The organism is Micromonospora sp. NPDC005237 (assembly GCF_040607775.1).
Lineage (GTDB): Bacteria > Actinomycetota > Actinomycetes > Mycobacteriales > Micromonosporaceae > Micromonospora.
Genome location: NZ_JBEXHJ010000003.1, coordinates 566,971 through 757,224, shown reverse-complemented (window position 1 = coordinate 757,224; position 190,254 = coordinate 566,971). Strand labels below are relative to the sequence as shown.

At 72.0% G+C, this 190,254-nt stretch carries 173 protein-coding genes, 2 tRNA genes, 2 rRNA genes, 1 pseudogene and 1 riboswitch (1 of these 179 only partly in view); of the genes and pseudogenes, 124 read left to right on the top strand and 54 right to left on the bottom strand.

What is annotated here, in order from left to right; genetic code table 11:
• Together ABZT87_RS12370 and rrf are read left to right on the top strand one after the other, a co-directional pair.
• A 23S ribosomal RNA gene (locus ABZT87_RS12370) occupies nt 1-218 on the top strand; the annotation flags it as partial.
• Nucleotides 219-304: 86 nt separating this feature from the next.
• A 5S ribosomal RNA gene (gene rrf, locus ABZT87_RS12365) occupies nt 305-421 on the top strand.
• Nucleotides 422-589: 168 nt separating this feature from the next.
• Here the strand turns inward: rrf and ABZT87_RS12360 are convergent.
• Entirely contained in the window at nt 590-1,276 is a 687-nt protein-coding gene (locus ABZT87_RS12360) for a hypothetical protein (RefSeq protein ID WP_355135370.1), read from the bottom strand.
• Nucleotides 1,277-1,345: 69 nt separating this feature from the next.
• Here ABZT87_RS12360 and ABZT87_RS12355 point away from each other — a divergent pair, with 69 nt between their 5' ends.
• From ABZT87_RS12355 to ABZT87_RS12345, 3 genes are read left to right on the top strand one after another with little or no spacing between them, the layout of a single operon-like run.
• The gene (locus ABZT87_RS12355; RefSeq protein WP_355067031.1) at nt 1,346-3,964 is read left to right on the top strand and encodes a valine--tRNA ligase; all 2,619 of its coding nucleotides are present in this window, start codon (nt 1,346-1,348) and stop codon (nt 3,962-3,964) included.
• On the top strand, nt 3,961-5,295 hold the full coding sequence (locus tag ABZT87_RS12350) for a folylpolyglutamate synthase/dihydrofolate synthase family protein (protein ID WP_355135368.1): 1,335 nt from the start codon (nt 3,961-3,963) through the stop codon (nt 5,293-5,295). The genes ABZT87_RS12355 and ABZT87_RS12350 overlap by 4 nt, the downstream gene beginning before the upstream one ends.
• Nucleotides 5,292-5,780: a DUF4233 domain-containing protein gene (locus ABZT87_RS12345; protein ID WP_355135366.1), complete on the top strand. Its 489-nt coding sequence runs from the start codon at nt 5,292-5,294 to the stop codon at nt 5,778-5,780. Before ABZT87_RS12350 ends, ABZT87_RS12345 begins: the two co-directional genes overlap by 4 nt.
• Before the next feature lie 42 nt (nt 5,781-5,822).
• On the opposite strand, the gene ABZT87_RS12340 is transcribed toward ABZT87_RS12345, so the two are convergent.
• The gene (locus ABZT87_RS12340) at nt 5,823-7,415 is read right to left on the bottom strand and encodes a VOC family protein (RefSeq protein WP_355135364.1); all 1,593 of its coding nucleotides are present in this window, start codon (nt 7,413-7,415) and stop codon (nt 5,823-5,825) included.
• Between the two features lie 142 nt (nt 7,416-7,557).
• On the opposite strand from ABZT87_RS12340, the gene ndk reads away from it, so the two are divergent.
• Nucleotides 7,558-7,983 (top strand): nucleoside-diphosphate kinase, encoded by a 426-nt coding sequence (ndk, locus tag ABZT87_RS12335; protein WP_354862410.1) that lies wholly within the window; start codon nt 7,558-7,560, stop codon nt 7,981-7,983.
• Nucleotides 7,984-7,996: 13 nt separating this feature from the next.
• Here ndk and sigJ read toward each other — a convergent pair whose 3' ends face one another.
• The 3 genes from sigJ to ABZT87_RS12320 form a co-directional block, all read right to left on the bottom strand.
• On the bottom strand, nt 7,997-8,872 hold the full coding sequence (gene sigJ, locus ABZT87_RS12330) for an RNA polymerase sigma factor SigJ (protein ID WP_355135362.1): 876 nt from the start codon (nt 8,870-8,872) through the stop codon (nt 7,997-7,999).
• Nucleotides 8,869-9,312 (bottom strand): carboxymuconolactone decarboxylase family protein, encoded by a 444-nt coding sequence (locus tag ABZT87_RS12325; protein WP_354862407.1) that lies wholly within the window; start codon nt 9,310-9,312, stop codon nt 8,869-8,871. The genes sigJ and ABZT87_RS12325 overlap by 4 nt, the downstream gene beginning before the upstream one ends.
• Nucleotides 9,313-9,391: 79 nt before the next feature.
• A complete protein-coding gene (locus ABZT87_RS12320) occupies nt 9,392-10,561 on the bottom strand; it encodes an acyltransferase (RefSeq protein WP_355135360.1) in 1,170 nt (389 codons plus the stop codon).
• A gap of 174 nt (nt 10,562-10,735) precedes the next feature.
• On the opposite strand from ABZT87_RS12320, the gene ABZT87_RS12315 reads away from it, so the two are divergent.
• The 3 genes from ABZT87_RS12315 (at nt 10,736) to ABZT87_RS12305 (ending at nt 16,623) form a co-directional block, all read left to right on the top strand.
• The gene (locus ABZT87_RS12315) at nt 10,736-12,286 is read left to right on the top strand and encodes an alkaline phosphatase D family protein (RefSeq protein ID WP_355067035.1); all 1,551 of its coding nucleotides are present in this window, start codon (nt 10,736-10,738) and stop codon (nt 12,284-12,286) included.
• A gap of 402 nt (nt 12,287-12,688) precedes the next feature.
• Nucleotides 12,689-15,835: an isoleucine--tRNA ligase gene (gene ileS, locus ABZT87_RS12310; protein ID WP_355135358.1), complete on the top strand. Its 3,147-nt coding sequence runs from the start codon at nt 12,689-12,691 to the stop codon at nt 15,833-15,835.
• A 98-nt stretch (nt 15,836-15,933) separates the two neighbouring features.
• The gene (locus tag ABZT87_RS12305; RefSeq protein ID WP_354857892.1) at nt 15,934-16,623 is read left to right on the top strand and encodes a lysophospholipid acyltransferase family protein; all 690 of its coding nucleotides are present in this window, start codon (nt 15,934-15,936) and stop codon (nt 16,621-16,623) included.
• Nucleotides 16,624-17,039: 416 nt separating this feature from the next.
• Here the strand turns inward: ABZT87_RS12305 and ABZT87_RS12300 are convergent, their stop codons facing one another.
• Nucleotides 17,040-18,434 (bottom strand): hypothetical protein, encoded by a 1,395-nt coding sequence (locus tag ABZT87_RS12300; protein WP_355135356.1) that lies wholly within the window; start codon nt 18,432-18,434, stop codon nt 17,040-17,042.
• A gap of 155 nt (nt 18,435-18,589) precedes the next feature.
• On the opposite strand from ABZT87_RS12300, the gene ABZT87_RS12295 reads away from it, so the two are divergent.
• The 8 genes from ABZT87_RS12295 to ABZT87_RS12260 all read left to right on the top strand — a co-directional run bounded on the left by ABZT87_RS12295 (nt 18,590) and on the right by ABZT87_RS12260 (nt 28,117).
• Nucleotides 18,590-20,566: a TIGR03960 family B12-binding radical SAM protein gene (locus ABZT87_RS12295; RefSeq protein WP_354857897.1), complete on the top strand. Its 1,977-nt coding sequence runs from the start codon at nt 18,590-18,592 to the stop codon at nt 20,564-20,566.
• A gap of 178 nt (nt 20,567-20,744) precedes the next feature.
• Nucleotides 20,745-21,464 (top strand): TIGR03936 family radical SAM-associated protein, encoded by a 720-nt coding sequence (locus tag ABZT87_RS12290; RefSeq protein WP_355135414.1) that lies wholly within the window; start codon nt 20,745-20,747, stop codon nt 21,462-21,464.
• Between the two features lie 131 nt (nt 21,465-21,595).
• Nucleotides 21,596-24,649, top strand: a complete 3,054-nt coding sequence (locus ABZT87_RS12285; protein WP_355135354.1) for an Rne/Rng family ribonuclease — start codon at nt 21,596-21,598, stop codon at nt 24,647-24,649.
• 117 nt (nt 24,650-24,766) lie between these two features.
• Entirely contained in the window at nt 24,767-25,279 is a 513-nt protein-coding gene (locus ABZT87_RS12280) for a hypothetical protein (protein ID WP_355135352.1), read from the top strand.
• A gap of 166 nt (nt 25,280-25,445) precedes the next feature.
• Nucleotides 25,446-25,760 (top strand): 50S ribosomal protein L21, encoded by a 315-nt coding sequence (gene rplU, locus ABZT87_RS12275; RefSeq protein WP_007464063.1) that lies wholly within the window; start codon nt 25,446-25,448, stop codon nt 25,758-25,760.
• 11 nt (nt 25,761-25,771) lie between these two features.
• Complete coding sequence (gene rpmA / locus ABZT87_RS12270; RefSeq protein ID WP_074313740.1) at nt 25,772-26,026, top strand: 50S ribosomal protein L27; 255 nt, start codon at nt 25,772-25,774, stop codon at nt 26,024-26,026.
• Nucleotides 26,027-26,121: 95 nt separating this feature from the next.
• A complete protein-coding gene (gene obgE, locus ABZT87_RS12265) occupies nt 26,122-27,597 on the top strand; it encodes a GTPase ObgE (RefSeq protein WP_354857905.1) in 1,476 nt (491 codons plus the stop codon).
• Between the two features lie 70 nt (nt 27,598-27,667).
• Nucleotides 27,668-28,117, top strand: a complete 450-nt coding sequence (locus tag ABZT87_RS12260) for a GNAT family N-acetyltransferase (protein WP_354857907.1) — start codon at nt 27,668-27,670, stop codon at nt 28,115-28,117.
• Between the two features lie 52 nt (nt 28,118-28,169).
• On the opposite strand, the gene ABZT87_RS12255 is transcribed toward ABZT87_RS12260, so the two are convergent.
• Nucleotides 28,170-28,661, bottom strand: a complete 492-nt coding sequence (locus tag ABZT87_RS12255; RefSeq protein WP_354857909.1) for a DUF4383 domain-containing protein — start codon at nt 28,659-28,661, stop codon at nt 28,170-28,172.
• A gap of 232 nt (nt 28,662-28,893) precedes the next feature.
• On the opposite strand from ABZT87_RS12255, the gene ABZT87_RS12250 reads away from it, so the two are divergent.
• Genes ABZT87_RS12250 through ABZT87_RS12240 form a run of 3 tightly spaced genes read left to right on the top strand, consistent with a single transcriptional unit; the run spans nt 28,894 to nt 30,864 of the window.
• Nucleotides 28,894-29,718 (top strand): hypothetical protein, encoded by an 825-nt coding sequence (locus ABZT87_RS12250; RefSeq protein ID WP_354857912.1) that lies wholly within the window; start codon nt 28,894-28,896, stop codon nt 29,716-29,718.
• Between the two features lie 31 nt (nt 29,719-29,749).
• Nucleotides 29,750-30,217, top strand: a complete 468-nt coding sequence (locus tag ABZT87_RS12245) for a phage holin family protein (RefSeq protein WP_354857914.1) — start codon at nt 29,750-29,752, stop codon at nt 30,215-30,217.
• Nucleotides 30,214-30,864: a DUF3618 domain-containing protein gene (locus ABZT87_RS12240; protein WP_355067042.1), complete on the top strand. Its 651-nt coding sequence runs from the start codon at nt 30,214-30,216 to the stop codon at nt 30,862-30,864. The genes ABZT87_RS12245 and ABZT87_RS12240 overlap by 4 nt, the downstream gene beginning before the upstream one ends.
• Nucleotides 30,865-30,972: 108 nt before the next feature.
• Here ABZT87_RS12240 and ABZT87_RS12235 read toward each other — a convergent pair whose 3' ends face one another.
• Together ABZT87_RS12235 and ABZT87_RS12230 are read right to left on the bottom strand one after the other, a co-directional pair.
• Nucleotides 30,973-32,007, bottom strand: coding sequence for a glycosyltransferase (locus ABZT87_RS12235; RefSeq protein WP_355135350.1), 1,035 nt, complete (start codon nt 32,005-32,007; stop codon nt 30,973-30,975).
• Nucleotides 32,008-32,099: 92 nt separating this feature from the next.
• Entirely contained in the window at nt 32,100-33,344 is a 1,245-nt protein-coding gene (locus tag ABZT87_RS12230; protein WP_355135348.1) for a cytochrome P450, read from the bottom strand.
• Between the two features lie 218 nt (nt 33,345-33,562).
• On the opposite strand from ABZT87_RS12230, the gene ABZT87_RS12225 reads away from it, so the two are divergent.
• Nucleotides 33,563-33,952 (top strand): hypothetical protein, encoded by a 390-nt coding sequence (locus ABZT87_RS12225; protein WP_354857924.1) that lies wholly within the window; start codon nt 33,563-33,565, stop codon nt 33,950-33,952.
• Nucleotides 33,953-34,003: 51 nt separating this feature from the next.
• On the opposite strand, the gene ABZT87_RS12220 is transcribed toward ABZT87_RS12225, so the two are convergent.
• Nucleotides 34,004-34,222: a DUF397 domain-containing protein gene (locus ABZT87_RS12220; protein ID WP_007464035.1), complete on the bottom strand. Its 219-nt coding sequence runs from the start codon at nt 34,220-34,222 to the stop codon at nt 34,004-34,006.
• Nucleotides 34,223-34,290: 68 nt separating this feature from the next.
• Between ABZT87_RS12220 and pepN the strand changes: the two genes are divergently transcribed.
• Complete coding sequence (gene pepN, locus ABZT87_RS12215; RefSeq protein WP_355135346.1) at nt 34,291-36,807, top strand: aminopeptidase N; 2,517 nt, start codon at nt 34,291-34,293, stop codon at nt 36,805-36,807.
• A gap of 92 nt (nt 36,808-36,899) precedes the next feature.
• Here pepN and ABZT87_RS12210 read toward each other — a convergent pair whose 3' ends face one another.
• Both ABZT87_RS12210 and ABZT87_RS12205 read right to left on the bottom strand, forming a co-directional pair.
• The gene (locus ABZT87_RS12210; RefSeq protein ID WP_355135344.1) at nt 36,900-38,114 is read right to left on the bottom strand and encodes an FAD-dependent monooxygenase; all 1,215 of its coding nucleotides are present in this window, start codon (nt 38,112-38,114) and stop codon (nt 36,900-36,902) included.
• Nucleotides 38,115-38,273: 159 nt separating this feature from the next.
• Complete coding sequence (locus ABZT87_RS12205; protein WP_355135342.1) at nt 38,274-38,933, bottom strand: PadR family transcriptional regulator; 660 nt, start codon at nt 38,931-38,933, stop codon at nt 38,274-38,276.
• A 129-nt stretch (nt 38,934-39,062) separates the two neighbouring features.
• Here ABZT87_RS12205 and nadD point away from each other — a divergent pair, with 129 nt between their 5' ends.
• From nadD to ABZT87_RS12180, 5 genes are all read left to right on the top strand, one after another.
• Nucleotides 39,063-39,659: a nicotinate-nucleotide adenylyltransferase gene (gene nadD, locus ABZT87_RS12200; protein WP_203178711.1), complete on the top strand. Its 597-nt coding sequence runs from the start codon at nt 39,063-39,065 to the stop codon at nt 39,657-39,659.
• A 110-nt stretch (nt 39,660-39,769) separates the two neighbouring features.
• Nucleotides 39,770-40,177, top strand: a complete 408-nt coding sequence (gene rsfS, locus ABZT87_RS12195) for a ribosome silencing factor (RefSeq protein WP_354857937.1) — start codon at nt 39,770-39,772, stop codon at nt 40,175-40,177.
• Nucleotides 40,174-40,803: a histidine phosphatase family protein gene (locus ABZT87_RS12190; RefSeq protein WP_354857940.1), complete on the top strand. Its 630-nt coding sequence runs from the start codon at nt 40,174-40,176 to the stop codon at nt 40,801-40,803. The genes rsfS and ABZT87_RS12190 overlap by 4 nt, the downstream gene beginning before the upstream one ends.
• A 72-nt stretch (nt 40,804-40,875) precedes the next feature.
• On the top strand, nt 40,876-41,730 hold the full coding sequence (locus tag ABZT87_RS12185; RefSeq protein ID WP_354857943.1) for a DegV family protein: 855 nt from the start codon (nt 40,876-40,878) through the stop codon (nt 41,728-41,730).
• A 4-nt stretch (nt 41,731-41,734) separates the two neighbouring features.
• Nucleotides 41,735-42,508: an SDR family oxidoreductase gene (locus ABZT87_RS12180; protein ID WP_355135340.1), complete on the top strand. Its 774-nt coding sequence runs from the start codon at nt 41,735-41,737 to the stop codon at nt 42,506-42,508.
• A 66-nt stretch (nt 42,509-42,574) separates the two neighbouring features.
• On the opposite strand, the gene ABZT87_RS12175 is transcribed toward ABZT87_RS12180, so the two are convergent.
• A complete protein-coding gene (locus tag ABZT87_RS12175) occupies nt 42,575-44,053 on the bottom strand; it encodes an arabinofuranosidase catalytic domain-containing protein (RefSeq protein WP_354857949.1) in 1,479 nt (492 codons plus the stop codon).
• A 391-nt stretch (nt 44,054-44,444) separates the two neighbouring features.
• On the opposite strand from ABZT87_RS12175, the gene ABZT87_RS12170 reads away from it, so the two are divergent.
• The 4 genes from ABZT87_RS12170 (at nt 44,445) to ABZT87_RS12155 (ending at nt 49,296) form a co-directional block, all read left to right on the top strand.
• Nucleotides 44,445-45,299: a helix-hairpin-helix domain-containing protein gene (locus ABZT87_RS12170; RefSeq protein WP_355135338.1), complete on the top strand. Its 855-nt coding sequence runs from the start codon at nt 44,445-44,447 to the stop codon at nt 45,297-45,299.
• A gap of 86 nt (nt 45,300-45,385) precedes the next feature.
• Nucleotides 45,386-47,704 carry a ComEC/Rec2 family competence protein gene (locus tag ABZT87_RS12165; protein WP_355135412.1) on the top strand — a complete coding sequence of 773 codons (2,319 nt, stop codon included), beginning with the start codon at nt 45,386-45,388 and terminating at the stop codon, nt 47,702-47,704.
• A gap of 201 nt (nt 47,705-47,905) precedes the next feature.
• Complete coding sequence (gene holA / locus ABZT87_RS12160; RefSeq protein WP_355135410.1) at nt 47,906-48,886, top strand: DNA polymerase III subunit delta; 981 nt, start codon at nt 47,906-47,908, stop codon at nt 48,884-48,886.
• Nucleotides 48,883-49,296, top strand: a complete 414-nt coding sequence (locus tag ABZT87_RS12155) for a hypothetical protein (RefSeq protein WP_355067051.1) — start codon at nt 48,883-48,885, stop codon at nt 49,294-49,296. Before holA ends, ABZT87_RS12155 begins: the two co-directional genes overlap by 4 nt.
• A gap of 133 nt (nt 49,297-49,429) precedes the next feature.
• On the opposite strand, the gene rpsT is transcribed toward ABZT87_RS12155, so the two are convergent.
• Both rpsT and ABZT87_RS12145 read right to left on the bottom strand, forming a co-directional pair.
• On the bottom strand, nt 49,430-49,696 hold the full coding sequence (gene rpsT / locus ABZT87_RS12150; protein WP_007464006.1) for a 30S ribosomal protein S20: 267 nt from the start codon (nt 49,694-49,696) through the stop codon (nt 49,430-49,432).
• A gap of 206 nt (nt 49,697-49,902) precedes the next feature.
• Nucleotides 49,903-50,889, bottom strand: a complete 987-nt coding sequence (locus tag ABZT87_RS12145; protein WP_355135336.1) for a phosphotransferase — start codon at nt 50,887-50,889, stop codon at nt 49,903-49,905.
• A 61-nt stretch (nt 50,890-50,950) separates the two neighbouring features.
• Here ABZT87_RS12145 and ABZT87_RS12140 point away from each other — a divergent pair, with 61 nt between their 5' ends.
• The 8 genes from ABZT87_RS12140 to ABZT87_RS12105 all read left to right on the top strand — a co-directional run bounded on the left by ABZT87_RS12140 (nt 50,951) and on the right by ABZT87_RS12105 (nt 58,862).
• On the top strand, nt 50,951-51,487 hold the full coding sequence (locus tag ABZT87_RS12140) for a DUF4240 domain-containing protein (protein ID WP_354857963.1): 537 nt from the start codon (nt 50,951-50,953) through the stop codon (nt 51,485-51,487).
• A 117-nt stretch (nt 51,488-51,604) separates the two neighbouring features.
• Nucleotides 51,605-53,479 (top strand): translation elongation factor 4, encoded by a 1,875-nt coding sequence (gene lepA, locus ABZT87_RS12135; RefSeq protein ID WP_355067053.1) that lies wholly within the window; start codon nt 51,605-51,607, stop codon nt 53,477-53,479.
• 377 nt (nt 53,480-53,856) lie between these two features.
• Nucleotides 53,857-54,141 carry a transglycosylase gene (locus tag ABZT87_RS12130; protein WP_007463997.1) on the top strand — a complete coding sequence of 95 codons (285 nt, stop codon included), beginning with the start codon at nt 53,857-53,859 and terminating at the stop codon, nt 54,139-54,141.
• A gap of 382 nt (nt 54,142-54,523) precedes the next feature.
• Nucleotides 54,524-54,808, top strand: coding sequence for a GlsB/YeaQ/YmgE family stress response membrane protein (locus tag ABZT87_RS12125; protein WP_344360793.1), 285 nt, complete (start codon nt 54,524-54,526; stop codon nt 54,806-54,808).
• Nucleotides 54,809-55,032: 224 nt separating this feature from the next.
• A complete protein-coding gene (locus ABZT87_RS12120) occupies nt 55,033-56,319 on the top strand; it encodes a sugar ABC transporter substrate-binding protein (RefSeq protein ID WP_354857971.1) in 1,287 nt (428 codons plus the stop codon).
• Nucleotides 56,316-57,302, top strand: coding sequence for a sugar ABC transporter permease (locus ABZT87_RS12115; protein WP_355067055.1), 987 nt, complete (start codon nt 56,316-56,318; stop codon nt 57,300-57,302). Before ABZT87_RS12120 ends, ABZT87_RS12115 begins: the two co-directional genes overlap by 4 nt.
• Nucleotides 57,299-58,129, top strand: coding sequence for a carbohydrate ABC transporter permease (locus tag ABZT87_RS12110; RefSeq protein WP_355135333.1), 831 nt, complete (start codon nt 57,299-57,301; stop codon nt 58,127-58,129). Before ABZT87_RS12115 ends, ABZT87_RS12110 begins: the two co-directional genes overlap by 4 nt.
• A gap of 91 nt (nt 58,130-58,220) precedes the next feature.
• The gene (locus tag ABZT87_RS12105; protein WP_355135332.1) at nt 58,221-58,862 is read left to right on the top strand and encodes an MOSC domain-containing protein; all 642 of its coding nucleotides are present in this window, start codon (nt 58,221-58,223) and stop codon (nt 58,860-58,862) included.
• Nucleotides 58,863-59,030: 168 nt separating this feature from the next.
• Here ABZT87_RS12105 and ABZT87_RS12100 read toward each other — a convergent pair whose 3' ends face one another.
• From ABZT87_RS12100 to ABZT87_RS12090, 3 genes are all read right to left on the bottom strand, one after another.
• Nucleotides 59,031-59,933, bottom strand: coding sequence for a phytanoyl-CoA dioxygenase family protein (locus ABZT87_RS12100; protein ID WP_354857982.1), 903 nt, complete (start codon nt 59,931-59,933; stop codon nt 59,031-59,033).
• 220 nt (nt 59,934-60,153) lie between these two features.
• The gene (locus tag ABZT87_RS12095; protein ID WP_355135330.1) at nt 60,154-61,014 is read right to left on the bottom strand and encodes a hypothetical protein; all 861 of its coding nucleotides are present in this window, start codon (nt 61,012-61,014) and stop codon (nt 60,154-60,156) included.
• Nucleotides 61,015-61,273: 259 nt separating this feature from the next.
• The gene (locus ABZT87_RS12090; protein WP_355135328.1) at nt 61,274-62,083 is read right to left on the bottom strand and encodes an enoyl-CoA hydratase-related protein; all 810 of its coding nucleotides are present in this window, start codon (nt 62,081-62,083) and stop codon (nt 61,274-61,276) included.
• Between the two features lie 19 nt (nt 62,084-62,102).
• Here ABZT87_RS12090 and hemW point away from each other — a divergent pair, with 19 nt between their 5' ends.
• Nucleotides 62,103-63,326 (top strand): radical SAM family heme chaperone HemW, encoded by a 1,224-nt coding sequence (gene hemW, locus ABZT87_RS12085; RefSeq protein WP_355135408.1) that lies wholly within the window; start codon nt 62,103-62,105, stop codon nt 63,324-63,326.
• A gap of 112 nt (nt 63,327-63,438) precedes the next feature.
• Here hemW and ABZT87_RS12080 read toward each other — a convergent pair whose 3' ends face one another.
• Nucleotides 63,439-64,077 (bottom strand): DUF4870 domain-containing protein, encoded by a 639-nt coding sequence (locus tag ABZT87_RS12080; RefSeq protein ID WP_355135326.1) that lies wholly within the window; start codon nt 64,075-64,077, stop codon nt 63,439-63,441.
• Between the two features lie 226 nt (nt 64,078-64,303).
• Between ABZT87_RS12080 and hrcA the strand changes: the two genes are divergently transcribed.
• From hrcA to ABZT87_RS12065, 3 genes are all read left to right on the top strand, one after another.
• A complete protein-coding gene (gene hrcA, locus ABZT87_RS12075) occupies nt 64,304-65,326 on the top strand; it encodes a heat-inducible transcriptional repressor HrcA (RefSeq protein WP_354862040.1) in 1,023 nt (340 codons plus the stop codon).
• Nucleotides 65,327-65,399: 73 nt separating this feature from the next.
• Entirely contained in the window at nt 65,400-66,545 is a 1,146-nt protein-coding gene (gene dnaJ / locus ABZT87_RS12070; protein WP_172899204.1) for a molecular chaperone DnaJ, read from the top strand.
• Between the two features lies 1 nt (nt 66,546).
• Nucleotides 66,547-67,281 carry a 16S rRNA (uracil(1498)-N(3))-methyltransferase gene (locus tag ABZT87_RS12065; RefSeq protein WP_355067061.1) on the top strand — a complete coding sequence of 245 codons (735 nt, stop codon included), beginning with the start codon at nt 66,547-66,549 and terminating at the stop codon, nt 67,279-67,281.
• A gap of 183 nt (nt 67,282-67,464) precedes the next feature.
• Here ABZT87_RS12065 and ABZT87_RS12060 read toward each other — a convergent pair whose 3' ends face one another.
• Nucleotides 67,465-68,226: an SDR family oxidoreductase gene (locus ABZT87_RS12060; RefSeq protein WP_355135324.1), complete on the bottom strand. Its 762-nt coding sequence runs from the start codon at nt 68,224-68,226 to the stop codon at nt 67,465-67,467.
• Between the two features lie 47 nt (nt 68,227-68,273).
• Between ABZT87_RS12060 and ABZT87_RS12055 the strand changes: the two genes are divergently transcribed.
• The 8 genes from ABZT87_RS12055 (at nt 68,274) to ABZT87_RS12020 (ending at nt 75,675) form a co-directional block, all read left to right on the top strand.
• The gene (locus tag ABZT87_RS12055) at nt 68,274-68,633 is read left to right on the top strand and encodes a histidine triad nucleotide-binding protein (protein ID WP_355135322.1); all 360 of its coding nucleotides are present in this window, start codon (nt 68,274-68,276) and stop codon (nt 68,631-68,633) included.
• Nucleotides 68,630-70,015 carry a serine hydrolase domain-containing protein gene (locus ABZT87_RS12050; RefSeq protein ID WP_355135320.1) on the top strand — a complete coding sequence of 462 codons (1,386 nt, stop codon included), beginning with the start codon at nt 68,630-68,632 and terminating at the stop codon, nt 70,013-70,015. The genes ABZT87_RS12055 and ABZT87_RS12050 overlap by 4 nt, the downstream gene beginning before the upstream one ends.
• A 131-nt stretch (nt 70,016-70,146) precedes the next feature.
• Complete coding sequence (locus tag ABZT87_RS12045; protein ID WP_354862027.1) at nt 70,147-71,205, top strand: PhoH family protein; 1,059 nt, start codon at nt 70,147-70,149, stop codon at nt 71,203-71,205.
• A 15-nt stretch (nt 71,206-71,220) separates the two neighbouring features.
• Nucleotides 71,221-71,694: an rRNA maturation RNase YbeY gene (ybeY, locus tag ABZT87_RS12040; RefSeq protein ID WP_007463954.1), complete on the top strand. Its 474-nt coding sequence runs from the start codon at nt 71,221-71,223 to the stop codon at nt 71,692-71,694.
• Nucleotides 71,670-73,094 (top strand): hemolysin family protein, encoded by a 1,425-nt coding sequence (locus ABZT87_RS12035; RefSeq protein ID WP_354862038.1) that lies wholly within the window; start codon nt 71,670-71,672, stop codon nt 73,092-73,094. The genes ybeY and ABZT87_RS12035 overlap by 25 nt, the downstream gene beginning before the upstream one ends.
• On the top strand, nt 73,087-73,473 hold the full coding sequence (locus tag ABZT87_RS12030) for a cytidine deaminase (protein ID WP_234587216.1): 387 nt from the start codon (nt 73,087-73,089) through the stop codon (nt 73,471-73,473). Before ABZT87_RS12035 ends, ABZT87_RS12030 begins: the two co-directional genes overlap by 8 nt.
• Nucleotides 73,470-74,375, top strand: a complete 906-nt coding sequence (era, locus tag ABZT87_RS12025) for a GTPase Era (RefSeq protein ID WP_354862025.1) — start codon at nt 73,470-73,472, stop codon at nt 74,373-74,375. Before ABZT87_RS12030 ends, era begins: the two co-directional genes overlap by 4 nt.
• Nucleotides 74,376-74,538: 163 nt before the next feature.
• Nucleotides 74,539-75,675, top strand: coding sequence for an acyltransferase (locus tag ABZT87_RS12020; RefSeq protein WP_355135318.1), 1,137 nt, complete (start codon nt 74,539-74,541; stop codon nt 75,673-75,675).
• Here the strand turns inward: ABZT87_RS12020 and ABZT87_RS12015 are convergent.
• Nucleotides 75,662-76,468, bottom strand: coding sequence for a DUF4097 family beta strand repeat-containing protein (locus tag ABZT87_RS12015; RefSeq protein WP_355135316.1), 807 nt, complete (start codon nt 76,466-76,468; stop codon nt 75,662-75,664). The genes ABZT87_RS12020 and ABZT87_RS12015 overlap by 14 nt on opposite strands.
• A 102-nt stretch (nt 76,469-76,570) precedes the next feature.
• Here ABZT87_RS12015 and recO point away from each other — a divergent pair, with 102 nt between their 5' ends.
• From recO to ABZT87_RS11990, 5 genes are all read left to right on the top strand, one after another.
• On the top strand, nt 76,571-77,446 hold the full coding sequence (recO, locus tag ABZT87_RS12010; protein WP_355067065.1) for a DNA repair protein RecO: 876 nt from the start codon (nt 76,571-76,573) through the stop codon (nt 77,444-77,446).
• Nucleotides 77,447-77,454: 8 nt separating this feature from the next.
• Nucleotides 77,455-78,255 (top strand): isoprenyl transferase, encoded by an 801-nt coding sequence (locus ABZT87_RS12005; RefSeq protein WP_354862036.1) that lies wholly within the window; start codon nt 77,455-77,457, stop codon nt 78,253-78,255.
• 68 nt (nt 78,256-78,323) lie between these two features.
• Nucleotides 78,324-78,509, top strand: a complete 186-nt coding sequence (locus ABZT87_RS12000; RefSeq protein ID WP_121655421.1) for a hypothetical protein — start codon at nt 78,324-78,326, stop codon at nt 78,507-78,509.
• Between the two features lie 275 nt (nt 78,510-78,784).
• Nucleotides 78,785-78,985 carry a thioredoxin reductase gene (locus ABZT87_RS11995; protein WP_354854685.1) on the top strand — a complete coding sequence of 67 codons (201 nt, stop codon included), beginning with the start codon at nt 78,785-78,787 and terminating at the stop codon, nt 78,983-78,985.
• Complete coding sequence (locus ABZT87_RS11990) at nt 78,982-79,743, top strand: pirin family protein (RefSeq protein WP_355135314.1); 762 nt, start codon at nt 78,982-78,984, stop codon at nt 79,741-79,743. The genes ABZT87_RS11995 and ABZT87_RS11990 overlap by 4 nt, the downstream gene beginning before the upstream one ends.
• Before the next feature lie 137 nt (nt 79,744-79,880).
• On the opposite strand, the gene gndA is transcribed toward ABZT87_RS11990, so the two are convergent.
• Together gndA and ABZT87_RS11980 are read right to left on the bottom strand one after the other, a co-directional pair.
• Nucleotides 79,881-81,323 (bottom strand): NADP-dependent phosphogluconate dehydrogenase, encoded by a 1,443-nt coding sequence (gene gndA, locus ABZT87_RS11985; RefSeq protein WP_355067067.1) that lies wholly within the window; start codon nt 81,321-81,323, stop codon nt 79,881-79,883.
• 145 nt (nt 81,324-81,468) lie between these two features.
• A complete protein-coding gene (locus ABZT87_RS11980) occupies nt 81,469-81,765 on the bottom strand; it encodes an MTH1187 family thiamine-binding protein (protein ID WP_354854679.1) in 297 nt (98 codons plus the stop codon).
• A gap of 290 nt (nt 81,766-82,055) precedes the next feature.
• Between ABZT87_RS11980 and ABZT87_RS11975 the strand changes: the two genes are divergently transcribed.
• On the top strand, nt 82,056-82,436 hold the full coding sequence (locus ABZT87_RS11975; protein ID WP_355067068.1) for a hypothetical protein: 381 nt from the start codon (nt 82,056-82,058) through the stop codon (nt 82,434-82,436).
• Between the two features lie 118 nt (nt 82,437-82,554).
• Here the strand turns inward: ABZT87_RS11975 and ABZT87_RS11970 are convergent, their stop codons facing one another.
• The 3 genes from ABZT87_RS11970 to ABZT87_RS11960 form a co-directional block, all read right to left on the bottom strand.
• On the bottom strand, nt 82,555-83,355 hold the full coding sequence (locus tag ABZT87_RS11970) for an energy-coupling factor transporter transmembrane component T (RefSeq protein ID WP_355067069.1): 801 nt from the start codon (nt 83,353-83,355) through the stop codon (nt 82,555-82,557).
• Nucleotides 83,352-84,782, bottom strand: a complete 1,431-nt coding sequence (locus ABZT87_RS11965) for an ABC transporter ATP-binding protein (protein ID WP_355135312.1) — start codon at nt 84,780-84,782, stop codon at nt 83,352-83,354. Before ABZT87_RS11965 ends, ABZT87_RS11970 begins: the two co-directional genes overlap by 4 nt.
• Nucleotides 84,783-84,931: 149 nt before the next feature.
• Complete coding sequence (locus tag ABZT87_RS11960) at nt 84,932-85,519, bottom strand: ECF transporter S component (protein WP_355067070.1); 588 nt, start codon at nt 85,517-85,519, stop codon at nt 84,932-84,934.
• A gap of 77 nt (nt 85,520-85,596) precedes the next feature.
• A riboswitch (TPP riboswitch) is annotated at nt 85,597-85,701 on the bottom strand.
• A 107-nt stretch (nt 85,702-85,808) separates the two neighbouring features.
• On the opposite strand from ABZT87_RS11960, the gene ABZT87_RS11955 reads away from it, so the two are divergent.
• The 5 genes from ABZT87_RS11955 (at nt 85,809) to ABZT87_RS11935 (ending at nt 90,609) form a co-directional block, all read left to right on the top strand.
• Nucleotides 85,809-86,639, top strand: coding sequence for an alpha/beta fold hydrolase (locus ABZT87_RS11955; protein ID WP_355067071.1), 831 nt, complete (start codon nt 85,809-85,811; stop codon nt 86,637-86,639).
• Nucleotides 86,640-86,709: 70 nt separating this feature from the next.
• Entirely contained in the window at nt 86,710-86,979 is a 270-nt protein-coding gene (locus ABZT87_RS11950) for an AAC(3) family N-acetyltransferase (RefSeq protein WP_355135310.1), read from the top strand.
• The gene (locus tag ABZT87_RS11945; RefSeq protein WP_355135308.1) at nt 86,976-87,725 is read left to right on the top strand and encodes an SIS domain-containing protein; all 750 of its coding nucleotides are present in this window, start codon (nt 86,976-86,978) and stop codon (nt 87,723-87,725) included. Before ABZT87_RS11950 ends, ABZT87_RS11945 begins: the two co-directional genes overlap by 4 nt.
• Nucleotides 87,726-87,977: 252 nt before the next feature.
• Nucleotides 87,978-88,481, top strand: coding sequence for a DUF6328 family protein (locus ABZT87_RS11940; protein ID WP_354854666.1), 504 nt, complete (start codon nt 87,978-87,980; stop codon nt 88,479-88,481).
• A 121-nt stretch (nt 88,482-88,602) separates the two neighbouring features.
• Nucleotides 88,603-90,609, top strand: coding sequence for an acyl-CoA dehydrogenase family protein (locus ABZT87_RS11935; RefSeq protein WP_355135306.1), 2,007 nt, complete (start codon nt 88,603-88,605; stop codon nt 90,607-90,609).
• 173 nt (nt 90,610-90,782) lie between these two features.
• Here the strand turns inward: ABZT87_RS11935 and ABZT87_RS11930 are convergent, their stop codons facing one another.
• The 8 genes from ABZT87_RS11930 to ABZT87_RS11895 all read right to left on the bottom strand — a co-directional run bounded on the left by ABZT87_RS11930 (nt 90,783) and on the right by ABZT87_RS11895 (nt 95,548).
• A complete protein-coding gene (locus tag ABZT87_RS11930; protein WP_234587259.1) occupies nt 90,783-90,950 on the bottom strand; it encodes a hypothetical protein in 168 nt (55 codons plus the stop codon).
• A gap of 159 nt (nt 90,951-91,109) precedes the next feature.
• Nucleotides 91,110-91,718 (bottom strand): hypothetical protein, encoded by a 609-nt coding sequence (locus ABZT87_RS11925; RefSeq protein ID WP_355135304.1) that lies wholly within the window; start codon nt 91,716-91,718, stop codon nt 91,110-91,112.
• A 203-nt stretch (nt 91,719-91,921) separates the two neighbouring features.
• Nucleotides 91,922-92,320, bottom strand: coding sequence for a Fur family transcriptional regulator (locus tag ABZT87_RS11920; protein ID WP_203150761.1), 399 nt, complete (start codon nt 92,318-92,320; stop codon nt 91,922-91,924).
• Nucleotides 92,317-92,616: a metalloregulator ArsR/SmtB family transcription factor gene (locus tag ABZT87_RS11915; protein ID WP_354854660.1), complete on the bottom strand. Its 300-nt coding sequence runs from the start codon at nt 92,614-92,616 to the stop codon at nt 92,317-92,319. Before ABZT87_RS11915 ends, ABZT87_RS11920 begins: the two co-directional genes overlap by 4 nt.
• Nucleotides 92,617-92,658: 42 nt before the next feature.
• Nucleotides 92,659-93,525 carry a metal ABC transporter permease gene (locus ABZT87_RS11910; protein ID WP_354854658.1) on the bottom strand — a complete coding sequence of 289 codons (867 nt, stop codon included), beginning with the start codon at nt 93,523-93,525 and terminating at the stop codon, nt 92,659-92,661.
• Between the two features lie 2 nt (nt 93,526-93,527).
• Nucleotides 93,528-94,289 (bottom strand): metal ABC transporter ATP-binding protein, encoded by a 762-nt coding sequence (locus ABZT87_RS11905; protein ID WP_355135302.1) that lies wholly within the window; start codon nt 94,287-94,289, stop codon nt 93,528-93,530.
• Nucleotides 94,286-95,236 (bottom strand): metal ABC transporter substrate-binding protein, encoded by a 951-nt coding sequence (locus ABZT87_RS11900; protein WP_355135300.1) that lies wholly within the window; start codon nt 95,234-95,236, stop codon nt 94,286-94,288. The genes ABZT87_RS11905 and ABZT87_RS11900 overlap by 4 nt, the downstream gene beginning before the upstream one ends.
• 54 nt (nt 95,237-95,290) lie before the next feature.
• Entirely contained in the window at nt 95,291-95,548 is a 258-nt protein-coding gene (locus ABZT87_RS11895) for a hypothetical protein (RefSeq protein WP_354854653.1), read from the bottom strand.
• A gap of 29 nt (nt 95,549-95,577) precedes the next feature.
• Here ABZT87_RS11895 and ABZT87_RS11890 point away from each other — a divergent pair, with 29 nt between their 5' ends.
• From ABZT87_RS11890 to dusB, 4 genes are all read left to right on the top strand, one after another.
• Nucleotides 95,578-95,919 carry an antibiotic biosynthesis monooxygenase gene (locus ABZT87_RS11890; protein ID WP_354854652.1) on the top strand — a complete coding sequence of 114 codons (342 nt, stop codon included), beginning with the start codon at nt 95,578-95,580 and terminating at the stop codon, nt 95,917-95,919.
• Between the two features lie 24 nt (nt 95,920-95,943).
• Entirely contained in the window at nt 95,944-96,423 is a 480-nt protein-coding gene (locus ABZT87_RS11885; protein WP_355135298.1) for a hypothetical protein, read from the top strand.
• Nucleotides 96,424-96,538: 115 nt separating this feature from the next.
• Complete coding sequence (locus ABZT87_RS11880; protein WP_354854648.1) at nt 96,539-97,918, top strand: glycine--tRNA ligase; 1,380 nt, start codon at nt 96,539-96,541, stop codon at nt 97,916-97,918.
• Between the two features lie 64 nt (nt 97,919-97,982).
• Entirely contained in the window at nt 97,983-99,155 is a 1,173-nt protein-coding gene (gene dusB / locus ABZT87_RS11875) for a tRNA dihydrouridine synthase DusB (RefSeq protein WP_355067077.1), read from the top strand.
• A gap of 517 nt (nt 99,156-99,672) precedes the next feature.
• Here the strand turns inward: dusB and ABZT87_RS11870 are convergent.
• Nucleotides 99,673-100,332: a C39 family peptidase gene (locus tag ABZT87_RS11870; protein ID WP_355135296.1), complete on the bottom strand. Its 660-nt coding sequence runs from the start codon at nt 100,330-100,332 to the stop codon at nt 99,673-99,675.
• 881 nt (nt 100,333-101,213) lie between these two features.
• Nucleotides 101,214-102,941, bottom strand: a complete 1,728-nt coding sequence (locus ABZT87_RS11865) for a beta-N-acetylhexosaminidase (RefSeq protein ID WP_355135294.1) — start codon at nt 102,939-102,941, stop codon at nt 101,214-101,216.
• Between the two features lie 257 nt (nt 102,942-103,198).
• Between ABZT87_RS11865 and ppdK the strand changes: the two genes are divergently transcribed.
• Nucleotides 103,199-105,907: a pyruvate, phosphate dikinase gene (gene ppdK / locus ABZT87_RS11860; protein WP_355135292.1), complete on the top strand. Its 2,709-nt coding sequence runs from the start codon at nt 103,199-103,201 to the stop codon at nt 105,905-105,907.
• 81 nt (nt 105,908-105,988) lie between these two features.
• Here the strand turns inward: ppdK and ABZT87_RS11855 are convergent, their stop codons facing one another.
• Nucleotides 105,989-106,489 carry a roadblock/LC7 domain-containing protein gene (locus tag ABZT87_RS11855; RefSeq protein ID WP_355135290.1) on the bottom strand — a complete coding sequence of 167 codons (501 nt, stop codon included), beginning with the start codon at nt 106,487-106,489 and terminating at the stop codon, nt 105,989-105,991.
• A gap of 247 nt (nt 106,490-106,736) precedes the next feature.
• Between ABZT87_RS11855 and ABZT87_RS11850 the strand changes: the two genes are divergently transcribed.
• From ABZT87_RS11850 to ABZT87_RS11840, 3 genes are read left to right on the top strand one after another with little or no spacing between them, the layout of a single operon-like run.
• Nucleotides 106,737-107,084 (top strand): VOC family protein, encoded by a 348-nt coding sequence (locus tag ABZT87_RS11850; RefSeq protein WP_354854637.1) that lies wholly within the window; start codon nt 106,737-106,739, stop codon nt 107,082-107,084.
• Nucleotides 107,081-108,334: a deoxyguanosinetriphosphate triphosphohydrolase gene (locus ABZT87_RS11845; protein WP_355135288.1), complete on the top strand. Its 1,254-nt coding sequence runs from the start codon at nt 107,081-107,083 to the stop codon at nt 108,332-108,334. The genes ABZT87_RS11850 and ABZT87_RS11845 overlap by 4 nt, the downstream gene beginning before the upstream one ends.
• Before the next feature lie 14 nt (nt 108,335-108,348).
• The gene (locus ABZT87_RS11840) at nt 108,349-109,179 is read left to right on the top strand and encodes a siderophore-interacting protein (RefSeq protein ID WP_355064066.1); all 831 of its coding nucleotides are present in this window, start codon (nt 108,349-108,351) and stop codon (nt 109,177-109,179) included.
• A gap of 3 nt (nt 109,180-109,182) precedes the next feature.
• Here ABZT87_RS11840 and ABZT87_RS11835 read toward each other — a convergent pair whose 3' ends face one another.
• The gene (locus ABZT87_RS11835) at nt 109,183-110,385 is read right to left on the bottom strand and encodes a low temperature requirement protein A (protein ID WP_355135286.1); all 1,203 of its coding nucleotides are present in this window, start codon (nt 110,383-110,385) and stop codon (nt 109,183-109,185) included.
• Nucleotides 110,386-110,499: 114 nt separating this feature from the next.
• Here ABZT87_RS11835 and dnaG point away from each other — a divergent pair.
• Both dnaG and ABZT87_RS11825 read left to right on the top strand, forming a co-directional pair.
• Nucleotides 110,500-112,402, top strand: a pseudogene (gene dnaG / locus ABZT87_RS11830) (DNA primase).
• Nucleotides 112,403-112,939 (top strand): hypothetical protein, encoded by a 537-nt coding sequence (locus tag ABZT87_RS11825; protein ID WP_355135284.1) that lies wholly within the window; start codon nt 112,403-112,405, stop codon nt 112,937-112,939.
• 7 nt (nt 112,940-112,946) lie between these two features.
• Here ABZT87_RS11825 and ABZT87_RS11820 read toward each other — a convergent pair whose 3' ends face one another.
• The gene (locus ABZT87_RS11820; RefSeq protein ID WP_355135282.1) at nt 112,947-113,960 is read right to left on the bottom strand and encodes a TAXI family TRAP transporter solute-binding subunit; all 1,014 of its coding nucleotides are present in this window, start codon (nt 113,958-113,960) and stop codon (nt 112,947-112,949) included.
• On the bottom strand, nt 113,924-115,948 hold the full coding sequence (locus ABZT87_RS11815; protein WP_355135280.1) for a TRAP transporter fused permease subunit: 2,025 nt from the start codon (nt 115,946-115,948) through the stop codon (nt 113,924-113,926). The genes ABZT87_RS11820 and ABZT87_RS11815 overlap by 37 nt, the downstream gene beginning before the upstream one ends.
• A gap of 413 nt (nt 115,949-116,361) precedes the next feature.
• Between ABZT87_RS11815 and ABZT87_RS11810 the strand changes: the two genes are divergently transcribed.
• Nucleotides 116,362-117,294 carry an ABC transporter ATP-binding protein gene (locus ABZT87_RS11810; RefSeq protein WP_354854623.1) on the top strand — a complete coding sequence of 311 codons (933 nt, stop codon included), beginning with the start codon at nt 116,362-116,364 and terminating at the stop codon, nt 117,292-117,294.
• A gap of 86 nt (nt 117,295-117,380) precedes the next feature.
• Here ABZT87_RS11810 and ABZT87_RS11805 read toward each other — a convergent pair whose 3' ends face one another.
• The gene (locus ABZT87_RS11805; RefSeq protein ID WP_354854621.1) at nt 117,381-117,608 is read right to left on the bottom strand and encodes a flavin reductase; all 228 of its coding nucleotides are present in this window, start codon (nt 117,606-117,608) and stop codon (nt 117,381-117,383) included.
• Between the two features lie 226 nt (nt 117,609-117,834).
• Between ABZT87_RS11805 and ABZT87_RS11800 the strand changes: the two genes are divergently transcribed.
• The 6 genes from ABZT87_RS11800 to ABZT87_RS11775 all read left to right on the top strand — a co-directional run bounded on the left by ABZT87_RS11800 (nt 117,835) and on the right by ABZT87_RS11775 (nt 122,117).
• On the top strand, nt 117,835-118,638 hold the full coding sequence (locus tag ABZT87_RS11800; RefSeq protein WP_354854620.1) for a helix-turn-helix transcriptional regulator: 804 nt from the start codon (nt 117,835-117,837) through the stop codon (nt 118,636-118,638).
• Nucleotides 118,629-118,820, top strand: a complete 192-nt coding sequence (locus tag ABZT87_RS11795) for a DUF397 domain-containing protein (protein ID WP_354854618.1) — start codon at nt 118,629-118,631, stop codon at nt 118,818-118,820. The genes ABZT87_RS11800 and ABZT87_RS11795 overlap by 10 nt, the downstream gene beginning before the upstream one ends.
• Nucleotides 118,821-119,020: 200 nt before the next feature.
• The gene (locus ABZT87_RS11790; RefSeq protein ID WP_354854616.1) at nt 119,021-119,215 is read left to right on the top strand and encodes a DUF397 domain-containing protein; all 195 of its coding nucleotides are present in this window, start codon (nt 119,021-119,023) and stop codon (nt 119,213-119,215) included.
• A gap of 215 nt (nt 119,216-119,430) precedes the next feature.
• Nucleotides 119,431-120,222 carry an ABC transporter permease gene (locus ABZT87_RS11785; RefSeq protein ID WP_355135406.1) on the top strand — a complete coding sequence of 264 codons (792 nt, stop codon included), beginning with the start codon at nt 119,431-119,433 and terminating at the stop codon, nt 120,220-120,222.
• 9 nt (nt 120,223-120,231) lie between these two features.
• A complete protein-coding gene (locus ABZT87_RS11780; RefSeq protein WP_355135278.1) occupies nt 120,232-121,041 on the top strand; it encodes an ABC transporter permease in 810 nt (269 codons plus the stop codon).
• 65 nt (nt 121,042-121,106) lie between these two features.
• Nucleotides 121,107-122,117: a YihY/virulence factor BrkB family protein gene (locus ABZT87_RS11775; protein ID WP_354854612.1), complete on the top strand. Its 1,011-nt coding sequence runs from the start codon at nt 121,107-121,109 to the stop codon at nt 122,115-122,117.
• On the opposite strand, the gene ABZT87_RS11770 is transcribed toward ABZT87_RS11775, so the two are convergent.
• On the bottom strand, nt 122,083-122,238 hold the full coding sequence (locus ABZT87_RS11770) for a hypothetical protein (protein ID WP_355135276.1): 156 nt from the start codon (nt 122,236-122,238) through the stop codon (nt 122,083-122,085). The genes ABZT87_RS11775 and ABZT87_RS11770 overlap by 35 nt on opposite strands.
• A 220-nt stretch (nt 122,239-122,458) precedes the next feature.
• Here ABZT87_RS11770 and ABZT87_RS11765 point away from each other — a divergent pair, with 220 nt between their 5' ends.
• The 17 genes from ABZT87_RS11765 (at nt 122,459) to ABZT87_RS11685 (ending at nt 145,021) form a co-directional block, all read left to right on the top strand.
• Nucleotides 122,459-123,637: an ROK family protein gene (locus ABZT87_RS11765; protein WP_354854610.1), complete on the top strand. Its 1,179-nt coding sequence runs from the start codon at nt 122,459-122,461 to the stop codon at nt 123,635-123,637.
• Nucleotides 123,634-125,250: a sugar ABC transporter ATP-binding protein gene (locus tag ABZT87_RS11760; RefSeq protein WP_354854608.1), complete on the top strand. Its 1,617-nt coding sequence runs from the start codon at nt 123,634-123,636 to the stop codon at nt 125,248-125,250. Before ABZT87_RS11765 ends, ABZT87_RS11760 begins: the two co-directional genes overlap by 4 nt.
• Nucleotides 125,247-126,374 (top strand): ABC transporter permease, encoded by a 1,128-nt coding sequence (locus tag ABZT87_RS11755; protein WP_354854606.1) that lies wholly within the window; start codon nt 125,247-125,249, stop codon nt 126,372-126,374. Before ABZT87_RS11760 ends, ABZT87_RS11755 begins: the two co-directional genes overlap by 4 nt.
• A 95-nt stretch (nt 126,375-126,469) precedes the next feature.
• Nucleotides 126,470-127,522, top strand: coding sequence for a substrate-binding domain-containing protein (locus tag ABZT87_RS11750; RefSeq protein WP_354854604.1), 1,053 nt, complete (start codon nt 126,470-126,472; stop codon nt 127,520-127,522).
• A 21-nt stretch (nt 127,523-127,543) separates the two neighbouring features.
• Complete coding sequence (locus tag ABZT87_RS11745) at nt 127,544-128,770, top strand: Gfo/Idh/MocA family oxidoreductase (RefSeq protein WP_355135274.1); 1,227 nt, start codon at nt 127,544-127,546, stop codon at nt 128,768-128,770.
• Nucleotides 128,771-129,275: 505 nt separating this feature from the next.
• The gene (locus ABZT87_RS11740; protein ID WP_355135272.1) at nt 129,276-130,442 is read left to right on the top strand and encodes an inositol-3-phosphate synthase; all 1,167 of its coding nucleotides are present in this window, start codon (nt 129,276-129,278) and stop codon (nt 130,440-130,442) included.
• Entirely contained in the window at nt 130,426-131,433 is a 1,008-nt protein-coding gene (locus ABZT87_RS11735) for an SCO3242 family prenyltransferase (protein WP_355135270.1), read from the top strand. The genes ABZT87_RS11740 and ABZT87_RS11735 overlap by 17 nt, the downstream gene beginning before the upstream one ends.
• Nucleotides 131,434-131,537: 104 nt before the next feature.
• Nucleotides 131,538-132,491, top strand: coding sequence for a sugar phosphate isomerase/epimerase family protein (locus tag ABZT87_RS11730; RefSeq protein ID WP_355135268.1), 954 nt, complete (start codon nt 131,538-131,540; stop codon nt 132,489-132,491).
• Nucleotides 132,492-132,556: 65 nt separating this feature from the next.
• Nucleotides 132,557-133,165, top strand: a complete 609-nt coding sequence (locus ABZT87_RS11725) for an EboA domain-containing protein (RefSeq protein WP_355135266.1) — start codon at nt 132,557-132,559, stop codon at nt 133,163-133,165.
• A complete protein-coding gene (locus ABZT87_RS11720) occupies nt 133,166-134,020 on the top strand; it encodes a TatD family hydrolase (RefSeq protein ID WP_355064081.1) in 855 nt (284 codons plus the stop codon).
• Nucleotides 134,020-135,219: a metabolite traffic protein EboE gene (eboE, locus tag ABZT87_RS11715; protein ID WP_355135264.1), complete on the top strand. Its 1,200-nt coding sequence runs from the start codon at nt 134,020-134,022 to the stop codon at nt 135,217-135,219. The genes ABZT87_RS11720 and eboE overlap by 1 nt, the downstream gene beginning before the upstream one ends.
• Complete coding sequence (locus ABZT87_RS11710; RefSeq protein ID WP_354854590.1) at nt 135,216-136,631, top strand: nucleotide pyrophosphatase/phosphodiesterase family protein; 1,416 nt, start codon at nt 135,216-135,218, stop codon at nt 136,629-136,631. Before eboE ends, ABZT87_RS11710 begins: the two co-directional genes overlap by 4 nt.
• Nucleotides 136,628-137,695 (top strand): polyprenyl synthetase family protein, encoded by a 1,068-nt coding sequence (locus ABZT87_RS11705; protein ID WP_354854588.1) that lies wholly within the window; start codon nt 136,628-136,630, stop codon nt 137,693-137,695. The genes ABZT87_RS11710 and ABZT87_RS11705 overlap by 4 nt, the downstream gene beginning before the upstream one ends.
• A gap of 280 nt (nt 137,696-137,975) precedes the next feature.
• Nucleotides 137,976-140,831 (top strand): PQQ-dependent sugar dehydrogenase, encoded by a 2,856-nt coding sequence (locus ABZT87_RS11700; RefSeq protein ID WP_355135262.1) that lies wholly within the window; start codon nt 137,976-137,978, stop codon nt 140,829-140,831.
• Nucleotides 140,832-140,891: 60 nt separating this feature from the next.
• Nucleotides 140,892-143,006, top strand: coding sequence for a ThuA domain-containing protein (locus tag ABZT87_RS11695; protein WP_355135260.1), 2,115 nt, complete (start codon nt 140,892-140,894; stop codon nt 143,004-143,006).
• Nucleotides 143,007-143,296: 290 nt separating this feature from the next.
• Nucleotides 143,297-143,800, top strand: coding sequence for an ATP-binding protein (locus ABZT87_RS11690; protein ID WP_355135258.1), 504 nt, complete (start codon nt 143,297-143,299; stop codon nt 143,798-143,800).
• Nucleotides 143,801-144,013: 213 nt separating this feature from the next.
• On the top strand, nt 144,014-145,021 hold the full coding sequence (locus ABZT87_RS11685; RefSeq protein ID WP_354854580.1) for a sugar phosphate isomerase/epimerase family protein: 1,008 nt from the start codon (nt 144,014-144,016) through the stop codon (nt 145,019-145,021).
• A gap of 65 nt (nt 145,022-145,086) precedes the next feature.
• Here the strand turns inward: ABZT87_RS11685 and ABZT87_RS11680 are convergent, their stop codons facing one another.
• Nucleotides 145,087-145,500, bottom strand: a complete 414-nt coding sequence (locus ABZT87_RS11680) for a hypothetical protein (protein WP_355135256.1) — start codon at nt 145,498-145,500, stop codon at nt 145,087-145,089.
• A gap of 293 nt (nt 145,501-145,793) precedes the next feature.
• Here ABZT87_RS11680 and ABZT87_RS11675 point away from each other — a divergent pair.
• The 12 genes from ABZT87_RS11675 (at nt 145,794) to ABZT87_RS11620 (ending at nt 160,734) form a co-directional block, all read left to right on the top strand.
• A tRNA-Asn gene (locus tag ABZT87_RS11675) sits at nt 145,794-145,866 on the top strand.
• A gap of 329 nt (nt 145,867-146,195) precedes the next feature.
• Nucleotides 146,196-148,319 (top strand): MMPL family transporter, encoded by a 2,124-nt coding sequence (locus tag ABZT87_RS11670; RefSeq protein WP_355135254.1) that lies wholly within the window; start codon nt 146,196-146,198, stop codon nt 148,317-148,319.
• Complete coding sequence (locus ABZT87_RS11665) at nt 148,309-149,547, top strand: FAD-dependent oxidoreductase (protein ID WP_355135252.1); 1,239 nt, start codon at nt 148,309-148,311, stop codon at nt 149,545-149,547. Before ABZT87_RS11670 ends, ABZT87_RS11665 begins: the two co-directional genes overlap by 11 nt.
• Nucleotides 149,548-149,601: 54 nt before the next feature.
• Nucleotides 149,602-150,549: a hypothetical protein gene (locus ABZT87_RS11660; protein ID WP_355135250.1), complete on the top strand. Its 948-nt coding sequence runs from the start codon at nt 149,602-149,604 to the stop codon at nt 150,547-150,549.
• On the top strand, nt 150,546-152,234 hold the full coding sequence (locus tag ABZT87_RS11655; protein ID WP_355135248.1) for an insulinase family protein: 1,689 nt from the start codon (nt 150,546-150,548) through the stop codon (nt 152,232-152,234). The genes ABZT87_RS11660 and ABZT87_RS11655 overlap by 4 nt, the downstream gene beginning before the upstream one ends.
• Nucleotides 152,235-152,295: 61 nt before the next feature.
• A tRNA-Ile gene (locus tag ABZT87_RS11650) sits at nt 152,296-152,372 on the top strand.
• A 255-nt stretch (nt 152,373-152,627) separates the two neighbouring features.
• Nucleotides 152,628-152,924, top strand: a complete 297-nt coding sequence (locus tag ABZT87_RS11645; protein WP_355135246.1) for a hypothetical protein — start codon at nt 152,628-152,630, stop codon at nt 152,922-152,924.
• Nucleotides 152,925-153,141: 217 nt separating this feature from the next.
• Nucleotides 153,142-157,326, top strand: a complete 4,185-nt coding sequence (locus ABZT87_RS11640; RefSeq protein ID WP_355135244.1) for an AAA domain-containing protein — start codon at nt 153,142-153,144, stop codon at nt 157,324-157,326.
• Nucleotides 157,323-158,159 carry a hypothetical protein gene (locus ABZT87_RS11635; protein WP_355135242.1) on the top strand — a complete coding sequence of 279 codons (837 nt, stop codon included), beginning with the start codon at nt 157,323-157,325 and terminating at the stop codon, nt 158,157-158,159. Before ABZT87_RS11640 ends, ABZT87_RS11635 begins: the two co-directional genes overlap by 4 nt.
• A 222-nt stretch (nt 158,160-158,381) precedes the next feature.
• The gene (locus ABZT87_RS11630) at nt 158,382-160,208 is read left to right on the top strand and encodes a hypothetical protein (RefSeq protein ID WP_355135240.1); all 1,827 of its coding nucleotides are present in this window, start codon (nt 158,382-158,384) and stop codon (nt 160,206-160,208) included.
• A gap of 212 nt (nt 160,209-160,420) precedes the next feature.
• Nucleotides 160,421-160,585 carry a hypothetical protein gene (locus ABZT87_RS11625; protein ID WP_355135238.1) on the top strand — a complete coding sequence of 55 codons (165 nt, stop codon included), beginning with the start codon at nt 160,421-160,423 and terminating at the stop codon, nt 160,583-160,585.
• Nucleotides 160,573-160,734 (top strand): helix-turn-helix transcriptional regulator, encoded by a 162-nt coding sequence (locus tag ABZT87_RS11620; RefSeq protein WP_355135236.1) that lies wholly within the window; start codon nt 160,573-160,575, stop codon nt 160,732-160,734. Before ABZT87_RS11625 ends, ABZT87_RS11620 begins: the two co-directional genes overlap by 13 nt.
• A 233-nt stretch (nt 160,735-160,967) precedes the next feature.
• On the opposite strand, the gene ABZT87_RS11615 is transcribed toward ABZT87_RS11620, so the two are convergent.
• From ABZT87_RS11615 to ABZT87_RS11605, 3 genes are read right to left on the bottom strand one after another with little or no spacing between them, the layout of a single operon-like run.
• Nucleotides 160,968-161,279: a hypothetical protein gene (locus tag ABZT87_RS11615; RefSeq protein WP_354856312.1), complete on the bottom strand. Its 312-nt coding sequence runs from the start codon at nt 161,277-161,279 to the stop codon at nt 160,968-160,970.
• A 32-nt stretch (nt 161,280-161,311) separates the two neighbouring features.
• Nucleotides 161,312-161,644: an SUKH-3 domain-containing protein gene (locus ABZT87_RS11610; RefSeq protein ID WP_355064100.1), complete on the bottom strand. Its 333-nt coding sequence runs from the start codon at nt 161,642-161,644 to the stop codon at nt 161,312-161,314.
• On the bottom strand, nt 161,644-162,516 hold the full coding sequence (locus tag ABZT87_RS11605; protein ID WP_355135234.1) for a PhzF family phenazine biosynthesis isomerase: 873 nt from the start codon (nt 162,514-162,516) through the stop codon (nt 161,644-161,646). The genes ABZT87_RS11610 and ABZT87_RS11605 overlap by 1 nt, the downstream gene beginning before the upstream one ends.
• Before the next feature lie 253 nt (nt 162,517-162,769).
• On the opposite strand from ABZT87_RS11605, the gene ABZT87_RS11600 reads away from it, so the two are divergent.
• From ABZT87_RS11600 to ABZT87_RS11575, 6 genes are all read left to right on the top strand, one after another.
• On the top strand, nt 162,770-163,144 hold the full coding sequence (locus ABZT87_RS11600) for a YciI family protein (protein ID WP_355135232.1): 375 nt from the start codon (nt 162,770-162,772) through the stop codon (nt 163,142-163,144).
• Between the two features lie 160 nt (nt 163,145-163,304).
• Nucleotides 163,305-166,085: a BTAD domain-containing putative transcriptional regulator gene (locus ABZT87_RS11595; protein WP_355135404.1), complete on the top strand. Its 2,781-nt coding sequence runs from the start codon at nt 163,305-163,307 to the stop codon at nt 166,083-166,085.
• A 92-nt stretch (nt 166,086-166,177) separates the two neighbouring features.
• Nucleotides 166,178-166,900, top strand: a complete 723-nt coding sequence (locus tag ABZT87_RS11590) for a hypothetical protein (RefSeq protein ID WP_355135230.1) — start codon at nt 166,178-166,180, stop codon at nt 166,898-166,900.
• 43 nt (nt 166,901-166,943) lie between these two features.
• Complete coding sequence (locus ABZT87_RS11585) at nt 166,944-167,825, top strand: hypothetical protein (RefSeq protein ID WP_355135228.1); 882 nt, start codon at nt 166,944-166,946, stop codon at nt 167,823-167,825.
• A gap of 214 nt (nt 167,826-168,039) precedes the next feature.
• Nucleotides 168,040-168,564: an orotate phosphoribosyltransferase gene (gene pyrE / locus ABZT87_RS11580; protein WP_355135226.1), complete on the top strand. Its 525-nt coding sequence runs from the start codon at nt 168,040-168,042 to the stop codon at nt 168,562-168,564.
• Between the two features lie 127 nt (nt 168,565-168,691).
• Nucleotides 168,692-169,882, top strand: a complete 1,191-nt coding sequence (locus tag ABZT87_RS11575; protein WP_355135224.1) for a serine hydrolase domain-containing protein — start codon at nt 168,692-168,694, stop codon at nt 169,880-169,882.
• Nucleotides 169,883-170,077: 195 nt separating this feature from the next.
• Here ABZT87_RS11575 and ABZT87_RS11570 read toward each other — a convergent pair whose 3' ends face one another.
• From ABZT87_RS11570 to ABZT87_RS11555, 4 genes are all read right to left on the bottom strand, one after another.
• Nucleotides 170,078-170,554, bottom strand: a complete 477-nt coding sequence (locus tag ABZT87_RS11570) for a hypothetical protein (RefSeq protein WP_355135222.1) — start codon at nt 170,552-170,554, stop codon at nt 170,078-170,080.
• 102 nt (nt 170,555-170,656) lie between these two features.
• Nucleotides 170,657-171,844 (bottom strand): FAD-dependent oxidoreductase, encoded by a 1,188-nt coding sequence (locus tag ABZT87_RS11565; protein ID WP_354856300.1) that lies wholly within the window; start codon nt 171,842-171,844, stop codon nt 170,657-170,659.
• Nucleotides 171,845-171,926: 82 nt separating this feature from the next.
• Complete coding sequence (locus ABZT87_RS11560; RefSeq protein ID WP_355135220.1) at nt 171,927-172,871, bottom strand: RNA polymerase sigma-70 factor; 945 nt, start codon at nt 172,869-172,871, stop codon at nt 171,927-171,929.
• An 88-nt stretch (nt 172,872-172,959) separates the two neighbouring features.
• The gene (locus tag ABZT87_RS11555; protein WP_355135218.1) at nt 172,960-173,622 is read right to left on the bottom strand and encodes a hypothetical protein; all 663 of its coding nucleotides are present in this window, start codon (nt 173,620-173,622) and stop codon (nt 172,960-172,962) included.
• A 74-nt stretch (nt 173,623-173,696) separates the two neighbouring features.
• Here ABZT87_RS11555 and ABZT87_RS11550 point away from each other — a divergent pair, with 74 nt between their 5' ends.
• The 3 genes from ABZT87_RS11550 to ABZT87_RS11540 all read left to right on the top strand — a co-directional run bounded on the left by ABZT87_RS11550 (nt 173,697) and on the right by ABZT87_RS11540 (nt 176,328).
• The gene (locus ABZT87_RS11550; RefSeq protein WP_355135216.1) at nt 173,697-174,488 is read left to right on the top strand and encodes a methyltransferase domain-containing protein; all 792 of its coding nucleotides are present in this window, start codon (nt 173,697-173,699) and stop codon (nt 174,486-174,488) included.
• Nucleotides 174,489-175,021: 533 nt separating this feature from the next.
• Nucleotides 175,022-175,291: a hypothetical protein gene (locus tag ABZT87_RS11545; RefSeq protein WP_354856293.1), complete on the top strand. Its 270-nt coding sequence runs from the start codon at nt 175,022-175,024 to the stop codon at nt 175,289-175,291.
• A complete protein-coding gene (locus ABZT87_RS11540) occupies nt 175,291-176,328 on the top strand; it encodes a hypothetical protein (RefSeq protein ID WP_355135214.1) in 1,038 nt (345 codons plus the stop codon). The genes ABZT87_RS11545 and ABZT87_RS11540 overlap by 1 nt, the downstream gene beginning before the upstream one ends.
• A gap of 13 nt (nt 176,329-176,341) precedes the next feature.
• Here ABZT87_RS11540 and ABZT87_RS11535 read toward each other — a convergent pair whose 3' ends face one another.
• Entirely contained in the window at nt 176,342-176,872 is a 531-nt protein-coding gene (locus tag ABZT87_RS11535) for an SRPBCC family protein (RefSeq protein ID WP_355135212.1), read from the bottom strand.
• Nucleotides 176,873-177,184: a metalloregulator ArsR/SmtB family transcription factor gene (locus tag ABZT87_RS11530; RefSeq protein ID WP_355135210.1), complete on the bottom strand. Its 312-nt coding sequence runs from the start codon at nt 177,182-177,184 to the stop codon at nt 176,873-176,875. It abuts the gene before it with no gap.
• An 87-nt stretch (nt 177,185-177,271) separates the two neighbouring features.
• Between ABZT87_RS11530 and ABZT87_RS11525 the strand changes: the two genes are divergently transcribed.
• Nucleotides 177,272-178,201, top strand: a complete 930-nt coding sequence (locus ABZT87_RS11525) for an LLM class F420-dependent oxidoreductase (RefSeq protein ID WP_355135208.1) — start codon at nt 177,272-177,274, stop codon at nt 178,199-178,201.
• Nucleotides 178,202-178,205: 4 nt separating this feature from the next.
• On the opposite strand, the gene ABZT87_RS11520 is transcribed toward ABZT87_RS11525, so the two are convergent.
• Entirely contained in the window at nt 178,206-178,628 is a 423-nt protein-coding gene (locus tag ABZT87_RS11520; protein WP_355135206.1) for a hypothetical protein, read from the bottom strand.
• Nucleotides 178,629-178,729: 101 nt separating this feature from the next.
• Between ABZT87_RS11520 and ABZT87_RS11515 the strand changes: the two genes are divergently transcribed.
• Nucleotides 178,730-179,500, top strand: a complete 771-nt coding sequence (locus tag ABZT87_RS11515) for a hypothetical protein (protein WP_355135204.1) — start codon at nt 178,730-178,732, stop codon at nt 179,498-179,500.
• Nucleotides 179,497-180,774: an FAD-binding protein gene (locus ABZT87_RS11510; protein ID WP_355135202.1), complete on the top strand. Its 1,278-nt coding sequence runs from the start codon at nt 179,497-179,499 to the stop codon at nt 180,772-180,774. Before ABZT87_RS11515 ends, ABZT87_RS11510 begins: the two co-directional genes overlap by 4 nt.
• 75 nt (nt 180,775-180,849) lie before the next feature.
• Here ABZT87_RS11510 and ABZT87_RS11505 read toward each other — a convergent pair whose 3' ends face one another.
• Nucleotides 180,850-181,989 carry a site-2 protease family protein gene (locus ABZT87_RS11505; protein WP_355135200.1) on the bottom strand — a complete coding sequence of 380 codons (1,140 nt, stop codon included), beginning with the start codon at nt 181,987-181,989 and terminating at the stop codon, nt 180,850-180,852.
• A 252-nt stretch (nt 181,990-182,241) separates the two neighbouring features.
• Here ABZT87_RS11505 and pglW point away from each other — a divergent pair, with 252 nt between their 5' ends.
• From pglW to ABZT87_RS11485, 4 genes are all read left to right on the top strand, one after another.
• Nucleotides 182,242-186,372, top strand: coding sequence for a BREX system serine/threonine kinase PglW (gene pglW, locus ABZT87_RS11500; protein WP_355135198.1), 4,131 nt, complete (start codon nt 182,242-182,244; stop codon nt 186,370-186,372).
• A gap of 93 nt (nt 186,373-186,465) precedes the next feature.
• Entirely contained in the window at nt 186,466-189,738 is a 3,273-nt protein-coding gene (locus tag ABZT87_RS11495; protein ID WP_354856276.1) for a DEAD/DEAH box helicase, read from the top strand.
• Between the two features lie 64 nt (nt 189,739-189,802).
• Complete coding sequence (locus ABZT87_RS11490; RefSeq protein ID WP_354856274.1) at nt 189,803-190,084, top strand: hypothetical protein; 282 nt, start codon at nt 189,803-189,805, stop codon at nt 190,082-190,084.
• Nucleotides 190,081-190,254: the 5' portion of a hypothetical protein gene (locus ABZT87_RS11485; protein ID WP_354856273.1), read on the top strand. The gene runs 237 nt beyond the window's last position; only the first 174 of its 411 coding nucleotides appear in the window; it begins with the start codon at nt 190,081-190,083; its stop codon lies off the right edge, out of view. The genes ABZT87_RS11490 and ABZT87_RS11485 overlap by 4 nt, the downstream gene beginning before the upstream one ends.

Genomic DNA, 190,254 nt, shown 5'->3' with positions numbered 1-190,254 from the left:
GGTGTGCCAGTTGTCCCGCCAGGGGCACGGCTGGTTAGCTACGTTCGGAAGGGATAACCGCTGAAAGCATCTAAGCGGGAAGCCTGCTTCAAGATGAGGTATCCCACCCACCTTGGTGGGGTAAGGCCCCCAGCTAGACGACTGGGTTGATAGGCCGGAAATGTAAGCCCGGTAACGGGTTCAGTTGACCGGTACTAATAGGCCGAGGACTTGACTACTAAGCTGCTACGCGTCCACTGTGCAACTCTGAACAAGCGAACACCCGTGACGATGGTGCCGGGGTTGTTTGATATGTTCATAGAGTTACGGCGGTCATGGCGGAGGGGAAACGCCCGGTCACATTCCGAACCCGGAAGCTAAGCCCTCCAGCGCCGATGGTACTGCACTCGTGAGGGTGTGGGAGAGTAGGACACCGCCGGACAATCTTCCAGAAAAGGCCACCCCCAACCGGGGTGGCCTTTTCTGCGTCTCCGCCTCTGCGTTTTCCCGACTCCGCGCCGCTGATATCGGGCGCTTCCGCGGTCGTGGGCACCCCGATATCCGGGAAGGCGCGCCGCTCAACGAGGTCACACCGCCGGACGGGCCCGGATCAGTCGCGGGTCTGCATGTCCCCGCGAAGGTCGCGGAACAGGGCGCCGGCGTCGGTCACCGACCTACCGGGGAACATCGCCATCACGACGCTGCCGTGGTCCGCCCAGCCGCACACCGCGAAGTCGCCGCCGTCGCCACTGGTGCTGCCGCACTTCATCACGCCACCCAGGTCGCCCGCGGGCACCTCGCGCAGGCCGGTCACCGCGCCGGTCTCGTCGGACATGAGGCCGAAGAGGCTGTCCAGGTCGCGCTCGGGCTGCCACAGCAGCGTGGTGCCGCCGAAGATCAGCACCGAGCGCTTGTCGTCGGCGGGGTCGCGGTAGACGGTGCCGAAACTGCGGTCCAGCTCGATGTCGGCGGCCAGGCCGCTGCGCAGATAGTCCGCCGTGCTCTTGGCCCGCTCGCTGTCGTCCCGGGTCAACCCCGCCACCTGATCGGGTGAATTCAGCCGGGTGTCCTTCTGCTGCGCCACGCGCCACCCGCCGACCCCCAGCACGCCCGCTCCCGCGAGACCCACGGCCAGCGCTACCGCCCAACCGATCTTGCGGCGCCGGGACCAGCCGCCGGAGCGCTCGTCGGGGTCGCCCCCGGTGTCCCGGGTGCTCAGCTGGATGGGCTCCTCGGTCAGTTCGACCGGCTCGCGACTGTCGTCGAGCGAACGTTCGGTGAGATGTGCGTCGGACATAGCCGACACCGTACGCGAACGGCAGGTGGCGCACGTCAGGTCCGCGGAAGCCCTCCGTAGACTTGTCAGGTGACCGAGAGACTGGATGCCCGACGCCCCGACGCCCCGACCCTCGCCGGCCAGTACCAGCCCGGCGAGGTAGAGCAGCGACGGTACGAGCAGTGGGTAGCCGCTGGGCACTTCCGGGCCTCCGCCGACAGCGACAAGCCCCCCTTCACCATCGTCATCCCGCCGCCGAACGTCACCGGCTCGCTGCACATGGGCCACGCGTTCGAGCACACGCTCATGGACGCGTTGACCCGGCGGAAGCGGATGCAGGGCTTCGAGGCGCTGTGGCTGCCCGGCATGGACCATGCCGGCATCGCCACCCAGAACCTGGTCGAGCGTCAGCTCGCCGCCGAGGGCCTTTCCCGACACGACCTCGGCCGGGAGAAGTTCGTCGAGCGGGTCTGGCAGTGGAAGGCCGAGTCCGGCGGCGCCATCCTCGGCCAGATGCGCCGCCTCGGCGACTCAGTGGACTGGGACCGTGAGCGCTTCACCATGGACGCGGGGCTGAGCCGCGCCGTCCAGACGATCTTCAAGAAGCTCTTCGACGACGGCCTCATCTACCGAGCCAACCGGATCATCAACTGGTGCCCGCGCTGTCTCACCGCGCTCTCCGACATCGAGGTCGAGCACACCGACGACGACGGTGAGCTGATCTCGATCCGCTACAGCGACGAGGTCGTGGTGGCCACCACCCGGGCCGAGACGATGCTCGGCGACACCGCCGTCGCGGTGCACCCCGACGACGAGCGCTACCAGCACCTGATCGGCACCGAGGTCGAGCTGCCGCTCACCGGCCGGCGGATCCCGATCGTCGCCGACGCGCACGTCGACCCGAGCTTCGGCACCGGCATGGTGAAGGTGACGCCCGCGCACGACCCGAACGACTTCGAGATCGGCCAGCGCCACGACCTGCCCGCGCTGACCGTGATGGACGAGCGCGGTGTGATCACCGTGCCCGGCCCGTTCGAGGGGCTGGACCGGTTCGAGGCGCGGCCGGCGATCGTGGCCGCGCTGCGGGAGCAGGGCCGGATCGTCGCCGAGAAGCGGCCGTACGTGCACGCGGTCGGGCACTGCTCGCGCTGCAAGACGACTGTCGAGCCGCGGCTGTCGCTGCAGTGGTTCGTCAACACCGCCCCGCTCGCGCAGGCCGCCGGCGACGCGGTCCGCGACGGCCGGGTGCGCATCGAGCCGGCCGAGCTGGCCAAGCGCTACTTCGCCTGGGTCGACAACATGCACGACTGGTGCATCTCCCGCCAGCTGTGGTGGGGGCACCGCATCCCGGTCTGGTACGGCCCGGCGGGTGAGATCGTCTGCGTCGGCCCCGACGAGGAGGCCCCGACCGGCGAGGGCTGGCACCAGGACGAGGACGTCCTGGACACCTGGTTCTCCAGCGGCCTGTGGCCGTTCTCCACCCTGGGCTGGCCCGAAGAGACCCCGGACCTGGCGAAGTTCTACCCGACAAGCGTGCTGGTCACCGGGTACGACATCCTGTTCTTCTGGGTGGCCCGGATGATGATGTTCGGCCTGTACGCGATGGACGGCCGGCCGCCCTTCGACGTGGTCGCGCTGCACGGCATGGTGCGTGACCAGTTCGGCAAGAAGATGTCGAAGTCGTTCGGCAACGTGGTCGACCCGCTGGACTGGATCGACAGGTACGGTGCCGACGCCACCCGGTTCACCCTGGCGCGGGGTGCGAACCCCGGCCAGGACGTCCCGGTCAGCGAAGAGTGGTGCCAGGGCTCGCGCAACTTCTGCAACAAGCTCTGGAACGCCACCCGGTTCGCCCTGATGAACGGCGCACACACCACGGGCGACCTGCCGCCGGTCGAGCAGCTCTCCACCGTCGACAGGTGGATCCTGTCCCGGCTGGCGCACGTCACCGCCGAGGTCGACGAGCAGTTCGAGGCGTACGAGTTCGCCAAGGTGTGCGACCTGCTCTACCACTTCGCCTGGGACGACGTCTGCGACTGGTACGTCGAGCTGAGCAAGCCGGTGCTCGCCGAGGGCGGCGAGCGGGCCGATGCCACCCGGCGGGTGCTCGGGCACGTGCTCGACCAGCTGCTGCGGCTGCTGCACCCGGTCATCCCGTTCGTCACCGAGGAGCTGTGGCTCGCGCTGACCGGCGGCGAGACGGTGCAGGCCGCCGCCTGGCCGGTGGCCGACCGGTCGCTTGTCGACGACGCCGCCGAGGCCGAGCTGGCCGCCGTGCAGCGGGTGGTCACCGAGATCCGCCGGTTCCGTTCCGACCAGGGGCTGCGCCCGACGCAGCGGGTGGCCGCCCGCCTGGACGGGCTGGCCGGGGCCGGCATCGCGGCCCACGAGCCGCTGATCAGGTCGCTGGTCCGGCTGGACGCGGCCGGTGACGACTTCCAGGCCAGCGCGACGCTGGCCATGCCCGGCGCGGTCGGTGTCGCGTTGGACACCCGGGGGTCGATCGACGTGGCCGCCGAGCGGGCCCGGCTGACCAAGGACCGCGCGGCCGCCGAGAAGGAGGTCGCGCAGGCCCGAGCGAAGCTCGACAACCCTGCCTTCATCGGCAAGGCCCCCGAGCCGGTCGTCGCGAAGATCCGCGACCGGCTCGCCACCGCCGAGGCCGACCTGGTCCGGATCGACGCTGCTCTGGAGACACTGCCCTCGTGACCGACCGTACCGATTTCGCCGCCGCCGAGGCCGAGCTGAACGCCCGCGGCTTCACCCGCATGGTCTTCGAGCTGGACCGCATCGAGTCGCTGCTCGACCTGCTCGGCAGCCCGCAGCGGGCGTACCCGGCGATCCACCTGACCGGCACCAACGGCAAGACCTCCACCGCGCGGATGATCGACTCGCTGCTGCGGGCGTTCGGGCTGCACACCGGGCGGTACACGAGCCCGCACCTGGAGACCGTGCGGGAGCGGATCAGCCTGGACGGCGAGCCGGTCAGCGAGGAGCGGTTCGCGGCGGTGTACCGGGAGATCAAGCCGCTGGCGGAGCTGGTAGACGCGCGGTCGGACGAGCCGCTGACGTACTTCGACATGACCACCGCGCTGGCGTTCGCCACGTTCGCCGACGCGCCGGTCGACATCGCCGTGGTCGAGGTGGGGCTCGGCGGCGCCGAGGACGCCACGAACGTCATCCAGGCCGGGGTGTGCGTGATCACCCCGATCGGCCTGGACCACACCGAGTGGCTCGGCGACACCCTCCAGGACATCGCGCTGGCGAAGGCCGGCATCATCCACCCGGGCGCCACAGTGATCGCGGCGGCGCAGGAGGAGGAGGCCGCGCGGCCACTCCTCGACCGCTGTGCCGAGGTGGGCGCCACCATCGCCCGGGAGGGCGCCGAGTTCGGCGTGCTGGGCCGGGCTGTCGCGGTCGGCGGGCAGGTGCTCAGCCTCCAAGGCCTGGGCGGCATCTACGACGACATCTTCATTCCGCTGCACGGCGCGCACCAGGCGCAGAACGCCGCGGTGGCGCTCGCCGCCGTGGAGGCGTTCCTGGGCGCCGGGAGCCGACGGCAGTTGGACGTCGACGCGGTCCGGGAGGGCTTCGCCTCGACCAGTTCCCCCGGGCGGCTGGAGCGGGTACGCAACGCGCCGACCATCCTGCTGGACGGCGCGCACAATCCGCACGGCATGGCCGCCACCGTGACCGCACTCCAGGAGGAGTTCGCGTTCAGCAAGCTGGTGGCGGTGGTCGGCGTACTCGCCGACAAGGACGCGGAAGCCCTGTTGGAGTTGCTGGAGCCGGTGGTCGACCAGGTGGTGGTCACCCGTAACAGCTCGCCGCGGGCGATGCCGACGGCGGAGCTCGCCGCGCTGGCCGAGGAGGTCTTCGGCGAGGAGCGGGTGGAGTCGGCCGAGGAGATGCCGGACGCGATCGAGCTGGCGGTCGCGCTGGCCGAGGAGGACGTCCCCGGAGAGCTCAGCGGCGTCGGGGTCCTGGTGACCGGCTCGGTGGTCACGGTGGCCGACGCCCGCCGGCTGTTGAAGCGATGACCGGCCCCGAGCGCGGCCCACGCGCCACCGACGACCCGACCGGCCCGTCGGGCGGCCAGGCGGGCTCGTCGCGCGGCGAGGCGGGCTCGTCCACCGAGCAGGGCGCGGCCGGATCGTCAGTGGGGGAGCCGGAGGCCGGGCAGCCGCGGCGGTCCGGGCTGCGCAACCCGGAGCGGGCGGTACGCGGCCTGGGCGCTGGGACGCTCAGCCTGGAGGCGCTGGTGCTGCTGCTGGCCATCCAGCCGATCCGGGTGGTCGGTGGCGACCTCGGCGGGGCCGCGATCGCGGCGGTGGTGGCCCTGGCGGTTGCCGCCGTCCTGCTCGCCGGCATGATGCGCCGCCCCTGGGCCTGGCACGCCGGCACCGTGCTGCAGGGCCTGCTGATGCTGGCCGGTCTGCTGCACTGGTCGCTGTTCGTGCTGGGCATCATCTTCGCCCTGGTCTGGGCGTACGCGCTGCACGTCCGCCGGGTCATCCTCGGCTGACACGCCGACTCGTCCGGCGATGCTCCGGGAGGACCGGCCGGGTCAGGCGTCGGCGCGTTCGCGCCACTGGGTGAGGGCGATGCCGTGGCCGTCCGGGTCCCGGAAGGCAGCCGCCCACACCTCCAGCCTGCTGCCCCGGTTGACCACCCGGGGCGCGTACGTGAAGCGGACCCCGGAATCGCGCAGCCGGCCGTACGCCGCCTCGATGTCGTCCACCTCGAGGTTGACGTGCACCAGTCGGCGGCTGATCGGCGCCGCCCCGGTCACCTCGCGCAGCACCAGCCGGGTCGTGCCGAAGGCGAGCACGGCGTTGCCGGCGCCCTGGTCGACCTCGCTGAAGCCGAGCATGTCGCGGTAGAAGCCGAGCGACCGGGACAGGTCGGTGACCAGCAGGGTCAGGCCGACACCGCTGATCGGGCCGGCCGGATCAGTCGTGGACGCGCCGTCGTACCCGAAGATCGCCTCGTCCAGGTCCTCGGCGGTGACGGTCTCGCGGGCCTTTCCGGTCGGGGCCGGATCGTCCAGCGGCGGGTCCAGCGGGTCCAGCGGATCCATGGCGACCGGGCCGGTGCGCTGCGCCGGAGGTGGATCGACGCGCGGCGCGGCGGGCGGGTCGAGGCGGGCCTCGGCGGTCGCGGGCCGGTCGTCGGGCGCCGGGTCGACGCGGTCGTCGGGTTGGTCGACGCGGTCGTCGATCGGGGCGAGCGGGTCCGCGCCGGGCTGGTCGAAGTGCTCCTCCGCCGGTGGGCGCGGTGCGGGGGTGGCCCGTCGGGGCAGCCCTGCGCCGGGCTGCGGCTCGACGACGACGCCTTCGAGCACCACCGGGCCGCCCGGGCTCTGGCTCATCACCACCGGCTCGCGCTCGGCGGGCGCGACCGCCGGGTCGTCGCGCAGCGGGTCGGGGCCGCGCGGGTCACGGAACACCTCGGGGCCGCGTGGGTCACGGAACGGGTCACCGTCGCGGGCGTCGCGGAAGGGGTCACCGTCGCGGGCGTCACGGAACGGGTCACCGTCGCGGGCGTCGCGGAACGGGTCGCCGTCGCGGCCACGCGGGTCGAGGAACCCCTCGCTGTCGCGCGCGTCCCGGAAGTCGTCGTCCGTCGCGCGGTCGGCCCACGGCGGGGCGTCCTGCTGGATGAGCACGTCGTCCACGGCGTCGATGTCGCCGAACTCCGGTGGGAGGTCGGCGACGGCCGCCGCGGTCTCGGCGTGGGTGGGCACCTCGTCCCAGAGAACCTTGACGTGCCGCTGGTCGTCCAACGCGACCCGGATCGGCAGGGTCTGACCCAGCGACGGCCACTTCGAGACCGGCACCCGCGGCTCGATGATCTTCTTGGATCGGGGCGGCAGACCGGGCGCGTCGATGACCAGTTGCAGCTCGCACCGGCCGAACGCGTACTGGGTGGGTGGTTCGGAGGCGCTGTGCACGTGCGCCACGCCGACCACCCAGGTGCGCCCGCCGCCGCGTACGGTAGCCAGCGCGATCGCCAGCACCAGCAGGGCGACCCCGAGGGCCACGATGGCCCAGCTGGTCATGCCCAGCCCGAAGAGGACGACGAAGGTGGCCACGGTGCCGAGCACCGTGCCGATGAGCTTGCGTACCGGCGCGATGGGCCGGTTCCCGCCATTCGCCACAGTGGACCTCCCGGGGGTCAGGGCCAGGCTAGGCCGGATCGGCCACCGGGGGAAAGACCGGCCGCCGCGCCGGCGCCGGGACCGGGTCGCTAGGCTGACCGTACCGATCCCAAGCGTTCCGCGCGTACAGGAGGAACCCAGCGTGTCCAGCAACAGCCCGGATGAGCGCAGCCTCGTGCTGATCAAGCCCGACGCGGTCCGCCGCGGCCTGGTCGGCGAGGTCCTCTCCCGCTTCGAGCGCAAGGGGCTGCGGATCGACGCGATGGTGCACCGGACGATGGACGCCGCGCTGGCCGACGCGCACTACGCCGAGCACGTCGACAAGGCGTTCTACCCGCCGCTGAAGGACTTCATGACCGGTGGCCCGCTGGTCGCCCTGGTGCTCTCCGGCGACCAGGTCATCGACGTGGTCCGTGGGCTGGTCGGCGCGACCGACGGCCGCAGGGCCGCCGCCGGCACGATCCGGGGCGACCTGTCGCTGTCCAACCGGGAGAACCTGGTACACGCCTCCGACTCGACGGACAGCGCCAAGCGCGAGATCGGGCTCTGGTTTCCCGAGCTGAGCTGACGGCGCCGGGGGTTCAGCCGACCGGCGGCAGCTTCTCCGGGTTGCCCACGACGTAGATCCCGGTGATCCGGCCGGCTGCGGCGGTGACGGTCAGCGTGTACCGGCCGCCGTCGGAGCGGGTGAGCAGGATGGCGGGTTCGCCGTTCAACTCCAGCCGACGCGCCGCCCACTCGCGGCGTGGGCCGTAGATCCCGGCGTAGAACCGGGCGACCCGGTCCGCGCCCCGCAGCGGGTTGCGGGCGGAACGCACCCGGCCGCCGCCGTCGTTCCACGCCGTGACGTCCGCGGCCACCAGACTGGTGAGCGTCGCCAGGTCCCCGTTTCGGGCGGCGGCGAGGAACGCCTCCAGCAGCCGCTCACGCTCCGAGCGGCTGGCGGTGAAGCGGCGGCGCTCCTGGCGTACCCGCGTGGCCGCCCGGTGGTGCAGCTGTCGACAGTCCTCGGGGGTCCGGTCCAGGATCTCCGCGATCTCGGCGTACGGCAGGTCGAAGGCGGTGTGCAGGACGTACACCGCGCGCTCCGGCGGGGTGAGCCGCTCCAGCACGTGCAGCAGGGCGGTGGACAGCGAGTCGCGCAGCTCCGCGCGGTCCAGCGGGCCGAACGGCGAGGGCTCGGTCGGCACCGGCTCGGGCAGCCACGGCCCGACGTAGGTCTCGCGGGCCGCCTGCCGGGCCCGGAGCCGGTCCATCGCCAGCCGGGTGACCACCCGGGACAGGTAGCGGCGCGGTTCGGCCACGGTGGCGCGGTCCACGCCCAGCCACCGCAGGTACGCCTCCTGGAGCACGTCCTCCGCGTCGTGCCGGCTGCCGAGCAGGCGGTAGGCGAGCCCGAGCAGCATCGGCCGGTGCGCCTGGAGCGCACCGGCCGCCTCTGCCGCCTCGGTCGTCACACCTGCGCCGGGGGCTCCGTGTGCGTGGTCACGGCGATACGATTCCACACGTTGATTGTGGCGATCGCGAGGACCAGATCGGCCAGTTCCTTCTCCGGCCAGACCTTCGCTGCGGCGTCCCACACCTCGTCCGACACCCCGTGCTCGCCGAGCCGGGTCACCGCGTCGGTGAGCGCCAGCGCGGTCTGCTCCCGCTCGTCGAAGAACGACAGCGCCTCCCGCCAGGCGGCCACCGCGAACAGCCGCCGGCTCGACTCGCCGGCGGCGAGGGCGTCGCGGCTGTGCATGTCCACGCAGAACGCACAGCCGTTCAGCATCGACGCCCGCAGCTTGACCAGCTCCAGCACGGTGTGGTCGACGTTCGCCTGGACGTACTTCTCCAGGCCCGACACGGCCTGGTATCCCTGCGGCGCGACCTCGAAGAGCCTCATTCGTTGCATGACCAACTCCCTGTTCGATCCGACACCGCAACGACGGTTCGACCGGGGCGTGCCGTGACAACCGCGGTGGTGACCCCGGTCACGCGTGGCGGTGGGCCCGGCCGGAGGCCGTCGGAACGGTGTCGGCCAGCACCTCGCGCGGGCGGGGGATCCGGGGGCTGTCATCGACGGTGTCCACCGGTCGGTCGTCGTCGCGCGACGCGGGCCGCGCGACGCGGGCGGCGAGCCGCCGCCCCACCCCGATCGCGGGTAGCTCGACCCACCGGTAGAGCACGTCCGCGAGGATCAGCCCCACCACCACGGCGCCCACGAAGATGACGGTGCCGTGGCGCCCCCTCGTGGGCAGCAACCCGATCGCCACCCCCGCCGCGATGGACTGGACCAGGTACATCGAGTACGACCGTTCGCCGACGAAGACCAGTGGACGAAGCGCCAGTACGCGCGCGAGGAGGCTGCGCGACAGCAGGGCCGGCAGCAGCAGGGCGGCCGCCGCGGCGTAGCTGCCGATCAGCGCCTCCGGGCCGAGCCGGGCCGGCCAGTACCGCACGGCCACCTGGACCGCGACGAAGGCCATGATCACCGCGCTGGCCGTGATCGGGTGGGTCAGCGGCCGGAGCAGGGCGAAGCCCCGGGGGTGCTGCATGATCACGGCGATGAGGCAGCCGAGCAGGATCGCCACGTAGTGGATCGGCCAGCTCAGCCACGCGATCTCCGGCGGGATCAACGCGACGAGGAGCACGAGCAGGCCGAGAGTGACGGCCAGTCGGCGGCGGAAGACGGTGGTCACCAGCACGAACGCGATGGCCGGCCAGAACAGGTAGAACTTCTGCTCGATCCCGATCGTCCAGGAGTGCAGGTACGGGGCGCCGGCCGGCAGGAAGTCGTTGAGCAGGAGCAGGTAGTACGCCAGCGAGCGTTCCACCGCGTCGGCCGTGCCGCTGAGCCGGGCCAGTGCCCAGGTCAGGAAGAGCACCAGCAGGTACACCGGCATGATCCGGAAGAACCGCCGCAGGTAGAACGCGCGCAGTGAGACCCGCCCGTACCGGTGCTCCTCCCGCAGCAGCAGCGTGGTGATCAGGAAACCGGAGAGCACGAAGAACAGGTGGACGCCGATCCAGCCCGTCAGCCAGGCCCAGGACGGGCCACCGAAGTGGAAGGCGAAGACCATGACGGCCGCCACGGCCCGCAGGCCGTCCAGGGCGGGAAAGCGTCGCATGGCCTGGAACTCGTCGTAATCGAGCGGACGCACCGGCGAAGTTTGCGCGAGCCCGCCAACGGGGTCAAGCGGCGACCGTCGTCCAGAGCGGAGCGTGCGGCCGTTCCGGCCGGACAACCGGCGTTCGGACCCCGGTCATCCGGGCCGCCGATCGCGGTCATCTCCGCCCGGTAGACCGACGGGGTCAACCCATGACCGGGAGGAAGCATGACCGAGCTTGATCGACGTACCCTGCTGCGGGCCGGCTTGGTGGCCGGGGCCGGAGTCGCCGGCGGCGCGCTGCTGGGCGGCGCTGGCGCGAACGCCGCCCCGGCCTGGCGCCCGGCGGGACGCCCCGTGCTCACCCACGGCGTGCAGAGCGGCGACGTGACCGCCGACTCGGCGCTGGTCTGGGCGCGGGCCGACCGCCCGGGCCGGATGCTGGTCGAGGTGAGCCGGCGGCCCGACTTCCGGGGCGCGCGGCAGTTGCGTGGCCCGGTGCTCGGCCCGAGCGGAGACTTCACCGGCAAGGTGCGGCTGCGCGGCCTGCCGGACGCCGAGCGGCTGCACTACCGGGTCCGGGTGGAGAGTCTGGAGCGGCACGGGGTGGTCAGCGAGCCGCTGACCGGGTCGCTGACCACCGCGCCGGGCCGGCACCGGCGGCGCGACGTGACGTTCGTCTGGACCGGGGACATCGTCGGGCAGGGCTGGGGGATCGACCCCAACTACGGCGGACTGTCGATCTTCCGCGCGATGCGGGAGGCCCGTCCGGACTTCTACCTGTGCAGCGGCGACACCGTGTACGCCGACGGCCCGCTGGTCGAGTCGGTGACGCTGCCCGACGGGCGGATCTGGCGCAACCTGGTGACCCCCGAGAAGAGCAAGGTCGCCGAGACGCTTACCGAGTACCGGGGACAGTTCGCCTACAACCTGCTCGACGCGCACCTGCGGGAGTTCGCCGCGGCGGTGCCGCAGATCAACCAGTGGGACGACCACGAGGTCCTCAACAACTGGTACCCGGGGGAGATCCTGGACGACCCGCGCTACACCGAGCAGCGGGTCGACGTGCTCGCCGCGCGGGCCAGTCAGGCGTTCCACGAGTGGCTGCCCGTGCCGGACGACGGGCCGCTGTACCGGCGGATCTCGTACGGGCCGCTGCTGGACGTGTTCGTGCTCGACATGCGTACCCACAAGGACCCCAACGACGGCAACACGTACGCCGACCCGAAGCGCGGTCTGCTCGGCCGCGAGCAGCGGGAGTGGCTGATCCGGGAGCTGAAGCGCTCCACGGCGACCTGGAAGGTGATCGCCAACGACCTGCCGATCGGGGTCGTGGTGCCGGACGGTCCGGGCGCGCAGGAGGGCGTCGCACAGGGCGACCCCGGTGCGCCGCTCGGTCGTGAGCTGGAGTTCGCCGAGGTGCTGCGGGCCACCCACCGGGCTCAGGTGACCGGCATGGTCTTCCTCACCGCCGACGTGCACTACTCCGCCGCGCACCACTACGACCCGTCCCGGGCGGCGGTCGGTGACTTCACGCCGTTCTGGGAGTTCGTCTCCGGTCCGGCGCACGCCGGCGCGTTCGGCCCGAACGCCCTGGACGGCACGTTCGGCCCGCAGGCGGTCTTCGTGCACGCCCCGCCGCGCGCCAACACCTCGCCGGCCGAGGGCTTCCAGCACTTCGGCGAGGTGTCGATCGACGGCGAGTCCGCGGCCCTGACAGTTCACCTGCGCGACCGCGACGGCGCCTCCCTCTGGAACACCACCCTCCCCGCCCCCTAACCCCGCCCTCCCACCCTCCCCACCATCCCCTGTTGATCAAGAGGTTTGCGTCAGGATTTGGCGCGACGTTGACGCAAACCTCTTGATCAACGGAAGCATCCGCCGGGGTGGGGTGCACGCGGGATTACTCGGCGGCGGAGTGATGGGTGGGTCTTGTATCGTTGAGCACCGTAAGGCGATGACCCGGCCATCACCGGTGAGCCTCCGGAAGAACAGCCGGGCAACCGGCCCAGTAGAACCGGACGGGTGCGGCCCGTCACAGCCGGCAAATGAGCGGGCGGTCGATCCTGACCGCCAAGCGGGGTGGTACCGCGGGCCACCCGGGAGCGCCGTCGTCGGCGTACCCGGAAGGTTCGTCCTCGCAGACCCACGTTGAGTGAGCTGCGAGGAGAGCGACAGGCGATGGCCTATCCGTTGCACGACCCGACCGCCGCCGGTGTGCCGGCGAGCCCGGACCTGCCCGCGGTCGAGCGCCGGGTGCTGGAGCACTGGACGGCCGACAAGACCTTCGAGGCGTCGGTCGAGGCCCGCCCCGCCGGCACCGACGGCAAGAACGAGTACGTCTTCTACGACGGCCCGCCGTTCGCCAACGGCCTGCCGCACTACGGCCACCTCTTCACCGGCTACGTCAAGGACGTGGTGCCGCGCTACCAGACCATGCGCGGTCGGCACGTCGAGCGGCGCTTCGGCTGGGACTGCCACGGCCTGCCCGCCGAGGTGGTGGCCGAGAAGCAGCTCGGCATCACCAGCAAGGCGGAGATCATCGACCTGGGCGTGGCCCGGTTCAACGAGGCCTGCCGCACCTCGGTGCTGGAGTTCACCCAGGACTGGGAGCGGTACATCAACCGGCAGGCCCGGTGGGTCGACTTCGCCAACGACTACAAGACCCTCGACCTGGACTACATGGAAAGCGTCATGTGGGCCTTCAAGACCCTGCACGACAAGGGTCTGATCTACGAGGGTTTCCGGGTGCTGGCGTACTGCTGGCGCTGCGAGACGCCGCTGTCGAACACCGAGACCCGGATGGACGACGTCTACCGGGACCGGCACGACCCCACCCTGTCGGTGTGGTTCGGGCTGACCGCCGACGAGTCCGCCCCGGAGCTGGTGCGCGGGCCCGTCAAGCTGGGCGTCTGGACCACCACGCCGTGGACCCTGCCGTCGAACCTGGCGCTCGCCGTCGGCCCCGACATCGAGTACGCGGTGCTGGAACGCGACGGCGAGCGGTTCGTGGTGGGTGCCGCGCGGCTCGGGGCGTACGCCAAGGAGCTGGAGGGGTACGAGCAGGTCGGCACGGTGTACGGCCGGGACCTGGTCGGGCGCCGCTACACACCGCTGTTCGACTTCCTCGTCGAGCAGGCGGGCGAGAACGCCTACCAGGTGCTCGGCGCGGAGTTCGTCACCACCGAGGACGGCACCGGGATCGTGCACCTCGCCCCGGCGTTCGGCGAGGACGACCAGAACGTCTGCAACGCCGCCGGCATCCCCACCATCGTCACGGTGGACGACCACACCCGGTTCACCGCGCTCGTTCCGCCGTACCAGGGTGAGCAGGTCTTCGACGTCAACAAGCCGGTGATCCGCGAGCTGAAGGACCGGGGGGTGGTGCTCAAGCAGGACACCTACACCCACTCGTACCCGCACTGCTGGCGCTGCGACACCCCGCTGGTCTACAAGGCGGTGTCGTCCTGGTTCGTCGCGGTGACGCAGTTCCGGGACCGGATGGTCGAGCTGAACCAGGAGATCAACTGGACGCCCGGCCACATCAAGGACGGCTCGTTCGGCAAGTGGCTGGCCAACGCACGGGACTGGTCGATCAGCCGGAACCGGTTCTGGGGCTCCCCGATCCCGGTGTGGAAGTCCGACGACCCGAACTACCCGCGCCTGGACGTCTACGGCTCCCTCGCGGACATCGAGCGGGACTTCGGCGTACGCCTGAGCGACCTGCACCGGCCGGCGGTGGACGACCTGGTCCGCCCCAACCCGGACGACCCGACCGGTCAGTCGATGATGCGTCGGGTGCCGGAGGTGCTGGACTGCTGGTTCGAGTCCGGGTCGATGCCGTTCGCCCAGGTGCACTACCCGTTCGAGAACGCGGACTGGTTCGAGCACCACTACCCGGGTGACTTCATCGTCGAGTACATCGGGCAGACCCGCGGCTGGTTCTACACCATGCACGTGCTGGCCACCGCGCTGTTCGACCGGCCGGCGTTCCGCAACTGCCTGAGCCACGGCATCCTGCTCGGCTCGGACGGGCGCAAGATGTCCAAGAGCCTGCGCAACTACCCGGACGTCTACCACGTGTTCGACTCGTACGGCTCGGACGCGATGCGCTGGATGCTGATGTCATCGCCGGTGCTGCGCGGCGGGGACATGGCAGTCACCGAGGCGGGCATCCGCGACGCCGTCCGGCAGGTGCTGCTGCCGTTGTGGAACGTCTGGTACTTCTTCTCGCTCTACGCCAACGCGGACGGGTACCAGGCGCGGCGGCGCACCGACTCGACGCACCTGCTCGACAGGTACGTGCTGGCGAAGACCAACGAGCTGGTGTCGACGGTCAGCGCGCAGATGGACGCGTACGACATCTCCGGCGCCTGCGCCACCGTGCGGTCCTACCTGGACGCGCTGACCAACTGGTACGTGCGCCGCTCGCGGGACCGGTTCTGGTCCGGCGACGCCAACGCGTTCGACACCCTGTCGACCGTGCTGGAGACGCTCTGCCGGGTGGTGGCGCCGCTGGCGCCGCTGACCGCGGAGGAGATCTGGCGCGGGCTGACCGGGGAGCGCTCGGTGCACCTGACCGACTGGCCGGAGGCGAGCGAGTTCCCGGCCGACCACGACCTGGTCGCCGCCATGGACAACGTGCGGGCCGTGGCCTCGGCGGCGCTGTCCCTGCGCAAGGCCAAGGGTCTGCGGGTACGGCTGCCGCTGTCGAAGCTGACCGTGGCCTCGCCGGCGGCGGAGCAGCTGCGACCGTTCGCCGACCTGATCGCCGACGAGGTCAACGTGAAGGCGGTGGAGTTCAGCGCCGAGCTGGCCGCGTACTGCGAGCAGGTGTTGACCGTGGTGCCCCGGGCGCTCGGCCCGCGCGTCGGCAAGCAGGTCCAGCAGGTGATCAAGGCGGTCAAGGCGGGCGAGTGGGAGCTGGTCGACGGCGCCCCGATGGCCGCCGGCATCACCCTGGCCGAGGGCGAGTACGAGCTGCGCCTGGTCGCCGCCGACGCCGAGCACTCCGCGCCGCTGCCCGGCGGCGAGGGCGTGGTCGTGCTGGACACCGAGGTCACCCCGGAGCTGGCCGCCGAGGGCCTGGCCCGCGACGTGGTGCGGGTGGTGCAGCAGGCCCGCCGCGACGCCGACCTGGACGTCTCCGACCGGATCGTGGTGTCGGTGTCGGCGTCCGAGGAGGTGCGCGCGGCGGTGAGCGCGTACGTCGATTTCGTCGCAGGTGAGGTGCTGGCCGACTCGATCGACTTCGCCGAGGGCCTCGACGGTTTCGCCGGCGAGGTGGGCGAGGGCGAGCGGGTTACGGTCATCGTCCGCCGGGTGTAACGCGCGGGTAGCGGACGCCTCCCCACCTCCGTCCGGGAGGTGTGGAGGCGTCCGCTACCGTGACACCGCCTGCTCGCACCTCATCTGCCGGAGGACCAGTGCCCCTGCTCTACACCATCGGCAAGCTCACCGTGGCGCCCACGCTGCGGTTGGCGTTCCGCCCGACCGTGGAGGGTCTGGAACACGTGCCGGAGACCGGCGGCGCGATCTTCGCCGGCAACCATCTCTCGGTGGCCGACGAGCTGTTCCTCGGCACGGTGGTGCCCCGGCACCTGGCGTTCTGGGCCAAGTCGGAGTACTTCAAGGGCACCGGCGTGAAGGGCGCGTTCTCGAAGTTCGTCCTCACAGGTCTGGGCGCGATCCCGGTCGAGCGGGCCGGTGGGCGGGCCGCGCTGTCCGCGTTCGACGCCGCCATCCCGGCGTTGCAGGGCGGAGACCTGGTGGTGGTCTACCCGGAGGGCACCCGCTCCCCGGACGGCAAGCTCTACCGGGGGCGGACCGGGGCGGCCCGGCTGGCCATCTCCGCCGGTGTGCCGATCATCCCGGTCGGCACGATCGGCACGGACAAGGCCCAGCCGATCGGCGCCCGGGTGCCCCGCCCCGGCAGCGCCAAGATCACCGTCCGGTTCGGCAAGCCGCTGGACTTCACCGGTCGCCCGGACGACCGCGCCTCGCTGCGCCAGATGACCGACGAGCTGATGAGCGAGATCCAGAAGCTCACCGGCCAGGAGTACGTCCCGCGCTACGCCCCGCCGCGCGCCCACCCGGACCCGACCGGCGACGTCTGACCGGCGACGCCTGATCCGCGGGCCGGGGTCGTGTTGCCCCGGGATCTGCGGCGCTTGGCCCGCGCTGACCACGCGATGTGTGGCGCGGCGCCGGGACTGCGGCGTCTGAACCGCGCCGGGCCGGGGCCTCGGTTCCTTCCCGCGCGTCTGGCCGCCCACGGCGGACCCTTCGTCCGGGGCACTCGCTCCTCGAAGCGGCATTCCTGTGAGTCATAAAGATGACTCACAGGAATGCCGGTCTCCGGCCCGCTTCGTCCGCGTGACGTCACGGGGCGTAACGGGGCCGCCGGTGGTCGCGGTTCCGCTGACCCACTCGGGTCCGCGATCCGCCGCCCGGCCCGGCCCCGCGATCCGCCGGCGGCCCGGCCCGCCCCGCCGTCGACGGTGCGGCGTCGCTCCTGTGGCCGGGGCGCGGCTCAGCCCCGCTCGGGCTGAACGATCTGGCCGCGCAAGGTTTTCAGCAGGTCGGCGCTGTCGACGACGGAGAGTCGGGTGAACACTCCGGTGGCGATGCTGCCGTGGTCGACCGAGGTGCACACCACCACGTCGCCGTCGGCCGGCCGGCCGATCGCGCAACGCTCGTGCCGACCCCGTACGCCGGTCTGCACCGTCTCGGGCGACTCCAGCGCGTAGCGCTCCTTGAGCCGCGTGATTTCCGCGTTCGCGTCCGCCTCCGGGTTCAGCCGGAAGCCGGTCCCGCCGAAGACCGTCACCCGCTTGCCGTCCGCCGTGGCGTACACGCCGGCGAAGGTGTCCTCGGCCAGCCAGTTCTCCTGGCGTACCTCGTTCTCCAGCTGTCGGGCCGCCGCGGCGCTGCCGTCGTCCTGACGCAGGCTCAGATCGGCGACCTGCTCGGGCAGCGCGGCGCGGGCCGGGTACTGCGACGAGATCGGCAGGCCGTAGTAGGCGGGACATCCGCAGCAGCAGGCCAGGGTGAGCAGCAGAAGCCACGGCCAGCGACGCCGACGGCGGACCGGGACCGGCACGTACCCCTTCGGGGCCTCCCAGCCCGGCGGTGGCGTCACCGGCGGTGGCGTGGCCGAGCGCCGGCCCCGCCGCTGCTTCGGCACCCGAGCGGGCGGCACCGGCCGCACCGGCGCGGCGGGTCGGCCCGTGCCGGGCTGCGCCGGCAGGGCGGGCCGGGCTGGCGGCGCCGGGTGGGCTGGCGGCGCCGGGTAGGTGGGTCGCGCCGGGTAGGCGGGCGACGTCGGGTGGGCGGGTGACGGCGACACCGGGTGCATCCCCACCGGCGGTGCGGGCGGCCCGGACCACTGCCGGGTCGACGGGGGCGCCGGGTAGTCCAACGTCGGGGGCAGCGGGGGCAGTTCGGCGGAGGGCAGGTCCCAGTCGCCGGTGTCCACCCCGGCCCACGGGTCGACCGGGGTGCGGTGCTCGGGTGGCTGCTCGGGCAGGGGCGGCGGCGGGGTCGGCTCGGCCGACTCACCCCAGGCACGCCTGCGCGGCAGCGGAGGAGGGACCGGCGCGGACCCACTCCACCGCGGCGCGGGGGAGTCCGCGGACGCGGCCGGCTGGGCCGCGGGCTCCTGGGCCGTCGGCTCCGGCTGGGCCGTGGGCTCCTGGGCCGTTGGCTCCGGCTGGGCCGCGGGCTCCTGGGCCGTCGGTTCCGGCTGGGCCGCGGCTTCCTGGGCCGCGGGCTCCTGGGCCGTGGGTTCCGGCTGATCGGGGGCGGCGGGGTGGTCCGGCGGTACGGGTGGGGAGGTCGACTCGTCGGCGACCGCCAGAGCGTCGTCCGGCTCCGGGCCCGGGGTGCGCCCGTCGGCCGGCCGTGCTCCCGGCTGGGGCTCCGGCATCGCGGCAATCTCCTCTCGCGCCGGTCCGAGGTTAGTACCGCGTCGCCACCGCCGCCGCCCGGGCATCCAGGCGGAGTGCGTGCACAGGTGGTTGGTCGGGCGGCATCGTGGCGTGCGCGCGGTCACCGGCGGGCGGGCGCGTACCCTTGGGCATCATGAGTGCCCCGTCCACGACGCCGCGCGCGGCCGCGACCAATTCCGTCTGGCCCCGGCTCGAGCCGCTGCTCCCTCAGGTCTCCAAGCCCATCCAGTACGTCGGCGGTGAGCTGGGCGCGGTGGTCAAGGACTGGGACGCCGCGACGGTGCGCTGGGCGCTCATGTATCCCGACGCGTACGAGGTGGGCCTGCCCAACCAGGGTGTGCAGATCCTCTACGAGGTGCTCAACGAGCTGCCCGACACCCTCGCCGAGCGGACGTACGCGGTCTGGCCCGACCTGGAGAACCTGATGCGCACGCACGGCGTGCCGCAGTTCACCGTCGACGCGCACCGGCCGGTGCGCGATTTCGACGTCTTCGGCATCTCCTTCTCCACCGAGCTGGGCTACACCAACATGCTCACCGCGATCGACCTGGCCGGCATCCCGATGCTGGCCGCCGACCGCACCGACGCCGACCCGGTGATCGTGGCCGGTGGGCACGCCGCCTTCAACCCGGAGCCGATCGCCGACTTCATCGACGCCGCCGTTCTCGGCGACGGCGAGGAGGCGGTCCTGGAGATCACCGCGATCGTCCGGGAGTGGAAGGCCGAGGGCTCCCCGGGTGGCCGCGACGAGCTGCTGCTGCGGCTGGCCCGCACCGAGAGCGTGTACGTCCCGCGTTTCTACGACGTGGACTACCTCCCGGACGGGCGGATCCAGCGGGTCGTGCCGAACCGGGCAGACGTGCCGTTCCGGGTGCACAAGCGCACGACGATGGACCTGGACGCGTGGCCGTACCCGAAGAAGCCCCTCGTCCCGCTCGCCGAGACGGTGCACGAGCGGTACGCGGTGGAGATCTTCCGGGGCTGCACCCGGGGCTGCCGGTTCTGCCAGGCGGGCATGATCACCCGTCCGGTGCGGGAGCGGTCGATCACCACCGTCGGGCAGATGGTGCGCGAGGGCCTGGAGTTCTCCGGCTTCTCCGAGGTGGGCCTGCTGTCGCTCTCCTCGGCCGACCACTCCGAGATCGGCGACATGTGCTCCGGCCTGGCCGAGCAGTACGCGGGCACCAACGTGTCGCTGTCGCTGCCGTCGACCCGGGTCGACGCGTTCAACATCGACCTCGCGCAGGAGTTGTCCCGCAACGGGCGGCGTACCGGCCTGACCTTCGCCCCGGAGGGCGGGTCGGAGCGGATCCGCAAGGTCATCAACAAGATGGTGTCGAAGGAAGACCTGATCCGGACGGTCGTCACCGCGTACAGCAACGGTTGGCGGCAGGTGAAGCTCTACTTCATGTGCGGCCTGCCCACCGAGACCGATGAGGACGTCCTCGAGATCGCCGACATGGCCCACGAGGTGATCAAGGCCGGTCGGGCCGCGACCGGCTCGAAGGACATCCGCTGCACGGTCTCCATCGGCGGGTTCGTGCCCAAGCCGCACACCCCGTTCCAGTGGGCCGCCATGGAGCGCCCGGAGGTCATCGACCACCGGCTCAAGATCCTCAAGCAGGCCATCAACTCGGACCGCTCGCTGGGCCGGGCCATCGGCTACCGCTACCACGACGGCGAGCCGTCGCTGATCGAGGGCCTGCTCTCCCGGGGTGACCGCCGGGTCGGCTCGGTGATCCGCAAGGTGTGGGAGGACGGCGGCCGGTTCGACGGGTGGAGCGAGCACTTCTCCTACCAGCGCTGGGTGGACGCGGCGGCCGAGACGCTGCCGGCGTTCGGGGTGGATCTCGACTGGTACACCACCCGCCAGCGCGACGAGCTGGAGGTCCTTCCCTGGGACCACCTGGACTCGGGCCTGGACAAGGACTGGCTCTGGCAGGACTGGCAGGATTCGCTGAGCGAGTTCGAGCAGGACGACTGCCGGTGGACCCCGTGCTTCGACTGCGGTGTCTGTCCCTCGATGGACACCGAGATCCAGATCGGCCCCACCGGCAAGAAGCTCCTGCCCCTGACGCCGATCAAGGGCCTGAAAACCCCCACGCCCTGACCCCCGGCCCTCCCGGCCCCGCCCGTCGCCCGCGTCGATCATGAAGTTGTTGCCCGGAACACCGCGTGTCACCGACAATAACTTCATGATCAACCGGTGCTGAGTTCCGAGGAGCGAGACGATCAGTAAGAAAAACCAGCCGGAGGGTGGGCAGGCGCCGGTCGTTCAGCGCGCCCGCATCCGGTACGCCAAGCGCGGGCCGCTGCGGTTCACCTCGCACCGGGACTTCGCCCGGGCGTTCGAGCGTGCGCTGCGCCGTGCCGCCGTACCGATCGCGTTTTCCCAGGGCTTCACCCCGCACCCGAAGATCTCCTACGCCAGCGCCGCGCCCACCGGGGTGGCGAGCGAGGCGGAGTACCTGGAGATCGGCCTTCAGGCGCCGGTCGAGCCGGAGGCGCTGCGCACCGCGCTCGACGCCGCGCTCTCACCCGGGCTGGACGTGCTGGAGGTGGTGATCGCCGAGGGCGGCAGCCTGGCGGACCGCATCGAGGCGTCGCACTGGCACATCGAGCTGCCCGAGGTCGACACGGAGACGCTGCGCGCCGCCGTGGACGCCTTCACCGCTGCCGACGAGGTGCTGGTCGAGCGGATGACCAAGCAGGGGCGACGCACCTTCGATGCCCGTGCGGCGGTTATGTCGATCGATGTCCCCTCCCCGACGCAGACGCCTTCCGGGGCGCCGGCCGTACCGTGTGCGATACTCGAACTGGTCGTGCGGCAGGTCACCCCGTCCGTACGGCCCGATGACGTCCTTTCCGGCCTCCGCGTGGTGGCCGACCTGGAGCCGCCGGTCTCGCCGAGGGTGACCCGGCTGGCTCAGGGCACGCTGACCGCGCAGGGTGCGATCGTGGATCCGTTGGATGCGGATCGCGGCGGGGCAGCCATCGTTGGGCACTGACCGACGGTCAGCGCTCTTGCAGGCAGACTTCGGCGGTCGCGCACCACGCGCGCCCGGCGGAAACACTTTTGCGGCGACCCTGCGTGGCAGCGCTCACCCGCGCCCGGGGCAGCCAGAACTGGAGAACGTCCATGCTCGAGAACGAGCCCGAGGGCGGCGAACGGACCGGTTCACAGCCGGCCGGCGACACCGCTGACCAGAGCACCACCACCGACGGCGCCGCCGGTGCGCAGCAGGCGGGCGCGGAGAGCGCCGAGGCTGCCGCACCGCCACGGCGGGCGCGGGCCACCCGGCGTCGGGCCGCTCCGCTCAACCAGCCGGAGCAGGCCGAGGCGCCCGTCGAGGCGTCCGCCGGCGGGTCCGGCGCCGTCGAGTCGCCGCAGGCGGAGGTCTTCGCCCCGGTCTCCGGTGACCTGGACGTCGCCCCGAAGACCCCCCGACGCCGGCGCAAGGCGGCCCCCGTCGAGACGACCGCCGAGGAGCCGCTGGTCGCCGCCAGCGCGGAGCTGGCCTCCCCCGAGGTCGTTCCTCCGGTCAAGGTGACCCGCACCCGGCGCAAGAAGGCAACGCCCGCCGTCGAGGAGCCGCCGGCCGTCGTGGAGCCCGCCGCCGCCGAGGAGCCCGCCGTCGAGGAGCCCGCCGCAGAGGAGCCCTCCGCCGAGGGGGACGCCGCTGAGACGTCGGCGGAGTCCGACCTGCGTCAGGCGGAAGCCGAGCTGAACGAGGCGCAGACCCCGCCGGACGGAACCGGCGCCGAGCAGGCGTTCGGTGACGCGCGGGAGCGCTCCGGCGAGGTGGCGCCCGGTGTCGCCGTGGCGAACGTGGCCGATGAGCCGATCGAGCCTGCCGAGGTCGTCGAGGCCGAGCAGCCGCGCACCCGCCGTCGGCGGGCCGCGCTCTCCGCACCCACAGTGCTGTTCATGGCACCCCAGCCGGACGCCGTGCCGGTGACCCGGCCGGCGGAGCCCGCTCCGGTGGCCGAGGAACCGGCCGTCGAGGCCGAGCCGTCCCGTCGACGGCGGCGCGGTCGCCGCGACGTCGAGCCGGTGGAGCCGGTCGAGGCCGAGGAAGAGCCGACCGAGGAGGCCGACGAGGCCGCCGAGGTGGACGAGGACGACGAGGACAGCGCCGCCGCGCGTCGCCGCCGTCGGCGTGGCCGCCGGGGTCGGGGCCGGGGCAAGGGCGGTGCCGACGACGCCGAGGACGAGGAGTCCGACGAGGCGGCGCAGGCCGACGAGGAGGAGACCGCCGAGGCCGAGGCCGAGGGGGACGAGGACGAGGAGACCGAGGGCGGAGACGGGTTGACCCGTCGTCGCCGTCGTCGCCGCCGTCGCGGCGCCGGTGACACCGAGGGAGCCGCCGACGACGGCGTGCCCACCGTGGTCAAGATCCGCGAGCCGCGTCGCACGGTCGACGAGGTCCAGGGCGTGTCCGGCTCGACCCGGCTGGAGGCCAAGCGCCAGCGTCGCCGGGACGGCCGGGAGCAGCGGCGTACGCGGCCGCCGATCCTCAGCGAGTCGGAGTTCCTGGCCCGCCGGGAGGCGGTCGACCGGGTCATGGCGGTCCGGCAGCGTGGTGACCGCACCCAGATCGCCGTCCTGGAGGACGGTGTGCTGGTCGAGCACTACGTCACCCGTAACTCCTCGGGCACCATGGCCGGCAACGTCTACCTGGGCAAGGTGCAGAACGTGCTGCCCAGCATGGAGGCGGCGTTCGTCGACGTCGGCCGGGGCCGCAACGCGGTGCTGTACGCCGGCGAGGTCAACTGGGACACCTCCGGCCTGGAGGGGCGTGCCCGCTCGATCGAGCAGGCGCTGCGCTCCGGCGACTCGGTGCTGGTCCAGGTCACCAAGGACCCGATCGGGCACAAGGGCGCCCGGCTGACCAGCCACATCGCCCTCTCCGGCCGGCACCTGGTCTACGTGCCCAACGGCAACGCGTCCGGGATCAGCCGCAAGCTGCCGGACACCGAGCGCAAGCGGCTGCGCGACGTGCTCAAGAAGCTGGTCCCGGACGGCGCGGGCGTGATCGTCCGCACCGCCGCCGAGGGCGCCAGCGAGGACGAGCTGGCCCGCGACGTCAAGCGGCTCCAGGCGCAGTGGGAGGACATCCAGGCCAAGGCCGCCGAGGGTGGCGCCCCGGCGCTGCTCTACGGGGAGCCCGACCTGGTCATCCGCGTGGTCCGGGACCTGTTCAACGAGGACTTCCGCGAGCTGGTGATCGAGGGCGAGCAGTCGTACGACATCGTCGAGTCGTACCTGTCGCACGTCTCTCCGGACCTGGTCGACCGGGTGCGCCGGCACGTCGGGACGAGCGACGTCTTCGCCGAGTACCGGATCGACGAGCAGATCATCAAGGGCCTGGACCGCAAGGTCTTCCTGCCCTCCGGCGGCTCGCTGGTGATCGACAAGACCGAGGCCATGACGGTCGTCGACGTCAACACCGGTAAGTACACCGGCTCCGGGGGCAACCTGGAGGAGACCGTCACCCGCAACAACCTGGAGGCGGCGGAGGAGATCGTCCGCCAGCTCCGGTTGCGCGACATCGGCGGCATCGTGGTGATCGACTTCATCGACATGGTGCTGGAGTCGAACCGGGAGCTGGTGCTGCGCCGACTCACCGAGTGCCTGGGCCGGGACCGGACCAAGCACCAGGTCACCGAGATCACCTCGCTCGGTCTGGTGCAGATGACCCGTAAGCGGATCGGCGCGGGCCTGCTGGAGGCGTTCAGCGAGACCTGCGAGTGCTGCAAGGGCCGGGGCGTCATCATCCACACCGAGCCGGTGCCGGAGAAGCCGCATACCGGTGGGGCCGCGGAGAAGGTCAAGGCGGTCGCCTCGTCGGCGCCGGCCGCTCCGGCCGTCGAGGCCGGCACCGCGTCGTCCCGCCGCCGGGCGCGCAAGAGCGCCCCGGCCGAGCGCGCGGTGGTCGAGGTCGTCGACACCGACACCAGCGTCGAACCGGACGCCGACTACCAGGACACCATGGGGTACGACCTGTCCCGCTACGAGGCGGAGACCGAGGCGGCGCCGGCGGTGTCCGACAGCCTGCAGGGCGAGTCGGCCCGGCTGGCCGCGGCGGACGACCCGGACGCGCTCGCCGACGGCGACACCGACGAGGAGGCCGGTGGCGCGGGGCGTCGCCGCTCCCGCCGCGGTGGCGCTCGTCGGCGGACCCGCCCCTGACGGCCTGACCGGCCCGGTGTTTGACGAGGTCCCTTTCCCGGCAATGTGACGGGGAGGGACCTCGCCGTTCCGGTCACCCCGGGCCGGGAGCGGTCGCCCCCCGGTCAGGAGAAGAAGATGCCTCGCCTGCTCGCCGTCACCGTGCTGGGGGCCGTGCTCGCCGTCGGAGCCGGCTGCTCCGCCGACCGGTCGGTCGATGCGGGCCCGACCGGCGCGACCGCCGGGGCTTCCGGCCCGGCCGCCGGGTCCGGGGGCGCTCCCGGCGGGTCGACCGGTACGCCGGTGGGTGGCGGTGTCGCGGGCGACAATCGGCAGGTGTGCGCCGAGGCGCAGCAGGCCGGCGCCACCGCCGTCCGGGAGTACGTGGCGGAGCTGGGCCGGATGGTCGCGGCGGTGGGTGCGGGGGACACCGCCACCGCCGATGCGGCCCGCACGAGGGCGCAGACGGCGCTGGCCGGGTGGCGGGCCGCGCTGCGGAAGCAGTCGGCGCGGTCCACCGATCCGCAGCTCAAGACGCTGCTCAGTGACCTCGGCACGGAGGTCGCCGCACTCGGCGCGGACGTCGAGTCGATCGACGAGACCGAGCTGGACCGGCTCCAGCAGCGCCTCGACCAGCTCTGCGCCCGCTGACCAGGGCGGGCCGGTTTGGGGTCCGGGCCGGCAATGGCGTACTCTTGCCTGCGGCCCACCTTTGGTGTGCCGAGTTCCCGTGTGCCCGCGCCGCCGTGCACTGCTACCCGGCGAGCCGCCGCGGGGACGACCGCCAGCAGCCTCAACGACAGGGAGTCCGCCTCCGATGTACGCGATCGTCAAGACCGGCGGCAAGCAGTACAAGGTCGCCGAGGGCGACGTGATCGAGGTCGAGAAGCTCACCGGTGCCCCCGGTGACGCGGTGAAGCTCACCGCGGTGCTCCTCGTCGACGGTGACGACCTGGTGACCGACGCGGCGAAGCTTGCCGAGGTCGCGGTGTCCGGCGAGATCGCCGCGCACACCAAGGGCCCGAAGATCCGGATCCACAAGTTCAAGAACAAGACCGGCTACCACAAGCGCCAGGGTCACCGCCAGCCGTTGACCCAGGTCAAGGTGACCGGCATCTCCAGCGGGAAGTAGGTCGTCCTCCAATGGCTCACAAAAAGGGTGCGTCCAGCTCGCGTAACGGTCGTGACTCCGCGGCCCAGCGACTCGGCGTGAAGCGCTTCGGTGGTCAGGTCGTCAGCGCCGGTGAGATCCTCATCCGGCAGCGTGGCACCAAGTTCCACCCCGGTGACCTGGTCGGCCGTGGCGGCGACGACACGCTGTTCGCGCTGTCCGCCGGTGCGGTCCTGTTCGGCACCAAGCGCGGTCGCAAGACCGTCAGCATCGTTCCGCAGCAGTAGCTCTCGGGCTTAAGCGGGCCGCGGACCTCCGGGTCCCGGCCCGCTTAGCCTTTTTCACGAAGTGCGAGGTGGACCTCGCTGGAAGGATTGACGCCGTGGCGACGTTCGTTGACCGGGTCGTCCTGCATCTGCAGGCCGGCGATGGTGGGCACGGTTGTGTCTCGATCCACCGCGAGAAGTTCAAGCCCTTCGGCGGGCCGGACGGCGGCAACGGCGGGCACGGCGGCAGCGTGTCGCTGGTGGTCGACCCGCAGGTGACCACGCTGCTCGACTTCCACTTCCACCCGCACGTCAAGGCCGACAACGGCAAGGGCGGCGCCGGGTCGAACCGGGACGGGGCCAACGGCCACAACCTGGTGCTGAAGGTGCCCAACGGCACGGTGGTCCAGACCACCGACGGCACCGTGCTGGCCGACATGGTCGGCGCCGGCACCACCTTCGAGGTGGCCCGGGGCGGGCGCGGCGGGCGCGGCAACGCCTCGTTGGCCAACGCCAAGCGCAAGGCTCCGGGCTTCGCCGAGCTGGGCGAGCCCGGCGACCAGCTGGACATCGTGCTGGAGCTGAAGAGCGTCGCCGACGTGGGCCTGGTGGGCTTCCCGTCGGCCGGTAAGTCGTCGCTGATCTCGGTGATCTCCGCCGCGAAGCCGAAGATCGCCGACTACCCGTTCACCACCCTCGTGCCCAACCTCGGTGTGGTCCGGATGGACAACCACACCTTCACCGTCGCCGACGTGCCGGGCCTGATCCCGGGCGCGGCCACCGGCAAGGGCCTGGGCCTGGAGTTCCTGCGGCACATCGAGCGCTGCGCGGTGCTGGTGCACGTCATCGACTCGGCGACCCTGGAGCCCGGCCGCGACCCGGTCGCCGACATCGACGCCATCGAGGCCGAGCTGAGCCAGTACGGCGGGCTGACCGACCGCCCACGGCTGGTGGCCGTGAACAAGGTCGACGTGCCGGACGGCCGGGACCTCGCCGAGATCGTCCGCCCGGATCTGGAGGAGCGCGGCTACCGCGTGTTCGAGGTCTCCGCGGCCACCCGGGAGGGGCTCAAGGAGCTGACGTACGCGATGGCCGAGCTGGTCGAGGCGGAGCGCAAGGCGGCGCCGCCGGCCGAGCCGACCCGGATCGTGATCCGGCCGATGGCCGTGGACGACGCCGGCTTCACCATCACGGCCGAGGCCGACGGCTCGTTCACCGTCCGCGGCGTACGCCCGGAGCGGTGGGTCAAGCAGACCAACTTCGACAACGACGAGGCGGTCGGCTACCTCGCCGACCGGCTGGCCCGGCTCGGCGTGGAGGACAAGCTCGCCAAGGCCGGCGCCCAGCCCGGTGACCTGGTCCGGATCGGTGAGCGCGAGTTCGACTGGCAGCCGACGCTGTACGCGGGTGTGGAGTTCGCGCCCGGCAACCGGGGCACCGACGTCCGCCTGGAGGAGAAGTCGAACCGGGCCTCGGCGGCGGAGCGGCTCGCCGCCCGCAAGGCCCGCCGGGTGCGCTCGGCGGACGAGGTGGGCGCGGACTCGTCCGACGACGACGTCGAGGACATCGAGGACGAGGACGACGCCGAGTAGCCCGTTGCTCTCCGTGATCGGGACGACTGCCGGAAACCTCCGCGAAATCCACCCCGCCTAGCGTGGGGTGATGCTGATCGAGTCGCGGCCCGCCACCGATCCCGAGATCGCCGCCCTGGTCGTCGCCCAGCAGCGTGAGCTGCGCGAGGCCGACGGCGGGCTGGACGGGCAGGTCACCGTCGCCCACGACGACATCCGCTACCTGGCGGTGGTGGTGCACGGCCGGGCGGTCGCCTGCGGCGGGCTCCAGTCGCTCGACGCCGTCACCGGCGAGGTCAAGCGGATGTACGTCCGGCCCGCGTACCGGGGCCGGGGCATCGCCCGCCAACTGCTCGCCGCGTTGGAGGAGTGCGCGTTCCGGCAGGGGCACACGGTGGTCTGCCTGGAGACCGGCACGTACCTGCCGGCGGCCATCGGGCTGTACACCTCGTGCGGCTACGAGCCGGTCCCGGTGTACGGGGAGTACGTCGGCAACCCGTACAGCGTCTGTTTCGCCAAGCGGCTCCCGGTCGCGGCCTGACGGCGACGGGTCGCTCGCCCGCGGTGGCGGTCAGGCGCCGTGAATCGGCAGGTCAAGGCCGGTCGATCGGGGTGTCCAGGCGCCCACCGGTGCCCACCTGGTTGGACAGCAGCAGCCCGAGCGCGAGCATGCCGAAGCCGAGGGCGAGGTGCAGCCAGTTGTCGGCGTCGTTGACCGGCAGGATGTTCGCTCCGGCCTCGGGGTCGACCGCCTCGATCCCCAGGCCGTACAGCCAGAGGGCCAGGTAGATCGCGCCGCCGCCGGCCAGGAAGAGCCGGGCGCCGGCGACGCTGCGGGCCAGCACCAGGCCCACCAGCCCGAACAGCAGGTGCACCGCGTTGTGCAGGATCGACACCTGGAACAGCCCGAGCAGCTTGGCGTCCGAGTGGTGCCCGGCGAAGGTCAGCTCGCCGTAGTCGGTGGTGATGCCGGGGATGTAGCCGAGGATTCCGATCAGCAGGAAGACCCCGGCCACGACAAGCGCGACCACCTGCACCCGGGGTCGGGAGGCTGCAGGTCGGCCACCTCGCGCGTCTCGTGCCATCCCTGCCCCCTTTTCGTGGATCTGCCGGTCCCGCGAACCTCGCTGTCCGCAGCGGCGACGTGACGCAGCCCGACGATCCTCCATTTTGAAGTCGATCCCACCGGCCGCGCAGAGAAATGCACGAACAGGTATGGAAGCCGAAACGGAGGGTAGGTGAGTTGTCAGCGGCCACTGCGTCACGGCCGCATCCCCCCAGCACAACCGCGACGACTTTCCGAGCGGAAGGGAAATCATGACTTACGAAGTGTCACCCACGTCTTCCACGTACGGGCACGAGTCCACCAACGGCGGCGGCGTCCGCGAGCAGGCCCGCCACGTCGGGTCCGAGGCGGCGCACGCCGGTGGGGCGGTCGCCCAGACCGCGAAGGAGCAGGGCACCGAGGTCGGCCGCGAGGCCGCCCGGCAGGCCCGCAACCTCTACGGCGAGGCCCGCACTCAGCTCGCCAGCCAGACCGGTGAGCAGCAGCGCCGGGCCGCCGGCGGACTGCGGTCGATCGCCGACGAGATGCGCACCATGGCCGAGCAGGGTGGCCAGGCCGGCCCGGTGAGCGAGCTGGCCCGCCAGGCCGCCGACCGGGTGCACGGTGTGGCCGGCTGGCTGGAGGAGCGCCAGCCCGGCGACCTGATCAACGAGGTACGCGACTACGCGCGGCGCAACCCGGGCACCTTCCTGGTCGGCGCGGCGGTGCTCGGCGTGCTGGCCGGCCGCCTGACCCGCGGCATCTCCGACTCCGGCGACCACTCCGGCAACGGCTCCGCGGGCTACCGCGGCAACGGGGCGTACGACCCGGAGCAGACCGCGGTGATCCCCACGCCGCCGCCGGCACCCCGCACGACCGCGGACACCACCCCGGCGGGCGGCTACCTCGACCCGACCCCCGGGACGTACACCGAGCCGACCTCCGGCGGCTACAGCGACCCGACGCCCGGCGGCTACAGCGACCCGACCCGTCCGGACGGCTACACCGAGCCGGCCAGCACCGGTCAGCCGCTGCCGCCGGTGACCCAGACCGACCCGCTGCCGGGCGTGCCGTCCAGCGGCAGCCCCCGCCCGTGAGGCGCCGAGTCATCCGAAGGGAGGCGACGGCATGACCATGCCGACGCAGGGGTCCGGCCTGGACTCCGGTTACCACCCCGACGCGGGTGCCCCGCACACCGCGGCGGAGGTGAAGGGCAGCTCGCTCGGTGACCTGATGCGTCAGGTCACCACCGACCTGTCGACGCTGATGCGCCAGGAGGTCGAGCTGGCCAAGGCCGAGATCCGCCAGGAGGGCAAGAAGGCCGGCAAGGCCGCGGGCCTCTTCGGCGGCGCTGGCTTCGGCGGCTACATGGTGGCGTTGTTCGTCTCCATCGCCGTGTGGCAGTTCCTGGACAACGTCATGGACTCCGGCCTGGCCGCGCTGATCGTGGCCGTCATCTGGGCCGTGGTCGCCGCCGTCCTCTACTCGATGGCCAAGAAGAACGCCCAGCACGTACGCGGGCTCAAGCAGACCAACGACAGCGTGCAGCGGATCCCCGACGCGCTCAAGCCCCACCCGGAGGGAGTCACCCGATGAGCACCGATCCCGACCAGATCCGCCGGGAGATCGAAGCCACCCGCAACAGCCTCAGCTCCGATGTGGACGCGCTGGCGTACAAGGTCAGCCCGAGCCGCATCGTCGACGACCGCAAGCAGCGGGCCCGTTCCGCGCTGCAGAATGTGAGGGACAAGGTCATGGGAACCGCGTCTGACCTCGGCCACGGCACCGGCCACGCCGCCCACTCGGTGGGTGACCGTGCCTCCTCGGCGGCCTCCAGCGTCAGCGACGCCGCGCACTCGGCGGCCTCCTCGGTCAGCGACGCCGCCCACAGCGCGCCCCGGGTCATCCGGCAGAAGTCGCAGGGCAACCCGCTGGCCGCCGGCCTGATCGCCTTCGGGGTCGGCTGGCTGGCCTCCTCGCTGATCCCGGCCTCCCGCCGGGAGCAGCAGGCCGCCGCTCAGGTCAAGGACAAGGTCAGCGAGCACAGCGGCGCCGTGAAGGAGAAGCTGGGCGAGGTGGCCAGCGAGCTCAAGAACGAGCTGCGCGAGCCGGCCCAGCACGCCGCCGAGTCGGTGAAGTCCACCGCCCAGGACGCCGTGCACGCGGTCAAGGACGACGGCCGGTCGGCCGCCCAGGACGTGAAGGACCAGGCCCAGCAGGCCCGCCAGCAGGTCAGTTCCTGAGCCCACCGCAGTCGGCGACAGCTCGCGGTCACCCCGGTGGCCGCGAGCTGTCGCATGTCCACCCGCGCCCCGACGCGGTCACGGTGCAGCGGTGGTGCGGACGCCTGATCAGCGCCCGCGTCGGCCGGGTCGGCGAGCGGCCTGGCGGATACGGGCGTTGCCGTAGCGGACTCCGCCGAGCAGGAGGCGCTGGGCGACCGCCAGCCAGCTGCAGATGCCACGTTCGAGCAGCCAGAGTGGGGCGGCCAGCGAGGTGCTCGGTGGGAAGACGGTCCCGCCGTCGGCGCGGCGGCGGCCCACCTCGGCCACGGCGACGACAGTTGCCGCCGTGCCGAGCAGCAGCCGGGGCCGCCGCGCCGCGACCGCCGCGGCCAGCGCCGGCAGGACCGCGAGCGCGGTCAGCAGGCGGGCCGGCTGGGCCAGATCGTCGTACGCCTGGCGGACCCGCTGGCCCCGGAAGTGCGTCGCGTCCGGCGGCAGCCGGCGTACGTACAGCCAGGGCGGCGCGACCTCGACACCGCCGTACGCGCGCACGGTGCGGATCAGCTCCAGGTTCTCGAAGAGCACGTCCGGGTCGTACCCGCCCATGGCGAGGAACGTGCTGCGGCGCACCGCGAGGGTGCCGGGATAGTCGTCTCCGAGCGCCCGGTTGAGCAGCGTCCGCCCGGTGTCCCACCAGGCGTGCCAGGGCAGTGGGTCGAAGTAGTTCTGCGGCCGGACCAGGTCGACCCGGCCCAGCAGCCGGTGCACGGCGCGCAGCCCGGCCTCGTCGTACCGGACGTCGTCGTCGGCGATGACCACGTGTTCGTGGTGTGCCGCGTCGACGCCGGTGTGCACCCCGACCACCTTGCCGTTGTGCCCTCGCCCGGCGGGATCGGGCGGCAGGTGCCGGACCAGCCCCTGCCAGGCCACCGCGTGCCGGGCGAAGAGCTCCGGCGGTGACCCGTCGACGACGAGCACCTCGACGAGGCCGCTCAGCCGGCGCAGGTAGCCGGTCAGCTCGTCCAGACCGCTGTCGGTGTGCCAGCGCAGCGGCAGCACGTACGCCATCGGCAGGACGGTCGGCGGCAGGGTGGTCGGCGGTGTGCCGGTGTTGTCGTGCCCGGCTCGCCGGGCGGCGTCACCGGCGGCCGGGAAGGGCATCGGCGCCTCCTGGGCAGGCGGTCCGCGGCCGGCGGTGGGCGGGCCGCCCGCTGCACGTGCCCGCCCTGCCTCGATCCAAACCGGCGACGGGGTCAGGCGCGGCGGATGTTGGTGAGGGTCAGGCCGCTGGGCGGCAGCGCGGGCATGCGCCGCAGGTCCAGGGTCAGGTCCTGCGGCGGGACCTCGTAGCGCATGCCGCCGGTCAGGTTCGTGACCGCCCGCTTCATCAGGTCGATGGTGATCCACTCGCCGGCGCAGCGGTGCCCGGTGGTGTGGTCGCCGCCGCCCTGCGGGACCAGCTCGAACGGGTCCACACGGCGGCCGGCGAACCGCTCGGGACGGAACAGCTCCGGTTCGGGCCAGAGCGCCGGGTGGTGGTTGGTGCCGTAGAGGTCGAGCAGCACACGCCGTCCTCGGGGGAAGTGGTGGCCCTCCCAGTCGAACGAGCGCCGGACCCGGGCGGCGGCCATCGGGAAGAACGGGTAGTAGCGACGTACCTCCTGGACGAACTGCTCGGTGGCCTCGTCGTCACCGTGGACCCTCTCCCGCCAGCCGGGATGGTCGCGCAGGGCGAGCGCGGCGAAGACGATGTACCGGTCCACGGCGACCACCGGGCGCAGCAGGTTGAGCAGTTCGACGGCGGCGGCCCGGCGGGGGAGCAGCGCCCCGCGCGCGTCGCGGTGCTCGGCCACGATCTCAAGCGGGCTGCCGGCCGGCGGCTGGTGGATGCCGGTCCGGGCCCGTTCGACGAGGTCGCCGAGCCAGCGTTCGGCGCGACGGCGGGCGAGCAGGCCCCGCCAGTGCCGTGGGCCGACGACCGCCGGGCCCTCGATCATGGCGTGCAGTTCGACGGCGCGGCGGGTGACCTGCGACGTGGCCAGCGGCACCCCGGCCCAGGCGCAGACCGCCCGGGTCAGCAGGCGGCCCAGCTCGTCGTAGAGCGGCACCGGCCCGGCCGCCTCCCAGGCGGGGATCCGCGCCCGCCACTCGTCGTCGAAGAGCTGCCCGAGGCGCTGGATGGCCGTCGGCGTCATGATCGACATGAGCATGGCCTTGCGGTCGGAGTGCTCCGATCCGTCCAGCCCCTGCACGCCACCCCGGCCGGTGAGCGTCCGCTGCACCCGCAGGTGCATCGCGCTTTCGCGCTGGAAACGCTCGTTGTCGTAGAAGAGCATCGCGGCCGGCCGGCCCCGCAGGCAGATGGTCGGTGCGAGCAGGATGCGGGCCTGGAAGACGTCGCTGCCGTACCGCTCGCAGCGCTCACCGATGAACCGGTAGCCGGCGCGGAGCAGCGCGAGGGTGCTGTCCGGCGTGCGGTCGGCCGGCATGGTCGCCATCGGGTCTCCTCGGGTGCGAGCGGTGGCCGGCGTCGCCGTCGCGCTGCGTCTACCCGTGTTGCCGCCGCTGAATCCCCGCGGCGACAGCGCGTCGGCTGGCCCCTCCCACGGGCGGCGGAACCTGGTTTGCTCAGCTGGTGGGGCCACCGTGAGCCGGCAGCACCGGTCGGCCGGTGCGGCCCTCGGTGGGCCGATGGCCACGACCACGGGGAGGGCGAATGCACGACAACAGGTCGCCGCACTGGCGGCAACGGCGGGCGGTCGCGGCGACGGGCGCGGGTCGTGCTCTGCGCCCACTGATCGGCCCGCCCGGTCGGCCGTTGCGGCCGCGCCGGTTCTTCACCGTGCACCTGGGCTTCACCGCGCCGGGCGCGGCCGACGCCCGCGAGCAGGCGGTGGCGTACGCGGAGGCGCTGAGCCTGCTTCGCCCGGAGGTGGCCCTCGGTGCGGCGGCCCTGTCACCGGCCGACGCGTGGCACCGGGCCGAGCGGCTGTTCTGTGGCGCGGTCGGCCCGGACGGGGAGCGTTGCGTCGATGTCGCCGAGCATCCCGGCTTCCACCACGCGCCGGGTCCCGGCGGTCTCGGCTGGGGCGACGGTGATGCCTGACCTGGCGTCGCGGGTGGCGGTCGTTCCTCGCCACCCGCGACCGCCGGGCGATCAGTCCAGGTCGAACTCGCCGTCCTGCGCGCCCGCGACGAACGCGTCCCACTCGGCCTGGGTGAAGACGAGCACGGGGCCCTCCGGCTCGGCGGAGTTGCGCATCCCGATCAGATCGTCGACGAACGCGACCTCGACGGCGCTCTCCGAGGTGTCCCCCTCGGCCCGTTGCCAGACGGCCCGGGAGAGGTCGAAATCGCCCTTGGGGTGCTGCGCCATGGTTCTTTCCTCCAGTGCGGGGGCCGTCTGGGGACCGCGTGCCGATCCCCATCGGGCAGGATAAGCGGATGCCGAGCCTGACCCGTGTAGAGGCGACCGCGCGTGGCGCGGCGATTACTGTCGAGTCCTATCAGGTGGACCTCGACCTGACCGGCGACGGAGACCTGTTCCGTTCCCGCGTCGAGATCCGGTTCCGGGCGACCCCCGGCACCGCGACCTTCGCCGAGGTCAAGCCCGCCAACCTCCTCGCGGTACGCCTCAACGACCGCGACGTCAACCCCGGCACGTTGATCGACAACCGGCTGCCGCTGGCCGACCTCGACACGACGAACACCCTGTTCGTCGAGGCGGAGATGGCGTACTCCAACGCCGGGGAGGGGCTGCACCGCTTCGTCGATCCGGCCGACGGCGAGACCTATCTCTACGCGATGTCGTTCCTCGACAACGCCCAGCGCATCTTCGCCGCGTTCGACCAGCCCGACCTCAAGGCCCCGTTCACCCTCACGGTCACCGCGCCGCCGCAGTGGACCGTCTCCGGCAACGCCGAGGTGGTCGCCACCCCGGCCCCGGGGCGCTGGGAGTTCGCCCCGACCGCGCCGCTGGCGACGTACTTCTTCTCGCTGATCGCCGGGCCGTACCACGTCCGGCGGGCCGAGCACGACGGTGTGCCGCTGGGCCTCTACTGTCGACGGTCGCTCGCCGAGCACCTCGACGCCGACGCCGAGGAGATCTTCACCGTCACCGGGCAGTGCCTGGACCGGTTCCACCAGCTCTTCACCGAGCGCTACCCGTTCGGCAAGTACGACCAGGCGTTCGTCCCCGAGTTCAACGCCGGGGCGATGGAAAATCCGGGCATCGTCACCTTCCGCGACGACTACGTGTTCCGCTCGGCGGTCACCGACACCCAGCGCGAGCTGCGGGCCACCACCATCGCCCACGAGATGGCGCACATGTGGTTCGGTGACCTGGTCACCATGCGCTGGTGGGACGACCTGTGGCTCAACGAGTCGTTCGCCGAGTACCTGGGCACCCGGGTCACCGCCGAGGCGACCCGCTTCGACCAGTCGTGGACCACGTTCGCCATGCGCCGCAAGGCCTGGGGGTACGCGGCGGACCAGCGCCCCTCCACCCACCCGGTCGCCCCGCCGGAGGTGGCCGACGCCGACGAGGCCCTGCTCAACTTCGACGGCATCTCGTACGCCAAGGGCGCCTCCGTGCTGCGGCAGCTCGTGGCGTGGCTCGGCGACGAGGCGTTCCTCGCCGGCCTGAACGCGCACTTCGCCGCGCACCGCTTCGGCAACGCCACCCTCGCCGACCTGCTGGCCAGCCTGGGCACGGCCAGCGGCCGGGACCTGTCCGGATGGGCCGAGCTGTGGCTGCGCCAGCCGCAGGTCAACACGCTGCGCGCCGAGGTCGCCGTCGACGCCGACGGCCGCTACACCGAGGTCGCCGTGGTGCAGACCGCGCCCGAGTCGCATCCGGTGCTGCGTCCGCACCGCATCGGCGTGGGCCGGTACGCGGCGGACGGCACGGTGCGGCGCGACGAGGTGGATCTCGACCCGGCCGTCGACGGTGGTCGGACCGTGCTCGGCGCGTTGACCGGCGAGCCGGCGGCCCGGGTGCTGCTGCTCAACGACGGTGACCTCACCTTCGCCAAGGTGCGCCTCGACCCGGCGTCGGCGGACGCCGTCGCGCTGGTCCTGCCGGGCCTGGCCGACCCGCTCACCCGGGCGGTGCTCTGGAGCGAGGCACTGGACGCGGTGACCGACGGTGAACGGCCGGTCAGCGGCCTCGTCGACCTGATGGTCGCGGCGCTGCCGGCCGAGACCGAGGTGATCATCGCGGAGGACGTGCTGACCCTCAGCCGGTCCCTGGTGGACCGCTACCTCGACCCGCTGGCCCGTTCGGCGGCGCTGGCCCGGGTCGCCCTGGCCTGCCAACAGCTGCTGGACGGCGCCACGGCGGGGGAGTCGTTGCAGCTCGCCGCCGCGCGCGGCTGGATCGCCGCGACCACCGACACGGACCTGCTCGTCGGTTGGCTCGCCGGCCGGGACGTACCGCCGGGGCTGAAGGTCGACGCCGAGCTGCGGTGGGCGGTGCTGCGCCGGCTCGTGGTGCTGGGCGCGGCCGGGGAGGCGGAGATCGCCGCCGAGGCGGCCGCCGACGTCAGCTCCACCGGCGCGGAACGGGCCGCCCGCTGCCGGGCCGCTCTGCCCGACCCGGCCGCCAAGCAGGCGGCATGGGAGATCATCGTGCGCGACACCGAGCTGTCCAACCGGCTGCTGGAGGCGACGGCCGAGGGGTTCTGGCAGCCCGAGCAGGCCGACCTGACCGCCGCGTACGTCGAGCGGTACTTCACGGAGATGCCGGCCGCCGCGCGTCGGCGTACCGCGTGGACGGCCGACCGGGTGGCGAAGCTGGCGTTTCCCCACTACGCCGTGGCGCAGCCGACCCGGGAGGCGGCCGCGGCGCTGCTGGCCCGCGACGACCTGACCCCGGGCCTGCGCCGGGTGGTCACCGACACGGACGACGACCTGCGGCGCGCGCTCGTCGCCCGGACGGCGGTGGCCGCCGCCGCAGCCTAAGGCGGGGTCACGGCGGCAGCCTGAGGCCGGGCCGCCGAGACGATTCGGTGCCGGCAGGGCGCGGGGCGGCCCGGCCACCCCGCGCCCTGCGGTCAGCGCAGCGCGGGCTCCGCCGTCACCGGGGCGTCGAAGTCGATGACGTGGCGCTGCTCGTGGGCGATGGTCCGTTCCGGGTCCATCGCCGTGCGCACGAGCAGCGGCATCAGCAGCGGCATCAGCGTCCGCGCGACCGGCCCCGGGGCCTTGGTGTGGTTGATCCGCGCCGCGCGGGCGGCGACCTTCTCGACCCGGGTACGGCGCAGCCGCACGTACGCGTCGAACGCCGACGCCACGTCGGGCAGGTCCCGCAGGCAGCGGGCGAGCTGCACCCCGCTCTCGATGGCGAGCGAGGCGCCCTGCCCGGAGCTGTTCGACGGCGCGTGCGCCGCGTCGCCGACCAGCACCATCCGGCCCCGGTGCCAGTGCGGCACGGGCGGCATGATCTGCAACGACCCGACGACCTGGAGTTCGTCGGCGTTGCTGGTGGCCATCAGCTCCCCGCCCGGGTCGTCGTCGCCGTAGGTGGTGCGCAGCGTGTCCAGCCACTGCTCCGCCGGCACCGTGCGGGCCTCGACGAGGCTCATCGGCCGCTGCTGCGGCAGGTTGGCCCCCCAGCGGGTGCCGCCGCCGGGCTCCGGCCAGTACAGGTAGTAGCCGCGTCGCCCGAACGCGAACGTCATCGTGCCCGCCTCGGCGCTCACCTCGTGCCGGGCGACCGCCTCGAAGCCGAGCAGCCCGGTGAACCGGGGGCCGGGCGCGGCCGGGTCGATGAGGCCACGGACCGTGGACCGGATGCCGTCCGCGCCGACCAGGACGTCGGCGGTGGCCGTGCTGCCGTCCTCGAAGCGCGCGGTCACGCCGCTGTCGGTCTGCTCGACGGCGACCAGCCGCCGGCCGTACGCGAAGGCGACGCCCTCGGCGACCGCCCGGTCGTGCAGAACCCGGTGCAGCTCGGCCCGGTGCACCACGCGCAGCGGCGGCACTCCGGCCAAGGTGGGCAGGTCGATGCGCCGACGGCCGACGGCCATGACGGTGCGGTCGATCGGGGTGGCGATCGCCGTCACCGCCTCGTCCGCGCCGACCGCCCGCAGGGCGGCCACGCCGTTGGGCGCGAGCGCGAGGGTGCCGCCGATGCCGCCCACCCCGGCGGCGGTCGCCGGGTACGCCTCGTGAACGGTGGCGGTGATGCCGGCGCGGTGTAGCGCGAGCGCCGTCACCGGGCCGGCGATGCCGCCGCCGATGACGATCGCGGTTCGTGCCGTGGTCATGCTCTCTCCCTGGGTGTCGTCGGGTGCGTGCGTGCGAACCGACCTGGGAGGGAACCCGGTTATCCTCATGGTTGCCGCTTCGGGCCGGGTGCCTGCTCAGGTGTCGGTTCGAGGTAGGGCTCCGGCGGGGTGTTGGCGCACCCCGCCGGAGCTGTCTTCTCAGTCGGCGTTGTCGGGGTCGCTGCTGGTCCTCTCGGCCAGCTCGATCAGCTCGGCCGGCATCTCGCCGGTCTCGTGGAAGGCCCGCCACGTGTCCAGCCCCGGGTAACTGCCCGAGGTCAGCTCGGCGAGCAGGGCCCGCAGCCAGGTCGCCTCCGCGGCTCGTATGGCCAGGTCGTACTCCGACTCCACCAGGAACAGCCGGGGGATCTCCCGCAGGTGGGCGTCGAGCGTCTCGCGGTCCCGGCGGAGCGCGTCGTCCAGCCGGTCGAGTCGCTGCCGGAGCAGGTCGGTGGCCTCGTCGGGATGCAGGGCGGCGAGGACGGACAGGCCGGCCCGGAAGCGGGGATGCTCCGGCATCGGCGTGGCGACCAGCTCGCGCGCCCAGTCGACCAGCTCGGCCCGCCCCGCGTCGGTGATCCGGTAGACGGTGCGTTCCGGGCGTCGGCCCTCGCGGACGCTCTCCACCGCGGCGATCAACTGGTGTTTGTCCAGGTTGCGGATGACCGTGTAGAAGGAGCCCCACTTGATCTCCATGTCCTGGTCCTTGCCCCAGGCGCGCAGGGTGCTTGCCATCTCGTAGGGGTGCATGGGCCGCTGGACGAGGGCGGAGAGCACGGCCAGTGCCAGCAGGTTGCCGACCTTGCGCCGCTTCGGCATGACGTCCCCTTACTCGCCGACAATTACTCGTAGGCGAGTATATGCGCGGGATCGGTCGCCTGGCGACCCCCTCGCGCGCCGGCACCGGGCCGGAGCGGCCGGCCACGATGCCCGGCCTACGATCACGGGGTGGAGGAAGATATCCGGCGGATCGGGATCATGGGCGGCACCTTCGACCCGATCCACCACGGGCACCTCGTCGCGGCCAGTGAGGTGGCGGACCGGTTCGGCCTGGACGAGGTGGTGTTCGTCCCGACCGGGCAGCCATGGCAGAAGGCTGACGAACCGGTCAGCCCCGCCGAGGACCGGTACCTCATGACGGTCATCGCCACCGCCTCCAACCCCCGGTTCCAGGTCAGTCGGGTCGACATCGACCGCAGCGGGCCGACCTACACCGTCGACACCCTGCGCGACCTTCAGGCCGAGTACGGTCCCAAGGTGCAGCTGTTCTTCATCACCGGCGCGGACGCGCTGCAACGCATCCTGTCCTGGAAGGACCTGGACGAGATCTTCGAGCTGGCCCACTTCATCGGGGTGACCCGCCCCGGCTTCCCGCTTACCGACGAGCACCTTCCGGCGGACACGGTCAGCCTGATCCAGGTGCCCGCGATGTCCATCTCGTCGACCGACTGCCGCGCCCGGGTCGCCCGGGGCGAACCGGTCTGGTATCTGGTGCCCGACGGTGTGGTGCAGTACATCGCCAAGCGACGCCTCTATCAGCCCTGATCACGTCCGGTATGCACCGTTCCGTACGTCTAATCGACCAGAACTGACGGGTCGTGACCTCGCCGGGTGTGAGACGCTTGGTGGATCGCACGCCTGATCGAAGGAGAACGGTGACAGTTTCCGAACGCGCGCACGAGCTGGCAATGGCAGCCGCCCAGGCCGCCGCCGACAAGAAGGCGCAGGACATCGCGATCATCGACGTCGGCGACCAGCTCGCCATCACCGACGCGTTCCTGCTCGCCGCCGCCCCCAACGAGCGTCAGGTGCTCGCCATCGTCGACGCCATCGAGGAGCGCCTGCTGGAGCTTCCGGAGAAGGCCAAGCCGATCCGGCGCGAGGGTGAGCGGGGCGGCCGCTGGGTGCTGCTCGACTACGTCGACATCGTGGTGCACGTCCAGCACACCGAGGAGCGCGAGTTCTACGGGCTCGACCGCCTCTGGAAGGACTGCCCCACCATCCCGTTCGTCGACCGCGACCTGGTCGAGGCCGACGCCGGCGGGACCGCCGCAGCCGAATGACCCGGCTGATCGTCTGGCGGCACGGCAACACCGACTGGAACGCCGCCAACCGCGTCCAGGGGCAGACCGACGTACCCCTCAACGAGCTGGGCCGCGACCAGGCCCGCGTCGCCGCCCCGCTGCTCGCGTCGCTGCGTCCCGACGCCATCGTGTCCAGCGACCTGAGCCGCGCCGCGGAGACCGCGGCGGCCTTGGCCGCGCTGACCGGGCTGCCGGTCCGCACCGACGCCCGGTTGCGCGAGCGGCACTTCGGCCAGTGGCAGGGCCTGCACCTCACCGAGGTCGCCGAGCGTTTCCCCGCCGAGTACGCCCGCTGGCGGGCTGGCGACCCCGCCCCGGGGGCGGACCTGGAGCCGCTGGACGCCCTCGGCGAGCGGGTCGCCGCGGCGTTCCTGGCGGCGGCCGACGTGGCCCCCGGCGGGACCGTGGTCATCGCGACCCACGGCGGTGGCTCCCGCCAGGGCGTCGGCCACCTGCTCGGCTGGCCCTCCGGCGTGCTGCGCACCATCGGCTCGCTGGCCAACTGCCACTGGTCCGAGCTGCGGCACGACGACGTTCGAGGCTGGCAGCTACGGGGGCACAACGTCGGCCTGGTCACCGCCCCGGCCGTCGTCGACGCGGTCTGAGCGCCGTTCCCGCCCGCGGCCGGCGCGCTCGCGCCTCGGCGTATCCCGTCGTGATCGGCTAGCGTGCCGGGCATGCCCGTCGCGGTCGTCACCGACTCCACCGCCTACCTTCCGCCCGAGCTGGTGCGGCGGCACCGGCTGACCGTCGTTCCGCTGACCGTCGTGCTCAACGGCGCGGAGGGTCTGGAGGGGGTGGAGACCCAGCCCGCCGACGCCACCAGGGCGCTGCGCGAGCGACGGGTCTCGGCCAGCACCTCCCGCCCGGCCCCCGAGCAGTTCGCACGGACGTACCGCCGCCTCTTGGACGACGGCGCCGACGGCGTCGTCTCGGTACACCTGTCCGCCGGCCTGTCCGGCACCGTCGAGGCGGCCCGGCTGGCCGCCGCCGACTTCGACGGTCGGGTCGAGGTCGTCGACAGCCGATCCGCCGGCATGGGGCTCGGCTTCCCGGCCATCGCGGCCGCCGCGGCCGCCGAGGCCGGGGCAGACCTCGCCGGTGTACGCGACGCGGCGCTCGCCTCCGTCGCCCGGACCACCGTCTGGTTCTACGTCGACACGTTGGAGTTCCTCCGCCGGGGTGGCCGGATCAACGCGGCCGAAGCGCTGTTCGGCACCGCCCTGTCGGTCAAGCCGATCATGCACATGCCGGACGGGGCGATCGTGCTGCGCGAGAAGGTGCGTACCGCCAGCCGGGGAGTGGCCCGTCTCGTCGACCTGGCCGTCGAGGCGGCCGGCGACGACGACGTGGACCTCGGCGTACACCACCTGGCCGCGCCGGAACGTGCCGAGGCGCTGCTCGCAGCGCTCACCGAGCGACTCGGTGCACGGCTGCACGACACGTACGTCTCCGAGGCGGGCGCGGTGGTCGCCGCGCACGCCGGGCCGGGGCTGGCGTGCGTGGTCGTGCACCGCCGATCGGACGGCTGAGCCGGTGGCCACCACGTGCGTGGTGACCGGTGGCGGCCGTGGCGTCGGCCGGGCCGTGGTGCAACGGCTGGTGACGACCGGCGTCACCGTCGTCGTCGTGGAGCGCGACGCCGAGGCGGTGGACTGGCTGGCCGGGCACCCGGCCGCCGACCACCTGCTGCCGGTGGTCGGCGACGCCGGCGACGAGCGGGTGGCCGAGCACGCCGCCGAGGTGGCGGAGCGCGCCGGCCGTCTCACCGGCTGGGTGAACAACGCGGCGGTGTTCCGGGACGCGGCGCTGCACTCGGCGTCGGCCGACACCGTCCTGGACCTGATCGGGCTGAACCTGCGCCCGGCCGTGGTGGGCGCGGCGGTGGCGGTCCGCCGGTTCCTGGCCGCCGGCACGGGCGGGGCCATCGTGAACGTCTCGTCGCACCAGGCCCGCCGGCCGGTGTCGGGCGCCCTGCCGTACGCCACGGCGAAGGCCGCCGTGGAGGGGCTGACCCGGGCGCTGGCCGTCGAGTACGGGCGGCACGGTATCCGCGCCAACGCCGTCGCGCTCGGCTCGATCGCCACCGAGCGGCACGCCGAGTTCCTCGCCGCGCAGGAGCCGTCCCAGGCCGAGTGGATCGACGCCGAGCTGACCCGGCTGCATCCGGTGGGCCGGATCGGGCGCGCGGACGAGGTGGCGGAGGCGGTCGCGTACCTGCTGTCGCCGGCGGCGAGCTTCGTCAACGGGGTGACGCTGCCGGTCGACGGCGGACGAGCCGTACTCGGCCTCGACCCGGAGGCCCGCTGACCCGGCGCGAGCGTGCCGCCTCCGGGTCGTGGTGACGACCCGGAGACGGCCCGACAGGCGGCCTGATCAGCTACGCAGGGCCCACTGCTGGTTCTGCTGCCCGTTGCAGGCCCAGAGGATGACCTTCGTGCCGTTGGCGGTGGCGGCGCCGTTGGCGTCGAGGCAGAGCCCGGACTGGACGCCGGTGATGGAACCGTTCGCGTTGACGTTCCACTGCTGGTTGGCGCCGCCGTGGCAGTCCCAGATGATGACCTGGGTGCCGTTGGTGGTGCCCTGGCCGTTGGCGTCGAGGCACTTGTTGCCGTACACCTGGATCTGCTTTGCGGCGGTGTAGGTCCAGCGTTGGGCGGTGCTGTTGCTGATGCAGTCCCACAGTTGCACCTGGGTGCCGTTGGTGGTCGTGCCGTTCGGTACGTCGACGCAGCGGCCGGACTGCGCGCCCACGACCTGGACGTTCTGCTGCGGGTTGCCGCCGGTGGCGGGGGTGTAGGCGGCAGCGGCGATGTTGGCCTGCACGGCGTCCTCGGTGGCGGCCGACGGGTAGCCGGACGTCAACACACCCTCGAAGAAGGTGCCCCGGCCGGTGATGCTGTTGTCGCCGCCGATACCGAGCAGGATGGCCCCCTCCTTCTTCATGGGGTTGTAGCCGTTGGGGCGTCGACCGTCGAAGTAGGTGGTCAGGCCGCCCGACTGCGCGTTCCCACCCCGGATCGCCCAGTGGTTCGGCTCGCCCTTGACCATGGCGGTGACGAAGCGGTGGTTGATGGACGCGATGTTGTTGTAGCCCGCGTTCACCCCGGAGAAGAGCCCCCACTCCAGGTCGGCCATGATCCAGGGGCCCGCCCCTGCTCCGTAGCCCCACTGCTTGTTGGCGCCGAAGTAGACGGTCTCCATGATGGCGCGTTCGTCGGCCTGGACGTTGGTCTGCGCGTTGCCGTAGTCGAAACAGCACCACTGGTTGTAGTGCGTGCCGTCGACGACCGCGTAGATGCCCTCGGGCTGGTCGCCGGTCGCGACGCCGTTGGTGTTGTTGTTGCGGTAGCCGGTGCCGGGGGCGATGTAGACGCCGTACGCCTTCTGACCGCCGATGGTGACCGGTGCCGCCTTCGCGTCGGCGAGGTTGTCGTACCCGCCGGCGGCGGGGCCGGTGAAGCCGCCCGGAGGCGCCTGGGTGAGGCGGTTGTTGCGGCCGGACTGGTCGTAGATGACCGTGATGACGCAGTTCGTGTTGGCGCAGAACGTGTCCTGCGTGGCGGCGTTGGCGACGCCGCCGGCAGTGAGCACGCCGACGTCGCGGGTGGTGTTGTCCGACGAGCGGCGGACCTGGTAGAGCGGGCCGTTGTACGCCCCGTACAGGGCTCGGGTGGTGCTGTGCGCGGCCACGCACGGCGTGCCGCCGGAGGCGTAGATGTCGCACGGGCCGGTCCCGGCGGCCCGGGCGACGCCGGGCGTCTCGGAGACCACGTAGACGCCGGCCCCAGCGACGAGGACCAGCAGGGTCCCCGCGGCGGCCAGCGAACGGCTCAGCCTTCTCTTCACGTCCATGGATTCCTCTTCGGTGGTGGGTGATGGGGATGGGTGGCGGTCAGGGATCCCACGGACGTCGACGGAGGGCGGGTGTCCGTCGTGTGGGCGCACTTCAGCGGGACGGGACGTGCCGCGTGGCCCGTCCTCGGTGGACCGACGCGGTGCGGGATCGGTCCGCCGGGCGCTGGCCCATCGTGACGTCACACGTCATACCTGTAACATTAATGGTCGTCCATGCGTGCGCGCTACCTCCCGTGCCCGGCCGCCGGTGCGCCGCGACGGCTCGTCGCCCTGAGCGGCCAGTAGCAGATCGGGACATGATCAGGGCGTTGTCCACAGTGGCGCCGGTTGTCCACAGGTCGACGCCGGAGCGCCCCGGCCTGCCGCCCGTCGGCCCTAGCGTCGCGGTGTGTCGCAGGACGAGGAGACAGAGGTACGCCAGCGTCTGCGCCGGTTGACGGCCCCGACGGGTGGCGGCGTGCCGCCCGCGGAGGCGCTCCCGTTCGGCGTGCCGCCACCCCGAGCTGGCGTGCCGCTCGCGGGGGCGCTTCCGTTCGGCGTGCCGCTGCCCCGGGTCGGTGCGCCGTCGACCGACCCGGCGGCGCACGTGTCCCCCGATTCCGACGGCGGCGCCGCACGGCTGCCCGGCCCGGGGGCGTTCGATCCGGGGCGGCGCGGCGTGCGGGCGTTGGCGGTGGTCGCCCTCGTGGTGGTGCTGGCCGCCGCTGGTTGGGCCTGGCGGTCCCGGCCGCACGCGGAACCGGTCGACCCGTCGACCGGCGCGGCGGCCCCGGCCGTCTCGGCCGAGCAGGGGAGCGCGTCGCCGGCCGGCGAGCTGGTGGTGGCGGTCGCGGGCAAGGTGCGCCGGCCCGGGTTGGTGCGCCTGCCGGCCGGGGCTCGGCTCGCCGACGCCGTGCAGGCGGCCGGCGGTCCGCTGCCCGGGGTCGACGTGGCGCTGCTCAACCCCGCTCGCAAGGTCACCGACGGCGAGTTGATCGTGGTCGGGGTGACGCCACCACCGGTGCCGGGGGGTGGGGCCGACCCGGCGGCCGGCGGGGCACCGGCCGCCGGCGGGCCGCTGAACCTCAACACCGCGACGCTGGCCCAGCTCGACGCGCTGCCCGGGGTGGGGCCGGTGCTCGCCCAGCGGATCCTCGCCTACCGGGATCAGCACGGCGGGTTCAAGGGCGTCGGTGACCTGCGCCAGGTCGACGGGATCGGTGACGCGCGCTACGAACAGCTCAAGGATCTGGTGACGGTGTGAGGGGCGCTCATCCCGCGTCGTCGAGCCACCCGGACCTCGCCCAACCCCGGACCCCGCCGCCGGATCTCCGGCTCGCCGGGCTGGCCATGGCCGCGTGGCTCACCGCGCTCACCGGCCTGCACGTCGGCGTCCGCCCGCTCCTGCTGGTGGGCGGGACAGCGGCCGTGCTGTCGGCGTTCAGCGCCCTGCACCTGCTCGGCCGACTCGGCCACCCCCGGGCTCCCGCCCGTCGGCACGGCTGGATCGCCGTCGCGGTCGGCCTCGGCGTGCTCTGTGGCGCGGCGGCAACCGCCGGCCGCCTGGCTGTCCGGGACGCGCCGCCGATCCACGTCCTGGCCGAGCAACGCGCTCCGGTCACCGCCGAGCTTGTCGTCCGGGACGATCCGCGCCCGATCCGATCCGCCGGCCGTCCCGGCATGCTGCTGGTGTCGAGCGAGCTGATCCGGCTGACCGGTCCGAACGGCCAGCGGGTTCGGGCGTCGGCGCGGCTGCTGGTCCTGGCCACCGACCCGGGCTGGCGAGGTCTGCTGCCCGGTCAGCGCGTGACCGCCGAGGGTCGCCTCGGCCTTCCGCGCGGCGGCGACCTCACCGCGGCGGTGCTCGGCGCCACCGGGCCCCCCGAGCGTCATGGTGCGCCGTCCTGGGCGCAGCGCGCCGCCGGCACGCTGCGTGCCGGCCTGCAACGGGCCTGTGTGCCCCTCCCCGACGATCCGGGTGGCCTGCTGCCGGGGCTGGTGGTGGGGGACACGAGCCGCCTGCCGCCCGCCGTGGAGGAAGACTTCCGGGCGACCGGAATGACACACCTCAATGCTGTCTCGGGCAGCAACGTCGCGATCGTGTTGGGCGCGGTGCTGCTGTTGGCCCGCTGGGCGCGCGCCGGCCCGTGGCTCGCCGGCCTGCTCTGCGGGGTGGCGCTGGTGGGGTTCGTCATCCTGGTCCGCCCGTCGCCGAGCGTCGTCCGGGCCGCCACGATGGGGGCGATCGGGCTCGTCGCGCTGGCCGCCGGTCGACCGCGGGCCGCGCTGCCCGCACTGGCCGCCGCCGTCACGGTGCTGGTGCTGGTCGACCCCGAGCTGGCCGGTGACGCCGGGTTCGCGCTGTCCGTGCTGGCCACCGGGGGTCTGCTGCTGCTCGCGCCGCGCTGGCGGGACGGGCTGCGCCGCAGGGGTGTCCCGGCCGGACTGGCCGAGGCGTTGGCGGTGCCGGCGGCCGCCCAGGTGGCCTGCGGGCCGGTCGTCGCCGGCATCTCCGGCACGGTCAGCCTGGTGGCCGTGCCGGCCAACCTGCTGGCGGTGCCGGCCATCGCCCCCGCGACGGTGCTGGGCGTGACGGCCGCCGTGCTGTCGCCGGTCTGGCCCGCCGGGGCCGGGTTCGTCGCGTGGCTGGCGAGCTGGCCGGCCTGGTGGCTGGTCGTCATCGCCCGCCAGGGCGCCCGCCTCCCGGCCGGCACCCTGCCCTGGCCCGGCGGCGCGTGGGGCGCCCTGCTGCTGGCCGGGCTGACCGTCGCGCTGCTGGTCGCCGCGCGTCGACCGCTGGTGCGTCGAGTGGTGGCGGTCGTCGCCGTCGCCGCGCTGCTCGGCGCCCTCGGAGTCCGGCTGATCGCCACCGGCTGGCCGCCGCCCGGTTGGGTGGTGGTGGCCTGTGCGGTGGGGCAGGGTGACGCCCTGGTGCTGCCCGTCGCCCCCGGCCGGGCGGTGGTGGTCGACGCCGGCCCGGACCCGGGCGCGGTGGACGCCTGCCTGCGACGGCTCGGCATCCGGGAGGTGCCGCTGTTCGTGGTCAGCCACTTCCACGCCGACCACGTGGGCGGGGTGGCCGGCGTGTTCCGGGGCCGGCGGGTGAGCGCCGTGCTGACCCCGCCATCGACGGATCCGGCGAGCGGCCGGGACGCGGTCCGCGCGGCGGCGACGAGCGGACGGGCCACGCTGCTCGGCACCACCGCCGGGGCGCTGCATCGGGTCGGCGGTGTCGACCTGCTCGTGCTCGGTCCGCCGTACCCGCTGGCCGGCACCAGATCCGACCCGAACAACAATTCGTTGATGCTGCGCGCCACGGTCGCCGGCATGCAGATCCTGCTGCCCGGCGACGCCGAGACCGAGGAGCAGCACGCCGTGCTGACCCGGACGGCGTCGGGACAGCTGAGGGCGGACGTGCTGAAGGTCGCCCACCACGGCTCGGCGTATCAGGACGACGGCTTCCTGGCCGCCGTACGGCCGGCCATCGCGTTGGTGCCGGTCGGCGCGGGCAACACCTACGGGCACCCGAGCCCGGCGCTTCTGGCCCGGCTCAGCAGGGGCGGCGCCCGGGTCCTGCGGACCGACACCGATGGTGACCTGGCAGCGATCCGGACCGGCCACGGACTGGCGGTGGCCCGCCGAGGGGTGCAACCCGGACGGCCACCGTGAGAGTCGACCGCGGGGCGGCCCGGCTCTGCCGTCGCGGGAAAGGCGGCTCTGCCGTGGAAATTGCAGCGTTATGGAGGAAATGGTGACCGTCTTGCGGATTAGATGACGAACCGAGATAAATGTCTGGATTTGCGCTTAGTGCGGGCTGCACCGACCGGGCGGCGAATGAGCAGGCCCGTACCCGCCATGGGCCGTGCGAATATGGGCGACGTGACCCCCGCCAGCCTCGCCCCCATTCTGCTCGTCCTCGGCGACGAGGAGCTGCTCGCCACGCGCGCCGTGACCGAAGCTGTCGAGCGGGTCCGCAGCGTCGAGACCGAGGTGGACGTTCGCGAGTACCAGGCAGGTGCGCTCACCGTCGGTGAGATCGCCGAGATGCTCAGCCCATCGCTGTTCGGTGGGCGGCGGCTGCTCATCCTGCGCTCCGGTCAGGACGCCCGCAAGGACCTGGTCGCCGCGCTGCTGGCGTACGCGAAGAATCCCGACCCGGACGTCCAGTTGCTGGTGCTGCACCTGGGCGGGGCCAAGGGCAAGGCGTTCGCCGACGGGCTGCGGTCGGCAGGCGCGACGGTGATCTCGGCGGCCAAGCTCAAGGGGCACCGCGAGCGGGTCGCCTTCGTCCGCGACGAGATCCGCCGGGCCGGCGGCAGGTGCACCGACGACGCCGCCGAGGCGCTGATCGCGGCGGTCGGCAACGACCTGCGCGAGCTGGCGGCCGCCTGCTCCCAGCTCATCGCCGACACCGACGGGCGGATCAGCGCCGAGACGGTGGCCCGCTACTACCGGGGCCGGGTCGAGGTGACCGGCTTCACGGTGGCGGATGCCACAATGGTCGGCGACGTGCCGGCCGCCCTGGAGGCGCTGCGCTGGGCCCTGCACGTCGGTGTCGACCCGGTGCCCATCGCCGACGCCCTGGCCGACGGGGTGCGTACGGTGGCCCGGGTGGCGTCGGCCGGGCGGGGCAACCCGTACCAGCTCGCCAGCAGCCTCGGAATGCCGGCCTGGAAGATCGAGCGGGCGCAGCGGCAGGGGCGCGGCTGGACGCCGGAGGGGCTGGTCCGGGCCATGCAGGTCGCCGCCGAGTGCAACGCGGCCGTCAAGGGCGGCTCGGACGACCGGGCGTACGCCCTGGAGCGCGCGGTCTTCTCGGTGGCGGCCGCCCGGCAGGGCAGCGGCCGGTGACGGGGCCGAACCGTACGGCGTGGGCCACCATGCCCGCCGACGAGGAGCGGTACCGGCCGCTCTACGCCCGGCTCCTCGGCCTGCGGTTCGTCAACCCCGGCGGGGTGCTCTGCTTCCTCTTCTTCGAAGGCGCCATCGCCCTGGCGGTGCTGCTCGCCCTCGCGGAGCTGGTGACCTGGTGGGCGGTGCTGGTGCTGCCCGTGGTGGTGGCGGCGATGGTCAAGCTCAACGACATGGTGGCCGCCGTGGTGGTCCGTTCCGCCGCGCTCGTGCCGGAGCAGGAGCGGGACCGTTTCCGTCGGCAGATGGAGCCGGTCGTCGGCCGGGCCCGGGTCTCGAACGTCGTGACCGCGGTGGTGGTCACGACCGACCCGGTGCGGCCGACCCGCCGCACCGACCCGTCGGACTGACCGCCGCCGAGGCCACGACACGGGCACGCCGATCGGCCTGCCCGACGCCATGCCAGCACGTCGACCCGTCCGTGGACACACGGAAGCCCCGGACCGGGGGTCCGGGGCTTTCCGAATCAGTCTGACGGAGTCGTCAGGCGGAGAGTGCCACCACGCGCTTCGCGATCGCGGACTTGCGGTTCGCGGCCTGGTTGGAGTGGATCACGCCCTTGCTGACGGCCTTGTCCAGCTTGCGAGAGGCGTCCAGCATGAGGGCGGTGGCCTTCTCGACGTCACCGGCCTCGGCAGCCTCGTTGAACTTCCGGACGGCGGTCTTCAGCGACGACTTGACCGACTTGTTGCGCAGCCGGGCCTTCTCGTTCTGCCGGTTGCGCTTGATCTGGGACTTGATGTTCGCCACGCGACAGCCTCGTCTTGATAGCTCGGGTTGGTCAGCTTATGCGCGTGATGACGAACATGCGTCATCGCTGCGCGAAGAGCCAGGTTACCAGGTCGCCCGGGACGAGCCAAAACGGCTCGGTCAACGTGCGGCCCATCCCGGCCCGACGACCACCAGACTACGCCCCCGGCAGACCGGCCCCGCCTCCCCGGCAGGCCGGGGCCGTGTCACCGCCAGCCCTGTCGGCGGGCGAGCCAGTCGAGGGCCTGTTCGCCGCTCCACCGCTGGTGCGCCGACCGGTGCGGTGAGGCCGTCGCCGGTGTCGCGTCCGCCCCGGTGAGGTAGTAGCCGGCCAGCGCGGCCAGGGTGGCGTCCAGCGCGTCCGGGGGAGCGCCCGCCGACGCCGGGTGTCCGGCGAAGAGTCGGTCGGTGTCCAGGCCGCTGGCGTACGCGGTGAGCAGCAGGCTCACGAGGTCGAACCAGGCCGGCCCGGAACAGGCCCAGGTCCAGTCGCAGAACCAGGCCCGACCGTCACCGCCGATGAGCACGTTGTCCACCCGCAGGTCGCCGTGGATCATGCCGGTCGCGCCGTCCGCGTACCGGGGGAGGCGGGACTCCAGCGCCACCAGCTCGGGCAGTCGGCCCCGGGCGGCGGCGGGCAGCGCCGGGAGCGGCTCCCGGCCGGCGGCGACCTCCTCCCACCACAGGATGTCCGAGCGGGCCAGCTCGGCGAGATGTGGCAGGCCGAGCGCGGTCAGCCCGGCCGGCGGGGCGGCCAGGGCGGCGGCGACCTCGGCGTACGCGGCGAGCGTGGCGTCCAGCTCGGTCCGCGTCCAGGGCAGGCGCGGGGTGTGGCCGTCGACCGCGTCGGTGCAGAGCGCGAACCAGCCGGCCTCGTCCAGCGTCCACCGCAGGCGGGGCGCCGGCAGGCCGGCCGGCAGCCGGTCGAGGATCGCGGCCTCCCGCGCGTACCCCTGCACGAGGCGCGGTTGCTCGACGGCGGGTGCCGCCTTGACGAAGGCCCGACCACCGTCGGCGGTGTCGAGCACGGCGGCGAACCCCCGGGTGAAGCCGGCGGCGGCGACCCGGGCGGTGACCACCGGCGCGCCGAGGCGCCCGGCGATGGCGGCCCGCAGCGCCGCCGGCAGGGCCGGCCACGGCGGGCGCAGCGCACCCGCGTGGTACGGCACCGGGGGCAGCGGCGGGGAGGACACCCCACCATGCTGCCCCGGGGTACGTGCGCGGCGCGCGGCGACACTGCCAGACTGCCAAGCCATGAGGACCGAGGACTTCTGGCAGCTGATCGACCAGGCCCGCGCCGGGGGCGGAGGAGAGCCCGGGCCGGTCGCCGCGCGGGCCGTCGCCCTGCTCGCCGAGCGCGACCCGGAGGACATCGTCGGGTACGCCCACCACCAGCGCAGGGTGCTGGCGGCCTCGCACAAGGCGGACCTGTGGGGCGCGGCGTACCTGATCAACGGCGGAGCCTCCGCGGACGGCTTCGAGCACTTCCGGGGCTGGCTGATGACCCAGGGGCGGGCGGTCTTCGCCCGCGCGGTCAGCGACCCCGACTCGCTGGCCGAACTGCCCCAGGTGCGGGCCGCCTCGCTCAGCGGAGAGGAGTTCTCCGCCGAGCAGATGCTCACGGTGCCCTGGGACGCGTACCGCAAGGCCACCGCGTCGGAGCTGCCGGAGGACCGCGAGCCGGTGCGTACGCCCGACCTCAACGACTTCTGGGACTTCGACGACGAGGAGGAGGCCCGCCGCCGCCTGCCCCGGCTGGCCGCGCTGTTCGTCGAGCCGCCCATGGAGTGAGAGGTCGCCGGGGCCGATCCGTCGCCCGCGCAGCGGGCGTACCCCGGCGGCGTGGGAACATGGAGGGGGTCGGCGGCGCGCCGGCCTGTTCACGTCAGCCGACCAGAACGGACCGCTGTGCCACCGAAGCTCGATCCCGGCGCGAACGCCCCTGGTGCCACCGACCCCGGTCGCATCCGGAACTTCGGCATCATCGCCCACATCGACCACGGGAAGTCGACCCTGGCCGACCGGATGTTGCAGCTCACCGGCGTGGTCGACCCCCGGCAGATGCGCGCGCAGTACCTGGACCGGATGGACATCGAGCGCGAGCGCGGCATCACCATCAAGAGCCAGGCCGTCCGGATGCCGTGGACCATCCGCGACGGCGAGCGGGCCGGTGAGCACGCGGTGCTCAACATGATCGACACCCCGGGGCACGTCGACTTCACCTACGAGGTGTCCCGGTCGCTGGCCGCCTGCGAGGGCGCCGTGCTGCTGGTCGACGCCGCGCAGGGCATCGAGGCGCAGACCCTGGCCAACCTCTACCTGGCGCTCGAGAACGACCTGCGCATCATTCCGGTGCTCAACAAGATCGACCTGCCGGCCGCCCAGCCGGAGAAGTACGCCGAGGAGTTGGCCCACCTCATCGGCGGGGACCCCGCCGACTGCATCCGGGTCTCCGGCAAGACCGGCGAGGGCGTGCCGTACCTGCTCGACGAGATCGTCCGGCAGTTCATCCCGCCGGTCGGCGACGCCGAGGCGCCCGCCCGGGCGATGATCTTCGACTCGGTGTACGACGTCTACCGCGGCGTCGTCACGTACGTCCGGGTCATCGACGGCCGGATCAGCGCCCGCGACCGGATCAAGATGATGTCCACCGGGGCGGTGCACGAGCTGCTGGAGATCGGCGTCATCTCACCGGAGATGGTGAAGGCCGAGGCGCTCGGCGTCGGCGAGGTCGGCTACCTGATCACCGGTGTGAAGGACGTCCGGCAGTCCCGGGTCGGTGACACGGTCACCATCAACGCCCGGCCGGCGGCCGAGGCGCTGGGTGGCTACAAGGACCCGAAGCCGATGGTCTACTCCGGCCTCTACCCGATCGACGGGTCCGACTACCCGAACCTGCGTGAGGCCCTGGACAAGCTCAAGCTCAACGACGCCGCCCTGGACTACGAGCCGGAGACCTCCGGCGCGCTCGGGTTCGGCTTCCGCTGCGGCTTCCTCGGCCTGCTCCACCTGGAGATCATCCGAGAGCGGCTGGAGCGCGAGTACAACCTCGACCTGATCTCCACCGCGCCCAACGTGGTGTACCGGGCGATCACCGACGACGGCGCCGAGATCGTCGTCACCAACCCCAGCGAGTACCCCACCGGCAAGATCGCCGAGGTGTACGAGCCGGTGGTGCGGGCCACCGTGCTGACGCCCAACGACTACGTGGGCGCGGTGATGGAGCTCTGCCAGGGCCGGCGCGGCAGCCTGCTCGGAATGGACTACCTCTCCGCCGACCGGGTGGAGCTGCGCTACACCCTGCCCCTCGCCGAGATCATCTACGACTTCTTCGACCAGTTGAAGAGCCGGACCAAGGGCTACGCCTCACTCGACTACGAGCCGTCCGGCGAGCAGGCGTCCGACCTGGTGAAGGTGGACATCCTGCTGCACGGCGAGCCGGTGGACGCGTTCAGCGCCATCGTGCACAAGGACAAGGCGTACAACTACGGCGTCACGATCGCCGCCAAGCTGCGCACCCTCATCCCGCGCCAGCAGTTCGAGGTGCCGATCCAGGCGGCCATCGGCAGCCGGGTCATCGCCCGGGAGACCATCCGCGCGATCCGCAAGGACGTCCTCGCCAAGTGCTACGGCGGTGACATCAGCCGTAAGCGCAAGCTGCTGGAGAAGCAGAAGGAAGGCAAGAAGCGGATGAAGATGGTCGGCCGCGTCGAGGTGCCGCAGGAAGCCTTCATCGCCGCCCTGTCCTCCGACTCCGGCGACAGCAAGGCCCCCAAAAAGTAACCCCCACCCCCACCCCTGGCCCCCGGTCCCGCCTCCCACGCCCCGGTGATCAAGAGGTTTGCGTCAGCCGCAGCCCGGATTCTGACGCAAACCTCTTGATCACCGGGGCCGGGTGGGGGCGCAAGCCCGCCCGGGTGGGTGGGTGGGAGGTGGTTGGGGGAGGAATTTTTGGGGGCGTGGATGGGGTCGTCGCCCTGGGCAACATGTTGCCTGACCTGTGTGGACGCGCTCCCACCTCAATCGACGCAGCCGTTCCGCATCGACGCCGGCAACTTCTCTGCGGTTGAGTCGGTTTGGTTTTTCGGTGGGTCGGGAACTTAGTCGTCACGACAGGAAGCACACATTGTGTGTCAGACATTCTTAGAAGGAGGGCGACCGTGGAGCTCACCGTGTGGGGCATCATCACTGCCATCGTTGTTGGTCTCATCGTCGGGGCGCTCGGCCGCCTGGTTGTTCCGGGCCGGCAGAACATGCCGATGTGGCTGCACCTGCTGATCGGTGTTGGTGCGGCTCTGCTGGGTACGGTGCTGGCGCGGGCGATGGGTATCGCGACCGAGACGGCCGGTATCGACTGGACGGAGCTGCTGGTGCAGGTCGTGGTGGCCGCGATCGCGGTCGCGCTGGTGGCCGGCGTGGGTGGCCGCCGCCGCGTCACCCGATAACACCAGCACACCCGTAACACCGAACCACTTCCGAGGGGCGCCCGGCCGACAGGCCGGGCGCCCCTCGGCGTTCGCCGGGCCGGTGGGTGGGGCCGCTCTCCACTGCGGCGACGTGGCCGGCATTCGGTTCGCCAGACACCGCCACATCGGGGCACTGGAGTCGATCATGCCCGTGCGCAGCCAGCGCACCTCCCGGCCAGGCTCAGTCGATCGCGGTGTCCCGGTCCGCGCCGCCCGGGGGCCCGGTGGAACGTGCCGCTGTTGACCAAATCGTGATCCTCTGAGCCGCGAAGTCGGTTTGGTTTTTCGGTGGGTCGGGAACTTAGTCGTCACGACAGGAAGCACACATTGTGTGTCAGACATTCTTAGAAGGAGGGCGACCGTGGAGCTCACCGTGTGGGGCATCATCACTGCCATCGTTGTTGGTCTCATCGTCGGGGCGCTCGGCCGCCTGGTTGTTCCGGGTCGGCAGAACATGCCGATGTGGCTGCACCTGCTGATCGGTGTTGGTGCGGCTCTGCTGGGTACGGTGCTGGCGCGGGCGATGGGTATCGCGACCGAGACGGCCGGTATCGACTGGACGGAGCTGCTGGTGCAGGTCGTGGTGGCCGCGATCGCGGTCGCGCTGGTGGCCGGCGTGGGTCGCCGCCGCAGCGTCACCCGGTAACAACCTGGCATCACCGCACCACGGAAAAGAGCGCCCGACCACTGGTCGGGCGCTCTTTCGTGGTGAAGTGCCCGGATTCGGCCCGATGCCACGGGCCCGTCGGGTCGGTTCCCTGCGGTACGGTCGCGACGCTTCGGCCTGCCCGCCCACTGTCGTAAAGGATTTCTTCGTACTAAGGTGCGGCGGAGAAGGTAAGTTCCAGGCGGCGCGAGGGGAGAAGTGGCGTGAACAGGTGGAAGCGGCTGGCCCCGGTCACCGCCGTGGTGGCCTCGGCCGCGATGGTGCTGACCGGCTGCGGAGGCTCCGACGACAAGGCGGGCGACGACAGCAAGCTCACGGTCTGGATGATGGGCGAGGGCGGCGACGCGCAGAACAAGTTCCTCGACGGCGTCGAGGCGGAGTTCCGCCAGAAGCACCCCGACACCGATGTGGTCGTGCAGTACATCCCCTGGCTGGAGGCGCCCAAGAAGTTCCAGGCCGCGCTCGCCGGTGGTGAGGGACCGGACATCACCGAGCTGGGCAACACCGAGACCCAGGGCTGGGCCGCGCAGGAGGCGCTCGCCGACGTCAGCGGCCGGATGGGCGGCTGGGCCGACGGCAAGGACCTGCTGCCCGACCTGGTCCGCAACGCGCAGCTCGACGGCAAGCAGTACGGCGTCCCCTGGTACGCGGGCGTGCGGGCGATCTACTACCGCACCGACTGGTTCGCCGAGGCGGGCGTCCAGCCGCCGAAGACCTGGGACGACCTGGTCACGGTGGCCAAGACCGTGCAGGCGAAGAAGCCGGGCACCTACGGCATCGCGCTGCCGGGCAACTCCGAGCTGCCCTTCTACTCCTTCCTCTGGGGCGCTGGCGCGGAGATCGCGACCAACCAGGGCGGCGCCTGGAAGTCCGGCTACACGACGCCGGAGGCGCAGCGGGCCGTCAAGTACTGGACCGACCTCGTGACCGTCCACAAGGTGGCCCCGCCGGCCGCCGCCGGGTGGAACGAGATCGACGCGCGCACCCAGTTCGCCACCGGCAAGGCCGCCATGGCGTTCGCCGGTAGCTGGCAGCAGGCCGCCATCAAGAAGGACAACCCCGAGATCGAAAAGGTCTGGGGTACGTTCCCGATCCCCGGCCCGGACGGCAAGGCCGCGCCCGGCTTCGCGGGCGGTTCGGACGTGGCGATCTGGAAGGACAGCGAGCGCCAGGATCTGGCCTGGGACTACCTGACGGTGCTGCTGAACAAGAAGAACTCGCAGAGCTTCGCGAGCAGCCTCGGCTTCTTCCCGGTCTACCAGGATCTGGTCGCCGGTGACACGTACGCCAACGACAAGGTGATGGCGGCCTTCGCCACCACCATGCAGAACACCAAGCTCACGCCGCTCACCCCGAAGTGGGTGGAGGTCAGCCGGACGAAGACGGTGACCCAGGCGATGAACAGCTCGGTCATGAAGGGTCAGAAGACGGTCGAGAAGGCCACCGCCGACGCGGCCGCCGAGATGGAAGGCATCTTGAACAGCAAGTGAGCTCACTGACCAAGAGCGCCGAGACGTCCGCCGCGCGGGAGACCCCCGCGCGGCGGCGTCGCCCGGTGGACCGCCTGCCGTACCTGCTTCTCCTGCCCGCGCTCGTCATCATCGGGGTGCTGCTGCTCTGGCCGCTCGGCCAGGTGGTGGCGATGTCCTTCTACCGGCTCAACAGCGTCCGGCAGTTGCGCGGCGACCGGGAGTGGCCGTGGGTGGGGCTCGGCAACTACACCGACATCCTCTCCGACCCGTTCTTCCTGACGGTGCTGCGCAACACGGTGCTGTTCGCCGCGGCGAACGTGCTGCTCACGATGGTGCTCGGCACCCTGGTCGGGCTGCTGCTCAACCGGCTCGGCCGCAAGATGGCCACCTTCGTCGCCAGTTGCGTGATGCTCGCCTGGGCCACCCCGGCGCTCACCGGCACGATCGTCTGGAAGTGGATCTTCGACGACACCAGCGGCCTGGTCACCTGGCTGTTCAACGCGCTGCCGGACGGGTTCTCCCACGCCCTGTTCGGCCGCAGCGACTGGACCGGCTACGGCTGGTTCAACTCGCCGCTGCTCTTCTTCGCCATCCTCACCCTGGTGGTCGTGTGGCACTCGTTCCCGTTCATCGCGGTGAGCGTGCTCGCCGGCCTGAAGAGCGTGCCGAGTGAGTTGCACGAGGCGGCCCGGGTGGACGGTGCCAGCCCGTGGCGGGTCTTCTGGAAGATCACGTTCCCGCTGCTGCGCCCGGTCTTCGGGATCCTGATCGTGCTCTCCACCATCTGGGACTTCAAGGTCTTCACCCAGCAGTTCGTCCTGGCCGGCGGCACCCAGGACCGGCCGACGTTCATGCTCTCCATCTACTCGTACGCCGAAGCCTTCTCTCCGCCACCGAAGTACGGCCTCGGCGCGGCCATCGCGGTGATCCTCACGCTGATCCTGCTCGTGGTGACCGGCTTCTACGTACGGATGGTGCTCAGGCAGGAGGACGAGTCGTGAAGAAGGTGGCCCTCAACGCCGCCGGGCTGCTGGTCGCGCTCTTCGCGGCGTTCCCGGTCTACTGGATGATCTCGACCTCGTTGAAGCCGAGCAGCGAGATCTTCTCGTCCACCCCGCAGCCGGTGCCGGCCCACCCGACGCTGGCGCACTACCGGGAGATCCTGACCGGCAACCTGATCCCCGGCGTCAGTTTTCTGGACTTCTTCCTCAACAGCGCGATCGTCGCCGTCTCCACGGTGGTGCTCAGCGGCCTGGTCGCCCTGCTCGCCGCGACGGCGGTGGCCCGGTTCCGCTTCAAGCTGCGGACCAGCTTCCTGATCATGCTGCTCGTGGTGCAGATGATCCCGCTGGAGGCGTTGGTCATCCCGCTGTTCCTGATGATCCAGCGGCTCGGGCTCTACAACACCCTGCCCAGCCTGATCCTCACGTACCTCGGCTTCTCGCTGCCGTTCGCGGTCTGGATGCTGCGCGGTTTCGTCGCCGCAGTGCCCAAGGAGCTGGAGGAGGCGGCGGCCATCGACGGCGCGAGTCGGGCCCAGACGTTCCGTCGGGTGCTGTTCCCGCTCGTCGCGCCCGGCCTGGTCGCCACCAGCATCTTCTCCTTCATCACCGCGTGGAACGAGCTGATCTTCGCGTTGACGTTCATCAACGACCAGGGTCGCTACACGCTGCCGGTGGCGATGACGTTCTTCTTCGGCCGCGACGACACCAACTGGGGGCCGGTCATGGCCGCCTCCACCCTGTTCACCCTGCCGGTCATCATCTTCTTCCTGCTGGTGCAGCGGCGGATGGTCTCCGGCCTGGTGGCCGGCGCCGTCAAGGGCTGACCGGTCGGACCCGACCCCCGGCGGTCAGTCGGGGGGGTTGACGCAGCGTCAAGGTCAAGCCCGTACCGCGGATTCACCTAGGCTGTCCGTCATGACGGGCAGGGTGGCAGCGGTGAACCTCGGCATCGTGACCGAGGCGGCGTGGGCGGGCGACGCGAGCGGTCGTAGCGGCATCGACAAGCGACCGGTCGACGGGCCCGTGGCGGTGCTCACCGGTGGCCTGGCCGGTGACTTCATCGGCGAGCGGGCCGTGCACGGCGGGCCGGACAAGGCCGTCTACGCGTACGCCGAGGAGGACGCCGCGTGGTGGTCGGCCGAGATCGGCCGGTCGGTCCGCTCGGGCGGCTTCGGGGAGAACCTGACCACCTACGCCGTCGACGTGACCGGCGCGGTCATCGGCGAACAGTGGGCGGTGGGCACAGCGGTGCTCCAGGTGACGATGCCGCGTACTCCCTGCACGACGTTCGCGGGCTTCTGGGGTGTGCCCGACCTGATCCGGCGCTTCACCGTGCGGGCCTCCCCGGGGGCGTACCTGCGGGTGCTGCGCGAGGGCAAGGTGGGTGCCGGCGACCCGGTCGAGGTGGTGGAGCGGCCCGCGCACGGGGTGACCATCGGCGAGGTGTTCCGGGCGACCAGCCTGGAGCCGGAGCTGCTGCCCCGCCTGCTCGACGCGGACGACCTGCCGGAGCCGATCCGGGAGAAGGCCCGCCGCCGCCTGGCCTCGCGCGGCTGACCGCGCCGCCGCGAGGAACGCACGGCTGAGCGCGGTGCCGAGACGACACGCCAGCGTTGGGTAGCCGGCCGTCACGCTACCGACAGCGCGGCACCGGGTGGCCCGGAAGCGGATACGAGAACGGCCCCCCGCCGACGGTGGCGGGGGGCCGTTCGCAGACGCAGGTGATCAGCGCAGCCAGGGAATGTTGCGGTCGAGCAGGCCGCGCTCCTTGAGCTCCTTGCGCAGCGGGATCTCGTCGTCGACGTACCCGTCCCAGTTGATGCCCCAGTAGTTGGCGGTGTGGGTGCCCTCACCGATCAGCTGGCGCTGCACGGGGGTGCGGTTGCGGTACCACTCGCCGTTCAGGTCCGGGTGCAGCTCGTCGAGCGGCCGGATCCAGCGGTAGGTGTAGCCGACGAAGAGCATCTTGCGGGTGATGGTCGACAGGTTCGTCGAGCGGGAGTGCCACTGCCGACGGTCGAAGATGAACGCGTCGCCCGGGTTCGCGGTGATCTCCACCGTGCCCTCCGGGTCCGGGTTGTGCACGCTGAGGTCCTTGGGCCGGTCCAGCGAGTTCCACAGGTGGCTGCCCGGGATGACCTTGGTGGCGCCACGGCCGGTCTGCGACAGGTCGGACAGCACGTACGCGACCTTCAGCGAGAACATCGGCCGGGGCAGGTTCGGGTCCATCGTCTCCGGGTCGGAGTTCTGCCGGTACCCGTCCTGGTGCCAGCCCCAGTACGGCTTCTCCGGCTCGGCGGCCGGCGGGGTGACGTCCAGGTGGTTGTGGTGGGTGTAGATGTTCCAGCCGGCCAGCCCCCACATGTACGGGAAGGCGATCGGGTGGGTGAGCAGCTCGCCGAAGAGCTCGTCACGCTCCAGGAAGCCCAGCAGGTGCAGCGTGCCGTCCTTCTTGGTGTTGCCCTTGGCCTGCTCCTCCGCGTAGACGCGGTCGACAGCCGCCTCCAGCGCCGCCCGGTGGTCCTCCGTCAGGACGTTGCGCAGCAGGAGGAAGCCCTGCTCGTGGAACTCCTTGCGGTCAGTGTCGCTGATCGGTTCGTAGCCGGTCCGGTCGCCGTAATCGAACACCGCGTCGTACCCCTCCCCATGAGGTGAAACCATTTCTGGCACAGGCCGCCGATCGTAACGCGACTGTCCAGACATCGGGGAGGGCGTGCGGCGCGGGCGGACCCGGACCAGACCATGTGCAGCGGTACTGCTGCGGACAGTGAGATTTCTGTGGTCAATTGGGCATCATGTGGTGCGGTGCCCGATTGTGCGGTGACTGCCGGTTAAGAGATCCGGGTCGTCAGCCCTCGGCGAAGACCTCGGCCACCACCTGACCCGCGGGGCCCTGCTCGCCGGTGACCCGGCCCCAGGTGCCGTTGCGGGCGGTCCACTCCAGGTCGCCGAAGCGGACCCGCTTCACCCCGTGGTCCTGGGCGTGCGAGACCAGCCAGTGCGCGTACCGCCAACCGTCGCGCTGGTCGTCCGCCGTCACCGCCAGCCCGGTCTGGCTGGCCGGGCCGGCGCTCGACACGCCCCAGTCCAGCACCAGGTTGCGGGTCAGTTGGGCGGTCGCCGCCGCGCCGTGCATCACCGGGGTACGCCCCACCGTGCAGGCCACCGCGCCGGTGACGTCGCCGAGCAGGGCCTTGCTGAGCACCTCGGAGTCGTCGGCCCACTTCTCGTACGCCTCGGGGAACGCCGAGCGCTGCACCCGCTGGGCGGCATCGGTGACCCGCATCTTCTCCCAGCCGCGCACCTTCTTCAGCGCCGCGTAGAACCTGTTCGCCGCGTAGCGGGAGTCGCGGATCTGCGCCGACGTGCCCCAGCCCTGACTCGGGCGCTGCTGGAACAGGCCGACCGAGTCCCGGTCGCCGTCGGCGAGGTTGCGCAGCCCCGACTCCTGGTAGGCGGTGGCCAGCGCGATCACCACGGCCCGCTCCGGCATTCCGCGCTGGGCGCCGATCGCCGCGATGGTCGCCGCGTTGGCCATCTGCTCGACGTCCAGCGCGACCCGGCCGTCGGCCTGGACCGTGCAGGTGCGTCCCGCCCGCGGCAGTCGCAGTTGATCCCCGACCTGCCGGACGACGAGCCAGATCGCGATCACAGCGACGAGGATGAGCACCACTCCACCCGCCACGGCTGCCCGAGTTCGCACCCACACCCCCTGATCGACAGTTCGACAAGCGTACGTCCCCGGTGGCGTCGTCCGGGTCGTCCGACCGGTTCGGGGTCCGCGCTGCCGCCGCGTACCGATCGGGACGTTCCCGCTCCGGCGCCGAACTCACCTGCCGCGCCGACCGGGCTCCGGGTTGTCTGCCACGTCACCCGACCTGGACGCCGGGAAGCGATTGACCGGTCAAGGACTTGACCGATTGACACGTCCCGGCCCTACCCGGCACGTTCAGCGGCGCGTCCCGCCCCTACCCGGCATGATCAGCGGAACCACCGTCCAGAGCGGCCACCCATCGACTTAATCTCTTCTCCCGGAAGGCCAGGACCCCCTCGCGCCCCTCGTCGGAGAGGAAGTAACCGGTCGAGAGGGCGGACAGCCGCGCCAGGTCAGCCCGCAGCTCGGTGGTGCCCGGTCGGCGCAGCAGCTCCTTCGCGCCGGCCAGCGCGCCGGGCGCGCCGCGCACCAGCGAGTCGCAGTAGCGCCGTACCGCGTCGTCCAGCCCGTCCGCCGGCACGGCGGCCGTGACCAGGCCGATCTCGGCCGCCCGTCGGCCGTCGAAGGTGTCGCCGGTCAGGTACAGCTCGGCGGCGGCACGCGGGTGCAGGCGGGGCAGCACGGTTGCCGAGATCACCGCCGGGATCACCCCGATCCGCACCTCGGTGAAGGCGAACGTCGCCTCGTCGGCGCAGACCGCCAGGTCGGCGGCCGCGATCAGGCCCAGCCCGCCGGCCCGAGCCGGCCCGGCGACCCGCGCGAGCACCGGCTTCGGGCAGTCCCAGAGCGCCGCCAGCACGTCCCCCAGCATCCCGGCCGGCACCGTGCCGCTGGCGTACGCCGCAGCGGTCTCCTTCAGGTCCGCGCCCGCGCAGAAGACCGGGCCCGTGTGGTCCAGCACGATCACCCGGACCGCGTCGTCGGCCACCGCGTCGGCCAGTCCGGCCAGCAACTGGGTCATCAGGGCGGTGGAGAGCGCATTGCGGTTGTGTGGGCTGTCCAGGGTGAGGGTGGTCACCCCACGGGCCGTGGCGACCCGCACGAGGACGTCGGGAGAGGTCATGCCGGGCACACTAGTGGCCATGCCCGGCGTCCTTCCAGATGGTGAGACCGTCCCCGTCGACGGATCGCTGCCCGCCACCGCCACCTCGGCGGTCGGCGCGCGCGGCTTCGGCGTGTACGTCCACGTGCCGTTCTGCGCCAGTCGCTGCGGCTACTGCGACTTCAACACCTACACGGCCGCCGAGCTGGGCGGGGGCGCCAGCCGCGAGGCGTACGCCGACACCGTGCTGGCCGAGCTGTCGCTCGCCGCCCGGGTGCTCGGCGACAGCCCGCCGCCCCGGGTCGACACGGTCTTCGTCGGCGGCGGCACCCCGACCCTGCTCCCCGCCGACGACCTGGCCCGCATCCTCGACGGCATCGACCGCACCTGGGGGCTCGCCGCCGACGTCGAGGTGACCACCGAGGCCAACCCGGAGTCGGTGACCCCGGAGTCGTTGCGGCGGCTGCGGGCAGCCGGCTACACCCGGATCTCGCTGGGCATGCAGTCCGCCTCCCCGGGGGTGCTGGCGATCCTGGACCGCAAACACAGCGCCGGTCGGGCCACCGCCGCCGCCCTGGAGGCACGCGACGCCGGGTTCGAGCACGTCAACCTGGACCTGATCTACGGCACGCCGGGGGAGCGGGCCGAGGACTTCGCCGCAACCCTGGAGCAGGTCGTCGCCGCCGGGGTCGATCACGTCAGCGCGTACGCCCTCATCGTCGAGGACGGCACCCGGCTCGCCGCCCGGATGCGGCGCGGCGAGCTGGCGTACCCCAGCGACGACGTCGCCGCGGACCGCTACCTGGCCGCGGAGGCCGCCCTCGACGCGGCCGGCCTGTCCTGGTACGAGGTGTCCAACTGGGCGCGCACCGACGCGGCCCGGTGCCGGCACAACCTGCTCTACTGGACCGGCGCGGACTGGTGGGGGCTCGGCCCGGGGGCGCACAGCCACGTCGGCGGGGTGCGCTGGTGGAACGTCAAGCACCCCACGACGTACGCCCAGCGGCTGGCCTCCGGCGCGTCACCCGGCCTGGCCCGCGAGGTGCTCACCGTCGACGAGGCCCACATGGAGGACGTGATGCTCCGGCTGCGGCTCGCCAGCGGGCTGCCGCTGGCGGTGCTCGACGCGGCCGGCCGGGCCGGCGCCGAGCGGGCCCTCGCCGACGGCCTGCTGGCCGCCGGGGACTACGCCGTCGGCCGAGCGGTGCTCACGCTGCGCGGCCGGCTGCTCGCCGACGCGGTCGTCCGCGACCTGCTGCCCTGACCCGGACGCGCCGCCCGGCCGGCAGGTGCGACCGACCGTCGCCGGTCAGCCCGCGCCCCGGCCGGCGGTGCGGGCGGTGCGCCGGACCGGCCGGGGGAGCGGCCGGCCCGGATCACTTGACGAGGTTGGCCGAGAGGGGGTAGCGGTAGAGGCTGCCCTCGTTGGCCTTGATGCCGGCGAGGATGCCGAACACGGCACCGAGGATGATGGCCGCCCCGACGCCGATGAAGCCGATCAGGATGCACGAGAGCACCCAGCCGACCAGGCCGACGATCGACCAGATGAGCTGGAAGTTGAGCGCGGCGACGGCGTGCGCCCGGACCGTCGGGGACTGGTTGCCCCGGGCCAGCATCGCCACCAGCGGGGCGACCCAGCCGAGCACGCCCCCACTGATGATCATGCCGGCCGCGCCGCCGAAGTGCGCGACCAGCGCCCAGGTCTTGTCCTCGTTGTTGGCGTAGCCGCCGCCGGGGCCGCCGAAGGCGCCGCCGGTCGGATAGCCGCCAGTCGGGCCGCCCGGGGGGTAACCGCCCGGCGGGGGGTAACCACCTGGCGGAGGGTAGCCGCCCGACGGCGGTTGGTCACCGGTGGGCGGCGGATAGCCACCGGCCGGGGGATAGCCGGCCGGGCCGGGTGCCCCGGACAGTGGTGCGGTGGGCGGCTCGGCCGCGGAGGGCGAGCCCGGGAGAGTCGGCTCCGGCGGGTAACTGCCGGGGTCTCCCGCGCCGGGAGGGCGAGGTGGTTCAGTCATGACTGTCACGGTAGGTGTCGGCGGCAACGTCGCACCAGAGCGATACCGCCCGGCCGCGCGGGCCGATCGGCCCGCGCAAGGTGGCGCGGGCCGCACCCACGGCCTGTCGTTGATCATCGCGTCGGCGGGGGTGCCGACGTAGACTGGCACTCGTTACAGTCGAGTGCCAGGACGGCCGTCGGCCCCGGGTGGGCCGCCGGCCGACGTGCGACAGGAGGTGCGGAGGATGGGTCTGGACGACCGCAAGCTCGCCGTGCTCCGCGCCATCGTCGAGGACTACGTCTCCACCCAGGAGCCGGTCGGCAGCAAGGCGCTGGTCGAGCGCCACCAGCTCGGGGTCTCCCCGGCGACGGTCCGCAACGACATGGCCGTGCTGGAGGAGGAGGGCTACATCCGGCAGCCGCACACCAGTGCCGGCCGGGTGCCCACCGACCGCGGCTACCGCCTCTTCGTCGACCGGCTGTCCCGGGTCAAGCCGCTCAGTCCGGCCGAACGTCGGGCCATCGAGCGCTTCCTCGTCGGCGCGGTCGATCTCGACGACGTGGTGCACCGCACCGTACGCCTGCTCGCCCAGCTCACCCGGCAGGTGGCCGTCGTGCAGTACCCGAGCCTGGCCCGCTCCTCGGTGCGGCACCTGGAGCTGGTGCCGATCTCCACCACCCGGCTGATGCTCGTCATGATCGCCGACACCGGGCGGGTCGAGCAGCGGCTGGTGGAGCTGCCCGGCCCGGTCCCCGCCGACGACGTCACCGACCTGCGCCGGCTCGTCAACGAGAAGCTCGCCGGCGCCCGGCTGTCCGAGACCCCGCCGCTGGTGCAGGCGCTGGTCGAGGAGGCGCCGGCCGAGCTGCGTCCGGCGATGACCACCCTCTCCACCGTCCTGCTGGAGACGCTTGTCGAGCGGCACGAGGAACGCATCGCCCTGGCCGGCACCGCCAACCTCACCCGGGGCGGCCTACTCGACTTCCAGGGCTCGCTGCGACCCATCCTGGAGGCGCTGGAGGAGGAGGTCGTGCTGCTCAAGCTCATCGGCGAGACCGAGCCCAGCACGACCCGGGTCCTGATCGGCGACGAGAACGAGTTCGACAACCTGCGCGCCGCCTCGGTGGTCAGCACCGGGTACGGCCCGGGGGCCACCATCGTGGGCGGCCTCGGCGTGTTGGGGCCCACCCGCATGGACTACCCCGGCACCATCGCCACGGTGCGCGCCGTGGCACGCTACGTGGGCGAGCTGCTGGCCCAGAACTGACCAGTCAGGGCCGACGGCCGGCTGCGGCCGCCGGTCGGCGTAACGCGAGACGAACATGAGGACACGGAACGCAGTGGCCAGGGACTACTACGGCATCCTCGGTGTCAGCCGGGAAGCCTCCGATGACGAGATCAAGCGCGCCTACCGCAAGCTGGCACGCCAGTTCCACCCGGACGTCAATCCGGACCCGGAGGCCCAGGAGAAGTTCAAGGACATCAACGCCGCGTACGAGGTCCTCTCGGACGACCGCAAGCGGCAGATCGTCGACCTGGGTGGCGACCCGCTCGCCCCGGGAGGCGGCGGCGCGGGCGGCCCGGGTGGTCCGGGCGGAGCCGGCCCGTTCGTCGGCTTCCAGGACATCATGGACGCGTTCTTCGGCGGCGCGGCAGGTGGCGCCCGTGGCCCACGGCCGCGGACCAGGCCGGGCGCCGACGCGATCCTGCGGCTCGAACTCGACCTGCACGAGACGGCGTTCGGCGTCGAGGCCCCGATCACCGTCGACACCGCGGTGCTCTGCACCACCTGCTCGGGCGCCGGCACGGCAGCCGGCACCCACCTGGCCACCTGCGAGGCGTGCGGCGGTCGGGGCGAGGTGCAGTCGGTGCAGCGCACCTTCCTCGGCCAGGTGGTCTCCGCCCGGCCGTGCACCGTCTGCCAGGGCTACGGCACGACCATCCCGCACCCCTGCCCCACCTGTGCCGGCGACGGCCGGGTGCGCACCCGCCGTTCGCTCACCGTCAAGATCCCGGCCGGTGTCGAGGACGGCATGCGGATCCGGCTGGCCCAGCAGGGCGAGGTCGGCCCGGGCGGCGGCACCGCCGGTGACCTCTACGTGGAGATCCACGAGAGGCCGCACGACGTCTACTCCCGCAAGGGCGACGACCTGCACTGCCGGGTCACCGTGCCGATGACCGCCGCCGCGCTGGGCACCCGGCTCACCATCAAGACGCTGGACAGCGAGGAGACCGTCGACGTCAAGGCCGGCACCCAGCCGGCCAGCACGCTGCGGCTGCGCGCCCGGGGTGTGCCGCACCTGCGCGGCACCGGCCGGGGCGACCTCTACGTGCACCTCGACGTCCGGACGCCCACCAAGCTCGACCCCGACCAGGAGAAGATGCTGCGCGACTTCGCCAAGACCCGGGGTGAGGAGGTCGCCGAGCTGACCAAGCAGGGCGGCTTCTTCTCCCGGATGCGCGACGCGTTCAACGGCCACGCCTGACGTGTCCGCGCCGCTCTTCCTGGTCGACGCGCTGCCCACCGGCGACGCGCTGACCCTCGACGGGCCCGAGGGGCACCACGCCGCCACCGTGCAGCGGCTGCGCGTCGGCGAGGAGCTGCTGCTCGCCGACGGGCGGGGCGGCACGGCCGCCGCCGTGGTCACCGCCGTCGGCCGGGGCAGCCTGGAGGTCGCCGTCACCTCCCGGGGGTACGCGGACGCGCCCGTACCCCGGATCGTCACCGTGCAGGGCATCGCCAAGGGTGACCGGGGCGAGCTGGCCGTGCAGGCGATGACCGAGGTCGGGGTGGACGAGATCGTGCCCTGGGCGGCGTCGCGCTCGGTGGCCCAGTGGCGCGGCGACCGGGGCGTACGGGCCCGCGAGAAGTGGGTCGCCACCGCCCGCGAGGCGGCGAAGCAGGCCCGCCGGCCCTGGCTGCCGGTGGTGGCCGGCGCGCCGGACGAGTCCACCGCGACGGTCGCCCGCCGCATCGCCGGCGCCGCCGCCGGGTTCGTCCTGCACGAGGAGGCCGAGGAGCGGCTCACCACCGCCGACCTGCCCTCCATCGGCGAGATCGTCCTGGTCGTCGGCCCCGAGGGCGGCATCGCCCCGGCCGAGTTGACCGCCTTCCGCGAGGCCGGCGGCCGGCCGGTACGCCTCGGGCCGGAGGTGCTGCGGACCTCCACGGCCGGCGTGGCCGCGCTCAGCGTGCTCGCCACCCGCCTCGGCCGCTGGTAGTCCCACCGCTAGCTGTGGTGACTCGTGCCCCGACCCAGGCATCCCACCTTGTCGGCGTCCTTTGCTCTGCTTCAACTGACGCAACAGTTTCGGCCGTTGAGTGTTGCGGTGGTTGAAGCAGAGCAAAGGACGTGATGAGCAGGCGGGAGGCCCTGGCCGGTGGCGGCGCGGGCTGGCGGGTGGTCAGGTGCGCAGGTAGGAGGCGCCGTTGAGGTCGACGATCGTGCCGGAGGCCCACTCGGCCTCGGGGGACGCCAGCCAGTGCACCGCGGCGGCGATCTCCTCCGGCCGGGCCACCCGGTCGAACGGGCTCTGCGCCCGGATCGCCGCGCCCTCCGCACCGCTCAGGTACTCGGTGACCATGTCGGTCGCCACGAAGCCCGGCGCGACGGTGGCCACCGTGATGCCGTACGGCGCGAGGGCCACGGCGAGGGACTGGCCCAGCGCGTTGAGCCCCGCCTTGCTGGCCCCGTACGCCGGCTGGTGCGGCTCGCCGCGGAACGCGCCCCGGGACGACACGTTGACGATCCGGCCGCCACGCTCGCGCAGGTGCTGGGCGGCGCACCAGATGACGTTGCCGGCCCCGGTCAGGTTGGTCTCCAGCACCTGCCGCCAGCGCCGCTGCCACTGCTCGTAGGAGGCGCCGAAGATCGGGTGCGGGTCGTCCCGGTCGCCGTACGTCCCGGCGTTGTTGACCAGCACGTCCAGCCCGCCGAGCAGTTCGGCGGCCCGGTCGACCATGGCCCGGACCGCGTCCGGGTCGGTGAGGTCGGCGCGGACCACCACGTGCCCCAAGCCGGGCAGGCCCGCGCGCAGCTCCTCGGCCGCGTCGCCGGAGTCGCGGTGGTGGATGGCCACCCGGTCGCCGCTGGCGGCGAACGCCTCCACCACCGCGCGGCCGATGCCGCGCGAGGAACCGGTCACCAGTACCGCCCGATCCGTCATGCCGGCCATCCTGCCTCAGCCGTGCCCCGCGTCCTTACACTGCCCCGATGGGATCCGACTGCCTGTTCTGCCGCATCGTCGCCGGGGAGATTCCGGCCACCGTGGTCCGGGAGACCGCCACCACGCTCGCCTTCCGCGACATCGACCCGAAGGCCCCGGTGCACGTCCTGGTCATTCCGAAGGAGCACTACGCCGACGTCGCCACGCTCGCCGAGGGTGACCCGGCGCTGGCCGGTGCGGTGCTCGCCACGGCCGCCGCGGTGGCCGATGACGAGGGGCTGCTCGGCGACGGGTTCCGGCTGATGTTCAACACCGGGGTGTACGGCGGGCAGGAGGTGTTCCACGCGCACGCACACCTGCTCGGTGGCACGCCGCTCGGCCCGATGCTCGCCCGGGACCTGGCGTGACGGCCGGCCCGTACGCGCACGACCGGTTGGGCCGGCTGGTCCGCCGGGTGCAGGCCGACGCCCGGGTGCCGGCGGTGTCGGCGGCGCTGCACCGGGCCGACCGACCGCTGTGGAGCTGCACTGTCGGGGGCACCGGCACCGACAGCCCCTTGGGTCCGGGCACCCAGTTCCGGATCGGCTCGGTCACCAAGACCTTCACGGCGGTGCTCACCCTCGGGTGCCGCGACGACGGGCTGCTGGACCTGGACGACCCGGTGGGCCGGCACCTGGACCTTCCCGCACACGGCGAGCTGACCGTGCGCCGGCTGCTGTCGCACACCGGCGGCCTGCAACGCGAGCCGTTCGGTGACGTCTGGGACACCCTGAACGCGCCGGACGCCGAGCAGTTGGTGGCCGGGCTGGACCGCGCCGAGCGGGTGTTGCCCACCGGCCGGCGTTTCCACTACTCCAACCTGGGCCTCGCCGTGCTCGGCCTGCTGGTCGGTCGGCTGCGCGGGGGCAGCTGGGCGGAGGTGCTCGCCGAGCGGGTGCTGACGCCGCTGGGGCTGACCGACACGACCGTGACCCCTCGGCCCTCGGCGGCCACCGGCTACCTGGTCGACGCGTACTCCGACGAGGCGCACCCGGAGCCGCCGACCGACTTCGGCGCGGTGGGCCCGGCCGCCCAGCTCTGGAGCACCGCGACCGACATGGCCCGCTGGGCGGCGTTCCTCGCCGACCCGGCGGCGCTCGACCCGGCCGGCGCGGTGCTCGCCCCGGGCACCCTGGACGAGATGCGCTGGCCGTTGACCACGACCGACGAGACGCTCTGGGGCGCCGGCTTCGGGCTCGGCCTGATCCTCGTCCCGCAGGGCGAGCGGGTGGTGCACGTGGGGCACGACGGGGCGATGCCCGGCTTCCTGGCCGGCGTGTACGGCCGGCGGGGTGGCGACGGCACGGCCGGCGCGATGGGCGCCGCGGTGCTCGGCTCGTCCGGCACGGCGGCCGAGTTGCTCGAACTGCCGCACCGGCTGCTCACCGAGGCGGTCGAGCACGATCCCGCCGACATCGAGCCGTGGACGCCCGGCGCACCCGCTCCGGCGGCCCTGCGGGGGGTGCTCGGCCGCTGGTGGGGCGAGGGTTTCGAGTACGTCTTCTCCTGGCACGACGGCGCCCTGCGGGCGCGCGGGGCCGGGGATGCGGCCGGCCGCCCCCCGGCGGTCTTCGCACCGCTGCCGGACCGGCCGGACGTGTTCCGGACCGTCTCCGGCCGGGAGGTCGGCGAGCTGCTGCGGCTGACCCGGGACGAGGCTCGGACGGTGGTCCGGATGCACTGGGCGACCTACCGGTTCACCCGCCACCAGGAGACCTTCGACCGGTACGACTTCCGGGCCGGGAGTTGATCGCGGCCAGCGGAAATGGGCGCGATGCGGCCCGCGTTGACCCGATACGATGGGTGTAACGTCCGCACGCCGTGCCAGCAGGGCCGGCGCCGAGATCGAGAGCAGGTGCGCAGGGCCCTTCGGCCCGACCTATGACCGGCACCCCACCTCCCGGCCCGCCCCGGGTGCAGACCAGGATCACCGTGCCCGACTCCAAGATCATGGTCAATCTGCTCGGCGCGGGCGACGAGATCCTGCGACTCGTCGAACGCTCGGTCGCCAGTGACGTGCACGTCCGGGGCAACGAGATCACGATCACCGGCGCCCCCGCGGACAACGCCCTCGCCGAGCGGGTCTTCAGTGAGCTGCTCGAACTCATCGAGAAAGGCGAGACCCTGACCACTGACGCCGTCCGGCGTACCGTCGGCATGCTCGAGCAGGGCAGCGCCGAGCGGCCCGCCGAGGTCCTGACCCTCGACATCCTCTCCCGTCGCGGGCGCACCATCCGCCCCAAGACGCTCGGGCAGAAGCGGTACGTCGACGCGATCGACTCGAACACCATCGTCTTCGGCATCGGCCCGGCCGGCACCGGCAAGACCTACCTGGCGATGGCGAAGGCCGTCCAGGCGCTCCAGGCCAAGCAGGTCAACCGCATCATCCTGACCCGACCGGCAGTCGAGGCGGGGGAGCGGCTGGGCTTCCTGCCCGGCACGCTCAACGAGAAGATCGACCCGTACCTGCGCCCGCTCTACGACGCGCTGCACGACATGCTCGACCCGGAGTCGATCCCGAAGCTGATGGCCGCCGGGACGATCGAGGTCGCGCCCCTGGCGTACATGCGGGGCAGGACGTTGAATGACGCGTTCATCATCCTGGACGAGGCGCAGAACACGACGCCCGAGCAGATGAAGATGTTCCTCACGCGACTCGGCTTCAACTCCAAGATCGTCGTGACGGGTGACATCACCCAGGTGGACCTTCCCGGCGGGACGAGCAGCGGCCTGCGGGTGGTCCGGGAGATCCTGGAGAACGTCGACGACGTGCACTTCTCCCAGTTGTCCAGCTCCGACGTGGTTCGCCACCGGCTGGTCGGGGAAATCGTCGACGCGTACGCCCGCTGGGACGCCGAGCGGGAGACCCAGCAGGCGCAGGGCGTCCACGCCGTTCCCGGGCGACCCGCCCAGGGCGGCCGGTCCGGCCGCCGCCGCTAAAGCAGAGGAAAGCAGTTGTCCATCGAGATCGCCAACGAGTCCGGTGTCGAGGTCGACACCGACGCCGTGCTCGCCGTCGCCCGGCACGCCCTCGACGAGATGGGGGTCAACCCCCTCGCCGAGCTCTCCGTGCTGCTGGTCGACATCGACTACATGACCGAGCTGAACCACCGCTGGATGGGTGGGGACGGCCCGACCGACGTGCTCGCCTTCCCGATGGACGAGGGAAGCGTCGACCACGGTCCGGGCGAGAGCGCCCCCGCCGGCGGCGAGCCGGCCCTGCTCGGTGACATCGTGCTCTGCCCCGAGGTCGCGGCCAAGCAGGCGGCGACCGCCGGGCACGCCTCAGCCGACGAGCTGCACCTGCTCACCGTTCACGGGGTGCTGCACCTGCTCGGCTACGACCACGCCGAGCCGGAGGAGGAGCGCGAGATGTTCGCTCTGCAGGCTCGACTGCTGGCGAGCTGGCGGTCGACCCGCACCCAGTGATGTCCACTCCTTCGTTACTCGCGGTCGGCCCCACGGCCGGCCTTCCCGACCTGCAACTGATCGTCTTCGCGGCGGGCCTGGTGGTGCTGGGCGGTGTGATCGCCATGACCGAGGCGGCGCTCGCCGCGGTCTCGCCGGCCCGGGCCGCCGAGCTGGCCCGGGACGGTGTGCGCGGCGCCCGGACCCTCCAGGTCGTGGCCTCGGACGTCGTCCGGCACCTCAATCTGCTGCTGTTGCTGCGGCTGCTCGCCGAGCTGACCGCCACCACGCTGGTGGCGTTGGTCGCGGTGGACAGCTTCGGCGCCGGCTGGCGTGCCGCGCTGGTCACCGCCGGCGCGATGACCGTGGTCAGCTTCGTGGTGGTCGGTGTCGCGCCGCGCACCATCGGCCGGCAGCACGCGTACGCGGTGGGCCGGGCGGTCGCGCCGCTGGTCCGCTGGCTGGGCCGCGCGCTCAACCCCCTCGCGTCGCTGCTCATCCTGATCGGCAACGCGGTCACCCCGGGGCGCGGCTTCCGGGAGGGGCCGTTCGCCAGCCAGGTGGAGCTGCGTGAGCTGGTGGACCTGGCCGAGCAGCGCGGCGTCGTGGAGCACGGCGAGCGTCAGATGATCCATTCGGTCTTCGCGCTCGGCGACACCATCGCCCGCGAGGTGATGGTCCCGCGTACCGAGATGGTGTGGATCGAGGAGGGCAAGACCCTCGCCCAGGCGTTGGTGCTCTTCCTGCGGTCGGGTTTCTCCCGCATTCCGGTGATCGGGGAGAGCGTCGACGACGTGCTCGGGGTGCTCTACCTCAAGGACCTGATCCGGCGGTCGCGGGGCGGCGACCCGGACGCCGAGCAGTTGCCAGTGGCCGAGCTGATGCGCCCGGCCACCTTCGTCCCGGAGTCCAAGCCGGTCGACGATCTGCTGTCGGAGATGCAGGCGGCCCGCAACCACCTGGTCATCGTGGTCGACGAGTACGGCGGCACCGGTGGTCTGGTCACCATCGAGGACATCCTGGAGGAAATCGTCGGTGAGATCACCGACGAGTACGATGTCGAACGCCCGCCGGTCGAACGCCTCGCGGACTCCTCGGTGCGGGTGACCGCCCGCCTGCCGGTGGAGAACCTGGGCGAGATGTTCGGCGCCGATCTGCCCACCGACGAGGTGGAGACGGTCGGTGGCCTGCTCGCCCAGTCGCTGGGACGGGTGCCGATCCCCGGAGCGCAGGCCGAGGTGGCCGGCCTCCGGCTGGTCGCCGAGGGCACCACGGGCCGGCGCAACCGGATCGACACCGTCCTGGTCAGCAGGGTGGAGTCGGGCGACGAGCAGGACAGCACCGGGCGCGGCGACCATGCCGGCCCCGGGGACGACCCGGATCATTACCGAGACGAGGAGAGGCAAGCCGCCGATGCCTGAGACACCCGCCGCGCCCGCCGCCCGGCCCACCCCCACCGCACCGGGACCGCTGAGCGCCGAGGACGGCAAGCTCGTCGTCCTGGCCCGGGGCGCCCGCGGGCGGGTCGGTGCCGTGGAGGGGGCCGCGGTCCGGGACTCCGACGGCCGGACGTACGCGGCGGCCAGCGTCGCGCTGCCCTCGCTGACTCTCACGGCCCTGCAGTTGGCGGTGGCCTCTGCCGTGGCCGCCGGTGCGGGCCGGTTGGAGGCGGCGGTGGTGGTGACCGAGGCGTCGACGCTTGACGGCGCCGGGCACGCCGCGGTACGCGACCTCGCCGTGGACGCGCCGATCCACGTGGCCGCCCCGGACGGCACCGTGCTCGGCACGGTGACCCAGTGAGCCCCGTCCGGGATCCGGAGCCGCGTCCGTACCGGGCCGGGTTCGGCTGCTTCGTGGGCCGGCCCAACGCCGGCAAGTCCACCCTGACGAACGCCATCGTCGGCACCAAGATCGCGATCACCTCGAACAAGCCGCAGACCACCCGGCACGTCATCCGGGCGGTGCTGCACCGTCCGGAGTCGCAGCTGGTTCTGGTGGACACGCCGGGTCTGCACCGCCCCCGTACGCTGCTCGGTGAGCGCCTCAACGACCTGGTCCGCTCGACCTGGACCGAGGTCGACGTGATCGGCCTGTGCATCCCGGCGGACGAGCCGGTGGGGCGCGGCGACCGGTTCATCACCGGCGAGCTGGCCGAGCTGAAGGCGACCGTGCTGGCGGTGGTCACCAAGACCGACCTGGTGGACAAGCGCCGGCTAGCCGAGCAGTTGCTCGCGGTCAGCGAGCTGGGCGAGTTCGCCGAGATCGTGCCGGTGAGCGCCGTCTCCGGGCACCAGGTGGACACGCTCGTCGACGTGATGACCAAATACCTGCCGCCGTCGCCCCAGCTCTACCCGGACGACATGCTGACCGACGACCCGGAGCAGGTGATGGTCGCCGAGCTGATCCGGGAGGCGGCCCTGGAGGGCGTCCGCGACGAGCTGCCACACTCCATCGCCGTGGTGGTCGAGGAGATGATCCCCGAGGGTCAGGTCATGAAGATCTACGCCGACCTGTACGTGGAACGGCCCAGCCAGAAGGCCATCGTCCTCGGTCACAAGGCGAGCCGGCTCAAGGAGGTCGGCACGAACGCCCGCCGGCAGATCGAGGAGCTGCTGGGCAGCCGGGTCTATCTCGACCTGCACGTGCGGGTCGCGAAGGACTGGCAGCGCGACCCGAGGCAGTTGCGCAAGCTGGGCTTCTGAGCGTCATCCGGCGGCCCTGCTGAGGGGCGGGTGCCGGTCGGCCTGATCGTTTCCGGTTAGCCCCATGGGCAGCCTCACGATCGGCCGGGGTCGGCGTCGTTTGGCGCGCGGGCCGCGAAGGGTAGGGGAGAAAGCACCGCGTCCCCGATCCAGATGCAGGCTGATGCGCAACAGATACCTCGATCTGCTCCGTTTCCTCGCCATCGTCCGGGTGGTCGTCTACCACGTCACCGGCTGGGCGACCCTCACCCTCGTCTTCCCCGCCATGTCGGTGATGTTCGCGCTGGCCGGCTCGTTGATGGCCGCCTCGCTCGCGCGGTCCGGCCCGGTGGCGGTCGGCCGCCGGTTGCGCCGGCTGTTGCCGTCGCTGTGGGTGCTGGCGGCGGTCTTCGTGCCGGCCATGCTGCTCACCGGGCTGGCGCTGTCGCCCCGGGTGCTGCTGTGGCTGTTCCCGATCACCGACCCGCCGGCGAACAACTGGGGCGCCCTGGCGCTGAGCATCATCTGGTACCTGCGGGACTACCTGTGGTTCGTGCTCGCCTCGCCGGTCGCGCTCTGGCTGTTCCGGCGGGCCCCGTTGCCCACCCTGCTCGCCCCGTACGTGGTGCTGGTGACGATCGAGGTGGGGATCTACCCGGCGCCGCCGGTGGTGCGCGAGTTCGGCCTGTACTTCGGCGCGTGGCTGCTCGGCTTCGCCCACCACGCCGGGATGCTGCGTCGACTCACCGGCCGGGTGCTGTACCCGCTGTCGCTGGGCCTCGCGGTCGTCGGCGGGGCCTGGATCGTCACGCATCCCGGCCCGCGCGGGTACGACCTCAACGACAACCACCTCGGCAACGCGCTCTGGTCGGCCGCGTTCATCCTGGTCGTGCTGGGTCGGGCGCCGGCCGGGGTGGCCTGGCTGGAGCGCAGCCGGCTGGCCGAACGGGTGGTGACCGTGTTCAACCGGCGGGCGCTCACCATCTATCTCTGGCACATGCCGTTCGTGGTGGCGCTCACCCCGCTGGTCGACGTGGTCGGTTGGTCGCACCAGGACCCGGTGGGGCTGGCTGTCCGGGTGCTGCTGGTCTTCGCGCTTGTCGGTCTGGTCACCCTGGCCGTCGGCTGGGTCGAGGACGTCGCCGCCCGTCGCCGCCCGGAGCTGATTCCCGCCGGCTCGTCGCGCCCGACCGGCCCGCCGGCCCCCTCCGACAGTGGTCCGGCGGGTCGTCTCGGAGTCGGCGAGACCGTCGGACGGGCGGCGGTACCGGCGCAGCGGGTGTCCGGAGCGGCGGCGACCGTCGAGATCAACGCTGGCTGATCGACACGTCGCCGCTGCCGGCCGAGCCGTCGAGCACCAGGGAGGCGGCCGGGTCGTCGGTGACGGTGATCCGGGCGTCGCCGGAGCCGGTGTTGGAGCGGACCCGGTAACTGCCGGCCGGCACCACCAGCGAGACGTCCCCGCTGGAGGCGTGCAGACGCGCCGAGGCGGCGGTCTCCAGCTCGACGACGACGTTGCCGGAGCCGGCCTCGGCGTCCGTCGTTCCGCCCACGCGGCGAGCCGTGATGTCGCCGGAGCCGGCGCGCAGTCGTACGGCCGAACGGGCCTCGCTCAGCTCGATGTTGCCGGAGCCGGTCTCCACGTCGATCGCACCGGCGACGTCGCTGATCCGCACGTCGCCCGAGCCCAGCCGCAGCTTCACCGCGCCGACCCTGGTCAGCTCGACGTCACCCGAGCCGCTCTCGCCCTGCACGGTCACGCCCCCGGGGACGGTCACCTCGTACGAGACGCTGCACCGGTCGCCGCAGTCGGTGTCCAGCACCAGCTCGCTGTCCTTGATCTCGTACCGGGCCTTGGGTTCGCCGCCCTGATAGCGCACGACCCGCTTGATCCGTGCCTCGCCCGCCGCGCCGCCGCCTCGGACGATCACGTCTCCGGAGCCCCCCTGCACCCGGATGGTGCTGATCTTCACCGCCTCGGTGTTGTCGTAGTCGAGCCGGCGGAAGGACAGGTTGTCGCACCCGGCGAGCAGGATGAGGGCGGTGGCCAGCCCCAACGCGACGGGCGCGGTGGCGTGGCGACGACGGGCGGCGGTGGTCTCGTGCAGTGCCATGACGAGCACGCTACGGCCGGTGACGAGCCGGGCGCATCGGGGTTCGTCCGCGCGTCCACCCCGAACCAACCCTGATTTCACACCCCGAGGGAGAATGGTCCGATGGCCGGGTACCGCCGACAGCTCTACCGCGACGACGCGGTGGTGCTGCGCGTTCAGAAGCTCGGCGAGTCCGACCGGATCATCACGCTGCTCACCCGCCGGCACGGCCGGCTGCGGGCGGTCGCCCGGGGGGTCCGGCGCACGATGAGCAAGTTCGGCGCCCGGCTGGAGCCGTTCGGTCACGTCGACCTCCAACTCGCCGGTGACCCCAAGGGCAACCACGGCAGCTCGCTGCACACGGTCAGCCAGGTCGAGGGCATCGAGCTGTACGGCAAGCGGTTCCTCGGCGACTATCCCCGCTACACGGCGGCCAGCGCGATCGCCGAGACCGCCGAGCGGCTGACGCCGGTCGAGCGGGAGCCGTCGCTGCGGCTGTTCCAGCTCACCGTGGGGGCGTTGAAGGCGCTGTCCCGGGGCGAACACGCGACCACGCTGGTGCTCGACGCGTACCTGCTGCGCGGGATGGCTCTCGCGGGCTGGGCTCCGGCGCTGATCGCCTGCGCGGTCTGCGGCACCCCCGGGCGGCACCGCGCGTTCTCCGTGCCGGCCGGCGGCGCGGTCTGCCCGGACTGCCGGCCGCCCGGCGCGGCCCATCCCGCGCCGGCCACCATCGACCTGATGTCCGCGCTGACCACCGGCGACTGGGTGGTCGCCGACGCCACCGAGACCGGTGTACGTCGGGAGTGCAGCGGGCTGGTCGCGGCGCACCTCCAGTGGCATCTGGAACGCGCGCTACGCTCGCTGCCGCTGGTCGACCGGGGGCCCTCGGTCGCCGGCACGGTCCCGCCGCCGGGCGGCGGTGGGGCTGCGATGCTCCGGCCGCGCGGTGACGTCGAGGCCGGTGCGGACGGCACGAGCAGGGAGAGAGCCGAGTGATCCGATCGATGAGGTCCGGCCGGCGGGAGCCGACGCCACCGACGCCGCACCCGTCCGGTGCCCGGCCGCCGGCGCTGCCGAGCGAGGCGGTGCCGAAGCACGTGGCCGTCGTGATGGACGGCAACGGCCGGTGGGCCAAGGAGCGCGGGTTGCCCCGCACCAAGGGCCACGAGGCGGGGGAGCACAGCCTCTTCGACACCATCGAGGGCGCGATCGAGATGGGCATCCCCTACCTGTCGGCGTACGCGTTCTCCACCGAGAACTGGCGGCGCTCGCCCGACGAGGTCCGGTTCCTGATGGGGTTCAACCGGGACGTGATCCGTCGACGCCGCGACCAGCTGGTCGACCTCGGCGTCCGGGTGGTCTGGTCGGGGCGGCCGGGGCGGTTGTGGAAGAGCGTCATCTCCGAGTTGCAGACCGCCGAGGAGATGTCCCGGGGCAACTCGACGCTGACCCTGCAGTTCTGTGTGAACTACGGCGGGCAGGCCGAGATCGGCGACGCCGCCGCGGCGATCGCCCGGGACGTGGCGGCCGGTCGACTGGACCCGTCGAAGGTCACCGAGAAGACCGTCGCGAAATACCTGTACCACCCGGAGATCCCGGAGGTGGACCTGTTCCTGCGGCCCTCCGGCGAGGAGCGGATCTCCAACTTCCTGCTCTGGCAGACCGCGTACGCCGAGTTGGTCTTCCTGGACACCCTCTGGCCGGACTTCGACCGCCGCCACCTCTGGTACGCGTGCGAGCTGTACGCCCAGCGGGACCGGCGGTTCGGCGGCGCGCTGCCCAACCCGGTGGCTCCGACGGTCTGAGCGAGGCTTATCCACCCGTCACGCTGGGTATCAGGAACGTCAGAAGCCACTGACGGAGGTGAACCCACATGATCCAGAAGCGCATTGCCCAGTGGGCGGTGATGGCGATCGCGGTGCCGCTGGCCGCGGCCGGCGCCCGCCGGCTCAGCCACACCCTGGAGGCCCGGCGTGGTCCCTCCGGGGCGACCCGGCTGCTGACCAGGGGCGCGGATCTGATCCGCCCGCAGAAGGCCAAGCGCCGCCGGTTCTGGTAACGCGAGACCACCCTCCCGGCGCCGCCCCGCACACGACGTGCGGGGCGGCGCCGGCGTCTCACCCTGTCGATCATGGATTTGTGGTGGCCGGTTCGGCCGCATTCACGACTTTCGTTCACCGCCACAACTCCATGATCGACGCGGCCGGGGTGGGGGCCTGGGTTGGTTGTTTCGGGGTTCGGGGAGGTGGGGGCAGGTAGGGTCCGGAGGTGGCGGGACTCGGCGGGAATCGGCGGCTGGGGGTGGATATGCGGGATCTCCGGTACAAAATGATCATGGCGTTGAACGCGGCGGATCTGGGCGACCCGATCTGCGAACAGGTCGCCGAGATCTGCGCCGAGATCGCCGAGCAGCACTGCGCGGAGTTCGGTCACACGCCGCAACTGCGCACCGGTGAGATCGCCGAGCTGGTCACCGGTGAACCGGCCCTGACCTGGGCGCCGTCGACTCCCGACGCCGGGCAGCGTGCCTGGTGACCGCACCCGCGCCGTCGGTCGACCTGCGTCGGGCCGAGGACCGGTTCGCCACCCGGATCTCCTGGTTGGACTCCAAGCACTCCTTCTCGTTCTCCCGGCACTACGACCCGGCCAACACCCACCACGGGTTGCTGCTGGTGAACAACGACGACGTGGTCCGGCCCGGCGCCGGCTTCGAGACCCACCCGCACGAGGACATGGAGATCGTCACCTGGGTGCTGCGCGGCTCACTCGTGCACCAGGACTCCACAGGCCACTCCGGGGTGATCTACCCCGGCCTGGCGCAGCGGATGAGCGCCGGCACCGGCATCCTGCACTCGGAGAAGAACGACGCCTGGCGGCTCAACAACCAGGCGCCGCACAGCGACCCCGTGCACTTCGTGCAGATGTGGGTGCTCCCCGATGAACAGGGCGTCGACCCCGGCTACGAGCAGCTGGAGATCGAGGACGAGTTGCTGCGCGGCGGCCTGGTGCCGATCGCGTCCGGGATGGACCGCTACGACGGCGCGTCCGCGATCCGGATCCGCAACCGGTACGCGACCCTGCACGCCGCCCGACTCGGCCCCGGCGACGAGGTCACCCTCCCGGACGCGCCCTTCGTGCACCTGTACGTGCCGAACGGCACGGTGACCCTGGAGGACAGCGGCCCGCTCGGCACCGGCGACGCCGCCCGGCTCACCATGACCGGCGGCCGGCGGGTGACCGCCCACGAGCCGGCCGAGATCCTCGTCTGGGAGATGCACGCCACGGTCGCCTGACGGGTGCCCACGCGTACCTGCCGTCGGGTCCCATGATCACGCTCGAACATGGATGTAGTGGCCTCCCGTTGTCGGAAGGCCACCACATCATGGATCGAGCACGATCTTGCGGGGCGCGGCGCGCGGGGCGATTCCGGCTACGCCGGGGACTCGGTCTTCTCGCCGGCCCAGGTGGTGTGGAACGAGCCCTCGCGGTCGACGCGCTGGTAGGTGTGCGCGCCGAAGTTGTCCCGCAGGCCCTGGATCAGCGCGGCGGGCAGCCGCTCGGCGCGCAGCCCGTCGAAGTACGCCAGCGACGACGAGAACGCCGGCGTCGGCACCCCCGCCCGGGCCGCGTCGGCCACGACCCGCCGCCAGCTCGGCACGCCGGCCGCGACCGCCTCGGCGAAGTACGGCGCCACGAGCAGCGTCGGCAGGTCGGGCTGCTCGTCGTACGCCTCGCGGATGCGGTTCAGGAAGCGGGCGCGGATGATGCAGCCGCCCCGCCAGATGGTCGCCGTGCCGCCGAGGTCGATGTCCCAGTCGTATTCCTGGCTGCCGGCCCGGATGTGGTCGAAGCCCTGCGCGTACGCGACGATCTTGGAAGCGAGCAGCGCCCGGCGCACGTCCTCCACGAACGCGTCCCGGTCGGCGACCTGCCACTTCTCACCGGCGTCCGGGAACGCCCGCCGGGCCGCCTCGCGCTGGTCGACGTGCCCGGACAGCGAGCGGGCGAACGTCGCCTCGGCGATCCCGGTGATCGGGATGCCCAGGTCGAGGGCGCTCTGCACCGTCCACCGGCCGGTGCCCTTCTGCTCGGCCCGGTCCTGCACGACGTCGACGAACGCGCGGCCGGTCGCCGCGTCGGTGTGCGCGAGCACGTCGGCGGTGATCTCGATGAGGAAGGACTCCAGCTCGCCGTTGTTCCAGTCGCGGAAGATCTCCGCGATCTCCGCCGGCTTCGCGCCCAGGCCGGACCGGAGCAGGTCGTACGCCTCGGCGATGAGCTGCATGTCGGCGTACTCGATGCCGTTGTGCACCATCTTGACGAAGTGCCCGGCGCCGTCCGGCCCGACGTGCATGCAGCACGGCACGCCGTCCACGTGGGCGGCGATCTTCTCGAACATCGGCCCGAGCTTGGCGTACGACTCGGCGGAACCGCCCGGCATGATGCTCGGCCCGAGCAGCGCGCCCTCCTCACCACCGGAGACGCCGGTGCCGCTGAAGTGCAGCCCCTGCGCGCGCAGCGACTCCTCCCGGCGACGGGTGTCGGCGAAGTGGGCGTTGCCGCAGTCGACGATGATGTCGCCCTCCTCCAGCAGCGGCACCAGCTCGTCGATCACGGCGTCGGTGGGCGCACCGGCCTTGACCATCACGATCACCGCGCGGGGCCGTTCCAGCGACGCCACGAAGTCGGCCATCGACTCACCGGGCACGAAGGAGCCCTCGTCACCGTGCTCGGCGACGAGGCTGCGGGTGCGCTCCGGCGACCGGTTGTGCACCGCCACGGTAAAGCCGTTGCGGGCCAGGTTGCGGGCCAGGTTTCGGCCCATCACCGCCAGCCCGGTCACGCCGATCTGCGCCGTCGCCTGCTCAGCCATTCGTGCCGCCACCTCTCGCCGTCGAACTATCCTGCTGCGACCGTATCGCGGCGCGCGGCATCGTGGGCGGGTCGTCCCACGGCGGGTCACCGCCTGGTCGCGGCCCGTTCGCCCGGCGCGTCCACACCTCGACCGGCAGCCACGCTCACCCCTGGGCCAGTCGATCCTCCACACGCGCCACCTTCGCGGTGAGCGCATCGGTGACCCCGGGCCGAACGTCGGCCTTCAGGACGACGCTCACCCGGGGCGCCTGCGCGGCCACCACGTCGACCGCCCGCTTCACCACCGCCATCACCTCGTCCCACTCGCCCTCGACGGTGGTGAACATGGCATCGGTCCGGTTGGGCAACCCGGACTCGCGGACCACCCGTACCGCCTCGGCAACCAGGTCACCCACGGAGTCGCCGGCACCGAGCGGAGTGATCGAGAACGCGATCAGCATGCGCCGATCGTGCCAGGAAATCGGGTGCGCGTCTCATCGGGCGGTGGTTAGGGTTCGGGCATGCGTAACTGACGCCCCACTTCCCGAGCCGGCCCGCCGCCCCGCGATCGCGGTCCGTGCGCTCCCGGGCGTCGCGCGTCTCCGTCCACCGTTCGGCGGTGTTGACCCAGCCCGATCCCCGGTGAGCAGTCCCTTCCCATTCGACCGTCGCGTTGCCACGGTCACCAGCCGATCCGACCGACCGCGGGAGCGCGGGACCGCCGGGAAGGTCGGCACCGAAGGAGGCCCGGATGCCCGCCAGGCGCAATCCGAAGAAGACCCGTACGCCCGCGCCGACGCCGCTGGGCACCGACCCGGCGGCCGGCCACGGCCCGCTCCCACCCACCCGCCCCGACCTCCCGGTCGAACCGATCGAGCCGGCGCTGCCAGCCGTGCTGACCGAGCCGGCGGCGCCGGTGGAGCCCGCGTTGCCTGCGGCGCTGGTCGAGCCGGCGCTGGCCGTCGACGTGCCGGCGGCGGTCGACGCGCCGACGGTGGACGATCTGCCGAAGACCGCCGGGCGACCGACGGCACCGACGGCCGGGCCACCGCAGGCCGGCGGTAACCGCTCGGGCGGTGGCCGCAGCCAACGGGCCGGCCAGCCCCGCCGGTACGCCTTCCGCCGGAGCTGACCGACCCGACCCGTCGGGGCGGTGGCACCAATGTCGGTGATGTGGTGGCCTGCGCAGTGCAGGAGACCACCGCATCACCGAGGTGGTGCGGATCGTCTCGACTGGCTGAGCGGCCCGCTCAGCCGATCAGCGGGCGGAAGGTGCCGAGGAGCACGCTTGTGGTCAGGGCTGCTCCGGCCAGCGCGGCCGCCCCGGCGATCAGCAGCGCGTCGGCGAGGCCGAAGCGCTGGCGTCGGGCGACGGTACGGGGTGTGTCGCCGTCGAAGCCGCGCGCGTCCATGGCGACGGCCAGCCGGGTGCCCCGGCGGATCGCCCCGACCAGCAGCGCGAACGCCGTGGACGCGAACAGCCGCAGCTTCGCCACCGGGTTGCGTCCGGCGTCGACGCCGCGTGCCCGCCGGGCCATGCTGATCATCTGCCATTCCTGACCGAGCAGCGGCACCAGCCGGAACGCGGCCAGCGACCCGACGGCGAACCGCGCCGGCGCCTTCGCGTTCTGGATCAGCGCGTCCGCCAGGTCGGTCGGGTCGGTGGTGGCGAAGACGATCACGCCGGGCAGGGCCACCGCGAAGACCCGCAGCACCAGGCCGAGAGCGGTGCGCAGCACGCCGGTGCTCACCAGCACCGGCCCGGCGTCCAGCAGGATCCGGCCGGACTGGTCGGCGGCGAAGAGCACCAGGGTGACCAGGATGCCGGCGGCGCTGAGCAGCAGGGGCAGGGCCCGCCGGGCCAGCATCCGGTAGCGGACGCCGAACAGCGGCAGGACGGCCAGTTCGACCGCGATGGCGATCGCCGGCGCCACCGGGTCGAGCGTCGCCAGCAGGGTGAACGAGAAGACCAGCGCGGCGGCCACCTTCGCCACCGGGTTGCGCCGGGCCAGCGGGGCGCCGGGCGCGGCGATCGGCTCGATGCTGATCACCGGGCGCCGTCCGGTGCCCGCTGGAGGGTGACCGTGCGATCGGCGAGCGCGGCGACGAAGTCGAGGTCGTGGGTGACCGTGACCACGCCGTGCCCGGCGTCCCGCAGGTCGGCGAAGAGGTCGACCAGCTCCCGCCAGGTCCGCCGGTCCTGCCCGAAGGTCGGTTCGTCGCAGATCAGCAGGCGGGGCGCCGTGGCCAGGGCCGTCGCCACGCTCAGTCGCCGCGCCTCCCCACCGGAGAGGGTGTACGGGTTGGCGGCCGCGAGTCGGGTCAGCCGCAGCCGGTCCAGCAGCCCCGCGGCGGTCTCCCGGACGGCAGCCTCGGGTTGACCCGTCCGGCGTGGCCCGAGCGCCAGCTCGTCGAAGACGGTGCCGGTGACGAACTGGTGCTCCGGGTCCTGGAAGACCGACCCGATCCGTCGGGCCAGCGCGGGCGCTCGCCAGCGGTGCGGGGGAGCGCGGTGGTCGGCGCCGGCCAACTCGGCCGAGGCGGTGACGCGGCCGGCGCCCGGTTTGAGCAGGCCGCCGAGCAGCAGCGCCAGGGTGGACTTGCCGGCGCCGTTGGGTCCGCGTACGGCGAGTGCCTCTCCGGCGCGTACCGCCAGGTCGGTGGGGCCCAGCCGGGGCGGCAGGCCGAGCCGGTCGGCGGTGAGCAGCAGGTCGCCAGGGGCGGCGGTGGCCGTGCGGGGTGCGATGGGGTGACCGGGCACCCAGACGCCCTCGGCGGCGAGGGCAGCGCCGTGCGCGGCGAAGACCGCCTCGGGCGTCCCGTCCGCGCGGACCCCGCCGCCAGGCTCCAGGACGACCACCCGGTCGACCAGTGGCAGCGCCTCGGCGACCCGGTGTTCGACCAGGATCAGTGTGGTGTCGGCGTCCAGCGCGCCCGCCACCGCGCCCCGGACCAGGTCGGCCCCGTCCGGGTCGAGGTTGGCGGTCGGCTCGTCGAGCAGCAGCAGGCCGGGCCGCAGGGCAAGCGCGCCGGCCAGGGCCAGGCGTTGCTGCTCGCCGCCGGAGAGCGCGGCAGTGCTGCGGTCGCGGGGGTACGGGAAGCCGACCCGCCGCAGCGCTTCGTCGACCCGGGGCCAGATCTCGTCCGTCGGCACGCCCCGGTTCTCCAGCCCGAACGCGACGTCGTCGCCGCTGCGCGCCATCACCAGCTGGGTCTGCGGGTCCTGGAAGACGATGCCGACCCGTTCCCGCGCCTTGCGGGGGTCGAGCCCGTCGATCTCGACGGTGCCCTCCTGCTCACCGGAATCCTCGGGCAGCAGCCCGGCCAGCGCGGTGAGCAGGGTGCTCTTACCGGCCCCGGAGGGCCCGAGCAGCAGCACCCGTTCTCCGGCCTCGACCCGCAGATCCACCCCGCGCACGGCCCAGGCCCGCCGCCCGGCATGCCGCCACCCGAACCCCCGCAGCAGTACCCCGCCCACCCAACACCCCCTCCCGGCCGTCTCCCGGCCGTCTCCCGGCCGTCCTCCCGCCGTCTTCCCGCCGTCTCCCCGCCGGTGATCAAGAGGTTTGCGTCAGAATTCCGGCTTCCGTTGACGCAAACCTCTTGATCACCGGGACAGTTGCGCCCTCAGATGAGGGCGCGGTTTCGGCCTACCGGGAAGCGGTCCAGCGCGCCGGTGTTGGCCAGGGCGCGGGTGAGCAGCCAGCCGCCCACGCCAGCGATGATCGTGGCGCTGACGATGGTGAGCAGGGCGTACGGGATGCGGTAGTCGCCCAGCGCGTAGTCGACGTTCCAGACGAAGAAGTCGAACAGCGCCGCGCTGAGACCGGTCAGCGCGCCGGCCAGCACGGCGGTCGGCAGCCGGTACGACCGGTACCGGAAAGCGGCGAACGCCAGCTCGGCCCCGATGCCCTGCACGATGCCCTGGGGGATCACCGTGCCGGCCCACTGGCTGCCCAGCAGCGCGGAGACGACCGCGGCCACCGTTTCGCAGTAGAGCGCGGCGCCGGGCTTGCGGATGACCAGGCCGCCGACGACGGCCGGCAGCAGCCAGACGCCGTAGATCAGCGTCTGCGCGGGCGGGAAGAAGGCGAACGCGCCCTCGGTGGCGCTCCAGACCAGGCCCCAGGCCCAGAAGATGACGCCGAAGGCGACCGCGATCACCGAGGCGACCACGATGTCGATGGTGCGCCAACGGCTGGTGGTGTTGTCCATGCTGTGCTCCCAGTTCAGTGGAACGAACCAGGAGAAGACGCACGCCGCGCGCCCGGTGGCACCGGACTCACGGCGCGGCTGGAGGTCGACCGAACTCCCTGCGCTGGCATTACCCAGATCAGGTTCGAGGGTCTGCGGGCGTGCCCGCACTCTCAGCGCTGTGCGCTCCCCTGTCGGATGTGAAGTTGTCTCGGTGACGCTAGCACCGACCAGGGGTAACGGCCCAGCAGGGCATTCGGCCGCCCGCGCATCAGGGCCGGCGCTCGGCCGGCTGGGTAGGCTGCCGATCATGCAGGTCGACGCGCGAGGTCTCACGTTCGAGATAGGCACCGGCGGCCCGGCCGACGGCATTCCCGTCCTCCTGCTGCACGGCTTCCCGCAGCACAGCGGCGAGTGGGACGACGTCGTGCCGGCACTGCACGCCGCCGGGCTGCGCACGTACGCGCTGGACCAGCGGGGCTACTCGCCGGGTGCCCGGCCGGAGGCGGTGGTCGCGTACCGGATTCCGGAACTGGTCGCCGACGTGGTGGCGGTGCTCGACGCGCTCGATGTGGACGCCGTCCACCTGGTCGGCCACGACTGGGGCGCGATCGTGGCCTGGGCGGTGGCCGCCGCGCACCCCGAGCGGGTCCGTACGTTGACCGCGGTGTCCGTGCCGCATCCGGCGGCCATGGCGCACGCTCTCGCCACCGACGGCCAGCAGAAGGCGCGCTCGTCGTACATCGCGCTGTTCCGCAAGCCGGGCAAGGCCGAGAAGGTGCTGCTGGCGTGGCACGCGACGGCGCTGCGCAAGATGCTCGGCGGGGTGGGTGACGCCTCCCGGGTGGACCGCTACGCCGACCCGATGCGCGAGCCGGGTGCGCTCACCGCCGCCCTGAACTGGTACCGGGCCATGTCCCGTGCCGACCTGGCCGGCGTCGGCCCGGTCGCGGTACCCACCACCTACGTCTGGAGCGACCGGGACGTCGCCATCGGGCGGACCGCCGCCGAGGCGTGCGAGGCCAATGTCACCGGTGACTACCGCTTCGTACCGCTGCCCGGGGTGAGCCACTGGATTCCGGACGCCGCACCCGCCGCGCTGGCCGAGGCGGTCCTGGCCCGGATCGCCGGGACGGCCTGAGCCGTGCCGTGCCGAGACGCGCCGGGCAGACCAGCGTCGGGCCGTCGGGCGTCGGGCCGTCGGGCGCCGGGTGGGCCGGCGCCGGGCGGAGGAGCGCCGTGACGGCACCTGCCGGCGGGCCGGACACCCGTCGCTCGCTCGCCGCGCAGCTGCGCCTGCTGGGTGTACGCCCCGGCTCGACGCGGGCGACTTCGGCGCGTTGGGTCGGGACCTGGAGGCCACCGGGGCGGTGCGCTGCGGCCCGCTGGGCGCGGGGACGGGGAGGTTGGTACGCCAGCGGGCGGCGGTCGACTTCGCGGTGCAGTGGATGGCCCGCAACCGGACGACGGAGGACGCATGAGTGTGAGCGCCGAGGACTACCTGGCCGTGGTGACCGAGACGATCGGCCGGGTGGCCGCCAGCCAGCGGGATGCGGTCGGGCGGGCCGCCGATCTGATCGCCGAAGCGGTACGCGCCGACGGGGTGGTGCACGCCTTCGGCACCGGGCACTCGGAGGCCCTCGCCATGGAGATCGCCGGTCGGGCGGGTGGTCTGGTGCCCACCAACCGGATCGCGCTGCGTGACCTGGTGCTGCTCGGCGGCGAACCGGCCGATCGTCTCGGGCCGCTGCTGGAGCGGGACCCGGCGGTGGCGCACCGGCTCTGGGAGCTGGCCCCCGTACGCCCTGCCGACGTCTTCGTGCTCGCGTCGAACTCCGGGGTCAACGGCGCGATGGTCGAGTTCGCCACGCTGGTCAAGGAGCATGGTCACCCGCTGGTGGCGATCACCTCGGCGCAGCACTCCGGCCGGATGACGTCCCGCCACCCGTCCGGGCGCAAGCTGGCCGACCTCGCCGACGTGGTGCTCGACAACGGCGCACCGTACGGCGACGCGACCCTGCCGCTGCCCGGCGGTGGCGCGGTCGGCGCGGTCTCCTCGATCACGGCGGCGCTGCTGGCGCAGCAGATCACCGTGGAGGTCGTCGCCCGGTTGCTGGCAGCGGGGGAGCGGCCCCCGGTCTACCTGTCGGCGAACATCCCGGACGGCGACGCGCACAACACGGCCCTGGAGGCCAGATACGCCGGCCGGATCCGCCGCGGCTCCTGACCCCCGGCGGCGCGGGCGATGGCGCGACCCGGGCGGTCGGCATGGCGCGGGCGGGCGACGGCACGGCGGGTGGCGCGGGCGGCTCGGCTTGGGGCGGGCGGGCGACGGCACGGCGACCGGGCGATGACCGGCGGGCGACGGGGAGATGGCCGGAACGTGTCGTGAGCCTGTTTCGCGCTCGGCCGTGTGGGGCATTGGCGTTGCTGCCGGCGGCTGGGACCGCCGGCAGTACCGTCTGACCGGAGGTAGCGCGTGTCCAAGGAGACCGAGAAGCAGCGTTGGCAGCGCAACTTCGCCGACCTGTTGCAGGAGCTGCGGGTCGCCCAGACCGGCGTGCAGATCCTCTTCGCCTTCCTGCTCACCCTGCCGTTCAGCAACGGGTTCACCCGGACCAGCGAGTTCCAGCGGGACGTCTACATCGTCGCGCTGCTCGCCGCGGCCGCCGCCACCGCGATGATCATCTCGCCGGTGGCGTTCCACCGGGCGCTGTTCCGTCAGGGGCGCAAGCCGGAGCTGGTGCGGTTCGCGCACCGGATGGCCACCGGCGGCCTCGCCTTCATGCTGATCGCGATGGTCAGCGCGGTCCTGCTGATCACCGACTTCGTGCTGGACCGGCCGATCGCGTTCCTGCTCAGCGCGCTGGCCGGGCTCTGGTTCCTCCTGTTCTGGGTGATCCTGCCGTTCGCCCGCCGCAACTGGGGGGACGACGACATCGACGACGACGATGACGACCCGGACACGCTCAGCGGCCGCTGACCCCGCCGGAGCAGCGAGCAGACGATCCGCACGCAGCGCTACCCCTGGGTAACAACCGGGGGTAGCGTGACGGTAGTCGCGCACGTCGACGCAGCCGCAACCGAGGTTCGAGGGGGCAGCCGTGACCACGACGCAGAATGGCCGACCGGCACCGGACGGCCCCGACTCCGAAGCCGGCAGCGTCACACCGGGCAGCACCGGGCCGTTGCCGGCGGAGGCGGGGCAGGTCTCCGAGAAGGAGGCCCGGCAGGTCGCCGAGGCCGCCCGGGAGTCCACCTGGGATCGGCCCAGCTTCGGCAAGGAGCTGTTCCTCGGGCGGTTCCGGCTCGACCTGATCGATCCCTGGCCCCGCTCCGACCCGGACGACGTGGCCCGCGCCGAGGAGTTCCTTGGTCGGTTCCGCGCCTTCCTCACCTCCGAGGTGGACGGCGCTGCCATCGAACGGGACGCCTCCATTCCGGACGCCGTGTTCCACGGGCTGGCCGACCTCGGCGCGTTCGGCATGAAGATCGACCGCAAGTACGGCGGCCTCGGGCTGAGCAACCTGCACTACTGCCGGGCGCTGATGCTGGCCGGCTCGGTCAGCCCGGCGATCGGCGCGCTGCTCTCGGCCCACCAGTCGATCGGGGTGCCGCAGCCGCTGAAGATGTTCGGCACCGCCGAGCAGAAGCAGCGCTTCCTGCCCCGGCTCGCCGCGGGCGAGGTCTCCGCGTTCCTGCTCACCGAGCCGGACGTGGGCTCCGACCCGGCCCGGCTCGCCACCACCGCCGAGCCGACCGAGGACGGCACCGGCTACCGACTCAACGGGGTCAAGCTCTGGGCCACCAACGGCATCGTCGCGACCCTGCTGGTGGTGATGGCCCGGGTGCCCGCCGCCGAGGGTCGGCGCGGCGGGATCACCGCGTTCGTGGTGGACGGCGACAGCGCGGGCATCACCGTGGAGCGGCGCAACGAGTTCGTCGGCCTGCGCGGTCTGGAGAACAGCCTGACCCGGTTCCACGACGTGTTCGTGCCGGCGGAGAACGTCATCGGCGGTGAGGGCAAGGGGCTCAAGATCGCCCTGACCACGCTGAACACCGGTCGGCTCTCGCTGCCGGCCATGTGCGTGGGCGCCGGCAAGTGGTCGTTGAACGTGGCCCGGGGGTGGGCCGCCGACCGCGTCCAGTGGGGCCGGCCGGTGGGCGAGCACGAGGCGGTCGCCCAGAAGCTCTCCTTCATCGCCGCCACCACGTACGGCATGGAGACCATGCTCGACCTGTGCTGCCTGCTCGCCGACGACGACCGCAACGACATCCGGATCGAGGCGGCGCTGGTCAAGCTGTACGCCAGCGAGATGGCCTGGAAGATCGCCGACGAGCTGATCCAGATCCGGGGCGGGCGTGGCTACGAGACGGCCGACTCGCTGGCCGCCCGCGGCGAACGCCCGGCCAACGTCGAGCAGGTGCTCCGCGACCTGCGGATCAACCGGATCTTCGAGGGCTCGACCGAGATCATGCATCTGCTGATCGCCCGGGAGGCGGTCGACGCCCACCTCTCGGTGGCCGGCGACATCATCGACCCGGAGGCGGGGCTCGGCCGCAAGGCCCGCGCCGGCGCCCGTGCGGGAGCGTTCTACGCGAGGTGGCTGCCCACCCTCGCGGTCGGCAAGGGCCAGAGCCCATCGGCGTACGCCGAGTTCGGGCCCCTGGCCGCGCACCTGCGCCAGGTGGAACGGTCGTCGCGCAAGCTGGCCCGGTCGACGTTCTACGCGATGTCCCGCTGGCAGGGAAAGCTGGAGCGCAAGCAGGCGTTCCTCGGGCGCGTGGTGGACATCGGCGCGGAGTTGTTCGCGATGTCCGCCGTCTGCGTCCGGGCGTCCGCCGAGCGCGACACGCGGCCGGAGAACGTCGAGCTGGCCGACCTGTTCTGCCGGCAGGCCCGGGTCCGGGTGGACGCGCTGTTCACGGCACTCTGGGACAACACCGACTCCGTCGACACGGCCGCCGCCAAGCGGATCCTCGCCGGCCGCTACGCGGGGCTGGAGGAGGGGGTCGTCACCCCGTCCGACGAGTTGCCCTGGGTGGCCCGCTGGTCGCCCGGCCCGTCCACCGCCGAGGACGTCCGCCGCCGCATCCCGCCGAAGCCGTAACCTCCGACCCCGCGGCCTGACCCCCTGCGGCCCGCCCGCCGGGCCGCCCCTCGCCGCTGTTCGCGCCGGCCGGACTGGTCGCGTTGGCCGCGCTTGCCGTGCCGGCCGCGCTTGCCGTGCTGCGTTTGCGCGTGCCGTGCCGCCGCGGCGTGGCCTGGCTGCCCGGCGCGCTGTCAGCGGGCGACCGCCCAGGCCAGCACCCCCGCCAGGATCAGACCGTTGAGCCCGGCCAGGGCGAGGTACGCCGCGGGTGGGATCTTCCTGCCCCGGCGGACGAGGGAGACCAGGACGGCGGCGTAGCCGAGCAGCAGTACGGCGATGACGATCAGGAAGTAGAACACCCGAAGACCTTAACGGCCGGCGTGCCGCACGCAGGTTGTGGCACGCGACGGCAGCTGGTGGTCGATCCACACCAGGTCGCCGAGGTGGGGGCATCCGGCGGCCCGGACAGACCCACATCGGCGATCTGGTGTGGATCAAGCCAGGGGCGTACCGCAGGTTCAGCGGCCTCTGCTGCGCAGGCCGAGTTGGCGTAGCTCCAGCGCGGCCAGGGCGTCGACGGTGTCGTCGTCGCCACGTCGCCACGCCTCGGCGACGTCCGGCGCGATCCGGGTCAGCCGGCCCAGCGGCTGGGTGGCCAGCGCGCGTAGCGCGAGCAGATCCCGCCCGGCCGGCCCGGCGGCCAGCTTCGCGGCCGATCCGGCCCGGCGCATCCAGCGCAGCCGCAGCGGCAGCCAACCGAAGAGCACCAGGCCGAGCGGGAAGATCAGCACCGCGACGGTGAGGGCGAGGGCGAGCTGGTCGACCAGGTGCTGCTGGTCGCGGCCGGCGTCGGCGAGACCCCGGGCGGCGTCGGCGGCCCGCTGGAAGGGCGCGGTCAGCTCGTCACCGACCAGCGGCACCCGCCGGACCTTGCCGCCGGCGTCGGCGAGGTTGTCGGCGAGGCCACTGCCGGCGCCCTCCAGCTTCTGCCCGGGTACGGCGAGCTTCTGCACCAGGTCGTGCAGCCAGAGCGCGGCGCGGATCGCGACGTACACCCAGGCGACGACGAGCAGGTCGGTGAGCAACTGGCGGACGGCGGTCGGAAACCGATCGGCGTAGATCTTCACGCCGGACAGCGTGCCACGAACGGTCCCCGCCCGGCACCCGTCGATCGGTGGCCGGGGTGACCCCGGCCCGGAGCGCCGCAGGCTCCGCTCCCCGCCACCGCCGCCCGGTTGGGGGACCGGCGATCAGGCGAGCCGCAGGTCCCCGAACGCGACGGTGTCGCCCACCGGCTGGACCGGGCTGAACCGAAGGTCGGCCACGCTGGTCAGCGGACGCAGGCCGGGCAGGTGCCGAAGATCTCCAGGGTGTGGCTGACGTCGGCGTAGCCGTGTTGTGCGGCGACCCGGTCGGCCCAGCTCTCCACCGCGGGGCCGGCCACCTCGACCGTACGCCCGCAGGCCCGGCAGACCAGGTGGTGGTGGTGCCCCTCGCTGCACCGGCGGTAGAGGTGCTCGCCGCCCGGCGGGCGCATCACGTCGATCTCGCCCGCGTCGGCCAGCCCCTGCAGGGTGCGGTAGACAGTCGTGAGGCCGACCCGCTCACCGCGCTGCCGGAGCATCGCGTGCAGGTCCTGGGCGCTGTGGAAGCCCTCCATCTCGCCCAGCAGCGCGCTCACCGCCGAGCGCTGCCGGGTGTTGCGCACCGCGGCGCCGCTCTCGCTCATGATCCCTCCCCGGCGTGGCTGACCGCGTCCGCCACGATGTGCGCGACGTGCTCGTCGACCAGGCTGTAGGCGATCTCCCGGCCCCGGCGGGAGCCCCGCACCACGCCCGCTCCGCGCAGCACCCGCAGGTGCTGGGACACCAGCGGCTGTGCCGCGCCCAGCTTCTCCACCAGCTCGTGCACGCACCGCTCGCCGCTGGCCAGCTCGCTGACGATGGCCAGCCGGATGGGCGCCGACAGGGCCCGGAGCAACTCGCTGGCTCCGTCGAAACCCTCGTAGCCTGTTGCGCTGGTCATCTTGCAACGGTAACCAATACCACCGACATCCGCCGATCGGGCTCAGTGCAGGACGACCTCGTGCGGTTCCGGCGCCGGTACGGGGGCCGGCGCGGTGCGGCGGCGTACCGCCCGCCAGAGCGCGCCAGCCACGGCCACCACCAGGAACGAGGCGATCGCCAGCAGCACCACCGAGGCGCCGGGCGGGGTGTCGGCGGTGGCCGCCACCCAGACGCCGGAGCCGGCAGCGAAGAACCCGAGCGCCATCGCGGCGGCCATCGTGCTGCGGAAGCCCCGGGTGACCTGCTGGGCGGTGGCCACCGGAACCACCATCAGCGCGCTGATCAGCAGCACTCCGACGGCCCGCATCGCGATGGTCACCGTGACCGCTGTGGTGACCGCGATCAGCAGGTTGAGGGTGCGCACCGGCAGGCCGGACACGCGGGCGTACTCCTCGTCGTGGCTGATCGCGAAGAGCGCCGGCCGCAGCACGATCATGGTGAGCAGGATCGCCGCGCCGAGCACGCCGACGGTGATCAGGTCGGTGGTCGAGGTGGAGAGCAGGGACCCGAACAGGTAGGCGTTGAGGTTGGCGCTGGTCGCGTCCGAGAGGCCGACCAGCAGGACGCCGCCGGCGATGCCGCCGTAGAAGAGCAGCGCCAGGGCCAGGTCGCCGGAGGTCCGCCCGCGCGCGCGGACCACCTCGATGGCGATCGCGCCGACCGTGGCGACGATCACCGCCACCAGCACCGGCGAGCGGTTGAGGAGCAGGCCGGCGCCGACGCCGGTCAACGCCACGTGGCCGATGCCGTCGCCGATCAGCGTCAGTCGGCGCTGCACCAGGTAGATGCCGAGCGCCGGCGCGGCCAGGCCGATCACCAGCGCGCCGATCAGGGCGCGTTGCATGTAGGGGTACTGGAAGAGTTCCATGGTCAGTTGCTCCACAGCCCGGCGGGCTCGTCGGGACCGTGCGGGTGCACGTGGTCGTGGTCGGGCTCCGCGTGGTGGCCGGCCGGGTCCGGAACCGGGCCGTCGTGACAGACGCCGCCCTGGTGGACGACGACCGCCCGGCTGATCACCGGCCGCAACGGGCCCAACTCGTGTGCCACCAGCAGCACCGTCCCGCCGTCGGCGACGAAGTCACGCAGCGCGCCCGCGAACGCCTCCTGGCTGGCCGCGTCCACCCCGGCGGTGGGCTCGTCGAGGATCAGCAGCTCCGGCCGGCCGGCCAGCGCACGGGCGATCAGGGTGCGCTGCTGCTGACCGCCGGAGAGGGTGGACACCGGGTCGGTGGCCCGGTCGGCGAGCCCGACCGCGCGCAGGGCCGCGTCGACGGCGGCCCGGTCGGCCGCGCCGGGCGGGCGCAGGATCCCCCGGCGGGCCAGTCGGCCGGACGCCACCACCTCGCGGACGGTGGCGGGCACGCCTCCGCCGGCGCCGAGGCGCTGCGGGACGTACCCGATGCGCTGCCACTGGCGGAACTGGCGCAACGGCCGGTCGAAGAGGGTGATCGAGCCGGCGCCGAGCGGCACCAGGCCGAGGATCGCGCGGATCAGCGTGGACTTGCCGGAGCCGTTGGCGCCGAGCACCGCGACCACCTCCCCGGCGGTCACGGTGAGCGAGACGTCCCGGAGCACCGGGCGGCCGTCGTAGCCGACCGCGCCGTGCTCGACGGTGATGACGGGGGTGCTCACGAGCAGCTCAACGCCGTCCGCAGGGTCTGCAGGTTGGTACGCATCACCGAAAGGTAGTCCGAGCCGCTGCCCGCGGCGAGTCCTTCGATCGGGTCGAGCACCGCGGTCTTCGCGCCGACCTGACCGGCGATGGTCTCGGCGACCTTCGGGCTGACCAGCGCCTCGAAGAAGATCGTGGTGGCGTGGTGCGCCTTCGCATCCTCGATGACCCGGGCGAGCCGCTGCGGCGAGGGCTCGACGTCCGGGCTCAGCCCGGTGATGCCGACCTGTTCGAGCCGGTAGCGGTCGGCCAGGTAGCCGAACGCGGTGTGGCTGGTCACGATCTCCCGCCGCTGGCAGGTCGCGAGGCCCTGGGTGAACCCGCCGTCGAGGGCCGTCAGGTCGGCGCGCAGCGCCGTGGCCCGGGCGGTGTAGTCGGCGGCGTGGTCCGCGTCGACCTCGCCGAGCCGCTGGGCGAGCTGGTCGCCGATGGCGGCGAGCCGGGTCGGGTCGAGCCAGACGTGCGGGTCCTTGGCGTGAGCGTGCTGCTCCTCGCCCTGCTCCTCCGCACCCTCGTGGTTGTGGCCGCCGGCGCTCGCGTCCAACAGCGGCTGCACGCCGGCCACGTCGAACACCCGGGCGTCGTCGTCCTGCGCGACCGTCTCGTCCACCGCGGGCTGGAAGCCCTTCAGGTAGACGATCAGCTCGGCCTCGGTGACCTGGCCGACCTGGCGAGGGCTCAGCTCCAGGTCGTGCGGCTCGGCGCCGGGCTTGGCCAGGTTGGTCACGTGGACCGCGTCACCGCCGACGCGCTCGGCGATGAACTGGAGTGGGTAGAACGCGGCCACCACGTCGACCCGTTGGGGATCGGCGCCGGCCGCGCCGCCGGTGGAGCAGCCGGCGACGGCGCCCAGGGCGAGCAGGGCGGTCGCGGCGGCCAGGACGCGGGACGTGGTGCGGTTGGTCATGTCCCCAACTGTCCGTGGTAACGACAATGATTGTCAAAAACGCATGCTTGCATGTCAGAGCAGCTTCGCGAGGCCCACCGTGACCAGCAGGGTCAGCATCAGCAGCCGGATCAGCCGGGTCTGCGGGGCCTGAACCGGCCAGGTGGTCGCCAACAGGGCGATCAGGGCGGCGGCGAGGGCCAGCGTCAGCAGCCCGCCGACCACCCCCGGCGTGAAGAACGCCACCAGCACCACCACCAGGGTGAGCAGGAACACCGACGTTGGGTTCGCCCCGGCCAACCGGGCCAGCAGAGGGCGCTGCGTACGCTGCATCCCACAGACTCTACGAGGAGGAACCCCCGGTGCTGGTGACCAACCGGTTCGTGGTCGACGTCGATGTCGCCGACGGCTTCGCCGAACGGGCGCACGCCGCCCTCACCGCGCTGGCCGCCTGCCCCGGCTACCTGCGCGGCCAACTGGTCCGAGCCCTGGACGACCCCCGGTACTGGTCACTCGTCACCGAGTGGGAGTCGGTCGGCACCTACCGGCGGGCGCTGGGCGCCTTCGAGGTCAAGGTGACCGCGGTGCCGTTGCTCGCCGAGTCGGTCGACGAGCCGTCCGCGTACGAGGCGCTGGCCAGCGCCGCGCCCGGGGGAGCCGTGGTGGTCGCCGAGAGTGATCGGGCTGCTGGTCCTTACCGCTGAGCCGCCGGGCACTACCCTGCTCCTATGACCGCACCCGCCCCGCCGCCCGGTCCCGGTGTGGCTCCGCCGTTCGCCGCGCCGCCCACCGAGGGCCGCCGGACCCGGCTCTGGATCGGCCTCGGCGTCGGCGCCCTCGCCGTGCTGCTCTGCTGTGGCGGAGGAGGCACGGCCGTCGTCGGCCTGGCCGTGAGCGGCGTGCAGGCGGTACGCGAGCAGGGCCGTACGGTGACCGGCGACTACTACCAGGCGCTCGTCGAGCGAAACTACGGCCGGGCGTACGACCAGCTCTGCGACGACGCGCAGCGGCGCGAGTCCCGCCCCGAGTTCGAGCGGCGGGCGGCCGCCGAGCCGCAGGTCACCGCGTTCCGGGTGGGTGAGGTGGACACCACCAACCTGACCGTCGGAGTCGACGTGACCCTCGACGGCGGCGACCGGGAGCGACAGCAGGTCAGCCTGGGCCAGGACGGTCAGACCGGCGGCATGGAGGTGTGCGGGGTGAGCTGACCCGCCCCCGGTATTCTGCTGGGCTCGGGACGCCGGTGGTCGTACCGTTGTCCCGAACCGACCCGATCCATCCACATCTCGCCCCCGCCGACCGCCAGCCGGCGTAGGAGGAAACATGCCAGTCGACCGTATCGACGCCGTCGTCAGTCTCGCCAAGCGCCGAGGCTTCGTCTTCCCCTCCAGCGAGATCTACGGAGGCACCCGATCGGCGTGGGACTACGGTCCGCTCGGCGTGGAGCTGAAGGAGAACGTCCGCCGGCAGTGGTGGAAGACCATGGTCCAGCAGCGCGACGACGTCGTCGGCCTCGACTCCGCGGTGATCCTGGCCCGCAAGGTGTGGGAGGCGTCCGGCCACATCGCCGAGTTCGTCGACCCGCTCACCGAGTGCCAGTTCTGCCACAAGCGGTTCCGGGCCGACCACCTGGAGGAGGCGTACGAGGCCAAGCACGGCCACCCGCCGGCCTCGCTCGCCGAGATCAACTGCCCCAACTGCGGCAACAAGGGCACCTTCACCGAGCCCAAGATGTTCAACGGCCTGATGAAGACCTACCTCGGCCCGGTGGAGAGCGACGAGGGGCTGCACTACCTGCGCCCGGAGACCGCGCAGGGCATCTTCGTCAACTACAAGAACGTCGAGACGGTCGCCCGCAAGAAGCCGCCGTTCGGCATCGCGCAGACCGGCAAGTCGTTCCGCAACGAGATCACCCCGGGCAACTTCATCTTCCGGACCCGCGAGTTCGAGCAGATGGAGATGGAGTTCTTCGTCGAGCCGGGCACCGACGAAGAGTGGCACGAGTACTGGCTCCAGGAGCGCTGGAACTGGTACCTCGACCTGGGTCTGTCGGCGGACAACCTGCGCCTCTACGAGCACCCTGCCGAGAAGCTCTCGCACTACTCGAAGCGCACTGTCGACATCGAGTACCGCTTCCAGTTCGGCGGGACCGAGTTCGCCGAGCTGGAGGGTGTCGCCAACCGCACCGACTTCGACCTCTCCACGCACAGCAAGCACTCCGGCGTCGACCTGTCGTACTTCGACCAGACCAAGGGCGAGCGCTGGATGCCGTACGTCATCGAGCCGGCCGCCGGTCTGACCCGCGCGGTGCTCGCCTTCCTGCTGGAGGCGTACGACGAGGACGAGGCGCCGAACACCAAGGGCGGCGTCGACAAGCGCACGGTGATGCGGTTCGACCCGCGGCTGGCCCCGGTGAAGGTGGCGGTGCTGCCGCTGTCCCGCAACGAGGCGCTGTCGCCCAAGGCGAAGGACCTCGCCACGCTGCTGCGCAAGCGCTGGGTGGTGGAGTTCGACGACTCGCAGGCGATCGGCCGCCGCTACCGCCGGCAGGACGAGATCGGCACCCCGTTCTGCGTGACCGTCGACTTCGACACGCTGGACGACAACGCCGTGACGGTGCGCAACCGGGACACCATGGGCCAGGAGCGCGTCTCGCTGGACCAGGTCGAGCGTTACCTGATCGAGCGCCTCCCCGGCTGCTGAGACGGTGGGCACGGGGTCCCGGCCGACGCGGAAAGCGCCGGTCGGGGCCCCGTACACTTGTGCGGTGACCGCCTCGACCGTTCCCGCGCTGCGCCCGTTGGCCCTCGGGCCGTACCAGGTGTCGCCGCCGGTGGTGCTCGCGCCGATGGCCGGGATCACGAACGTCGGGTTCCGCCGGCTCTGCCGCGAGCAGGGCGGCGGCATCTACGTCTGCGAGATGATCACGACCCGTGCGCTGGTCGAGCGCAACCCGAAGACGCTCCGCATGATCGCGTTCGGCGACGACGAACAGCCGCGCAGCCTCCAGCTCTACGGCACCGACCCGGAGGTCACCGCCGCCGCCGTGCGGATCGTCGTCGAGCGCAACCTGGCCGACCACATCGACCTCAACTTCGGCTGCCCGGTCCCCAAGGTCACCCGGCGGGGCGGCGGCGCGGCGCTCCCGTGGCGACGCCGGCTCTTCGCCCGCCTGGTGCGGGCCGCGGTGGACGCCGCCGCACCCTCCGGGGTGCCGGTCACCGTGAAGATGCGCAAGGGCATCGATGACGACCACCTGACGTACGTCGAAGCGGGGCTCGCCGCCCAGGACGCCGGCGTCGCCGCGGTGGCCCTGCATGGGCGGACGGCCGCCCAGCGCTACTCGGGCACCGCCGACTGGGACGCGATCGCCACCTTGAAGCAGGCCCTCGACGTGCCGGTCCTCGGCAACGGCGACATCTGGGAGGCCGACGACGCGCTGCGGATGGTCGCCCACACCGGGGTCGACGGCGTGGTGGTCGGCCGGGGCTGCCTCGGCCGGCCGTGGCTCTTCGCCGACCTGGAGGCCGCCTTCAACGGCCGGCCCGAACGGCGTCTGCCCAGCCTCGGCGAGGTGGCGGTGACCATGCGCCGGCACGCCGAGCTGCTCGTCGACCAGTTCGTGGCGGGCGCCCGCAACCCGGCCCGGGGTGAGCGGGACGGCTGCACCGACTTCCGCAAGCACGTCGCCTGGTACCTGAAGGGCTTCCCCGTGGGCGGCGAGCTGCGCCGTTCGCTGGCGATGATCGAGAGCCTGGCCCAGCTCGACGACCTGCTCGGCAAGCTCGACCCGGCGGAGCCGTTCCCGGTGGCCGCCCTGGGTCAGCCGCGCGGGCGTACCAACTCGCCGGGCAAGGTCTTCCTCCCGGACGGCTGGCTGGCCAGCCGGGACGACGACACCGTCCCCGAGGGCGCCGAGATGGACGACTCCGGCGGCTGACCCGCAACCGGCTGTGTGCGCCATGGCGCGCGGGTGGCCTACCGAGGCCCCGGCGGACCATGCGCCAGAGCCGCCGGTCGTGCGTGCCAACGCCAACGCCGACGCTGATGTGGCTCGGAGCGGCCAAGGGGCCGCCTCACCCCGTCTCCGAACCCGTCTCCGACCGCGCCGCCGCAGCCTGAACGCACAGATCTTGGACAGTTTCCGTTAGCCGATAACGGAAACTGTCCAAGATCTGCTCATGTCTTGGGCAGGTGGGCTGAAGAACCGGGCCACTCGGCGCGGGGGCGGGGGGCGGAGGCCGCGCTTCGTGCCTGCCTCGCTGCCGGCTGACGGCATGCCGAAAGGGCCGGGCCCGTGTGGTGGGGTCCGGCCCTTGTCGGGCCACTCGGCCCGGGGGCGGAGGCGCGCTTCGTGCCTGCCTCGCTGCCGGCTGACGGCATGCCGAAAGGGCCGGGCCCCGTGGTGGGGTCCGGCCCTTTCGGTTGTGTGCTGGGTGCGGTTGTGCGGGGTGCGGTCAGCTGGTGGCGTAGCCGCGGGTGGCGATCCAGTCGGCGAGGTGCTCGACGGTGACCTCGTAGGAGGCGGTGTTCGGGTCGGCCGAGTCGGCGATCCGTACGATGGTGCCGTTGTCGCGGTAACCCACGACGCTGATGTAGTGCCCGCCCTCGAACGAGTGGGTGTTGCCGTCGGTGTCGGTGCTGGTGCCGGCGATGTTCGCCACCACGGCCCGACCGTTGTCGACGGTCTTGACGATGTCGGCGCGCAGCTGATCGGTCTGCTTGGCGTCGGCGTCGGGCTTGCTGATCTCGACGCTGCGGTACGCGTCGGCCTTACCGGTCTCCTTGTTCAACACCGGCGTGATGTCGTTGATGCTGTTGGTGCCGGCCTCGGTGGTGCCCATCTCCTTGGCCATGGCGTCCACGCTGATGTCCTTGCCCTGCACGCTCAGAGCGTTACGGGCAGCGGCGGGGCCGCAGTAGTAGAAGTTGGGCTGGGCTTCGTAGCGCACGCCCAGCTGACGCTCACCCGAAGGCTTGCGGTCGGCCTGGGTCTGCGACGCGGGCTTGGCCTCCGACGCCGCGTAGGCGGTGGTGACGGGGCCGGCGATGGCGCCGCCGGTGAAGGCGAGGCCAGCAGCGGTCAGAGCGGTCTTACGAATCAGATCGGTACGCATGATGGCGTGCTCCTCTGCATCGGGGGAAACGCAACGACACACAAAAACGCCGAGCGGGAAAGTTCACGGGGGACCTGACCCGGCGACCCAGCAGGGGGCCTGCACGGGGATGTCCCGGAGGGTGGTGCAACGGCCCGGGGCAGCGAGTCATTCCGCATTCCGGACGACGCCGGCCAGTGGTGCTCGGCCGTGCGGGGATGTAACCGCGGCGGCCAGGCGGGTGTTCCCGGCGGCTGTCACACGGGCCGGCCAGTGGTGCTGCTCGGCCGTGCGGGGATATAACCGCGGCGGCCAGGCGGGTGTTCCCGACGGCCGCCACACGAGCCGGCCAATCGCCGTGCGGGGGTGTAACCGTGGCGGCCGGCGGGGTGTTCCCGGCGGCTGTCACACGGGCCGGGCCAATGGTGCTGCTCGGCCGTGCGGGGATGTAACCGCGGCGACCAAGCGGGTGTTCCCGGCGGCTGCCGCGCCACCGAAGCCCGAGGCTCGCGGCGGCATGCCAGGTATAACGACCCCGCCGGGTCCGCGATTCCGCCGCCAGGGTGGCACCGACCACGGGACGGCGATGCCGAATCCACCCCAAACCATCCATCGGAAACGGACATCCGCCACCACCGGTGGTGATCAACTCGACTTCGGCGAAGTCGGGGTATCCGGGCGCCCGGGACACCCCGACATCACCGAACCCGAGTGGATCACCTCCAGGCGGCCCCACCGCCACCGGATGATCGTGCTCGATCCTGGAAACAGGCCCCTCACCACGCGGGCGAGGCCACTACGTCCGGGATCGAGCACGATCATGCCCCGCCGAGACGTGCGTGCACGGTGTCCGTCGGTGGGGCGGCACGCCGCTGAGGGCGACCTCGCGGTGTGCCGCGCCTTCAGGGGGTTGTCGGGTCGTTCTGGGGTGCGCGGTGTTGCCGGGGGACCGTGGGCGTCGCCGGCCAGGGGATCTCGGGGGAGCGGTGGAAGGTGATCCCGGCGGTGGACCAGCGTGGCCCGTGCCCGGCCAGGCGCTCGCGGAATCCGGCCCAGTCGTGCGCGGCCCGGGGTGACCAGCCGAGCTCGGCGATGGCGGGCAACCGGGGAAACAGCATGAACTCGATGTCGGTGAGCGAGGTGACCGATTCGGTCCACAGCGGGGCCTCCACGCCCAGGACGGCCGTGGTGGGCACGCCGGCGACGTGCGTGCCCGGATCCCAGTCGTACGCCCGACGTACGTCGATGAGGCCGGCCCAGTCGTGCCCAATCGGGGTGTCCTCGGCGTACTTCATGTCCAGGTAGGCGTGGTTGCCGGGGGAGAGGATCAGCCGGGCGCCCCGCCGGACCGCGTCGGCCGTGGTGGGATCGTCGGCGTCGGTGCCCCACCACTGCAGGACCCGCCCGTCGAGGTGTGCGGCCGGGGCGAGCTGGTGCCAGCCCACCACGGTCTTGCCGGTGTCGGCGACGATCCGCTGCGCCCTCTCCACGAAATCGGTGTAGACCGCACCCTTGACCTTGAACGCCTCGTCGCCGCCGATGTGCAGCCACGGCCCGGGGGTGAGGGCGGCCACCTCGCCGAGCACGTCGGCGATGAAGTCGTACGTCTGCTCGTCGGCCGGGTCGACGTAGCTGAAGCCGACCTCGGTGCCGGTGTACGGCGGCGGCGCGAGCTTGTCCGGTGCGAGCTGGGGGTAGGCGACGAGCGCCGCGTTGGTGTGGCCGGGCAGGTCGATCTCCGGGACCAGCGTGACGTGCCGGGCGGCCGCGTGGGAGACGATCCGCCGGTAGTCGGCCTTGGTGTAGTGCCCGCCGGGGCCGCCGCCGACCTCGCTCGCCCCGCCGACGGTGGTCAGCTTTGGCCAGGAGTCGACGGTGATGCGCCACCCCTGGTCGTCGGTGAGGTGCAGGTGCAGGTGGTTGAGCTTGTAGCGGGCGAGGTGGTCGATAACCCGCAGGACGTCCTCGACGGCGAAGAAGTGTCGCGCCACGTCGAGCATCGCGCCCCGGTAGGGGAAGCGGGGCCGGTCCACGATCGTGCCGCCGGGCAGCGCCCAGCGCGTGGTCACCGGCGTCGGGCTCTCCACGGCGGCGGGGAGTAGCTGCCGGAGCGTCTGTACGCCGTAGAAGAGACCGGTTGCGGTGTCGGCGACGAGGCGTACCTCGGCGCCTGTCACGTCGAGCCGGTAGCCCTCCGCTCCGAGGTCGGTGGTCGGTCGCTCGACAGCGGGGGCCGGGCTGGCGGGCGTGGCGGCCAGGGTGAGCGTCAGCGTGCCGGTCGGCCCGACCGCACGGGTGTCGGCGACCGGCAGGAGGAACCCGGTTGCCGGTCGGAGCAGCTCGGCGAGGTGGTCGGCCACCGCGCGGGCGCCCGGGTGGGCGGTGACCCGGATGGCCGTGTCCCCGGTGAGCACGAAGGACGCGGTGGGATCCGGTTCGACCCGTTCCGGTGCCGGTACGACGCTGTCGAGGCGTACCGCAGGGGCGAGCAGGTCGTCGCCGGCCGCCCGCGCGGCGAGCACAGCCAGGTCGCCGGCCTCCGGCTGGTGCGCGGGCACTGCGGCCGAGTCGGCGACGGTGGCCGTCGGGGTCGGCTCGGGGGCGGGGGAGGAGAGCGGAAGGGATGACACGACGACGGCTCCGGAGGGGTTATTCGCGTCGGATATGGCAAAAGCGAGTTTCGACAGAACCAGTGCCGTCAAGAATACGAGGACCGGCGGAGATGCGTGATCGTGCGCGTGGAAGCGTTCCCAAAAACCCGTACGAACGCGGATAGTCGTGATGGCTGTGCCTATTGTCACCGAACGGTCCCAGGCCACCCGATCTTCGCTTAACCTTCGCCCTGAACCTTCGTTAAGTGTCAATCCGGCGCGCGTGGGAGGCTCTGGTGGCAGCGCAAGAGACCGACGAACACAAGTACGTCTACGACTTCTCCGAGGGCAACAAGGATCTCAAGGACCTGCTCGGCGGCAAGGGGGCCAACCTCGCCGAGATGACCAACCTCGGTCTGCCCGTCCCGCCCGGCTTCACCATCACGACCGAGGCCTGCCAGGCGTACCTCGCGACCGGGCGGGAGCCGGACGGCCTCGCGGGTCAGATCGAGGCGCACCTGGAGGCGCTGGAACGGGCGATGGGCAAGCGCCTCGGCGACCCGGGGGACCCGCTGCTGGTGTCGGTCCGCTCCGGGGCCAAGTTCTCCATGCCCGGCATGATGGAGACCGTCCTCAACGTCGGCCTCAACGACCAGAGCGTGGTCGGGCTCTCCGCGCAGGCGGGGGGCAACGACAGGTTCGCCTGGGACTCCTACCGCCGGCTGATCCAGATGTTCGGCAAGACCGTCTGCGAGGTGCCGGGCGAGGAGTTCGAGCACGCCCTCGACGAGGCCAAGAGCGCCAAGGGTACGCACAACGACCTGGACCTGGACGCGGACGACCTGCGCGGGCTGGTCGACGCGTACAAGAAGATCTTCGCCAAGCACACCGGCCGGGAGTTCCCGCAGCAGCCGCGGGAACAGCTCGACCTGGCCATCCGGGCGGTCTTCGAGTCGTGGAACGCCGAGCGCGCGGTGCTCTACCGCCGCCAGGAGCGCATCCCGGCCGATCTCGGCACCGCGGTCAACGTGGTGACCATGGTCTTCGGCAACCTCGGCCCCGACTCGGGCACCGGCGTCGCCTTCACCCGCGACCCGGGCAGCGGCGCGCAGGGCATCTACGGCGACTACCTGGCCAACGCGCAGGGCGAGGACGTGGTCGCCGGCATCCGCAACACCGTGCCGTTGCAGGAGCTGGAGCAGCTCGACAAGAAGTCCTACGACGAGTTGCTCTCGTTCATGGCCCGGCTGGAGGAGCACTACCGGGATCTCTGCGACATCGAGTTCACCATCGAGCGCGGCAAGCTGTGGATGTTGCAGACCCGGGTCGGCAAGCGCACCGCCGCCGCCGCGTTCGTCATCGCCGGGCAGCTCATCGACGAGGGCCTGATCGACCTGGACGAGGCGCTGCACCGGGTCAACGGCGCACAGCTCGCCCAGCTCATGTTCCCCCGCTTCCAGCTCGACCACGAGTTCGAGGCGGTCGCCACGGGCATCGGCGCCTCACCGGGCGCGGCGTCCGGCACGGTGGTCTTCACCTCCGCGCGGGCCGTCGAGCTGGCGGCCGAGGGCAAGTCGGTGATCCTGGTCCGCCGGGAGACCAACCCGGACGACCTGAACGGCATGATCGCCGCCAAGGGCATTCTCACCTCGCGCGGCGGCAAGACCAGCCACGCCGCCGTGGTGGCCCGGGGAATGGGCAAGACCTGCGTCTCCGGCGCCGACGCGATCGACGTGAACGTGCCGGCGAAGCGGTTCACCGTGGCCGGGCGGACCGTCAGCGAGGGCGACGTCGTCTCCATCGACGGCACCACCGGCAAGGTGTACCTCGGTGAGGTGCCGGTCATGCCGTCGGAGGTCGTGCAGTACTTCGAGGGCAGCCTCGACCCCGAGCACATCGACAACGCGCTCGTCCGGGCCGTACACCGGATCATGACGCACGCCGACGGCAGGCGGCGGCTGGCGGTCCGCACGAACGCCGACACCGGCGCGGACGCCGCCCGTGCCCGGCGCTTCGGCGCCGAGGGCATCGGGCTGTGCCGCACCGAGCACATGTTCCTCGGCGACCGGCGGGAGCTGGTCGAGCGGCTGATCCTGGCGCGCGCCGCGGACGAGCGGGAGGCCGCGCTGGAGGCGCTTCTGCCGTTGCAGCGGGCCGACTTCGTGCAGATCTTCCACGAGATGGACGGGCTGCCGGTCACCGTCCGGCTGATCGACCCGCCGCTGCACGAGTTCCTGCCGCCGTTGGAGCAGCTCGCCGTCAACGTGGCGGTCGCGCAGGAACGCGGCGAGGACGTGGCCAAGGAGGAGGCGTTGCTCGCCGCCGTCCGGCGGATGCACGAGGAGAACCCGATGCTCGGGCTGCGCGGCGTCCGCCTCGGCCTGGTCATCCCCGGCCTGTTCGCGATGCAGGTCCGGGCCATCGCGGAGGCGGCGGTGACCTGCGCCCGGGAGGGCCGGGTGGCCAAGCCGGAGATCATGGTGCCGCTCGTCGGAGCCGTGCAGGAGCTGGAGACGGTACGCGCCGAGGCCGAGAAGATCATCGCCGAGGTGGTCGGTGACAGCGGAGTCGAGGTGCTGATCGGCACCATGATCGAGGTGCCCCGGGCGGCGCTGACCGCCGGGCAGATCGCCGAGGCCGCGGAGTTCTTCTCCTTCGGCACCAACGACCTGACCCAGATGGCCTGGGGCTTCTCCCGGGACGACGTCGAGGGCGCGTTCTTCTGGCGCTACCTGGAACTGGGCATCTTCGGCATCTCGCCGTTCGAGTCGATCGACCGAGACGGGGTCGGCCGACTGATCCGGATCGCCGCCGAGGAGGGCCGGGCCGCCCGGCCCGGGCTGAAGCTCGGCATCTGCGGCGAGCACGGCGGGGACCCCGACTCGGTGCACTTCTTCCACGAGGTCGGCCTGGACTACGTGTCCTGCTCGCCGTTCCGGGTGCCGGTGGCTCGCCTGGAGGCTGGCCGGGCGGCCGTGGAGACCGACGGGTCGGACAGCCGCTGACGCGGACGCCGGCGGCGGCCCGGACGACCGGGCCGCCGCCAGCGCGCTCAGATCGGCGGCGGACCGGCCCGCCGCTGGCGCTCAGATCGGCGGGCGACGCCAGGTGGGTCGGGCCGAGCGGCGCAGCTGCGTCGGCAGGGTCGCCATCGGGGTACGCACGGCCAGCGGCGCGTGCGCGTCGGGTACCGCCGTGGCGCCGATCCCGCCGCCCCGGGTGTCCAGCACACGGCCGGCCCGGTGCGCCACCACCCGGGCCTCCTCGTGCAGCCCCTCCAGATCCTTCGCCGCCGACCCGGTGACCAGTGTCAGCAGGGCGCTGCGCCCGGCCGGGTAGGTGACCACGCAGCCGTCGGTGGTGCACACCACCGACTCGCGGAACTCGCCCCGCCGGACCGTGTCGGCGACCCGGTGACCGAGCCCGTAGCTGGCCGCGGCGAGCGCGGCGAGGTGGGTGGCGTCGGTGCTCGGCAGGTCGCTGGAGATGAGCAGCCCGTCGGTGCCGGCCAGCACGGCACCGGCGACCTCGGGCCGGCGTCGACGCAGCCCGAGCAGTTCCGTTCCCACCACCGTGTCTGCATCCACGAGCGTCTCCCTAGCGGTCGGCTCCGCGTCTCGGTCGGTTGGTCACTTTCCGCGCTGGGAACGCTACCGGTGGCCACTTCCGCCCGCGAGCCCGTAACCCAGGGCGATCGGTCCACAACTGGGGACCGATCGGCGGTTGCGCGCGCGCCGGTGCTGCGTCGCGGGCAGGCCGAGCGGCATCGGCGGGCGTAACCTTGGCTCGCTCACACGGCCGACTGTGTCCGCCGTCGACGGGAAAGGTGGTTGTATGACCAGCGTCTGGGAGAACCTGACCATCGATGCCCGCGATCCGGCCCGACTGGCCCGCTGGTGGGCCGAGGCGCTCGGATACCAGGTCGTCACCGAGAGACCGGACGAGGTGGAGATCCGCCAGTCCGCCGACCGCCTTCCCGGGCTGGTCTTCGTGCCGGTGACCGACGGCAAGGAGCGCAAGAACCGGTTGCATCTCGACCTCCGCCCGGCCGACCAGGAGGCCGAGGTTGAGCGTCTGGTCGACATGGGCGCCCGGCACGTCGACATCGGCCAGGGTGACGTCGACTGGACGGTCCTGTCCGACCCGGAGGGCAACGAGTTCTGCGTTCTGCGCCAAAAGTGAACCCATCGGACGCCCGGCTGGTCCAGGAGCCGCCCAAGGACACCGGCCACCGCCGGTCGCCGTACGAGCGTGACCGGGCCCGGGTGCTGCACTCCGCGGCGTTTCGCCGGCTGGCCACCAAGACCCAGGTGCACACCGCCGGCACCGACGACTTCCTGCGGACCCGGCTGACCCACTCGCTGGAGGTGGCCCAGATCGCCCGGGAGATGGGCGCCCGGCTGGGCTGCGACCCGGACGTGGTGGACGTCGCCGGGCTCGCCCACGACCTCGGGCACCCGCCGTTCGGGCACAACGGCGAGGCGGCGCTGGACCTGCTCGCCGCGCCCTGCGGCGGCTTCGAGGGCAACGCGCAGACGCTGCGGGTGCTGACCCGGCTGGAGGCGAAGGTGCTCGCCCCGGACGGTTCGTCGGCCGGGCTGAACCTCACCCGGGCGTCGCTCGACGCTATCGGCAAGTACCCCTGGCCGCGCCGCGACGGGCAGCGCAAGTTCGGGGTGTACGCCGACGACGCGGCGGTCTTCGGCTGGATCCGGGCCGGTGCGCCCGGCGACCGGCGCTGCCTGGAGGCGCAGGTGATGGACTGGGCCGACGATGTCGCGTACTCGGTGCACGACGTGGAGGACGGCATCCACGGCGGGTACGTCGCGCTGCGCCCGCTGCTCGCGGACGCCGACGAGCGGGCCGCGCTCTGCGCCGACGTGGCCGCCGCCTACTCCGGGGAGTCTCCGGCCGACCTGGCCGAGGTGCTGGTCGAGCTGCTGGCTGACCCGCTGCTCGCCCCCCTCGTCGGCTACGACGGCAGCCACCGCGCCCAGGTCGCGCTGAAGGCCACCACGAGCGGCCTGACCGGTCGGTTCGTGTCGGCGGCGGTGGCGGCCACCGAGGAGCGGTACGGCCCCGGGCCGCACCGCCGCTACGCCGCCGATCTGGTGGTGCCGAGACGGGTCCGGGCCCAGTGCGCGCTGCTCAAGGGCATCGCCCTGCGCTACGTGATGCGGCGCACCGGCTTCCGGGGTCGCTACGAGCGGCAGCGGGCGATGCTGGCCGAGCTGGCGGCGGCGCTGGTCGGACGAGCCCCGGACGGGCTCGATCCGGTGTTCGCCCCGCTGTGGCGGGCCGCGCCGGACGACGCCGCCCGGCTGCGCGTGGTGATCGACCAGATCGCCTCGCTCACCGACCCGGCGGCGATGAGCTGGCACACCCGTCTGGTCGGCGGCGGCGCACCGCCGGAGGCGACCGCAGCAACTTAGGCTAACCTAAGTGCATGACGGAACGCCCAAGGAACGTCACCTCGGTCCAGGTGCTGCGCACCGAGCGACCCACCCCGCACCTGATCCGACTCGTCCTCGGTGGGGACGAGCTGACCGGCCTGCCGGTGGGCGAGTTCACCGACCACTACATCAAGCTGGTCTTTCCGGCGCCCGGCGTCGCGTACCCGCAGCCGCTGGACCTCGCCGCGATCCGCCGGGACCTGCCCCGGGAGCAGTGGCCCCGGCTGCGCGCGTACACCGTGCGGCGGTGGGACCCGCTGGCCGGGGAGCTGACCGTGGACGTGGTGCACCACGGCGACGAGGGGCTGGCCGGCCCGTGGGCCGCGGCGCTGCGCCCGGGTGACCCGGTGCACTTCGTCGGCCCCGGCGGGGCGTACGCGCCGGACCCGGACGCGGACTGGCACCTCCTGGTCGGCGACGAGAGCGCCCTGCCGGCGATCGCCGCCGCCCTGGAACGGCTGCCGTTGGGCGCTCCGGCCCGGGTCCTCGTCGAGATCGCCGACCCGGCGGAGGAGCAGCAGTTGCTCAGCCCCGGCGCCGTGGAGCTGACCTGGCTGCACCGGGGTGACCGCCCGGTGGGCGACGCCCTGGTGGCGGCGGTGCGGGAGCTGGAGTTCCCGCCCGGTTCCGTGCACGCCTTCGTGCACGGCGAGGCGACGTTCGTCCGGGAGCTGCGCCGGCTGCTGCGCGGCGAGCGGGGCGTGCCCGCCGACCGTCTCTCCATCTCCGGCTACTGGCGGCGCGGCATGGACGACGAGGGCTGGCGCTCCACCAAGGCGGACTGGAACCGGCAGGTCGCCGCGGAGGAGCCGGCCGCGGCCTGAGCGTCAGGCGCCGACTGCCGGGTCCTCGTCGAGCTTGCCGAGGGCCCGGCTGAGCAGCACGGCGTACCCGACGATCGCCACCGCGAGCAACAGCAGCATCAGCTTCGGTTCGTGCACCCAGGTGGTGACCACGCCGACCGAGACGATCCCGTACCCGGTGATCGCCAGCCGGCCCGCGCTCGGCCGGCACCACAACCAGGACAGGGCCAGCCCACACAACGTCCAGGCGATCACGGAGGCGGCCAGCACCAGTCGCAGTTCGAGCGGCAGGTGGCGCACGTTGTCGTCGACGAGTCGGACCACCTGGCCGAGGGCCCAGCCCAGCAGCAACAACGCACCGCCGAGCGGAAAGTGCAGGTAGCCGTACGCCTGCCCGCCGCGCAGTCGGCTCTGCAGCACCCGGGTGGTGACGAAGGCGGTGTACGCCCACCAGACGGCCGCCGGTATGAGGAAGGCCAGCCCGGCCGTTAGGATCATGTGCGGTGGAGGGTGATCCGGCACCGCGAAGAGCAGGTTGGCCATCGCGCTGCCCAACACGATGATCGTGAACTGGCCGATGCGTTCCGGCAGGTGCCGGTTGTCCACCGGCCAGTCGTTCAGCCAGCGTCGGCCGACCCAGGGGGTGGCCAGCTCGACGACCATCGCGATGATCCACAGCGTCGGGCGCGACCCGGTGGGGGCGACCAGTGAGGCCAGCCAGATGAGCCAGCCCGTCCCGAAGCCGAGCAGGTAGATCGTGGTCACCGTCCGGGCCATCGGGCTGGTCGGTCGGGCCCGTAGATACAGCAGGAGCAGCACACCCCGCACGACCAGGTATCCCACCGGAAGCAGCACGCTCTCCGGCACCTCGTCGACGCCGAGCGTCATCGCGCCGGCGCCGACCAGGGCGACCAGCACCAGCAGCCGGTGCGGCGCGTCGTCCGGGTCGAACCGGTTGTCGTAGAAGACCTGCCCCAGCCAGCACCACTGCACCACCAGAAACAGCCCGATCACGGCCAGCACGGCCGTCGGCGCCGGGGTCGGGTCGTCGCCGAGCCGACGTACGACGGCCGCCAGCGCGTACACGAAGATGAGGTCGAGGAAGAGTTCGAGCCAGGTGGCATGCCGGTGGCCGGCCTCGTCCTGGGCGGGCGCCACGCCACGCAGCCCCAGCCGCCCGAGGATCCGGCTTCGCCGGCGGGCGCCGTCACCGCGTACCCTGCGCATCTGGTCATGGTCCCCGCGCGGTCCCGGCGGCCGGGCCGGAACGGGTGAGCCCGACGGCGGCCCCCGCCACACCGGTGTCCCCCGGCCGGCGTGTCGTCGGCCCGGCAGGGCAGGATGTACGCCGAGGGGGTGGCGCATGGCTGGGCGGATCCGGGACGAGGACATCGCACTGGTCCGGGAACGCACCTCGATCGGGGATGTGATCTCCGAGACGGTCACCCTGAAGTCCGCCGGCGGCGGCAACCTCAAGGGCCTGTGCCCGTTCCACGACGAGAAGAGCCCGTCGTTCAACGTCTCGCCGGCCCGCAACGTCTGGTACTGCTTCGGCTGCGGGGCCGGCGGCGACGCGATCAAGTTCCTGATGGACGCGGAGCACCTCAGCTTCGTCGAGTCGGTTGAGCGGCTGGCCGGGCGTGCCGGCATCCAGCTGCGCTACGTCGAGGACGACCGGAGCACCCCGCGTCCCCGCCCGCAGCAGGGCCAACGGCAGCGCCTGGTCGCCGCGCACGCCGCCGCGGTCGATTTCTACCGGGCGCAACTCAGCACCGCCGGGGCGCGGCCGGCCCGGGAGTTCCTGGCCAAACGGGGCTTCGACCGGGCCGCCGCCGAGCGCTACGGGTGCGGGTTCGCGCCGGATGGCTGGGACCTGCTCACCAAGCACCTGCGCCAGCAGGGCTTCACCCATCAGGAGCTGGTCACCGCCGGGCTGTCCCGGGAGTCCCGCTCGGGCACGCTGATCGACCGGTTCCGACGCCGGCTGCTGTGGCCGATCCGGGACCTCGCCGGCGACGTGATCGGCTTCGGAGCGCGCAAGCTCTTCGACGACGACGACGGCCCGAAGTACCTGAACACCCCCGAGACGCCGATCTACAAGAAGTCGCACGTGCTCTACGGCATCGACCAGGCCAAGCGGGAGATCGCCAAGCAGGGCCGGGCGGTGATCGTCGAGGGTTACACCGACGTGATGGCCTGCCACCTGGCCGGGGTGACGACTGCGGTGGCGACCTGCGGCACCGCGTTCGGCGCGGACCACATCGGGGTGCTGCGCCGGCTCCTGCTGGACACCGACTCGGTGGCCGGCGAGATCATCTTCACCTTCGACGGGGACGCCGCCGGGCAGAAGGCGGCGCTGCGTGCCTTCTCCGACGACCAGCGCTTCGTGGGCCGGACCTTCATCGCGGTCAGCCCCGACAACATGGACCCGTGCGACCTGCGGTTGGCCAAGGGCGACCTGGCGGTCCGCGACCTGGTCGCTCGGCGCGAGCCCCTGGTCGACTTCGCGCTGCGCCACGAGATCAGCCGCTTCGACCTGGACACCGTCGACGGCCGGGTCGAGGCGATGCGCCGGGCCGCGCCGCTGGTCGCGCAGCTGAAAGACCGGGAAAAACGCCCGGAGTACGTCCGCAAGCTCGCCATGGACCTCGGCATGGAGATCGAGCCGGTGCAGCGGGCGGTGCTCGCCGCCGCCAACACCCCGCCGCCCGGCGGCCGGGACGCCGCACCCGCCCCGCGATCCGCCCCGTCCCGCCCCGAACCGGCGGTGGACAGCCCACAGTCGATGGTCGAGCGCGAGGCGTTGAAGCTCGCCCTGCAACAGCCGGTGCTGGCCGGGCCGATGTTCGACGCGGTCGAGGCGACGGAATACCGCAACCCGGTGCACGTCGCCGTGCGGGCTGCTGTCGCGGCGGCCGGTGGGGCCGCGTCGGCGACCGGCGGCGCCGTCTGGATCGAGAAGGTCCGTGACGCCTGTGACGACCTGGCCTCGGCGGCGCTGGTCGGCGAGTTGGCCGTCGAGCCGCTGCGGATCGACGGTGAAGCGGACCCACGCTACGTGTCGATCACCATGGCCCGGGTGCAGTTCGGGTCGGTGACGGCCCGCATCCGCGACCTCAAGTCGCGCATCCAGCGGATCAACCCGGTCAACAACAAGGACGAGTACTTCGCCGCCTTCGGCGAACTGCTGTCGCTGGAGCAGCATGCCCGGGCGTTGCGCGAGCAGGCCGCGGGAGGGCTCTAGATGGGACTGTTCAGCCGCAAGCCGAAGCTGCCGCCGGCCGACCGGCCACCGTTGGCCGCCGACGAGCGGGTGCTCGCCTGGTCGGCGGCGGGCAACGGCGAGGGCGACGGGGTCGTCGTGGCCAGCAACCTCGGGCTGTGGCTGCCCGGCCGGGGGCACCGCATCGGCTGGCACGACGTGCTCAAGGCGGTCTGGTCCGGTCGGGAGCTGACCGTCACGCCCGCCGAGACGGTCGTCGAGCGCGACGGCTACACCGTGGTCGCCGACGGCCCAGCCGAGACGTACCTGCTGCTCGACCCGGGTGAGCTGCCGCACCAGGTGCGGGCACGGGTGACGCGCTCCGTCGCGTACACCGAACACCAGCCGGTGCCCGGCGGCGCGGCCCGGGTCGCGGCCCGGCGGGTGGCCGGCGTGGACGGTCTGACCTGGACGGTCCGCCTCGATCCCGGCGCACCGGCGGACGACGCGGCCCTGCTCGCCGAGACCGACCGGCTGGTCGCCGCGGCCCGCGCCGCCACCGCGCCGGCCGACGGCTGACCGGCCGTCACTTCGCTCCGAGGTCGTTCAGCGCCTTCTCGGCGCCGCGGTGCAGCGGCACCGGCAGGGTCCTGCGGGCCTTCTCCAGCGAGATCCCCTTGGCCGCCGGGTTGGCCTGGGCCAGGACGTCGCGCTTGTCGAACACCGTCCGGGTGATCGCGCAGGCGACGTTGGCGTCCAGATCCTCGCGGACCAGCAGCACGTTGGGTACGACGATGGTCGGGGTGTCGGTCGCCGTCCGGTACACGTCCCGACCGATCGTGCCGGCCTGGTAGCCGGGGCTCAGCGCGGTCAGCTTCGGCAGCAGGGCCGCGATGTCGACGAACCGCACGGTGTCGCCGGCGGTGGTGAACAGGTCGGTCAGGCCGCCGGTGGGCAGACCGCCGGACCAGAAGAAGCCGTCGATGCTGCCGTCCTTCATTCCCTCGACCGTCTTGGTCAGGTCGAGCCGCTGGGCCTGAACGTCCTTGGCCGGGTCGAGTCCGGCGGCCTCCAGCAGCCGGTTCGCCATCACCTCGGTGCCGGACTTCGGGGAGCCCGTGGAGATCCGCTTGCCGCGCATGCCGGCCACCGAGGTGATTCCCGAGTCCTTACGGACCACCACCTGGGTGTAGTTGTCGTAGAGGCGGGCCAACGCCTGCACCGGCTGCGGCGCGGAGAAGCTGCCCTTGCCCTCGACCGCGTTGACCGCCGTGTCGAACAGCGAGAACGCCACGTCGTACTGGCCGCCGACCAACTGCTCGACGTTCTGGACCGAGGCGCCGGTCTCGGCGGCGGTGCCGGTGAGCTTGCCGCCGGTCGACCCGGACAACTGCCCGGCCAGGGCGTTGCCGATCGGGTAGTAGACGCCTGTCGCGTTACCGGTGGCGATGCCGACCCGGGTCTCCCGGGCCACCTCGCAGGTGACCGCGCTGGACGTGTCGTCCTCGGCGGCGCCGCCCTGCTGGCCACCGCAGCCCGCGGTCGTGACGAGGGCGAGCACGCTCAGGCCCGCCGCGAGTCGTACGTCGATTCGTCGCACAGTTTCTCCTCTGTTGGTGTTCGCGGTCGGCCCGTGGATCCGCGTCGGACGAGCACTCCCGCTGCGGCGATGGCGGCCAGCGCCACGCCGACCGCGACCGGCACGGGTTCGAGCCAGAGCAGGGTGACGCCGGCGAGGGCGCCGAGCACGCGTTCCGGGGCGCCGGCGGGACCCACGCCGGGCAGCCAGCCACCGGCGGCGACGGCCAGCACGGACACGCTGAGCGCCGTCACCACGGCGGCGAAGGCGATCCGCGGCACGCCGCCGATGCCCAGCAGACCGAGGCCGGCCGGCGTGATCACGAACGCGATCGGGATCAGGTAGGCCGGCAGGGCGTAGCGCAGGGTCTGCCACATGGTCGGCACCAACCGGCCGCCGGTGACGGCGGCGGCGGCCACTGCCGCGAGCGCGGTGGGCGGGGACACCTCGGACAGGACCGCGAAGTAGAAGACGAACATCGCCGCGGCGGGCGCTGTCACGCCCAGGTCGAGCAGGGCCGGGCCGACGATCACCCAACCGATCACGAACGAGGCGGTGACCGGCACGGCCAGGCCCAGCAGGCTCAGTGCGACGGCAGCGAGCAGCGCGGTGAGCGCCAGCACGACAGTCGGGTTGGAGGTGGCCGCCTTGGCCCCGCCGACCAGCAGCGCCGCCGCCTGCGGCCCGAGGCCGGTCTTGGTGGTGGTCGCCGTGATGATGCCGGCGGCGGCGCAGACGGCGGTCACCGCGAGCGCGCCGCGCACCCCGGTGACGAGCGCGGTCATCAGCCGGGGTGGCGTGAGCCGGTGCGTACGGTCCAGGAAGGAGAGCGCGGCGGCCAGGAGGGTGGCGAAGACGACCGCCCTCGTCGCGGACATGCCGACGGCGAGGAACACGACGATGGCGATCAGCGAGGCGAAGTGGTAGCCGAACCGGGCCAGCAGGCGCCACGGAGAGCCGACGTCGATCACCACCGGGCGTACGCCCGAGCGGCGGGCGTCGATCTCCACGGAGAGCAGGATGCCGAGGTAGTAGAGCACGGTCGGCACGGTTGCCCAGCTCAGCACCTGCAGGTACGAGACGCCCAGATACTCGGCGATGATGAACGCCGCCGCGCCCAGGGTGGGCGGGGAGAGAATCGCGCCCACACCGGCGGCGGCCAGCATGCCGCCCGCGCGCTCGGCCGGGTAGCCGGCACGGCGCAGCAGCGGCCAGGTGACCGCCCCGATGCTCACCGTCGTGGCGGCCCCGGACCCGGAGACGGTGCCGAGCAGGAAGCCGGAGGCCACCGCCGTACGCCCGGCGGCGGTGCGCGAGCGGCGGAACGCCGCCGCCGACAGCTCGACGAAGAACCGCCCCGCCCCGGACAGTTCCAGAACCGCGCCGTAGATGGTGAACAGCACGATGTACGAGGCCGCCACGTCCAGCGGGGTGCCGTAGAAGCCGCTGTCGGAGTTGTAGAACGCGTCGACCAGTTGGCTGAAGTCGAGCCCGGCGTGGGCTACCGGAAAGGACTGCGGCAGCAGCCCGCCGTAGTAGCCGTAGCCGAGGAACAGCAGGCAGACCGCGGGCAGGATCCACCCGGTGGTGCGCCGGCACGCTTCGAGCAGCAGGAGCAGCAGGATGGTGCCCAGCACCAGATCCGGGGGTGCCAGCAGACCCTGCCGGTCGAGGAAGGCGTTGTAACCGCCGCCACCCGTACCCAGGGGGATCGGTAGGACGGGGTAGAGGCAGGCGGCCACCGCCAGGACGGCCAGTGCCCAGTCCACGGCGGTGGGCCGCGCCAGAGCGCTGCCGTCGCTGTCGCTGTCGCTTCTGCGCCGCCGCCAGGCCGGCATTCGCAGGCCCGCCGGGTGGACCAGGAAGACCGGCGGCAGCATGCCCGCCAGGAAGATGATCAAATAGTATTTGCTGCCCTGCGCCAGAGGGCGGAAGACCTGCCACAGGGCGAGAAGGCCGACCGCCAGCGCCGCTGCGGTGAAGAGTAGGCCGGCCGGCCCGGACAGCACCCGGCCCGGCTTCTCGTCCTCGAACTGGGCGGCCAGCTCCCGGGTGGCGCGCTCGTCAACGGCCCGAGCATCATCGCCGAGCCGCTCGGCCGAATCGGTGCCTTCGGGCGTGCTGGTGTCGGCTGAGCTGGCGTGGGGCGCTCTGGGGCGAGGTGGCGACCCGTTTCCGGCCGGGCCGGGCTCACTGACGGGAGAGTTGGCTGGTCGTGAGGGTGGCGACGAACCGTCGGGCGAACGGATGGGCGACACAATCGGACGATACACGTCGATTGGCTGGTGGGTGGGGCAGCGAAGAGTGTTTGTGTCTCCTCGGGGTATGCACGGCCCGTGCCGCGGCCTTTCGCATGCCGGATCTGCACGCTGGGCCCGAATTTCCGTGGAAAGCTGTCGGATCCGGCCGCTAGGGTCGGGCGGTGACTTCGGGGCGACCACTGATTCAGGCTCGTGGGCTGGTGAAGCGGTTCGGTGACTTCACCGCCGTCGACGGCATCGACGTCGAGGTGCGTTCGGGTGAGGCGTTCGGTTTCCTCGGGCCCAACGGCGCCGGCAAGTCCTCCACCATGCGAATGGTCGGCTGCATCTCTCCGCCGAGCGGCGGTGAGCTGCGCATCCTCGACCTGGATCCGGTCCGCGACGGGCCGGCGATCCGGGCCCGGCTCGGCGTGTGCCCGCAGATGGACAATCTCGACCCGGAGCTGAGCGTCCGGGAAAACCTCACGGTGTACGCCCGCTACTTCGGCATCTCGCGCCGGGTCGCCCGGGAACGGGCCGCCGAGCTGCTCGACTTCGTCCAGCTCACCGAGCGGGCCGACAGTAAGGTCGAGCCGCTCTCCGGTGGGATGAAGCGCCGGTTGACCATCGCCCGCGCCCTGGTCAACGACCCGGAGATCGTGCTGCTCGACGAGCCGACCACCGGGCTCGACCCGCAGGCGCGGCACCTGGTGTGGGAGCGACTGTTCCGGCTCAAGCAGCAGGGCGTGACGCTGGTGCTCACCACGCACTACATGGATGAGGCCGAGCAGCTCTGCGACCGGCTGGTGGTGATGGACGGCGGGCGGATCGTCGCCGAGGGCTCACCCCGGGCGCTGATCGAGGAGCACTCCACCCGCGAGGTGGTCGAGCTGCGCTTCGCCGCCGAGTCGCAGGAGCCGTTCGCCGGCAAGCTCGACGGTGTGGGGGAGCGGGTCGAGGTGCTGCCCGACCGCGTCCTGCTCTACGTGCCCGACGGCGACGCGGCGGTCGCCGAGGTCGGCGCGCTGGGGCTCAACCCGGCCAACGTCCTGGTGCGGCGCAGCGGCCTGGAGGACGTCTTCCTGCACCTGACCGGCCGCACCCTGGTCGACTGAGCCCGTGCCGCCGCTCGCTTCGCAGATCTTGGACAGTTTCCGTTAGCTGCTAACGGAAACTGTCCAAGATCTGCTCTAGGTGTCGTTCATCGGGCTCTTGCCCAGGTGAGGAAGCGGTCGCGTAGTTGGTCGGTGCCGGGGAGGTCTCCGGTCGCCTCGTCGAGCAGCGTCGCGAGGTAGATGAGCAGGCCGGTCCGGTTCTCGCGGTACTCGCCGAGCAGTGCCAGGCGAGCCGGGGAGCAGGGCCACGCGGCACCGCAGACCCGGCAGCGCCACGACGGTCGCGCCGCCACGTGCGAGCGGTAGCGGGGCATCGGAGCCTCCCTTTCTCGTGGACCGGCGTGCTCGATGGATGGGAGCGCCCCGGATCGGGGGTCACGGGGCGCCCCGGCCTGGTTCCGCCCGCCGTCCGATCCCGTGAGCGGTCCCGCTGCGTGACAGTCTGCTGAGGACGCGACTACCGTGGGAGGTTCCGCGCGCCGACGACCAGCGCGTACGGTGATCGGCCCGGCACGGTACGAGGATGTACGGAGGGTGTCCGTGGAGAGTTCGTCCATGCTGGAGCATTTCGCCGAGGAGCTACGGCTGGCCCGGGCTGCCAGTGGCATGTCCCAGGCGACGCTGGCGGAGGCGCTGAGCTACTCCGGGGCACTGGTCGCCAAGGTGGAGACCTCCGAGCGCCGGCCGAGTCTGGACTTCGCGCGCCGGTGCGACGCCGTGTTCACTGCCGACGGGCGCTTCGAGCGCATCCAGCGGCGGATCAGCCGCGAGGCCGTGGTGCCGTGGTTCCGCGACTGGGCGGGCATCGAGCAGGAGACCACCGCGCTGCGTTCGTTCGAGCCGCTCTACCTGCCGGGCTTGTTGCAGACCGAGGGCTACGCCCGCGCCATCCTGGCCGGTGCCGGGCTCTTCGCGGCGGATGAGGTCGAGCAGCAGGTGACAGCCCGGCTCGACCGGCAGGCCGTGCTCACCCGGGACCGGCCACCGCTGCTGAGTGTGGTCGTCGACGAGTACGCGCTGCGCCGCAGCGTCGGCGAGCCGGAGGTGATGAGCGAGCAGTTGCGGCACCTGGCGAAGCTCGGCTCGGCCCTGCCCCGGGTCAGAATCCAAGTAGTGCCGCTGTCCGCCGGTGCTTACGCTGGGCTCGATGGCCCCTTCGTGATCGCCACCACCGCGACCGGTGAAGATGTGGTCTACCTGGACGGGCAGCGCCACGGGCAGGTCATCGACCGCGCCGAGTACGTGCGGCAGATGGTCGAGGTGTGGGAGTCGATCCGGGGTGAGGCACTATCGCAGCAGCAGTCCCTCGAACTGATCGTGGAAATGGCGGAGACATGGAGCTGACCGGCGCCCGGTGGCGCAAGAGCAGTCGCAGCAACGGCAGCGGCGGCAACTGTGTGGAGGTTGCGGAGAATCTGTCGGGGGTGGTGGCCGTTCGTGACTCGAAGGATCCGGCTGGCCCGGTGCTCGTCTTCGAGCCCGAGGCGTGGCGCGCGTTCGTCGGGCTCGGTGCCGGTGTCCGGTAGGTCCCCGGCCCGGTAAATCCCTCGGCGGTCGCGCGGTCCGACCGCCTGGGCCTGCCCAGTCCCAAGGTCAACTCGGCTTCCTGAAAACCGGGGTGTCCGCGGGACCGGGATACCCCGGTTTCCAGGAACCCGAGTTGATCTGCCATGAGGCACTACCGCAGCAGCAGTCATCCGACGGGAGCGCAGGAAGTGGCGGAGACATGGAGCTGACCGGCGCCCGGTGGCGCAAGAGCACCCGCAGCGGCCCGGATGGCGGTAACTGCGTGGAGGTGGCCGACAACCTTCCGGGGCTGGTGGCCGTTCGTGACTCGAAGGATCCGGCTGGCCCGGTGCTCGTCTTCACGCCCGACGCGTGGGGCACGTTCGTCGGGTCCGACGCTGTCCGGGCGATGTGATCGACTCCGGATCGGCGATACGGCGGTGTCCGGGCGACGGGATGGCGCCACATCGCCGATCTGTAGTGGATCATCGCGCCGGCAGGCCGCCGGCAGGCCGTGGGCGTGGCGCGCGACCCGGCGGAAACCCGGGCGACACGTCGACGGGGTCGCCGTAGGGTGACCGGCGGCCTGTCGTACCCCGGGGGTAGGAAGGTCGGGGACGGGGGGTGGTCATGGTGAGTGTGGCGCAGCGGACGCGGTTGCCCTGGGTGCCGGCGTACGCGGTGTTCGAGCACTACCTGGTGAATCTTCGTCGCACCTGGCGGGCGGGGGTGTTCTCGTCGTTCCTGCTGCCGGTGCTGACCGTGCTCGGCTTCGGGCTGGGCGTCGGCGCGTACATCGACCAGGGCGTCGACGGGGTGCGCTACCTCGACTGGCTGGTCCCCGGGCTGATCGCCTCGACGGCGCTCCAGGTGACCGTGGGCGACTCGACGTGGCCGGTGTTCAGCAACTTCCAGTGGGTCAAGATCTACTTCGCGCAGACGGCGTCGCCGCTACGGGTGGGCGACATCCTGGCCGGGCACCTGGCCTTCGTGCTGTTCCGGGTGCTCACGACGATCGCGGCCTTCCTGCTGGTCACCGGGGTGTTCGGGGCGTTGCGGTCGCCGTGGGCGGTGGCCACCCTGCCGGTGGTGGCGCTGCTCGGGCTGGCCGGGGCCACGCCGACGTTCGCGTACGCCGCGGTGGTGTCCAGCGACAGTTGGCTGGCGATGCTGTTCCGGTTCGCGGTCATCCCGATGACGCTGTTCGCCGGCGTGTTCTTCCCGGTCGAGTCGTTGCCGGAGGCGCTGCGCTGGCTGGCGTACGCGACTCCGCTGTGGCACGCCGTCGACCTCTGTCGTGCGGCGACGCTCGGTGTCGCCCCGCAGTGGTCGATCGGCGGGCACCTGCTCTACCTGGCTGCGTGGGCGGCCGTCGGTTGGCTGCTGGCGCTGCGCGCCTTCCGCCGCAAGCTCGTCGTCTAGGGAGATCTCGTGGTCACGCTGGTCCTGCCCCGGCTGGTCGACGTCTCCGCCGCGTCCCGGCGGTCGGGGTCGGTCATCGAGCGCAATCTCGCCGCGCTGAAGTCGGTCTACTGGCTGCTGCTGCTCTCCGGCTTCGTGGAGCCGCTGCTCTACCTGCTCTCCATCGGCGTGGGCGTCGGGTCGCTGGTCGGTGACCTGCCGCTGCCCGACGGGCGGCTGGTGTCGTACGCCGCGTTCGTCGCGCCGGCGATGCTGGCCGCGTCCGCGATGACCGGGGCGCTTGCCGAGACCACATTCAACTTCTTCGGCAAGATGAAGTACATGAAGCTGTACGACGGGATGATCGCCACCCCCGTACGGCCGTTCGAGATCGCCCTCGGTGAGCTGAGTTGGGCGATGTTGCGAGGCAGCGCCTACTCGGCCGCGTTCCTCGGGGTGATGGTCGCGTTGGATCTGACCAGCGTCGTCCACGCGCTCACCGCGCTGCCCGCCGCAGTGCTGGTCGGGTTCGCGTTCGGGGCGCTCGGCATGTCGATCTCCACCTTCATGCGCAGCTGGCAGGATTTCGACCTGGTGGCGTCCGCGCAGTTCACCCTGTTCCTCTTCTCCGGCACCTTCGTGCCGGCGCAGGCGTACCCGACCCTGCTGCACTGGCTGGTCGAGGTCACCCCGCTGTACCGGGCCGTGCACCTGATCCGTGGCGTCGCGCTCGGCACCGGGGGTTGGCTCTGGCTGCTCGACGTGCTCTACCTGCTGGCGATGCTGGCGGTCGGCCTGCTGGTGGCGTCGCGCCGGATGGGCAGGTTGCTCTACCCGTAGGTGTTATCAGCCGCTGTTCGCGGGGCATGTCCTGGGGGCGACACCGCCGACGAAGAGGAGGGGCGATGGCCTCCGACGAGACGTCCGCCCACCGTGAGCGCAGCGGGCCGGTCGGGCCCGACGCTGGGCCGGACAGCCCCACCGATCTGCCCGGCAGCGGCTGGAAGGCCGCGCTGCGCCGCACGGTCACCGAGTTCCAGGACGACAGCCTGACCGACTGGGCGGCGGCGCTGACCTACTACGGGGTGCTGTCCATCTTCCCGGGCGTGCTGGTGCTGATCTCCATCCTCGGCCTGCTGGGCACCAGCGCCACCGAGGGCGTCAAGGAAACGGTCAACCAGGCGGTGCCCAACGAGAGCATCCAGAAGATCATCGAGGATGCGATCAACCAGGCCCGGGACAGCGGAGGCCTGGCCAGCGTCGCGGCGATCATCGGTCTGCTGGCGGCGTTCTGGTCCGCGTCGGGCTACGTCGCCGCGTTCATGCGCGCCTCGAACACGATCTACGACGTGCCGGAGGGCCGGCCGATCTGGAAGACGCTGCCGATCCGGGTCGGCGTGACGGCGGTGATCGGCGTGCTCCTGCTGGCCTGCGCGGTGATCGTGGTCTTCACCGGCCGGCTCGCCGAGGTGGTCGGGGACGTGGTCGGCCTCGGCTCGACGGCCGTCACGGTCTGGGACGTCGCCAAGTGGCCGGTGCTGCTGCTCCTGGTCAGCCTGATGTTCGCGATCCTCTACTGGGCCTCGCCGAACGCCCGGCACGGCGGGTTCCGCTGGGTCAGCCCGGGTGGCGTGCTCGCTGTGGTGATCTGGCTCGTGATTTCCGGTCTCTTCGCCTTCTACGTGAGCAACTTCGGCTCGTACAACAAGACGTACGGTGCGCTGGCCGGCGTGATCATCTTTCTGGTCTGGCTCTGGCTGAGCAACATCGCGATCCTGTTGGGCGCCGAGTTCGACGCGGAGTTGGAGCGCGGCCGGGCCATCTCGGCCGGCCACGCCGTCGACGACGAGCCGTACCTCGAACTGCGCGACGACCGCAAGCTCAGGAAGAAGCGGAATTCGGCTGCCAAGCGCTGACCTGATCGCACAGCAGCTGCTCCCGCAGCCGCAGCGCCCCGACCTGGTTCTGCACCTGCTTGCGGACGGCCCACGGCCCGGCATCGTCCCAGCACGCCTCGACCAGACGTGTGACGTCCATCACCGCCCGGGGGGCGGGAGCGCGAGGCGCTCCCGCCCCCCGGTTCGTTTCCGCAGGCCCTTTTCTTGATCCACTATTAGCTTTTGCTCTTACGGACAAAAGTTGCCACCGGAACGGTCGAAGCTCTGGACAGGCGGTGCGGAACGCTCCTACTGTGTCGGACACAACACCTCGGCGTTGCGTCGATGTGAACGAGTTCGATGAAGAGGTGAACTCCCCGGTGCGGACCGTCGAGCCCCTGCACGTCCGACTGTTGCGGTTGCTCCGCGACGAGGGAGCCGTGTCCCGCGCCGAGCTGGGCGACCGCCTCCAGATGCCCCGCCCGCGCCTGTTGGCCGAGCTGGACCGGCTGGTCGCCCTGGGTTACGTCGCCGAGGCCGGGCTCGCCGCCTCCCGGGGCGGGCGTCGCTCCACCCTGGTCGAGCTGAACCCGAAACTGCGCTTCGCGGCCGTCGACCTGGGCGCCAGCTCGATGGACGTCGAGGTGGTCAACGGTCGGCTCGAACCGGTGGCCCACTACGCCGAGCCGGCCGACATCCGCAATGGACCGAAAGTGACCCTGCAACGGGTCAACGAGCTGCTGCACAAGGCCCGGGTCGACGGCGCGTACGAGCGGTTGGACGCGGTCGGCATCGGGGTGCCCGGCCCGGTCAGCTTCCGCGACGGTGTCCCGGTCTCGCCGCCGATCATGCCGGGCTGGGATCGGTTTCCGGTCCGCGAGCTGCTCAGCCGGGAGCACGGCTGCCCGGCGGTGGTCGACAACGACGTCAACATCATGGCGATCGGTGAGCGGCACGGCGGGGTCGCCCACTCGGTGGACGACTTCCTCTTCGTGAAGATCGGCACCGGTATCGGCTGCGGCATCTACCTGACCGGCGACGTCTACCGCGGCACCGACGGCTGCGCCGGGGACATCGGCCACATCCAGGTCGACTCGCACGGGCCGATGTGCTCGTGCGGGAACGTCGGATGTCTGGAGGCGCTGTTCAGTGGTGCCGCGCTGGCCAAGGAGGCGACCGCCGCCGCCCGCAGCGGGGCGTCGCCGGCACTGGCCGAGCGGCTGGGCCTGCGCGGCGTGGTGACCGCTCTGGACGTCGCCGAGGGCGCGGTCGAGGGCGACGTGACCTGTATCCAGCTGATCCGCGACGGCGGGCGACGGGTCGGCGGAGTCCTCGCCGGTCTGGTGAGCTTCACCAACCCGTCGATGATCGTGATCGGCGGTGGGCTGGCCCAACTCGGGCACATCCTGCTCGCCGAGATCCGCAGCGTGGTCTACCGCCGGTCGCTGCCGCTGGCCACCGGCAACCTGCCCGTCGTGCTGTCCGAGCTGGGTGGTCGGGCCGGCGTCGCCGGCGCGGCCGTGCTCGCCAGCGACGTCGCCTTCGGGGAAGCATCATGAGCGAGGAGGAGACCGTGGCCCTGTCCGACGAGACCGCCACCACCGGGTCGGCCGACGCCGACGCGCCGCTGGTCGAAGCTCCGCCCGACACCGTCGCGGGCGAGGTCGTCCTGCGCCTCACCGACGTGGTCAAGACCTTCCCCGGCGTACGCGCCCTTGACGGTGTGCAGCTCGAGGTACGCGCCGGAGAGGTGCACTGCCTGCTGGGGCAGAACGGCGCCGGCAAGTCCACCCTCATCAAGGTGCTGGCCGGAGTGCACCAACCGGATTCCGGGCTCGTCCAGTGGCGCGGCGAACCGGTCACCTTCGCCAACCCGCAGGCCGCCATGAAGGCCGGCATCGCCACCATCTACCAGGAACTCGACCTCGTCGAAGACCTCTCGGTCGCGGAGAACGCGTTCCTCGGGCACGAGTACCGCAGCCTCGGCTTCGTCCGGCGCGGCCGGATGGCCCGGCACACCCGGCAGATCCTCAGCCGGCTGGGTCACGGCGAGATCCCGCCCGGGCGGATGGTCCGCTCCCTGCCGGCGGCCGGCAAGCAGATCGTCAGCATGGCCCGGGCGCTGTCGCACGAGGCGCGACTGATCATCATGGACGAGCCGAGCGCGGTGCTGGCGCACGACGAGGTCGGCAACCTGTTCCGGATCATCCGCGAGCTGGCCGCGCAGGGCATCGCCGTCATCTACATCTCCCACCGTCTGGAGGAGATCCGCGAGATCGGCGACCGGGTCACCGTACTCAAGGACGGCCGGACCACGGCGGCGAACCTGCCGGCACGCGACACCCCGACCCGCGACCTGGTCAGCCGGATGACCGGCCGGACCATCGAGTACGTCTTCCCGGACCGGCCGGCCGACGACACCGCCGGCGCCGACCTGCTCCAGGTGGACGGGTTGACCCGCACCGGCGAGTTCGCCGACGTCTCGCTGAACGTGCGGGCCGGGGAGATCGTCGGCATCGCCGGCCTGGTCGGCTCCGGCCGGTCCGAGCTGCTGGAGACGATCTACGGCGCCCGGCTGGCGGAGGCTGGCACGGTGCGGATGGACGGCAAGGTGCTGCGCCCCGGCGTCGGTGCGGCGGTGCGGGCCGGCATGGGCATGGCCCCGGAGGAGCGCAAGAGCCAGGCGCTGCTGCTCGGCGAGCCGATTTACCGCAACGTCACACTCGCCACCTTCGGCCGGTACGCGCGGCTCGGCTTCACCAACGCGGCGGCGGAACGCGCCGAGGCGGACCGGATCGCCGAGACCCTGGAACTGCGGCCCCGGGACGTCGACCGGCCGGTACGCACCCTGTCCGGCGGCAACCAGCAGAAGGTGGTGGTCGGCCGATGGTTGCTCGGCGGCACCAAGCTGCTGCTCCTCGACGAGCCCACCCGGGGCGTGGACGTGGGCGCCCGGGCCGAGCTGTACCAGGTCATCCGATCACTGGCCGCGCAGGGCGTCGGCGTGCTGCTGGTCTCCAGCGAGGTACCCGAGGTGCTGGGCCTCGCCGACCGGGTGCTGGTGATGCGGGAGGGCCGGGTCGTCCGCGAAGCCGCGGCCGGCGAACTCGACGAGAACACTGTGCTTGACCTCGTGATGGCGGGGTCCTTGATGGAAGGCGCACCGGCATGAGCGACGCGACTCCCACACCCACCGCGACACCGGAACGCCCACAGCTTCCGGCGCAGTCGCCGCCGGTGGACCCCGCGGAGACGGCGGTGACCAGCGACAAGGCCGCATCCACCGGCAAGCTCTCCTGGTGGCGGGGCGACGGCGGCGACGGCGCGAAGCGCAACCTCGGTCTGATCGGCGTGCTGGCCGCGCTCATCGTGGTCGGTGCGGTCACCAAGCCCGAGCTGTACGGCGACCCCACCTGGGTCTGGAACAACGTGCTGGCGATCCTCCAGCTCGCCTCGGTCGTCGGCGTGGTCACGGTCGGCATGACCTTCGTGATCATCGGCGGTGGCATCGACCTGTCGGTCGGAGCGATCGTCGCGCTGGCCGGGGTCTGGTGCACCACGGTGGCCACCCAGAGCTACGGCGCTGGCGGCATGATCTTCGCGGCCCTCGTGGTCGGTATCTGCGTCGGCCTGGTCAACGGCGTCCTCATCTCGTACGGCAGGTTGGTGCCCTTCATCGCGACCCTCGCGATGCTGGTGGCCGCGCGCGGCCTGGCGGCGTCGATCTCCAACAAGCAGACGCAGGTGTCGAGCAGCACGTTCATCAACGACATCGCGGCCCGCAAGGTGATCGGCATCCCGATCCTCGTCTACATCCTCGGCGCGGTGGTGGTGGCCGGGTGGGTCCTGCTCAACCGGACGACCTTCGGCCGGCGGACGGTCGCCGTGGGCGGTAACCCGGAGGCGGCCCGGCTGGCCGGCATCAACGTGCGCCGGCACACCATGCTGCTCTACGCGCTCTCCGGTCTGTGCTGCGGCATCGCCGCCATCATGCTCACCTCGCAGGCCACCTCGGCGCAGGCGGCGATGGCCAACCTGTACGAGCTGGACGCGATCGCCGCGGCGATCATCGGCGGGACGCTGCTGAGCGGGGGGCGCGGCACGATCGTCGGCTCGCTGCTGGGCGTCATCATCTTCGCCACGATCACGAACCTCTTCGCCATCAACGGCCTCTCCATCGAGGCGCAGAACATGGTCAAGGGCGGCATCATCGTCGCCGCCGTCTTGATCCAGCAGTTCCAGTTCAAGTCCGTCACTCGGCTCCTCGCGCGGAACAGGGTCACCACCGCAACCTGACGCACCGCACCGTTGTCCAGGCGACGTCGAGATCTTCGACAGTGGCCGGGCCTCGCACACCCTCATCCCTAAAAAACGCTCCCAGGAGGTCGTTCATGACCCAGCACAGTCGCGACCTGTCGCGCCGCCGGTTGCTCTTCGGTGGAGCCGCGGTCGGCGCCGCCACCCTCTTGACCGCCTGCACCAGCAACGAGACACCGGCCGCCAGCACCCAGACCAAGGCCGCCGGCAACGCCGAGGGCAACAACGCCCCGGGCAAGAAGGTCGTCATCGGCTTCTCCGCCCCGGCGGCCGACCACGGCTGGATGGGCGCCATCCACGCCAACGCCAAGGCCCAGGCCGCGGCGTACTCGGACGTGGAGTTCAAGGAGGTCGACGGCGGGTCGAACTCGGAGGCCCAGCGCTCCACGCTCGGCACCCTGATCGCCCAGAAGCCGGACATCATCGTCGTGCTGCCGCACGACGGCAAGGAGGTCAACGCCGTTGCCCTCCAGGCCATGCAGGCCGGCATCCCGATCGTCAACCTCGACCGGGCGTTCCCCGACGCGCTGGCCTCCCGGCTGGTGATCAAGGGTGACAACTACGGCATGGGCGTCTCGGCCGGGCACTTCATCGGCAAGCAGCTCAAGGACAAGGGCGTCACCAACCCGGTCATCGGTGAGATCGCCGGTCTGGAGATCCCGCTGACCGTCGAGCGCAGCGAGGGCTTCAAGGCGGCCCTGGCGACGTATGGGTTCAAGGTCACCAACCGTCGTTCGGCCGAGTTCACCCCGGACAGCGGCCAGCGCGAGGCGGCCCAGCTCCTCCAGGCGTTGCCGAAGATCGACGCGATCTGGAACCACGACGACGACCAGGGCATCGGTGTGCTCGCGGCCATCAAGCAGGCCAACCGGTCGGAGTTCTTCATGGTTGGCGGTGCCGGCTCCAAGCTCGCGATCGACGCGATCAAGGCCGATAACTCGGTGCTGAAGGCGACGGTGACCTACAACCCGTCGATGGCGTCCTCGGCGATCTCGCTGGCGCGGCTCATCGCGCAGGGTCGGGGCCTGGGCGACCTGACGGAGCTGCAGGTGCCCAAGGAAATGACCCTCGCCTCCGAGACGATCACCAAGGAGAACGCGAGCAGCTACGACAAGCTCGGGTTCTGACATACCGGGGGGAGACCCACCTTGTCCACGACAGACAGAGAACTGCGGATCGGCATGGTCGGTTACGCGTTCATGGGCGCCGCGCACTCGCAGGCGTGGCGCACCGTGAACCGCGTGTACGACCTGCCGGCACGGGCCAGAATGGCGCTGATCTGCGGCCGCGACACACCGAAGGTGGCCGAGGCCGCCGACCGGCTCGGCTGGGACGCGTACACGACGGACTGGCGTGACGTGATCAACTCCGCCGACATCGACGTGGTTGATATCTGCACACCCGGCGACAGTCACGCCGAGATCGCCCTCGCCGCACTGGCGGCCGGCAAGCACGTCCTGTGCGAGAAGCCGCTGGCCAACACAGTGGCGGAGGCACGGGCGATGACCGCCGCGGCGGACACCGCCCGCGCCGCCGGGGTGCGGTCGATGTGCGGGTTCAACTACCGCCGGGTCCCCGCGGTCACGATGATGCGCCAGATGGTCGCCGACGGACGACTCGGGGTGATCCGGCACGTCCGAGCGACGTACCTGCAGGACTGGATCGTGGACCCGCAGTTCCCGCTGGTCTGGCGGTTGCAGAAGGACAGGGCGGGCTCCGGCGCGCTCGGTGACATCGGTGCGCACATCATCGACCTGACGCAGTTCGTCGTCGGTCAGCGGATCACCGGCGTCAGCGCGATCACCGAGACGTTCGTGAAGGAGCGGCCGTTGCCGGCCGGGTCGAGCGGGTTGGCGGCCACGGTGGACGGCAGCGGATCGGTCGACGGCAACGGCTCGGCCACCGGGCCGGTCACCGTCGACGACGCCGCGATCTTCGTGGCCCGGCTCGACGGCGGCGCCCTGGCGACGTACGAGGCGAGCCGTTTCGCCACGGGCCGCAAGAACGCCCTCCGAGTCGAGATCAACGGCTCGCTGGGCAGCGTGGTCTTCGACCTGGAGCGCCTCAACGAGTTGGAGTTCTACGACGCCACCCGGCCTACCCTGGAACAGGGCTTCAGCCGGATCCTGGTGACCGAGAGCGACCACCCGTACATGTCGGCGTGGTGGCCGCCCGGCCACATCATCGGCTACGAGCACTCCTTCACCCACCAGATGCGCGATCTCATCGAGGCGATCGCCACCGGCACCGACCCAGCGCCCTCCTTCGCCGACGCGTTGCAGGTCCAGCTCGTGCTGGACGCGGTGACCCGTTCGGCGGACGTCGGTTCCTCCTGGACCGACGTGGAACCGGCGCTGACCGCGGTGGCCGTCTGACCCCCTGACCATCCGCGACGGCGGTGTTCGCGCCGCCGTCGCCCGACCGGCTTTCCGGAGCCGACCGGCGAGGGACCGACCGCGGTTTGCGCCCCGCGGTCGGGACGAGGTCGGCTCCGGAGAGTGTGCAGCCGGGCCGCGTGGCCCGGTGGCGCACGAGCAGGACGGTCGTCCGGTGCGACCGGACCGGGATTCCCCGGCCGCACCGGAGGACCGCCACCACCTGAGACGTCCGGTCGGGGCACGCCAACGCCCCGGCCGGCCGGATGCGGGGGAGGCAGGGTCGAGACGCCGACCGACCCTGCCTGCCAGCCCCGTCTGCCCGCACCCGTACCGGAAACCGGTCCGTCGTCGTCGCCGCCGACGCCGACGCCGGATCCGGTGTCGTTCCGGTACGGGTCGGGCGGGCGGGGCCCATCCGCCAAGGCCGTAGCTTTTCGAAAAATATTCTGATATTCCTATATTTAAGTACACCGACGGTTCCTCCTGGACGGGAAGGAGCACCATGCGAACGGGTGTCTGGCTGGTAGGAGCACGCGGTTCGGTCGCGACCACCAGCATCGTCGGAGGGCTCGCGCTGCGGGCCGGCCTGGCCGGGCCGACCGGCTGCGTCACCGAGTTGCCGGATCTGCGCGGTCCCGCCCTCCCGTCCTTCGCGGACCTGGTCTTCGGTGGGCACGATGTGGCCACCACCCCGTTGAGCAAGCGCGCGGAGGCCCTCGCCGACACCGGTGTGATACCCGGTCGGCTGGTCGCCGCGCTCCCCGACGAGCTGGCCGCCGTCGAGCAGGAACTGCGTCCGGCCCCGCTCGGCGGCACCCAGGCCGACCGGGTCGCGACCGTCGTGGGTGACCTCACCTCCTTCCGTGCGCGCAACCGGCTGGACCGCGTGGTCGTGGTGAACGTCTCCGCCACCGAACCCGCACCTCGACCGCACCCCGGGCACGCCGACCCGGCCGCGCTGCGTGCCGCCCTCGCCGGCCCGGACGAGGTGCTGCCGCCCAGCTCCCTGTACGCGTACGCGGCGCTGCTGGCCGACTGCCCGTACGTCGACTTCACCCCGTCCACCGGGCTGCGGCTGCCGGCGCTGGCCGCGCTGGCCGACGAGCGGCGCCTGCCGTACGCCGGGCACGACGGCAAGACCGGTGAGACCCTGGTCAAGTCGGTGCTCGCGCCGATGTTCGCGATGCGCAACCTCGCCGTGCGCTCCTGGTTCGGGATGAACCTGCTCGGCGGCGGCGACGGCGCCACCCTCGCCGACCCGGCCGCCAACGCGGCCAAGGTGCAGAGCAAGCAGCGCGTGCTCGGCGAGACGCTGGGCTACGTCCCGCAGGGCAACACCCGCATCGAGTACGTCGAGGAGCTGGGCGACTTCAAGACCGCCTGGGATCTGATCACGTTCGCCGGCTTCCTCGGCACCGGGATGCGGATGGAATTCACCTGGCACGGCTGCGACTCCGCGCTGGCCGCGCCGCTGGTGCTCGACCTGGCCCGGCTCACCGCCGCCGCGCACGCCGCCGGGCACGTGGGGCCGTTGGCCGACCTGGGCTTCTTCTTCAAGGACCCACTCGGCTCGCCCACCCACTCGCTGGCCGAGCAGTGGGCCCGGCTGACCGACTTCACCCAGCGGTTGCACGCCGGTCTGGACGGTGGCCATGCCCACGCTGGCTGACGTGGCCGAGCTGGTCCGGGCGCCGGCCGCGCTCTCGGTCCCCGGTGACGTGGTCGCCGGCGCGGCGGCCGCCGGCGCGTTGAGCCCGCGTACCCCCGCCCTCGCCGGCGCGTCGGTGCTGCTCTACTGGGCCGGCATGGCCGCCAACGACTGGGCCGACCGGGAGTTGGACGCCGTCGAACGCCCCGAGCGGCCGATCCCCAGCGGCCGGGTCACCCCGGCCGCCGCGCTGGGCCTCGCGGCCGGCCTCACCGCCGCCGGCGTGGGCCTGGCCGCCGCCGTGGGCGGTCGCCGCGCCGCCGCGCTCGCGGTGCCGCTGGCCGCCAGCATCTGGGGGTACGACCTGCTGGCCAAGAACACCGCCGCCGGCCCCGCCGTGATGGCCGCCTGCCGAGGGCTGGACGTGCTGCTGGGCGCATCCGGCGGCCACCTGTGGCGGGCGCTCCCCTCGGCGGCGACCGTGGCGGCCCACACCTGGACGGTCACCACCCTGTCCCGGCGCGAGGTCACCGGCACAGACGCGGCCCTGCCGATGCGGACCCTGGCCGGCACCGCCCTGGTCGCCGCCAGTGCCGCCATCGCCGTCCCCGGCGCTCGTCGCGCTGTCGTGCCCGGTGTTCGTGGCGCTGCCGTCCCCGCCGTCCGTGGCGCTGCCGCCCCCGGCGCCGGGGCTGCCGAAGCTGCCGGGGCCGACGGGCGGGCCGTCGTGGGCGGGGGCCGGGCCCGGTCGGCCGGGTTCGCCGTCGCGCTGCCCGCGCTGCCCGCGCTGCTGGCCGGGTGGTACGCCGCCCGGTACGGCGCCGCCCAGGCCCAGGTCGTCCGGGATCCCTCGGCCGGGAAGGTCCGCGCGGCGGTCGGCGCGGGGATCACCGGCCTGCCCGCCCTGCAGGGAGCGCTCACCGCACGCGGCGGCGCCGGCCTGCTCGGGCTGGCCGTCGCGGCGGCGGCGCCGCTGGGCCGTCGGCTGGCCCGGAAGGTCTCCCCGACATGACCGTGCCCCGGCCCCGACCCTCCCAGCCCGAAACCGCTCGGCCCGAAAGCGCTCGGCCCGGAACCGCTCGGCCTCGACCCGCGCCGTCCGGCAACGGGACGGTCGTGCCGCCGAGCGGCGACGCGACGACGCTGCGCCTCGGGTACGGCACGAACGGTTTCGCCAACCACCGGCTCGACGACGCGCTCGCCGTCCTCGCCGACCTCGGCTACGACGGCGTGGCGCTCACCCTGGACCACGACCACCTGGACCCGTTCGCACCCGGGCTCACCCGCCGGATCGCCGCGGTCGCCCGGCGGCTGGACGCGCTCGGTCTGGGGGTGGTGATCGAGACCGGGGCCCGCTATCTGCTCGACCCGTGGCACAAGCACGCACCGACGCTGCTGCACGACGACCCCACCCGGCGGATCGAGTTCCTTCGCCGGGCGGTGCGGATCGGCGCTGACCTGGGGGCGGAGGCGGTCTCGTTCTGGGCCGGTGTGCGGCCCGAGACGGTGTCACCGCAGTGCGCCTGGGACCGGCTGGTCGCCGGCTGCGCCAGCGTGATCGACGCCGCCGACAGCGCGGGCGTCACCCTCGGCTTCGAGCCGGAGCCGGGCATGCTTGTCGAGAGCATCACCGACTGGCGTCGACTGCACGCGGCGCTCGACGCGCCGGCCCGCTTCGGCATCACCCTCGACATCGGCCACTGCCGGTGCCTGGAGCCGTGGCCGGTGCCGCAGTGTGTCGCCGAGGTGGCCGACCACCTGGTCAACGTGCAGATCGACGACATGCGCCGGGGCGTGCACGAGCACCTGGAGTTCGGCACCGGTGAGATCGACTTCCCGCCGGTGCTGGCGGCCCTGGCCGAGGCCGGCTACCGCGGGCTGGTCGCCGTCGAGTTGCCCCGCGACTCGCACGCCGCACCGGACGTGGCCGCCCGGTCCATTGATTTCCTGCGCGCCGCGGCGGCCACCTCAACAATCGGTGACCGCCGGCGACAGAAGGTACCCGCCGACGCCCTTTGCTCTGCTTCAACGGACGCAACAGATCGGGACACCAACCGTCGCGTGGAGTGAAGCAGAGCAAAGGACGCGCTCGGGCACCCGCGGAGCGGCGCAGCAGCACAAGGGGAGGAGACGGGATGACACCGGATTCACTACGGGCCGCGCTGCGGGGCGTACCCGATCCCGATTGGCTGGACGAGGCGCTGCGCCAGGTCGCGGCCGAGCCCACCGCGATCGCCCGGCTCTTTCCCGCCGTCGGCCGGCGTTGCGGTCGGGCCGCGTTGCCCGACGCCCCCGGCTGGACCGCCGACGACGCGGCCCGGGTGCTGCTGCTCACCGCCCTGCCGGGCGAGCACGCCTCGTACGCCGAGAGCCTCTACCAGCACGGTGACGCGGCCGAGCGGCGGGCCGTGCTGCGGGCCCTGCCGCTGCTGCCGATCGGCGCCGCCGGGGTGCCGCTGCTGCATGACGCGATCCGGACCAACGACACCCGGCTGATCGCCGCCGCCCTCGGCCCGTACGCCCGGCACCTCGACCCGGCCGCCTGGCGGCAGGCGGTGCTCAAGTGCGTGTTCAGCGGCGTGCCGTTGGCCGTGGTCGCCGACCTGGAGACCCGCGCCGACGGGGAGCTGGCCGGGATGCTGGCCGCGCTCACCGCCGAGCGGCACGCCGCCGGCCGGGAGATGCCCGCCGACGCCACCGACCTGCTCGACCGGCTCACCGCCGCACTGCCCCGGGAGGCGTGAATGCGCATCTTCGACCCCCACATCCACATGACCTCACGCACCACCGACGACTACGAACGGATGGCCGCCGCCGGGGTGCGCGCGGTGGTGGAGCCGGCGTTCTGGCTGGGCCAGCCGCGTACCAGCGCCGCCTCGTTCATCGACTACTTCGACTCGCTCATCGGCTGGGAGCCCTTCCGGGCCGGGCAGTTCGGGGTGCGGCACCACGCCACGATCGCGCTCAACCCCAAGGAGGCCAACGACCCGCGCTGCCGCCCGGTGCTCGACCTGCTGCCCCGCTACCTGGACAAGGACGCGGTCGTGGCGGTCGGCGAGATCGGGTACGACTCGATGACGCCGGAGGAGGACGAGGCCTTCGCGGCGCAGCTCGCCCTCGCCGTGGCGTACGACCTGCCGGCGCTGGTGCACACCCCGCACCGGGACAAGGCGCGCGGCTGCGAGCGCACCCTCGCCGTGGTCGCCGAATCCGGCATCGACGCGGGTCGCGTGGTCGTCGACCACCTCAACGAGGTGACCGTCAAGCTCGTCCGGGACAGCGGCTGCTGGCTGGGTTTCTCCATCTACCCGGACACGAAGATGACGCCGCAGCGGATGGTCGATCTGCTGCGCGAGTACGGCACGGAGCGGATGCTGGTCAACTCGGCCGCCGACTGGGGTCGCTCCGATCCGCTGCTGACCCGGGCCACCGCGGAGGCGATGCTGCTCGCCGGGTTCAGCGACGACGACGTCGACCGGGTGCTGTGGCGCAACCCGGTGGAGTTCTACGGCCAGTCCGGTCGGCTCGACCTGAGCGACCTCGACGTCACCGCCGTGGACCCGCAGACCGGCAACTCGATCCTGCGCGGCGGCAGCTGATGCGGCTGCGACATGCCGGCGGCGACACCGTCCATCTCGGCTACTGCACCAACGTGCACCCCGCCGAGGACCTCGCCGGCATCCTCGGTCAACTGGACACCTACGCCGTACCGGTGCGGGAAGCGCTCGGCAGCGACCTGCTCGGCCTCGGCCTGTGGCTGGCCGCCCCGGTCGCCGCCGAGCTGGCCGCCGACCCGGCGCTGCGTCTGCGGCTGCGCGCCGAGCTGGACGCGCGCGGGCTGGAGGTGGTCACCCTCAACGGCTTCCCGTACGCGGCCTTCCAGGCGCCGGTGGTCAAGCAGGACGTGTACCACCCGGACTGGACCACCGAGCAGCGGCTGACGTACACAGTGGATCTGGCTCGGGTGCTCGCCGACCTGCTGCCCGACGACGCCGCCCGGGGCTCGATCTCCACCCTGCCGCTGGCCTGGCGGCGGCCCTGGGACACCGAGCGGGCCGACGCCGCCCGACGCCGGCTGGACCAGCTCGCCGCCGGCCTGGCCGCGGTGCAGCGCGACACCGGCCGCGAGGTGCGGGTCGCCTTCGAGCCGGAGCCCGGCTGTGTGGTGGAGAGCACCGGGCAGGCAGCCACGCTGCTGGACGGCATCGACACCGACCGGTTGGGCGTCTGCCTCGACCTGGCCCACCTGGCGTGCGCCTGGGAGGAGCCGGCCGAGGCGTTGGAACGACTGCGGGCGGCCGGACTGCCCGTGGTGAAGGTGCAGGTCTCCGCCGCCGTCGAGGCGGCCGACCCGGCCGGCGGCGCGGACGCGTTGCGCCGCTGGGTGGAGCCGCGCTTCCTGCACCAGACCCGGGGCGCCGGCTGCGCCGGTCTGGCCGACCCGGCCGATGCGGCGTACGCGGCCGACGACCTGGACGAGGCGTTGGACCGGGAGCTGCCCGGCCCGTGGCGGGTGCACTACCACGTGCCGCTGCACGCCCCACCGGAGGAACCGCTCGGGTCGACCCTGCCCGTCCTGCGCGCCGCGCTGAGAGCGCTCTACAGCGGGCCGGCCGCCGGGTGCGACCACCTCGACGTCGAGACGTACACCTGGGGGGTTCTACCGGCCGCGCGGCGGCCGGGCACCGACGCGGAGCTGGCCGCCGGCATCGCCGCCGAGCTGGCCTTCGCCCGAGACGAACTGGTCGGCCTCGGGCTGACCCCGGAACACACCGTGACCGCGGGAGTGACGCGATGAGCCGACGACTGGTGGTACTCGACGTGGTGGGGCTGACCCCCCGCCTGCTGGCGCACATGCCTCGGCTGCGCGGCGTCGCCGACGGTGGCTTCCGGGCCGAGCTGGGCACCGTGCTGCCCGCGGTGACCTGCTCGGTGCAGTCCACCTTCCTCACCGGCGAGCAGCCCAGCGGGCACGGCATCGTCGGCAACGGGTGGTACTTCCGGGAGCTGGGCGAGGTGTTGCTGTGGCGGCAGCACAACGCGCTGGTCGGCGGGGACAAGCTCTGGCAGGCGGCCCGTCGGGCCGAACCGGGCTACACCGTGGCCAACGTCTGCTGGTGGTACGCCATGGGCGCGGACGTCAACTGGACCGTCACGCCGCGACCGGTGTACTACGCCGACGGCCGGAAGGAGCCGGACTGCTACACCGACCCGCCGGAGCTGCACGACGCGCTCACCGGGCGGCTGGGCACCTTCCCGCTGTTCACCTACTGGGGGCCGACCGCCGGGCTGCCGTCGTCGCGGTGGATCTGCCAGGCCGCCGAGCAGATCCTGGCCGACGTGTCACCCGACCTGACCCTGGTCTACGTCCCCCACCTGGACTACGACCTGCAACGCTTCGGCCCCTCGTCGGCCCAGGCCGCCGCCGCGGCGGCCGAGCTGGACGCGGTGCTCGGCCCGCTGCTGGACGCCGCACGGGCCCGCGACGCGACAGTGGTGGTGCTCTCCGAGTACGGCATCACCGACGTGTCCCGGCCGGTGGACGTCAACCGGCTGCTGCGTGCCGAGGGGCTGCTGCGGGTGCACACCCAGGCCGGCATGGAGTACCTCGACCCGTGGACGTCGAAAGCGTTCGCGGTCGCCGACCACCAGGTCGCGCACGTCTACGTCAAGGACCCGGCCGATGTGCCGGCGGTGGCGAAGCTCTGCGCCGGGCTGCCCGGGGTGGCCGAGGTGCTCGACGCCGAGGGCAAGGCCGCGCACGGGCTGGACCACCCGCGCGCCGGCGAGCTGGTGCTGGTGGCCGAGCCGGACTCCTGGTTCACCTACTACTACTGGCTCGACGACGCCCGCGCGCCGGACTTCGCCCGGCTGGTCGAGATCCACCGCAAGCCGGGGTACGACCCCGCCGAGCTGTTCTTCGACCCGGCCAACCCCGGTGCCGCGAAGGCTCGCGCAGGCGTGGCGCTGGCCCGCAAGAAGCTCGGCATGCGCTACCTGATGAGCGCCGTCGGCCTGGACGCCGGCGCCCAGGCGGTACGCGGCTCACACGGGCGGCTGCCCAGCGACCCGGCGGACGCCCCGGTGCTGCTCTGCTCCGACCCGTCCGCTGCCCGGGACCGGGTCGCGGCCACCGAGGTGAAGGCGCTGCTGCTGGAGTTGGCCGGGTTGGCCAACGGCGACGGTGGCCGGACCGGGGTGGGATCGTGACGTCCACCGTCGCCCCGACGGACGCGAGCAGGCTGCGGGAGCGCTTCGACGCGGAGTTGGCCGCCTTCCTCGACCGGCAGGGCCCGGACTGGCCCGACGGAGCGCCGCGCGGGGTGTTCACCGCGCTGCAACGGTTCGTGCTGGCCGGCGGAAAGCGGCTGCGTCCGCTGTTCTGCTACTGGGGCTGGCGGGCTGCCGGGGCTGCCGACGGCCGCCCGATCGTGGTGGCCGCGGCGGCGCTGGAGCTGTTCCACGCTTTCGCGCTGATCCACGACGACATCCTGGACGGCAGCGACCGCCGCCGGGGCGAACCGTCGGTGCACCGCCTCTTCGCCGACCTGCACGCCCGCTCGTCGTGGCGCGGCGACCCCGAGGCGTACGGGCGCAACACCGCCCTGCTCTGCGGGGACCTCTGCGCGGCCTGGTCGGATCAGATGTTCCACGAGTGCGGGCTGGACACCGAACAGGTGCACCGGGGCTACGCCGTGTTCGCGCTGATGCGTACCGAGGTGATCGCGGGGGAGTACCTCGACCTGGTCTCCGGGGTGGGTGACGGCTCGGTGGCCAGCGCGCTCACCGTGATACGGATGAAGGCTGCCCGGTACACGGTCACCCGACCGTTGCAGATCGGCGCGGCGCTGGCCGGGGCGGGGCCGGAGCTGATCGCGGCTCTCGGCGAGTTCGGTGATCCGTTGGGTGACGCGTTCCAGCTCCGCGACGACGTGTTGGGCGTCTTCGGTGATCCGGCGGTCACCGGCAAGTCGATCCTGGACGACCTGCGCGAGGGCAAGCCCACGGTGATGATGGCGCTGGCCCGCAGCGCCGCCGACCGGTCGCAGACCCTGCGGCTGCGTGAGCTGTTCGGCAACCCGAAGTTGGACGCGGACGGCGCGGTCGAGCTGCGCGAGATCATCGAGGCCACCGGCGCCCGGGACCGGATCGAACAGATGATCAGGATCCGCAAGGAAGCGGCGACGGGAGCGCTGGCGGCGATCCCGCTCCCGGATTCGGTACGGGCGGCGTTGGTGGGGTTGGCCAGTCAGGTGACCGGTCGGCAGTCGTGACGTGTCGGCGTCGCGTGCCGCCCCTCGTCGGGTGCGGCACGCGACGCCCTTTCTGGGGTCCCAACCCGGCAACTTTCGATCAAATCGACGAAAGTTGATGCTGGATCGTCGGAAGGTATGGACACATCGACATGCGCGACTTAGTGTCGGGGCCAACACGACATTGTTTCGTCGAGGTGAACCGGCGGCGCGGTAACCCATCGACCCCACCACCGCTACGGCATCCGGCGCGACGGCGCGCGCCCGGCCTGGCTTCATTCGTCAGGAAGGGACAGCACAGATGTCCAACAAGGACGCACCCCCTCGTCGATCCCGACGATGGCTCTCCACCGGATCGGCCCTGCTCCTCGTGGCCGCGGCCGGCACGGTCACGCTCGCGGCCAGCCCGACACCGGCCCAGGCGCACACGATCAACGCCACCGACTTCCAGCAGGTCGAACTCGCCCGGGGCGTGTCCGACATGGGTGAGCCGATGTCGTTGGCCGTGCTGCCGGACCGTTCGGTCCTGCACACCGCCCGCAACGGCACGCTGCGCCGCACCGACGCGAACGGCACCACGTCGGTGATCGGCACCCTGTCGGTCTACAACCACGACGAAGAGGGGTTGCAGGGCGTCGGCGTCGACCCGAACTTCGCCAGCAACCGGCAGATCTTCCTCTACTACGCGCCGCCGCTGTCCACCCCCGCCGGCGACGCGCCCGCGACCGGCACCGACTTCTCGGCCTGGCAGGGAGTGAACCGCCTCTCCCGGTTCACCCTCAACGCCGACTTCACGATCAACCAGGCCAGCAAGGTCGACGTGCTCGACGTACCGGCCGATCGCGGCCTGTGCTGCCACGTCGGCGGGGACATCGACTTCGACGCCGCCGGCAACCTCTACCTGTCCACCGGCGACGACACCAACCCGTTCGACTCCGCCGGCTACTCGCCCATCGACGAGCGGACCAACCGCAACCCGGGGTACGACGCGCAGCGCAGCGCCGGCAACACCAACGACCTGCGCGGCAAGATCCTGCGGATCAAGGTGAACGCGAACGGGACGTACTCCATCCCGTCGGGCAACCTGTTCGCGCCCGGCACGGCCAAGACCCGGCCGGAGATCTACGCGATGGGGTTCCGCAACCCCTTCCGGATCAGCGTGGACAAGGGCACCGGGGTCGTCTACGTCGGTGACTACGGGCCGGACGCCGGCACCACCAGCTCCACCCGCGGGCCGTCCGGCCAGGTCGAGTTCAACCGGGTCGCCGCGCCGGGCAACTTCGGCTGGCCGTACTGCACCGGCACGAACACCACGACCGAGACGTACAACGAGTGGGACTTCGCCACCAACGCCAGCGGAGCGAAGTACAACTGCGCCGGCGGGCCGACCAACAACTCGTTCCGCAACACCGGCCTGACCACCCTGCCGCCGGCCCAGCCGGCCTGGATCCGGTACGCCGGCGACGCCGGCACCCCGACCGAGTTCGGCGGCGGCTCCGAGTCGCCGATGGCCGGCCCGGTCTACCGCTACAACGCCTCGTCGACCTCCACCACGAAGTTCCCGCAGTCGTTCGATGGCCAGTTCTTCGCCACCGAGTTCGGCCGGGGCTGGATCAAGCCCATCCACGTCAACTCCGACGGATCCCGGGGCACCATCGACGCCTTTCCCTGGGTCGGCAAGCAGGTGATGGACTCGGCCTTCGGCCCGGACGGCTCGTACTACGTGCTCGACTACGGCACCGGCTACTTCAACGGTGACGCCAACTCGGCGCTCTACCGCTTCGACTACGTCGGCGGCGGCAACCGGGCGCCCAGCGCCGCGGCGAGCGCGAACAAGACCTCCGGCGCGGCCCCGCTGACCGTGGTGTTCTCCTCGGCCGGCTCGTCCGACCCCGAGGGCGGGGCGTTGACCTACTCGTGGAACTTCGGCGACGGCACCACCTCCACGACGGCGAACCCGACGAAGACGTACAGCACGAACGGCACCTACACCGCCACGCTGACCGTACGGGACCCGCAGGGCGCCACCGGCAGCGCCAGCGTGCAGATCAGCGTCGGCAACACCGCGCCCACGGTGACCATCAACAACCCCGGCAACGGGCAGTTGTTCAGCTTCGGTGACACCGTGCCGTACAGCATCACGGTGACCGACCCGGAGGACGGCACGATCGACTGCACGAAGGTCAAGATGACCTACGTGCTCGGGCACGACCAGCACGGGCACCAGATCACCTCGAAGACCGGCTGCTCCGGCTCGATCACCATCCCGGTCGACGGTGAGCACGACGACGCGGCGAACATCTTCGCCATCTTCGACGCCGAGTACACCGACGCCGGTGGGCTGACCACGCACACCCAGCACACGCTGCCGCCGCGCCACCGCCAGGCCGAGTTCTTCGGCAGCTCGTCCGGGATCAACGTGTTCAGCAAGACCCCGGCCGAGGGCGGCAAGACCGTCGGCGACATCAACGACGGCGACTGGATCGCGTTCCAGCCGTACCGGCTCGGCAACGTCACCTCGTTCACCGCCCGGGTCTCCTCGGCGGGCGCCGGCGGCACCCTCCAGGTGCGGGCCGGCTCGGCCACCGGCACGGTGCTCGGCTCCGCCACGGTCCCGGTGACCGGCGGCTGGGAGACCTTCACCACGGTCACCGGGGCGATCACCAACCCGCCGACCGGCACCACCACGCTCTACCTGACCTTCGCGGGTACGGGCACCGGCGCGCTCTACGACCTGGACGCGTTCACCTTCACCACCGGCTCGGCCCCCGTCGGCGGGACCGGCCCGATCAAGGGCCTGGGCGGCAAGTGCCTCGACGTACGCAACGCCGCCACCGCCGACGGCACGCAGATCCAGATCTATACCTGTAACGCCAGTGCGGCCCAGACCTGGGCGGTCACGCCGAACTCCACAATCAAGTCGTTGGGCAAGTGCCTGGACGTCTCCGGTGCCGGCACCGCCGACGGCACCAAGATCCAGCTCTACACCTGCAACGGCACCGGGGCGCAGAACTGGGCCGGGCAGGCCGACGGCACGCTCCGCAACGTGGCGTCCGGGAAGTGCCTGGACGTCTCCGGAAGCAACTCCGCGGACAGCACCGTGGTGAACCTCTGGACCTGCACCGCCGCCGCGAACCAAAAGTGGACCCTGCCCTGAGCTGAGCGGAGGGGCTCCCGCCACACGGGAGCCCCTCCCCACCGTCGATAGGAGAGCGACATGCGCAGACTCCTGCGAACCGTCCTCGGCGCGACCACCGCCGTCCTCGCCGTCATCGCCTGCACCACCCCGGCCACCCCGGCCAGCGCCGCCGACGCCCCGTACGACGTGCTGGTGTTCTCCAAGACCGCCGGCTTCCGCCACGACGCGATCCCGGTCGGCATCCAGACCATCCGGGACCTGGGCGCCGCGAACAACTTCACCGTGACCGCCACCGAGGACGCCGCCGCGTTCACCACCGCCAACCTCGCCCAGTACGAGGCGGTCGTCTTCCTCAACACCACCGGCGACGTGCTCAACGCCACCCAGCAGACCGCCTTCGAGTCGTACATCGGGTCCGGCCGCGGGTACGTGGGTGTGCACGCCGCCGCCGACACCGAGTACGACTGGCCGTTCTACGGCAACCTGGTCGGCGCGTGGTTCGCCTCGCACCCGGCCATCCAGCAGGCCAACGTCAAGGTGGAGGACCGGGGGAACGCGGCCACGGGGCACCTGCCGCAGACCTGGACCCGCACCGACGAGTGGTACAACTACCGCACCAACGCCCGGTCCACCGCACACGTGCTGGCCACCCTGGACGAATCGTCGTACTCCGGGGGCGGCATGGGCGCCGACCACCCGCACTCCTGGTGCAAGAGCTACAGCGGCGGCCGGTCCTTCTACACCGGCGGCGGGCACACCCAGGCGTCGTACGCCGAGCCGGCGTTCCGGGCCCACCTGCTCGGCGGCATCCGGTACGCGGCCGGTCGGAGCAAGGCCGACTGCCGGCCCGAAACCGGCTACACCCCGCTCTACAACGGCTCCACCACCGGCTGGTCGCAGGCCGGGCCGGGCAACTTCACCAACTCCGACGCCACCCTCACCTCGGTGGGCGGCATGGGCCTGTACTGGTACAGCGCCAAGCAGTTCACCAACTACTCGCTGAAGCTGGACTGGAAGCTGGCCGGCGACGACAACTCGGGCGTGTTCATCGGCTTCCCGCCGTCGAGCGACCCGTGGTCGGCCGTCGACAACGGCTACGAGATCCAAATCGACGCCACCGACGCGGCGGACCGCACCACCGGCTCGGTCTACACCTTCAAGTCCGCGGACCTCGCGGCCCGCGACGCGGCGCTCAACGCGCCGGGGGAGTGGAACACCTACGAGCTGCTGGTCGAGGGCGAGCGGCTGCAGATCTTCCTCAACGGGGTGAAGATCAACGACTTCACCAACACCAATCCGGTACGGTCGCTGGCCGGCCACATCGGCATCCAGAACCACGGCACCGGCGACGACGCCTCGTTCCGCAACATCCGGATCAAGGAGCTGGGCACCACGCCTCCCCCGAGCGGGAACACCACCATCCAGGCCGAGTCGTTCAGCTCGGCCAACGGGGTCTCCGCGTTCACCAAGGCGGGCGCCAACGGTGGTCAGACCGTCGGCTACATCGACCCGGGTGACTGGGCCGCGTACAACGGCGTGGACCTGACCGGCGTCACCTCGTTCACCTCCCGGGTGGTCTCCGGCGGCGCGGGCGGCACCATCCAGGTCCGCACCGGCTCGGCCACCGGTCCGGTGCTCGGCACGGTCACGGTGCCCAACACCGGCAGTTGGACGACGTTCGCCAACGTCACCGCGGCGCTGTCCAACGTCCCGTCCGGCACCCAGAACCTCTACCTCACGTTTGGCGGCAGCGGCACCGGGCTCTTCGACGTGGACGACTTCACCCTGGTCAAGGGGACCGGCGGCAGCACCGGGGTCGGCCCGGTCAAGGGCCTCGCCGGCAAGTGCCTGGACGTGCGCAGCGGCGCCACTGCCGACGGCACCCAGATCCAGATCTACACCTGCAACGGCAGTACGGCGCAGACCTGGACCGTGACGCCGAACTCGACGATCAAGGCGCTCGGCAAGTGCCTCGACGTGTCCGGCAGCGGCACCGCCGACGGCACCAAGATCCAGCTCTGGACCTGCAACGGCACCGGCGCGCAGAACTGGGCGGCCCAGTCCGACGGCAGCCTGCGCAACACGTCCTCGGGCAAGTGCCTGGACGTCTCCGGCAACAACTCGGCGGACAGCACCATCGTCCACCTCTGGACCTGCAACGGCGCGGCCAACCAGAAGTGGACCCTGCCCTGACCGACTGAGCACGCTGGGGTCGCCGGTCACGGCCGGCGGCCCCTGCGAGCCACCCGCTACCGACGCCACCCGATCCTGGTGTCAGTCGCAGCCGCACCGGACGCGCTCCGCCTCACCGGGCGTGTCCCAGTCACCCGGGGTTGCTCGACGCGCCCCACAAGGCCGGCCCCACCGAACGGGGCCGGCCTTGTCTCGCACGGGTGGTTTCGCGCCGGGGTCCGCATCGCCGTTGGGCGCGTTGCGTGGACGCCGCGGGCCCACTCTCAGGAGGCTGCCGTACCTTGACCAGCATGGGGCGTTTCGCGCGATGGCACCGGATGGCGCGGACCCAGGGGCACCGCCTGCGCGCAGCGCTGCACCGGGCCGAGGAGCCCGACCCGTTGACCGGGCCGGCTCCCAGCCTGAACCGTCTCGACGCGCTGGCAGAGGAGTTCGCCGCAGGCCAGCCCGTGCGTTGGAGCCTCGGCGGGGCACCCCGGCCGCTGCCCGGCGCGGTCGACGTGGCGGCGTACCGGATCATCGAGGAGTCGCTGGCCGACGCGCGTCGACACGCCCCCGGCGCGGCGGTGGCGGTCCGGCTGCGCTACGACGCCGAGGGCGTCACCATCGAGGTACGCGACGACGGCGCCGATGCCGCGACGCCGGCCGGGGAGACCCGGGGCGCCGGGCGGGGGCTGGCCGCGGTGCGCGGGCGCACCGAGCGGGTCGGTGGCACCTTCTCCGCCGGCCCGAATCCCGGCGGCGGGTTCACCGTCCGGGCGGTCCTGCCCGCGCCCGAAGAAGCGGCCGAGTGACGATCCGGGGCTTTCGCGATGGGGCCCAACGGAAATAGGGTGGAGGTGGCGACCGTGACGGTGGCCGGTGACCCGGTGGGAGGCGCAACCCGCCGGGCTCAGGTGCGCTCGGCATCCACCGGTGTTCCGCCTCGGTGCCACGTACCGGTCTGACCGGTCACCCTCGCCCCGGTCCGCACAACGGAATCCCCATCACATCAGGGGAGAAGGACAATGGCGCGACCCATCACGCTCTTCACCGGCCAGTGGGCCGACCTTCCGTTCGAGGAGGTCTGCCGGCTCGCCTCCGAGTGGGGCTACGACGGTCTGGAGATCGCCTGCTGGGGCGACCACTTCGAGGTCGACAAGGCGCTCGCCGACGACTCGTACGTCGACCGCAAGCGGGAGACGCTCGCGAAGCACAACCTCGAGGTCTTCACGATCTCCAACCACCTCGTCGGTCAGGCGGTCTGCGACCATCCGATCGACGAGCGGCACCAGGACATCCTGCCCGCCCGGATCTGGGGCGACGGGGAGCCCGAGGGGGTCCGCCAGCGGGCCGCCGAGGAGATCAAGGACACCGCGCGGGCCGCGGCGAAGCTCGGGGTGAAGACCGTCGTCGGGTTCACCGGGTCGTCGATCTGGCACACCCTGGCGATGTTCCCGCCGGTGCCGCCGTCGATGATCGAGCGCGGCTACCAGGACTTCGCCGATCGGTGGAACCCGATCCTCGACGTGTTCGACGAGGTCGGGGTGCGGTTCGCGCACGAGGTGCACCCCAGCGAGATCGCGTACGACTACTGGACGACCAAGCGGACCCTGGAGGCGATCGGCAACCGGCCCGCGTTCGGGCTGAACTGGGACCCGTCGCACTTCGTCTGGCAGGAGCTGGACCCGGTGAACTTCATCTTCGACTTCGCCGACCGGATCTACCACGTGGACTGCAAGGACGCGAAGGTGCGTACCGGCGATGGCCGGCGCGGCCGGCTCGCCTCGCACCTGCCCTGGGCCGACCTGCGCCGCGGCTGGGACTTCGTCTCCACCGGGCACGGCGACGTGCCCTGGGAGGACTGCTTCCGGGCGTTGAACGCGATCGGCTACACCGGCCCGATCTCCGTCGAGTGGGAGGACGCCGGGATGGATCGCCTGGTCGGCGCCCCGGAGGCACTGCAGTTCGTCCGCCGGCTCGCCTTCGACGCCCCGAGCGCCGCCTTCGACGCGGCGTTCAGCAGCAAGGACTGACCACAGTTCGGACAGACCACGGGCCGGTCGCCGTCAGGCGACCGGCCCGTCTACGTGCGGATGGGTCAGAGCGTGCTGCCGTTGGTGCCCGAGCCGGACGGCTTGGTGCGGGGGGTGGTGGCCGACGGCGACCCGGAGGTCGTGCCGACCGTGCTGCTGCCCGTCGAGCCGGAGCCCGCCTTGGCGGCCACCGTGGCGGGCGTGCCGGCGAACGCGTCGTCGGCGGCGGTCAGCTCCTGCTTGCCGGTGCTGCCGTTGCCCAGCTTCTCGCCCAGCTTGGTCTGGCCGAGCTTGTCCTTGCCCTCGCTGTAGAGCCGGTTGGCCTGGGCCTGCGCGACCCCGGCCGCCTCCTGGACGGTCGGGTGGTCGAGCACCTTGCGGCCCCGAACCACGAGCTCTTCGTACTTCTCCCGGCCGGCACGGGCGCCCAGGACGAATCCCGCAGCCAGCCCGCCAAGAAACATGATCTTTCCGCGCATGGCGGCTCCTTCCGTACCTGACGCGCCGTCGCCCCCGCCGGGTTGCCCCGTCGGGCGCGACAAATTCGCGCCTGCGTCCTCTGTCCGCAGCTAACTACCCATCCTGCTCCCCGCTCAAGCCTGCTTGTGCCGGGATGGCGATTTGTCCCGATTGCGATCCGGCCGTGGCGCTGACCTGGGAATCTGGATCAAGGCGGCTGCGGGTGCAACCCACTGGACCACCACCGGGGGATGTCCTGTACTCTTGTCCCGTCGCAGGGCACCGGCGAGATCCGGTTCCAGGCGGTGCACGATCCCCTGTAGCTCAATTGGCAGAGCAGCCGGCTGTTAACCGGCAGGTTATTGGTTCGAGTCCAATCGGGGGAGCTTCTCCACCAACGCCCGTCGGCAGCATGCCGACGGGCGTTTCTGCTGTACCCACGTCCCGCGCCCCCCCCCGCCCCGGCGGGCCCGACCCTTGCCCCCGCGACCGTGGCAGCAACTTCGGGGATGTTGCTGCCTCCCGCGTGCCGGAGGCAGCAACATCCCCGTTGTTGTGACGATCTTGGCGGCGTGGGGTGCGGGGCGCGGGGCGCGGGGCGCGGGGCGGAATGGGAGGTTTGGGCCGCTTGCGGCTCCCGTGCCCGGCAGGATGGTCGATGTCGACCCAGACTCCAGCTGCGTCGATTGATGCGTCGATTCTTGGGGTGAGCGCAATGTCCGGACGAGGCGGCTTCGGCCGGGCCACACTGGTCGCGGTGGCGGTCGTGCTGGCCTGGCTGGTGATCGGCGGTGTGGCCGGCCCGTACGCCGGGCGTCTCAGCGAGGTCGCCACCAACGACAACGCCGCCTTCCTGCCCACCGACGCCGAGGCGACCCGGGCCCAGGACCTCGCCGGCGGCTTCGTCGACCGGCAGACCGTGCCGGCGCTGGTCGTCTACGAGCGGTCCGCGGGGATCACCGACGCGGACCGGCAGCGGGTGAGCGCCGACGCCGCCCGTTTCGCCCAGGTGCCCGGCGTGGTCAACCCGCTGCCCCCGCCGATTCCCAGCGAGGACGGCCAGGCACTCCAGATCGTCGTGCCGGTGGACGACGCCGAGGGCGAGGAGATCGGCTCGGTCGTCGAACAGTTGCGCGACATCGCCGGCGGCGACCGGGACGGGCTCACCGTGGACGTCGCCGGCCCGGCCGGCCTGCTCGCCGACCTGATCGAGGTCTTCTCCGCCATCGACGGGCCACTGCTGCTCGTCACGCTCGTGGTGGTGCTGATCATCCTGCTGATCGTCTACCGCAGCCCGGTCCTGTGGATCTTTCCGCTGCTGGCCGCCGGAATGTCGTACGCGCTGGCCTCGGTCTTCGTCTACCTGCTCGCCGACGCCGACATCGTCAAGCTCAACGGCCAGGCACAGGGCATCCTCACCGTGCTGGTCTTCGGCGCCGGCACCGACTACGCGCTGCTGATGATCGCCCGCTACCGCGAGGAGCTGCACCGGCACGACCGCCCGTGGGACGCGATGCGCACCGCGTGGAGGGGCGCCGCGCCGGCCATCATCGCGTCCGGCGGCACGGTCATCGTCAGCCTGCTCTGCCTGCTGCTGTCCAGCCTCAACTCGAACCGGGCGCTCGGCCCGGTCGCCGCCATCGGCATCGCCGCCACCCTGCTGGTGATGCTCACCTTCCTGCCGGCGTTGCTGGTGCTGGGCGGCCGGTGGGCGTTCTGGCCCCGACGTCCCCGAGCCGACCAGGCCGACCCGCGGGCCGAGCACGGCATCTGGAGTCGCATCGCCGGTTTCGTGGCCCGGCACGCCCGACCGATCTGGCTGAGCACCGCCGTCGTCCTGGCTCTCCTCACGCTCGGCCTGACCCAGCTCGGCGCCACCACCCTCGGTCAGTCCGACCTGTTCACCCAGCGCACCGACTCGGTGGACGGCCAGGACGTGATCGCCCGGCACTACCCGGCCGGCACCGGCAGCCCGGCAACCATCTTCACCACCGAGCAGAGCGCACGGCAGGTGGCGCAGGTGGCCCAGGGCGTACGCGGCGTCGCCGACGTCCGTCCGCTCTCCAGCGGCCCGCAGACCGGCCCGCCCGAGGAGAACGCCGCCCCGAAGGTCGTCGACGGGCGGGTGCAGTTGGAGGCGACGCTCGCCGACCCGCCCGACAGCGACGGCGCCGAGCAGACCATCCGCGACCTGCGGGTGGCCGTACACCAGGTGCCCGGCGCGGACGCCGTGGTGGGCGGCTTCACCGCGATCAACGTGGACACCTCGGACGCCGCGAAGCGCGACCAGAACGTCATCATCCCGGTGGTGCTGGTGGTCATCGCGGTCATCCTGGCCCTGCTGCTGCGGGCCCTCCTCGCTCCGGTGCTGCTCATCGGCACGGTGCTGCTCAGCTTCGCGGCGACCCTCGGTCTCTGCGCGCTGCTGTTCCGCCACGTCTTCGACTTCCCCGGCGTGGACTCGTCGTTCCCGCTGTTCGCGTTCGTCTTCCTGGTCGCCCTCGGGATCGACTACAACATCTTCCTGATGAGCCGGGTCCGCGAGGAGTCGGTCAAGCGGGGCACCCGCGCCGGTGTGCTCGCCGGCCTCGCCGTCACCGGCGGGGTGATCACCTCCGCCGGCATCGTGCTCGCCGCGACCTTCTCCGCCCTGGCCGTCCTGCCGCTGGTGGTGCTCGTCGAGCTGGGTACCGCCGTCGCGATCGGGGTACTGATCGACACGATCATCGTCCGGTCGCTGCTGGTGCCCGCGCTCGCGTACGACATCGGGCCGAAGATCTGGTGGCCGGGCCGCTTGTCCCGGACGAACGGCGAGCGGGAGGCGCGCGATGCTGGCTGAGACCGACGTGGTCGTCGTCGGCGGGGGCCTGGCCGGGCTCGCCGCCGCCCGCCGGCTGCACCGCGCCGGCGTGCCCTGGCGGCTGCTGGAGGCCGGCAGCCGGCTCGGCGGCCGGGTCGCCACCGACGTCGTGGACGGCTACCTGATCGACCGCGGTTTCCAGGTGCTCAACACGGCCTACCCGCGGCTCGGCACGCTGCTCGACACCGACCGGCTCAACCTCGGCTACTTCACGTCCGGGGTGCTGGTGCGCCGGGGCGACGACCTGCTGCGGCTGGTCAACCCACTGCGCGAACCGGCCGGCGGGCCGCGTACCGCGCTGGCCGGCGTGGGCTCGCTGCTCGACCGGCTGCGCTTCGCCGCGCTCGCCACCGGCTGCGCCACGCTGCCGGTGTCCCGGCTGCTCTCCGCGCCGGAGACCCGCGCCGAGACGGCGCTGCGCCGCGCCGGTCTCTCCGACGCGATCATCGAGGAGCTGCTGCGGCCGTTCCTGTCCGGCGTGTTCATCGACCGGGAGCTGGCCACCTCCAGCCACGTGCTCGCGATGGTGCTGCGCTCGTTCGCCCGCGGCCGGATCGGTCTGCCCGCCGAGGGGATGGCCGCGCTGCCCCGGGCCATCGCCGACCCGCTCCCCGCCGACCTGCTCGACCGGGACACCCCGGTCGCGCAGGTCGCGCCCGGCCGGGTCCGCACCCAGGCCGGCGACATCCGCTGCCGAGCCGTCGTGGTCGCCGTTGACCCGCCTGCCGCGGCCGCGCTGCTGCCGGCCCTGGCGACGGTACGCATGCACAGCTACACCACCTACTACCACAGCGCGCCCGAGCCGCCGCTCGCCGAGCCGATCCTGCTCGTCGACGGCGACCGGCGGGAGATCGTCGCGAACACGGTGGTGCTCAGCAACGCCGCCAGCACGTACGCGCCCGCCGGACGGCACCTCGTGGCCACGTCGGTGGTGGGTCCGACGGCCCCGCCCGAGTCGACCATCCGGGCTGAGTTGACCCGGCTGTACGGTCGATCCACCGCCGACTGGACCCACCTCACCACAGTGGTCGTCCCGGACGCGCTGCCCGCCGCGCCGCCGCCGCAGGGGCGGCTGCGCAAGCCCGTGTCGGTGGGGGAGGGGCTGTTCGTGGCCGGTGACCACCGCGACAGTCCATCGATCCAGGGCGCTCTCGCCAGCGGCTGGCGTGCCGCCGGGGCGGTGCTGAAGGAGTTGCGCGCCGGCTGAGCCCGCCTCGAACGAGGGCCCCGCAGCCGTAGTTGATCACCTATGATCGCCGCCATGCCCGCCCCCCTCCCGGCGCCCACCTTCGATGCCGCTGCCGCGTACCCCGAGGTCAACGACCTGCGCAAGGCGCTCGACGCCGCCGACTGGCCCGCCGTCCGGGCCGTGTTCGCCGACCGGGACCCCGCCTTTCACACACTGCTCGTCAGGGAGGCCGGCGACCACGCCGGGTCCGCGGCGTTCCTGCACCGCGTGTACGACGACGACCCCACCGACAGGCTGGCGGGCACCCTGCACGGCACTCACCTCATCTGCGACGGCTGGCGGATCCGCAGCTCCTACCGGGCCCGACACGTCAGCCGGTCGCAGTTCGAACAGTTCCATGAACACCTGCGTCGCGCCGAGCGGGTGCTCATCGACGTCACCGCCCGGTACCCCGACGACGCGGCCGCCTGGACTGAACGGATCATCATCGCCCGGGGTCTGCAACTGGGCCAGAACGAGGCACGCCGCCGCTACGACCGACTCGCCCAGCACCACCCCCACCACGCCCCCGCACAGGCGGCCCTGCTCCAGCAGCTCTGCCCGAAGTGGAGCGGCGACTGGGACCGGGCCTTCGCCTTCGCCCGCGAGTGCGCGCAGGCCGCTCCCGCCGGGGCGCCCAACGCCGTGCTGGTCGCCGAGGCGCACCTGGAACGCTGGCTGGACTTCGACACCGACCGGGAGCGCACCGCGTACGTGCGCAGCACGCCCGTCGTGGACGAGGTGATGCAGGCCGGGCAGCGATCCGTGCTGCACGCGGACTTCGTCGACCGGCCGGGCTGGGTCTGGATCCGCTCGACGTTCGCGCTGATGTTCAGCCTCACCGAGCAGTGGCCCGCCGCCGCCAGCCAGTTCACCGCCCTGGGCAACCTGGGCACCGAATACCCCTGGGCCTACGTCGACGACGCCGAGGGCTTCACGAAGTACCGCGCGAAGGCGTACGCGAAGGGTGGCCAGTCATGATCCAGCACCTGGACGTGGACGGGGTGCCCACGCTGCTCGCCCCCACCGGCGGGCCGATGCGCGCCGGGCTGACCTTCCGGGTCGGCACCGCCGACGAGACGCTCAGCCGCGCCGGCATCACCCATCTCATCGAGCACCTCGCGCTCGCACCGCTCGGCCTGGCTGACTACCACGTCAACGGCGTGACCGCCCCGGCGTTCACCATGTTCCACACCCAGGGCTCCGAGGCGGACATCGCGGCGTTCATGACCGCCGTCTGCGGGCACCTGTCCGACCTGCCGGTGGCGCGGCTGGACGTCGAGAAGGACATCCTGCGCACCGAGTGGAGCAGCCGGGGCGCCGCCGCGATCGACGACATCCCGCTGTGGCGACACGGCGCGCGGGACTTCGGGCTGAGCAGCTACCCGGAGTGGGGCCTGGGCGCGCTCACCGCGGACCACCTGCGCGAGTGGGCGGCCCGCTCGTTCACCCGGGAGAACGCGGTGCTCTGGATCGCCGGCGACCGGGTGCCCGCCGGGCTACGCCTCGCACTGCCCAGCGGCGTCCGTCAGCCGGTGCCGGCGGTCTCGTCGGCTCTGCCGCAGACCCCGGCGTACTTCGTCAACGGCGCCCGCGCCGTGGTGCTCGACTCGGTGGTGCGGCGCAGCACCGCCGCGGCCGTCTTCTCCGGCGTGCTGGAGCGGGAGCTGTACCGGTCGCTGCGCCAGGAGTCCGGGCTCTCCTACACCACCACGACGGGGTACGAGCCGCGCGGCGACGGGTACGCCACGCTGCGGGCGCTCGCCGACGCGCTGGCGGAGAAGCAGGACGCCGTGCTCGGCGGCTTCGTCGACGTGCTGGCGAAGCTGCGGGTCGGGCGGATCGAGCAGGCCGACCTGGACGCCACCATCGCCAAGCGGGAGGACGTGCTCGGCACCGCCGAGATCGACGCCGCGCGACTGCCGGGGTACGCCCTCAACGTGTTGACCGGCGAGCCGAACCTCAGCATCGACGAGCACCGGGCCGAGCTGAAGGCCGTCAGCCTCGCCGACCTGCGCCAGGTGGCCGGTGAGGTGACGTCGTCCGCGCTGCTCATGGTGCCGGGCGGGCTCCGCGCCGACTGGGCCGGCTTCGTCGCGGCGCCCACCCACTCCAGCGACACGGTCGACGGCACCACGTACGCGGCGAAGCAGGGTGCCGGCGCGCTCCGCATCGGCGTGGACGGGGTGACCTACCTGGGCACCGACGGGCCGCTGACCGTCCGGTACGCCGACTGCTCCGCGATGCTCGCCTGGCCCGACGGGGCGCGGCAACTGATCGGCTCGGACGCCATCGTGCTGCACGTCGAGCCGACGATGTTCAACCTGCACCCGGCGGCGCTTCCGGTCATCGACGCCCAGGTGCCCGCCGACCGGCACATCGCCATGCCGGCCCGCACACCGGACTCCATCCCGCAGCCGTCGGCCGCCGAAAAGCCGGCCGCAACGCCCGCCGACCGCCCCTGGTGGGAGATCGCGGCGATCGTGGTCAGCGGCGTGGCCGTCCTGTTGGCGGGCGCGGTGAGCCTGCTGCTGACGTACGTCATGGTCGCCGCCGGCACCGAGCCGGGCGAGGAATGGCTCTGGGGCGTCGTCGTGGCGGGCTGGCTGCTCACTGTTATCCTCGCGTTGCCCATCGTGCTGCTGTGGCGACGGCGGCGGGAATGAGGCGGGGCCACACCGGTGCTGGCCCGTGATCCACCGAGCGGGATAAGATCCGCGCGGTGTCGGGGCGGTAGCTCAGCCGGTTAGAGCAGGGGACTCATAATCCCTCGGTCGCGGGTTCGAGTCCCGCCCGCCCCACCAGCCCAAACGCTATCGTCGATCTTGCCGTGGTGCTACTCGCGGTGCCAGCGTCTATGCGGTCGCGCCACCGGGACCGTATACCTGGATGAGGACTTCGGCGGCGTCGTTGGTGCCCGCGAACTTCTGTCGTGGCAGTCGCGCTGCTTACCATGCAGCGGCTGTACCTGGGCCTAGTGCGATGAGCCGTTCGGTCGATGCAGCATCTGGACGAGATCAGTCGTTGACCAGCTCGGTGATCACCACCAGGTGCATGTCATGGTGATGAAGGATTGTCGAGCGGCACTATCAGTAGCGGGCCATTCGCCGGATCGCCGAGACCTTCGAGGGCGACGCACAGCGCTCAACGCCGCGCAGCTTGACTTCATCAATCTAGTCATCAACGACCTGACTGCCACCGGTGTGATGGACCCGGGTCGCCTCTACGAGTCTCCGTTCAACGCCATCGCGCCTCACGGGCCCGAAGTGCTGTTCCCATCGGCGGACGTGGGCCGGCTCTGTGTGATCCTCGCCGTCGTCAAGCGGAACGCTATGCCGGCAACCGAGGCGGTCTGATGGCCTGCCACCACCGACGAGTTCCAAGTCGATCACAGAGCGCAGGTGCAGTCGGCCCTGCTGGGCCGAGCTTCTCACGGCAAGACCTGCCGGCGCGAGTTGGCCTCCACTCGGGCAATGCCCACCCTGGCACTGCCAAATCCGGCCTGATTGATAGCCAACACAGCTTGGCGACAACTGGACTGGCGGATGGTTTTTGCTGAGTGAGGTTATTCCGATGGCGTTCTTGTCAGAAATCCGACGCATAGACCGACACGTCATCCGGCCTATCCTGGAGGGCTTTGCCTCGGGCCAACGGCCCGGCGGATCAGCTTTGGCGTACGTCGACCGACTTGGAGACGAGATGCTGTTGACCCAACCGGATGTGCTCCACCTCGTCCAACAGGCCGCCGGCCGGTGGGCAGACCAACTGGTCGACTTCGGCCCGCGCAACACGCTGCTCTACTTCAAGGAGCGACAGACCACCACCCTCGATCTCGCCGAGGCGGCTGCTGAGGTGGTCGCCGATCTGATCCGAGGACAGAAGGTTCGCCTACGGACGCTGTTCCCGGACCAAGACCGGCACAACACCGCCTGCAACACTGCCCGCAGTCTCCGCCGGAAGCTGGTCGAGCTGGAGGAGGAGCAGGGCATCCAGGCCGGTTGGGTGACCCGCGGTCTGCTCTGCATGGTCGGTCCGTACACCCGCGGGTCCGTGCCGATGCAACCGCTGCGGGCGCCGCTGATCCTGCAGCAGCTTGCCCTGGACAGCAGGACGGTGACCGAGAATGACTTCACGCTGGAGCTGTCAGAGTCACCTGAGATCAATCCCGTTCTCCTGTACGCGCTGGAGCGGCAGTACGGCGTGGAGGCGGACATCAGCGCCCTGGGCGAGAAGCTGAGCGCGATGCTGTCCGAGATCGCTGACCCAGACCAGCAGCTGAGCTCCGCCTACCAGCTGATCGCCGAGGCAGTAGCTCCCAGCGGCCTATCTCTCCGGCTCGAGCCCGCGGTGGTTGCCGGCGTCTTCAGCTTCGACAAGCTCCCCATGGTCGAGGACCTGCGCAACTCGGCCGAGCTGCTCGCATCACATCCGGTGATCGGCGCAATGGCGGGCGACCGCGACGCTCGACAACAGCTGCGCACTGAGCAAGCTCAGGGGTCCAGCTCCAGTGCCGATCGGATCGATCCGGCCAACGAGTTCCTGGTCCACGACGCGGACTCGTCTCAGCAGTCGGCGATCGACGCGGTGCTGTCCGGCCGGCATGTGGTCATCGAGGGCCCACCCGGCACGGGCAAGAGTCAGACGATCGCGAACATCATCGCGTACATGGCCGCGATGGGTCGCAGCGTGCTGTTCGTCTCCGAGAAGCGGGCTGCCATCGAAGCGGTGATGAACCGCCTTGGCGACGTCGGGCTCGACAACCTGGTGTTCGACCTGCACGACCGCAAGATCAGCAAGCGGCAGGTCGCCCAACGCATCGCCAATGTCCTCACTCAAGCCGGCGCCGAACCACCCGTCGACACCGACGAACTGCACCGCCGCCTACAGAGCCGCCGGGCCGCAGCAAAACGGCATCCGGCCGAGCTGCACGAGGTACGGCAGCCCTGGGGCGTGAGCGCCTTTCAGATCATCGAGCAGCTCCTCGCGCTTCCGACGTGCGACGTCAGCGGCTACAACCTGCGCGCATCCGAGCTGCGGAACCTCGACCGGTCGAGGCTTGAGTCCGCGCGGGAGGACCTTCGGACGTTCGTGGATCGTGGCGGCCTGAGGATCTGGCGCGGGGAGTCGCCGTGGGCGAAGGCCGTCATCCGCACCCCAGACGATGTCGGCAAGGTGCTGGTGCATCTCGAAGAACTCGCGGCCGGTGCCCTGCAGGGCGCACAGCGCCAGATCCGGGACTTGGTCGACCGAGCGGGGCTGGACGTGCCGGACGACCTCGCTGCGTGGAAGGATCTGTTTGACCTGCTCAGCGAGGTCGACCGCACGATCGCCAGCTACGGCGAGCAGGTCTTCGGCCCGGATCTGGACGACTTCGTCTATGCGACAGCACCTGGGCGATCCCGGCCGCGCCGTTCGGAGCCGCTCGGGATCTTCCGCCGGTTCCAACTGCGCCGCGAGCTGCGGCGGACTTGTCCGGCCGCTCCCCGGAATCGATCCGAGATGTACCAGGGCCTGGTCGCCGCAGTGGACCAGCGTGAGCGGTGGCGGAAGCTCAGCCGTCAAGACAGCGCACCCACTGCTCTGGCGGGCGCCGACCTGTGCATGTCGTCCTTCACGCAGGTGCGTAACCACCTCGCTGCGGTGGCGGCATGTGCCCGGATCGATGGCCTTGAGCGTGGAACCACCACGACCGCGGCCAACACGCTCGCCGAGTTGAACGCCGACCGCGAGACGTTGTTCCTGATGCCCGACCTGAACAAGCAGCAGCAGCTGTTCCGCTCGCTAGGGCTGAGCCACATGCTCGACGACCTGGCCACCCGGCAGGTCTCGAGCGACGAGGCAGCCGACACCCTGTTGCGCTCCTGGTTGCAGGTGGTCCTCGACGAGATGCGCATGCGGGTCCCGTACCTCGGTCAGTTCGTCGGGCAGCAGCATGCCACGGTGGTCCAGGACTTCCGCGCTGCGGACAGCCGGCACATCGAGATGGCCGCCCGGCACGTGCGCCGCAACGTGGCAGTGAACCTCCGGAAGGCTCGAGACGCCTATCCCGACCAGAACGGCCTCGTCCGGCGGGAGGCGGCCAAGAAGAGCCGGCACCTCTCTCTTCGGAAGCTGCTCAGCAGCGCACCGGAGGTGCTCCTCGCCGCGTTTCCGTGCTGGGCCATGTCACCACTGGTGGTCAGTCGCATCCTGCCGCCCGAGCGGTCGTTCGACATGGTGATCTTCGACGAGGCGAGCCAGATCGAGCCGCACGACGCGGTCGCCTCGATCATGCGTGGCACCCAGCTCGTCGTGGCCGGCGACCCGAAGCAACTCCCACCCACGCCGTTCTTCCGGCGCCTCGTTCAGCAGAGCCCGGCTGGCGAGGACGACGATCTCCGCGACGAGAGCCTCGAGGACTACGAGTCCGTTCTTGACGTCCTCGGTGGCCTTATCTCGGACCGGTACCGCTTGACCTGGCACTACCGCAGCCGAGACGAGCGCCTGATCGCATTCTCGAACGTCGAGATCTACAACCGGTCCCTCGTCACGTTCCCCGGCGTGCAGGTCGACAGCCCGCTGCGCTTGGAGACAGTGGACGGCCGTGTCGCCCCCGGGCAGGGCGGTTCATCAACCGAGGAGGTCAACAGAGCGGTCGAGCTGATTCTCGAGCACGCCGAGCAGCGACCAGACGAGAGCCTCGGCGTCATCACCATGGGGCAGAAGCACGCCCTGCGGATTGAAGCGACCCTGCGCAGCCGACGCCGCGAGCATGAGCACCTCGACGACTTCTTCTCGCAGGACCAGGCCGCGAGCCAGCGGTTCTTCATCAAGAGCCTGGAAAACGTCCAGGGCGACGAGCGGGACGCCATCATCCTGAGTATCGGCTACGCCAAGACCAGAGATGGCCGACTTCCGCTGCGCTTCGGACCGCTCAACCAGGAGGGCGGTGAACGGCGCCTCAACGTCGCGGTCACCCGAGCGCGTAGTCGGATGACCGTGGTGAGCGCCTTCTCCCACCACGACATGGACCCGAACCAGACCGCGGCAACACGGAACCGCGGACCCGAACTGCTCCGCCGTTACCTGGAGTTCGTTGACCTAGGCGGCGACCTCGGCGCGCGACAGCACACCGGGGTCGAGCTCAACGGCCTCGAACGCAGCGTCCTCAAGGCTCTCCAGCAGCAGGGCATCAACGCCGTGCCGCAGTGGGGTGTCTCCGGCTACCGCATCGACCTGGCCCTCGCCCACCCAGACCAGCCCGGCCGCATGGTCCTCGCTGTGGAGACCGACGGTCACTCGTACCACCAGGCACACAGCGCCCGGGACCGGGACCGGCTGCGCCAGCAACACCTCGAGCGCCTCGGGTGGGAGTTCCATCGCATCTGGTCGACCGACTGGTACGTGGATCCGGCAGGCCAGACAGCCCGACTCATCGCCCGCTGGAAGCAGGCGGTCGACCGCGCCAACCACGCCGCGGGGAGCCACCCCGTACCGCCGGCACGCCGGCCCGCTCAGCCACCGTCGCCGCCGGCGACCCGCCGTGGCCCACGCCCCGACGTGCCGATCGGTCTGCGGATCACCGACTACACGCGGGAACAGCTGGTACGGATCTGCACCTGGCTGGTGAGCGACCAGCTTCAGCGTGATCGGGATGAGCGCCTCCAGGAGGCCATGAGCGAACTTGGCTTCCGCAAGCGGGGCTCAATCATCCTCCAGCGCCTGAACGAAGCACTCGACATCGCGCAGCAGCGCGCCGACCGGGAGGTGTCCCGATGATTGCCCTCGACCCGCTCACTCTGGAACGCGTCGCTCGCCTGATCTGCGACGTCGATGGTCCCTACGAGCGGACCGGTACGCAGATCGAGCGTTTCCTTCACCGAGTCCGGTGGCCTGGCGATCCGCAGTACGACGGCTCTCCGCGGATCCCCTGGCTGACAGAAGTACTCAATTCCCATGCCGATGACGCCGCCGCCCTCGACCGGCTGCTCTGTCGCATCGGCGATCCGCTGGAGTACGACGGCGGCGTCGAGGCCGCCGAGCCGATCGCGCAGGAGCTGAACCGCATCCTGGCCCCCGAACAGCTCACCATCACCTACATCGGCGGGCGTCCCGTGCTCGGGCAGCTCAGCCAGAGCAGCGACGTTCCCCTGTACGGGCCGCCGCCAGATCTCCACGAGCGGGTGCGACGACTAACCGGGAACAGCAAGGCGGTCGACGTCCTTATGGCGCGCGCCGACGAAGCGTCGATCTGCCAGAACAACGGGGCCTACGCGCTGGCGATCATCGGCATCGGCAGCTTCGTCGAAGGGCTGCTGCACGTCGTGGTGACTGATCGCGACGAGACGGTGCGAAGGAACGGCCTGGTCGGCCGGGGTGGCCGACGGGTTCCGGCCGAACGAGCGGGCCTTCACCTGCTTCTCGAGTACGCGCATCGACAGGAATGGGTCCAGACCGACGCGAAGGACTTCATGGAGAAAGTCCGGGACTACCGGAACTTTGTCCACCCCCGCCACCAGGTCGAGTACGGACTCGTGCCCGACCTGGACACGGTGCGGATGTGCTGGGCGCCTGTACACGCGCTTCTCAACGACCTGGAATCCGCACCATGATCAAAAGCTCATCTCGGTGACCAGCAAGCAAGCGGATTGACCTCTCCTTGTCCAGATGCCGACCTCGACACCGCCGCTGCTACTCCAGCTCCGAAACAAGACCAGGTGCTGGAGTAGCAGGCGGAGGTCAGCAGGGCCGCATCGAGCGAGTGCGGCGACGCGTTCGGCGGAGCTCTCTCGCCTCTAACCCCTCGGGACGTGCAAATGCTCGGTCTCAGGTCTGTGTTCACGACCCAGCACGAACGGAACCATCTGCAGCCACTGGTACGGGAACAACTCGACCGTTGGATAGCGGGCCCCAAGGGCTGGGATCCTTCTGCGCTTCATGAGAATCGGTGGGCGACCATCGGCGACAACGTCAGGGCCCTCCTACTGCAACACGAAGGGCAGGATGGATCGACGTCAACGCGCGTACGGATCGTCGAAACGAAGCCGGACGGGCAGTGGATCATCCAACTGACCGTGCACTCGCCCAATGCGAGAGAGCGGGCGGCGTGGGCTTGGATCGACATCGAATCACCCGACCCCGACAGTGAGGACCCACGCCGCCGCCCCCGCCTCGCAGGCACACCCCGCTTCCTCGCGCCCATGCTCGAAATCATCGATGCCTGGGACGGTGCCGCACGCCTCACGACGCGACCAATCGTCATCCGCGGAGACGAAGTCGACGAGGTCCACCGAGCCCTCATCGACACCGAGCGACGAGGTGTCGTCTTCGTCGCCGGCAACGACGACTCGCTGCCTTCAGTCCCATGGACGAACCGGGTCGCCAACCTGACCCGGTTCACCATCGGCATGGCCTCGTGCTACGTGCTGGACGGGGAGGCCACACAGTTACTCAACGCCCGGCTCGGCCAGGCCCACGCCGTACTGCCTGGCCGGCTACGTACCTATCGCTCCCAGGTTCAACCGGACTCCGTCGTCGACGGACTGCGGCACCGGGTGCTGAGCGCCGAACGGATCGCCGACGACAACGAACAGCCCCGGCTCGCGCGAGTCCTCGCGTCTAACGCCCAACTTCAGGCTCTCGAACAGCCGCTACCCGCATCGGTGGCACGGGTACACCGGATGCTGGAACGTCTCGCCGACGACATCCTGGTGCACCGGCTCGGCGACGTCGGTTCGAAGCGGCCATCGCTCGTTCCGTCGCAGCCCCAGGCGTCGGGCGTCGAGACGCGAGAGAGTGATCGCCGACAAGATGACGTCGGCGCGCAGCAAGGCATGTTGCTGGACTACCTGAAGATCAAGGTAGGGGTCGATGACCTGACCGTCGACCGAATCGACGAGATCGTGCGCCTGATCGAGGTCGGTCGGTCATCGCAGGAGGCGCAGAAAGACATCGCATCCCGACTCGCGCAACTCCAGGCCGAACTCGATGAGACACAGAAGGCGTATCACGACGTCAAATGGCAGCTGGATGATGAGCAGATCGAGAATCGGGACGTCGTCGACCGCCTGACCCGGTCCGCGGAGACTGAACGGACGCTGCGCCACCGGCTCGCCTCTATGGGGCAAACAGAAATGGCCTGGACGGCACAGCCATCGGAAGCGGACGTCTCCCGGCCGGCCAGCTTCGGCGAGTTGCTCCGTTGGCTGCCAAGGCTTGAACATGTCGTGTTCACGGGCGATCCTGACTGCGCTGAGGAACTCGACAGCAACGACCCCCTGGGCGCCTGGGCTTCGAAGACCTGGGACGCGTTGTTGGTGCTCCAGGACTATGCAGCGGCGAAGGCAGACGGGCGCTGGGATCGGGACGTGCATGGCTTCCTGGAGAACACTCCGGATGGCTGCCACGAGTGGCCGACGCGACGACACGCCCGTGACGAGAGCGCGGATGTCCGAACCAACCCGGCGTTCTGGAGGAAGCGGGTGCTACCCGTGCCGGTCTCCGTCATTCCGGCGGGCGAGACCTTCATGGGGGCGCATTTCAAGATCGCTCAGTTCGCGATGATCAGCCCCCGCATGCACTATTATGACGATACGGCGCAGAGCGGACGGATCTATGTCGGATACATCGGCCGGCACCTTCCGACCGGGCAGACCAATTGACGCAACAGACGCAATGGACGGGGTCAGCACGGCGCACCGTCCGACCGGCGCGTTCGTCCTCGACCATGGCCGTCGACGCGACGACGAGCATCCCGTCGACGGACAGCGGCAGCACGTAGGCGACCTCTGGACGTTCACCGAACCTCAATCCCGATTGCCGAGGTCGCCTACGACGGTTGGCTTGCCTTCGAGAGGAAACGGAGGGAGAGCCGATGAGCGACTTCCATGACTGGGACGACATCCGCGCCGCGCTGCACGATGGGGACGACCATGCGCTCGATGCGGAAGGTGCCCGCACCGAGGCGTGGGTCAGTGCGTTCCACCGCGCCGAGGAGCGCAAACGCCTCGGTTCACCCAACGGCCGGTGGCCGAGCTGATGGGAGTTACGCCCGGCCGGGTAAGTCAGATCGAGAGCGGCGATCTGGAGGCCAACGAGGTCGCGACACTCAGCCGGTATGCACGAGCGCTGGGCGCGCGGATGCGGCTCATCTTCGACTACGGCAGCGATCTGCGGCAGATCGCCTGATCTCCGCTAGCGCTCGGACGGCATGGTGCCCGGCAGGGGGTAGCCCTTCCGGCGAACTGCACCGGTCGGCACGCCGAGGTCACCCAGCACCAGCCGACGCGCCTGAGCTGTGCAAAGTTAGCGGTAGCGGCGTCAGGCGTCTCCTGCCTGCCGGTTGCGCTCATCAGCTCAGACCCCGCGTTTCGAGCGGCACGAGAGGTACCAGCAGTTCCTCCGGAACGCGACGCAGATTGTCAGATGTACGGGATGGACCAATCGAACATCCGCACCGGCAGGAGTACCAGAACGACGGTCGCGGCGACGGCGAGCAGAACGCGCACGGTGCGAAGACCTCGCCACCACGGGATGATCCAGAGCAGCAACCACATGGCACCCGAGATCGCCAGATGCGTGCCGATCACCCCGAGGCTCGTCTCCTCGCACATGTTGTCGGCCACGGCCTTCTTGCACAGGGCCGGCGGGCCGTTGTGGTCCCCGAAGTTTCCCAACACGCCGACGATGCCGGCCAACACTGGAGCCGCCACGAGGGTGAACAGCGGCGTCACCAACCATCCGGCGAGGTCCCGGCGCCGGTTCGCTAGCCGTTCCACTCGCAAAACGGTACAGCCGGGTAGGCGGGTGGCGCAGCCCGTGAGATCAGCTGGGCGGTACGCGGACCGCCTCCGGCGAGGTGTGCCGTGACGGCGAGCCGTACTCCAATGCGGGCGGAGTCCCGACCGGGACCGCTCACCGGCACGACCAGCCCGCGGAACTCGGTCAGGAAGGCACGAGCCGGAGCGTGCATGGCAAAGCCCTCCGGGGCGAGCCCTTGCTTCCGCTCGCCGACGTCCACCCGGCGGCGTGGCGTCCAACCCGCCATCCCGAGTGTCTGAGCCGCGCGGTCCGGCAGCGGGCGGTCGTCCCCCCGCATCACCGCACCTCCCTCAGGTCGAACGCGTTGCGCTGGGCCCTCGGGTGGTGGACCAGGCCGCCGATTCTGGCCACGATGCCGTCTCGGGTCTGTGTCGCGGTGGCGAAGACGGCTGACGGGCGGCCGAGCGCGTCGCCCTGGTGAACTTCGATGTCGCTGGTGCGGGATGTGTCGAGCAGGTGGGCGGCGAGGCAGCCGACGCTGTTGGCGTTGACGATGTCTTCGTCGACACCGATCGCGGGGGCGAACATGCGGGCGCTGGCTGGTCCCGCGGTCGGCGCGAGCACGTAGGCGAAGCAGCCGAGATAGCCGAGCCGGCGGCACTCGGCTGCCAGCTGGGTCAGGTCAGGCCGCATTGCTGACAGCGTCCGGCGTTCTCGGACACGGACGAGAAGCCGGGGCGTGCCGGGCGAGGCGACCCGCAGGTCGTCGGCGACGATGTCGCTCGGCGTCAGACCGAGGGCCGCGATGATGGCGCTGCTGGCCGGTTCGGTGCGGTCCGACAGCGTGATGATGCCTTGTTCGAACCAGACTTCGATGCCGTCGCGCCGGCGGGTGGCGGTCACGGCGACGATTCGGTTGCCGGTGCTCTGGAGGCCGTGGTGCTGGGTGCCGCCGGCACGGTGCAGCAGGACGGCCTGCGCGGCGATGGTGCCGTGGCCGCAGTTCTGGAGTTCTCCCTCGGTGGTGAAGAACCGTACGCGGGGCAGGGCCACACCGCTGCTGTCGACGAATGCGGTGTGGGAGGTGCCGACCGTCGATGCGACAGCGCGCCGCTCCTCGTCGGTGCGGCTGGCGTCGTCGATGACGACCGCGGTAGGGCTACCGCCTCGTCCGTCGCGGGTGCAGGCATCCACCACGATCAACCCCATGGGGCAACTCCCAGATGATCCGGAGGTTCCAGCGGCGCCCGAACAGGTCGAGGGCGGCCAGCAGTGGCCTCTCGATGCTTCGATGTCCGACACGGTAACCAGTAGCCGGGACAGCGCCGGGCACGACCGTCGGGAGCGGCTCGGTGGGACCCCTCGATCCGGCCGCGCGGCGTAGCGTCGAATCCGTGGCGAGCCGTTCGTAGTACAGACAGGAGGCGGTCGGAGGAGACCGCCGGGACGAGGGAGTCGTGTTATGCCGCGGTACCTGATCTCGTTCAACGAGGGCGCGATGGACCACATCCCCGCCGAGGACTGGCCCGACGTGGGCAAGGCCTCGCACGCGGTGGTCGAGGAGGCCGTGAACGCCGGCGTGTGGGTGTTCGGCGCCGGGCTGGAGAGGCAGCAGGCGAGCATCGTGGCCACGGACGGAACGGTCACCGACGGTCCCTACCCGGAGACCAGGGAGGTCGTCGGCGGTTTCGCGGTCGTCGACGTGGCCACACGCGAGGACGCGCTGGCGTGGGCTGCCAAGGTCGCGGCCTCGTGCCGTTGCGCGCAGGACGTCCGGGAGCTCATGCCCGATCCCGAGACGGACGCGATGATCCGCCAGGCCGCCGGTCGGGGGTGACGACGGCCCGACGGGGTCTGATCGAGGACCCGCGTGACCCGCTACGACGGCACGTCAGGCGACACCCGCAACGGCCCGTACACCGGGCAGATCCGGCGTCGTGTCCATTGCGCGACGAACAGATCGAGCCTGCGGGCTGCGGAATTAGCCTGATTCGGTGATGTCGATGGCTGGCGCGGGCGTACGCGTCCGGCTGCTCGGCCCGGTGGAGGTGGTCGCCGCCGACGGCCCGCAGGCGGTGAACGGGTTGCGCCGCAAGGCGGTACTGGCGACGTTGGCGCTGCACGCGGGCCGGGTCGTGAGCGTCGACCGGCTCATCGACGTGGTCTGGGGCGAGCGCCTGCCGGCCACCGCGGAGAACACGCTCCAGCGCCACGTCTCCTACCTGCGCGGGGTGCTCGGCGAGCCCGGATCGATCGTGGCACGTCGGCCCGGTTATGTGCTCAACACCGGGCCGGAGTCCACGGACGTCCAGGTCGCCGAGCACCTCCTGGAACTGGCCCGCCGCGCGACGGACCGGGCGGAGCAGGTGGCCCACCTGACGGAGGCGGTGGCACTGTGGCGCGGACCGCCGCTGGCCGACGTGGCCGGGTCCGCCTGGCTCGAGGAGCAGGCGGAACACCTGGCACGCCTGCGGTTGGAGGCCGAACGAGCGCTCGCCGAGGCCCGGCTGTCGGTCGGCGAGCATGCTCGGCTCGTCCCCGGGTTGGAACGGCTCGTCCGGCAGCATCCCTTCGACGAGCACCTGCACGCGCAGCTGATGCTCGCCCTGTACCGGGACGGCCGACAGGGCGAAGCGGTCACCACGTACCGGCGGTTGCGCGACGCCCTGCGGGACAACCTCGGCATCGACCCCAGTCCGCGGCTACGGGATCTGGAGCGCGCCATCCTGCGCCAGGACACCGCGATCGCCGCGCCAGCCCCGACGCCGACGGCACGGCCGGTGGCGGTGGCGGCGCAGCTGCCTCCTCCCGTACCGACATTCACCGGGCGCGAGGCGGAACTCGCCGCCCTGGACGCGCTCGTCGACCAGGGCGGCGCCGTGGTGGTGTCCGGCACCGCGGGCGTCGGCAAGACCGCGCTTGCCGTGCACTGGGCGCACCGCGCGGCCGGGCGCTTCCCCGACGGCCAGCTCTACGTCAACCTGCGTGGCTTCGACCCGGCGGCCACACCGACCGAACCGGCGCGAGCGCTGCACGGATTCCTGGAGGCGCTCGGCGTTGCGGCGGCGCGGATGCCCAGCGAACCGGACCTGATGGTGAGCTTGTACCGCACGGCGGTGGCCGGCAAGCGTCTGCTGGTGGTGTTGGACAACGCGCGCGACGCGGAACAGGTCCGACCGCTGCTGCCCGGCTCACCCGACTGCCTCGCGATCATCACCAGCCGGGACCAGCTCACCCCGCTGGTCGTCACCGAGAGCGCCCAGCCGGTGATCCTCGATCTGCTGAGCCCCGACGAAGCCCGCCACCTGCTGGTCCGCCGGCTCGGGGCGCACCAGGTCGCCGCCGAGCCCGCCGCGGCCGACGACATCGCCGACCGCTGCGCGCGGCTGCCCCTCGCGCTGGCCATCGTCGCGGCCCGAGCCGCCACCAACCGGCGGCTCTCACTGGCCGCGGTCGCCGGTGAGCTGGGCGACCTGAACGCCTTCCACGGAGGCGACGAGGCCACCGACGTCCGGGCGGTGTTCTCCTGGTCGTGCCGAACGCTCAGCCCGCCCGCGGTCCGGCTGTTCCGGCTGCTGAGCCTGCATCCCGGCCCGGACGTGTCCGCCCCGGCCGTGGCCAGCCTCGCCGGCGTCACCCCGACGGCGATCGGTCCGCTGCTCACCGAGCTGACCCGGGCGAACCTCCTCACCGAGCACACCCACGGGCGGTACGCGTTCCACGACCTGCTGCGCGCGTACGCCGCCAGCCTCGCCGACGACGCGGAGTCACCGGCCGACCGACAGGACGCCGTGCACCGGTTGCTGGACCACTGCCTGCGCGCGGCACACGCCGCGGACCTCGCACTGCACCCGCACTTCAGCGAGATCAGCCTCCCGCCGCCCCGGCCCGGCGTGACGGCGGAGTACCCCAGGAACAAGTCGGCCGCCACGGCGTGGTTCACCGCCGAGGTCCCCGTTCTGCTCGCCGCCGTACCGCTCGCCGCGCGGTCCGGGTTCGAGGGACACGCCTGGCGGCTCGCCTGGGCCATGGCCGGCTTCCTGCACCGGCAGGGGCACTGGCAGGACTGGCTCGGCACGCAGCGGATCGCTCTCGCCGCCGCGTCCCGCATCGGCGACCAGGCCGGGCAGGCCCATGCCCACCGCAGCCTCGGTCTCGCCTGCTCCCGGCTCCGGCGGTACGACGAGGCGGACGACCACCTGCGGCGCGCGCTCGACCTGTTCACCGAGGTCGGCGACGACGCCGGGCGGGCACACACCTGCCTCAACCTCGGTCAGCTGGCCGAGCGGCAGGGGCAGCACCACCAGGCGCTCAGCCACTCCCGGCGGGCGCTGACGCTGTTCCGGCGGGCTGGGAACCGGGCCGGGCAGGGGTACACCCTCAACGCGGTCGGTTGGCAGGAAGGGCTGCTCGGCAACTACCACAGTGCCCTCACGTCGTGCGGCGAGGCGCTGCGGATGTTGCAGGAGGTGGACGACGTGCAGGGACAGGCCGACACGTGGGACAGCCTCGGCCACGCCCATCACCAGCTCGGGGACGACCGGCGGGCGGTCGCCTGCTACGAGCACGCCCTCGAACTCTTCGCGCAGGTCCACGACCGGTACGCGGTGGCGAGCACGTACGTCAATCTGGGCGGCAGCCACCGGGCCCTCGCCGACCTGGGTGCCGCCCGTGCCGCGTGGCGCCGCGCCCTGAGCATCCTCGACGACCTCGGCGATGCCGACGCCGACTCGCTGCGCGCCGACCTCGAACAGCTCGACGTCACCCGGCTGTCCTGACGCCCCGCGCTTTCAGCGCCGTTTCCGGGCCGTTTCAGTCCGGCCCGGCACTCTTCGGGCACCAGTTTCCCTCGCCAGGAATGGAGCATTCGATGAGTCGCTTGGCACGCAACCTCGCGGTGGTGGGGGTGGTCGGCGCGATGGTGCTGGCCACGTCCTCCGCAGCCGTGGCCCAGACCGACAAGCCGCCGACCAGAGGCACCGACTGTGTGGTCCAGTACCTCGACGACCGCGGCGGGATCGCCCGCACCGAGACCGAACCGGAGGGTCGGGAGCACGGTCAGTTCCGCTGCGTCGCCGCGCAGTGGACATTCGCCTGGGACCCGTTCGGGGCGGACGACATGATCATGACCGACGAGATCTGGATCGATCCGTCCGGCGCTGTCACGGCCCGGCGGTTCATCGGTCCCGCGCTCGGCAACGACCTCGCACTGGGCGAGATCGCCGCCATCACCCAGGCCGTCACCGGCAGCGGGAAGGTGCTGATCGACCGCGCGATCGTGGCGATCGACGACGGCAAGGAGCGGACCCCGGAGCAGGTCCAGGCGCTACTCGCCGGCAAGGACACCACCGGCGTACGGGTGCTGGGCACCATCGACAAGCCGGATCCCGCCAAGTCGACGAAGGACATCATCGACGAGGCCGGCGGCACACCCGAGTCCACCGTCGTCTACTTCAGCATCTTGGGCGCGATCAAATCCGCGCTCGCGTGGGTCGCGGACACGATCCACGACATCGGTGAGTGGATGGAAGAGCACTGCAGTTGGGGGCCCTCTCCCACCGGCCTGGGTGTGGTGATCACGTGTGGCTGGTAGCCCGTACGACTCCGCCGACAGCGGTCACCGAGATGAGGACGCCATGAGAGCTCTGCGGGACATCGCCAAGCGTGCCACCGTCGTCACCGTGGCACTCGTCGTCGGGCTGGTGGCCTCGTACGCGCCGTCGCACGCCGCCGAGGACACGGCCAGGACGACGGTCACCGACCAGCCCGGTGCTCCGGGGATGATGCTGCGGCAGTTCGAGGACCTGACCGGTCAGCCCGTCGGTGATCTGGACACGGTGCTGGCCGTCGACGCCGGAGGCCGGGATCTCACCGCCGACCAGCTCGCGGCGCTCGTCGCCGGCGAGAAGGTCGACGGCGTCACGGTCGTGGGCGCGATGCCGGGCGGCCGGGAGATCCTCGGCACGACGATGGCCGACCTGGCCGACGGCGTGTACGACGGCAGGGGTGACAGCGGGACAGCGACAGCCCTGCTGTTCGCCTCGTCGGTGCCGGGGGGCCGGGAGTGGTGCCTGACCATGTGCATGGCCTCGGGCAAGTCCTACTGGGAGTGCATCCAGTCGCGCCGGGGCGACCAGACCTTCACCCTCGACCTCGGCGGCGACACCACGGTGGGCGGGATGAAGGCTGCCTTCGAGAAGGCCAACGGCGTCGCCGCCGACGGCCCGTACGCCGTGGACACGTTGACCGGCGACCGCGAGCCCTCGGCGCAGGAGATCGAGACGCTGCTCGACGGCAAGGACGTCGACTCGCTGCGCCGGGTGGCGAGCGTGGCGGGGCCGGACGCCGGGTGGGCGCTGGGCGACATCGCCGAGAAGTCGGGCGTGCCGTACCTGAAGACGAGGATCCACATCTTCACCCTCGGGCTGCCCATTCTCGGGAAGGTCGTCGTGGTCTGCGTCTCGCACAACGACGGAAAGACCTGGAAGTGCTCGGCCCGCCCGTGGAGTGGGTTCTAGCGGTCGATGAAGCCGCTCCGCGTCGACCGGGTCGGTCGACGCGGAGCGGGACCGGTCCGAGGTACGGCCGGGGCTGCGACTCAGCCTTCGCTCAGCGCGCCCGCCACGGCCTGCCGAAGGGCCGTCGGTGGACGGCCGTCCGAGCCCGCGTCGCCCTTCCTCGTTGACGGGGTCAGGTACTGATCGCGTCAGCTCGGATGCGAGGCTGAGGGGCGTGCCGTCCTCTCTCGCGCGTCGTGTGTACGAAGCCTGTCACCTGACCGGGTCGTTCCGGCTGCGATCCGGTCAGGTGAGCCCCGAGTACTTCGACAAGTATCTGTTCGAGGGGCAGCCCGATCTGTTGCGCGACGTGGCCGAGGCGATGGTCGCCCTGCTGCCGGAGTGCGACGTGCTGGCCGGGATGGAGATGGGCGGCATACCGATCGCCACCGTCATGTCACAGCTGACCGGGCTGCCGACGGTCTTCGTTCGCAAGCAGGCCAAGGAGTACGGCACCGGCAAGGCGGCGGAGGGCGGCCCGGTGGACGGCCGGCGCGTCGTGGTGATCGAGGACGTGGTCACGACGGGCGGGGCGCTACTGGCGTCGTGCCGGCAACTGCGCGCCAGCGGCGCGGTGATCGAAACCGTGGTGTGCGCGATCGACCGTGAGCAGGGCGGGCGGGAGAACCTCGCCGCCGAGGGGCTGGGGTTGCGCGCCGCCCTCAGCCGACGCGATCTGGCGCCCTCCGCGTCGGCCTGACCGCCTCCCCCCGCCGCAACGGGGTAGCGCAGGCGGTACCGCAGGAGGGCAGCAGGAGGGATCGTCCCGGCATCGGAATCCTTGAACCATTGATGGCGTCAAGCGAGTTCGATACCGAGGAGCCGTCATGCCCCTGCAAGAGCGCACGTCCACCCGCCGCCGCCGGACCCTGCGGGCAGCCGCCGGGACGCTGGCCGCCGTCGCCGTCCTGACCGGACCCCCGGCGTTCGCCGCCGAATCCGGTCGGCCCGCCGGCCCACGCGACGCCGTGCAGCGGCAACTGGACCGCCTGGTCAGCGAGGAGGGCTTTCCCGGCGTGCTCGCCTCGGTGCGGGGGACCGGTGGACGCGTCCGCGACTACACCGCCGGCGTCAGTGACCTCCGGTCGCACGGCCCGGTGCCCCGCGACGGCCAGGTTCGCATCGGCAGCAACACCAAGACCTTCACCGCCGTGGTCGTCCTGCAGTTGGTGGGGGAGAGCCGCATCGACCTGGACGCCACGGTCGAGCACTACCTGCCCGGCGTCGTGCGGGGCAACGGCAACGACGGCGGCGCGATCACCGTACGCCAGCTGCTCCAGCAGACGAGCGGCCTGCCCGACTACGACGACGTGCTGTTCACCCAGCCGCAGGACCTCGTCGACAAGAGTCACTCGTACTACCAGCCGCGCCGGCTGGTGGACGCCGCCCTCACGAACGCCCCGCACTTCGCGCCCGGGGCGAAGTGGGAGTACAGCAACACCAACTACGTGCTCGCCGGGCTCATCGTCGAGCAGGTCACCGAACGCCCCATCGGCGAGGAGATCACCAACCGCGTCATCAGGCCGCTCGCACTGCGCGACACGTACTGGCCGGGCGTCGGGGAGCAGCGCCTTCGGGGCACGCACCCACACGGCTACGTCGCGGTGGCCCCGGGCGCTGAGTGGGTGGACGTCACCGACATGGACCCGTCCCTGGGCTGGGCCGCCGGCCAACTGGTCTCGACCCCGGACGAGTTGCGGACCTTCTTCGAGGCGCTCGTCGGTGGCAGGCTGCTCAAGCCCGCGCAGCAGGCGGCCATGATGACGACCGTGCCCGCGCCCGGCTTCGAGCCGACCGGCGAGTACGAGTACGGGCTGGGCATCGCCCGGCACGAGCTGCCCTGCGGCGGCGACGGCTGGGGTCACGGCGGCGACATCCAGGGCTTCGAGACCCGCAACCTCGTGACCGAGGACGGCCGCAGCGCCGTCGTCGCGGTGACCGGTCTGCCGACCGGTGAGCAGATGCTCGCCGAGGTGAACGAGAGCGTCGACACGGCGCTGTGTGCCACCGTCCACTGAGGCATCGTCAGCGCGGTGACACCACGGCGCGGACCGCTGACGGCTTCGGCCGTCGCGGTCCCGTCGGCGCGGGTACCGGCTGCCGGCTCTGGCATCGGAGGAGCTTCCGGTCGACCGATGTCCGGCCCTGGCGGGTCCGCGAGCCGTGATCCGAGCTGAGCGAGCTGCGCTACCGGCCCGCCGGTGGCCGGGTCCTCAACTGGGTGACGAGCCGATGCCCGAGGAGGGAGGCGGTTCCCAGCGGACGCCGGCGATCCCGGCCGCCTGTCCGTGGGCCCGGTTCACAATCGCCTCCGCCTCCCGTCGCGCGGCGGTCACGATGCCCTCCGCTTCAAGCCGCGCGACGGCGCGGTGGTCGTCGGCCTGCTTCTCGGCGAGGTCGAGGATCTGCTCCACCCGGGTACCCAGGCCGCTGAGGGTCGGCGTCTGTCGCTTCCGCCGTCGTTGCGCGGCGACCGCCGCGCCGCCGGCCGCCGCCTCACTGCCAGGGTCGCGGTCGACCAGGCCGTCCTCGACGAAACTCGACTCCGTGGTGCCGACCAGGGAGAGCGCCACGCCGAGGGCGGCGATCGCGACACCGGACCAGACGGCGGCCGGCCCGAGGGACGGGCCGGCCGCGGCGCCGACGCCGAGCCCGACGAGGACGGCAGCGGTCCTGACTGGCTTGCGCACGAGCTCTCCTCGGGTGGCGCGGGACGTCTGTTCACGTTTCAGCATGACGACCGGGTCAAGCATGGACCGCAGGGTTCACCGCGAGCGGCCCGGGCTGGCCCGTCACGACACCGTCGCGGCGGCCTCCGTCCGGGTGGTGGTGACGCGGCGGCGGCGCACCGGGTACGGGATCGGGTGGGAGATGCTCCAGGCGGCGCCCCTGCACACGACCTCCTTGTAGCGGGCCGCCAACCGTCCGGTGAGCAGGGACGGCTTGGCCCGGTCGTCGGCGGTCACGTACTGGATGATGCCGTCGCGGCGGCCGAGGCTGATGCACTGGTTGAAGTAGCGCAGTGGGGCCTTGGGGATCTTCACCCGACCGGTCAGCCGGGCGGCGATGGCGTCGGCCGCCTGCCAGGCCATCGGGGTTCCCGAGGCGCAGGACATCCGCAGCGGCTTGCCGCCCGGCCCGTCGGCGAGTCCGGCGTCGCCGACGGCGTACACCTCGGGGTGCGAGACGGAGCGCATGGTGTCGTCGACGACGATCTGCCCGGTGGCCGCGACCGTCAGGGTCGTGGCGGCGGCGATGGGGTGGACGGCGAAGCCGGCCGTCCACACGGTCACCTGCGCCGGGATCGTCCGACCGTCGCCGGTGACGACGCCGGTCGCCTCCACCCGGGCGACGTCGGTGTGCTCGTGGACGGTGATGCCGAGCCGGGCCGCGACGCCCCGCAGGTGCTGTCGCGCCTTCCCGGTGAGCCAGTCACCGAGGCCGCCGCGGGTGGCGAGCGCGACGTCGAGGTCGGGCCGGGCCTCGGCGATCTCGGTGGCCGCTTCGAGGCCGGTGAGGCCTCCGCCGACGACGAGCACGGTCGCGCCGGCCGCGAGGTGGGCGAGGCGGTCACGCAGCCGCAGCGCCGACGGCCGGCCGGCGATGTCGTACGCGTGCTCGGCGACACCGGGCACGCCGTGGTCGGCGGCGGCGCTGCCGAGGGCGTAGACGAGCGTGTCGTACGCGATCTCGTCGGCGCCGCGCTCGTCGGTCAGCGCGACGGTCCTGCGGTCGACGTCGACGGCGGTGACCCGGGCCCGTCGCACCCGCACGCCGGTGCCCGCGTACACCTGGCTCAGCTCGTGGCGCTTGAGGTCCTGGCCGGTGGCGAGCTGGTGCATGCGGACCCGCTCGACGAAGTCGGCCTCGGCGTTGACGACGGTGATCTCGATGTCGTCGGGGTGCAACCGGCGGGCGAGGCGGCCGGCGGCGATCGCTCCGGCGTAGCCGGCTCCGAGGACGACGATGCGGTGCTTCATGGCGGCACTCCTGTCTCGGCGATGGTCGCTACCTGAACCGGACAGCGACGAGATTGCTGACAGGAGCCGGCTATGACCTGGGTCACCAGACGTGCAGGAGTGGTTCGGAGTGTGCGGCGACGGACCACTGGCGGGTGACGCGTTCGAGCTTGTCGGGGTTGACCTGGACGCGGATCGCCGCGACCCCCTGGGGTGTCACCTCCAGGGACATGACGCCGACGACCTGCTGGCCGGTCACCACCACCACCGCGGGGCCGCCGTTGACGACCTCGGCGTAGAGGGCGGGGCTGCCGCCCACCAGGTTCCGCTTGACGTCGCTGGGCCGGAACAGACCGCGCAGGAACTTCGCCACCGCCAGCGCGCCGACGACCGGGGTCGTGCGGGCCGGGATCTTGCCGCCGCCGTCGCCGACGCTGGTCACGTCCCCGGTCAGCAACTCCACCAGCCGCTGAATCTGACCGCTGTTGGCCGCCGTGAGGAACTCCGTGACGATCCTCCGCGCGGCGGCGTCGTCGACCTCGGCATGCGCCCGCTCGACGGTGACGTGCTGCTTGGCACGCCGGTAGATCTGCTGGCAGTTCGACTCGCTGACGCCGAGGATCTCGGCGATCTCACCGTGCGGGTAGCCGAACGCCTCGCGCAGCACGTACACCGCGCGCTCGTTGGGTGACAGCCGCTCCATGAGGGTGAGCACCGCCATCGAGACCGATTCGCGCTGCTCGACGGTGTCGACCGGGCCGAGCATCCGGTCCCCGGCGAGGACCGGCTCGGGAAGCCACGTGCCCACGTAGGTCTCCCGCCGGGCGCGCGCCGAGGTGAGCTGGTTGAGGCACAGGTTGGTGAGCACCCTCGTCAGCCACGCCTCGGGCGTCTCGACGTGCTCCCGGTCGGCGGCCTGCCAGCGCAGGAACGTGTCCTGGACCGCGTCCTCGGCGTCGCTGGCCGAGCCCAGCAGCCGGTAGGCGATCGCCTCCAGGCGGCCCCTGGAGCGCTCGAACACCTCGACCTCATCCGGACGCAGCGGCATGGCTCGACAGTAGCCGCGTCCGTCGCGTGGCCGGCCGCCCACCGGGCGAGGCGCAGCGGGCGGTCGGAACCGGCCCGCGCCGGCGGCTTCAGCAGGCGGACCGCAGGTGGTTGTTCCGGTACCACGAGCAGATCTTCGACACGCCGGGCTTCTGCGCCAGCTGGCGGCGCAGTTGGTCCTGCCCGTCGGCCGACAGGCCGGGCGTGAACTCGACGAAGCTGGTCGGGCCCTCGTCGCCGTACCGGGTCTGCACGCCGCCCACGCTCCCGTCGCCCGGCCCGACGAGGTCGGCCACTGCGGAACCCGCGTCGGTGTGGACGACGAAGCCCACCGGCGGGGACGTCAGCGAGTCGTGCACCGCTCCGGCTGACGCCACGACCGGGACGACCACCAGCGCCGCGCCGACGAGCACCGACAGCCAGGCCCGCCACGGCGACCAGCGCGGATCCGCGGTGGTCGCCAGCAGGACCAGCAGCGCCGGCAGGATCCCGTCCGGCACGGGCCCGCAGGCCAGGACGAGCAACGGGACACCCACCGCCAGGCAGGCGTACGTGAACTGCTGCCGCCGCGCGACGAACAACGGGACCACGGTCAGCGCGACCGCGACCCACCCGATCCGGAAATGCAGGGTGTCGCCCCCGGTCTGGTACGTCCAGCCGAGACTGACCACGGAGGCCACCAGCGCGGTCACCACCAGGATGCGCTGCCACGCGTGGACCCTGTGCACCGTCGACGTCCGGATCATCGTCACGGCGGCAGTGTGCCAACCCGGCGCAACGAGGCGCTGCACACCTGCGCCACGGGCGGCTGTCGTATCGTGCGGACATGACACACCCGGTGTGGGCGGACGCCGATGCGTACGAGGCGTACGTGGGTCGGTGGAGCCGCCTGGTCGCGGGCGATTTCGTACGCGGACTGGCCGTGGCACCCGGGCGGCACTGGCTGGACGTGGGCTGCGGCACCGGCGCGTTGACCTCGACGGTCCTCGGCGAGGCCGATCCCGCCCGGATCACCGGCATCGACCCCTCGGCGGGCTTCATCGCTCAGGCGCGTGCCCGCGTCCAGGATGCGTGCGCGAGCTTCCACGTCGGTGACGCCCGCGCTCTGCCGGTGGCCGACCGTGCCGTCGACGTGGTGGTCAGCGGGCTGACGCTCAACTTCGTGCCCGAGCCGGCGCGGGCGGTGGCCGAGTTCGCCCGGGTCGTCCGGCCGGCGGGGGTGGTGTCCGCCTACGTGTGGGACTACACGGAGGGCATGGCGATGATGCGGCACTTCTGGGCCGCCGTCGCCCACCTCGACCCGGCCGCGGCGGGGCGGGACGAGGCGAGTCGCTTCAGCGTGTGCCGGCCCGACCCCTTGCGGGAGCTGTGGGTGGACGCCGGCCTGCGGGACGTGTCGGTCCGGCCGGTGGACGTGCCGACGGTGTTCGCCGACTTCGACGACTACTGGCGGCCGTTCCTCGGCGGGCAGGGCAGCGCCCCGTCGTACGTCACCTCGCTTGACGAGCCGCAACGGGCGGCGTTGCGGGACCTGTTGGCCGCCCAGTTGCCGATCGAGCCGGACGGCTCGATCCGGCTCACCGCGCGGGCCTGGGCCGTGGCGGGCACGGCGCCGTGACGGGGACGGGTCAGGCCGGCTGCATGAGGCCGGCGCGACAGGCGAAGGACACCACCTGTCGTCGGCTCGCGGCACGCCGGTAGTCCAGCACAGCGCGCTGTCGGCGAGCTTCCGATCGGCTGTCCCGCGCCCGGCGCGGCCCGACACCAGGGCGTATGTCGCTAACCGGACAAGACGGTAAAGCCCCTGGTAGAGCACGCTTAGGGCAGGCGAGAAGGCGGACGGATGTCGGGCCACATCCCAGTCCTCCGGCCCACCGCGGACAGCATCGTCCGCGTCGGTGCCGCCCTCACCCAGCCCGGCCCCGCCCCGGCGGGCACGGCACAGCCGCCGGCCCGACCACCCGTACGGCTCGGCCGCCCACACCGCTGCGGGCGCCAGCGGCGGTGGCCATCGCCCACCGCCGGCGACGCCGCCCACCGGCCGCGCCACCGCTTCGTGCCCCACCAGCCTTCACGCATCGTGGATTCCGCCTGGTCCGGCGTCGCTCATCCGCGCGTCCGCCCCGGCGACCTCATCAGAGAGGCCCTGACATGGCGGCTCCTACCGCGACCGCAGCCCTGAACGCGTCCGTCTTCGCGCCGGGTGACCAGATGCTGCTGACCGTCACGTACTCCGACGCCGACACCAAACCGCTGACCGTCACCATCGTGGTCACCGACGCGCAGGGCAACAGCAGCGCGCCGGTCAAGGTCACCGCGGTCATCGATCCGCTGGCCGTGACCGTGACCGACAACTCCGGGCGTACCTGGTCCCGGGTCTCCGACAACGGCTCAGTTGCCGTGTACCGGGCGGTGGCGTGATGCCCCGGGTCACCGTCCAGGTTCGCGACGCGGCCGGCAACACCGCGACGGCCGGCGTCGACTACAGCCTGCGCCAGCCGGTCCTCGGGGGCTACTACCTGTCCGGAGGCGCCGACCCGACGGCCGACATGGCCGGTGGCAACTTCCGCTCGCTGACCCAGTACCGCAGCTTCGCCGACGGGTACATCTTTCCCGGCTACAACCGGCCCTGGCTCATCAACCTGGGCAAGGCCGGGATGCAGATCAACATGGTCCTTGAGCTGAAGCACTACGGCGCTCCGAACGCCGGGCCGCAGACCTTCACGGTGGACGGCGTCACCTACACCGTGCCGGCGCCGTCGATGACCATCCAGCAGCGTCCCGGCACCACCTGGCCGAAGGCGTACGGGTACACCCAGGTGCTCAACGGCCAGTGCGACGGGTTGTTCGCGCGTGCCCTGTCCCAGTACCGGGCGCTCGGTTTCGGGGTGAACATCCAGCTCGCGTCCGAGTTGGACACGGACCACGAGTTCGGCACGACCGAGGCTGGCAAGGCGTACACCTGGGCCGAGTCCGACTCGCGGGCGGTGCAGGCCGTGACCTACATCGTCACCTGGTTCAAGTCCCGCACGTTGCCCGCCGGGACGACCTTCTCGGTCGGGTTGGGCGGCTTCGACCGGGCGTGTTTTCAGCGCACCCACCCGGAGTCGCTGATGTCGCGGCTCGACTACCTACAGTGGAACGCCTACGCGACAGCCGTCGGCCAGACCGCGCTGGCCCGCTTCCGCCGGACGAAGGACTGGGCGGTGGCGGATCTCGGCCCGGTGGCGCTGTCCCGGCCGGTGATCATCACGGAGTACGGGGTGCGGTCGGCCCAGATCCCGGACCAGGCGGCCTGGATCGCGACAGTTCCCGCGGCGATCGCCCAGCTCAACGCCGAGCGTGGGCCCCGCATCGCGCGGACCAACTACTTCAACTCCGGGTGGGGCACCCTGTCGCCGAAGTCGGCCGGGTTGGCCGCGCTGCGCACCGCGTACGCCACCCGGCCGTACGTCTGACCGGGGCCCTCGGTCACTCGGCTTCGAACCGCTCGGCGTACGTGTCGCGCAGCTCGGCCCAGCCGAAGTCCTTGGCCTCGGCCCCCCGGATCGGGCCGACCGGGTCGCCGTCGAGCAGCCGGTCGGCCACGTCGAGGCAGAGGTGCCAGCCGGCGGCGACCATCGGCAGCATGCCCCGCTCGGCGATGGTGTGCCGCAGGGTGAGCCGGGTGCCGGCGCCCAGTGGGGTCAGCTCCCAGCGCAGCAGGTCGTCGCCCCAGGTGTACTCCAGCAGGTGGGGCGGCTCGGCCCGTCGTACCGTCGCCGGTTGCTCCTGGGTGGTCTCGCCGTCGACGAGGGTGAGCACGGCGGCGCCGGGGTCACCGAGGTTCCGGTCGGCGAGGAACGGGGCCCACTGGGCGAGTTGGGTCGGGTCGGTCAGCGCCGCCCACACGGTGGCCGGCGGCTGCCGTAGGTCACGGACGAAGACCAGGATGGCGCCGCCGTCGGTGGGCTCGGCGCGCACCTCGGCGGGTGGGCTCGGGCGGAATGCGTCGCGGTTCATTCACTGCTCCTGACTGTCGAGGTGCCGTTGCAGGGCGTCCAGGTGCCGGGTCCAGAGCCGGCGGTACGGGTCGAGCCAGCCGTCCACCGCTCGCAGCGGGCCCGGCTCGAGGCGGTAGATCCGCTGCCGGGCCGCGGTCCGGCAGGAGACGAAGCCGGCCTCGCGGAGCACCCGCAGGTGTTTGGAGACGGCCGGCTGGCTGACACCGAGCCCGTCGACCAGCTCGCCCACACTGCGGTCGGCGTCGAGGAGCGCGTCGAGGATCCGGCGTCGGGTGGGCTCGGCGAGGACGGTGAAGGCGTCGGTGGACACCGACCCAATATGCCTACTCAGTTATATGTCTGTCAAGGTATATGACGAGGACGGGCGGTGCCCGGTGCGGCTACCTATGCTCGGACCATGGAACTGCGGATCTTCACCGAGCCCCAGCAGGGCGCCAGCTACGACCAGTTGCTCGCGGTGGCCCGCCGCGCCGAAGATGACGGCTTCGGCGCGTTCTTCCGGTCCGACCACTACCTCAGGATGGGCGCGGGGAGCGGCGATCCCGGCCCCACCGACGCGTGGACCACGCTGGCCGGCCTGGCCCGCGACACCAGCCGCATCCGGCTCGGCACGCTGATGACCGCCGCCACCTTCCGGCTGCCCGGCCCGCTGGCGATCACCGTGGCGCAGGTCGACCAGATGAGCGGCGGCCGGGTGGAGCTGGGCATCGGCACCGGCTGGTACGCCGACGAACACACCGCGTACGGCATTCCGTTCCCGGACCTGGGCGAGCGGTTCGACCGGCTCCAGGAGCAGCTCGCGGTCATCACCGGGCTGTGGTCCACCCCGGCCGGGCAGCGGTTCAGCCACGCTGGCCGGTACTACCCGGTCAGCGACTCCCCGGCCCTGCCCAAGCCGGTGCAGCAGCCCCGCCTGCCGATCCTGCTCGGCGGGATGGGTCCGAAGCGCACGCCCCGGCTGGCCGCCCGCTACGCCGACGAGTTCAACCTGCCGTTCGCCTCGCCGGCGGACTCGGCGGCGCAGTTCGAGCGGGTCCGCGCGGCGTGCGCCGAGATCGGTCGGGACCCGGGTGACCTGGTCTGGTCCAACGCCCTGGTGCTGTGCTGCGGGCGCAACGACGCCGAGGTCGCCCGCCGGGCCGCCGCCATCGGCCGCGAGCCCGACGAGCTGCGGGCCAACGGTCTCGCCGGCACGCCCGACGAGGTCCTGGACACCATCGGCCGGTACGCGAAGATCGGCAGCCAGCGGCTCTACCTCCAGGTGCTCGACCTGACCGACCTGGACCACCTCGACCTGGTCGCGACCGAGGTGATGGCGAACCTGTAGGTCGTCAGGCGCGGTGCTGCGCGTGCTGGCCCGGGTCGTGCAGCACCGTGTCCAACCGGCCGTCGCGGTCGCTGTCCACATAGGTGATGTCCGGTACGCCGTCGCCGTCCACATCGATCTGGACGACGTCGGCGACGCCGTCCCCGTCGAGGTCGGTGACCACCTCGACCGACCCGTCCAGGTGGCGCGTCACGATCGACTGCGGCCCGGCGGCGGGTTCGCGCGGCGGCGGACCGGGCGACGGTACGGGCGTCGGCGCGGGCGCGGGGGCGGGTGTCGGACGGGGGCCGGGCGTGGGCGACGGGTGGCTCGACAACCGGGCGCCCGGCGGGGCGCTGGCCGGCTCGACAGCGCTGCCGGTCGGGTCCAGCTCCTCCTCCGACGGGAACACGTCGCCCCGCAGGGCCGGATCACGGTAGCTGCTCATGGGCGTAGGGTTCCCCGACGATGGCGAGAACAACCGTGCCCGATCGTCCGGTGTCCGTGGCGCCCGGTCTGTCAGAGGATGCGGGGACCGACGCCACGGTCATGAACGGGGGTCCGAGCGTGGAGCTGCGCCGGAGCCGGGGGGCCCGGGTGCTCGCCCTGGTGTGCGTACTCGGTGGGGTGCTCCTGTTGGTCTACCCCAGCGACGGCGCCCTGCTACGGACGATCGTCGCCGTGGGTGCGATCGCGCTCGGCGCGGTGGCGCTGGTCAGCGCGATGCGGCCGTTCCGCTTCGGGATCACCCCGGAAGGGCTCAGCATCCGGCGGCCCGGCCTGCGCCGGGAGATCCGGTGGGCCGAGGTCGACGCGCTGGTCCTCGACGAGCCGCCCCGCCGCGACGGCTACTCGACACCGCCGCGCCTGCTGCTGGTGCCCGCCCCGGGTGTGACGTTCGAGCCGGTCACCGCCCGCCACCCGATCGACGGCCGGCCGGCCATCGAGCTGCTCGTCTTCGACCAGGTCCGGGAGCAACCCGAGCAGGTGGCCGAGGCGCTGGCGAGCTGCGCCGGGGACCGCTTCGTCGACCTGGTCGCTCTGCGCCGCGCCGCCTTCGCGGCCCCGGAGCTCCCGGTCGGCCTGCGTGGCTATCAGATGGATCGGGTCGACCGGTTGATCCGACGCGGCCAGGACGCCCTGATGTCCGGGGACGCGGCGACCCGGCAGGCGGCCCGGGGCGAGATCGAACGCGCCACGGCCGCCGGTCTGCCGATCGCCCAACGCGGTTACCACACGTTCCAGACGGATACGGTTCTGGACGCCCTCATCGCCGCATTGGCCGACCACCAGTCCACCGATCGGGAGACCGCCCCATGACCGCGCAGGGACAGCACCTGACGTCGAGCAGCGACGTGCCACGCCGCAACTGGGCCGGCAACGTGCGCTACGCCGCGCGGGAGTTCCACAGCCCCACCACCGTCGACGAGGTGCGCCGGCTGGTCGCCGGCAGCTCCCGGATCCGCGCGGTGGGCACCGGACACTCCTTCAACCGCCTCGGCGACACCACCGGGGACCTGGTCTCGCTCGCCGGCCTGCCCCCGACGATCGAGGTCGACCGCGAGCGCGGGCGGGTCACCGTCGCCGGCGCGCTGCGCTACGGCGACCTCGCCGGACACCTGCACACCCAGGGGTACGCGCTGGCCAACCTCGCCTCGCTGCCGCACATCTCGGTCGCCGGCGCGGTGGCCACCGCCACCCACGGCTCCGGCCCCACCCACGGCAACCTGGCCACCTCGGTCGCCGCCCTGGAGCTGGTCACCGCCGATGGGGACCTGACGCACGTGGACCGCGACACCGACGGCGACACGTTCGCCGGCATGGTGGTCGGGCTCGGCGCGCTCGGCCTGGTCACCCGGGTCACCCTGGATTTGGTGCCGGCGTTCGAGCTGCGCCAGTACGTGCGCCTCGACCTGCCCGTCGAGGCGCTGGACGAGGCGCTCGACTCGGCGTACAGCGTGAGCGTGTTCACCGACTGGCGTACCCCGCGCCTGCGGGAGGTGTGGCGCAAACAGCTCGCGAACCAGCCGCCGCCGGAAGCGGACTGGCTCGGCACCACGGCCGCCGACCAGCCGCGACACCCGGTGCTCGGCATGCCGGCGGAGAACTGCACCCCACAGCTCGGCGTGCCGGGCCCGTGGCACGAGCGGTTGCCGCACTTCAAGCTCGGCTTCACCCCGAGCAGCGGTGACGAACTCCAGTCCGAGTACCACCTGCCGCGTACGGCGGCGGCCGGGGCGCTCGCCGCGCTGGCCGAGGTGGCGCACCTGATCGCCCCGGTGTTGCACGTGTGCGAGCTGCGCACGGTCGCCGCCGATGAGCTGTGGCTCAGCCCGAACCACAGGCGGGACAGCTTCGTGGTCCACTTCACCTGGGTCGACGACGTCGACGCGGTGCTGCCGGTGCTGGCCGAGGTGGAGGACCGCCTGGCGCCGTTCGCGCCCCGTCCGCACTGGGGCAAGGTCTTCGTCACCGCCCCGACCGAGCTGGCCGCCCGCTACCCCCGCCACGCCGACTTCGCCGCCCTGCTGACCCGCCTGGACCCGACCGGCACGTTCCGCACCGACCTGCTGGACCGCTACTTCCCCCGCTGACCACCCGGCCGCCCACCCCGGTGATCATGAAGTTATTGCCTCTCGGCCCGGCGTGTCGGCGCAATAACTTCATGATCAGCGGGACGGGGTGGGGGTGCGCAGGGGTGCGCGTTGGACGGCGCGGGCGATGTCGCTGGGGGAGACGATGCCCGCTAGACGGCCGTCGTCGCTCACCACCAGGGCGCGACCGTCGGCGCACTCGTTGAGCCGGGGAAGCAGGTCGTTGAGCTGTTCACCCGGCCGGGCGAGCACCAGATCGTCGGCCCGGCAGGCCACCTCGGCCAGCGTGGTCGACGCGCGCCGCTCGGCCGGTACGCCCCGCACCCGGTCCACGGTGACCAGGCCGGTCGGTCGGCCATCCTCGGTCAGCGGCAGCGCCGAGTGCCGGTACGCGAAGAGGTAGTGGTCCACGAAGTCGGCGACCGTCATGTCCGCCGACGCGGTCTGCGGCTGCGGCGTCATCACGTCGGCGACCCGGATTCCGCGCAGCGCGGTTCCGGTGCGGGCCTGCCGCTCCTCCACTCCGGCGGCGCCGATCAGGAACCAGCCGATCAGCACCAACCAGAGGCCGCCGAAGCCGACGCCGGACAGGAACCGCCACAACCCGAGGCCGATGAGCAGCGCGCCGAGCACCCAGCCGGCCCGGGCGGCCACCACCGAGGCTCGACTCCGGTCGCCGGTGACCTTCCACACCGCCGCGCGCAGCAGCCGACCACCGTCCAGCGGCGCGGCCGGCAGCACGTTGAAGATCGCCAGCAGTACGTTGATGCCGGCCAGCCACGCGATCGCGCCGAAGAGCAGCCCACCCTGCCCGGCCAGGGCGATCAGCAACGCGATGGCACCGAAGAACGCCCCGAGCAGCAGACTGACCAGCGGGCCGACGCCGGCGATCCGCAGCTCCGCGCCGGGGTCGCGCGGCTCGCCCCGCAACTCGGCCACCCCGCCGAACAGCCAGAGCGTGATGCTCTCGACGGTCAGCCCGTTGCGCTTGGCCACCACGGCGTGCGACACCTCGTGGGCGAGCAGGCCGACGAAGAAGACCACCGCCGCGGCCAGACCGGCGAGGGTGTACGCCACGGGCGAGCGGTCCGGGTACGAGCGGGGGAACTGGTTCGCGGCCAGCGCCCACGCGATCAGCGCGAAGATGACCAGAACGCTCCAGTTGACCCCGACCGGCACCCCCGCGATCCGTCCGAGCCGGAAACTTGCCCTCATCCCGGGCTGATACCCCTACTTAGCCTGCCCATGCCAGTCGACGAGGTGGCGTCTCGGTGGGTGTGATCCGTCGACCGTGCCGAGCGAACATCTGTACAAATTCCGTCCGGCCGCGCTCCACCACCCTTAGTCAAGGGTGGTTGACCAGATGCACTGTGTGCGCGAGCGGTGGTCTCCGCTGATCAAGCGCCGAAACGGTAAAGTGCCCAGACTGAGCCGGAACATCGACGGCCAGGGCGGAAGGGTCGGCGCATGCGGGAGGATTCACCGCGCTGGGAGCAGATCAACTCCAGCTCGTACATCTGGGAGCAGGACGGGCTGCGCGAATTGGCCGGTTACCTGCCCGACGCCGACCCGTACCACGTCTGGACGAACGTCGAGTTCGTCGGCGCCGACGGCTCGATCAACGAGGTCGACGCCCTGGTGTTGACCCCGAGCGGGCTATACGTGCTGGAGCTGAAGCACTGGCAGGGGGAAATCCGCGGTGACGGCACCCAGTGGCTGCGCCGGGTGCCGAATTCTCGACTGATCCCCGAAGACAACCCGTACATTCTGGCCAATCGGAAGGCGAAGCGGCTGGCCAGCCTGATCCGCTACTACGCCAAGCAACACGGACGGCAGCGCGAGACGCCCTATGTCGGGGCGGCGGTCTTCCTGCACGCGAAGGCGATGCGGGCCGACCTCGACGCGATCGGCAGCCAGCACATCTACGGGCTGGAGCAGCACGACTCCGGGCTGCCCGGCCTGAAGAAGCTGCTGCTCGCCCTGCCGCGAAACCCGGACCATCTGGTGGACGAGGCGCGCGGCCGCGACATCGTCGAGCTGGTGCGCGGCGCGAAGATCCGGCCGTCGGTGGCGGACCGCAAGGTTGGCCAACTGTTGCTGCACCCGAAGCCGTTCGCCGAGGGTCTCGGCTGGCAGGACTTCCTCGCCGGGCACGCGCTGGACACCTCGCTGGTGCGTCGGGTGCGGTTCTACCTGACTAGCCGGGCCGCCGAGCATGAGGTTCCGGCGATCCGCAAGGCGGCGGAGCGGGAGTTCCGCCTGCTGCAGGGCATCCATCATCCGGGCGTGGCCCGGGCGCACGATCTGGTCGAGCATTCCTGGGGCCCGGCGGTCGTCTTCGACCACCAACCGGACTGGGTACGCCTCGACCAGTGGCTGCTGCGCCGCGGCGACGCGTTGACCCTGGCCCAGCGACTGCAACTGGTGCAGGATCTCGCCGAGATCATCGACTACGCGCACTCCCGCCGGCTGGCCCACCGGGCGCTCTCGCCCCGGGCGATCTACGTCGGTAATCCGGACGGGCCACGCCCCACGCTGGTGGTCACCGACTGGCAGACCGGCGGCCGGTTGGCCGGCACAACCCAGCTCACCCGACTGGGCCCGTCGAGCGACCCGGCCAGCCTGGAGCTGTTCTTCGACGACGAGGTCCGTCGCTACCAGGCGCCGGAGGCTGAGAACGCCACCCGGCTGCCGGGCCACCAGCTCGACGTGTTCTCTCTCGGCGCGCTGGCGTACCGGATCTTCGCCGGTGCGGTGCCGGCCGCCACGCCGGAGGAACTCGTCAACGCGGTACGCGACAGTGGCCTGCACCTCGATGCCGCGGTCGACGGCATGCCGCACACGCTGGTCACCTTGGTCTACGACGCGACCCGGGGCGATCCGGCGCAACGGCTGCCCAGCGTCTCCCGGTTCCACAAGGACCTGGAGAAGGTCTGGGAGGAGCTGACCGCGCCGGAGCCCGAGCCGGTTGCCGACCCGCTCTCCGCCCACCGGGGTGACGTGCTCGACGGCGGCCTGGAGGTGAAGGACCGGCTCGGCTCCGGTGCCACGGCCGTCGCCTTCCTGGTCACTCGCGACGGGGAGTCGCGTGACCTGGTGCTGAAGGTTGCCCGCGACGAGCAGCACGAGGAACGGCTGACGGCGGAGGCGCGTACCCTCGCGGGGTTGAAGCACCCCCAGGTGGCCGCGCTGGTCGACGGCCCGGTGCGGGTCGGCGGCCGGACCGCGCTGCTGATGGAGAGTGCCGGGCAGCGGACCCTCGCCGAGGAGCTGCGCGGCGGCCGGCTGGCGCTGGACCTGCTGGAGCGGTACGGCCGGGACCTGCTCGACATCGTCAACTACCTGGACGGCCAGGGTGTCTGGCACCGGGATCTGAAGCCGGCGAACCTGGCGGCCCGACCGCGGCCGAAGGACAAGCAGCCGCACCTGTGCGTCTTTGACTTCTCGCTCTCGTCCGCCCCCGCCGACCAGCTCGGCGCGGGCACTGTCGGCTACCTCGATCCGTTTCTCGGTCCGCCGCGCCGGCTGCGTTACGACGCGGCGGCCGAGCGGTTCGCGGCGGCCGTCGTGCTCTACGAGATGGCGACGGGCGTGCTGCCCCGCTGGGGTGACAACGCCAACCCGGCCGTGGTCAGCGACGAGGTGGCCCTCGACCCGGCGGTGTTCGACCCGGCGGTTGCGGACCGGTTGGTGGAGTTCTTCGGCCGGGCGTTGGCGAGGGACGCGGCGGCCCGGTTCGACACGGTCGACGAGATGACCGACGCCTGGCGGGCCATCTTCCAGCAGGTCCCGCAGCCGGCGGTGACTCCGGTCGGCCCGCTGCCAGCGGCCGTGGGATTGACTCGCGAGTCACCGCTGGAGGTCACCGAGCTGACCGCTCGGGCCCGCTCGGCGCTGCAACGACTCGGCCTGCACACTGTCGGCGAGCTACTGGACGTCGAGCTGTCGGCGCTGACCCGGGCCAAGGGAGTGCCGGACGCGACCCGCAAAGAGATCATCGCCCAGGCGCGGGCGCTGCGCGCCGTGCTGCCCGGCGGCAGCGAGTCGCCCGCCGTCGACGAGCAGCCCCTGGCGCAGGGCGTGGAGGCACTCTGCGCGACCCTGCTTCCCGCCTCGACCTCCCGCAACCACCGGACGCTGGCCGTGCTGCTCGGGCAGACGCCCACCGACGACGGTGAGTTCCTGTGCTGGCCGGCACAGAGTGAGGCGGCCCGGGCCATCGGCCGGAGTCAGCCCCAGATCTCCAAGCTGCTCGCTGCCCAGGCCAAGAACTGGCTGGGTGAGCCGGCGCTGGAGGCGGTGCGCAACGAGATCGTGGCACTGCTCGACGCGCGCGGCGCGGTGATGTCCGCCGAGGAGTTGGCCCAGGCGCTGATCGCCGCCCGCGGCTCGTACACCCCCGCGCCGAAGCGGCTGCCACAGGCGATCGGGCTGGTCCGCGCCGCCGTCGAGGCCGAGCTGAGCACCGGCGGGGACGCCCGGGTGGCCATCCACCGGTTCCGCGCCTCCGGCACCGTCCTGGTCGGCCGGGAACCGGACGATCCGGCGTCCGACGTCACCGCCGCCGACTTCCTGGGGTACGTGGTGGAGCTGGGCAGCCGTGCCGCCGAGTTGGCTGTCGCCGACCCGCTGCCGACCCGGCAGCGCGCTGTCGAGGAGCTACGCCGACTGTCCTTGCCGGCCGGCATGCCGGCGGTGGCCGACCTGCGGCTGCTGCAACTTGCCGCAGTCGGGAGCAACGATCGGGTCGATGTCAACGCGCAGGGGCAGCTCTATCCGGTGGGCATGTCGGCCGAGCGCGCGCTGCGGTTGTCGGTCGGTGGCCTGATCGGCCAGCGGCTGGGGCCGCAGCAGATCCGTGACCGGGTGCACAGCCGATTCCCTCGCGCGGAGCGCGTGCCGGATCGGCCCGCCCTGACCGACCTGCTCGCGGCGGCCGAGGTGCCGCTGACCTGGCACCCACAGGACCGGTTGTACGGGCCGGCGAGCACGCCTGCGTCGGTGACCGGCACCCGCCTGGCCACCACCCACGCGCCGCTGCTCGGGCTGACCGCCGCCGACGAGGTGGGCGAGAAGCTCGCCGCGGCCATCGACCGGCGAGCCTTCCTGGCGGTGCTGGCACCCCTGCGCAGGCTGGTTTCGGCCCGTCGGGCGCTGCTGGCCCGGCTGCCGCTGACCGAAGTGGACGTCACCGCGATCCTGCTGGACCGGCTGCGCGCGCTGGGCTTCCCCTGGGAGGCGATCGTGGCGGCCGACAACAGCTCACCCCTGGACGCCGACTTCCGCAGCCTGGTGGACCTGGTCCGGCATCAGGTGGTGCCGGCGGTCAACGAAGCGATCGCCGCCGCCGACCGACCGGTGTTGATCACCGAGGCGGCGCCGCTGGCCCGCTACGGGCAGCTCGGGCTGCTCCAGGAGATGGCCGACCCGACCCGACCTCGACCGGCCGCCCGGCTGCTGCTGGTGCCGGCTCGTCGACCTGACCCGGCGGTGCTGGACGGGGTGCAGTTGCCGCTCACCTCCCCGGCCAGCCAGTCGCTGTGGCTCGCCGACGACTGGATCGAGTCGTCGGGCCGGGCGGCATCGCCGACGAGTTGAGAGGGAGACGCTCGGCGCGGTGACGCTTCGTCTGTCGCGTGGCGGCTATCGTTGCTGGGCGCCGGGACCGGTAAGCCAGCGAAGGGATCGAACGTGGCAAAACTCGCCCTGAGCCCGGCCGAGGCCGCGCTCTACGAGCTTGTCGGCTCCCGGACCTTCGTGCGCGCGCGCCAGCTGCTTGAGCGTGGGGAACTGCTGGACGTGCAGTGGGATCCGGAGACCGGTCAGGGGCGCGGTCGGCTCGACGGCAGCGTGGCGGGCCAGGTGGCGGCGACGGTGCGGTCGGACGCCGACGGCATGGTCGAGGCGTTGGATGGTTCGTGTACGTGCGGGCAGACCGGCTGTGCCCACCCTGCCGCGCTGGTGCTTGCGACGTTCGCCACGGCCGAACCCCGGAGACCCCGTCCGGCGCGGTCTGCGCCGAGTTGGGAGCGGGCGGTCTCCGCGTTGGTCCGGGACGTCGCCCCGCCGCCGGTTGTGCCGGAGTCGGAGCCGCCGGGTCTCGGCCTGCAGTTCGACGTCGTTTCCCAGGGCTCGGACGCTGCGGCGGGTTTCCAGGTCGAGCTGCGGCCGGTGGTGCCGGGCCGCACCGGCTGGGTGCGGTCCGGGATCAGCTGGTCGACGTTGAGCTACGCCTATTTCGGCCGATCGGCGCAGACCGAACGGCACCGCCGACTGCTCGTCGAGATCTCCCGACTGGCGAGCACAGACACCGACTCCTACCACTACTACGACGGCCATCGGCGGGCGCTCGCGCTACACGAGTTCGCCAGTCGGCGGATCTGGGACCTGCTGGCTGAGGCGGACGAGGCCGGGCTGCCGCTGGTGCAGGCCGGCAAGCGAGCCGGGCCGGTCGTGCTGGGCCGTCCGGCCCGGCTCTCGGTGCAGGTCGGCCGGTCCGATGGGGAGCTGGTGCTGGCGCCGACATTGTCGGCCGGCGGTGCACCGATCCCTGTGTCGCGCGTACTCCTCATCGGCGAACCGGCGCACGGCGTCGCCGGGGTGGGGGAGCTGAGCGGGCCCGACGCCCGATCCGGCGGACCGGCACTCTGGTTGGCGCCGCTGGCCGGGACATTGCTGCCGGGGATGGTGCGGGCGCTCGCCGGGCCGGCGATCCGGATTCCGGCCGCCGAGGAGCAGCAGTTCTTCGACCGCTTCTACCCGGAGCTGCTCCGCCAGGTGGAGGTGTTCGCCGCGGATCCGGCCGTTCAGCTTCCGATGGTAGGGCCGGCCACACTGACCGCGACGGTGAGACCCGAGCCCGATCACCGTCTCCGGGTGGGCTGGGAGTGGCATCGGGTCGTCGGTGGCCGGCGCCATCCCGAGCCGCTGCGGGACGGGGTGGCCGTCGCCGCGGACGAGCGCCGTGCGGAGCTGTTGCGGCGGGTCGTCGACCTGGTCGCCAAGCCGGCGCCCGAGCTCCTGGAGCCGTCCTCGACCGGGCCCCGGCTGGCCGCCTCGGTGAGCCTCGCCGGTGACGCCCTGGTCCGGTTCGTCAGTGACGTCGTGCCGCGACTGGCCGAGCTCGACGGTGTGGAGCTGGCCACTCCCTCGGATGGGACGCTCGACGACTACCAGGAGACACACGCTGCGCCCGCCATCACCTTCGCCGATGGCGGTGATCCCGGCGAGCATGACTGGTTCGACCTGTCGGTGCGGGTCTCCGTCGGTGGGGAGCAGGTCGACTTCGCCGCGCTCTTCGCGGCGTTGGCGCAGGAACAGCAATACCTCATCCTGCCCAGCGGCACCTACTTCGCGCTCGAACGACCGGAGTTCCAGCAGCTGCGGGACCTGATCGCCGAGTCCCGGGCACTCGCGGATGCCCCGCCCGGGGTGTTGCGGGTGGGCCGGTTCCAGGCGGGGCTCTGGGACGAGCTGGCTGAGTTGGGTGAGGTCACCGGCCAGGCCGCGGCCTGGCAGCGGTCGGTACGCGCGCTCAGCGAGGCGGAACCCGCCGCCGAGCAACAGATCCCAGCCGGGGTACGGGCGCAGCTGCGCCCGTACCAGCAGGATGGTTTCCGTTGGTTGGCCACCCTGCACGACCACGGCCTCGGCGGCGTCCTCGCCGACGACATGGGGCTCGGCAAGACCCTGCAGACGCTGGCGCTGATCTGCCACGCGCGCGCCGAGGCGCCGTTCCTGGTGGTCGCTCCGGCCAGCGTCGTCGCCAACTGGGCGAGCGAGGCGGGCCGCTTCACTCCGGAGCTGGACGTCCGGGCGGTCACCCAGACCGTGGCACGGCGCGGCGTGCTCCTGGCCGGGGCGGTGGCCGGCGCGGACGTCGTGGTCACCTCGTACACGCTGTTTCGGCTGGAGTACGACGACTACCGTGCCCTCGACTGGGCCGGGCTGATCCTCGACGAGGCGCAGTTCGTCAAGAATTCGCAGTCCCAGGCGCACCGCTGCGCGAAGCTGTTGCCGGCGCCGTTCAAGCTGGCGATCACCGGCACGCCGATGGAGAACCACCTCGGCGAGCTCTGGGCGCTCTGCTCGATCACCGCACCCGGGCTGCTGCCCCGCGCCGACCGGTTCACCGAGTACTACCGCAACCCGATCGAGAAGGAGCGGGACGCGGAGCGGCTCGCCCAGCTGCGCCGCCGGATCCGGCCGCTGATGCTGCGCCGTCGCAAGGCGGACGTGGCCACGGACCTGCCGGCCAAGCAGGAGCAGGTCATCGAGGTGGAGCTGGACCGCCGGCACCGCCGGGTGTATCAGGCGTACCTGCAGCGGGAGCGGCAGAAGGTCCTCGGTCTCCTAGGCGACCTGGAGAAGAACCGGTTCGAGATCTTTCGGTCGTTGACCCTGCTGCGGCAGGCGAGCCTCGACGTGGCGCTGGTCGACCCGGCGCAGCAGAAGGTGCCAGCGACGAAGCTGGACGTGCTCACCGATCGGATCTCCAGTCTGGTCGCCGAGGGGCACCGCAGCCTGGTGTTCAGCCAGTTCACCCGCTTCCTCGACGCGGCCCGGCAGCGGCTGGAAGCGGACGGGATCGAGTGCAGCTATCTGGATGGGAACACCCGCGACCGGGCCGCGGTGATCGACGAGTTTAAAAGCGGCGGCAACCCGGTCTTCTTGATCAGCCTCAAGGCGGGCGGTTTCGGCCTCAACCTCACCGAGGCCGACTACTGCCTGCTGTTGGACCCGTGGTGGAACCCGGCCGCCGAGAACCAGGCAATCGACCGGACGCACCGCATCGGCCAGACCCGCAACGTCATGGTCTACCGCCTGGTCGCCAAGGACACCATCGAGGAGAAGGTGATGGCGTTGCAGGCCCGTAAGGCGGAGCTCTTCAGCAGCGTCCTGGACGGCGGCGAGTTCGCCTCCGCGCAGCTCACCGCGGGCGATATCAGGAGCCTGCTCGAGTGAACGCGGCCGCGTGGCGTGAGCGGCCGGGGGCGCTTAGTCAGTATGCAGCAGGTATGCTCGGAGTATGACGCGCCGCATCACGATCAGCTTGCCCGACGACGTGGCCGCGTACGTCGAGCGCACGCAGGGCAACACGTCCGGTTTCATCGCCGGAGTCCTTCGCCGGAAGATGCGGGCCGACAATCTCCGTGCGCGGTGGGCGCAGCTCGGCTATATCGTCACCGATGAAGACGTGGAGCGGACAAGGGCTCGCCTGGCAGCCCTCCCACCGATCAGTGACGAGCAGCATGCCCGCAATCTCGAGTGGCTTCGCCAGTTCGACGATGAGGGGACTGCGGCCGCGTGAACGGCCTGGTCCTCGACACCTCTGCTCTTCTCGCCTACGCCTCGGGGACCAGCGTCGAACCTGGTGCGATGCTGACCCTCGCGCAGGAGGACCCGGAGCAACAGGTGTGGGTTCCCGCCCTTTGCCTGGGGCAGGCGCAGCTCGAACTGGCGGGCACTGCAGTCGCCACC

What these genes read in the sequence shown, in the direction of transcription:
- ABZT87_RS12360 (WP_355135370.1), bottom strand. Translation starts at nt 1,276, where the DNA reads ATGTCCGACGCACATCTCACCGAACGTTCGCTCGACGACAGTCGCGAG.
- ABZT87_RS12345 (WP_355135366.1), top strand. Translation starts at nt 5,292, where the DNA reads ATGACCGGCCCCGAGCGCGGCCCACGCGCCACCGACGACCCGACCGGC.
- ABZT87_RS12325 (WP_354862407.1), bottom strand. Translation starts at nt 9,312, where the DNA reads ATGCAACGAATGAGGCTCTTCGAGGTCGCGCCGCAGGGATACCAGGCC.
- ABZT87_RS12315 (WP_355067035.1), top strand. Translation starts at nt 10,736, where the DNA reads ATGACCGAGCTTGATCGACGTACCCTGCTGCGGGCCGGCTTGGTGGCC.
- ileS (WP_355135358.1), top strand. Translation starts at nt 12,689, where the DNA reads ATGGCCTATCCGTTGCACGACCCGACCGCCGCCGGTGTGCCGGCGAGC.
- ABZT87_RS12300 (WP_355135356.1), bottom strand. Translation starts at nt 18,434, where the DNA reads ATGCCGGAGCCCCAGCCGGGAGCACGGCCGGCCGACGGGCGCACCCCG.
- ABZT87_RS12295 (WP_354857897.1), top strand. Translation starts at nt 18,590, where the DNA reads ATGAGTGCCCCGTCCACGACGCCGCGCGCGGCCGCGACCAATTCCGTC.
- ABZT87_RS12285 (WP_355135354.1), top strand. Translation starts at nt 21,596, where the DNA reads ATGCTCGAGAACGAGCCCGAGGGCGGCGAACGGACCGGTTCACAGCCG.
- ABZT87_RS12280 (WP_355135352.1), top strand. Translation starts at nt 24,767, where the DNA reads ATGCCTCGCCTGCTCGCCGTCACCGTGCTGGGGGCCGTGCTCGCCGTC.
- rplU (WP_007464063.1), top strand. Translation starts at nt 25,446, where the DNA reads ATGTACGCGATCGTCAAGACCGGCGGCAAGCAGTACAAGGTCGCCGAG.
- rpmA (WP_074313740.1), top strand. Translation starts at nt 25,772, where the DNA reads ATGGCTCACAAAAAGGGTGCGTCCAGCTCGCGTAACGGTCGTGACTCC.
- ABZT87_RS12260 (WP_354857907.1), top strand. Translation starts at nt 27,668, where the DNA reads ATGCTGATCGAGTCGCGGCCCGCCACCGATCCCGAGATCGCCGCCCTG.
- ABZT87_RS12255 (WP_354857909.1), bottom strand. Translation starts at nt 28,661, where the DNA reads ATGGCACGAGACGCGCGAGGTGGCCGACCTGCAGCCTCCCGACCCCGG.
- ABZT87_RS12250 (WP_354857912.1), top strand. Translation starts at nt 28,894, where the DNA reads ATGACTTACGAAGTGTCACCCACGTCTTCCACGTACGGGCACGAGTCC.
- ABZT87_RS12245 (WP_354857914.1), top strand. Translation starts at nt 29,750, where the DNA reads ATGACCATGCCGACGCAGGGGTCCGGCCTGGACTCCGGTTACCACCCC.
- ABZT87_RS12240 (WP_355067042.1), top strand. Translation starts at nt 30,214, where the DNA reads ATGAGCACCGATCCCGACCAGATCCGCCGGGAGATCGAAGCCACCCGC.
- ABZT87_RS12235 (WP_355135350.1), bottom strand. Translation starts at nt 32,007, where the DNA reads ATGCCCTTCCCGGCCGCCGGTGACGCCGCCCGGCGAGCCGGGCACGAC.
- ABZT87_RS12230 (WP_355135348.1), bottom strand. Translation starts at nt 33,344, where the DNA reads ATGGCGACCATGCCGGCCGACCGCACGCCGGACAGCACCCTCGCGCTG.
- ABZT87_RS12225 (WP_354857924.1), top strand. Translation starts at nt 33,563, where the DNA reads ATGCACGACAACAGGTCGCCGCACTGGCGGCAACGGCGGGCGGTCGCG.
- ABZT87_RS12220 (WP_007464035.1), bottom strand. Translation starts at nt 34,222, where the DNA reads ATGGCGCAGCACCCCAAGGGCGATTTCGACCTCTCCCGGGCCGTCTGG.
- pepN (WP_355135346.1), top strand. Translation starts at nt 34,291, where the DNA reads ATGCCGAGCCTGACCCGTGTAGAGGCGACCGCGCGTGGCGCGGCGATT.
- ABZT87_RS12210 (WP_355135344.1), bottom strand. Translation starts at nt 38,114, where the DNA reads ATGACCACGGCACGAACCGCGATCGTCATCGGCGGCGGCATCGCCGGC.
- ABZT87_RS12205 (WP_355135342.1), bottom strand. Translation starts at nt 38,933, where the DNA reads ATGCCGAAGCGGCGCAAGGTCGGCAACCTGCTGGCACTGGCCGTGCTC.
- ABZT87_RS12190 (WP_354857940.1), top strand. Translation starts at nt 40,174, where the DNA reads ATGACCCGGCTGATCGTCTGGCGGCACGGCAACACCGACTGGAACGCC.
- ABZT87_RS12185 (WP_354857943.1), top strand. Translation starts at nt 40,876, where the DNA reads ATGCCCGTCGCGGTCGTCACCGACTCCACCGCCTACCTTCCGCCCGAG.
- ABZT87_RS12175 (WP_354857949.1), bottom strand. Translation starts at nt 44,053, where the DNA reads ATGGACGTGAAGAGAAGGCTGAGCCGTTCGCTGGCCGCCGCGGGGACC.
- ABZT87_RS12165 (WP_355135412.1), top strand. Translation starts at nt 45,386, where the DNA reads ATGGCCGCGTGGCTCACCGCGCTCACCGGCCTGCACGTCGGCGTCCGC.
- holA (WP_355135410.1), top strand. Translation starts at nt 47,906, where the DNA reads ATGGGCGACGTGACCCCCGCCAGCCTCGCCCCCATTCTGCTCGTCCTC.
- ABZT87_RS12140 (WP_354857963.1), top strand. Translation starts at nt 50,951, where the DNA reads ATGAGGACCGAGGACTTCTGGCAGCTGATCGACCAGGCCCGCGCCGGG.
- ABZT87_RS12105 (WP_355135332.1), top strand. Translation starts at nt 58,221, where the DNA reads ATGACGGGCAGGGTGGCAGCGGTGAACCTCGGCATCGTGACCGAGGCG.
- ABZT87_RS12090 (WP_355135328.1), bottom strand. Translation starts at nt 62,083, where the DNA reads ATGACCTCTCCCGACGTCCTCGTGCGGGTCGCCACGGCCCGTGGGGTG.
- hemW (WP_355135408.1), top strand. Translation starts at nt 62,103, where the DNA reads ATGCCCGGCGTCCTTCCAGATGGTGAGACCGTCCCCGTCGACGGATCG.
- ABZT87_RS12080 (WP_355135326.1), bottom strand. Translation starts at nt 64,077, where the DNA reads ATGACTGAACCACCTCGCCCTCCCGGCGCGGGAGACCCCGGCAGTTAC.
- hrcA (WP_354862040.1), top strand. Translation starts at nt 64,304, where the DNA reads ATGGGTCTGGACGACCGCAAGCTCGCCGTGCTCCGCGCCATCGTCGAG.
- ABZT87_RS12060 (WP_355135324.1), bottom strand. Translation starts at nt 68,226, where the DNA reads ATGACGGATCGGGCGGTACTGGTGACCGGTTCCTCGCGCGGCATCGGC.
- ABZT87_RS12055 (WP_355135322.1), top strand. Translation starts at nt 68,274, where the DNA reads ATGGGATCCGACTGCCTGTTCTGCCGCATCGTCGCCGGGGAGATTCCG.
- ABZT87_RS12045 (WP_354862027.1), top strand. Translation starts at nt 70,147, where the DNA reads ATGACCGGCACCCCACCTCCCGGCCCGCCCCGGGTGCAGACCAGGATC.
- ABZT87_RS12030 (WP_234587216.1), top strand. Translation starts at nt 73,087, where the DNA reads ATGCCTGAGACACCCGCCGCGCCCGCCGCCCGGCCCACCCCCACCGCA.
- ABZT87_RS12020 (WP_355135318.1), top strand. Translation starts at nt 74,539, where the DNA reads ATGCGCAACAGATACCTCGATCTGCTCCGTTTCCTCGCCATCGTCCGG.
- ABZT87_RS12015 (WP_355135316.1), bottom strand. Translation starts at nt 76,468, where the DNA reads ATGGCACTGCACGAGACCACCGCCGCCCGTCGTCGCCACGCCACCGCG.
- recO (WP_355067065.1), top strand. Translation starts at nt 76,571, where the DNA reads ATGGCCGGGTACCGCCGACAGCTCTACCGCGACGACGCGGTGGTGCTG.
- ABZT87_RS12005 (WP_354862036.1), top strand. Translation starts at nt 77,455, where the DNA reads ATGAGGTCCGGCCGGCGGGAGCCGACGCCACCGACGCCGCACCCGTCC.
- ABZT87_RS12000 (WP_121655421.1), top strand. Translation starts at nt 78,324, where the DNA reads ATGATCCAGAAGCGCATTGCCCAGTGGGCGGTGATGGCGATCGCGGTG.
- ABZT87_RS11995 (WP_354854685.1), top strand. Translation starts at nt 78,785, where the DNA reads ATGGCGTTGAACGCGGCGGATCTGGGCGACCCGATCTGCGAACAGGTC.
- gndA (WP_355067067.1), bottom strand. Translation starts at nt 81,323, where the DNA reads ATGGCTGAGCAGGCGACGGCGCAGATCGGCGTGACCGGGCTGGCGGTG.
- ABZT87_RS11980 (WP_354854679.1), bottom strand. Translation starts at nt 81,765, where the DNA reads ATGCTGATCGCGTTCTCGATCACTCCGCTCGGTGCCGGCGACTCCGTG.
- ABZT87_RS11975 (WP_355067068.1), top strand. Translation starts at nt 82,056, where the DNA reads ATGCCCGCCAGGCGCAATCCGAAGAAGACCCGTACGCCCGCGCCGACG.
- ABZT87_RS11960 (WP_355067070.1), bottom strand. Translation starts at nt 85,519, where the DNA reads ATGGACAACACCACCAGCCGTTGGCGCACCATCGACATCGTGGTCGCC.
- ABZT87_RS11955 (WP_355067071.1), top strand. Translation starts at nt 85,809, where the DNA reads ATGCAGGTCGACGCGCGAGGTCTCACGTTCGAGATAGGCACCGGCGGC.
- ABZT87_RS11945 (WP_355135308.1), top strand. Translation starts at nt 86,976, where the DNA reads ATGAGTGTGAGCGCCGAGGACTACCTGGCCGTGGTGACCGAGACGATC.
- ABZT87_RS11920 (WP_203150761.1), bottom strand. Translation starts at nt 92,320, where the DNA reads ATGAGCGAGAGCGGCGCCGCGGTGCGCAACACCCGGCAGCGCTCGGCG.
- ABZT87_RS11915 (WP_354854660.1), bottom strand. Translation starts at nt 92,616, where the DNA reads ATGACCAGCGCAACAGGCTACGAGGGTTTCGACGGAGCCAGCGAGTTG.
- ABZT87_RS11910 (WP_354854658.1), bottom strand. Translation starts at nt 93,525, where the DNA reads ATGGAACTCTTCCAGTACCCCTACATGCAACGCGCCCTGATCGGCGCG.
- ABZT87_RS11900 (WP_355135300.1), bottom strand. Translation starts at nt 95,236, where the DNA reads ATGACCAACCGCACCACGTCCCGCGTCCTGGCCGCCGCGACCGCCCTG.
- ABZT87_RS11895 (WP_354854653.1), bottom strand. Translation starts at nt 95,548, where the DNA reads ATGCAGCGTACGCAGCGCCCTCTGCTGGCCCGGTTGGCCGGGGCGAAC.
- ABZT87_RS11885 (WP_355135298.1), top strand. Translation starts at nt 95,944, where the DNA reads ATGACCGCACCCGCCCCGCCGCCCGGTCCCGGTGTGGCTCCGCCGTTC.
- ABZT87_RS11880 (WP_354854648.1), top strand. Translation starts at nt 96,539, where the DNA reads ATGCCAGTCGACCGTATCGACGCCGTCGTCAGTCTCGCCAAGCGCCGA.
- ABZT87_RS11870 (WP_355135296.1), bottom strand. Translation starts at nt 100,332, where the DNA reads ATGCGTACCGATCTGATTCGTAAGACCGCTCTGACCGCTGCTGGCCTC.
- ABZT87_RS11850 (WP_354854637.1), top strand. Translation starts at nt 106,737, where the DNA reads ATGACCAGCGTCTGGGAGAACCTGACCATCGATGCCCGCGATCCGGCC.
- ABZT87_RS11840 (WP_355064066.1), top strand. Translation starts at nt 108,349, where the DNA reads ATGACGGAACGCCCAAGGAACGTCACCTCGGTCCAGGTGCTGCGCACC.
- ABZT87_RS11835 (WP_355135286.1), bottom strand. Translation starts at nt 110,385, where the DNA reads ATGCGCAGGGTACGCGGTGACGGCGCCCGCCGGCGAAGCCGGATCCTC.
- ABZT87_RS11825 (WP_355135284.1), top strand. Translation starts at nt 112,403, where the DNA reads ATGGGACTGTTCAGCCGCAAGCCGAAGCTGCCGCCGGCCGACCGGCCA.
- ABZT87_RS11805 (WP_354854621.1), bottom strand. Translation starts at nt 117,608, where the DNA reads ATGCCCCGCTACCGCTCGCACGTGGCGGCGCGACCGTCGTGGCGCTGC.
- ABZT87_RS11795 (WP_354854618.1), top strand. Translation starts at nt 118,629, where the DNA reads ATGGAGCTGACCGGCGCCCGGTGGCGCAAGAGCAGTCGCAGCAACGGC.
- ABZT87_RS11790 (WP_354854616.1), top strand. Translation starts at nt 119,021, where the DNA reads ATGGAGCTGACCGGCGCCCGGTGGCGCAAGAGCACCCGCAGCGGCCCG.
- ABZT87_RS11785 (WP_355135406.1), top strand. Translation starts at nt 119,431, where the DNA reads ATGGTGAGTGTGGCGCAGCGGACGCGGTTGCCCTGGGTGCCGGCGTAC.
- ABZT87_RS11775 (WP_354854612.1), top strand. Translation starts at nt 121,107, where the DNA reads ATGGCCTCCGACGAGACGTCCGCCCACCGTGAGCGCAGCGGGCCGGTC.
- ABZT87_RS11770 (WP_355135276.1), bottom strand. Translation starts at nt 122,238, where the DNA reads ATGGACGTCACACGTCTGGTCGAGGCGTGCTGGGACGATGCCGGGCCG.
- ABZT87_RS11760 (WP_354854608.1), top strand. Translation starts at nt 123,634, where the DNA reads ATGAGCGAGGAGGAGACCGTGGCCCTGTCCGACGAGACCGCCACCACC.
- ABZT87_RS11755 (WP_354854606.1), top strand. Translation starts at nt 125,247, where the DNA reads ATGAGCGACGCGACTCCCACACCCACCGCGACACCGGAACGCCCACAG.
- ABZT87_RS11750 (WP_354854604.1), top strand. Translation starts at nt 126,470, where the DNA reads ATGACCCAGCACAGTCGCGACCTGTCGCGCCGCCGGTTGCTCTTCGGT.
- ABZT87_RS11740 (WP_355135272.1), top strand. Translation starts at nt 129,276, where the DNA reads ATGCGAACGGGTGTCTGGCTGGTAGGAGCACGCGGTTCGGTCGCGACC.
- ABZT87_RS11735 (WP_355135270.1), top strand. Translation starts at nt 130,426, where the DNA reads ATGCCCACGCTGGCTGACGTGGCCGAGCTGGTCCGGGCGCCGGCCGCG.
- ABZT87_RS11725 (WP_355135266.1), top strand. Translation starts at nt 132,557, where the DNA reads ATGACACCGGATTCACTACGGGCCGCGCTGCGGGGCGTACCCGATCCC.
- ABZT87_RS11720 (WP_355064081.1), top strand. Translation starts at nt 133,166, where the DNA reads ATGCGCATCTTCGACCCCCACATCCACATGACCTCACGCACCACCGAC.
- eboE (WP_355135264.1), top strand. Translation starts at nt 134,020, where the DNA reads ATGCGGCTGCGACATGCCGGCGGCGACACCGTCCATCTCGGCTACTGC.
- ABZT87_RS11710 (WP_354854590.1), top strand. Translation starts at nt 135,216, where the DNA reads ATGAGCCGACGACTGGTGGTACTCGACGTGGTGGGGCTGACCCCCCGC.
- ABZT87_RS11700 (WP_355135262.1), top strand. Translation starts at nt 137,976, where the DNA reads ATGTCCAACAAGGACGCACCCCCTCGTCGATCCCGACGATGGCTCTCC.
- ABZT87_RS11695 (WP_355135260.1), top strand. Translation starts at nt 140,892, where the DNA reads ATGCGCAGACTCCTGCGAACCGTCCTCGGCGCGACCACCGCCGTCCTC.
- ABZT87_RS11690 (WP_355135258.1), top strand. Translation starts at nt 143,297, where the DNA reads ATGGGGCGTTTCGCGCGATGGCACCGGATGGCGCGGACCCAGGGGCAC.
- ABZT87_RS11685 (WP_354854580.1), top strand. Translation starts at nt 144,014, where the DNA reads ATGGCGCGACCCATCACGCTCTTCACCGGCCAGTGGGCCGACCTTCCG.
- ABZT87_RS11680 (WP_355135256.1), bottom strand. Translation starts at nt 145,500, where the DNA reads ATGCGCGGAAAGATCATGTTTCTTGGCGGGCTGGCTGCGGGATTCGTC.
- ABZT87_RS11670 (WP_355135254.1), top strand. Translation starts at nt 146,196, where the DNA reads ATGTCCGGACGAGGCGGCTTCGGCCGGGCCACACTGGTCGCGGTGGCG.
- ABZT87_RS11665 (WP_355135252.1), top strand. Translation starts at nt 148,309, where the DNA reads ATGCTGGCTGAGACCGACGTGGTCGTCGTCGGCGGGGGCCTGGCCGGG.
- ABZT87_RS11660 (WP_355135250.1), top strand. Translation starts at nt 149,602, where the DNA reads ATGCCCGCCCCCCTCCCGGCGCCCACCTTCGATGCCGCTGCCGCGTAC.
- ABZT87_RS11655 (WP_355135248.1), top strand. Translation starts at nt 150,546, where the DNA reads ATGATCCAGCACCTGGACGTGGACGGGGTGCCCACGCTGCTCGCCCCC.
- ABZT87_RS11645 (WP_355135246.1), top strand. Translation starts at nt 152,628, where the DNA reads ATGGTGATGAAGGATTGTCGAGCGGCACTATCAGTAGCGGGCCATTCG.
- ABZT87_RS11640 (WP_355135244.1), top strand. Translation starts at nt 153,142, where the DNA reads ATGGCGTTCTTGTCAGAAATCCGACGCATAGACCGACACGTCATCCGG.
- ABZT87_RS11635 (WP_355135242.1), top strand. Translation starts at nt 157,323, where the DNA reads ATGATTGCCCTCGACCCGCTCACTCTGGAACGCGTCGCTCGCCTGATC.
- ABZT87_RS11625 (WP_355135238.1), top strand. Translation starts at nt 160,421, where the DNA reads ATGAGCGACTTCCATGACTGGGACGACATCCGCGCCGCGCTGCACGAT.
- ABZT87_RS11610 (WP_355064100.1), bottom strand. Translation starts at nt 161,644, where the DNA reads ATGCGGGGGGACGACCGCCCGCTGCCGGACCGCGCGGCTCAGACACTC.
- ABZT87_RS11605 (WP_355135234.1), bottom strand. Translation starts at nt 162,516, where the DNA reads ATGGGGTTGATCGTGGTGGATGCCTGCACCCGCGACGGACGAGGCGGT.
- ABZT87_RS11600 (WP_355135232.1), top strand. Translation starts at nt 162,770, where the DNA reads ATGCCGCGGTACCTGATCTCGTTCAACGAGGGCGCGATGGACCACATC.
- ABZT87_RS11595 (WP_355135404.1), top strand. Translation starts at nt 163,305, where the DNA reads ATGTCGATGGCTGGCGCGGGCGTACGCGTCCGGCTGCTCGGCCCGGTG.
- ABZT87_RS11590 (WP_355135230.1), top strand. Translation starts at nt 166,178, where the DNA reads ATGAGTCGCTTGGCACGCAACCTCGCGGTGGTGGGGGTGGTCGGCGCG.
- ABZT87_RS11585 (WP_355135228.1), top strand. Translation starts at nt 166,944, where the DNA reads ATGAGAGCTCTGCGGGACATCGCCAAGCGTGCCACCGTCGTCACCGTG.
- ABZT87_RS11575 (WP_355135224.1), top strand. Translation starts at nt 168,692, where the DNA reads ATGCCCCTGCAAGAGCGCACGTCCACCCGCCGCCGCCGGACCCTGCGG.
- ABZT87_RS11565 (WP_354856300.1), bottom strand. Translation starts at nt 171,844, where the DNA reads ATGAAGCACCGCATCGTCGTCCTCGGAGCCGGCTACGCCGGAGCGATC.
- ABZT87_RS11560 (WP_355135220.1), bottom strand. Translation starts at nt 172,871, where the DNA reads ATGCCGCTGCGTCCGGATGAGGTCGAGGTGTTCGAGCGCTCCAGGGGC.
- ABZT87_RS11550 (WP_355135216.1), top strand. Translation starts at nt 173,697, where the DNA reads ATGACACACCCGGTGTGGGCGGACGCCGATGCGTACGAGGCGTACGTG.
- ABZT87_RS11545 (WP_354856293.1), top strand. Translation starts at nt 175,022, where the DNA reads ATGGCGGCTCCTACCGCGACCGCAGCCCTGAACGCGTCCGTCTTCGCG.
- ABZT87_RS11540 (WP_355135214.1), top strand. Translation starts at nt 175,291, where the DNA reads ATGCCCCGGGTCACCGTCCAGGTTCGCGACGCGGCCGGCAACACCGCG.
- ABZT87_RS11535 (WP_355135212.1), bottom strand. Translation starts at nt 176,872, where the DNA reads ATGAACCGCGACGCATTCCGCCCGAGCCCACCCGCCGAGGTGCGCGCC.
- ABZT87_RS11525 (WP_355135208.1), top strand. Translation starts at nt 177,272, where the DNA reads ATGGAACTGCGGATCTTCACCGAGCCCCAGCAGGGCGCCAGCTACGAC.
- ABZT87_RS11520 (WP_355135206.1), bottom strand. Translation starts at nt 178,628, where the DNA reads ATGAGCAGCTACCGTGATCCGGCCCTGCGGGGCGACGTGTTCCCGTCG.
- ABZT87_RS11515 (WP_355135204.1), top strand. Translation starts at nt 178,730, where the DNA reads ATGAACGGGGGTCCGAGCGTGGAGCTGCGCCGGAGCCGGGGGGCCCGG.
- ABZT87_RS11510 (WP_355135202.1), top strand. Translation starts at nt 179,497, where the DNA reads ATGACCGCGCAGGGACAGCACCTGACGTCGAGCAGCGACGTGCCACGC.
- ABZT87_RS11505 (WP_355135200.1), bottom strand. Translation starts at nt 181,989, where the DNA reads ATGAGGGCAAGTTTCCGGCTCGGACGGATCGCGGGGGTGCCGGTCGGG.
- pglW (WP_355135198.1), top strand. Translation starts at nt 182,242, where the DNA reads ATGCGGGAGGATTCACCGCGCTGGGAGCAGATCAACTCCAGCTCGTAC.
- ABZT87_RS11490 (WP_354856274.1), top strand. Translation starts at nt 189,803, where the DNA reads ATGACGCGCCGCATCACGATCAGCTTGCCCGACGACGTGGCCGCGTAC.